The 230,686-nt window shown below is 33.1% G+C and carries 199 protein-coding genes, 1 tRNA gene, 1 other RNA gene and 1 pseudogene (2 of these 202 running past the window's edge); 87 read left to right on the top strand and 115 right to left on the bottom strand.

What is annotated here, in order from left to right; translation table 11 throughout:
• From dinB to ACNQF9_RS08890, 5 genes are all read left to right on the top strand, one after another.
• A protein-coding gene (gene dinB, locus ACNQF9_RS08910) for a DNA polymerase IV (RefSeq protein ID WP_417990072.1) crosses the window boundary here: on the top strand, positions 1-48 show its final stretch. The gene continues 1,113 nt to the left of window position 1, outside the view; 48 of the gene's 1,161 nt are visible here — the last part of the coding sequence; the start codon falls outside the window, past its left edge; it ends in the stop codon at positions 46-48.
• Positions 49-370: 322 nt separating this feature from the next.
• The gene (locus tag ACNQF9_RS08905; RefSeq protein WP_417990071.1) at positions 371-3,430 is read left to right on the top strand and encodes a DNA polymerase III subunit alpha; all 3,060 of its coding nucleotides are present in this window, start codon (positions 371-373) and stop codon (positions 3,428-3,430) included.
• A gap of 145 nt (positions 3,431-3,575) precedes the next feature.
• The gene (locus tag ACNQF9_RS08900; RefSeq protein ID WP_417990070.1) at positions 3,576-4,955 is read left to right on the top strand and encodes an exonuclease domain-containing protein; all 1,380 of its coding nucleotides are present in this window, start codon (positions 3,576-3,578) and stop codon (positions 4,953-4,955) included.
• Between the two features lie 479 nt (positions 4,956-5,434).
• A complete protein-coding gene (locus ACNQF9_RS08895; RefSeq protein WP_417990069.1) occupies positions 5,435-6,451 on the top strand; it encodes a restriction endonuclease in 1,017 nt (338 codons plus the stop codon).
• Positions 6,397-8,091, top strand: coding sequence for a hypothetical protein (locus ACNQF9_RS08890; RefSeq protein WP_417990068.1), 1,695 nt, complete (start codon positions 6,397-6,399; stop codon positions 8,089-8,091). The genes ACNQF9_RS08895 and ACNQF9_RS08890 overlap by 55 nt, the downstream gene beginning before the upstream one ends.
• 679 nt (positions 8,092-8,770) lie before the next feature.
• Here the strand turns inward: ACNQF9_RS08890 and ACNQF9_RS08885 are convergent.
• Both ACNQF9_RS08885 and ACNQF9_RS08880 read right to left on the bottom strand, forming a co-directional pair.
• Positions 8,771-10,165, bottom strand: a complete 1,395-nt coding sequence (locus tag ACNQF9_RS08885; RefSeq protein WP_417990067.1) for a di-heme oxidoreductase family protein — start codon at positions 10,163-10,165, stop codon at positions 8,771-8,773.
• A gap of 66 nt (positions 10,166-10,231) precedes the next feature.
• Entirely contained in the window at positions 10,232-11,398 is a 1,167-nt protein-coding gene (locus tag ACNQF9_RS08880; protein ID WP_417990066.1) for an imelysin family protein, read from the bottom strand.
• A gap of 159 nt (positions 11,399-11,557) precedes the next feature.
• Between ACNQF9_RS08880 and ACNQF9_RS08875 the strand changes: the two genes are divergently transcribed.
• From ACNQF9_RS08875 to ACNQF9_RS08860, 4 genes are all read left to right on the top strand, one after another.
• Positions 11,558-12,787: a DUF4856 domain-containing protein gene (locus ACNQF9_RS08875; RefSeq protein ID WP_417990065.1), complete on the top strand. Its 1,230-nt coding sequence runs from the start codon at positions 11,558-11,560 to the stop codon at positions 12,785-12,787.
• A gap of 72 nt (positions 12,788-12,859) precedes the next feature.
• The gene (locus tag ACNQF9_RS08870; RefSeq protein ID WP_417990064.1) at positions 12,860-13,975 is read left to right on the top strand and encodes an imelysin family protein; all 1,116 of its coding nucleotides are present in this window, start codon (positions 12,860-12,862) and stop codon (positions 13,973-13,975) included.
• Between the two features lie 2 nt (positions 13,976-13,977).
• Complete coding sequence (locus tag ACNQF9_RS08865; protein ID WP_417990063.1) at positions 13,978-15,345, top strand: HTTM domain-containing protein; 1,368 nt, start codon at positions 13,978-13,980, stop codon at positions 15,343-15,345.
• Positions 15,326-17,761 (top strand): TonB-dependent receptor domain-containing protein, encoded by a 2,436-nt coding sequence (locus tag ACNQF9_RS08860; RefSeq protein WP_417990219.1) that lies wholly within the window; start codon positions 15,326-15,328, stop codon positions 17,759-17,761. Before ACNQF9_RS08865 ends, ACNQF9_RS08860 begins: the two co-directional genes overlap by 20 nt.
• 270 nt (positions 17,762-18,031) lie before the next feature.
• On the opposite strand, the gene ACNQF9_RS08855 is transcribed toward ACNQF9_RS08860, so the two are convergent.
• The 4 genes from ACNQF9_RS08855 to ACNQF9_RS08840 form a co-directional block, all read right to left on the bottom strand.
• Complete coding sequence (locus ACNQF9_RS08855) at positions 18,032-19,216, bottom strand: MFS transporter (RefSeq protein ID WP_417990062.1); 1,185 nt, start codon at positions 19,214-19,216, stop codon at positions 18,032-18,034.
• A gap of 9 nt (positions 19,217-19,225) precedes the next feature.
• Positions 19,226-21,415 (bottom strand): TonB-dependent receptor, encoded by a 2,190-nt coding sequence (locus ACNQF9_RS08850; protein WP_417990061.1) that lies wholly within the window; start codon positions 21,413-21,415, stop codon positions 19,226-19,228.
• Positions 21,416-21,423: 8 nt separating this feature from the next.
• Complete coding sequence (locus ACNQF9_RS08845; protein WP_417990060.1) at positions 21,424-22,188, bottom strand: phosphatase PAP2 family protein; 765 nt, start codon at positions 22,186-22,188, stop codon at positions 21,424-21,426.
• A 1,081-nt stretch (positions 22,189-23,269) separates the two neighbouring features.
• On the bottom strand, positions 23,270-23,569 hold the full coding sequence (locus tag ACNQF9_RS08840) for a transcriptional regulator (protein ID WP_417990059.1): 300 nt from the start codon (positions 23,567-23,569) through the stop codon (positions 23,270-23,272).
• A gap of 872 nt (positions 23,570-24,441) precedes the next feature.
• Between ACNQF9_RS08840 and ACNQF9_RS08835 the strand changes: the two genes are divergently transcribed.
• From ACNQF9_RS08835 to ACNQF9_RS08825, 3 genes are read left to right on the top strand one after another with little or no spacing between them, the layout of a single operon-like run.
• Positions 24,442-27,435, top strand: a complete 2,994-nt coding sequence (locus tag ACNQF9_RS08835) for a SusC/RagA family TonB-linked outer membrane protein (RefSeq protein WP_417990058.1) — start codon at positions 24,442-24,444, stop codon at positions 27,433-27,435.
• A 19-nt stretch (positions 27,436-27,454) separates the two neighbouring features.
• On the top strand, positions 27,455-28,864 hold the full coding sequence (locus ACNQF9_RS08830) for a RagB/SusD family nutrient uptake outer membrane protein (RefSeq protein ID WP_417990057.1): 1,410 nt from the start codon (positions 27,455-27,457) through the stop codon (positions 28,862-28,864).
• A gap of 4 nt (positions 28,865-28,868) precedes the next feature.
• Positions 28,869-31,451, top strand: coding sequence for a S9 family peptidase (locus ACNQF9_RS08825; RefSeq protein WP_417990056.1), 2,583 nt, complete (start codon positions 28,869-28,871; stop codon positions 31,449-31,451).
• Between the two features lie 42 nt (positions 31,452-31,493).
• Here the strand turns inward: ACNQF9_RS08825 and ACNQF9_RS08820 are convergent, their stop codons facing one another.
• The 4 genes from ACNQF9_RS08820 to ACNQF9_RS08805 form a co-directional block, all read right to left on the bottom strand.
• Positions 31,494-31,772 carry a DUF6520 family protein gene (locus ACNQF9_RS08820; protein WP_417990055.1) on the bottom strand — a complete coding sequence of 93 codons (279 nt, stop codon included), beginning with the start codon at positions 31,770-31,772 and terminating at the stop codon, positions 31,494-31,496.
• Between the two features lie 89 nt (positions 31,773-31,861).
• A complete protein-coding gene (locus ACNQF9_RS08815) occupies positions 31,862-33,346 on the bottom strand; it encodes a MauE/DoxX family redox-associated membrane protein (protein WP_417990054.1) in 1,485 nt (494 codons plus the stop codon).
• Between the two features lie 88 nt (positions 33,347-33,434).
• On the bottom strand, positions 33,435-34,355 hold the full coding sequence (locus tag ACNQF9_RS08810; protein ID WP_417990053.1) for a helix-turn-helix domain-containing protein: 921 nt from the start codon (positions 34,353-34,355) through the stop codon (positions 33,435-33,437).
• 37 nt (positions 34,356-34,392) lie between these two features.
• On the bottom strand, positions 34,393-34,776 hold the full coding sequence (locus ACNQF9_RS08805; RefSeq protein WP_417990052.1) for a DUF7793 family protein: 384 nt from the start codon (positions 34,774-34,776) through the stop codon (positions 34,393-34,395).
• A 221-nt stretch (positions 34,777-34,997) separates the two neighbouring features.
• Here ACNQF9_RS08805 and ACNQF9_RS08800 point away from each other — a divergent pair, with 221 nt between their 5' ends.
• From ACNQF9_RS08800 to ACNQF9_RS08775, 6 genes are all read left to right on the top strand, one after another.
• The gene (locus tag ACNQF9_RS08800; protein ID WP_417990051.1) at positions 34,998-35,345 is read left to right on the top strand and encodes a PLP-dependent aminotransferase family protein; all 348 of its coding nucleotides are present in this window, start codon (positions 34,998-35,000) and stop codon (positions 35,343-35,345) included.
• Between the two features lie 128 nt (positions 35,346-35,473).
• A complete protein-coding gene (locus ACNQF9_RS08795) occupies positions 35,474-36,319 on the top strand; it encodes an RteC domain-containing protein (protein ID WP_470303285.1) in 846 nt (281 codons plus the stop codon).
• Positions 36,320-36,574: 255 nt separating this feature from the next.
• Entirely contained in the window at positions 36,575-36,913 is a 339-nt protein-coding gene (locus tag ACNQF9_RS08790) for a helix-turn-helix domain-containing protein (RefSeq protein ID WP_417990049.1), read from the top strand.
• Positions 36,914-36,969: 56 nt separating this feature from the next.
• The gene (locus tag ACNQF9_RS08785) at positions 36,970-37,182 is read left to right on the top strand and encodes a hypothetical protein (RefSeq protein WP_417990048.1); all 213 of its coding nucleotides are present in this window, start codon (positions 36,970-36,972) and stop codon (positions 37,180-37,182) included.
• A 121-nt stretch (positions 37,183-37,303) separates the two neighbouring features.
• Positions 37,304-38,344 (top strand): DUF3945 domain-containing protein, encoded by a 1,041-nt coding sequence (locus tag ACNQF9_RS08780; RefSeq protein WP_417990047.1) that lies wholly within the window; start codon positions 37,304-37,306, stop codon positions 38,342-38,344.
• Positions 38,345-38,365: 21 nt separating this feature from the next.
• A complete protein-coding gene (locus tag ACNQF9_RS08775) occupies positions 38,366-40,447 on the top strand; it encodes a type IA DNA topoisomerase (protein ID WP_417990046.1) in 2,082 nt (693 codons plus the stop codon).
• Between the two features lie 522 nt (positions 40,448-40,969).
• Here the strand turns inward: ACNQF9_RS08775 and ACNQF9_RS08770 are convergent.
• Genes ACNQF9_RS08770 through ACNQF9_RS08760 form a run of 3 tightly spaced genes read right to left on the bottom strand, consistent with a single transcriptional unit; the run spans position 40,970 to position 42,756 of the window.
• Positions 40,970-41,782 (bottom strand): ImmA/IrrE family metallo-endopeptidase, encoded by an 813-nt coding sequence (locus ACNQF9_RS08770; protein WP_417969211.1) that lies wholly within the window; start codon positions 41,780-41,782, stop codon positions 40,970-40,972.
• Positions 41,745-42,083 carry a hypothetical protein gene (locus ACNQF9_RS08765; protein WP_417969212.1) on the bottom strand — a complete coding sequence of 113 codons (339 nt, stop codon included), beginning with the start codon at positions 42,081-42,083 and terminating at the stop codon, positions 41,745-41,747. The genes ACNQF9_RS08770 and ACNQF9_RS08765 overlap by 38 nt, the downstream gene beginning before the upstream one ends.
• A complete protein-coding gene (locus tag ACNQF9_RS08760; RefSeq protein ID WP_417990045.1) occupies positions 42,073-42,756 on the bottom strand; it encodes an RNA polymerase subunit sigma in 684 nt (227 codons plus the stop codon). The genes ACNQF9_RS08765 and ACNQF9_RS08760 overlap by 11 nt, the downstream gene beginning before the upstream one ends.
• A 121-nt stretch (positions 42,757-42,877) precedes the next feature.
• Here ACNQF9_RS08760 and ACNQF9_RS08755 point away from each other — a divergent pair, with 121 nt between their 5' ends.
• Genes ACNQF9_RS08755 through ACNQF9_RS08745 form a run of 3 tightly spaced genes read left to right on the top strand, consistent with a single transcriptional unit; the run spans position 42,878 to position 45,040 of the window.
• Positions 42,878-43,378, top strand: coding sequence for a Pycsar system effector family protein (locus tag ACNQF9_RS08755; protein WP_417969214.1), 501 nt, complete (start codon positions 42,878-42,880; stop codon positions 43,376-43,378).
• Between the two features lie 2 nt (positions 43,379-43,380).
• On the top strand, positions 43,381-44,388 hold the full coding sequence (locus ACNQF9_RS08750; RefSeq protein ID WP_417990044.1) for an adenylate/guanylate cyclase domain-containing protein: 1,008 nt from the start codon (positions 43,381-43,383) through the stop codon (positions 44,386-44,388).
• On the top strand, positions 44,366-45,040 hold the full coding sequence (locus tag ACNQF9_RS08745; RefSeq protein ID WP_417990043.1) for a hypothetical protein: 675 nt from the start codon (positions 44,366-44,368) through the stop codon (positions 45,038-45,040). The genes ACNQF9_RS08750 and ACNQF9_RS08745 overlap by 23 nt, the downstream gene beginning before the upstream one ends.
• A 267-nt stretch (positions 45,041-45,307) precedes the next feature.
• Here ACNQF9_RS08745 and ACNQF9_RS08740 read toward each other — a convergent pair whose 3' ends face one another.
• From ACNQF9_RS08740 to mobA, 6 genes are all read right to left on the bottom strand, one after another.
• Positions 45,308-45,433 carry a hypothetical protein gene (locus ACNQF9_RS08740; protein ID WP_417969217.1) on the bottom strand — a complete coding sequence of 42 codons (126 nt, stop codon included), beginning with the start codon at positions 45,431-45,433 and terminating at the stop codon, positions 45,308-45,310.
• 152 nt (positions 45,434-45,585) lie between these two features.
• Positions 45,586-46,842, bottom strand: coding sequence for a type II toxin-antitoxin system HipA family toxin (locus tag ACNQF9_RS08735; protein ID WP_417990042.1), 1,257 nt, complete (start codon positions 46,840-46,842; stop codon positions 45,586-45,588).
• A 49-nt stretch (positions 46,843-46,891) separates the two neighbouring features.
• Positions 46,892-47,182, bottom strand: a complete 291-nt coding sequence (locus ACNQF9_RS08730; protein WP_417944495.1) for a helix-turn-helix domain-containing protein — start codon at positions 47,180-47,182, stop codon at positions 46,892-46,894.
• Between the two features lie 93 nt (positions 47,183-47,275).
• Entirely contained in the window at positions 47,276-49,276 is a 2,001-nt protein-coding gene (mobC, locus tag ACNQF9_RS08725; RefSeq protein ID WP_417990041.1) for a conjugal transfer protein MobC, read from the bottom strand.
• 104 nt (positions 49,277-49,380) lie between these two features.
• On the bottom strand, positions 49,381-50,697 hold the full coding sequence (mobB, locus tag ACNQF9_RS08720) for a conjugal transfer protein MobB (protein ID WP_417990218.1): 1,317 nt from the start codon (positions 50,695-50,697) through the stop codon (positions 49,381-49,383).
• The gene (gene mobA / locus ACNQF9_RS08715) at positions 50,694-51,137 is read right to left on the bottom strand and encodes a conjugal transfer protein MobA (RefSeq protein WP_417990040.1); all 444 of its coding nucleotides are present in this window, start codon (positions 51,135-51,137) and stop codon (positions 50,694-50,696) included. The genes mobB and mobA overlap by 4 nt, the downstream gene beginning before the upstream one ends.
• A gap of 704 nt (positions 51,138-51,841) precedes the next feature.
• Between mobA and ACNQF9_RS08710 the strand changes: the two genes are divergently transcribed.
• The 3 genes from ACNQF9_RS08710 to ACNQF9_RS08700 are packed head-to-tail and all read left to right on the top strand — an operon-like array spanning position 51,842 to position 53,612.
• Positions 51,842-52,609, top strand: coding sequence for a ParA family protein (locus ACNQF9_RS08710; protein ID WP_417990039.1), 768 nt, complete (start codon positions 51,842-51,844; stop codon positions 52,607-52,609).
• Positions 52,610-52,621: 12 nt separating this feature from the next.
• Positions 52,622-53,026, top strand: coding sequence for a DUF3408 domain-containing protein (locus ACNQF9_RS08705; protein WP_417990038.1), 405 nt, complete (start codon positions 52,622-52,624; stop codon positions 53,024-53,026).
• Positions 53,027-53,048: 22 nt separating this feature from the next.
• Complete coding sequence (locus ACNQF9_RS08700) at positions 53,049-53,612, top strand: conjugal transfer protein TraD (RefSeq protein ID WP_470303280.1); 564 nt, start codon at positions 53,049-53,051, stop codon at positions 53,610-53,612.
• An 85-nt stretch (positions 53,613-53,697) separates the two neighbouring features.
• Here ACNQF9_RS08700 and ACNQF9_RS08695 read toward each other — a convergent pair whose 3' ends face one another.
• From ACNQF9_RS08695 to ACNQF9_RS08675, 5 genes are read right to left on the bottom strand one after another with little or no spacing between them, the layout of a single operon-like run.
• Entirely contained in the window at positions 53,698-54,498 is an 801-nt protein-coding gene (locus ACNQF9_RS08695; RefSeq protein WP_417990037.1) for a TIGR02391 family protein, read from the bottom strand.
• Positions 54,499-54,503: 5 nt separating this feature from the next.
• Positions 54,504-55,541, bottom strand: coding sequence for a nucleoid-associated protein (locus ACNQF9_RS08690; protein WP_417990036.1), 1,038 nt, complete (start codon positions 55,539-55,541; stop codon positions 54,504-54,506).
• A gap of 3 nt (positions 55,542-55,544) precedes the next feature.
• Entirely contained in the window at positions 55,545-57,401 is a 1,857-nt protein-coding gene (locus ACNQF9_RS08685) for a DUF3732 domain-containing protein (protein WP_417990035.1), read from the bottom strand.
• A complete protein-coding gene (locus tag ACNQF9_RS08680; protein WP_417990034.1) occupies positions 57,398-57,850 on the bottom strand; it encodes a three component ABC system middle component in 453 nt (150 codons plus the stop codon). Before ACNQF9_RS08680 ends, ACNQF9_RS08685 begins: the two co-directional genes overlap by 4 nt.
• The gene (locus tag ACNQF9_RS08675; protein WP_417990033.1) at positions 57,847-59,079 is read right to left on the bottom strand and encodes a hypothetical protein; all 1,233 of its coding nucleotides are present in this window, start codon (positions 59,077-59,079) and stop codon (positions 57,847-57,849) included. Before ACNQF9_RS08675 ends, ACNQF9_RS08680 begins: the two co-directional genes overlap by 4 nt.
• A 214-nt stretch (positions 59,080-59,293) precedes the next feature.
• Between ACNQF9_RS08675 and ACNQF9_RS08670 the strand changes: the two genes are divergently transcribed.
• The 9 genes from ACNQF9_RS08670 (at position 59,294) to ACNQF9_RS08630 (ending at position 67,609) form a co-directional block, all read left to right on the top strand.
• Positions 59,294-59,599 carry a DUF4134 domain-containing protein gene (locus ACNQF9_RS08670; RefSeq protein WP_417990032.1) on the top strand — a complete coding sequence of 102 codons (306 nt, stop codon included), beginning with the start codon at positions 59,294-59,296 and terminating at the stop codon, positions 59,597-59,599.
• 10 nt (positions 59,600-59,609) lie between these two features.
• Entirely contained in the window at positions 59,610-59,942 is a 333-nt protein-coding gene (locus tag ACNQF9_RS08665) for a DUF4133 domain-containing protein (RefSeq protein ID WP_417990031.1), read from the top strand.
• Entirely contained in the window at positions 59,939-62,443 is a 2,505-nt protein-coding gene (locus ACNQF9_RS08660; protein ID WP_417990030.1) for a TraG family conjugative transposon ATPase, read from the top strand. The genes ACNQF9_RS08665 and ACNQF9_RS08660 overlap by 4 nt, the downstream gene beginning before the upstream one ends.
• Positions 62,444-62,467: 24 nt before the next feature.
• Positions 62,468-63,100 (top strand): DUF4141 domain-containing protein, encoded by a 633-nt coding sequence (locus ACNQF9_RS08655; RefSeq protein WP_417990029.1) that lies wholly within the window; start codon positions 62,468-62,470, stop codon positions 63,098-63,100.
• 2 nt (positions 63,101-63,102) lie between these two features.
• Entirely contained in the window at positions 63,103-64,095 is a 993-nt protein-coding gene (gene traJ / locus ACNQF9_RS08650; RefSeq protein WP_417990028.1) for a conjugative transposon protein TraJ, read from the top strand.
• A 19-nt stretch (positions 64,096-64,114) separates the two neighbouring features.
• Entirely contained in the window at positions 64,115-64,738 is a 624-nt protein-coding gene (traK, locus tag ACNQF9_RS08645; protein WP_417990027.1) for a conjugative transposon protein TraK, read from the top strand.
• A 226-nt stretch (positions 64,739-64,964) separates the two neighbouring features.
• Positions 64,965-66,221: a conjugative transposon protein TraM gene (traM, locus tag ACNQF9_RS08640; RefSeq protein WP_417990026.1), complete on the top strand. Its 1,257-nt coding sequence runs from the start codon at positions 64,965-64,967 to the stop codon at positions 66,219-66,221.
• A gap of 25 nt (positions 66,222-66,246) precedes the next feature.
• Positions 66,247-67,158, top strand: a complete 912-nt coding sequence (gene traN, locus ACNQF9_RS08635) for a conjugative transposon protein TraN (RefSeq protein WP_417990025.1) — start codon at positions 66,247-66,249, stop codon at positions 67,156-67,158.
• Between the two features lie 175 nt (positions 67,159-67,333).
• Entirely contained in the window at positions 67,334-67,609 is a 276-nt protein-coding gene (locus ACNQF9_RS08630; RefSeq protein WP_417990024.1) for a molybdenum ABC transporter permease, read from the top strand.
• 322 nt (positions 67,610-67,931) lie between these two features.
• Here ACNQF9_RS08630 and ACNQF9_RS08625 read toward each other — a convergent pair whose 3' ends face one another.
• Positions 67,932-68,999 carry a DUF932 domain-containing protein gene (locus tag ACNQF9_RS08625; RefSeq protein ID WP_417990023.1) on the bottom strand — a complete coding sequence of 356 codons (1,068 nt, stop codon included), beginning with the start codon at positions 68,997-68,999 and terminating at the stop codon, positions 67,932-67,934.
• Positions 69,000-69,044: 45 nt separating this feature from the next.
• Positions 69,045-69,437 (bottom strand): annotated as a pseudogene (locus ACNQF9_RS08620) (single-stranded DNA-binding protein).
• A gap of 1,071 nt (positions 69,438-70,508) precedes the next feature.
• Between ACNQF9_RS08620 and ACNQF9_RS08615 the strand changes: the two are divergent.
• Positions 70,509-72,065, top strand: a complete 1,557-nt coding sequence (locus ACNQF9_RS08615) for a recombinase family protein (protein WP_417990022.1) — start codon at positions 70,509-70,511, stop codon at positions 72,063-72,065.
• Here the strand turns inward: ACNQF9_RS08615 and ssrA are convergent.
• Both ssrA and ACNQF9_RS08605 read right to left on the bottom strand, forming a co-directional pair.
• Positions 72,020-72,416: a transfer-messenger RNA gene (gene ssrA, locus ACNQF9_RS08610) on the bottom strand. The genes ACNQF9_RS08615 and ssrA overlap by 46 nt on opposite strands.
• Before the next feature lie 108 nt (positions 72,417-72,524).
• Positions 72,525-73,724 carry a serine hydrolase domain-containing protein gene (locus tag ACNQF9_RS08605; RefSeq protein WP_417959943.1) on the bottom strand — a complete coding sequence of 400 codons (1,200 nt, stop codon included), beginning with the start codon at positions 73,722-73,724 and terminating at the stop codon, positions 72,525-72,527.
• Positions 73,725-73,974: 250 nt separating this feature from the next.
• On the opposite strand from ACNQF9_RS08605, the gene ACNQF9_RS08600 reads away from it, so the two are divergent.
• Together ACNQF9_RS08600 and ACNQF9_RS08595 are read left to right on the top strand one after the other, a co-directional pair.
• Positions 73,975-75,177, top strand: a complete 1,203-nt coding sequence (locus ACNQF9_RS08600; protein WP_417959944.1) for an NAD(P)-dependent oxidoreductase — start codon at positions 73,975-73,977, stop codon at positions 75,175-75,177.
• A gap of 172 nt (positions 75,178-75,349) precedes the next feature.
• On the top strand, positions 75,350-76,357 hold the full coding sequence (locus tag ACNQF9_RS08595) for an LLM class flavin-dependent oxidoreductase (RefSeq protein ID WP_417990021.1): 1,008 nt from the start codon (positions 75,350-75,352) through the stop codon (positions 76,355-76,357).
• Positions 76,358-76,537: 180 nt separating this feature from the next.
• Here the strand turns inward: ACNQF9_RS08595 and fumC are convergent, their stop codons facing one another.
• Entirely contained in the window at positions 76,538-77,935 is a 1,398-nt protein-coding gene (gene fumC / locus ACNQF9_RS08590; RefSeq protein ID WP_417990020.1) for a class II fumarate hydratase, read from the bottom strand.
• Between the two features lie 274 nt (positions 77,936-78,209).
• Here fumC and ACNQF9_RS08585 point away from each other — a divergent pair, with 274 nt between their 5' ends.
• Positions 78,210-78,374, top strand: a complete 165-nt coding sequence (locus ACNQF9_RS08585; RefSeq protein WP_091170588.1) for a hypothetical protein — start codon at positions 78,210-78,212, stop codon at positions 78,372-78,374.
• A 113-nt stretch (positions 78,375-78,487) separates the two neighbouring features.
• Here the strand turns inward: ACNQF9_RS08585 and ACNQF9_RS08580 are convergent, their stop codons facing one another.
• The gene (locus ACNQF9_RS08580) at positions 78,488-80,944 is read right to left on the bottom strand and encodes a TonB-dependent receptor (RefSeq protein ID WP_417990019.1); all 2,457 of its coding nucleotides are present in this window, start codon (positions 80,942-80,944) and stop codon (positions 78,488-78,490) included.
• A 97-nt stretch (positions 80,945-81,041) separates the two neighbouring features.
• Positions 81,042-81,386, bottom strand: a complete 345-nt coding sequence (gene arsC, locus ACNQF9_RS08575; RefSeq protein ID WP_417959948.1) for an arsenate reductase (glutaredoxin) — start codon at positions 81,384-81,386, stop codon at positions 81,042-81,044.
• A gap of 107 nt (positions 81,387-81,493) precedes the next feature.
• On the opposite strand from arsC, the gene ACNQF9_RS08570 reads away from it, so the two are divergent.
• Together ACNQF9_RS08570 and ACNQF9_RS08565 are read left to right on the top strand one after the other, a co-directional pair.
• A complete protein-coding gene (locus ACNQF9_RS08570) occupies positions 81,494-82,405 on the top strand; it encodes a CPBP family intramembrane glutamic endopeptidase (protein ID WP_417990018.1) in 912 nt (303 codons plus the stop codon).
• Between the two features lie 39 nt (positions 82,406-82,444).
• Entirely contained in the window at positions 82,445-83,494 is a 1,050-nt protein-coding gene (locus ACNQF9_RS08565; RefSeq protein WP_417959950.1) for an AMP-binding protein, read from the top strand.
• Between the two features lie 49 nt (positions 83,495-83,543).
• Here ACNQF9_RS08565 and ACNQF9_RS08560 read toward each other — a convergent pair whose 3' ends face one another.
• The 5 genes from ACNQF9_RS08560 to prfB all read right to left on the bottom strand — a co-directional run bounded on the left by ACNQF9_RS08560 (position 83,544) and on the right by prfB (position 88,908).
• Entirely contained in the window at positions 83,544-83,963 is a 420-nt protein-coding gene (locus ACNQF9_RS08560; RefSeq protein WP_417959951.1) for a DoxX family protein, read from the bottom strand.
• A gap of 88 nt (positions 83,964-84,051) precedes the next feature.
• Positions 84,052-84,684, bottom strand: coding sequence for a hypothetical protein (locus ACNQF9_RS08555; protein ID WP_417959952.1), 633 nt, complete (start codon positions 84,682-84,684; stop codon positions 84,052-84,054).
• Between the two features lie 147 nt (positions 84,685-84,831).
• Positions 84,832-86,460 carry an acyl-CoA carboxylase subunit beta gene (locus tag ACNQF9_RS08550; protein WP_417959953.1) on the bottom strand — a complete coding sequence of 543 codons (1,629 nt, stop codon included), beginning with the start codon at positions 86,458-86,460 and terminating at the stop codon, positions 84,832-84,834.
• Between the two features lie 163 nt (positions 86,461-86,623).
• A complete protein-coding gene (lpxD, locus tag ACNQF9_RS08545; protein WP_417959954.1) occupies positions 86,624-87,622 on the bottom strand; it encodes a UDP-3-O-(3-hydroxymyristoyl)glucosamine N-acyltransferase in 999 nt (332 codons plus the stop codon).
• Positions 87,623-87,809: 187 nt separating this feature from the next.
• Positions 87,810-88,908, bottom strand: a protein-coding gene (gene prfB / locus ACNQF9_RS08540; RefSeq protein WP_417959955.1) for a peptide chain release factor 2 whose coding sequence is annotated in 2 segments (ribosomal slippage) — positions 87,810-88,844 and positions 88,846-88,908 — 1,098 coding nt in all. Because the reading frame shifts where the segments join, the coding sequence is not laid out codon by codon here.
• A gap of 100 nt (positions 88,909-89,008) precedes the next feature.
• Between prfB and ACNQF9_RS08535 the strand changes: the two genes are divergently transcribed.
• The gene (locus ACNQF9_RS08535; protein WP_417959956.1) at positions 89,009-90,034 is read left to right on the top strand and encodes a threonine aldolase family protein; all 1,026 of its coding nucleotides are present in this window, start codon (positions 89,009-89,011) and stop codon (positions 90,032-90,034) included.
• A 65-nt stretch (positions 90,035-90,099) separates the two neighbouring features.
• On the opposite strand, the gene ACNQF9_RS08530 is transcribed toward ACNQF9_RS08535, so the two are convergent.
• Complete coding sequence (locus ACNQF9_RS08530) at positions 90,100-90,420, bottom strand: YbaB/EbfC family nucleoid-associated protein (protein WP_417959957.1); 321 nt, start codon at positions 90,418-90,420, stop codon at positions 90,100-90,102.
• A 70-nt stretch (positions 90,421-90,490) separates the two neighbouring features.
• Here ACNQF9_RS08530 and ACNQF9_RS08525 point away from each other — a divergent pair, with 70 nt between their 5' ends.
• Positions 90,491-92,626 (top strand): S9 family peptidase, encoded by a 2,136-nt coding sequence (locus ACNQF9_RS08525; protein ID WP_417990017.1) that lies wholly within the window; start codon positions 90,491-90,493, stop codon positions 92,624-92,626.
• Between the two features lie 70 nt (positions 92,627-92,696).
• Positions 92,697-93,737: a cysteate synthase gene (locus ACNQF9_RS08520; RefSeq protein ID WP_417959959.1), complete on the top strand. Its 1,041-nt coding sequence runs from the start codon at positions 92,697-92,699 to the stop codon at positions 93,735-93,737.
• A gap of 156 nt (positions 93,738-93,893) precedes the next feature.
• Here the strand turns inward: ACNQF9_RS08520 and ACNQF9_RS08515 are convergent, their stop codons facing one another.
• The 4 genes from ACNQF9_RS08515 to gcvT all read right to left on the bottom strand — a co-directional run bounded on the left by ACNQF9_RS08515 (position 93,894) and on the right by gcvT (position 98,846).
• On the bottom strand, positions 93,894-94,607 hold the full coding sequence (locus tag ACNQF9_RS08515; protein WP_417959960.1) for a YebC/PmpR family DNA-binding transcriptional regulator: 714 nt from the start codon (positions 94,605-94,607) through the stop codon (positions 93,894-93,896).
• 62 nt (positions 94,608-94,669) lie between these two features.
• Positions 94,670-95,704, bottom strand: coding sequence for a hypothetical protein (locus ACNQF9_RS08510; RefSeq protein ID WP_417990016.1), 1,035 nt, complete (start codon positions 95,702-95,704; stop codon positions 94,670-94,672).
• A 10-nt stretch (positions 95,705-95,714) separates the two neighbouring features.
• Positions 95,715-97,757: a S41 family peptidase gene (locus ACNQF9_RS08505; RefSeq protein WP_417959962.1), complete on the bottom strand. Its 2,043-nt coding sequence runs from the start codon at positions 97,755-97,757 to the stop codon at positions 95,715-95,717.
• A 6-nt stretch (positions 97,758-97,763) separates the two neighbouring features.
• On the bottom strand, positions 97,764-98,846 hold the full coding sequence (gene gcvT / locus ACNQF9_RS08500) for a glycine cleavage system aminomethyltransferase GcvT (protein WP_417959963.1): 1,083 nt from the start codon (positions 98,844-98,846) through the stop codon (positions 97,764-97,766).
• A gap of 297 nt (positions 98,847-99,143) precedes the next feature.
• On the opposite strand from gcvT, the gene ACNQF9_RS08495 reads away from it, so the two are divergent.
• From ACNQF9_RS08495 to ACNQF9_RS08485, 3 genes are all read left to right on the top strand, one after another.
• Positions 99,144-99,998: an NAD(P)H-hydrate dehydratase gene (locus ACNQF9_RS08495; protein ID WP_417959964.1), complete on the top strand. Its 855-nt coding sequence runs from the start codon at positions 99,144-99,146 to the stop codon at positions 99,996-99,998.
• Positions 99,999-100,269: 271 nt separating this feature from the next.
• The gene (locus ACNQF9_RS08490; RefSeq protein WP_417959965.1) at positions 100,270-101,064 is read left to right on the top strand and encodes a HipA family kinase; all 795 of its coding nucleotides are present in this window, start codon (positions 100,270-100,272) and stop codon (positions 101,062-101,064) included.
• Positions 101,042-101,425 carry a DUF3037 domain-containing protein gene (locus tag ACNQF9_RS08485; protein ID WP_417959966.1) on the top strand — a complete coding sequence of 128 codons (384 nt, stop codon included), beginning with the start codon at positions 101,042-101,044 and terminating at the stop codon, positions 101,423-101,425. The genes ACNQF9_RS08490 and ACNQF9_RS08485 overlap by 23 nt, the downstream gene beginning before the upstream one ends.
• A gap of 63 nt (positions 101,426-101,488) precedes the next feature.
• Here the strand turns inward: ACNQF9_RS08485 and ACNQF9_RS08480 are convergent, their stop codons facing one another.
• On the bottom strand, positions 101,489-102,679 hold the full coding sequence (locus ACNQF9_RS08480) for a BaiN/RdsA family NAD(P)/FAD-dependent oxidoreductase (protein WP_417990015.1): 1,191 nt from the start codon (positions 102,677-102,679) through the stop codon (positions 101,489-101,491).
• Between the two features lie 120 nt (positions 102,680-102,799).
• Entirely contained in the window at positions 102,800-104,329 is a 1,530-nt protein-coding gene (locus ACNQF9_RS08475) for a S10 family peptidase (RefSeq protein WP_417959968.1), read from the bottom strand.
• A gap of 120 nt (positions 104,330-104,449) precedes the next feature.
• Between ACNQF9_RS08475 and ACNQF9_RS08470 the strand changes: the two genes are divergently transcribed.
• A complete protein-coding gene (locus ACNQF9_RS08470) occupies positions 104,450-104,629 on the top strand; it encodes a hypothetical protein (RefSeq protein WP_417959969.1) in 180 nt (59 codons plus the stop codon).
• On the opposite strand, the gene ACNQF9_RS08465 is transcribed toward ACNQF9_RS08470, so the two are convergent.
• A complete protein-coding gene (locus ACNQF9_RS08465; RefSeq protein ID WP_417959970.1) occupies positions 104,626-105,129 on the bottom strand; it encodes an SRPBCC family protein in 504 nt (167 codons plus the stop codon). The two genes, ACNQF9_RS08470 and ACNQF9_RS08465, sit on opposite strands and share 4 nt — an antisense overlap.
• A 112-nt stretch (positions 105,130-105,241) precedes the next feature.
• Positions 105,242-105,757, bottom strand: a complete 516-nt coding sequence (locus ACNQF9_RS08460) for a GNAT family N-acetyltransferase (protein WP_417959971.1) — start codon at positions 105,755-105,757, stop codon at positions 105,242-105,244.
• Between the two features lie 259 nt (positions 105,758-106,016).
• On the opposite strand from ACNQF9_RS08460, the gene ACNQF9_RS08455 reads away from it, so the two are divergent.
• Positions 106,017-106,556: a lipid-binding SYLF domain-containing protein gene (locus ACNQF9_RS08455; protein ID WP_417959972.1), complete on the top strand. Its 540-nt coding sequence runs from the start codon at positions 106,017-106,019 to the stop codon at positions 106,554-106,556.
• A 412-nt stretch (positions 106,557-106,968) separates the two neighbouring features.
• The gene (locus tag ACNQF9_RS08450) at positions 106,969-107,580 is read left to right on the top strand and encodes a hypothetical protein (protein WP_417959973.1); all 612 of its coding nucleotides are present in this window, start codon (positions 106,969-106,971) and stop codon (positions 107,578-107,580) included.
• 310 nt (positions 107,581-107,890) lie between these two features.
• On the opposite strand, the gene ACNQF9_RS08445 is transcribed toward ACNQF9_RS08450, so the two are convergent.
• The 20 genes from ACNQF9_RS08445 to ACNQF9_RS08350 all read right to left on the bottom strand — a co-directional run bounded on the left by ACNQF9_RS08445 (position 107,891) and on the right by ACNQF9_RS08350 (position 137,634).
• Positions 107,891-107,975 (bottom strand) — tRNA-Ser (locus ACNQF9_RS08445).
• 157 nt (positions 107,976-108,132) lie between these two features.
• Positions 108,133-109,266 (bottom strand): 3,4-dihydroxy-2-butanone-4-phosphate synthase, encoded by a 1,134-nt coding sequence (ribB, locus tag ACNQF9_RS08440; protein ID WP_417990014.1) that lies wholly within the window; start codon positions 109,264-109,266, stop codon positions 108,133-108,135.
• Between the two features lie 8 nt (positions 109,267-109,274).
• Positions 109,275-110,708, bottom strand: coding sequence for an LptF/LptG family permease (locus tag ACNQF9_RS08435; protein ID WP_417990013.1), 1,434 nt, complete (start codon positions 110,706-110,708; stop codon positions 109,275-109,277).
• 8 nt (positions 110,709-110,716) lie between these two features.
• The gene (gene lolA1, locus ACNQF9_RS08430; RefSeq protein WP_417960404.1) at positions 110,717-111,361 is read right to left on the bottom strand and encodes an outer membrane lipoprotein periplasmic chaperone LolA1; all 645 of its coding nucleotides are present in this window, start codon (positions 111,359-111,361) and stop codon (positions 110,717-110,719) included.
• Positions 111,362-111,410: 49 nt separating this feature from the next.
• Positions 111,411-113,864, bottom strand: coding sequence for a DNA translocase FtsK (locus ACNQF9_RS08425; RefSeq protein WP_417990012.1), 2,454 nt, complete (start codon positions 113,862-113,864; stop codon positions 111,411-111,413).
• Between the two features lie 18 nt (positions 113,865-113,882).
• Complete coding sequence (locus tag ACNQF9_RS08420; protein ID WP_417959977.1) at positions 113,883-114,257, bottom strand: diacylglycerol kinase family protein; 375 nt, start codon at positions 114,255-114,257, stop codon at positions 113,883-113,885.
• A gap of 10 nt (positions 114,258-114,267) precedes the next feature.
• The gene (tpx, locus tag ACNQF9_RS08415) at positions 114,268-114,765 is read right to left on the bottom strand and encodes a thiol peroxidase (RefSeq protein ID WP_417959978.1); all 498 of its coding nucleotides are present in this window, start codon (positions 114,763-114,765) and stop codon (positions 114,268-114,270) included.
• Between the two features lie 1,258 nt (positions 114,766-116,023).
• Positions 116,024-118,474 carry a response regulator gene (locus ACNQF9_RS08410; RefSeq protein WP_417959979.1) on the bottom strand — a complete coding sequence of 817 codons (2,451 nt, stop codon included), beginning with the start codon at positions 118,472-118,474 and terminating at the stop codon, positions 116,024-116,026.
• A 120-nt stretch (positions 118,475-118,594) separates the two neighbouring features.
• Positions 118,595-122,371 carry a response regulator gene (locus ACNQF9_RS08405; RefSeq protein ID WP_417959980.1) on the bottom strand — a complete coding sequence of 1,259 codons (3,777 nt, stop codon included), beginning with the start codon at positions 122,369-122,371 and terminating at the stop codon, positions 118,595-118,597.
• 26 nt (positions 122,372-122,397) lie between these two features.
• Positions 122,398-122,970, bottom strand: a complete 573-nt coding sequence (locus ACNQF9_RS08400; protein ID WP_417959981.1) for a chemotaxis protein CheB — start codon at positions 122,968-122,970, stop codon at positions 122,398-122,400.
• A 2-nt stretch (positions 122,971-122,972) separates the two neighbouring features.
• A complete protein-coding gene (locus ACNQF9_RS08395) occupies positions 122,973-123,797 on the bottom strand; it encodes a CheR family methyltransferase (protein ID WP_417959982.1) in 825 nt (274 codons plus the stop codon).
• Positions 123,798-123,860: 63 nt separating this feature from the next.
• The gene (locus ACNQF9_RS08390; protein ID WP_417959983.1) at positions 123,861-124,295 is read right to left on the bottom strand and encodes a response regulator; all 435 of its coding nucleotides are present in this window, start codon (positions 124,293-124,295) and stop codon (positions 123,861-123,863) included.
• Entirely contained in the window at positions 124,295-126,919 is a 2,625-nt protein-coding gene (locus ACNQF9_RS08385; RefSeq protein ID WP_470303284.1) for an ATP-binding protein, read from the bottom strand. Before ACNQF9_RS08385 ends, ACNQF9_RS08390 begins: the two co-directional genes overlap by 1 nt.
• 74 nt (positions 126,920-126,993) lie before the next feature.
• On the bottom strand, positions 126,994-127,554 hold the full coding sequence (locus tag ACNQF9_RS08380) for a helix-turn-helix domain-containing protein (protein WP_417990216.1): 561 nt from the start codon (positions 127,552-127,554) through the stop codon (positions 126,994-126,996).
• Between the two features lie 399 nt (positions 127,555-127,953).
• A complete protein-coding gene (locus ACNQF9_RS08375) occupies positions 127,954-128,316 on the bottom strand; it encodes a cupin domain-containing protein (RefSeq protein WP_417959984.1) in 363 nt (120 codons plus the stop codon).
• 65 nt (positions 128,317-128,381) lie between these two features.
• Positions 128,382-128,858 carry a hypothetical protein gene (locus tag ACNQF9_RS08370; protein ID WP_417959985.1) on the bottom strand — a complete coding sequence of 159 codons (477 nt, stop codon included), beginning with the start codon at positions 128,856-128,858 and terminating at the stop codon, positions 128,382-128,384.
• 3 nt (positions 128,859-128,861) lie between these two features.
• Positions 128,862-129,539 (bottom strand): peptidoglycan DD-metalloendopeptidase family protein, encoded by a 678-nt coding sequence (locus ACNQF9_RS08365; RefSeq protein ID WP_417959986.1) that lies wholly within the window; start codon positions 129,537-129,539, stop codon positions 128,862-128,864.
• Between the two features lie 615 nt (positions 129,540-130,154).
• Positions 130,155-132,563 carry an alpha-ketoacid dehydrogenase subunit alpha/beta gene (locus tag ACNQF9_RS08360; protein ID WP_417990011.1) on the bottom strand — a complete coding sequence of 803 codons (2,409 nt, stop codon included), beginning with the start codon at positions 132,561-132,563 and terminating at the stop codon, positions 130,155-130,157.
• A 186-nt stretch (positions 132,564-132,749) separates the two neighbouring features.
• Complete coding sequence (locus ACNQF9_RS08355) at positions 132,750-135,497, bottom strand: gluzincin family metallopeptidase (RefSeq protein ID WP_417990215.1); 2,748 nt, start codon at positions 135,495-135,497, stop codon at positions 132,750-132,752.
• A 715-nt stretch (positions 135,498-136,212) separates the two neighbouring features.
• Positions 136,213-137,634, bottom strand: coding sequence for an FAD-dependent oxidoreductase (locus ACNQF9_RS08350; protein WP_417990010.1), 1,422 nt, complete (start codon positions 137,632-137,634; stop codon positions 136,213-136,215).
• A gap of 426 nt (positions 137,635-138,060) precedes the next feature.
• Between ACNQF9_RS08350 and ACNQF9_RS08345 the strand changes: the two genes are divergently transcribed.
• The gene (locus ACNQF9_RS08345) at positions 138,061-138,498 is read left to right on the top strand and encodes a PepSY-like domain-containing protein (RefSeq protein ID WP_417990009.1); all 438 of its coding nucleotides are present in this window, start codon (positions 138,061-138,063) and stop codon (positions 138,496-138,498) included.
• Between the two features lie 94 nt (positions 138,499-138,592).
• Here the strand turns inward: ACNQF9_RS08345 and ACNQF9_RS08340 are convergent, their stop codons facing one another.
• From ACNQF9_RS08340 to ACNQF9_RS08305, 8 genes are all read right to left on the bottom strand, one after another.
• Complete coding sequence (locus ACNQF9_RS08340) at positions 138,593-138,883, bottom strand: hypothetical protein (protein WP_417990008.1); 291 nt, start codon at positions 138,881-138,883, stop codon at positions 138,593-138,595.
• A gap of 345 nt (positions 138,884-139,228) precedes the next feature.
• Positions 139,229-140,161 (bottom strand): transglutaminase, encoded by a 933-nt coding sequence (locus ACNQF9_RS08335; RefSeq protein WP_417990007.1) that lies wholly within the window; start codon positions 140,159-140,161, stop codon positions 139,229-139,231.
• Between the two features lie 21 nt (positions 140,162-140,182).
• Positions 140,183-141,034 carry a substrate-binding domain-containing protein gene (locus ACNQF9_RS08330; RefSeq protein WP_417959992.1) on the bottom strand — a complete coding sequence of 284 codons (852 nt, stop codon included), beginning with the start codon at positions 141,032-141,034 and terminating at the stop codon, positions 140,183-140,185.
• Positions 141,034-141,561, bottom strand: a complete 528-nt coding sequence (locus ACNQF9_RS08325) for a GNAT family N-acetyltransferase (RefSeq protein ID WP_417959993.1) — start codon at positions 141,559-141,561, stop codon at positions 141,034-141,036. The genes ACNQF9_RS08330 and ACNQF9_RS08325 overlap by 1 nt, the downstream gene beginning before the upstream one ends.
• A 114-nt stretch (positions 141,562-141,675) precedes the next feature.
• Positions 141,676-142,800: an SDR family oxidoreductase gene (locus ACNQF9_RS08320; protein WP_417959994.1), complete on the bottom strand. Its 1,125-nt coding sequence runs from the start codon at positions 142,798-142,800 to the stop codon at positions 141,676-141,678.
• A gap of 95 nt (positions 142,801-142,895) precedes the next feature.
• Positions 142,896-143,765 carry a nucleoside phosphorylase gene (locus ACNQF9_RS08315; RefSeq protein ID WP_417959995.1) on the bottom strand — a complete coding sequence of 290 codons (870 nt, stop codon included), beginning with the start codon at positions 143,763-143,765 and terminating at the stop codon, positions 142,896-142,898.
• A 63-nt stretch (positions 143,766-143,828) separates the two neighbouring features.
• Entirely contained in the window at positions 143,829-144,158 is a 330-nt protein-coding gene (locus ACNQF9_RS08310) for a translation initiation factor (protein WP_417959996.1), read from the bottom strand.
• 148 nt (positions 144,159-144,306) lie between these two features.
• A complete protein-coding gene (locus tag ACNQF9_RS08305) occupies positions 144,307-145,257 on the bottom strand; it encodes an isopenicillin N synthase family dioxygenase (RefSeq protein ID WP_417959997.1) in 951 nt (316 codons plus the stop codon).
• Positions 145,258-145,427: 170 nt separating this feature from the next.
• Here ACNQF9_RS08305 and ACNQF9_RS08300 point away from each other — a divergent pair, with 170 nt between their 5' ends.
• Entirely contained in the window at positions 145,428-147,404 is a 1,977-nt protein-coding gene (locus ACNQF9_RS08300) for an alpha-ketoacid dehydrogenase subunit alpha/beta (protein WP_417990006.1), read from the top strand.
• A 487-nt stretch (positions 147,405-147,891) separates the two neighbouring features.
• Here the strand turns inward: ACNQF9_RS08300 and ACNQF9_RS08295 are convergent, their stop codons facing one another.
• Positions 147,892-149,436 carry a hypothetical protein gene (locus ACNQF9_RS08295; protein ID WP_417990005.1) on the bottom strand — a complete coding sequence of 515 codons (1,545 nt, stop codon included), beginning with the start codon at positions 149,434-149,436 and terminating at the stop codon, positions 147,892-147,894.
• 154 nt (positions 149,437-149,590) lie between these two features.
• Between ACNQF9_RS08295 and ACNQF9_RS08290 the strand changes: the two genes are divergently transcribed.
• From ACNQF9_RS08290 to ACNQF9_RS08225, 14 genes are all read left to right on the top strand, one after another.
• Entirely contained in the window at positions 149,591-150,766 is a 1,176-nt protein-coding gene (locus ACNQF9_RS08290) for a 2-isopropylmalate synthase (protein WP_417990004.1), read from the top strand.
• 38 nt (positions 150,767-150,804) lie between these two features.
• The gene (gene leuB / locus ACNQF9_RS08285; protein WP_417990003.1) at positions 150,805-151,920 is read left to right on the top strand and encodes a 3-isopropylmalate dehydrogenase; all 1,116 of its coding nucleotides are present in this window, start codon (positions 150,805-150,807) and stop codon (positions 151,918-151,920) included.
• Between the two features lie 38 nt (positions 151,921-151,958).
• The gene (gene ilvD / locus ACNQF9_RS08280) at positions 151,959-153,632 is read left to right on the top strand and encodes a dihydroxy-acid dehydratase (protein ID WP_417990002.1); all 1,674 of its coding nucleotides are present in this window, start codon (positions 151,959-151,961) and stop codon (positions 153,630-153,632) included.
• Between the two features lie 69 nt (positions 153,633-153,701).
• Positions 153,702-155,396 carry a biosynthetic-type acetolactate synthase large subunit gene (gene ilvB / locus ACNQF9_RS08275; protein ID WP_417990001.1) on the top strand — a complete coding sequence of 565 codons (1,695 nt, stop codon included), beginning with the start codon at positions 153,702-153,704 and terminating at the stop codon, positions 155,394-155,396.
• A gap of 4 nt (positions 155,397-155,400) precedes the next feature.
• Positions 155,401-155,934, top strand: coding sequence for an acetolactate synthase small subunit (ilvN, locus tag ACNQF9_RS08270; RefSeq protein ID WP_417960004.1), 534 nt, complete (start codon positions 155,401-155,403; stop codon positions 155,932-155,934).
• 56 nt (positions 155,935-155,990) lie between these two features.
• On the top strand, positions 155,991-157,460 hold the full coding sequence (gene ilvC / locus ACNQF9_RS08265; protein WP_417960005.1) for a ketol-acid reductoisomerase: 1,470 nt from the start codon (positions 155,991-155,993) through the stop codon (positions 157,458-157,460).
• 510 nt (positions 157,461-157,970) lie between these two features.
• Positions 157,971-159,878 carry an acetate--CoA ligase gene (gene acs / locus ACNQF9_RS08260; protein WP_417960006.1) on the top strand — a complete coding sequence of 636 codons (1,908 nt, stop codon included), beginning with the start codon at positions 157,971-157,973 and terminating at the stop codon, positions 159,876-159,878.
• 152 nt (positions 159,879-160,030) lie between these two features.
• Positions 160,031-161,161, top strand: coding sequence for an NAD(P)/FAD-dependent oxidoreductase (locus tag ACNQF9_RS08255; protein WP_417960007.1), 1,131 nt, complete (start codon positions 160,031-160,033; stop codon positions 161,159-161,161).
• Positions 161,162-161,875: a methyltransferase domain-containing protein gene (locus tag ACNQF9_RS08250; protein WP_417960008.1), complete on the top strand. Its 714-nt coding sequence runs from the start codon at positions 161,162-161,164 to the stop codon at positions 161,873-161,875.
• Positions 161,872-162,924 carry a type III polyketide synthase gene (locus ACNQF9_RS08245; RefSeq protein ID WP_417960009.1) on the top strand — a complete coding sequence of 351 codons (1,053 nt, stop codon included), beginning with the start codon at positions 161,872-161,874 and terminating at the stop codon, positions 162,922-162,924. Before ACNQF9_RS08250 ends, ACNQF9_RS08245 begins: the two co-directional genes overlap by 4 nt.
• An 83-nt stretch (positions 162,925-163,007) precedes the next feature.
• Entirely contained in the window at positions 163,008-163,442 is a 435-nt protein-coding gene (locus tag ACNQF9_RS08240; protein WP_417960010.1) for a 3-hydroxyacyl-ACP dehydratase FabZ family protein, read from the top strand.
• Positions 163,443-164,717: a beta-ketoacyl-[acyl-carrier-protein] synthase family protein gene (locus ACNQF9_RS08235; RefSeq protein ID WP_417990000.1), complete on the top strand. Its 1,275-nt coding sequence runs from the start codon at positions 163,443-163,445 to the stop codon at positions 164,715-164,717.
• 26 nt (positions 164,718-164,743) lie between these two features.
• Positions 164,744-164,998, top strand: coding sequence for an acyl carrier protein (locus tag ACNQF9_RS08230; RefSeq protein WP_417960012.1), 255 nt, complete (start codon positions 164,744-164,746; stop codon positions 164,996-164,998).
• Between the two features lie 125 nt (positions 164,999-165,123).
• On the top strand, positions 165,124-165,654 hold the full coding sequence (locus tag ACNQF9_RS08225; protein WP_417960013.1) for a 4'-phosphopantetheinyl transferase family protein: 531 nt from the start codon (positions 165,124-165,126) through the stop codon (positions 165,652-165,654).
• On the opposite strand, the gene ACNQF9_RS08220 is transcribed toward ACNQF9_RS08225, so the two are convergent.
• A complete protein-coding gene (locus ACNQF9_RS08220) occupies positions 165,634-166,230 on the bottom strand; it encodes a 3'-5' exonuclease (RefSeq protein WP_417960014.1) in 597 nt (198 codons plus the stop codon). The two genes, ACNQF9_RS08225 and ACNQF9_RS08220, sit on opposite strands and share 21 nt — an antisense overlap.
• A 2-nt stretch (positions 166,231-166,232) precedes the next feature.
• Positions 166,233-168,149 carry a DUF294 nucleotidyltransferase-like domain-containing protein gene (locus ACNQF9_RS08215; protein ID WP_417960015.1) on the bottom strand — a complete coding sequence of 639 codons (1,917 nt, stop codon included), beginning with the start codon at positions 168,147-168,149 and terminating at the stop codon, positions 166,233-166,235.
• Between the two features lie 182 nt (positions 168,150-168,331).
• Between ACNQF9_RS08215 and ACNQF9_RS08210 the strand changes: the two genes are divergently transcribed.
• Positions 168,332-168,838, top strand: coding sequence for a DUF2911 domain-containing protein (locus tag ACNQF9_RS08210; protein ID WP_417960016.1), 507 nt, complete (start codon positions 168,332-168,334; stop codon positions 168,836-168,838).
• A gap of 160 nt (positions 168,839-168,998) precedes the next feature.
• Here ACNQF9_RS08210 and ACNQF9_RS08205 read toward each other — a convergent pair whose 3' ends face one another.
• Positions 168,999-169,418: an Lrp/AsnC family transcriptional regulator gene (locus tag ACNQF9_RS08205; protein ID WP_417960017.1), complete on the bottom strand. Its 420-nt coding sequence runs from the start codon at positions 169,416-169,418 to the stop codon at positions 168,999-169,001.
• 105 nt (positions 169,419-169,523) lie between these two features.
• Here ACNQF9_RS08205 and ACNQF9_RS08200 point away from each other — a divergent pair, with 105 nt between their 5' ends.
• Together ACNQF9_RS08200 and ACNQF9_RS08195 are read left to right on the top strand one after the other, a co-directional pair.
• Positions 169,524-170,243: a sulfite exporter TauE/SafE family protein gene (locus ACNQF9_RS08200; protein WP_417960018.1), complete on the top strand. Its 720-nt coding sequence runs from the start codon at positions 169,524-169,526 to the stop codon at positions 170,241-170,243.
• 62 nt (positions 170,244-170,305) lie between these two features.
• The gene (locus ACNQF9_RS08195) at positions 170,306-171,532 is read left to right on the top strand and encodes a multidrug effflux MFS transporter (protein ID WP_417990214.1); all 1,227 of its coding nucleotides are present in this window, start codon (positions 170,306-170,308) and stop codon (positions 171,530-171,532) included.
• Between the two features lie 26 nt (positions 171,533-171,558).
• Here the strand turns inward: ACNQF9_RS08195 and ACNQF9_RS08190 are convergent, their stop codons facing one another.
• The 3 genes from ACNQF9_RS08190 to ACNQF9_RS08180 all read right to left on the bottom strand — a co-directional run bounded on the left by ACNQF9_RS08190 (position 171,559) and on the right by ACNQF9_RS08180 (position 175,214).
• On the bottom strand, positions 171,559-172,902 hold the full coding sequence (locus ACNQF9_RS08190; RefSeq protein WP_417960019.1) for a DEAD/DEAH box helicase: 1,344 nt from the start codon (positions 172,900-172,902) through the stop codon (positions 171,559-171,561).
• A 139-nt stretch (positions 172,903-173,041) separates the two neighbouring features.
• On the bottom strand, positions 173,042-174,580 hold the full coding sequence (locus ACNQF9_RS08185; RefSeq protein ID WP_417960020.1) for a DEAD/DEAH box helicase: 1,539 nt from the start codon (positions 174,578-174,580) through the stop codon (positions 173,042-173,044).
• Between the two features lie 106 nt (positions 174,581-174,686).
• Positions 174,687-175,214, bottom strand: a complete 528-nt coding sequence (locus ACNQF9_RS08180; protein ID WP_417960021.1) for a DUF6155 family protein — start codon at positions 175,212-175,214, stop codon at positions 174,687-174,689.
• A 147-nt stretch (positions 175,215-175,361) separates the two neighbouring features.
• Between ACNQF9_RS08180 and ACNQF9_RS08175 the strand changes: the two genes are divergently transcribed.
• The 18 genes from ACNQF9_RS08175 (at position 175,362) to ACNQF9_RS08090 (ending at position 193,672) form a co-directional block, all read left to right on the top strand.
• Positions 175,362-175,646, top strand: coding sequence for a DUF3817 domain-containing protein (locus ACNQF9_RS08175; RefSeq protein ID WP_417960022.1), 285 nt, complete (start codon positions 175,362-175,364; stop codon positions 175,644-175,646).
• Positions 175,639-176,895: a mechanosensitive ion channel family protein gene (locus ACNQF9_RS08170; RefSeq protein ID WP_417989999.1), complete on the top strand. Its 1,257-nt coding sequence runs from the start codon at positions 175,639-175,641 to the stop codon at positions 176,893-176,895. Before ACNQF9_RS08175 ends, ACNQF9_RS08170 begins: the two co-directional genes overlap by 8 nt.
• Before the next feature lie 134 nt (positions 176,896-177,029).
• Positions 177,030-177,422, top strand: coding sequence for a glyoxalase (locus ACNQF9_RS08165; protein WP_417989998.1), 393 nt, complete (start codon positions 177,030-177,032; stop codon positions 177,420-177,422).
• 281 nt (positions 177,423-177,703) lie between these two features.
• Positions 177,704-178,417, top strand: coding sequence for an esterase family protein (locus tag ACNQF9_RS08160; protein ID WP_417989997.1), 714 nt, complete (start codon positions 177,704-177,706; stop codon positions 178,415-178,417).
• A gap of 18 nt (positions 178,418-178,435) precedes the next feature.
• Positions 178,436-179,383 (top strand): ATP-grasp domain-containing protein, encoded by a 948-nt coding sequence (locus tag ACNQF9_RS08155; protein WP_417989996.1) that lies wholly within the window; start codon positions 178,436-178,438, stop codon positions 179,381-179,383.
• Between the two features lie 187 nt (positions 179,384-179,570).
• Positions 179,571-180,677 carry a carboxylate-amine ligase gene (locus ACNQF9_RS08150; RefSeq protein WP_417989995.1) on the top strand — a complete coding sequence of 369 codons (1,107 nt, stop codon included), beginning with the start codon at positions 179,571-179,573 and terminating at the stop codon, positions 180,675-180,677.
• A gap of 41 nt (positions 180,678-180,718) precedes the next feature.
• Positions 180,719-181,549, top strand: coding sequence for a type 1 glutamine amidotransferase (locus tag ACNQF9_RS08145; RefSeq protein ID WP_417960028.1), 831 nt, complete (start codon positions 180,719-180,721; stop codon positions 181,547-181,549).
• A 15-nt stretch (positions 181,550-181,564) separates the two neighbouring features.
• Positions 181,565-182,755: a hypothetical protein gene (locus ACNQF9_RS08140; RefSeq protein ID WP_417989994.1), complete on the top strand. Its 1,191-nt coding sequence runs from the start codon at positions 181,565-181,567 to the stop codon at positions 182,753-182,755.
• A 534-nt stretch (positions 182,756-183,289) separates the two neighbouring features.
• Positions 183,290-183,850, top strand: a complete 561-nt coding sequence (locus ACNQF9_RS08135) for a gluconate 2-dehydrogenase subunit 3 family protein (protein ID WP_417989993.1) — start codon at positions 183,290-183,292, stop codon at positions 183,848-183,850.
• A 53-nt stretch (positions 183,851-183,903) separates the two neighbouring features.
• Positions 183,904-185,607: a GMC oxidoreductase gene (locus ACNQF9_RS08130; RefSeq protein WP_417960031.1), complete on the top strand. Its 1,704-nt coding sequence runs from the start codon at positions 183,904-183,906 to the stop codon at positions 185,605-185,607.
• A gap of 10 nt (positions 185,608-185,617) precedes the next feature.
• Positions 185,618-186,781 carry a Gfo/Idh/MocA family protein gene (locus ACNQF9_RS08125; protein ID WP_417960032.1) on the top strand — a complete coding sequence of 388 codons (1,164 nt, stop codon included), beginning with the start codon at positions 185,618-185,620 and terminating at the stop codon, positions 186,779-186,781.
• A gap of 37 nt (positions 186,782-186,818) precedes the next feature.
• On the top strand, positions 186,819-187,871 hold the full coding sequence (locus ACNQF9_RS08120; RefSeq protein WP_417960033.1) for a sugar phosphate isomerase/epimerase family protein: 1,053 nt from the start codon (positions 186,819-186,821) through the stop codon (positions 187,869-187,871).
• A gap of 17 nt (positions 187,872-187,888) precedes the next feature.
• The gene (locus ACNQF9_RS08115) at positions 187,889-188,263 is read left to right on the top strand and encodes a c-type cytochrome (protein ID WP_417960034.1); all 375 of its coding nucleotides are present in this window, start codon (positions 187,889-187,891) and stop codon (positions 188,261-188,263) included.
• 86 nt (positions 188,264-188,349) lie between these two features.
• Positions 188,350-189,807, top strand: coding sequence for a Gfo/Idh/MocA family protein (locus tag ACNQF9_RS08110; protein WP_417960035.1), 1,458 nt, complete (start codon positions 188,350-188,352; stop codon positions 189,805-189,807).
• Between the two features lie 37 nt (positions 189,808-189,844).
• On the top strand, positions 189,845-190,579 hold the full coding sequence (locus ACNQF9_RS08105) for a 3-keto-disaccharide hydrolase (protein ID WP_417989992.1): 735 nt from the start codon (positions 189,845-189,847) through the stop codon (positions 190,577-190,579).
• A gap of 56 nt (positions 190,580-190,635) precedes the next feature.
• Positions 190,636-191,874 (top strand): nucleoside permease, encoded by a 1,239-nt coding sequence (locus tag ACNQF9_RS08100; protein ID WP_417960037.1) that lies wholly within the window; start codon positions 190,636-190,638, stop codon positions 191,872-191,874.
• Between the two features lie 9 nt (positions 191,875-191,883).
• Entirely contained in the window at positions 191,884-192,777 is an 894-nt protein-coding gene (locus tag ACNQF9_RS08095; RefSeq protein ID WP_417960038.1) for a hydroxypyruvate isomerase family protein, read from the top strand.
• 19 nt (positions 192,778-192,796) lie between these two features.
• On the top strand, positions 192,797-193,672 hold the full coding sequence (locus ACNQF9_RS08090) for a sugar phosphate isomerase/epimerase family protein (RefSeq protein WP_417960039.1): 876 nt from the start codon (positions 192,797-192,799) through the stop codon (positions 193,670-193,672).
• A 131-nt stretch (positions 193,673-193,803) separates the two neighbouring features.
• Here the strand turns inward: ACNQF9_RS08090 and ACNQF9_RS08085 are convergent, their stop codons facing one another.
• From ACNQF9_RS08085 to ACNQF9_RS07980, 22 genes are all read right to left on the bottom strand, one after another.
• Complete coding sequence (locus ACNQF9_RS08085; protein ID WP_417960040.1) at positions 193,804-195,462, bottom strand: M1 family metallopeptidase; 1,659 nt, start codon at positions 195,460-195,462, stop codon at positions 193,804-193,806.
• 35 nt (positions 195,463-195,497) lie between these two features.
• Complete coding sequence (locus tag ACNQF9_RS08080; RefSeq protein WP_417960041.1) at positions 195,498-196,544, bottom strand: alkaline phosphatase D family protein; 1,047 nt, start codon at positions 196,542-196,544, stop codon at positions 195,498-195,500.
• 144 nt (positions 196,545-196,688) lie between these two features.
• Positions 196,689-197,903 carry an ATP-grasp domain-containing protein gene (locus tag ACNQF9_RS08075; protein WP_417960042.1) on the bottom strand — a complete coding sequence of 405 codons (1,215 nt, stop codon included), beginning with the start codon at positions 197,901-197,903 and terminating at the stop codon, positions 196,689-196,691.
• A 3-nt stretch (positions 197,904-197,906) separates the two neighbouring features.
• A complete protein-coding gene (locus ACNQF9_RS08070; RefSeq protein WP_417960043.1) occupies positions 197,907-199,340 on the bottom strand; it encodes a leucyl aminopeptidase family protein in 1,434 nt (477 codons plus the stop codon).
• Between the two features lie 48 nt (positions 199,341-199,388).
• Positions 199,389-200,525 (bottom strand): alpha/beta hydrolase, encoded by a 1,137-nt coding sequence (locus ACNQF9_RS08065; protein ID WP_417989991.1) that lies wholly within the window; start codon positions 200,523-200,525, stop codon positions 199,389-199,391.
• 133 nt (positions 200,526-200,658) lie between these two features.
• Positions 200,659-201,264 (bottom strand): bifunctional phosphoribosyl-AMP cyclohydrolase/phosphoribosyl-ATP diphosphatase HisIE, encoded by a 606-nt coding sequence (gene hisIE / locus ACNQF9_RS08060; protein ID WP_417960045.1) that lies wholly within the window; start codon positions 201,262-201,264, stop codon positions 200,659-200,661.
• A gap of 82 nt (positions 201,265-201,346) precedes the next feature.
• Positions 201,347-202,102: an imidazole glycerol phosphate synthase subunit HisF gene (hisF, locus tag ACNQF9_RS08055; RefSeq protein WP_417960046.1), complete on the bottom strand. Its 756-nt coding sequence runs from the start codon at positions 202,100-202,102 to the stop codon at positions 201,347-201,349.
• A gap of 25 nt (positions 202,103-202,127) precedes the next feature.
• On the bottom strand, positions 202,128-202,433 hold the full coding sequence (locus tag ACNQF9_RS08050; RefSeq protein ID WP_417989990.1) for an NIPSNAP family protein: 306 nt from the start codon (positions 202,431-202,433) through the stop codon (positions 202,128-202,130).
• Positions 202,434-202,453: 20 nt separating this feature from the next.
• Positions 202,454-203,179 carry a 1-(5-phosphoribosyl)-5-[(5-phosphoribosylamino)methylideneamino]imidazole-4-carboxamide isomerase gene (hisA, locus tag ACNQF9_RS08045; protein WP_417960048.1) on the bottom strand — a complete coding sequence of 242 codons (726 nt, stop codon included), beginning with the start codon at positions 203,177-203,179 and terminating at the stop codon, positions 202,454-202,456.
• 10 nt (positions 203,180-203,189) lie between these two features.
• Positions 203,190-203,771, bottom strand: a complete 582-nt coding sequence (gene hisH, locus ACNQF9_RS08040; RefSeq protein ID WP_417989989.1) for an imidazole glycerol phosphate synthase subunit HisH — start codon at positions 203,769-203,771, stop codon at positions 203,190-203,192.
• Between the two features lie 75 nt (positions 203,772-203,846).
• Positions 203,847-204,983, bottom strand: a complete 1,137-nt coding sequence (hisB, locus tag ACNQF9_RS08035) for a bifunctional histidinol-phosphatase/imidazoleglycerol-phosphate dehydratase HisB (RefSeq protein WP_417960050.1) — start codon at positions 204,981-204,983, stop codon at positions 203,847-203,849.
• Positions 204,984-205,007: 24 nt separating this feature from the next.
• Positions 205,008-206,057 carry a histidinol-phosphate transaminase gene (gene hisC, locus ACNQF9_RS08030; RefSeq protein ID WP_417989988.1) on the bottom strand — a complete coding sequence of 350 codons (1,050 nt, stop codon included), beginning with the start codon at positions 206,055-206,057 and terminating at the stop codon, positions 205,008-205,010.
• On the bottom strand, positions 206,047-207,339 hold the full coding sequence (gene hisD, locus ACNQF9_RS08025; RefSeq protein WP_417960052.1) for a histidinol dehydrogenase: 1,293 nt from the start codon (positions 207,337-207,339) through the stop codon (positions 206,047-206,049). The genes hisC and hisD overlap by 11 nt, the downstream gene beginning before the upstream one ends.
• A gap of 77 nt (positions 207,340-207,416) precedes the next feature.
• On the bottom strand, positions 207,417-208,274 hold the full coding sequence (gene hisG / locus ACNQF9_RS08020; protein ID WP_417960053.1) for an ATP phosphoribosyltransferase: 858 nt from the start codon (positions 208,272-208,274) through the stop codon (positions 207,417-207,419).
• Positions 208,275-208,542: 268 nt separating this feature from the next.
• Positions 208,543-209,055, bottom strand: a complete 513-nt coding sequence (locus ACNQF9_RS08015; RefSeq protein ID WP_417960054.1) for a hypothetical protein — start codon at positions 209,053-209,055, stop codon at positions 208,543-208,545.
• Positions 209,056-209,157: 102 nt separating this feature from the next.
• Positions 209,158-210,552, bottom strand: coding sequence for a sensor histidine kinase (locus tag ACNQF9_RS08010; protein WP_417960055.1), 1,395 nt, complete (start codon positions 210,550-210,552; stop codon positions 209,158-209,160).
• 6 nt (positions 210,553-210,558) lie between these two features.
• The gene (locus ACNQF9_RS08005; RefSeq protein ID WP_417960056.1) at positions 210,559-211,221 is read right to left on the bottom strand and encodes a response regulator transcription factor; all 663 of its coding nucleotides are present in this window, start codon (positions 211,219-211,221) and stop codon (positions 210,559-210,561) included.
• A gap of 19 nt (positions 211,222-211,240) precedes the next feature.
• Positions 211,241-212,656: a DUF3570 domain-containing protein gene (locus tag ACNQF9_RS08000; protein ID WP_417960057.1), complete on the bottom strand. Its 1,416-nt coding sequence runs from the start codon at positions 212,654-212,656 to the stop codon at positions 211,241-211,243.
• Between the two features lie 34 nt (positions 212,657-212,690).
• Positions 212,691-212,903, bottom strand: coding sequence for a DUF4266 domain-containing protein (locus ACNQF9_RS07995; protein WP_417960058.1), 213 nt, complete (start codon positions 212,901-212,903; stop codon positions 212,691-212,693).
• A 15-nt stretch (positions 212,904-212,918) separates the two neighbouring features.
• On the bottom strand, positions 212,919-213,902 hold the full coding sequence (locus ACNQF9_RS07990; protein WP_417960059.1) for an FAD:protein FMN transferase: 984 nt from the start codon (positions 213,900-213,902) through the stop codon (positions 212,919-212,921).
• The gene (locus ACNQF9_RS07985; protein WP_417960060.1) at positions 213,902-214,336 is read right to left on the bottom strand and encodes a thioredoxin family protein; all 435 of its coding nucleotides are present in this window, start codon (positions 214,334-214,336) and stop codon (positions 213,902-213,904) included. The genes ACNQF9_RS07990 and ACNQF9_RS07985 overlap by 1 nt, the downstream gene beginning before the upstream one ends.
• Positions 214,337-214,505: 169 nt before the next feature.
• Positions 214,506-214,952, bottom strand: coding sequence for a QcrA and Rieske domain-containing protein (locus tag ACNQF9_RS07980; RefSeq protein ID WP_417960061.1), 447 nt, complete (start codon positions 214,950-214,952; stop codon positions 214,506-214,508).
• Positions 214,953-215,124: 172 nt separating this feature from the next.
• On the opposite strand from ACNQF9_RS07980, the gene ACNQF9_RS07975 reads away from it, so the two are divergent.
• Positions 215,125-217,224 carry an LTA synthase family protein gene (locus ACNQF9_RS07975; RefSeq protein ID WP_417960062.1) on the top strand — a complete coding sequence of 700 codons (2,100 nt, stop codon included), beginning with the start codon at positions 215,125-215,127 and terminating at the stop codon, positions 217,222-217,224.
• A gap of 56 nt (positions 217,225-217,280) precedes the next feature.
• Here ACNQF9_RS07975 and ACNQF9_RS07970 read toward each other — a convergent pair whose 3' ends face one another.
• Positions 217,281-218,279 carry a zinc dependent phospholipase C family protein gene (locus ACNQF9_RS07970; RefSeq protein WP_417960063.1) on the bottom strand — a complete coding sequence of 333 codons (999 nt, stop codon included), beginning with the start codon at positions 218,277-218,279 and terminating at the stop codon, positions 217,281-217,283.
• Between the two features lie 97 nt (positions 218,280-218,376).
• Here ACNQF9_RS07970 and ACNQF9_RS07965 point away from each other — a divergent pair, with 97 nt between their 5' ends.
• The gene (locus ACNQF9_RS07965) at positions 218,377-219,141 is read left to right on the top strand and encodes a YoaK family protein (RefSeq protein WP_417960064.1); all 765 of its coding nucleotides are present in this window, start codon (positions 218,377-218,379) and stop codon (positions 219,139-219,141) included.
• On the opposite strand, the gene ACNQF9_RS07960 is transcribed toward ACNQF9_RS07965, so the two are convergent.
• The 12 genes from ACNQF9_RS07960 to lpxD (ACNQF9_RS07905) form a co-directional block, all read right to left on the bottom strand.
• On the bottom strand, positions 219,110-220,087 hold the full coding sequence (locus tag ACNQF9_RS07960; protein WP_417989987.1) for a YeiH family protein: 978 nt from the start codon (positions 220,085-220,087) through the stop codon (positions 219,110-219,112). The two genes, ACNQF9_RS07965 and ACNQF9_RS07960, sit on opposite strands and share 32 nt — an antisense overlap.
• 75 nt (positions 220,088-220,162) lie before the next feature.
• A complete protein-coding gene (locus ACNQF9_RS07955; protein ID WP_417989986.1) occupies positions 220,163-221,059 on the bottom strand; it encodes a LysR family transcriptional regulator in 897 nt (298 codons plus the stop codon).
• A 14-nt stretch (positions 221,060-221,073) separates the two neighbouring features.
• Complete coding sequence (locus ACNQF9_RS07950) at positions 221,074-223,101, bottom strand: hypothetical protein (protein ID WP_417989985.1); 2,028 nt, start codon at positions 223,099-223,101, stop codon at positions 221,074-221,076.
• Between the two features lie 92 nt (positions 223,102-223,193).
• Positions 223,194-223,940: a 3-oxoacyl-[acyl-carrier-protein] reductase gene (gene fabG / locus ACNQF9_RS07945; RefSeq protein ID WP_417960068.1), complete on the bottom strand. Its 747-nt coding sequence runs from the start codon at positions 223,938-223,940 to the stop codon at positions 223,194-223,196.
• A 136-nt stretch (positions 223,941-224,076) separates the two neighbouring features.
• Positions 224,077-224,499, bottom strand: a complete 423-nt coding sequence (locus ACNQF9_RS07940) for a hypothetical protein (RefSeq protein ID WP_417960069.1) — start codon at positions 224,497-224,499, stop codon at positions 224,077-224,079.
• Positions 224,500-224,713: 214 nt separating this feature from the next.
• Positions 224,714-225,586 carry a succinate--CoA ligase subunit alpha gene (gene sucD, locus ACNQF9_RS07935; protein ID WP_035672307.1) on the bottom strand — a complete coding sequence of 291 codons (873 nt, stop codon included), beginning with the start codon at positions 225,584-225,586 and terminating at the stop codon, positions 224,714-224,716.
• A gap of 94 nt (positions 225,587-225,680) precedes the next feature.
• Positions 225,681-226,043, bottom strand: a complete 363-nt coding sequence (locus tag ACNQF9_RS07930; protein WP_417960070.1) for a nuclear transport factor 2 family protein — start codon at positions 226,041-226,043, stop codon at positions 225,681-225,683.
• A gap of 1 nt (position 226,044) precedes the next feature.
• Positions 226,045-226,974, bottom strand: coding sequence for a UDP-3-O-(3-hydroxymyristoyl)glucosamine N-acyltransferase (locus tag ACNQF9_RS07925; RefSeq protein ID WP_417960071.1), 930 nt, complete (start codon positions 226,972-226,974; stop codon positions 226,045-226,047).
• 68 nt (positions 226,975-227,042) lie between these two features.
• Positions 227,043-227,609 carry an elongation factor P gene (gene efp / locus ACNQF9_RS07920; protein ID WP_039108160.1) on the bottom strand — a complete coding sequence of 189 codons (567 nt, stop codon included), beginning with the start codon at positions 227,607-227,609 and terminating at the stop codon, positions 227,043-227,045.
• Between the two features lie 129 nt (positions 227,610-227,738).
• Positions 227,739-228,524 carry an acyl-ACP--UDP-N-acetylglucosamine O-acyltransferase gene (gene lpxA, locus ACNQF9_RS07915; RefSeq protein ID WP_417960072.1) on the bottom strand — a complete coding sequence of 262 codons (786 nt, stop codon included), beginning with the start codon at positions 228,522-228,524 and terminating at the stop codon, positions 227,739-227,741.
• 85 nt (positions 228,525-228,609) lie between these two features.
• On the bottom strand, positions 228,610-229,998 hold the full coding sequence (locus ACNQF9_RS07910; RefSeq protein WP_417960414.1) for a bifunctional UDP-3-O-[3-hydroxymyristoyl] N-acetylglucosamine deacetylase/3-hydroxyacyl-ACP dehydratase: 1,389 nt from the start codon (positions 229,996-229,998) through the stop codon (positions 228,610-228,612).
• A protein-coding gene (gene lpxD, locus ACNQF9_RS07905; protein WP_417960073.1) for a UDP-3-O-(3-hydroxymyristoyl)glucosamine N-acyltransferase crosses the window boundary here: on the bottom strand, positions 229,991-230,686 show its 3' portion. Its footprint extends 348 nt past the window's final position; the window shows 696 of its 1,044 coding nt (coding positions 349-1,044); its start codon lies beyond the right edge, outside the window — the gene reads right to left on this strand; it ends in the stop codon at positions 229,991-229,993. The genes ACNQF9_RS07910 and lpxD (ACNQF9_RS07905) overlap by 8 nt, the downstream gene beginning before the upstream one ends.

Raw genomic sequence — 230,686 nt, 5'->3', positions numbered from 1 at the left:
GCGGTTTCACGATGTTCAGGCACCATTATAAAACAAAAAACAAAGTAAAAATAATTTACTTCATCAGTTCGCACGTTCAGGCTCTGGTGGGCGTTTCCCGCCGAAAAAGGCGGGTCGGGCTGTACGCTATATCTTTTGTTCCGCTAGCGCTGCACAAAAGGATGCCGCTTCCATACCTAACGCGCAATGTCATTAAGTTTAGTAATTACGCTTTTTGTTTTCACGTAGATTTCGCAGATTTACGCAGAAAAAGCAGTTAAAATCTGTTGAATCTGCGTGCTATTTTTTTCTTTCCCCTCATAACATAATGACATTGCCTTAACGCAAAAAACATAAAATCAAAAATCGTTAATTTTAAATTACAATCACAATGTATCTCAACTGCCATTCCTATCATAGTTTGCGTTACGGAACAATTCCGTTGAACGAATTAGTGCAACAAGCTAAAATTTCGGGCCTTACCTCAGTTGCATTGACCGATATTAATACGGTAACTGGCATTTATGATTTTACAAAACAATGCAAAGAAGTTGGAATAAAACCTATCGTGGGTGTTGAGTTCAGACAAAACAACAGATTGCTTTTTATTGGCTTAGCCAAAAACCAAAAAGGCATTGGCGAAATGTGTCGTTTGCTGACGCATCATAATCTATCCAAAACCCATTTGCCAGATGTTGCACCAGCATTTGAAAATGTATTTGTGATCTATCCAACAGCTAATATGCCTAACGAGTTGCGAAATTTTGAATACATTGGCATTCGACCAGAAGAAGTGCTAAAATTATTCAAAACCGAATGGAAGCCGATCATTCAAAAAGCGGTAATCCTTCAACCCGTTACTTTTAGATCCAAAAAGGAATTTAACTTACATAGAATTCTGCGAGCCATAGACAACAACACCTTATTGTCAAAATTAACAGATGAGGACATTTGCAAGACTTCTGAAATACTGACAAGCTCAGAGGAGTTGCTTAAAAAGTACAGTGAATATCCAGAAATTATAAAAAATACCGAATTCCTTATTGAAGAATGCAATTTTGATTTTGAATTTAAAACGCCTCGAAACAAAAAATTCTATACCAAAAGCAAAGAAGGCGACCGCTTATTATTAGAAAACTTAGCAAAAAGTGGTTTACTAAAACGCTATGGAAACACGAACAAAGAAGCGCAAGCCCGCGTAATAAAAGAACTAAAAGTAATCAACGACTTAAACTTTAGTGGCTATTTTCTAATCACTTGGGACATTATTCAATACAGCAAAAGTCAAGGTTTTATGCATGTAGGGCGGGGTAGTGGTGCCAATAGTATCGTGAGCTATTGTCTTGGTATTACAGACATCTGTCCTATCGAACTCGATTTATATTTTGAACGATTCCTAAACGAAAACCGAAAATCGCCACCAGATTTTGATATCGATTGGTCTTGGCGCGAACGAGATTTTATTTTAGAATATATTTTTAAGCGTTTTGATCCAAATCACGTAGCCTTTTGTGGCACAAATGTAGAATTCAAATACCGATCTATTTTCAGAGAAGTGGGTAAAGTTTTTGGATTGTCTAAAGACGAATTGGATGGTTTGTCAAAAGCCAAAGGACGACAAAGAGAAACTAATTCCGTAGTAAAGTATGTTGAAGAATACGGAATGATGCTAGAGAAATACCCAAATCAAAGAAGCATGCACTCGTGCGGCATCATCATTTCTGAAGAACCAATTACCAATTTTACAGCACTAGAAATGCCACCAAAAGGCTTTCCAATTGTGCAATTTGATATGCATGTAGCTGAAGATATAGGCTTTGAAAAATTCGATATTCTAAGTCAGCGTGGTTTGGGCACGATTGATGAAGCCGTTAAAATTATTGAAAAAAACAGAGGAATTAAAGTGGATATCACGGATACTTCATTGTCTAAAAACGAAGCCAAATGCAATGAGTTGCTGAGTATTGGTAAAACTTTAGGGTGCTTTTATATAGAAAGTCCTGCTATGCGAGGTTTATTACGACGTTTAAAATGCGACAATTATAAAACACTAGTGGCTGCGTCAAGTATCATTCGTCCTGGAGTGGCTCAAAGTGGTATGATGCGAGAATATATTTTTAGACACAATAATCCTGATAAATTTGAATATTTTCATGAGGTTTTCAAAGAGCAGTTGGGCGAAACCTATGGTGTCATGGTTTATCAAGAAGATGTAATTAAAATTGCGTTACATTATGGAGGGTTGACAGCTGCCTATGGCGATATTCTTAGAAGAGCCATCAGCGGAAAAGGACGTTCGTTAGCAGAATTACAATCCGTAAAAAACCAATTTTTTGTTTCTTGCAAAGCCAAAGGGCATCCAGAAAAACTGAGTGAAGAAGTCTACAGGCAAATAGAAAGCTTTGCAGGATATTCTTTTTGTAAAGCGCATTCGGCAAGTTATGCCGTAGAAAGTTACCAAAGCTTATATTTAAAAACCTACTACGGTATTGAGTTTATGGTAGCAGCTATCAATAATGGTGGTGGTTTCTACAGACCCGAAATTTACATTCACGAAGCCAAAATGAGTGGCGCAACTATTCACAATCCGTGTATCAACAAAAGCGTTTATCAAACTACAGTTGATGGAACGGATGTGTATTTGGGTTTTATGCTTTTAAAGAATCTAAACAGCGAGTATATTTTCAATATTGTTGCTGAACGAGAAAAAAATGGTGCATTCAAATCGATTGAAAATTTCATTATTAGAGTTCCATCAGGATTAGAAAGTATTCAAACATTGATATTTATTGGGGCCTTTAGAAGCACTGGCAAATCAAAAAGTCAATTAATTATCGAGTCACGAATGCTCTTGATACATCATAAACTGGAGGTAAATACTCCTTTACTAATTGAAGAACCCACTAAGGAATACAAATTTCCAATTATAGAACGTTCCATTTTAGAAGATGCTTTTGATGAAATTGAATTGTTGAGTTTTCCGGTTTCGTGTTCACCATTTGATTTATTAGAAACTAAATTCAAGAGTGGTATTTTGGCCAATAACCTCATTAACTACCTAAAGAAAGAAGTAAAATTGATTGCTTACTTAGTATCTATAAAACAAGTCCCTACAAAAATGGGAATGATGTTTTTTGGCACTTGGATCGATGCAAATGGCGATTATTTTGATACAGCACATTTTCCTAAAAGCCTTATCAACTATTCTTTTAAAGGCGGCGGATGCTACTTACTTATGGGTACGGTTGAGGTAGATTATCATTTTCCAACCATTACTGTTTCAAAAATGGCCAAAATGCCTTTTAAGCCTGATCCACGATATGCCAATTCAAAAACACTTCAATTTAAGGCAACAGAACAACTGCGAGGTGATATTAGCACCACCGAACGAGCTCCATATCCGCAAGAACACGAAATCAATTTACCAAGAATAAAGATGGTCAAGGAGTAAAAAAAATATTAAAATATTTTCAAGCTTTTGATTTACCAGCCATAAAAGCGAAGATTCACCAATACCTAAAAAAAACATTAAAAACTCGGGAATACTTTTTGATTCTTTTGTAGTAACACAAAAGAAGAGTTATAATATATACCACATGAAAAATCAGCAATACGCAATAGTAGACATAGAAACCACAGGCGGGAATGCTAGTGGTAGCCGCATTACAGAAATTGCCATTATCATCCATAACGGAACTTGCATCATCGACCGTTGGGAAACGCTTGTCAATCCAGAAAAAGAAATTCCACTAGCCATTTTTTCACTAACGGGCATTAACAATGAAATGGTTCGGGACGCACCCATTTTTGATGACATTTCTGAAAAGGTTTTAGAAATGCTTTCCGGACGTGTTTTCGTGGCCCATAATGTAAACTTTGATTACTCCTTTGTGCGCCACCAACTCGAAGCCAGCGGTTTCAAATGGACTGCGCCAAAATTATGCACTGTTCGAGCAGCCAGAAAGATTAAGTCGGGACTGGCCTCGTACAGTTTAGGCAGACTTTGCAATTCGTTAGACATACCTTTGACCAACCAGCACCGTGCTGGTGGTGATGCAGATGCTACCGCAATTTTATTTTCCCGTTTACTGGAATGGGATGTGGAAGGGGTAATCGAAAAAATGATAAAAAAGACTTCTCAAGATCAGCGTTTACCTCCTAACTTACCACCTACTGACTTTGAGCAGTTACCGGATAAAGCAGGAGTCTATTATTTTTACGATCAGACAAGAAAAGTCATTTACTTAGGTAAGGCAATCAATTTAAAAAAAAGGGTAGCCTCGCATTTCAGTGGCCATAATATCACACCTCAAAGACAAAATTTCTTAAGGGACATACATGCCATTTCCTTTGAAGTTTGTGCCACAGAATTGATGGCACTACTGCTCGAATGTAATGAAATCAAGAAGTTGTGGCCCGCCTACAACAGAGCACTCAAACGTTTTGACTCTAAATATGGATTGTATGAGTATGAAGCCCGCAGCGGCTATCGGTATTTAGCCATTGGCAAATTAGGTAAATTTCAAGCGAGTATAGAATCTTTTAATAGTTTGTACAAAGGCATCAATGTATTGCAAGGTCTAGCCAAACAATTTGGCATTGATAACCGATTTTGCAACTACGGCATGGACGACCACGGAGAATTTACTCCACAACCAAACCGAAGCGATTTACCTGAAGTGGAACAACACAACGAACAAGTCGAAAATGCTATTGATTTTTTAGTAAAAAACAGACCCAGCTTTGCCATTATAGACAAAGGCAGATCTGCTGAAGAACGCAGTTGCATTTGGGTTGAAAAAGGGCACTTCTATGGGATGGGATATATCGCTTCGGATATAGGATTTACGGAGCCCTCTGAAATAAAAGATCATGTAACCCCTTATAAAAGTAATCAATACAGTGTCGATTTAATTCTTGCGTATGCAGAGAAACATCCCAGTAAAGTGCTGTTTAAACAGAACGAAAATGAATAAGAATACATCACAATTACATCTAAATATTTTCATTAAGCAGTGGTAAAAGAAAATGTTTGACTTTCCGATAGGAAACCCATTCTACAAATATTTTTTTTCAAACTATCACTAAATTATCATACTCAATACGAAGAAATAAAAGGAATGACATGCTAGATTATAACAGTTGTCTATCAAGCTAAAAAGTATGAAATACAACATTTTAAAACAAATAACAAAATAGATAAATAATAACTAAAATCACTCAACCGCTAGTGTAAAATGAATCAAGAAAACTTTCCCATTTTTAGCAAAAATTAAGGAAATTATCTCCATTAAATTACAATAATGTAATAAAAGTTATATATTTGAAAAGCGATAAAGCGAGACAAACCTTCGTTAATTTTTCTTAATTTGGGTGTATACACGAAGTTTGTTTCGCATATATAAAAGGTGGTGGCAACTGTAAGTAAAACGCTCAACAAAGAAAATTCTTGTAAATGAAAACAGAAATAAAAATCATACTTGAGGAAGGTTCTTCAAATAAAGCTAAAGGAAATTGTTTTGAGACGCTTATTAGAAATTTACTTGCAATTCATCAATATGATATTAGAGGAAATATAAACTTTTCAGGAATGGAAATTGACTTAATTGCTAAACACAAACATAAAGATGAAATTCTTTATGTAGAATGCAAAGCAAAGGAAAAAGTTAGTTCTGATGAATTAAGTAAATTCTGTTTTAACGTTGAATTTCAAGAAGCTGATTATGGATATTTTTTTAGAACACAAGAATTAGAATATCAAGCTGGTGCACTATTAAGTGAAATCAGAAAAAAAATTAAATATAAAAATTTAACTTTTTTTGAACCATCTGATATTATTCAAATGCTTACTGATGCAAATAAAATTTTTGAACCAATATCAAAGTTAAATTCATTTACAATTTCTAAAAAAATACTAGCAGTTACACATTTTGGTGATTTTTTAATCTATCTAGTAGATGAAGCTAATTTATTTCCAACAAAATTTATTGTTGTTAATGCTAATAATAATTCGTTAGAAGTAAAAAAAGAAACTGTAGAATTAATTGTAAAGCGCATAGATGAGTTAAGTAAGCTAGAAGCAATAACAAATTTTATTGAACCTATAAAAAAAAATGAATTAATAAAAAAAGAGGTCGTTGTTGAAACTATATCAGAAGTTCAAGAAAGTGAATATTGGTATGATTATTTACCTGCTTCTTCTACAAAAAATCATTTTGTTGGGAGAGATTTTATTAGAACACAAATTTTAGATTTTTTTAAAGAAGTTCAAACTGACAAAACACATAAGAGAATTTTTTACTTAAATGGAAAATCAGGTTGGGGAAAGAGTTCTTTATTACTCGAAATTAAATCACGTTGTGAAAATAAATATTATAAAAATAATTTTTCACACTTGCTATTGACACGAGAAGCGCATTGTCTGATAATTTTGTTGCTTTATCATTTGAAAAACTTATCAATAAATCAATAGAAAAAAAATTTATTAAAAAAACTATTTTCAGCAAACAAGTCAAATTTACTTCAAATTTAGATTTACTATCATCAGAATCGATAGAAGATTTATTTCAATCACTAAAAGCTGAAAACAAATATCTAGTGCTAATTTTTGATCAATTTGAAGATGTTTTTAGAAAGCAAGATTTATTTAAGTCCTTTTACAAGTTTTTAAGTGATGTCACGGATAAAAAACTAAATTTAATCGTTGGTTTTTCTTGGAAATCTGAATTTTTCATACCAAATGATGACCCAGCATATTATTACTGGCAACAAGCCAAAGAACAATCACGAGAATTTATAATTGAAGATTTTGGTGAAAAGGAAATTGACGGCATAATTAAACAATTAGAACAATCCATAGGAAAACTTGATAAAGATATAAAAAACAGGATTAAAGAAAGTTCACAAGGTTTACCTTGGCTTACTAAAAAATTGTGTATTCATATTTTTGAGCAAATTCAAGGAGGACTAAAAAAAGATAAACTTATCGAATCAAATCTTAATATAATAGATTTATTTGAAAAGGATAAAGAAAGAATAGAATCTGAAGAATTAAATGGTTTAAAATTAATTGCTCAAAAAGCATATGAAGGAGCATTTTTTGAAATTTCAGAAGTTGGAGAATCTATTGAAAGTAAAATAATAGATTCATTATTAAATAATCGATTAATAATTAAATCAGGTGTTAATTACAATATTTATTGGGACATATTTAGAGATTATTTAGTTACAAACATTATCCCTACTATTGGCGAAAGTTATTTGATAAGACAACGTGTAACATTATGTTTAGAAGTTTTTTTACTTTTCAAAGATTCCGTAAAACCACAAACTATTGAAACAATTCTAAAAAAACATATAAAGAATATAGGTAAAACAAGTCTTGAAAATATTTTAATAGAATTGAGGAATTTTGGTCTAATTAAAAAAAATGATGATTTTTATAGTGTTGCAAAAAAAGAAATAGAAATCACAGAAAATGGTTTTATTACATTCATTACACATAAATTCCAAAATTACACACCTTATTTAGAATTGAAGAAAATGAATTTAAATTCAATCACTAAAGATGATATAACAACTGTTTTAAAGTCAATATTTAAACAAGATTTCAAAGATAAAACCTGGGAAGCATATTCATTAAATCTAATAAGTTGGTTTTTACAATCTAAATTAGATATTAAACTAAAAATTAAGGAACCACAAAAAGGACGAAGTACAAAAACACAATTATCTTTAAAATCCGATAATGTAATTCCTCGAAGTTCATTAAAAGATATTTCAAGTGTTATAAAATTAATGAGAGAAACTGATTATTCCATTAATAGTAAGTATTATAGAGATTTACTATTACTTAACATAATTGATGAAAACAAAGATATTACTGTTATTGGTTCTCAAATTATTGGACTTAAGGATGAAAATTTAAAAATCTTACTTAAAAAACAATTAAATAAAAACAAAAAAATAATTGAATTGCAAAAGATTTTGAAATTGAATCCAAAAACACAAGCTAAAGAATTAGTAAAAAATTTACCAACTAATTTTTTTGACGGTAAAGCAGAAAGTTCAAAGATTATTTACGCATCAGTAGCCTTAACTTGGGTTAAATAGAAACAGCAGCCACCAGCAGCTAGAGTTCGTTGCGTGCGCAGCACGAACAATGAAACTCCAATTGAACAGAAGCGGTCACTGGCAGGAACTATGAAGTTATCGTAAAGTTTAGAGAGAGAATTTCAAGAGGCAAGTGAGCTTCTTTTTTTGTGCGGTAAAATCAAGATGGTTTTTACGTATTTTCCTTTCCCGAAGTTTTGGGATTAGGCACAAGTGCCCTCACCTCTCTCTGGCGCTCGTTTGTAACGAGTGCCTTCTTTACTTATGGGGTTATAAAGCGACAATGGGATTTTTATTGTATCATGACCAAAAAAACAATCAAACACGCTTCAGCGGATGTTGGATTGGTTTTCTGTGCCTAGAATCTGCGTCGAATTTAACTTAATTGACCACAATATACTAAAACAACATCTAAAGTATTGGCTTGGTATTTTGAGACCATAAAAGAGATTTTTAAAGCTTTTACGGATTGTTATATTTTTATATGCATATCAAGTATAGTTAGGTATGTTTTATTGATGCCTTTGTAGGGAACATAGATCTCTCTAAGCACACTTTTGCTGATAAAACCCTCAAGACCTAAGTTAGCTAGAGTTTCAATTAATAATGACTTAATAGCTATGTCTGCTTTTTCCTGATATAAGAAGACCATTACATCGACTTATATCAGGATAATAGATTACAATGAATTTATAAAACTCAACAAATCATTTCTGTCTTTTGCAGAAAGTTGTTTGTATTTATTTTTGGCATTTTGACCTTCGCCACCGTGCCATAGAATAGCTTCTTCAACATTCTTTGCTCTACCATCGTGCAATAAATTGGTATGATTATTTACAGTTTTAATAAGTCCGATACCCCATAAAGGAGGCGTTCTCCATTCATTGCCAGTAGCCAAGAAATCTGGTGTATTGTCTGCTAATCCTTCTCCCATATCATGCAATAATAAATCCGTAAACGGACGAATGGTTTGATTACGTAAAGCTGCAATAGGGTGCGTATTTCCTGTTTGTATTTTAGGAATATGGCAATTGGTACAACCTATAGTTTCAAATGTTTTTTTTCCTTTCAAAACATTTTGATCGGAATAATTTCTCCGTGCCGGAACTGCTAATGTACTGGAATATAAAACGACTCGATTTAAATTTAAATCTGAAATTTCGGGTGTCCCACCATTTGGAATTGTCGTAGCAACAACACCAGTTGGTACATCTTCATTAGGAAATAAACTGGTTGTTATCCCCATATCTCCTAAGAAAGCACCAGCAACTTGTTGACGAACATTTGGTTGATTTGCTTTCCATCCAAAACGACCAAGCTTCTGACTATTTGAAACAACATCATAAACATAGTTTGCTTTTCCTGAGATACCATCTCTATTATTATTGGTTACAAAACTTAAAATTGTACTTTCTGGAATTGCTTCCAATAATCCTAAACCAATCATTTGGCTAGCTACTCTTGGCGAAATTTGTACATTGTTTGCCAATGAACCATAACCCAAATTATTGATTTGATAGAATGGTTTTTGCAGGATTACAGTAGTTCCGTCTGCAAAAGTTTCGGTAATGGATTGATAAGTAATCCCATATGTCCCCTCTACGGTTTGACCAAGAATGGCATTGTCTTGTAATTGTCCTCCATAAATTGGATCGGGAAATGAACCTCCATTGCTGTTTGTACCAGGAATACTTAATCTTAATAATAATCCGAGACCAAGTTCACCATCAAATAGAGGAGCTCTTCCTCTTCCGTCTTTAAAATGACAACTGGCACAGGCTATTGCATTAAAAAACGGTCCCAAACCATCTCTAGCAGTTGTAGAAGAGGGTGCAGAAACCCAACTTTGTCTAAAAAAGGAGTTACCAATACCAAAATCGGATTGTTCATCGAATGTCAAATTGGGAGCAGAAAAGCCAAAAGCTTCTTCCGAAGTATTAAAAATAGTAGTTTCTCCACCAGAATATTGTTCCCTCTCTTCGGGTGTTAATGCTACATATTCATCGTCATTATTAGCACAACTAAAAAGTTGAAAGCAAATTAAAAAAGCGAGACCTTTGCAAGTGTTCTTCATTTTGTTAAATAGAAAAAAGTGTCCAGTTACAAGGACACTTTGATTAAATCTGAATTTATGAATTCATTAATTTACAGTGATAGCAATTTTCGCAGCACCAGCAAGCAAATTAGAGCCAAAATCTTTCAGCTGTAAAACTGCCATTCTAACTTTGGCACCTTCTGTAGAGGTTAAACCACCAGAAATAGCTAAATCGAAAGGTGTTACTATCGCACTAACTTTAGTTACGGCAGCATTTAATGCTACATCTGTGCTATTGTATACATTTGTGTTAGCTTGTTTAATTAAATCTTCTAGTGATGCTCCATCAACAGTTCCGTAATTCCCTTTATACAAGTTGATTACTCCTTGAAGATTCAAAGCAATATCTCTATGAGTATTATCACTAAAACAAGAATGTTCATCTTCTTGATCTGCATTTCCAAGTGCAACATCCATACGCTCTACTGGTAATTCTGCAGAAACAAGTGTAGTTATCCCCAGATAAATATTTCTGATAGCGACATCATCAGGTAGTGCAAGGAATTTAGATCTATAGGTTCCTCCAACTTTCCATTGGTTTACTAAATACTCCAAATTATCGGTCAATAAATCAGCGCATGCTTTCAAATAAGCTGCTCTTCTTGTTTGATTTGAATTTGTTCCCCCAACAACATAATCTGTATAGGCTCTCAATCCAGCTTGATTTGCCGAAGGAGCTGTCAAATCTTGTCCCCAAAGTAAAAATTCTATAGCGTGATATCCAACACTGATATTTTTTTCTCCACCTTGTTCATTCAAACGCTCTAAAAGAGATTTGTTTATTGTTGGGAATGTTGTCAAATCATTGATTATTCCAGCATTTGTAGCCCCTTGAACATAATCAACATAATTTTCATCTAATGGCCAGGCATTTAATAATCCTTCTGGTCCATCGGCATTATCAATTGGTCCATCAGCAAAACGAAAGGCTTCGGTAGTACCATAACTTTCTCTTGCAGCTTTCCATTTGTTTTTAGCATTATCAAAATTGACTTGAGTTGGTGATGTTGTAAATGTATTTATTGCTGTTTCTAGTATTACGGCATCATCATACGCTTTTTGATAATTGGCGTGAGCAATGTTTGCATAATTTTCCACAACTTGTTTTTTTGTAACATTAGAATTATTGGAAAAATCATCGTTAGTATTACAAGAAGTAATTAAAACCCCCATTGTTAAAAGTATTGAAACTTTTAAAAATATTTTTCTCATAGTTTTGCTTTATTTAGAATGAATAAACTTAAGGCAAAAATATAAACTTTTATTAAATCGCCAAATTTTATTTAGAATAAATTTAAATAAAAATTTGTTTGTTCTATTTTAGGTTTTATATTTGCAGAAATTATTTTAATTCAATCTAAATTAACTGAAATGAACTTTAAAAAATTATCTCTTTCCGCATTCCCAATTTTATTGTTAGCGCTTGCATCTTGTTCAAATGACGATGCTACAGTTGAAGATACGTATAATTATACTGTTCCAGCAACCTATACATTCGAAAGAAATGCCGTGACTTCTGTAGATTATTCTGGGCAATCGAGCCGCTTATTAATGCTTGATGAGATGGGGAAATATTTTAGTACAGCCGCAACAAACGGCACTGTCGCTGATGACGCAGTACTATCAGACATGTATGCTAATGTAAATAACCGTTATACTGGAGCAGGTTTAAACGTTTCAGGGAAACAATTAAAAGATAAAACGGCTGCTTCAAAAGATTATTTTTCATTATATCTTGGTGGTGGTTCAATAGCTGAACAAGTAAGTGTTCGTGATTTATTTGAAACCCAATTTGACAATGGTGATGCTGCTAGTCAAGGAGCAACAGCTTCTGCGGGTGTTGCAGGTGTTTATCTAGATGGAACAAGCAAGCGCTTATTTGCAGCAAATGGATTAGAGCCCCAACAAGTATTATTAAAAGGAATGATGGGGGCTTGCTTTATGGATCAAATAGCTAATAATTATTTAAGTCTAAATAAGCTTGATGGCGGTATTAATAAAGTTGACAATACAAACAAAGTATTGTTAACAGGAAAGAGTTATACTGAAATGGAGCATAACTGGGATGAAGCTTATGGCTATATCTATGGAGCGGATAATTTAACTGTTACGCCAAACACTTTCAAATTCTGGAGCAGTTACATCAATCAAGTTAATGCCGATACTGATTTTAATACTCTTAAAGCAGATATTGACTTGGCTTTTCGTAAAGGTAGAGCAGCAATCGTAGCTAATGATTATAAAGTTCGTGATGCTCAAATCGATATTATCAAATCAAAACTAGCAATGGTTTCAGCAGTGAGAGCTGTATTTTATTTGCAAGAAGGGAAAGGTAAATTAGCAACTGATAAGGGAGCAAAAGCTTTTCACGCTTTGTCTGAAGGTTATGGATTTATTATGTCGCTGCGATATACAAATAAACCAGGAACAAATAGTCCTTATTTTACCAAATCAGAAGTAGATGCAATGTTAGCTTCTATGGTAAGCGGAACAAATGGTTTGTGGGCTATCGATACTTTAGGAGCAAAATTAGATACCATATCTACACAAATAGCAGCAAAATTTGGGTTTACAGTTGCTCAAGCTACTACAGTAAATTAACTCAGTAAAAAATAACAAAGCAAGAGAAATTAACTCTCTTGCTTTTGTACTTTTGCTTAAATTTTTAAGAATATGAAAAAGATACTATTAGTTTTAAGTTTTGTTGCCGTATTTGTAGCTTGCTCATCAAATGATGGTGAAAATAATACGGACGGGGATAATTACGATAGAACAGCACTTTTAACAAACTGGGCTGATAATATTATTATTCCAAGTTATGTAAATTATCAAGCGAAAGTTCAAATATTGGTAACTAGCACAAATACTTTTGTTGCAACTCCAACAGAGGCAAATCTTCAAATATTGAGAACTTCTTGGTTAGAGGCTTATAAAGCATATCAATATATATCAATGTATAATTTGGGTAAAGCGGAAGAGATTAATCTTAATATGGCTTCCAATACTTATCCAACAAATACAATCGGTATAGAATCAAATATTTCATCTGGAACTTATAATCTGGAATTGTTGTCTCAATTTGACAAACAAGGTTTTCCAGCATTGGATTATTTAGTAAATGGATTGGGTGCAAATAATGCGTCACTTGTTGGTTTCTATGCTACAAATGCAAATGCTGCAAATTACAAGCAGTATTTAATATCTGTTGTTAACAAACTAAAAACTAATGCTGATGCAGTTGTAATCAGTTGGAATTCAAGTTTTAGAAATAGTTATATTGCTAATAATGGGACTTCGGTAAGTAGTTCAGTGAATAAAACAACAAATTTATTTGTAAAAAATCTTGAAAAAGATATTCGCACGGGTAAATTAGGAATTCCAGCAGGTGTTTTTTCAAGTGGTGCCAAATTTCCAGAAAAAGTAGAAGGATATTATAAAAATGATATATCTAAAGAGTTGTTGAATGTTTCAATAAAAGCACAGCAAGATTTTTTTAATGGAAAACATTTTAATAGTACTACAACTGGCGAAGGTCTAAAAACGTATTTAGATTTTTTAAATGCTATTAGGAACAATCAGAAGTTAAGTGATATTATAAACAATCAATTTGCTACTATCTATACAGTAAACAATGCGCTTAACAATAGTTTTTCTCAGCAAGTAAATACTGATAATTCAAAAATGATTGCCGCTTATGATGCTTTGCAGCAAAATGTAATCTATACAAAACTAGATATGATGCAAGCATTAAATATCACTATTGATTATGTAGATGGCGATGGCGATTAATTATGGGTTTAAGTATAACAAAATATCTAAATAAATATTCAGAGGCATCAACGCTAGCTTTTTTTAGGCTAGCGTTTGGCTTTATGATGGTTTTAAGTCTTATCCGATTTGTGAGTTATGGTTGGATTGATAAATTTTATATCCAACCCCAATTTCACTTCACGTATTATGGCTTTGAGTGGGTTAAACCGCTAGGAAATTATACGTATTTATTGTTTTTGGTTTCAGGGTTGGCAGCTTTTTTTGTCGCAATAGGATACAAATATAAATTATCGATAATTACCTTTTTCCTGAGTTTTACTTACATTGAATTTATGGACAAAACCACTTACCTGAACCATTATTATTTTATTACGGTGGTGAGTTTTATACTTATTTTTTTACCTGCAAATGCCTATTTTTCTCTCGATGCGTATAGAAACCCTAGAATTGCCTATCAGAAAATCCCGAGATGGACTACTGATATTTTAAAACTGTTGTTAGGTATTGTATATTTTTATGCTGGCTTGGCAAAACTCAATTCCGACTGGCTTTTTGAAGCGATGCCACTCAAAATCTGGTTACCCAATAATTCAAATTTACCTCTAATTGGTTCGTTATTAAACGAAAATTGGGTGCACTACGCATTTAGCTGGACGGGAATGATTTATGATTTAAGTATACCTTTTTTATTACTGTATAAAAGAACTCGTTTATTTGCTTTTGTTTTAGTGGTAGTCTTTCATATTCTGACTAAAATTTTATTCCCCATTGGTGTTTTTCCGTATATAATGATTGTAAGTTCATTGCTCTTTTTTAATGCGGATTTTCATAAAAAGGGTTTACAAATTATTTCAAAATTATTCAATTTCAGTATGACTGTTTTTGAGAACGGAAAAGAAAAAATTCAGAATTTTAATGGGATTTATAAAACTAAAATAGCCTTTTTAACCTGTTTTTTATCTTTTCAGTTACTGTTTCCTTTTCGATATGTATTGTATCCAGACGAATTATTTTGGACAGAAGAAGGTTTTCGGTTTTCGTGGCGCGTGATGCTTATGGAAAAAGCTGGTTATACCCAATTTAGTGTTACCGATGCTAAAACTAAAGAATATATAGTGATCAATAACAGTCATTTCTTAACCACTTTTCAGGAAAAGCAAATGTCATTCCAACCAGATTTTATGTTGGAATATGCACATTTTTTACACGATTATTATCAAAAACAAGGCATTAACGACCCCGAAGTTAGAGTAGAAAGCTATGTTGCTCTCAATGGAAGATTAAGTCGAAAATATATCAATCCAACAATAAATTTAGCCAAAGAAAATGAAACATTCCATCACAAAACTTGGATATTACCTTTTAACGATGAAATTAAAGGACTTTAGTTGTATTCTACTTTTATTTTTTACAATAAATAGTTTTTCTCAATATAAAATTTCAGGAATGACTACATCTGGCAATGGTACAGTACTAGCTTCCGTTGAAATATATAATAAAACTTCCGGAACTAAATATTTATCTAATTCTAAAGGAGAGTTTTCAATAGAATTAGACATTTCAGGGAATTATGAGCTTGTTTTTTTCAAAGAAAACTATGCGGTTTTAGAAAAAACAGTTGCAACATCCGATGAAAGCATTGTTATTGTTTTGGATAAAGTCACTAACCTTTCGGAAGTAGTTATCAATAAACAAAAAGAAAAAATATTTGCACTCAATAAATTAAAAGATATTGATGAAACTGCCATTTATGCTGGAAAAAAAACCGAAGTAATCTCGTTAAATAAAATTACGGCAAATAAAGCAACCAATAATGCACGTCAAATATTTGCTCAAGTTGTAGGATTAACAATCAACGAGAGTTCTGATGGTGGTTTACAATTAAGTATTGGTGGACGAGGATTAGATCCAAACCGAACATCCAATTTTAATACCCGTCAAAATGGTTATGATATAAGTGCAGATGTTCTAGGTTATCCTGAAAGTTATTATGCTACACCCACTGAAGCCCTCGAAGAAATTCAGGTAGTTCGCGGTGCAGCATCATTGCAATACGGAACTCAATTTGGAGGGTTAGTCAATTTTAAACTAAAAACACCAAGCCAAAAACCATTTGAATTCGCATCGAGAAACACTTTTGGCTCTTATGGTTTGTTTACCAATTTTACCTCATTAAGCGGTACAAAAGGTAAATTCAGTTATTACACCTTTTATAATTACAAACAAGGAAATGGTTTTAGACCCAATTCTGAATTTGAAAGCAAAAATTATTTTGGGAATTTAAATTATCAGTTCAACGAAAAAACATCATTGCATTTTGATTATACTTATTTTAATTATTTAGCCCAACAAGCTGGCGGATTAACTGATGTGATGTTTAATGAAGATCCAACACAAAGCAATAGAACCCGAAACTGGTTTGCAGTAAACTGGAATTTATTTGCATTGCGATTAAAACATAAATTTACTGCAAATACCGATTTTTCATTGCAATTATTTGGTTTAGATGCAAGTCGAAAAGCAGTTGGATATCGTTCTAATAGGGTTTCAAATCCTGATGGAGTAGGTACGGAAAGAGATTTAATAATTGGGGAATTTTTTAATTGGGGAGCAGAAGCACGATTTTTAAAACGGTACAAAATAAAAGAAAATACCAGTGCTTTTTTAATTGGAGTCAAATATTATCAATCCAAAAATTCAGGAGTTCAAGGTCCGGGAACCTCGGGCAGTGATGCCAATTTTAATGTTGCTGATGCAGAATTTCCTTTTTATGCCAACCAATCTAATTATACGTATCCCAACTTAAATGTATCGGTTTTTGGAGAGAATATTTTCAAAATAACTTCTAATTTTTCTGTAACACCAGGTTTTAGATTCGAAAAAATAAAAACACAGGCAGAAGGTTCTTATCGAAAAATAAATCTGGATTTGGCTGGAAATGTGATTTTAGATGAAACCAAGTTTGAGAATAATATAAAAGACAGAAACTTTGTTTTGTTAGGGGTTGGATTAAGCTATAAACCATTGAATAGAATAGAATTTTATGGAAATGTTTCACAAAATTATCGGTCGGTAACGTTCAATGACATCAGAACTGTAAGTCCAAGCCAGGTGATTGATGAAAATATTACGGACGAAAAAGGCTATACATCAGATATCGGAGTACGCGGACAATTAGGAGATAAAGTAACATTTGATGCCAGTATATATGGATTGTATTATGATGACAAAATAGGCGAATATGAAACCAGAAACCCCAATGGTTCAGCGGCAATTGTAAGATTCCGAGATAATATTGGAACTGCCGTGACTTATGGTTTCGAAACGATGTTTGATTGGAGTTTGAATAAAACTTTTTTCAAAGAAAAAGAGAACTTTGTTTGGAATGTATTCTCCAATATCGCTATTACAGATTCGGAATATTTAAAATCGGACGCACCAAATATTGAAGGGAATAAAGTTGAATTCGTACCGCTTTACAACATAAAAACGGGAACAGGAATTGGATACAAGAATTTTATTTCGAGTGTACAATTTACCTATGTATCTTCTCAATTTACGGAAGCAAACAACAGTAAAACAGATGCAAATGACAATACGTATGGCATTTTTGGTCAAATTCCTGCTTATTACGTCGCTGATTTTTCAACTTCCTACAAATGGAAAAAATGGAAACTGGAAGCTGGGATTACTAATTTTACAAACAATAGTTATTTTACAAGAAGAGCGACTGGTTATCCCGGTCCCGGAATAATACCATCTGATACTAGAACTTTTTATACTACGCTTGAGTTTGTTTTTTAATGTTTAAAAAAAATGCTGATTGAGAATCCAATCAGCATTTTTTACCTGTTTTCCTTTTTTAATTAAAAAAGTCTTGAAATGCTAAATCCACATCGAAATTGATCTTTAATCCAAGAAGTTGTGTAATAAAATAGAATCAACTCACATCAAGAACCTTATAAAATTTAACATTTATAAATAATTTGACAAAAAAATCAAATCAAAAATGAACCTCGCTTAATGTCCTAAAATTTTGGAATAAACGAGGCTTTTTTACTTTCTTTATGCGATTTAATTTTTGTTTTTATTATTTTCCACAAAAAATGAGAAGTAAATGCTAATAAAAACTGTTGCTATTCCAGTAATTTTAAATGTGGCATTTGCACCAAATTGATACCAAATTAATCCTGCTAATGAACTCGCTAACATTGTACAAAGACTTTGAAAACCTGAATAAGTTCCGATTGCTGTTGCCGTATCTTTTCTGTCGGAAATTGTACTAATCCAAGCTTTGGAAATCCCCTCGGTTGCCGCTGCATAAACTCCATAAGTAAAGAACAGCATTGCAATAGTATAAATATTAGTACTGAAAGCCATCCCAAAATATACGATTCCAAACAAAGAAAGCCCAAAAACAAACATTTTCTTTAATCCTATTTTGTCTGCAAAAATTCCTATTGGAAATGCGCAAAGTGCATAAACCAAATTGTAAAAAATATAAACTCCAATTACTGCTGTATCACTTAGCCCTGCCTGTTTTGCTTTTAATAACAAGAAAATATCAGAACTGTTAAATAATGTAAATACAAGTAACCCGATTACTAATTTTCGATATTGTAACGGACTTGTTTTCCAATAATTTAGAAAGGAGAAAAAAGGTGTCGGTTTTGTTTCTATTGGATGGTCTTTCGTTTTGTCTTTCAAAAAAAAGGAAGCCAATACAGCTAGTAGACCAGGAATAAAAGCGACATAAAAAAGTGTTTTGTAATCCTGTGGATAAAAGTATAGATACACTAATGCCAATGCTGGCCCAATAACTGCTCCAAAAGTATCCATTGATCGATGAAAACCAAAGATTTTGCCCTTGTTCTCAGATGTTGCCTCATCCGATAAAATAGCATCTCTTGCACCTGTGCGAATTCCTTTCCCGAAGCGGTCTATAGCTCTCGCAAAGAAAATCCAAAGCGGAAAAGTAAAAACTGCCATCATTGGTTTTGAAATAGTGCTTAATGCATAACCGAGTTGAACAAACGGAACACGTTTTCTGGAATTGTCCGATAATTTCCCGAAATATCCTTTGCTTAAGCCTGCCAAAGCTTCTGCAAAACCTTCCAAAACACCAATTAATACAATAGAAAATCCGATTGTTTTTAAATAAATTGGCATAATTGGGTACAGCATTTCACTTGCTGCATCAGTAAATAAACTGACTATAGATAGTATCCAGACGGTTCGTGTGATTATTTTTGTTTTCATTTGGCTTTTTTACAGCTTAATTTTAATTCCTCCGTTTAATATAAATCCATCTGTTGGTGTGTAAACTTCTCTAAATTTTGGATTTTGAATTGTTCCCGAATACATATTGTCCCATTTCGATTGTCGGCTGTCCAAAAAGTTTTCAAGATTTAAAAATATGCTGAAATACTTAAATTTGTATTCTCCTGACACTCCCATAACCCAATAATCCCTTACTTTTTCGTTGTTTGTCAAATACTGATTTCCAACATAAAAAACCTCGTAAGCAATACGCAATTTTTCTTCCCATTCATACATTAAGTTTGCATTTATTCTGTGTTTTGCCGTTAATGGATTTACTATTGAATTATTATCAAAATTTCTTTGTGCATCAATGTAAGTGTAACCAATGTAACAAGAAATATCCTCAAAACGAAGTTTTACGTTTGTTTCAAAACCTTTGGTTTCTATATTTCCGTTGGCATTTTCAAAGGCATAATTAACCGTCGAAGGAACTGGATTAAGAACTAACGGGTTTTTGATAATGGTGTAAAAAAACATTTGATTAACGGCAAAACTTACTTCGTCAAAAATGGTAGTTTTGTAATTGACATCAGCATTTAATCCATACGATTTTTCAGGATTGATTTTTGAAAAGTCAAGTGAATTTATATTTTGAAATGCTTTTTCTTCGGTTTCTTCCGAGAAAATGGTTGGTGATTTGTAACCTAAACCACCGCCAAATCGTGAAGATAATTTTTCGTTGATCTTATACAATATTGACAAACGAGGCAAAACAAAAACATTGCTTCTGTTTGAAATGTCTAAACGTAAACCGCTTTCCAAAATAAATTTTTCGGTTATGTTCAAATTATTTTGAGCAAAAATACCAAATGTAGCATTGTAATAATCTAATTTGTCTGCGACTAAATTAATTTGTTTGAAATTATCCGAAACTAAATTGGCTCCCAAATTCCATTCTGATTTTTCGTTTGGAATCAGATAATTGGCTTCTGTAAAAGTGGCTACCTGTTGCCCTTCAAAATTATAAGTTTGTTTTTCTATTTTTCGGTTAAAATATCCAACACTATTTTTAATTGTCAACATATTTTTATTGTCAAATGTTTTTTCAAATTTTGCCTGTATCGAATATCGATTACTGTTATTTCGCTCAAAAAACGTATGCGTAGCATCTGATTTGTTGTCTATTACTTGCATATCTCCACCAATTCGTTTTTCAAATCCTGCGTTAACACCTAAGCTAAATGTTATTTTTTCATTTGGATAATAGAAAAATTTTGGACTTATGGTATATCTGTTGAATTTTGGAATATCCGAAAACCCATCGTTATTCACATCGTATGCTTTTTGAGAATTACTTGAAGCATAAATTGTAAGCCCGGATTTCTTGTATTTTTCAGCATAAAAACCGCTTAAATCCAATGCCTGTGTTTGATTTATATTTGCCAAAAATGAAATTTCTCTTGTGTCGGTTGGTTCTTTTGTAATCAAGTTTATCAATCCCGCAATGGCTCCGCCGCCATAAAGTGTTGAAGTGGAACCTTTGATTACTTCTACGCGTTTTAAATTCAAAGGTGGAATTTGTAAAATGCTCAAACCACTTGCGAAACCCGAATATAAAGGAAATCCGTCTTGTAAAAGTTGTGTATACTTCCCATCTAATCCTTGAATTCTAATGCTTGCACTTCCCGAAACTTGGGAGGTTTGTTGCGTTTGAATTCCGGTACTTTCGGTAAGTAACATTTTGATATTCCCTGGTTGCATTGAGGATTTTTCGTCTAATTCGCCCGATGCAATCGTTTCGATCCGTGTAGGGATATTTTTGATTGTTCGGCTGCTTCTTGTTGTAGAAGTAACTTTAACTTCTTCCAATTCTTCCGCTGTTGGTTCTAAGAATATCTCTATGGCATCATTTAGAGGAAATAGTAAAGTTTTTTCTTTTTTTCGATATCCGATAGCATCAAAAATAATAGTCTGCTTTCCATCAGGTATATTTTCTATTATTACTAATCCATTTTCGTCTGGGACAGAAGCGTTTTTATTTCCTTCTAAAAATACGGAAACATTCGTAATTGTTTCTTTTGTTTTTTCATTTTTGATGATTGCCTTTAAGGTGTTCTGTGCAAAAATTAAATTTAGATTTAAAAGAAAGAATATTATAAATAGAATTTTATGTTTATTACTTGTTGCGTTTTTCATTTGTATGTTTATTTTAAATTTACTAGTAGCCCTAATCCGATTTCTTTACCATTATAAAAAGGAGCTATCATTGACACTGTTTTTTTCTCTCCAGGCGATTTGAATATTTTTCTTTTAATATACGGATTTAACCAATAAGCAATTTTAGTACTTAGTATTCCTATGCCTGCACCTGCGGCAACATCTGTAAGCCAATGTTTATTATTAGTTATTCTAAAAAGACCAGTTGCAGTTGCGACAGCATAACCTGAAATTCCGTACCAGATAGATTTGTCTTTGTACTCTTGCCAAAGAAACTCGGCACCAGCAAAAGCGGTCGCAGTATGTCCTGATGGAAAAGAATATGAAGAACCATCCGGACGTTCAATGTTTGTAATGCGTTTTAATGCTGTTACGGAAGTAAAAACTAATAAAAAAGATGTAGCTAAAATAACACTTCTGTCTTTTAAGTTATTCTTTCCTTGTATTCCTAAGTTATTTAATGCGTAAACTGTTAAAGCAGGAGCATATTGTGAGAAATCATCCAAAGTGGTTCTTCTGTCAATATCGTTTATAACTTCTTCCCTAATTTCAAAATTTAATTCTTTTAGGTAGTCGATTTTCTCAATACCTATAGCTCCATAACTAATTAAAAAAGTTGGAATAATAAGTTGCTTGTAATTGAATTTTAAATTTTGTTTGATACTATCCTTTTTAACTACTTCTTGAGCGGTTAAAGAAATTGTAGTTAAAAGTATAATAAGTAAAATTATGTTTTGTTTCAATGTTTTCATTTTTTTTAGTTTAATTAGAATGCTATGTTTACACTCTATTGGTTCTAAAATATTTCAATGTTATCATTTTGAGGGAATGTAATAGTTTTCTCTTTTTTACTATAACCAATAGGATTAAAACAATGGTTTGCTTTCCGTTGGGAATATTTTCGATTATTACAAATCCTTTTTCATCGGAGATAGAACCTTTTTGAGTTCCCTCTAAAAATACAGAAACATTCGTAATTGCCTCTTTTGTTTTTTTATTTTGATGATTGCTTTAAAAGTATTTTGGGCTGTTGTTAAAAAGGAAATAGCAAAAGAATGAATATTTTTTTTCTTGGATTTAAATAGAATTGTTTGAAATAGTAAAACAGACAACTGCGTAGCAATTGCCTAAAAAAGTCAAATCAGAAATTCATCAAATCAAGTAAGAAGAATACAGAATAAAAAGCTTATTCCGCTTTGGAAAGAAAGAACTTTTGTAGAATGAATTGCATTTAGATGCAGGTGTAATTGCACTTAAATGGAATTGTATTGGGGTGTTAAAATTAATGTCGCAATGCGGAATACTTTGTGTTATACTATTTGAAAATGACTCATTATCAAATTTTTGGATATAAGTATGGCTTTCATTTTCAAAATTAGCCTTCTCCTCGGTATCCGAAAATTCAAATACCGTGTTGACATAGCAACAAGATATCAAAAGTAGAAGTAATATTTTAATGTATCCTTTCATCGTTGCAAATGTACAAACAATAATATTATTTTGTTGGCAAATTGACTGTAATTCATAAATGAAGGATTAGGTTAAACGTCCACATTTTTGGGTTAGGTCCATCTCAGTATCTTTTACTTCTTATCCCTACTCTTCCAGCTGTCGTTTTAGTGACTATTTCTCCTAGACTTATAAATTTTACCTCTCAGATAAAGACATAAAAACAAAACCCCAATAAATTTTATAATTTCATAACATTCCATTCCTCAAATGTAGAACGTATAAAGAGCTACTTTTTTAGCATCAAATCAATTCCACCGTTTTTGGCAAGTTTTAATTCCTAATTGACAAGTATTCCGTATCGCTAAAAACGGGAAAAGATGCTTACGCATCTTTTTTTGTGTTTGTTTTCAAAACAAAATCATCATTAGTCTTAGAACCAGATTGTTCTTCAATTAATTTAAAAAACTCAGAAAGCTTGATATTTCTTGATTCGCAAATTTTTTTAAGAGTATTTACAGGAATATTATAATTTGAACCTTCGATATTAAGCGAAGTGTTTTTAATTTTTCTAACTATGCTTTCTTCAATATTATGATCCAATGCAAAAGACCTCTGAGATTTATAAGATTTAATCCAGTTATTGAAAATATAGTTACAAATAATGTTGTTAGTCTCTGTCATTTTTAGCAAAGAAAAGTCAATGATCAAAAAATAGTGCGTACTTTAGTGCGCGTTTAAAAGTATTTTGTTATATTTGTTATATTAATACAAATATGTAATGTATTTTTGCGATTCTTCATATAAAATATTTGAAGCATTCGCTTTGAATTTCGTCTTAGAAAACTGGTAATTTTAAAAGGAACGAAATAATAAGTTTGATGCTCACGTCCCATGGCGTGGGCTCACTTATTGTTCCCAGGTATACCAGTACCTCTAAGGCAGTAAGCTGAGTTCCATGCCATTTTTTATGCGCAAAAGTTACTCCCTTTTATTCTTAGCAAATCTTCTTTTTTACAGTATCGTAAATCAATTAATTAATTAATTGAATTAGTTTGTTTGGAAACGCACTGCCTACGTTTGGCTGCAACTGGCAACGGCAGTGTACTTTCCTAAAAAATACAATATAAATTCAAAAGCCTTTGCACCCAAAAAAGAGTGCTTTCAAGATCTGTGGTAACAGCAATAGCGAAAATCAAAATAATAAATTGAAAAACAGTAAACAAACAACGAATAGATGAAATACTATAAAACTTTAAAAGCTACTTTAATTCTAGCTTTAATTACACTGATAATTTGTTGGATTACTGGTTGCGATTATCTTATTTAAAAGGCAACAACTAAGAAAAACGGCTATTTATTTTCACATCACACAGCTTGCTTCGATGTGACAACACCTAATAAAATACTGATAATGCCTATGACTTGAAAAATAAAATCTATGCCTTAGTGCTATCGAGGCTAATCACAAAAAAAAGGCCCTCTAACTCTTCTTGGCGGACGAATAGAGGACCAAAGCAAACTAAACCGAAGTCTCATTTAACCAATTCAAAAGTATGAAAAAAAAATCATTTTTGAAGTTTTGGACAACAACACAACTGTCCAAACTGTACTGCATCCTTTTCCTGTGCTTCATAACAGGATTAAATGCTCAAACACGATCTATCAAAGGTAAGATTACCGATGATACCGGCACATTTCCCGGCGTAACCATCAAGGTTAACGACAAGCCTACAACAGCATTTTCTGATGAAAATGGAAATTACACCATACTAGCTGCTGAGAATGATGTTTTGGTTTTCTCCTATCTAGGCTATAAAACGATGCAAATTGTAGTTACAAATCAAGCAACTATAAATGTAAAATTGACTGAAGATGCAACGACTTTAAAAGAAATCGTAATAAATGCCGGATATTATTCTATTAAAGAGAAAGAGCAAACCGGTAGTATTGTAAGAATAACTGCAAAAGACATCGATAAGCAGCCAGTTACAAATGTACTAGCTGCAATGCAAGGAAGAATGGCAGGTGTCAATATCATTCAAGATGGGGGAACTCCCGGCGGTGGTTTCCAAATTAAAATTAGAGGTCGCAACAGCATTCGCCTTGATGGTAATGAACCATTATACATTATTGATGGAGTTCCCTATTCAAACGAGTCCATAGGAAGTACGAACACTTCAACGGCATTACCAAGCCAAGCCAGTCCGCTCAACAGTATTAACCCCAATGACATTGAAAGCATCGAAGTATTAAAAGATGCCGATGCGACTGCAATTTATGGCTCGAGAGGAGCAAATGGTGTGGTCTTAATTACTCGAAAAAAAGGAAAATCAGGCAAAACAAACATTTCAATAACTGCCTCAACAGCCGCTGGTACAGCGACTAAATTTGTAGATCTGATGAATACGCAGCAGTATCTGTCGATGCGTAAACAAGCATTTATCAATGATGGAATTCCAATATCGGATACGGATTATGATGTAAATGGAGCTTGGGATCAAACTCGATATACCAATTGGCAAAAGGAATTATTAGGTGGTTCAGCAACAATCAATGACTTTAGAACCAGTATTTCTGGTGGTAGTGAAACGACGCAATTCTTGATTAGTGGGAATTACAGAACCGAGGGAACAGTCCTTCCGGGAGATTTCAGGTACATTAAAGGAGGGATTCTTAGCTCAATTAACCACACTTCTTTAGATAAGAAATTCAAAATCTCTTTTTCGGGAAATTACACGGCACAAGATAATCTACAAGCAGCTACAGATTTGACTTTAACAGCGCGTTATTTGGCACCAAACGCTCCCGCACTCTACGATTCAAATGGAAATCTGAATTGGGAAAATGACACCTTCGAAAATCCTTTGGCACCCCTAAAAAGCACCTACCGTGCTAACACCAATGACTTAGTAGCCAACAGTGTGTTGTCTTATGAACTAATTCCAGGTTTAGAAATAAAATCAAACTTTGGTTTTACCGATTTAAAAACCAAAGAAGTTCGAACGATACCATCTACCATTTACAATCCCGTTTACGAAGTTGGGAGTGACAATTCCTTAATGTACTTAAACCTTACCAGCAGACAATCATGGATTATAGAGCCACAACTAAGAGGTTTCAAAAATTTTGGAAACCACAAATTTGATATACTACTGGGGATGACAAGCCAGCAGCAACGCACAGAACGCCTATTCCAATCGGGTATTGGTTTTGCAAACAACAATCTGATTAATAACTTAGCTTCTGCGATTACAAAAAACACAACCAATAGCGATACTTTTTTATACCGTTATCAAGCTTTTTTTGGTCGCATCAATTACAGTTACAACGAAAAATACTTTTTAAACTTTACAGGTCGTCGGGATGGCTCCAGCCGATTTGGACCAGGCAAACAATATGCTAATTTTGGTGCTATTGGTGCTGCATGGATTTTTAGCAAAGAAAAATTCAATCCAGAAAATAGTAAAATGAATTTTGGAAAACTCCGTTTTAGTTATGGAACTACGGGCAATGATCAAATTGGAGATTATCAGTTTTATGATACCTACGGTACAACTGGTGCAAATTATCAGGGCATAATTGGGTTACAACCTACACGACTTTATAATGCCGATTTTGGATGGGAAACCAATCGTAAACTAGAATTAGCTTTAGAAACTGGTTTTTTTAAAGACAGAATTTTTAGCACGCTAGCATTTTATAGGAATCGTTCGTCGGATCAATTGGTGGGTATTCCTATGCCAGCTACAACAGGTTTCTTGTCATTGAATGCGAATCTTGATGCTACCGTTGAAAATTCAGGTTTTGAATTTTCCGTAAGAACATTAAATGTGGATGCAAATTCTTTTAAATGGTCAACGAACTTCAATGTGGCCGTTGCAAAAAATAAACTACTTTCTTTCCCAAATCTTTCAGGTTCCACTTTTGCAAATCGGTATGTGATTGGACAATCGATTGATATTGTAAAATTATACCAGAGCAAAGGTGTTAATCCACAAACAGGATTATACGATTTTGAAGATTTAAATGGGGATGGAAGCATAACAGCAGCTGATAAGCAAATTAGCAAGGATTTATCTCCTAAATATTTTGGAGGCATTCAAAACCAATTGGACTATAAAAATTGGCAATTGGATTTTTTATTGCAGTTCGTAAAAAGAGACAATTACGATTACATTTCAAATGTTCCGGGAGGTGGTCAAGTAAACCAAAGCAACACTAGTGGTGATGCTTGGCAGCAAATTGGGGATCAAAGCAGTTCGCAACTGCACACTACGGGACTAAATGGTGCAGCGGTAAGCACGTATTATAGGTACATAGAAAGTGATGCCGTAATTACAGACGGCTCTTTTATCAGACTAAAAAATATTTCACTTTCCTATGATATTCCGTTACAAACGAACACTAATGTAAAATGTAAACTTTTTATTCAAGGTCAAAACCTGCTGACATTTACATCCTATAAAGCAGGTGATCCCGAGTTTAAGTTCTCAGGATTCCTCCCTCCGCTAAAAGTGATCAGTGGCGGAATGACATTAAACTTTTAATCCTCAAAAAAATAGTAATATGAAAAATTTACAATTTATAACAGTACTAACAAAGCCATTCCAGGTCTATCGCATTCTTTTGGTTTTGGCACTGATACTTTTTTCAAGTTCCTGTAGTGATTTTGTAGAGGTTCCATTACCTAATTCTCAGCTTACAGGAACTACAGTTTTTGAAAGTGAATTGACAGCAAATGCAGCAATGGCACAAATCTATGCACAACTTCGTGACGGCGGCATCCTATCTGGATTACCTACTGGTGTATCAGTTAGAATGGGATTGTACGCTGATGAATTACAAGATTACACCAACTCTACAATTTCCCTACCTATTTACAACAATGCGCTTACAGCTGACAATGCTACTGTGGCGTCACTTTGGACTTCAAGCTATAGTCAAATATATAACGCAAATTCGGTTATTCAAGGTGTTGAAAATTCGACTGGGTTGCCTATTGCGGTTAAAAACAGAGTGTTGGGTGAAGCACTATTTGTTCGTGCTATAGTGCATTTTTATCTGTTGCAAATTTATGGTAGCATCCCCTATATTACAGGAACCAATTATGAAATTAATAGAAAAGTTACGCGCAGTTCTGCGGATGAAGTATATGCTGCAATCGCGAAGGATTTAGAAAGTGCCAGTTCTAGATTGCCTGAAAATTATAGTTCTTCGGATCGTGCCAAACCCAATAAAATGGTGGCCAAAGCCATGCTGGCCAGAGTATATCTATACAGGAATAAAAATACAGAAGCAGCAAATGAAGCAACTACGGTTATCAATAGTCCGCTTTATGCTTGGGAAACGGATTTAAACAAAATTTTTCTAAGAAATAGTAAAACTACTATTTGGCAATTAGCATCAGCAACAGCGGTACGAAACAGTAATGATGGTACAACTTTTATTTTCGTATCAGGACCGCCACCAGTTTGTGCGCTTCGTGCCGATTTTATGAATGCATTTGAAACAGGCGACCAACGCAAAGTGAATTGGACAAAGTCAGTTACCACCGGACTACATACTTGGTATCATCCCAATAAATACAAACTACGTATAGCAACAACAAGTTCGCAGGAATATTCTATTGTGTTGCGTTTAGCAGAACAATATTTGATTAGAGCCGAGGCAAGAGCAAAACTAGGCGATTTTGCAGGCGCAAAAGAGGATTTAAATAAAATAAGAACCACCGCAGGCTTACCAATAACTACATCATCTATCGCCACTGAAATTTTGTCTGAAATTCAAAAACAACGAAGATTTGAGTTTTTTACTGAACATGGGCATCGCTTTTTTGATTTAAAGCGCAGTGGAACAGTCGATGGAATACTATCTGTTTCAAAACCAGGTTGGAACAGTTCAGATATTTTGTGGCCTATTCCAGAGCTAGAATTGAATGCAAATCCAAATTTACAACCGCAAAACACAGGATATTAAAGTTATGAAGCTATTAAAAAACACTAGTACTATCGCTTTCAGTTATTCTTGTAAAAAAACAATTTTGTCATTTTGGATAGTAATATCCGGCTCTATTTACGGGCAGGATAATTCCAAAAAGAACATTGCTGAAGCAGAGTATGAAAGGTGGGGCAAATTAGAAAACAGAGCTATTTCCCAGAAAGGAAACTGGATATCATTTGATATGCAGTACAGCAATGGTTCAGATACATTATTTGTAAAACATACGCAGAAAAATATTGGATTTAGTTTTCCACTAGGAACACAAGGCAAATTTGGCGGTGAAATTGCATTTGGTGCCTTTCAAGGAGATAAAGTAATAGTAACCAACTTAGAAAATAGTGAAAGTTCTGTTATAGCGAATAGTGCTGCTTTTGAATTTGCCAACAGTGGGAAAATTATTGTGAGCTATTCCAATGATGGGGAATTAATGGTAAGGACCATAAAAAATAAAGAAATCATCCAACTTTCAAATGTAACAGAATACCAATTGGACCAGTCTAACGATATCCTTACTTATCTCACTAACAATAATGGGAAAAGTAGTTTCGGAACAATAAATCTTAGGACAAACCAAAAAACAGAATATCACACAACGCCACACAAATTATCTGGACTTACATTAGCAGAATATGGAAAAGGTGTTTTTTGGCTCGAAGAGGGCATCAATGGGGAAAGCACAAAACTGAATTTCTACAAAACCCAAGATAACAGTATTCAAACATTTGGACCAAAATCATTCTCAAATTTTCCAGAAAAGCATGAAATTGTTACCACAAAATCTTTCAAAATTTCAAGTGATGGTAAAAGGGTATTTTTTGGAATCGCAAAACTCAAAGAAGAGGCAATACCAAAAAAAGACGATGTCGAGGTTTGGGATACAGAAGATTTATGGATTTATCCAAAAGCAAGCAGGGAAAATCTTGAGGGGTACTCCACTTTATCGGTTTGGTTTATTGAAGAAAATCGGTGGAAAACAATTACAAATAAAGAACTTCCTTTTGTACAGCTTAACGGCAGTAAATCAGTTGCATTACTTTATAATCCAACGGAATATGCACCTCATTTTAAGCGCTATGGTGAGGTTGACTATTTTTTGTACAATCTGGCTGATGGTACCAAAAAGCTATTTTTAGAAAAGCAACCTGGCGAAAATTACTTATTGTCTTTTTCCCCAAATGGAGCGTACATATGCTATTTTAAAGATAAAAATTGGTGGCTATACAATATAAAAACACAATCTACGGTGTCAATTGTGCCACCTACAGGTTCCGAATGGGTTTCAAATGATTTAAAGTACATAACAAGACCACATGTTTTTGGAATGAAAGGATGGAGTGATGATGGAGAATACCTTTTGGTACAAGATGAGTTTGATATTTTTAAATTTGACATCAAAACAAATAAACTAAAACGCATTACAAACGGACAAGAAAGCGATACTTACTTCACTGTAGATGGTTCAAACATCAAGCAAATAGGAAATGATAATTATAATGGTTGGGCATTAACTGAAATTAATGCGACTAATAATTTAATCGTTTCATCAAGAAATGCGACTACTAAAGCACAACAATTCAAATTAATTTCGACTTCCAACGCTTTAATTCCAGTAGCAAATAATGATACAAAATCAGATGAATTGCGTAGAGCCAATAATGAAGTCTATGTCTATCGAGAACAATCGCATAATGAGTCTCCAAGAATTGTATCATTTAAAAACGGTGTAAATAAGGTTCTTTTTGAAAGCAATACCCATGATAAAAACTTTAATCAAGGAAAGGTAGAACTAATTTCATTTTCGAATTCAAAAGGAGACAAACTGCAAGGATTATTGTATTATCCAGTAAATTATGAAGTAGGCAAAAAATATCCGATGATAATCAATGTGTACTCGCAAATCACTAACTCATTGTATGAATATTACATTCCGACTTTATACAACGATACCGGTTTTAATGTAAAACATTTTGTGCAACGGAATTATTTTATACTAATGCCTGATGTGAAATATTATGAAGGAGAAACTGGAAATAGTGCACTGGATTGTGTTGTTGCTGCAAACAATGCAGTTGTAAAAACAGGAATGATTGACACCAAGTATATTGGCTTAATAGGGCATTCTTTCGGAGGTTATGAAACAAATTACATCATTACAAAATCGAAAATTTTCGCGGCGGCAGTATCGGGTGCAGCAATTTCAGACATGGTGAGTTGGTATTTTAGTAACTCAAAAAGCCTCAATATCCCAGAATTATGGCGAAGTGAAACGCAACAATGGAGAATAGGAAAATCTATTTTTGAAGACAAAGAGTTGTACCTAAAAAATTCACCAATACTTTATGCAGATAATGTTACTACACCATTACTGTCTTGGGTGGGTAAAATGGAGACTAATTTACCCTACGAACAGAGTTTACTTTTTTATAATGCATTGAGGAGAGCCAAGAAAAAGAATGTTTTATTGGTATATCCAAAAGACCAGCATGTAATTGTGATCAAGGAGAATAAAATGGACCTTACAAAACGAATTACAGATTGGTTTGACCAATATTTAAAGGAATAAAAAAATAAGTGCAGTTTGAATAAACTGCACTTATTCGTTAATCTACGGATTAACAGTTCTAAAAAGCGGCGTAGAACAAGTCGTTTCACTATCTTTATCGAATACTTGTGAAGAACCACTCATACAAAAAGCATTTCCAGTAACATCGCAATCTACGTTTACCAGTTTACAACTGGAAGGGAGTGGTGAATGGATATAACCATTAATAATTGCCGTAGCCGTTTGGCTTTCTTTAGTCGTACTAGTGGTTACAGCAGCAGCACTAGCCAATGAGAATGCTACCATTGGAAGCACCATCAATTTTAAAAAATCTGTTTTCATAATAAAAAAATTAATAATTATTATTTCGATCTACTCTTTTCTACAGGTTTTCGATCTTACCCCTGATACTGGCCAGTATATCTTTAATTTTATTTTTTTAGTTGCGTAAAAATTGGGGCTCCAAAAGTATATTTTACAATTTGATGTCCTACTATTGCATACAAGGCCTTTTCAGTTATCAATAAATCACTCATTTTCATTTTATTTTCGTGGTAGATGTAGAAACTGAATAAATAGATTTTATTGGTAATATCATAAACGTCAATTATAGATGCATAGTTCCAATTTTTTTTACTTTCATAACGACCACGAAGCCCTGATTGATTGAACAAAAGTTGATTAAAGGCAGCACTTCGTAAATTAACAGTATAAGGCGGAGCTGCAAGTTTACTATCCCCTGATTTTTTGACTCTGACTACTTTTAGTTTAGCTTTGGTAGTGGTATCAATAGTCGTAACGCGATGGACAAGTTGCAAAGCTGTATCGGCTACAATAAATTGATTTCGATAGAAATAAGTGTAAACGATTTTCTTTAAACCCTCACTATAAGTCAGGGTTCCGTCCGTGTCAAAAATACCGTCTATTTGTTTTTGTAATAAGTGCTTTTGCTTTCTAATTTTTAAAGAGTCATTTAAAGCCATGGTACCCAATATATTTTCGTAAGTACCTAATTGTTGTCCTCTAAATATACAAAGAGCAGAATCAATTGGTTGTAATGTAGTAAAGTAAGGTTTTTTGGTAACCCAAATGGTAGCTTTCCAATCTGAAACTAAACCTCGATAAATGATAGGAATAGAACCATCATAAAGAAAAAAATGAGCACCCACAATTTTTGTTTTAACGGCTCTAAAAGGTAAAGTATCCGGAATAAGTTGAATAGAATATTGTTTTTTATGTTGTAATGTGCTGTCAAACTCAATGATAGTTAAAGGTGAAATTGTATTTCCTAAATAGATCTTTCCTTTAGAGCGGCCGGCAAAGTAAAATCCATAATTATTTAAGTTTTTTGTTAAAGTCCTTGATGCAACGTTGGGAGTAAATCGACGAATAAATGGATTTTGCTTCTGCATAGTATCCTCAGATGATAGAAATAAAAAAACAACGAAAAGTACACTTGATACTACTATTAATAACAGTGAGATAATCCCTTTTTTATCATATTGATGAAGCAACAGACTACAACTACCTATGAAAATGAAAAAAAGGTTGAAAATCAAGTGTTCAGTCCATCCTAACTTTTCTAAAATTCCACCACAAGAGCATGGAATAAACGAACTAAAATTCAAAATCAAAATAATATACGTAGTAAAAACAGTCATTAAGCCCACTGATAAATAAAGGGCCTTTATTCGACTTACTCGCAGAGATAAAGCAAGTACTAGTCCCAATTCCGCAAAAATTACAAGAAACGAGATAGAAGCAGCATAAGCATTTAAAAGTGGAGACTGGCCTAATTGTGTTTGAAAGTTTTCAAAATCAATTAGTTTACTGATCGCAGCATACGTAAACAAAATGATATACAGGAAGCACACCATTTCTAAAAATACATTTTGTAATTTAATATTCAGTTTCATATTGCTTTATATTTAAAAGCAAAATTCTGAATTATAAAATAACAACACTTGTCTTTTTGGGAGTATGAGATATCTAAAAGGGATAAATTTAATCCTCGTCTACCAAAATAAAATCAACTTCATTTCGCTTTAATTCGTTCGGAGAAAAACCAAATTGTTTTTTAAAAGATTTTGAGAAATTGGGATAATTATTAAAACCATTCATGACAGAAATGTTTTTTAACGGTATTCCAGTATGTTCAATCATAAAGAAAGCTCTTTTGAGTCGCTCTTGATTATAAAACTGATAAATACTAGTCTTAAAAAAATGGCGAAAACCATCTTTTAATTTATGTTCATTAGTACCAAATTTAGAAGAAAGTACCTTTAAGGAGGGAAGGGGTTCTTCAAGGTGTGCTAAAATATAATCATAAAGTTTTTGAATCAATAATGCATCTGCCTTTCGAGTTTTATTATGTTTCTCGTTTTCATTCCCATACAGTAAAGGACTATAAGTATCTTGACGTGCAGGAGTAACCAGATTTATTATAATTTCCGAACGATTAACCAACCGTACAATGTTACTGGCGACCGAAATAGGTAAATGTTCTTTAGGTGTAAAATCTAATGTAATGGTTGTAGGCAAAGTACTATTTGCCTCAAGTACTTCTTGAAATTGTTCAAAAGAGGCTGTAGTAATAATATCCGCCAAAGATAGGTTGATCAACTCAGATTCGGAATGACCCAAAAAGGAAGTAACTTCAGATGTAAAGCTCTTGATTATAAAAGAGAAATCTAAAACAAATGTGCTTAAAGCTGTAAATTGAAATGTCTTATGTGTATTAACGTAACCAATTTGAAAAATCGACTCCTTCATTTCTTCCGCTACCATATTAATTAAAACAACTAGCGTTTCCAATTCTTCATCATTAGAACTTAAAGGAATGCGCATGTTGAAATTACCACGTGCCATTTCAAATAACATTTGATGAATTGTAACAATACGCTCTTCGTTGTATGTTTTATTCATAAGATTCAACTTTTAATTTTTTATCTTACACTAAACGCTAAACAAACCCTTTTAGATAAATTAAAGCGTCATCTTCTTTAGTGAAAATTTGAGTGGGTACAGAAGGCTTACTAATCTCTACATAAAAAGTACTAATAATTAAGGAAACTTTTTCATGTACAATTAGTGCTACTGCTTGCGTCAAAATAGAGCCCGACTGTGCTAAATGATCTCTTCCAGCTTTCTCAGTAGCTACAACACCTCTAATATCACATAAAATAGGATAATTACATTCGTTTTGAAAATGGATTCTATCGGTTACTACACACTGGGCTACCCTTAAATCAATAGTTGTATTAGGTTTGTATTCAAAAAAGAGAATGCCACCAGAGATCCAAAATCTGGCGAAATCATTCTCATAAAAATCATGTGCTGCAATCATGTTTTATGGATTTAATTTTTCTAATTTAACAAAAATATAAACATCTATTAATAAGTCACTTGCCAATTTGGGATTATTTGTTGCAATTTGGATGTTTTAGTTGTCAATTTGGGACTTTGACTTGTTATATTGGGAGTATTGAGGTATCAGATGAAATAACTTTAAATTTTTATGATGAATTTTAGAAATCTAATTTTTAAAACAACATAAATAATTTAAAGATGGCAAAAATCAAGCACAATAATTTCATAGACACAGTCGATGAGGTTTTATCAGGAGCAAAAAAAGAAGGAGTACTGCATCTATATGCAGAAGACAAAAAATTGACAGGTAGGACAATCCAAATTAAGGGAAAGGAAATGTTTCATTTTGGTACAACTGGTTACTTGGGACTCGAACAAGACATTCGGTTGAAAGAGGCTGCAATAGCAGCCATAAACGATTTTGGTACACAATTCCCACTTTCAAAGTCATATATTTCGCATCCGCTTTACAATGAACTAGTGCAAAAAATGAAAAAAGAGGCTATTTCACGAGTTGCTAGACAGCCACTATGCTGTCTGAAATGAAATTATTGAAGCAAACGAAGTGACACTCGGAAAGATATGTAGCGGAATGACATTATGAACAAAACAGTACCGAACTTAAAAGATGGGACCTAAATGGATTACTTATTCACTTTAATATTGACAGTATGATGCAGTCCACTTATAAAGATGCTCTCTACAGTATACTTAAAAAAGAACAGGAAATAAATTTGGAATCAGTGCATGTAATAGACGAATCCTGTCGTATGACTAAATTCCTTCAGGATTTATTATCAGGTATGAAAAACCATGTTTTGGAGCATCATTTTATAGATGAAAATGAAGAAATTGAATTCTTCAGAATCATAAAACCTCAAATACTGGGTAAGTTAATCTATTACAACAAGATGTACAGAATAGAAACTTCTTGTCCAGTGAGTACAGGAAAAATGTATTATAAATATTTTTCCAGTGAATTACAGCAGCTAAAGCATGAATATAAGGAACATATTTGCAATTCTGATTTTTACCGATATTATCGTTCTGGACGGACAGACAGAGATCACGATTTTTTTAAATTAGGAAAAATAAATCTTAATACGGGCCTTAACAGTTTTATCTTTGAAGTTGATACTCAATTCTCTACTTATTATGATTACAAAGTTTCCCGTATTATAGCGGATGAACTGCTTTATAATTATCTGATTATCAAAATAAATCCCGTAGACAAGCCTGGTATGGCTTTACAGAATGCCGAATCCACCAAAGATGTTTTCTGGACAGAATCCAAAAATGCAGTGATAGAATTGATTTATGCCCTTTACGCATCCGGAGCAATTTCTAATGGTAAGGTCGGAATCCGTAAAATCAGTTTAATTTTTCAGCTATTATTTCGTGTCCAATTGGGAGATATTCATCATGCATTTCATCGGATGAAAGACCGTGCAGGTAATCGCACTTTATTTTTAGACCAACTCAAATCTTCTTTAGAGCAGTATATGGATAAAGATTTATAAATAATTATAATCTTACCTCATTTAAAAGCAGTGTTTTAAAATACTGTTTTTTTTTATAATAGCTACCCATATATACCCATTGGTAAAGCTCGCTCTGCACAAAACTTCTCGTGCAAAAGAATAACGTAATCATCTGATAAATAGTTAACTATATGTTTTTTAGAAATTCAAAAATCTTCTTTTCAATTGGCTAACCTTGGCAGAATATAGTACAAATGTTTTCCAACTTTGTATAAATGATTAAAACATATCTATATGAATATCGATAGAATGGAATTTATAAGTTGGATGGAACGTATCATGGACCGATTTGATTTAATGAATGATCAAATTAATGATGTCCAAAAAAGTAGAAACAATATTGATGGCGAAGAATTGCTTGATAATCAAGACGTCCTTCAAATGTTAAAAATCAGTAATAGGTCTTTACAGCGCTATAGATCCTCAGGTAAACTGGCCTACTATACAATTAGTGGCAAAATCTATTATAAACAATCGGATTTACACCAGTTTATTCGTGAGAGTTTTAATGCACCTTTTGACAGATGCAAAGACAATCTGAGACATGGTGTTCCAATAAATGCCAAGTCCTAAACCTCTATTTTATATCTAGCTATTTTCAAATGAATTAATTTTTAAACGAAAAAGTAATGAAGAAGGATATACATGAAGAGATTAAAAGAAAAAGTTCTTTTTCTAAAGAAGTAAAGATTAATAATAGTAAAAATAAATCCCAAGATATAGTAAAAATCGATTCTATGGAATTGCCTACAGCCATAGGCGAAAAAGAGGAAAAACATTTTCAGCGCGTGGACAAACAAGGTGATTTATTCTCAGACTTTTTTTCTGATTTTAAAAAGTAATACAAACCTCTAAAAGCATTTATGTAGAACAGAAAATAATAAATAAGGTTACTCTTTTTCTGAAGGGAGTAGTTTTAGAAATAGCCCGAATACTAATATCAACTTTTAAAATCTAAATATTATGGAATCAACACAGAACGCAACAGAAGCGGGAGAAAACCGTTACAAAGTAGAACAAATCGATTGGAAATCAATGTCTAATCTGGGATTAACCAAAGAACGACTTGAAAAAATGAATGTCCTAGAACCTTTGCTAAAAGGCTACAAGACCAATGAACTAGTTCCTGTCACTCTTGATTTAGGGACTTCAATCACTAAAATGGATGCTAGGCTTTCGTTGCAAGCAAAAGAAGACGGGCAACTGGTGTTGGCAATCCACGGAATTCGAAAAGAACCCCAATTGCATTTTAAGTTCTTCGGCCATGAATTTACAAAAGAGGATAAAGATAATTTGTTGAAAAATGGAAATATGGGGCGAGTAGTTGACTTGGCAAATCCCAAAACCGGAGAAACAATTCCATCAATTATAAGCATTGACAAATTAACTAATGAGCTCATTGCGCTACGTACAACCCTCATTAAAGTTCCAGAAGAAATCAAAGGCATTAAGCTTGATGATCAACAAAAAACTACATTGTCAGAAGGCAAACCATTGTATTTAGAAGGTATGATTTCTAAAAATGGAGAACCTTTTAATACCTCAGTACAGTTTAATGCAGATAAGCGATATGTTGAGTTTTTGTTCGATAGAGGAAGTAGCTACAAGCAAGCTGAAAAGCAAAATATTGAAGCTCCAAAAACCTTTCGTGGGAAAGAACTAGATACTGCACAATTCGAAAAATTTAAGGAAGGGCAAACAGTTTATGTAAGCGGTTTGCTTGATAAGAAGGGAAAAGAATACCAAGGTTACGTCACATTCGATAAGGATAGTGGAAAAACAAGTTTTTCTTTCGATAATCCCAATAAACTAAACGAGAAAGCACAACCTAAAGAAGAAAGTAAAACACAGGTTGCAGTTAATTCCGACGGTAAAACCAACGAGACGACTAAGCAAATTAAAGAGCCTTTGAAAAGCAAGCAGAATAATCCTGATAATACAAAACAGCAAGAACAGCAGGAGAAACCCAAAGTAGCTGCTAAAGCTAAAGGTAGAAAAATGTAATTACCCTAAAGACTTGTTCACATGAAAGTAGTAATTGCAGAAAAACCAAGTGTTGCTCGGGAGATTGCTCTGTTGTTAGGAGCTACAGAAAAGAAAGAAGGTTACTTGATGGGAAATGGATATCAGGTAACCTGGGCGTTCGGACATTTAGTGTCTTTAGCCATGCCGGAAGATTATGGAATTAGTGGGTTTCAAAGAGAAGCTTTGCCCATATTGCCTAATCCATTCTTATTGACAGTACGTAAAGTGAAAAAAGACAAGACTTATATTCGTGATCTTGGGGCATTGAAACAACTGAATACTATTGATCAACTATTTAAAAACTGCGATAGTATTATTGTGGCTACCGATGCAGGACGAGAAGGCGAGCTTATTTTTCGGTACATCTATGTATATTTAAACTGCTCAAAACCTTTCGAACGATTGTGGATTAGTTCATTAACTGAAAAGGCAATTCTTAAAGGATTCGAGAATCTGAAATCAGGAAAAGATTTTGATAGTTTACATGATGCGGGAGTAGGAAGGAGCCGTGCCGATTGGTTAGTAGGAATCAATGCGTCGCAAGCTTTAACTGTTACAAGTGGAGGAGGTATTTTTTCGCTGGGTAGGGTTCAAACACCAACACTTGCACTAATTTGCAAACGTTTTTTAGAAAATCAGTCATTCAAAATTGAACCATATTGGCAAATTGACTTAGAGCATAACAAAGAATACATTGATTTTAAAAGTCTTTCTACACTTAAATGGGATGAAGGTAAAAAGGCTGAGTATGTATTGAAAACATTGCATAAACATGGAAAGGCTTCAGTGATTGCCACAGAAACCAAAACAGTTAATGAGCAGCCTCCATTGTTATTTGATCTTACAGCATTACAGAAGGAAGCTAACATAAGGTTAAATCTAACGGCTGAGGAAACGCTCAATATCGCTCAAAGTCTTTATGAGAAGAAATTCATTAGTTACCCACGTACTGGGAGCAAATATATTCCTGAAGACTTGTGGGAAGAAATTCCTAAGTTGATAAGGATTGCGGAAGAGATTGAGAAATTCAAAGCTATAGGTGCTAAAATGAAATTGAACCGTTTGAATAAACGGATCGTAAACGATTTAAAAGTGACCGATCATCATGGTATATTGATAACATATAAAATACCATCGGCTTTATCAGCCAAGGAGAAGGCAATTTACGAAATGATTGCCTATCGATTATTAGAATCAGTTTCTCCTGCTTGTACTAAAGAAATAACGAACATTTTACTACAGGTGGCACACTATGATTTTGGATTAAAAGGAGTTAAAATTCTAGATGCAGGCTGGAGAGTTATTAAAGGTGATTTTAGCGATGAAGATAAAGATCCACTTCAAGAATTACCAGCACTAAAAATTAGTGATGAAGTAAAGATTAAGACAGCAAAAGTATTGGTAAAGAAAACCAAACCACCAATTATTCATACGGAAGCAAGCTTGCTTTCTGCAATGGAAAATGCAGGCAATCAGATTGAAAATGAGCAGGATCGTAAAATAATACAAGGTGTAGGAATAGGTACTCCAGCTACTAGAGCAGCCATAATTGAAACGCTTTTTAAAAGGGAATATGTCAGACGCGATAAGAAATTACTACTGCCGACAGAAAAAGGACTAAAGGTCTATGAATTGGTAAAAGATAAAAATATAGCCAATGTAGAATTGACTGCAAAATGGGAACTAGCTTTGCACAAAATAGAGAATAAGGAATCGAATTTAGTTACCTTCCAGAAAGAAATAGAAACTTTCACAAGGTCTTTAACACAAGAAATACTTGATTTAGTAATAGAAGTAGAGCGACATCGGGAGCTAATTTGTCCAAAATGTAAGGTCCAAAAATTGATTATTCGGGACAAGTTGGTAAAATGCAAGGACGAAAATTGTAATTGGGTTCAGTTCAGAAATATATGTGGCATGCAACTCAGTCTTGTGGATTTGGAAACATTAATAACTACGGGAAAGACCAATCTCTTAAAAGGGATGATAAGTAAATCAGGTAAGAAATTTGATGCTTTTATTTCTATGGATGAAGGTGGAGAGACTTCTTTCATTTTTCCTCAAAAGAAGAAAGGAAAATAAGGTGGTTGACTGATCTCTGGTTATTATTTAGTAAAATGTAACTATACGTAAGTGCTGCAGTTCTCGTAGTAGAAGATTAATCTAAGAGATTTGAGTAACAACTCAAATTATTAAAAAGAGGCTGTAAGCAGGATAGGGCTGGAACGCAGTGGAGCGTAGAAACGCAGCGCAGAGCAATGAAGCTTTATTCTGCTTATATAAGCCGCAAGGAATGAACGTGCGGAGCTGAGGAACGGAACAGCCTGAAAAAAACAGCTGCTTATTTTTAAGCTGCTGTTTTTTTTATGGGTTGTGAAGTGCTTGCGAAGGGTAGGTGTGCCGAAAAACAGATTTCGTTTACACCTTAATCATGAAAGCATATCGACTGGAGTAGCTGAACGGAGCAAAGAGAATGACTGGAGTGAGACTGATTGATTTGTTATAAGAGAGGAATAGCAAAAATTAAACTACTATTTAAAATGTCCTAGAATTAATGCCAAATTTTTTGATAGAGGAAGTTTACCACCAAAAATTATATGTTTATTATACTTCCCATATAATACTTAATGCTAAGTGTTTATGAGCAATGCAATGTTCTTTAAATTTTCTATGAACATCATGATCTTTTACATAATTGAACCAATCAATTGGCCAAACATCTTCTGTATTTTTTGGAATTCTTGCTTTTTGAAAATATTCACCCATTACAGAATTCTCAGGAATTTTATCATTGTACAGTAAATATTTGAAAGGGAAATCATCGCTGCTCCATTTCCATTTTATTTCTCCATTTCCTCCAAAAACAATCATAAGCGGATGGTTTCCAATATCTGCAAAACGGATTGCCGTAGCTGTGATACTTGTTTGAAAATGTTCTGATAAAGATTTGATCATTGAAAATTCGAATTTTTTTCGCTGAATATATTTTTTAAATCTTTCTTCGGGCATTAATAAACATGAAGCAAAATAATCAGCTTCTCTTTCTATTTTAAAATGTGTGTTTTCATTGTTTTTGGATGGATGAGGAGTTAGAAGTCCTATTTTTAGACCAATCCTATGCTTATCTATGAAATAATGCCCTAGTTCATGCGCTATTGTAAAACGAGACCTAGGTGTGTTTGGTCTATTTCCTTTAACAATATTTACGTGGATAAAAAACTGAGAATTATCATAAATTGTCATGCCATCAAAACTATCTCCGTATGAGTCGTAAAATAAATCTAGTTCTTCTTCAGCAAGAATTTTATCTAAAGGGGTAATTATTTCAGAAAATTCTAAAGCTATTGATTCAGCTAAATGTTTAATACCTAAAAGTGAACTATTCTTGATCATCTGATTTTTTTCGATGCTTTCCATACATTTTATCAATAACATCCTGTGATAAACCCTGACTGCCTTTTCTAGCTGCCATCTTTAATTCATTTATTTCATTTGGATTATTATGATTTGAAAGTTGAATTACTGATTTTTTAGTTAATTGATTTTTTATAATAGAAGCCACATCAATTGTTGCGTCTTTTAGTTTAAAATCAAAATCTTCATATAGTTTTTCAAATAAATCTAGTTGCTGCTCATTGATAGGACATATAAAGCCAGTTGAACCTAGATAATAATCTAGAGTTTCTAAATCGAAAATTTGTTTTTTATTATCTGCCATTTCTTTGCTTTATATAATTGTCGACATGAAGATTAGCATCTCTTTTATATAATCTTATTGTACCTTGAGTTAGTTCAAGTATATCTTGCAATTTTTTACTGATACTTCTCGGAATATTTTTACCAGGTACTTCGTATGCTTTATATGTTAGATAAATAATTTTTTGTTTTTCACTTAGACCAACAAAAGCACTATTTAAAATTTCTAGCTTAATTTTCAGATTCTTTTTGTGTTCTATATCATCACTGTGAGATTTTATATTAACAAGCCCATCTAAATCAGTAATTATTGATAGATCTTCGTCGACTGTAGGATCTGCACAAGTGTTTTGTTCACCATATTTTACAAGTTGTGTATACATTATCGGGTATAGCCATAATAATATAGCTTTACTAACATCTTTACTTTTAGCTTTTTTTAAGTTAAAACTTGGGTATTTCCATACACGAGCAAAAGCACAATGTGCTATTTCCAAAGCGACTACAGCACTATAACCAAATTTCGAAGAATATATTTCAGCTTTTTGAATCACTTTTTTCTCAAAGCGACGGCAAAATTCAATAAAAGCATATTCTGCTTCTTCTTGATATTCTGTTTTAAAGGAAATATAATCCAGTAGTTCAGAACTACAAATTTTATCAAAATCTATCTTACTATTTAATTCAGTTTCCATCTATAAACCTAAAAGCGTTAGTAACGGTTTTGGTATATGAGTGAGGCTTTACTCATATACTTCTCAAATATAAGATTTGAAGTTTGATATTTAACATAACAAAAAAATATTTTAAAAAAAAATGAAAGAAAAATTAGAACAAATAAAATTCATTATTGGTCGTTTCGACAACTATATTGAAAGTACCCAAACAAAAAGCAATCTTTACCTTGCTCTCAATACTGCTATACTTGCAGGTATTATTACAATTGCAGCTTCAACCAAACCAGAAGATGTTACGCATTTTGCACTTATTATCATGGCGATTATTGCTCTATTAGCTGTTTTAAGTATAACTATAACATTAGTTGCAATCACTCCTTACCTTAAAAGTGCTTCGGAAAAAAGTGCTTCAGTTATTTTTTTTCAAGATGTCACCAATTACACCTTCAAAGAGTATGCAGAAAAGATCAATGCTATATCGGATAAAAAATTACTATTAGACCTTACATGTCAGGCCTACAGTTTGGCGGGAGGTCTAAAAGGGAAATATCAAAAACTTTATTATGCTGGAAGAATCATTATTGTCGAATTTATCTTCCTGTTTATCTACTTAGTAACATTAATAACAAAATTTATATAATTATGAATACATTTTCAGAATACCAAAGAATTATTGAAAAAGCTCTTAACAGAAATGAAAACTATAAGAACTTAAATGAATCACGAGCCTATGCAACATTTTCAAATGATGGATCTCTCGGCAAATATACTATGAGTGACTATATGAGTAATAGATCACAATTATCTCTTTCGACTGATTTGGTTGGAATTGCAAATAAGATGGGAGTTATTCCCTTTGATAATCAAATTATTGGTCACCATCCGCATTTTAATCATTTAAAGGGGACAACAGATACAGAGAAACATTATATAATTTCTGCATTTATTGATATTAAAGGATCAACAAATCTTTTCAAAAAGTACGACGAAGAGACGAATATGATAATCACTAATACTATTCAATTGGCAGCTATAAATGTCTGTCAGCTTTTTGGAGGATTTATACAAAGGATTCAGGGAGATGGTTTGTTTGTTTATTTTGGAGGAAAAAATATTGATAAAACTAAATCAACACAACACTGTCTTACCGCTTTAAGTTTATTCAGTTATTTTGTTAAAAATGATTTGAAAAGCGTTTTTGAGCAACATGGTATAGAAAGAATTTTTACAAAAATCGGTGTCGATTTTGGAGACGATGATAAGGTCTTGTGGGGTGTGGCTGGTAAAGAAAATACTAGTGAAATAGCTACTTATAGTCTACATACAAGTTTAGCTGCAAAAATGCAGGCATTTGCAGGAAGCAATGAGATTGTTGTTGGTCAATATGTTAAAGATAAAGCTAATTTTGACACACTGTTTTATACTGTAGTGGAGGCTAAAAGGTATATTTTTTCAGATCAAGATAATGCATTTTATTATACACAATACGTGTTTGATTGGCTTAAATATCTAAAGTCTTCGCAACATATTGCAACATCTGTTACAGGAGAAATCACTATTAAGCCTCAATTAGCAACTATCCCAACTATAGCTTCATTAAAAGAAATTGTGGGTAAAAACAGACCCTATGCAAAAGTTAAGTTTAGATAAAGATATACATGAAGTTTTGGTGATGTTTCCGAAGCTCAAACTAATTGAGAGAGATAAAAAGAAAACGGTAAGTGGTGAAATCGACATATTTGATGTTGCAAATAATTATGTAGATAGTTTTGATATTGATGTAGTTATTCCAAGGAATTATCCATACGGATTTCCATTGATGTTTGAAACTAGTAATAAGTTGGAACATATTCCTGATCGTCATTTTAATGAGGATGAAAGTTGTTGTGTTTGCTCATTACAAGAAGTAGATTTGATAAGTCAGAAGGGAATTTCTATGAAGGATTTCTTTTTGGGATATGTTATTCCCTATTTAGCGAATCAGCTATATTTTAATATTGAGAAAGAATGGGCAAACGGAGATTATGACCATGGTGCTGAAGGAATTTTGCAGTACTATAGAGAACTTTTTGAATTAGATAGTATTGAAGGAATATTTGAGCTTTTATCTTTTCTTAATAAGAATAGAATGAATAGGAATGATACTTGTTTTTGTGGTAAAAGACAAAAATTGAAACGATGCCATTTACAAACGTATACTATTATTAAATTTTTATCCAAATCACGAATTGAAGTTGATTTAATGGCATTAAAATGGCTGTTAAGAAAACTAATTAAAATAAAGGGAGTCGAGAAATTGTAATTAATTCTTTATTTTTAAAAGGAAAATGAAAGAAAATAAAAACTAGTGGTATTTATTTAAGTATTTTTACTTAAACGATTAGGCTAAATGTTTGAATCTTTTTTTGTTTAAGATATTGTTATCAAATAGATTTGATATATTCAATAAACTTTATAGATTCAATTAAGTTTTTTTCAAATAAACAAATATAGGTATGTCATTATTTGCAGGTGTAAAAAACAGCTACTATAACTTACAATATTCCTATTTCAAAAAATAAAAATTTTATTAAGATTTCTTTTTAGGTGGTTTTAGTGAAGGCGTGTTACCAAGCGTATCTTTATTATCACGTTGACGTTTATCAGGTTGTCCAGTAGATGTTGCTATTCTTTTTGGTCCAGTTTTAAGTGCCATGTTTCTGTATTTTAAATCGTTGTTAATCAAATGTATAAAAAAAAATTTAAGTTTTACTATCAGCTTAGTATTATTTAAACATTTTATACAGGTATTATTAACAATTTTTTTAAAGAAATAATCTTAGGTTCAAAACAAAGATCTTGTATGAATTATAACTTAAGATTAAAAGCCTTTTCCATCAGTTCCATCTCGGCTCTAGAAATTCCTATTTCTGTGGCTATGGTTTTCCAGTTGGTTGTGATTTGTAAAACTTCTTGAATTATGGTTTCCATTTGTAAAGTATTCAATCTAAAATATTCTCCAACACTTCTAGCTAATTCAAAATCCAGTGCATTGTTGTCCATATCAATATTGAGAGCCAAACCATCTTTGTCTATGGAGGGGTTAAGATCGTAAGCAGGGGAGAGTAGCCAACCTTCTTTGGTTAAAATAAATCCATGGTTACGCAAATGGTCATCGGTGTTAGAAATGGCTATATTAAAAACGATTCTGCGCCATAGTTGGTGAAGATTTTCTTCTACGTTTGCACCTTGATTACTAATAAATTCGGCAATATCTAAATAACTTGCGGGATTATCTCTTATAGTATCTTCATTGTTGCCTGTCATTGTCATAGCCGAAGCAAAATGAATTCTTTCACCTTTCTCCCTATCAAAGCGTTTGGTAAAGAAAGTATGATGGTTGCCCATGATTTTTTCTATTCGACAGGGTGCCATATCAACTCCAGCACTAGTGGCCAATTTATAGGCTAAAAATTCCCAAGCTGCTTTGTCTACAGTATCTGTTTTGGAGGGGAATTTAGCAATCCAAAGACTTTTATCGTTGTCTAAAATATTGGCTTTGGGTCTTGCACCACCTAATGAAGATCCAGGCGCCATAAGAACAAATAGCCATTTATTGACCTCTTCATTATCTTTGTCGTTTTCGAAATTAGCTGCTGCATTTTGGAGTTCTCGGATAGAAGACCATGGCGGGGTAGAAGCGTTTTTATTGTTATCTAAAAAATCACCATTAACTTCAATTTTAAATCGGAATGCTCCCATACGACTTTCATCATATACACCTAATAGAAAATCAATATCATAGAGTGTTTTTGGCTTTTCATTCCTTTCTCTAGCAAGCTGGGCTTCTCGGCGTTTCATTAAGGTGCGTCCCCAAGTATCAGGCATGCTGTCTAAAAAAATGCCGAAGTTTTCTTTTTGGTTCGGGTATTGTGGACCAGCATATAATTGAATGTCTGGATCCAAAAGGAATTTTTGTTCAGTTTTGAGCCAGTTTCTATCGTATTCAAAACTAAATGCTTTTTTACCTTTGGCTTGTTGTGCAGATAAGACACCTATTAATTTAGGTTCCTTCATTTCTTGCCAATGGGCGTAAACGTAGATGTCGGTTTTACTTTGTGTCATGTTTTGTGTTTTGAATGAGTGATCAGTTTAATTTGTTTCTAGCAAGGGATTACTTTAATAGTTCGAGGTCTTGAAGTTTTCTTCCTAGTTCGTCGTCAGCAGCTATTTTTAAAAAATCGTCTTGCAAACCGAGTACTCTAAGAACATTAAAATAGGCACCTATAGCCACACTAGAGTTTCCTTTTTCTATTTGGTATAAAGTGGTTCTAGCAATATCGGCTCTTTCGGCAATTTGTACTGCAGTGAGCTTTCTTCTTTTTCGAGCCAATTTAATATTCTCACCCATTTGCTCTAAAAGGAGTTGGTGTTTAGGGAATAAGACTTGCTTTTTTGCACTCATTTTAAAAATGTTCATTAATATGAACAAAAATAGCGAATATGTACATAATAACAAACATTTAATAAAGGTTTATTCTAATTAAAGTCATTGATTTCAACCCACTTGCACCAAGTGTTGCAGATCAGGATCATTCTTAATGCGTTCCAATTCACTTTCTATAATAAGAACAATATCACGCTTAATCTGTTTATAATTAGCTTCAATTTCGACTTTCATATTATCTTGTCCGTTTTCATCAACGAAAGGTAAAATAACAGGTATCTTTTTATAAGCTTTGGTTTCGGAAGCTACTTTTTCATTGTCTACCACAATTTCAGAATGGAAAATTTTCTGTTCTATGCGTTCGTCAAAATTATCTGAAACAGCTCCCACAAACACACCTTGCGTAAGCGTGGAGATTTTTGATGCTGGTATCAAGCTGTCTAGTTGTGTAGATATTGAGGTTGATTTGTCATTTCTATTGATGGTTAGACTCTGGCGTTTCTGTAATACTTTGCCAAACCTTTCTGATAAGCTTTTGGCCGTTTCTCCCACAACCTGACCACTAAAAATATTACCCACCGTATTTTGGATCACCTTACTTTCTTTGTCGCCATAATCACGTGTCAGTTGCGAATAATCTTGAAATCCCAAACATACCGCTACTTTATTACTTCTAGCTGTGGCTATCAAATTATCTAGTCCTCTAAAGTATATCGTTGGCAACTCATCAATTATCACAGAACTTTTTAATTTTCCTTTCTTGTTGATTAGTTTTATAATTCTAGAATTGTACAAACCCAAGGCAGCAGAATAAATATTTTGCCTATCGGGATTGTTTCCCACGCAAAGAATTTTAGGTTCATCCGGATTATTGATGTCCAATGAAAAGTCATCGCCAGTCATTACCCAATAGAGTTGAGGTGAAATCATTCGAGACAAGGGAATTTTTGCGGAAGCGATTTGTCCTTGCAATTGATCTTGTGCGCCACCTTGCCAAGCATCCATAAACGGAGATAAATAATTTTCGAGATCAGGGTAGGAAGTAAGGATGGTAAAAACATCAACATATTTCTTGTTGAGCAATTCAATGGCATGTGGAAACGTGCAGTACTTTCCATTATGATAAATTTTAAGAAACCAAATAATAGCGGCTAGTAATATAATGGGAGATTCCACAAAGAAATCGCCTTGCTTTTGTATCCAACTGCGGTTAAGGTTTAGCATAATAGTGTAAGCAGATTCATAAGCATCTGAGATGTCTGTCATAAAATCTGGATTGATAGGATTGCAACGATGACTTCTGCTTGGATCATCAAAGTTGATAATATAGAATTTTGGTTTAACGGTATACTTGTCTGAATGTATTAATAAATGATTATACGCAATGGTAGAAAGATCATCGAATTTGAAATCATAGATGTACATTGAAAATCCTTTTTCGATATGCTGCTTGATATAGTTGTTTATAATGGCATAACTTTTTCCAGATCCAGGTGTTCCTAAAACTATGGAGGCTCGAAATGGATTTACAACATTAATCCATCCTTCATTCCATTTGCCTTTGTAATAAAATTTGGTTGGCAGATTAACGGAATATTCGTTTTGCATCAATTTGGTTTCTTGCATGAAGCTTTCATTCTCATTATTAAAAACATCGCTCATAAGATTGGTACGCAATAGTCTACTGGTCCAAACTCCAGCCATCATTAACGAAATATAGCCCGCTGAGGTACTCATGATATATAACGAAATAGCTAAATCAGCGGATAACTTCAGCAGTGCTGTGTTCAGAAAGAAAAGAATAAATCCAATGATTGAGGCAATAGCTATTTTAGACCAAGTAATTTTTTCGTTTTTGACTCCTTTTGTTCCCAAACAACTTAATGCTAACAATACCAAAGCAAAAATCTTAGTGTATAAGGTATGAGAGAATAGGCTTGCAATACGTTGGAAATTACCCAGTATTTTATTAATTACTTGTAACGTCCAGCCCTTCTCTAAGAAAAAACTATAACAAAACCAGTAAAAGTGCATTAGTATTAGAAGGATACTTACAGCACGCATAAAAGCCATTATTTTCGCGAGTCCTCTTAAATCGTCTTCTCCTTGCATAATCAAAAAGTTAAAAATGTAACTAGCGAAAGTAGATCGAACGTAAAAGAATCTAAGTCAATTGACTTCTGTTGGCATCAGTTGGCGTTGGTTGCCTCGCTAAACTATTTCTTGCCTCGTTGATTGTTACGTTTTGTCTTTTTCTTTATTTGATTAGCAAACGCTTGCTCTTCATAATCTTCACCTTGAGTAATTGGTAATAAACTTCCAAAGCTTTCTATAAGTCCAAAATCAGTATTAGAATGGGTTGAATGATTTCCATTAAGAAAATCAAAAAGAGCATGTGGTTTTTCTGTTTCTGGTAAGGATTCATTTTTACTAGCTGTGGATGAAATTGTCTTGGTATTCTGTATCTCGTTTTGAAGTTTCTGAGTCCCTTCATTTTTCCATAAATCATTAAAAACGTTGGCAGAAAATTTTTTATTCAATTGGGATCCATTCCAAACAGTGCGCGACTCATGGTCTATAAAAGTCATTCCGTAGATACGACCTTGATTATTTCTTCGGACAATTGTATTAACTCCTTGATCGACCAGTTGTTTCTTAAAATCGGTTTCATTATTCGTGGTGTGCATGGCAACCTCTATCGAATTTTTCAGGATTTCTTTAGCAGGTGCTGTTTTCATTTTTTCTTTGGATTGTTCGAAATGCTTTTGTAAACTTTCTATGCCAGCCTGTTTTCCAAAAAGAGAGGATTTAAACGGATTCGTTACCTTTTCTCCTTTTTCATTCAGAGCAAAATAAACAAGACCTTGCTTAGACTGACCGTGTAATTCACCCGTTATTTGCTCAGCGGTAATATTAAAAAGAGAAAGTAGTGCATTATAAGCTCCTAAACTTGGATAGTGATAATACTTTGGCAAATGTCGAATTACCGATGCTATTTGACTTTTTACATTGGCTTCCCGGTAATCAACAGGTTTAAAAATCACTTCCTTCGGATTTTGATTCTTTTCAGTTGCAGGAAGTAATTGATATTTTTGCTCCAATGCACGGCAGGCATTCATGGACCGTAATTTCTCATAGGAATTAGATAATTTTTTACCGTAACGATCAACGCAGGTCGAAACGATATGAATGTGAGTTCGTTCAATATCGGTATGCTTAAAAACAACATAAGGCTGGTCTCCATAGCCCATCAGTTCCATATAATCTTGTGCGATTTTTTTAAAGTCTTCATCACTTACACTATCTTTTGGGTTTGGGTTGAGAGAGATGTGCAAAACAGGTTTTTCTGTTCGCTTGTTTGCCATTAAATATGGTTCGAACGAACTGTATAATTGGTTAACGGTAAATTGCCCATTGAATGTTTCTCTTATTCTATGAGTCGATAAAATTGATCCATTTTCTTGATCTACTTTTAGTTGGTTATAAGAAAGTGCACCAATTATATTTGCTCCACGACCAATTTTTGCTATCATTTTTCTCCTTTTTTCAAATGTTTTAATTCGAATTCTTCCGTTAATTGCGTTATGGCACGACATAATTGAGCCAACTCGATCGTTTGTTTTTCTAATTTAAAGAGATAGGCAGCTGCTTTCTTTTCAGAAAAATTACGGTACAATATCTTGACAATTTGATTGTAATTAACACCAACAGCACGAAACTGACCGTACAAAGTGGTTAAGCGCATGTAATAATCCATTGCTGCCATATCAATTTTCACCGTTTTTATTTGCTTTTCAAATAAGAGAGAAGTGATAAATAGCGCTTTACTATCCGCTCCCGAAGCTTCAAAAAGAGAAAGGAATTTAGCGTTTTCCTGGTCTGTTAATCGAAAAACATAACGGTGGATACTAGGATCCTTTTTAGGATTCCTACCGCCTTTGTGCTGCTTTTTGTTTTGTTGATTCTCTATCATCAGTCTAATTTTAATTTTTAGAAAACCCCGACTTCGGAGGGAGTTTTAAGCCCCTGCAAGGGCAAGTTGTTTTGAGGCACGGAATTCATTTCGAGTGCCTCAAAACACAACTTGCTCTGTTCTGGTGAACAGATAATCTGCCCTTCGGGACAGATTTAATAAAGCAGGGATAAATGGCTTTAAGCCGTTCCTGTTCTTATTCAAATATAGATTTGGGCCTTTCATTTTTTAATTTATTTACTTCTTTAACAAAGTAAATCATTGAATTTTAGAATGGTGTAGTAGTATGTGTAGCCAAATAATGCCATGTAACGCCAATGCATTCCTTGTTCTGAGATGTTTTGGAGTTACCAGCTTTCTTTGTTTCAAAGTTGTAAAGGGATATTTAAAAACAATTCTATATCCAATTTCAAACACAAGTACCAAGGTTTAGGAGTAAGCAAGTATTTAGTAAAATAGTAAGGTATAAAACGATACAGTTGTACAACTATGCAACTATAAAAGCACAAAAGCAGTAAAACAAATGAGCTTACTTATTACCAATAAACAAGATATAGTTGTTGGAAATTGTATGAATATGTGATTGTAAATACACACATATTTAAAGCAAATAAATAGGGCAAAACCTTGTAGAGAAATACAACAAGGCATACTGCTGTACTGCAAAACAATTTAGTAAGTAGATAACTTTAAAATTATAAGTAATGGAAACAATAAAAAAAACTTTAAAAATTAGTTTCTCTACCCAAAAGGGTGGAGTAGGGAAGTCTACAATGACAACCTTGTTAGCCAGTGTGCTTCATTATCGATTGGGATTTAATGTACTGGTTTTGGACTGTGATTTTCCGCAGCATAGTCTTGGCAATATGAGAGACAGAGATCTTAAAACGGTGATGCAAAATGAACATCATAAGAGAGCGGCTATGAAGCAGTTTCAGTCGATAGATAAAAAAGCATTTCCGGTCATTCGTTGTAAGGCCGAGAATGCGCTAGAAAAAGCGTCAGAATATGTAGATCAGTCGAATAGTGTTTGGAATATTATTTTGTTTGATCTTCCAGGGACTGCCAACACCAAGGGCGTTTTGACCACATTAAAAGCAATGGACTTCATCTTTTCACCCATTACTGCCGATCGCTTAGTAGTAGAAAGCACTTTGGGATTTGCCAAAGCATTTCTACAACTTCCAGAAACAGATGGAGGTAACAAGAATTTAAAATTTTGGTTGTTTTGGAATCAAGTGGATAGGAGGGAAAGGACTAGTTTGTATAAGGCCTATCAAAGTGTAATAGATGATTTAGGTCTTTCCATGATGGAATCAAAAATAATGGATAGTAAACGTTTTCGAAAGGAAACGGACGATACTAGTAATTATATCTTTAGATCTAGCTTGCTTCCTGCTGAGCCTAATTTGATGAAGATAACTAAACTGGATCTTTTTGTAAATGAATTTCTCAAAATAATAAACTCCTAAATCTTTTCTTGTATGGAATCTGATAAAAAACACAAAGGTTTTCAAAAACCAGTTGTAGATGAGGATTACCTCATGAATATTATGAGTGGGGATGAAGCCGTTAACAATGATAAAAACACAAGCCAAAGTGTTGAAGCTAAGAAAAATAAACCTAAAGAGAAAATTCGTGTAAGCGCTCCAAAAAAACGGAATTATGAAGAAGTATTTCTCACTAACAGATATCCATCTGGACGTAGTGGGAAGGTTGTGTACATAAGACCTGAATACCACGAACGACTCCTTCGAATTGTTCAATTAACAAGGGAAGAGAAAACAACATTGTATTCTTATATCGATAACATTTTAGAACAGCATTTCAGTGATTTTGGAACCGAAATCCAGGAATTTTTCAATGAGAGAAACAAGCCGATTTTTTAAACAATGTATAATACTAAATAGCATGGAAACTGTAATTGTAATTTGTCTGCTCATCGTCATTTTCCTTTTGGCAAAGGATAAAATTGTCATTAAAAAATATGAGAAGCAAAAGCCAAAGCAAGAAAAAGTCAATTCTAGTCTCCCGGATATTATGGGACAGCCTAAGCCTCAAAGAAGCCTTTCTGTGCCAAAGAAGTCCAATGAAAGACTAGAGCAAAAAGAAGATCATTATAATGATAATTTTGATATAGAAATCGACGAAGATAAATTCGAACAACAAATTCCACAAGAAGGGCTAGAGGATGTTTTTGGAAATGTACCTGATTTTGAGGAGGAAGAAGATGAATGGAATAGTTATGGAATATCCGATGGCGATAATGGTTTTGCCCAAGGGGTTACCTTTGAAGAGTTAAGCACTGTAAAAAAGTTGTTAAAAAAAGAGAAAATGAGACCCTCTCAAAAGGAAACAGCAACAGTCCTACTTCAGAAAATACAGGGAACCGAATTATTCGACCTATTGGAAAATTCCATCGAAGATGCTTCTCAAAAAATAGCCAAGCTGTTAGACGGTACACTTTCTTCATAAACGGATTCTGGTTCTTCTTTTTTGCATAAAAATGATTTGGAAGATTTTGATATTGGGGAGTTTGTGTGAAAATCTTTTGTCTATACTATATAGCTTTATCAAGTCGTTTATGTATAAACGAAATAGTGTTTAGAATATCCAAAGCTTCTTCTTCTGTAATTTCAAACTTAATTTTAGGTTCATGCGCCGTAGAATTTCTAATTAAACCAAATATTCCCTTAATTAGATTACACAATCCTATATGCTCACTTCTGTCTGTATCTGTTTTTAAAAGATTTATTTTAATCAATGGGTTACTGGTTGAAAATGAAATTTCAGCTAAAGCATTACCATCGGCGTAAAGTCCAGTCATAGTCCTTAATCGATCTGCAATGCTTTTAGTAGCTTCAAAGACTGAATGAAAGTAATTTTCTACCAATAATTCAGCTTTACAATAATTAAATACGGCAGAATGAACATTTCTATTTTCTAATTTATATTTTAAACGGCTTGCACGTTGCTCTGCTTCTGCTATTGTAGTAGCTTTTTCAACTATTCTAAATTTGCCTTCATCTGTAAGCTCTGTACCGATAAAATACAAACGTTTATTTACCTCCAGTCTACGGTTATGAAAAGTGTCTTCCTTTCCAATGTATCTAACGGGTTGCAAGGCATCCTGAACAAATTTTAGTATATGATTTGAACACTGATTCTTATTTTGCCAATCAGCAAATGCTGAATATAGTCTTTTCCATTTTGTGTTTTGAGAATCAATATCTGGAATCTTAGAATTCGACAGGATTTGACCTATCTCTGTACCGGTCAAACCATCTGTAGTATCTCCAATAGATCTACATAGTCCTTCTAATACATGCGGTTCAAACGTTGGTTGTTTAATACTAGCCATATTTTCTACTTTTCCTCTTCGTAATAAATTTTGTAAAATTTTCTGCCACTTTCATCTGTTCCATTTTCTATGAGTTTTTTATCTCCATGAATGTAGATGTGGAAATTTTTATCTAATTTTAATACACTCTTAAAAACGCGAGCTTGCTTCTTAACTGCTTTATCTGAGATTTCAAAGTTTTCAGAAGGAGCAATTTCATTATCTTTCCTAAAAGTTTTATCAAAATTTTGAAAGGATGTAATCAAACTATCATCTTCAAAGACTTTTTTCTCAAATTCTTGTTTGTCGAATTTCTCGTTATTTTTAAAGTAATCAACCGAACGATTTAAATAATCTATTTGATCAGCTTTGGTTATATTAAAATCCTCAGATAATTGTTTAGTAACAAATTGTTTAGCTATTCCCAAAAATTGCTGAGTTTGATGGAAATCATTTTTTATAGGCTGTACATTTAGAAAATGTTCTTTCCAGTATTGAGCTTCTGTACTTCGATTAGTATTATCAACTACAGATATTAAATAGCCGTTTTTTTTCTGAACATTAAAAATTAGACAGCCCTTATCTAATTTATTAATATTCATTCCTTTTTCGTCTTTTAAATTAAAGCTATCATTTGAGCTACAAACTTTAAGAACTGTATCTTTATTTTCGGATTTGAATATGCCTATAGCGTCCGCCGGTTCTTCACCAATCTTACAATCTTTAAAATATACCATTAATAATTCTCCAGCTTTAATCTGAGGATGCATACTTTTATCATATAAATAGCGAGCGCTATTATGTGACTGTTCAACAAATGAATCATTATTTTCAAAAATTGAACTAATAAATTGATACATTGGATTCAATTCAATTTTTGGTAAAGAATAAAAAGAAAATAATTCTTCAAGCTTGAAGTTAGATTCCACTAACTTTTTAAAATATTGTTCAATATCTTCAAAATTAGTAAGATTATCAGAAAAGCGAACGCCATCTCCATTGTTTTTATTTCCAACAAAATGGATAATTAGTTTATCCATTTGTCCTAATGTCATATCTTTCATTTGCTAGCTATTGTAAATATCATGAGGTATTAGTCCTTTCCCATCAAAAAATTCAGCTACAGTATGGAAATAAGATAATTCGTTGTCTATCCAGTGATCTTTAGATGCATGTTCAACCATAATAATTTGGAAATGCTTATTTTTTTTCACCCTGATATAATCAACAAACGAGTTTAGTAATGTAAAAGCGTCAATTAGTTTAGTTTTATCATCGTTTTTCCCTTCGTAATAAGGAGTACTAGGTTGGTCTATGAATAAAAATTCCGGTATGTGATCCTGTTCAATATTTAAAACATGTTCGTGTAGTCCTAAATAGACACATAAATGCATAAACATATAATTCGAGGCACTACCAACATTGTCCAATGGAAACATTTGTCCATCAGGAATTAATTGTAGTATCATTTTATCACTGTTAAACTCTACACGACTACTCTTATATGTTGGTAAAGAGTTTAATAAATTGAAATTTCGTTGAATACTTTGATTCAACTCTGTTTTCATCAAAAATTTAATTTGTGATATTTCTTGCGGGACTTTTGCTAATCTTTCTTTTTCCTCATTTAAGCTGTTCAGTTTGATATTATCAATAGGTTTGCTAACCTCTTTCTTCAATATCTGTTCATAAGCATACTTTATTTCACCAAGGACAATAAATTTCTCTCCTTCGGATTGATAATTCTTTTTTATTTCATTCAGCTTAGCTATTTGTTTATCTATTTCGTGGATTTGCGTTCGTAATTCTTTCACATCTCCTGTAACTTTCAGAGGTTCGGTGATTTTTTTTGAAAGATTAGCCTTGATGTTTTTCAAGGAGGATTCTAGTGATTCAACAAACAGTTTTGTCTCGTATGAATCTACTAATTGATCTGATAATTGCTGACTTAAAAACTCAATAGGCTGTAAACTGTCAGCAGATTTGTTAAGGTTCTTTTTATATAGATCGTATTCTTTTTGGTATTGACTTATGGCATTAATTTGGGTTTGTATTGCATTCCTATTTTTGTACAAACCATCAACTTCGGAAAATAATTTTGAATTTTCCGCAACTTTTTTTGTGTTGGCTATCGTTTCTTTAAGCACCAATATTGCATCATCTAAACTGTCGATAGATTCGGAATATTCAATAAACTTATATGCCTTACATTTTTCGACCAGTTTAAATATTTCTGTTTCAAATTTTTTGATTTTATTCTGATTGCCCTTTTCCTGATTTTGAAGTGCTTTTAATCCGGCTTCAATTTCTTGTAGGCGTTCAATAGCTTTGATATTCTCCATATCATTTACGCCAATAACTAAATCGAAAATATGACTTAATGCTTTGTCGTATTCTTCTTTTCCATAGAATGTAGTGTCAAAATATGTTTCCGGCGCATCAATAATAGTTTGTGTTAATGAGTTAAAAAGCAAAAAGTGTCTATAAGAAATATTGAATGTTGTTTTACCTAACCCTTTTCCATAAGGAAATCTCAAAGCATCTGTGATTCCAAATTCCTCATCTAAAATTGCCTTAATTTCTGCAATTTCCTTGTTGCCCTCAGGATTATCAGGAAAATCACCCAAATTAAAGAATACATCAGAAGAAACTGAGCCATTACTTGGGGTTCTTCGAACTATTGAAATTTCTTTTTCGTTTACTGTAAATCGAATTCCAAACCATAAAACTTTGTCTATGATTTCAGTTGGAATGGTTACCTTACCAGATAGAAGGCAATAATCTATTACATTCCAAAAACTTGTTTTCCCAGTAGTTGAATCACCAGTTATAACATTTACTTTATCTGGTAAAAAATGATAGCTTTTAGGTACTGCGGTTTCATCCTTAAACCAGAGCTTTAATTCGTGAAGTATAAATTTCATAATTGTACTTTTAATGTTTTGTAGAGTTGGACAGTAGAATATTTTTCCAACATTGATAAAAACTTCGGTATAACTTCTTCTATTTTATTAAATCGGTCTCCTAAGTTTTTCTTCTCTAAATTTAAAGTGGTATTATTTACTATTTCATTTCCCAAGCTTACTTGATTACTAATACCAAGTAATACCAAAGAATTTATAGTAACGGGCAATAATGACAAATACCTTTTATTGAAAGATGTAAATAATCTTGATTGTTCTTTTATCAGTTGTTCTAATTCTAATTCATTATCTAGGTTTCTTGATAAATAACTAACCGTTCTATCATCCAATAAAAATGGTAAAATCAAACAGGAACGAGCAATATCCAACTTATCAACATTATTTAAAATTGACAAAAAAATACAACTTGCAATTGCTTCGTTATTATACACATAGTATATTTCTTTCATTCCTTCTTATATTTATTGCCCCAATCAAAATGCCATCCAATTTCAAGTTTATCTGATAGAGCGTAGTAATGTCCATTGCTAAATTCTATGCCTAAATCTGAATATCCAGGTATTGACAAGTCCTGTCTTCTGATATAGTCAATTAAATCAACGCCTAAGTTTTTAATATCATCTTCTAATTCCTCAATAGAAGAACCATTATTTACTTGACGTTCAATTTGTCTATATTTTGCTTTAAATTCATTTCCCCATCTCAAAATGCTATCTTTTTTAAATTCTTCGACATCAGTTAGACCTAAAAAATTTTCTTCATCAGACCAATAAGTAAAATTATTTAAAAATTTTAGCATTTGCATAGTGTAATTCCTAATATCACTAGAACCTGTTTGTACTTCACCTATGTCAAGTAATTGCTTAATAAAAATTTGACTTTCCAAATCATCAGGTAATAAAATAGGAAATTCTCTTTTAGGTAATGATCGTATTTCTGTTACAACCTTAAAGCATTTTCCAAAACGTTTAGCGAAATCTTCTCCAGTAATTTCAAATTTTTTACCTGACCTTATATCTAAAAATTTTGATAGATTTAATTCTGATGAAAATTTTTCAAATATTGGCTCAACTAAGTTTTCCTGATAGTATTTTTCAAGTATTCTTTTTTTAATTTTATCGATAATTTCGTTTTCACCGGTTTCTATTGTTAAATTCTTTAAAAATAGTTCAAGTTTACTTTTACTTAATTTGGAAACATTTTTAAAGTATTTCTTCAGCGTTACGTCTTGAGTTTTGTTCCCTAATTCAGCTATTTTCAATTTCACTTTATCAGATTCATTATCTGCTTTGAATGCATTAAGCGTAGTTATAAAATTATTGTTATTTTCACTCTTATTTGTGACTAAAATGAATGTATGTTTTTTAAGAAAATCGGAACTTTTATCTGCATTAATAAAATCAACCCAATTAGATAAAGTTTTCCATAAGTCAGTATCCAAATCCTTTAAATTCTGAGGATTACCTTTTGAATTTTTTATGATCGTATGTTTTGCCTGATACAATACTGTTGTTCCGTCTTCTTTGTCAATATGTACATCATCCTTAACTTCAAATCCAATTTTTTGACCGAATTTAAGATCAAGTGCTAAAAGCATAAAGTAATAGAATTGATAGTCAAATCCTATTGCTTGTGGTCCAGCTGTGTGTTGTTCTTGTATTGTTTTTGTTCCAGCCATATAATTACCTTCACATGTTTTATTGAAATTTATTTAACAAGTGTTTCTTGCTTTTTAAAGTGGGCTAATATAATACAATTTAACATCTTAAATTCCTCTCAAAGCCAAATAATTCTCCTCACTACCACTTTGTTTTAATCTCTTTATTCTCATTACATCTTTGTCCAAACTCCTCAAGGTGTGGAGATAGAAAATAATTTAATTTTTTAAAATCATGGGAAATCAAGTTAAAAAAGTAGTGTTGGTAGCAGTGACTATGCTGTCAACAATTAGTGTAATGGCACAAGGAAACGGTTCCGCAGGCATCACCGAAGCTACACAAATGGTCACCTCTTATTTTGATCCGGCTACGCAACTTATTTATGCTATTGGAGCAGTGGTAGGCCTCATTGGTGGAGTGAAGGTGTATAACAAGTTTAGTAGCGGTGATCCGGATACAAGCAAAACGGCTGCGAGTTGGTTTGGAGCTTGTATCTTTTTGATTGTAGCGGCAACTGTTTTACGCTCTTTCTTCCTTTAGTATTTACGGTATGAATACGTATACTATTAATAAAGGTATTGGAAGAACAGTGGAGTTCAAAGGACTGAAAGCGCACTACCTATTCATCTTTGCAGGTGGTTTGCTCGGGATGCTTATCCTGATAATGATCTTGTACATGACTGGAGTCAATTCTTATCTGTGTCTGTTTATAGGAATCGGTGGTGGATCGCTATTAGTATGGCAAACTTTTTCATTGAACAAAAAGTACGGCGAACATGGTTTGATGAAAGTGGGAGCGAAGAAGCGTCATCCACGATATATCATCTGTCGTAAGCCTGTGCATCGTTATTTTCAGTCGAATTCCAAAATGTATCAGCTATGAGAAATAAATCAAAAGCTACAACACTAGAAAGTAAGTTTCCGTTGTTGGCAGTAGAAAATAATTGTATTATCTCTAAGGATGCTGATATCACAGCTTGTTTTCGAGTACAGCTTCCAGAACTTTTTACAGTAGCCTCCGCGGAATATGATGCCATTCATTCGGCATGGCACAAGGCAATCAAAACTTTGCCTGATTATACGGTGGTGCACAAACAGGATTGGTACATTAAGGAAAATTATGCTCCTGATATTGCCAAAGAAGATTTGAGTTTTTTGGCAAAGTCCTACCAGCAACATTTTAATGAGCGTCCGTTTCTCAATCATTATTGCTATCTGTTCTTAACTAAAACGTCCAAAGAGCGTATGCGAATGCAGAGTAATTTTTCTTCGCTTTGCAAAGGAGTGCTCATCCCAAAAGAACTAAGAGATAAAGAAATCCTTTCTCTCTTTATGGAATCGGTGGCGCAATTTGAGCGAATTGTAAACGATTCCGATTTTATAAAACTGGAACGATTAAGCGAGGCTGATATCATTGGAACAACTAGCAAACAAGGATTATTGGATCAATACCTTAGTCTTTCAAGAGAAGAGGGAACACCATTGCAGGATATTGCTTTGGGCGGTGAAGAAGTTCGTATAGGAAACAAAAGGCTTTGTCTGCACACCTTGTCCGATACCGATGATTTGCCTAGTTCAGTATCAGCAGAAACTCGTTACGAAAAATTGTCTACCGATAGAAGTGATTGTCTTTTGTCTTTTGCTGCGCCAGTTGGATTGTTGTTAAGTTGCAATCACATCTACAACCAATATCTTTTTTTAGATAACAGCGAAGACAACCTGCGCAAGTTCGAAAAATCCGCAAGAAATATGCATTCCTTGGCACGGTATAGCCGAGCCAATCAAATCAATAAGGAATGGATCGAACGCTATTTGAATGAAGCACATTCTTTTGGAAATGCTTCCATTCGAGCACACTTCAATGTAATGGCATGGTCAGATAATCCAGCGGAATTAAAGCAAGTAAAGAACGACACCGGTAGTGCTTTGGCATTGATGGAATGTAAGCCAAGGCACAACACCACAGACGTGGCAACGCTTTACTGGGCAGGAATGCCAGGCAATGCAGGAGACTTTCCCAGTGAAGAAAGCTTTTATACCTTTATTGAACCTGCGCTTTGTTTTTTCACTGAAGAAACCAATTATAAAAGTTCACCTTCTCCTTTTGGAATCAAAATGGCTGACCGACTGACTGGAAAACCCATTCATTTGGATATTTCTGATTTGCCCATGAAGCGCGGTATTATTACCAACAGGAACAAATTCATATTAGGACCATCAGGTTCAGGAAAGTCCTTTTTTACCAATCACATGGTAAGACAATATTACGAGCAAGGTGCGCATGTGCTGTTGGTGGATACAGGTAATTCGTATCAAGGATTATGTGAATTAATCAAGGGAAAAACCAAAGGAGAAGATGGCGTTTATTTCACTTATACCGAAGACAATCCGATAGCCTTTAACCCTTTCTACACCGATGATGGCGTGTTCGATATTGAGAAAAGAGAAAGTGTCAAAACTTTAATATTGACCTTATGGAAAAGGGATGATGAACCACCAACACGCTCAGAAGAAGTGGCACTTTCAAATGCAGTGAGTGGTTACATCGAACGAATCAAGCTGCAAGATGATTTTCCTTCTTTCAATGGGTTTTATGAATTTGTACAAGGAGATTATAGAAAAGTTTTAGAAGATAAAAAGGTACGAGAAAAAGACTTTGATATTGCCAACTTCTTAAATGTATTAGAACCTTATTACAAAGGAGGTGAGTACGATTATCTATTGAATTCCGAAAAGCAACTGGATTTACTTTCTAAACGATTTATTGTTTTCGAAATCGATGCTATTAAGGATCATAAAATCCTTTTTCCAATAGTGACCATCATTATTATGGAAGTTTTTATCAATAAGATGCGTCGATTGAAGGGTGTACGAAAACTAATTCTGATTGAAGAAGCTTGGAAAGCTATTGCAAAAGAGGGGATGGCAGAGTACATCAAATACCTTTTTAAAACGGTCCGAAAGTTTTTTGGTGAAGCTATTGTTGTAACGCAAGAAGTAGATGATATTATTCAATCACCTATTGTAAAAGAAAGTATTATCAATAATTCGGATTGTAAAATACTGCTGGATCAAAGGAAGTACATGAACAAATTTGATGATATCCAGGCCATGCTTGGTCTGACTGAAAAAGAAAAAGCGCAAGTACTTTCCATCAACATGAACAATGATCCCAAGCGACTTTACAAAGAAGTTTGGATTGGGCTAGGAGGTACGCATTCGGCAGTATATGCTACAGAAGTTAGTTTCGAGGAATATTTAGCCTATACCACAGAAGAAACAGAAAAGTTGGAAGTCATGCAACTTGCAGGACAATTAGATGGAAATGTAGAAAAGGCTATCAAAAGGATTGCCCTTGAGAAAAGGGAAAAAGAAAACAATTAGTGAAAATTTTAAAAACAAATAGCAATGAAAAATTTAAAAATTATGGTGTGTATGATGATACTATTTGCTGTCATGCCGACTGCTAAAGCACAGTGGGTGGTCACAGATCCTACAAATTTGGCACAAGGAATAGTCAATTCAGCAAGACAGATTATACAAACTTCGACCACAGCGACCAATATGATTAACAACTTTAAAGAAGTCCAAAAAGTCTATAATCAAGGTAAAGAATATTATGATAAATTAAAGGCAGTAAACAATCTGGTAAAAGATGCTCGAAAAGTGCAACAGACTGTTTTACTTGTTGGCGATGTTTCTGAAATGTATGTAAACAATTTTGGAAAAATGTTGAACGATCCAAATTTCAATGAGCAGGAACTAACAGCCATTGCTAATGGGTATTCAACCTTACTTAATGAAAGCACAGAACTTTTGAAAGAGTTAAAACAAATTGTAAACTCTTCCAGCTTGTCGCTCAATGATAAAGAGCGAATGGACATTATTGACCAAGTGTATCTAAAAGTAAAAGAGTACCACAGTTTGGTTCGCTATTTCACGAATAAAAATATTTCGGTTAGTTATCTGCGTGCCAAAAAAGCCAATAACAGTCAAAGAGTTTTGGATTTATATGGAACAGCGAATCAAAAATATTGGTAATCATGGAATTTAATAATCTTCACGAAGTATTACGCTCGCTCTATGACGAGATGATGCCTTTATCAGCAGATATGGCAGCGGTTGCTAAAGGTTTGGCTGGATTGGGTGCATTGTTTTATGTAGCATTAAAAGTCTGGCAAGCGCTGAGTAGTGCAGAACCAATAGACGTCTTCCCGTTACTTAGACCTTTTGCTTTGGGTATCTGTATTACATTTTTTCCAACGATTGTTTTAGGAACACTAAACGGCGTATTGAGTCCAGTGGTGCAGGGAACACACAGCATCTTAGAAAGTCAAGTTTTAGATTTGAATGCTTTACAACAGCAGAAAGACCTATTGGAGAGAGAAGCGATGCTTCGTAATCCTGAAACAGCCTATTTGGCATCGGATGAAGAATTTGATAAAAAGTTGGAGGAACTCGGATGGACGCCCTCCGATTTGGCGACCATTTCGGGTATGTATATTGAAAGAGAAATGTACGGTATCAAGAAAATGATTCGGGATAGTTTTCGTGAATTTTTAGAAGTGCTTTTTCAAGCAGCAGCATTAGTCATAGATACGATTCGAACGTTCTTCTTAATAGTGCTTTCCATACTGGGTCCTTTAGCATTTGCGATTTCTGTCTGGGATGGGTTTCAGTCTACTTTAACGCAGTGGTTGACTCGGTATATTAGTGTGTATCTCTGGTTACCCGTTTCAGATCTTTTTAGTGCGATGTTATCCAAGATCCAATCCTTAATACTTCAAAAGGATATCGACAGTTTATCCGATCCCAATTTTATTCCCGATTCATCGAGTACTGTTTATATCATATTTATGATTATTGGCATCATAGGGTACTTTACCATACCTACGGTGACTGGATGGATAATTCAGGCTGGTGGCGCAGGAAACTTTGTTCGCAATATAAATCAAACGACTACTAAAACTGGGAATATAGTAGGGGCTGGTACAGGCTCTGTTGCTGGAAATATTGGCGGTAGATTAATGAAATAACAATTTAAATTAAAGTAAAATGGAATTTAAAACTTTAAGAAATATCGAAAATAGTTTCAGTCAAATTAGGCTTTACGCTTTTGTATTTGCAGTACTGTGTTGTGGTATATCTGGATATTCTGTTTGGGAGTCTTACCGGTTCGCTGAATTACAACGTCAGAAAGTCTATGTATTAGATAATGGAAAATCGCTAATGTTGGCTCTTGCTCAGGATGCTTCTATCAATAGGCCTGTAGAGGCTCGTGAGCATGTTCGTCGGTTTCACGAGCTTTTCTTTACACTAGCTCCAGATAAAAATGCTATTGAAAACAACATGAAAAGAGCATTTAATCTTGCTGATAAAAGTGCTTTTGATTATTACAAAGACTTAGCAGAAAAAGGATATTACAATAGGATCATTTCGGGAAATGTCCAACAGCGACTTGAAGTGGATAGTGTGGTATGTGATTTTGAAACCTATCCTTATGCTGTGAAAACGTATTCTAAGCAGTTCATCATTCGATCCAGTAATGTGACAAAAAGGAATCTCGTCACTTCTTGCTACCTAGTGAATTCCGTTCGTTCAGATAACAATCCACAAGGATTCAATATGGAGAAGTTTACGGTTTTGGAAAATAAAGATCTAGAAATTATTGAACGTTAAAAATAACAAAGATGAAAGAGATTCGAACAAATATTGATCTATGGATCAATGAAGTTGAGGTGAAATGGAGGATGCTTCCATTGCAGAAGCAGTATAAATATATCATGGTTTGTTTTGCCGTCTATCTAATGATCAGCATAGCTGGTATTCTTATCAGTTTGATTTAGTTCCAGTAGCGTGAAATCCCTAGAGGGATCATTAGTACTAATTATAAAAAAGAAAAGACATGAAAGAAAATGAAAACAAGAAAAATGCAGTCTATGTTACAGATGGCAGTGTAAATACAGCTTCTGATGGACTGGAAGTGAGTAGGGAGGGTAAAGCCGAAAAAATTAAAAAGCCAATCATTTTTGGATTGATGGCAATTGTATTTTTTGGTTGTATGTATTTGATATTTAAACCAGCAGAAAATATAAAAAATATTGAGATTCTAGGACTTAACGACTCTGTTCCTCAGGCTACAACTATTGGTTTGGAAAATGACAAACAAAAAGCCTATGAGCAGGACTTATTAGAACAGAAAAATCAAGAAAAACAAAATGCCCTGACATCTCTATCTGATTACTGGAATGAAGGGAGTGCAGAAGAATCTTTGCATGATGTTCCTGAAAAACAAGCTAATAATAACGCTTCATTAAGTAGTTATCGAAATGCACAAAACACATTGGGCAGTTTTTACAATAATGATACATCTGAGGCACAGGAATTACGCAAACAACTAGAGGAGCTAAAAGAAGAACTTGCAAAAAAAGAAGAACCCCCAACTAATGTTGTTGATCATCAGTTGGAGTTAATGGAGAAATCGTATCAGATGGCGGCAAAATATTTGCCAATCAATTCAGCATCGCCTGAAAGCAAGGTAATTGTTACTTCTTCACCCAAGGAAGAATTTGTTTCCATAATTCCAGAAAGGCACAGTATCGTTTCTAACCTAGAGCAAAGAGTTGAGGTACATCCATTAGTAGTGGCTACCAATAGTACATTCACCAGTACTAATCAGCAACAGCAAGCAAAGAATAGTATTCGTGCTGTTGTTCAAGAAACACAACTAATATCCGAAGAATCTAGTGTTAGCTTGCGTTTATTGGAACCTGCAAGGATACAGAACAAAACGATTCCAGTCGGAACTGTAGTAACGGCAAATTCAAAGTTTCAGCAAGGTAGGTTACAACTGAAGATCAGCTCTATTGAGTTGGCGGGAAATATTCTCCCAACTGAGATAAATATTTATGGTTTGGACGGACAACAGGGATTGGCAGTGCCTTATTCTCCGGAACGTACCGCTATGACCGACATGGCAGCCAATATGGGACAAACTTCTGGTAGTAGTATAATGCTATCAACTTCTGCCGGACAACAGATTGCAGGGGATTTAAGCCGTGGAATAGTCCAAGGTATTTCAAATTATTTCTCAAAAAAAATTAAAATTCCGAAAGTTACCCTAAAAGCAGGACTGCAAGTACTGTTAGTCTCAAAAAAATAATTGTTTAAAATGTAAATTATATAAAATGAAAACAACCGTAAAAAATACTTTGATTGTACTAATTTTAATGTTAGGATACACATCAATTACGCACGGGCAAGAGGCCTTGAGCACGAATGCAAAGAAAAACTTAAGTATAATAGAACCATACGATATAGAAGTAACATTCGATAAAACCTCACATCTATTATTTCCCTCTGGTATTCGTTACGTAGATTTAGGAAGTACTAACTTGGTTGCTAGTAAGGCTGATGATGCTGGTAATGTTTTGAGAGTAAAGGCATTTGTTCGGGATTTTGAAGAAGAAACTAATTTTTCAGTAATTACGGAAGACGGAACTTTCTATAGTTTTAATGTCTCCTACAATTCATGTCCTAGGGTTACTAATTATAGTTTTACTAAAACTCAAAAAAGGGATAGTAAATGGAATTCAAAACCAATTTTGTTTAAAGAACTTGGAACAAATTCGCCCAACCTGGTCGACGAATTAATGGAGGAGATATACAAGCAAGACAAACCCTTTATAAAACAAATTGGTACAAGAAAATTTGGAATAGAATTTCTTTTAAAAGGAATTTATATTAACGACGACAAATTTTATTTTCATATACAAATTAAGAATTCAAGCTTCGTTTCTTTTCCTATTGATTTTATTAATTTTAAAGTAGTAGATAAAAAGAAAGCCAAACGCACGGTTGTACAAGAAGTAATTAAACATCCAATACGAGTTTATAAATCTATCGATGAGGTACAAGGAAAAACGGTTTCCAGAAATATTTTTGTTTTGGATCAATTTACGATCGCTGATGACAAAGTACTGCGCATAGAACTCCATGAAAAAAATGGCAGCCGATTACAAGTTTTGGAGATTAAAAACAGCCACTTACTTAAATCTAAGTTAGTTAAGAAGCAACATATAGCGGAAGATTTAGAGTAGTGATCAAAACTAAATAAAAGTGATTGCTTTACTAGATATAGTTTAGCTGTCACTTTGATTTTAAAAATTATATAAAAATGTAACTATCTTTAAATAAGACACTTGTTGTTAGGTTGTTGCTAGTTTGTTGCTTTTTTTTATAAATTTATAAAGTAATTTTTATAAATCTTTGAATATGAATCCTGCATTGTTTTTAGGTATAATTGCTCTAATTATAGGTGTAAGCCTTCGATATTGGATCAATAGACGCAAGTTTTACAGACGGAGTCCAATGGGAGTAGAGGGGTTTTCGAGTTACGAAAAATCAGTAGTAGTAACATTCTTTGAAAGAGTGACCATATGGATTTCCATTGGATTAATTATTTTTGGACTTCTTATGTTATGGAGTTATTCGAAAAAGGAGTCAAACGAAAAGAGGCCAGCTCCAATCAAAGTAGAAAATTTACAATAATAAAGCGGCATTCTTTTGCTTCTTTTCTTTTGACGCTTTTGTGGAAAGAAAAGAAGGCGGTAATAAATAATAGGATAACGAATATCCTATCATTTAACTCGAACCTTTTCAGAAAAAATAGAAGGAAGCATTGCATACTGATTACTTTTTTCTGAAGTGGTTCAACTAGTTTCTTCAAAAAGACTTTCCCGACCATTTGGAAGGGAAGGTCTTTTTGAAGTTCAAAATTGTAGTATATATATTCCGTAATACAAAAATTTAAAACTAATTAAAATAGACGGCCACTACCAAAGTGGACCGTCTATAGTTTTTAAAAGGATTATTAATTAAAACAATTCACACCCAGTTTTTGAAAATTAGTACAGATTTCAAAAGCTTTTTGAGATTTTAATTGAGCAGTACCTCCCAAAATAATGGATTGTAATTTGGCTTCGGTATCCTTGTAGCTACGTACATTTTGGTAGTAGCCTGTTACAGCGTTGTAAGCTCCAAACAAAGTTCCTTTTGTAGTGTTCATTTGTTGTGAGTCACTTGTCATAGCATAGGCAAAAGCATCTTCAACGGTATTTTTAAATACTGTGGATATTTCGTCATCATTTCCAGCCTTAAGATGTTGTAAGGTTTCTTTGTTAGGGCATAGTGCGAATTGGATCATTTTTTTAATCTCATTGTCGGCCACTTTTACTTTTGCCCAATTATTAAAAATGTCCTCTAAATGATTGCTAAATTCGTTTGCCAATCCCATTACTTTGTGCGCATTCTCCAAACGTTGTTTTGCTCCTGAAGTATGGCGTATGCGTACTACATTACTCATATTGCGAAGAGATGCGTTTAGGGTATTTTGGCAAACAATCCTAACGGGTGTAAATGCTGCCGTAATGCTTCCGCTACCATCGTGTGAAGTAGTGAGGAAAATATATTTTTCTGTAACATCATCACCATTGCCCACACGAATATAGTCTGGTAATTTAGCCGTAATAAAAATACGTTCTCCATTTCCTAAAGCGCCTGCAGTCTCGTACAAAATTCCATCAGTACCATCTACAATAGCATCAAAGAAACTAAATGCTTCACGATTTTGTACAATGTGATACTCTTTACCTACGACACCCAAAACAGCATTGTTATCCGTGCGTATAGTAGCAAAATAATTGGGTACTTTGAACTCGTTGTCTCCCATAGCTAAATTGTCAGTAGGATCAATTATGTTTGATGCGTTGGTATAAAGAGGACTTTTTATAACTTCATAATCAAGTCCTGCGTGCTTAATTGCTTCTGCACTTGTGGGATAGTCTGTTACTATTTGACCCAAACCGTGCCAAGCTTTTTCTAGTACGCTAAAAAAGGAATAGCGACTAGTTCTTTCGTTGTAATTTAAATTGTGTGCCATGATATTAAAATTTTAAAAGTTAAAAAAATGATTAAGTATTTAGTGTTAAAATGGTAGGTCATCAATAGGTTCTTGCATCATGATCTTTGTGTTTTCTTGTTTTACGATAGCCTGTGCGTGTTCTATTTTCTTACTACCTCCGTGTAATTTTATAGTCGATGTGTGAAAATTTAAGCTAGATCTTAGTTCCCCGTTATTAGCAGTCCAAGCTCTTGTACTTACTCTTCCCGCTAGCTCTACTAAAGCACCTTTAATGAGTATTTTTGCTACATTTGGACTTATCCAGTAAGAGCAATCAAAATAGCTAGTTTGCTCTATGCGTTCGCCTTGCTCATTTCGATAGCTATCATTGATAGCTACTGAAAAATTCACTACTTGTTTATCCTACGGTGTTGTGTGTACTTCCGCATCCCTTGTCAATTTTCCGATGATGTTCATGATTTTTATTTTAGGATTATTTTTAAATTAATGTATTCGGTAATGAGAGGAGGTGCTGTTTTGTTTCATTCTAATTCCAATATAAATAGTATAAAATTTCATTGTTGACATTTTTTTTATTCGTCCAAAGAGCCGGAGTATGCTATGTTTCGTTTCGAGAGCATAAAAGGTTAGTGTTTAGCAAAAACAAGGTTTTATCAAATAAATACTACCCGAATGGGTGGAGATTTTTTGATAAACCCGCAGGGCTTGACCTTTTTTTTGCGTTAAAAACACTAGAATACCTTTGCTCTTGAAATGAGACAATTTAGCATACTGGTTTTTGAATAGTAATAGACTGGAAGCAAGGTTGCAAAGAGGATTGTATGGGATTATAAAGAACAAGGTGACTCGTCAAATAAATAGTATGTAACATTATCAGTCCACTATTTATCCAAAATAATGGTATGGTTAGATAAGCCATGAAAAAGGATCTTGAAAATTATGGATACGTAGCCGCTTAAATTTTCAAGATTCTTTTATTGATTATCCGACTAAGCTCTTTTGTGCTGAAGCGTAGCGGAAGTATAAATGTGCTTTGAGGATCGTATTGAATTATAATTGCTGCTCTTTAAACTGTTTATAATTCTAATTTCATAAAAATGAAATACCTCTTAAGTGATTTAATGTTTTAGATTAGTGTGAAATAACTAAAGAATAGGACTTAAATCATCAGCCTTTTATTGGTAGTATTTTAGGAATAAGGAATTACGATTTACTAGTAAACAGAAGTTGTAAAGTCAATATTGTATTAAATTATAGACAGTTGTAGTCAAATAGTGTCTTTAGATGACAGTGTACAGTTTATGAAATGGTTCTCTTTAAATTTAATCAACTAATTTTTATTGTTAACATTACAATTATCATTTAGTTGCTTAACGAAGAAAGGGAGGTTGTTTATGGAGGATGAAGTTAAAGACTTGATTAATATAGATATAGACTTGTTAAAAGATATAAATAATATTGAGAAAGAACAAAAATTTGTAAATTTGTTGGTCGATATTATTATCACAATCACATTAAACGAATTAAATGAAAAGAGCGATTAGATATTTAAGGTTCAGTCAATTGGGGCAAAGTAATGGTTCGATTGAAAGGCAGGAGCTTTATACAGATCAGTGGCTACAATTTAACAATGTTGAATTAGCTGATACTTTTATTGACCGCGGAAGAAGTGCAAAAACATTTGATCGCCCCGATTTTATAAAGCTTCAAGCGTTTATTTCCAAACATTTTAAAAGTGTTGATTATCTTCTGGTAGATCAGATGGACAGGTTTAGTAGAGATGCCGGTGAAGCAATGAGTATGGTTAAAATGCTACAACGGAAATACAGTATTCAAGTTGTAAGTGTCACTGAGGGAATAACATTTGATTATGATACGCCAGGAAGCTTTTTTAGAGCGGGACTACAACTTCTGCTAGCAGAAGAAGATAATATTAATAGAAGTATTAAAATCAGAGGTGGTTTATATACGGCTAGAGCAAAAGAAGGACGATATATTGGAATTAAGGCTCCCTTCGGCTATGTTAAATCTGGTGAAGGAAAAGCTAGAATGCTAGTAATTGAAGAGTCTCAGGCTAAGACTATTAAATTTATGTACGATTCTTATCTGCATGATATTCCACTTTATATAATTAAAGAACAAGCGTTTAAACTGGGGTTTAAAGCGAGAGGAAATACTGCCGTTGAGCGGATTTTGACAAATCCTGTTTATGCAGGTATGTTGCAGGTACAGGGTTATAAAGAGTATCCTGGAGGAATATTTCCTGCAATACATGAGGCAATAATCGATAAGACAACTTGGCAATTGGTTCAAAATAAAATGAAGAAGCCTGAAAAAATCAGGACAATATTGGATGAAAACTTACCACTTCGGGGAGTTTTAAAATGTCATTGTGGAAACATACTTACAGGTGCTCCATCAAGAGGAAAATCTGGAAAGTATTTTAACTACTACAAGTGTAAAACGTCTAAACATAATAATATTAGCGCACTCAAAGCGCACAATCAGCTTGCTGAAATTTTTGAGCTGATGAGTTTGCCACAAAATATAATATCTGATATTAAAAAGTCTTCTGTTACAAAAATGGATGAGAATTTAAAATCTAATAAACTTGTAATAAATCAAAAGAAAATTCTACTAGATGCAGCTCAAGAAAAAATGTTTTCTGTTGAAGAGAAATGGATTAAAAATGAGATATCTAAAGACACATATGATAGATGGTATACCACTTATAATACCGAAGTCACATCTTGCAAAGATTCTATCACTCGTCTAAGCCATGTAGATAAACATGCATTTAAAATTTTACAAAAAAACTTGGATTTACTTGTTGATTTAAAATCATTATATAATCGAGCTACTATTACCCAAAAGAGAGAATTTGTAAAGCTGGTGTTCGACAGCAACTTATACTATCAGGATGGTATCTATCGAACACCTACAATGATTGATTTATTATCTCGTAATCACCTGTTAATGAAGGAAAAAGGTTTACTTTTATATAATAAAAAAAGGGATGATTTTTCAATCATCCCATCCAGTGGAGTCGCCGAGAATCGAACTCGGGTCCAAACAAGCAACTAAAAAGCTTTCTACGCGTTTATTTTCTGATTGAGTTTTCGATATTGTGCTAGGCCAGAAACAGCCACACGATACGTATCTTCTTAATTTTGAAATCCACCCGAAGCTCATGGAAATCTAGGTTTATTTTTACGGTTCCCCTGAACTGAACGCCACAAACCAAGGCTTTCAAGGGGAATCCAGCTTTCCTATCTGATAGGAACGTGGCTTAATCGTACTATAATTCGGATTATGCAGCTAAAGCGTAGTTATTTTCGCCGTGTAAAATTGTAAGATCTTATATTTACGAGCAAGGTCTCAATGCTCGACGTGCTTACTTATCAATTCGACTTGCTGTCAAAACCAGTCGACCCCTTTTTTATTTCAAAATACGGATTTGAATTTTGAGTTTGCAAATGTACACTTTTAAACTTGAATTTGGATCGCTAAATATGCAAGTCAATTATAAAAAGGATTTTTATTTTAATTATCTCTTAATTTGAATGGGTAGTCACCAAATAAAACAGCTAATTTCCTTACGTCATAGGTTTTTCTAGTAAATTTATTAGATAGTGCTATTATGGTAACGCCTTCTTTTCTTAAAGTAATATAAGCTGATGTGTTTCCATGCCACCAACCGTTGTGAAAATAAAAATTTTGTCCCGTCTCCCAGTTTATCATTCGAATCCCAAGACCATAATTTTTAGTTCCTTTGCGTTCATTACTATACCCTTTGTATACTTGACTTTGTAGTTCAGGGGTTAAAAAAGTAGAACTGTTTCTCGCTCTATCAAATTTCAATAAATCCCGTGGTGTTGAATAGATATTCTTATCTCCATAAACCGCATCCAAGTAATCTTTACCAATTTCCACTTTGTTCCCTTTATAAGAAGTAACAGCAGTATCCTTATCTTTTTCATAATCAAATACATAGGTGTTTTTCATCCCAAGGGGCTTGAAAATGATTTGTTTCATGGCTTCTTTATAGGAGAGTTTTGTTATTTTTTCAATGATTAGTGCCAACATCGCATAATTAGTATTGCAATAACTAAAACGGGTGTCGGTCTTGAACTCTAAACCAATTTCTTTAGTAGCCATAATTGTCAAGATATCCTGATTACTGAGGATGTTGTGTCTATCCCAAATTGTTTTGTCTCGATCTGTAAAATAGGCGTAATTACGCATACCACTTCTGTGATTCAATAAGGTCTTTATTGTAACATCTGGATAAGGAAATTCCTTTAGAATTGTATTTACTTTTTGATCTAATTCGATTCTTTTGGCATTTACTAATTTCAAAATTGCAGTTGCAGTAATTACCTTACTGACAGATGCGATGTGAAGAGGCGTAAAGGGCGTAATTAATGTTTTGTCCCTGAAATTAGAGTTTCCTTCGTATTTTTCATAAATAATTTGGCCGTTTTTTGCTACCAGAAAACTGCCGTTGGCACTATTATTTGGCCAGTTTTTTTTATAAAAAGAGTCGATTTGAAGTTTTTTTGCATTGATGTATTCCGCCGTTAATTTGGGCTCAGCTTTTGTTAACGGCTTCATCTTCGGGAGTGTACTCTTTGGAAGTTCAGCATCTTTTAATTCAACTTTCTTTTTCTCTTTGTCACAAGAGCTTAAAACCAAAAAGAGGATAAATATATGTAGTATCTTTGTTTTTTTTATAAAGTTCATTTCAGTAGTGCTAGTGAGGCAAATATATAGAATCAATGTGTTTTGATACCTTGTTTTTTTAAACCTTAACACTATTTTATTAATGGTTAATTATCAAAAATTTTGTATCATTTTGTGCATCAGTCAATAGTAGTTTTCAAACTATTAAATTTAATAAAAAAAATAAATTGAATTTAGTTTAAATTGTTATATTTGTAACAAATAAACTTAATAAAGTTATATTAATATAAATCATAAGCATTCTTTACACATGAAATTTGGAATTTTAAAAGAAAGAAAAAGCCCGCCAGACAGAAGAGTAGTTTTCTCTCCTAATGAATTAATAAAGTTAAAACAACAGTATCAAAATGTCTCAGTACACGTGGAGCGCTCTGATATTAGGGTTTTTACAGATAAGCAGTATGAAAATCTCGCGATTGAATTGATTGACGATTGTAGTGATTGCGATATTTTGTTTGGAGTAAAAGAAGTACCCGTAGAAAATTTGATTGCTAACAAAACATATTTCTTTTTTTCTCATACTATAAAAAAACAGCCATACAATAGAAAGTTGTTACAAGCAATTTTGGAAAAAAATATTGATTTGTACGATTACGAAACTATTGTAGACGAACAAAACCGCAGGTTAATTGGTTTTGGAAGATACGCTGGAATTGTGGGAGCTTACAATAGTATTCGTGCTTTTGGTGTCAAATTTGAATTGTTTAAATTACCAAAAGCGGAAACGCTTGAGGGTAAAGAAGCACTGATTACGCATTTGAAAAGAGTGGTATTACCGCCTTTAAAATTGGTTATTACTGGAACAGGTAAAGTGGGGAACGGTGCTAAAGAAATTCTGGATGCTATAAAAATAAAGGAAGTTTCAGTAGAAAATTATTTAACCAAAAACTATTCACAGCCCGTTTATACTCAAATAGATGTTTTAGAATATAACAAGCGCAAAGATGGGCAAATTTTGGATTTCACGGATTTTTATCAGAATCCAACAGAATACGTTTCTGATTTTGAAAAATTTACAAGAGTATCTGATATTTACATTACGGGACATTTTCATGCAAATGAGGCTCCGGTGATTCTTACTCGGGAAATGCTACAATCGAACGATTGCAAGATCAAAGTAGTTGCTGATGTTTCATGTGATGTTAATGGCCCGATAGCCTGCACGCTCCGGTCATCTACAATTGCAGAACCATTGTACGGGTATTTACCAAACGATCATAAAGAAGTAGACGTTTTTCATCCTGCAGCAATTGTGGTTATGGCAGTCGATAATTTACCCTGTGAATTGCCTAAAGATTCTAGTGAAGGTTTTGGAGAAATGTTTATGGAACATGTTATTCCTGCTTTTTTTAACGAAGATAAGGACGGTATTTTAGTAAGAGCAAAAATTACTGAAAACGGAAAGCTAACCCCAAGATTTAGTTATTTACAAGATTATGTGGATGGTAAATAAATCCTATTCGTTTAAATAGATTCTAAACCTGTACTGTAAATTACAGGTTTTTTTATGGATTTTTGAATGCTAAATGAATACGCGCTTTGTCAAACATTATAATTCAATTAACACCACATAATTTTTGGCTCAAAGGGAAATGACTAATTTTGAGCAAAACTTGACCTTGATAATGAAAAAAAACATTCCAATTTCTATATTAGAATTAGCTATAATTACACAAGATAGTGATGCAAAAGAAACATTCCAAAAAACAACAGCACTTGCTCAACAGGCAGATAGTTTAGGGTACAATAGATTTTGGTTAGCGGAACATCATAATATGGCACATGTAGCCAGTACTGCAACGGTAGTCCTTATTGGTTATATCGCTAGTCAAACTCAAAATATTAAGGTAGGTTCCGGCGGAATAATGTTACCCAATCATGCTCCGTTAATTGTAGCAGAACAATTTGGAACTCTTGAAATTCTATATCCAAACCGTATTGATTTAGGATTGGGTAGGGCACCTGGAACGGATGGATTAACCGCACAAGCTATTCGAAAAGATTTCTTCGAGCAATCGCAGCACTTTCCTCAAAATGTTGCAGCACTTCAAGAATTTTTCTCAGAGGAAAATGCTACTGCAAAAGTTCGCGCCTTTCCAGCAGAAGGAACGAATGTTCCCATTTGGATTTTAGGTTCTAGTATGGATAGTGCTGCTTTGGCTGCTTCTAATGGATTACCGTATGCTTTTGCAGGACATTTTGCTCCAAAACAAATGTATCAGGCTTTTGAGTTTTATCGAGAAAATTTTAAGCCTTCTAAATTTTTAGAACAGCCTAAAACGATGGCATGTGTCAATGCAATAGCGGCTGATACAGACGAGGAAGCCGAGAAATTAGCAACTAGTTTGACTCTAATGTTTCTGAATTTGATTCGGAATGACAGAAAGCCATTGCAGCGTCCTTTAGATTCTATGGATGGAATTATGAGTGAAGAAGAACATTTTCATGTAAACCAAATGACTTCCTGTTCGTTTGTGGGTAGTAAAAAGAAATTAGAAACTGAATTGAAGCAATTTATTGATTACACACGTATTGATGAATTGATGATTACCAGCCCCATTTTTAACCAGAATGATAAATTAAAGAGTGTACAACTAATGAAGGAAGTTATTGATACAATCAATATTGCATAGCATTTGTACTTTTTTTTAACTTAAATAACGTATATTTTGAGAATTTAAACCGTACAAGTCTTGAAGGTGGATCTAAGAAGCTCAATTATTAGATTTTGCTATGAAATAAATTAAACAATAAACCCTGCAATGTAAGTTGCAGGGTTTATTGTTTATAACGCATTAAAAAATTAGTATTAATTATTTAAGGCTTCCAACCATATCTTCTGGTTTTACCCAAGCATCAAAATCTTCCGGAGTTACATATCCTAAACGTACCGCTTCTTCTTTGAGCGTTGTTCCGTTTTTATGGGCTGTTTGAGCAATTTCAGCTGATTTGTAGTACCCGATTTTCGTATTTAAAGCAGTAACTAACATCAATGAATTGTCAACTAATTCTTTAATTCGCTTGTAGTTTGGTGCAATTCCTTGAGCGCAATGTTCATCAAACGACACACAAGCATCACCTATTAAATGGGCTGATTGTAAAAAGTTTGCAGCCATTAATGGTTTGAAAACATTCAATTCATAATGTCCTTGCATTCCACCAACAGAAATGGCAACATCATTGCCCATTACTTGTGCGCAAACCATAGTCAAGGCTTCACATTGTGTTGGATTTACTTTTCCTGGCATGATAGAAGAACCTGGCTCATTTTCAGGAATAATGATTTCTCCAATTCCTGAACGAGGTCCAGAAGCTAGCATACGTACATCATTGGCAATTTTATTCAATGAAACGGCCAGTTGTTTTAAGGCACCATGTGTTTCTACGATGGCATCGTGTGCTGCTAAAGCTTCAAATTTGTTTTCGGCAGTAACAAACGGATGTCCAGTAAATTCAGCGATATAGGCGGCTACTTTTACGTCATATCCTTCTGGAGTATTTAATCCAGTTCCTACTGCAGTTCCTCCTAAAGCTACTTCTGATAAGTGTGCCAACGTATTTTTAACTGCTTTCAGACCATAGTTTAGTTGCGCTACATATCCTGAAATTTCTTGACCTAAGGTTAGTGGTGTTGCATCCATTAAATGGGTACGACCAATTTTTACCACAGTATTAAATTCAACTGCTTTGGCATGAAGCGTATCTCTTAATTTCTCAACACCAGGAATTGTAACTTCAACAACTGCTTTATAAGCAGCAATGTGCATTCCTGTTGGGAAGGTGTCATTTGAAGATTGTGATTTATTTACATCGTCATTGGCTTTAATAAATTGTTCGCCTTCGCCAATGTTGAACCCTTTTAAAACTTGTGCACGATTCGCAACTACCTCGTTCACGTTCATATTACTTTGCGTTCCGGAGCCGGTTTGCCAAATGACCAAAGGAAATTCAGTGTCCAGTTTTCCGGCTAAAATTTCGTCACATACAGCAGCGATAGCATCTCTTTTTTCGATTGGCAATACTCCTAAATCGCAATTGGCGTAAGCCGCAGCTTTTTTAAGATAAGCGAAACCTTCGATAATTTCTTTTGGCATCGAAGCTGATGAACCTATTTTAAAGTTATTGCGAGAACGTTCTGTTTGTGCGCCCCAATACTTGTCAGCAGGAACTTGAACTTCACCCATGGTGTCTTTTTCTATTCTAAATTTCATTTTGTGTATATTTGAGTAAGTGATTATTGGCTTTTTAACTTGTAAGTTCGTTTATAATAATTTTTATGAGCCCCGATATTAATGAAAATCCTTTTCTTTTTGTTACCAAAAACAAAAGATGAAGTAAATAGCAGGAAATAACTCCAAATTACGAGTTCAAAACTACGGATAATTCCTTTTTTATAAAAATTGATTGGTAGTTTTTATGTTTTTTTATTGGTAAGAAAAGGAATTAAACTTACATTTGTGGCTACATTCAAAAATTCCGGAAAACATGTTTGAATTTTCACAGTATTTAGGCTTTTTACTTTTCTTAACCATTCTTACTATAGGATTTTGGTTAATGTTTTTTCTTGTAGGTTTCGTTCAATATTGGATTGGCGGTGCTTTATGGGAAATGTATAAAGAAAGAAAAGCAAAGAAAGAACAATCAGTTTAATCTGTTTGTTAAATAAAAAAAGGACTCATGAAAATGAGTCCTTTTTTTATGCATATTTTTTTAATGATCTAAGGGTGAGTAAAAAAGACCCATTTTCAGTAGTCTTTATATTATTATCCTTGGTAATCCCCTTCATTATCATTTTGCGTTTTTCTAGGCTGTTTTTCTTTTTCGTTTTTTGGTTTGTTAAAACGATACGTAAAGGATAAACTAAATTGTCTTTCTCTCCACTGCATTTCACTGTAAGAACTTGCAAATCCTGGAAGGAATGTTTCCATCATTCTTTTTCTGGAATTGAAGACATCACTAATATTGAATGAAAGAGTTCCTTTGTCTTTCAGTATGTCTTTGCTAAAGGCTAAGTTTGCACTAAATATACCTAAACTTCTGCCTTGAGCATTGTTTTGAGGGCCATTATACGTAGCATTTGTCTGCCAGTCAATTTTATACGGTAAGGTAACTTTTGAAGTGATCCTAGTAAACCATGAGGTTGCGATGTTGTCAAAATTTTGTGTAATTACGTTATTGTTAAAATCAGTATAGACAAAATCCCCTTGTGTTTCGTTTCTGAAGAAATTGAAATTTCCGTTTAATTTCCACCATTTATATGGGGAATAATTTAAGGTAAATTCAAACCCTGCTCTGTATTCTGTAGCTAGATTAATTGGGGAACTAATTGTTACGGGAATTCCATTGACAAAATCTCCAGATTCTCTTCTGGCAAATTGAAAAACATCTGTTGTTTTATTTACATACAAGGAAGTATTAAAGGTTAATTTTTCCCATCTTTTAATATAACCAAAGTCAATAGCATCTGAAAATGCCGGATCTAAATCTGGATTTCCAACAAAAATATTGATGTTACTGGATAAGTTGCTGAAGGGGTTTAACATTCGGCCTCTTGGTCTTTGTATTCTTCGGCTGTAGCTTACAGAAGCACTGCTTTTATCTGAAATCTCATAAGTGAAGAAGGCACTTGGAAAGAAGTTGTTGTATTTTTTAGTATTAAAATCATTCGTAGCCAATTGATTGATGTCAATGTTTGAATCTTCAAAACGCAATCCGAATAATGCTGAGAATTTATTTATTTTCATACCATATTGTGTGTATACAGCATTTATTTTTTCATTGTATTCTAATGTATTTGTGAAATTAGTATTAATGACTCCGTCATTTTTAACTTGGTAATCCGTTAATAATTTTGAAAAGTCACCACGATAACCTGCTTCAAACTGACTTCCTTTTCCAAAAGGCAAGACATAATCCATTTGTAGTAAATTTCTGCTTTGATTTTGGTTATTGATGGTGTTATCAAATTTTACCACATTAGTATTGGTGGCTCTATCTGTAATTACGGCATTATTAATATCATCACTTGTAGAAAACGAACCGTCAATAGTTAATTTATGGCCATCTTTTTTAAACTTTTTAGTGAAGTTAGTGGCAAACTCTACATTTTCACTATCACTACTTTCTAAATTGATTCGATTGCGACTGTAATCAAAAGTATTGTCTCCTTCAAAATAGTCTTGAAAAACGTTATCACGATTATCCCCTATACTTTTTCGATAATTGAAGGTATTTGTCCAAGCAGTTGATTCGTTTAAATACCATTCCATTCCAAAATTTCCGTTATAGCCTTTATTGTATCGATCATTTACTCTGCTTTCATCTACAGAATTATTAATCGAGTTATCAGAATTTAAGTAATCGGTATTAGTAATTGCATTACCAGGACTGTTGCGTTTATTATATCCTTGTGTTGTGAAAAGATTAAAGTTTTTTGATTTGTAGTTTAATGTTCCGCTCAAACCATTATTTTCAGGGTATCCTGTTGAAGCAATAAAAGTTCCATTTAGCCCTAAATTTTTTCCTTTTTTCAAAATAATATTCAATAAACCTCCTCCGCCTTCAGCATCATATCTTGCAGAAGGATTTGTGATTACTTCTACTTTTTCAATTGCATCCGCAGGAATTAATCGCAATGCTTCAGCAATATTAATGGCATTTGAAGGTCTGCCGTCAATTAAGACCCTAACATTTTCATTGCCACGAAGGCTTATATTTCCTTCAACATCAACTGAAACAGACGGAATGTTGTCTAAAACGTCACTCACGGTTCCACCTTTTACCATAAGGTCGTTCCCTACGTTATATACTTTTTTATCTAATTTTATTTCAACTGTGGTTTTTTCGGAACGAATAATAACCTCATTCAATTGATTGGCATCTTCTTCCAAGCTAATTAAACCTAAACTTAAACTTGACTGAAGATTTTTTTGTTTAATTTCATTTACTTTAAAAGATATAAATTCAATTTTTATATCATAAACACCTGGTTTAATTTCAATGTCAAATTCTCCCTTTGGGTTTGTAATACCACCGGCAACTGGTTTAGGATTGTTGGGAGTTAAAAAAGTTATGGTAGCATATTCAAGCGGTTGTTTGCTTATTTTTTCGATTACCTTTCCTGTAATTTTAATTTTTGGTACAATTGGACCTTCTTGGGCAAAACTGAATAGGGTTGTAAAAAAGAGAACAAGAATTAAAACGGGATTTATTTTTTTCATTTTTAAAAAAACTATGGTTACAGGTGTTAGAATATAAAAAAAGGATTTGGTTTAATCTTACAAATCACAAATAAATGTTAATTTGAGAAAAATAGATCTAAGATATGAAAACAGCCACTTTTTCTAAATCTCTTCCTATTATTGCTTTATTCCCACGGAGAACAATAGGTCTTTCTATTAGAATAGGATGAGAAATCATCGCTTGAATAATTTGTTCATCACTCATTTTTTGGTCTTTAAAATTTTCTATCCAAATTTTTTCTTTTCGGCGTACCAATTCTCCAGGTGCGATATTTAGTTTTTGAAGGATATTGGATAACTCTTCAAATGAAGGTGGGGTTGTCAAATAATTTATAACTTCAAATTCTTTTTTTGTTTTCTCTACAAGTGCTAAGCAACTTCTAGATTTTCCGCAGCGTGAATTATGGTATATTTGTATCATCTTTTATTGTATTTCTATTAATGCTAATTAAAATTGTAGGGTTGTTTCAAGTGTAACAAAAATAACATTTGTTAAACTAATCAGGTATAAAATTAAACTAAAAATTCATGTTTATAGAACAAGGTTTTAAATCAGAAAATAAATTTTGGAAATATATTTTAGGATCAGTACTCCTAATTTTTGCGTCATTTATTGGTCAGATGCCAATATTGATTGCTATTATGTACGAAACATTTTTCAATGGCAAACCGTATCCTACAAATGATAAAGCAGTAATGCAATTTTTCGAGCCCAATTTAACTTTATTTTTGATACTGATTTCATTCGTTGTTACTATGCTTGGAATTTTTTTAGTAATGCGTTATCTTCACCATCAGACGCTTCTTTCTGTAACGACATCAAGAAATAAAGTAGATTGGAAAAGAATTGTATTTTCATTTTCGATTTGGGCTGTATTTACAATTGTAACCACAATGTTATTCTATTTTTATAATCCAAGTGATTTTATAATCAACTTTAAACCCATCCCATTTGCTATTTTGGCTGTAATAGGAATCTTTCTCATTCCTATTCAAACCAGTTCTGAGGAATACATTTTTAGAGGATATTTAATGCAAGGATTTGCTAATTTGGCTAAAAACAAATGGTTTCCCTTGCTAATGGTTTCCCTTATTTTTGGTGGAATGCATTTTTTTAATCCTGAGGTTGCTAAGATTGGTCCTATTGTTTTGGTTTATTATATAGGGACGGGTTTGTTTTTGGGCATCCTTACTCTGATGGATGAGGGAATGGAACTCGCTTTGGGATTTCATGCCGCTAATAATTTAGTGGGGGCTTTGCTTGTAACTTCGGATTGGTCTGCTTTTCAAACACATTCAATATTAAAAGATATTTCAGATCCATCAGCAGGATTGGATGTTATTTTTCCGGTTGTAATAATTTACCCAATTCTTTTATTTATCTTTAGTAAAAAATACAACTGGACCAACTGGAAAGAAAAGTTAACTGGTAAAATCTAGGGATTATAACTTTAGATAATTTTAAAAACACACACCATCATGACCAATACCATCACCTATCATAATGTGCATAATCTATTTAAATTGAATGGATTTCATTTAGATCGAAATGATTTATGCCGAGTAGCTTATAGTTTTATTAAAGAAGGAGAAGAATATGAAAAATCCGTTGGCGATTTTATACTCGATTGGTTTGACAATAAATCTTTTCTTGAATTGAATACTTCAGGGACAACAGGAAAACCTAAACTAATACGAATTGAAAAACAAGCTATGGTTAATTCTGCAATTGCCACGGGCGATTTTTTTGATTTACAACCGGGTGATAAAGCATTACATTGTTTACCAACCAAATACATAGCTGGAAAAATGATGTTTGTGAGAAGCTTCATTCTGGGACTTGATATTGATTTTGTAGCGCCAAGTTCACATCCTATGTTACACAATGATAGTAAGTATGATTTTGTAGCCATGGTACCATTGCAAGCCCAAAACTCGTTAGAAGCACTAAACAATGTAAAAAAGATGATCATTGGAGGTGCAAAGTTGAGTAATGGATTGGCGAAGGGACTTTCTAATCTAAAAACAAAGGTTTATGAAACCTATGGAATGACTGAAACGATTACTCATATTGCTGCAAAGCAAATAGGAGAGGAAGCTTTCTCTGTCTTACCGGATATAAAAATCACTAAAGACGATCGAAATTGTTTGGTTATTGATGCTGCTAAAATTTCAAATGAATCTATTATAACCAATGATTTAGTAGAATTAGTAGGCGAGAACCAGTTTGTTTTCTTAGGCAGAATGGATAACATAATTAATAGTGGAGGTATTAAATTAATACCAGAAAAAATTGAGGATAAATTGTCTCATAAAATTAATTCCAGATTTTTTGTAACGGGAATTGAGGATGTTGATTTAGGCGAAAAATTAGTTTTAGTAATAGAGGGTCAGAATCAAACGTTAGATGAAAATATTTTTGATTGTTTGGATAAATATGAAAAACCAAGACACGTATTTTATGTAGCAAATTTTGCCGAAACCGAAAACGGAAAAATAAAAAGGAAAGAAATTTTAGAAAGCATTTAATGGTTGTTAAAAATAGAAACGGATTATAATTTAGCTATCTCTAAGTTTATCATTGCTCCATTTTAAAATAATAATCAGCAGAATTTTTGCCACTTCCATAAAATAAAAAAGCAATACATATCCCTAACGTGAGAACTGCCAGCAGTAAATTGGGCAAATTTTCTCCCAGAAAATTTACAATTATAGCTCCTATTAATATAGGCAATTGTGCTAGTATTGCCCAGCGTGTGAGTAAACCAAATCCGATCATAATTCCTCCTACCAAATGTGCCGGAGCTATGTAATGAATAAGGAACATTCCTCCCCCAATAGTATCTATTGGGGATATTAAATCATGTAAATATTTAATGTTTGTTATAAAATAAATACCTTTCATAAATAAAAAGATGCCAAGTGCTATTCGGGCTAAATCTACTGTTAAATACGTATGGCCATTAGCCCACTTATTTAAGTTTTTCACATTGTTCATGATTTTGAAGTTTTAGATATTTAACACTAAGTTACTGATTTTTAATTAAATGAATTTATTTTTTTAATAATTATAAGCCATTATTTTTCTAATTTAAGAAGCGATAATTGATTTTCAGACCAAGACTATTTTCTGCATGACCATGAGCTAAAAATTGAGTTAGATTCATTGACAACCCTAATTTATTCTTATTGGGATTAATCATAAAATACCTCCCCAAATACAAGCCTGAACACCATCCAAATTGCTGGTCACTGGCGTATTCTGATACAAACCCCAACCCAATCTTGCTGTCTTCATCAGATAGTGCATATCCAATCCCGGTTTCGGCACCCCAAAACCATTTTGAATTCATGTTAAACTGGACATTAGGCTTAAGGCAAAAGAGACTAAAGTTGTTGTGACTGGCTCTTTCTTGTAATGTGCTTTCAGAGGTAAGTATTCGAGTATTTTTCCGGATAAAACGATAATCATAATCCAATCGAATTCCCAGTTCTAATTTTCTAGAAATTATTTTCCCTATTCGTGTATTGAAGCCTATTCCCAGCCTATGGGTACGATACATTTCTATATGAACCGGCAAAGAGGCATTGATTCCTGCTTCAAAATAAACTGGTTTAGCTTCCTTTGAAGTAATGGGGTTTTCAGGTTTAATTTGTGCACATATAGACTGACCTATAAATATTACAATACTTAGTAGTGGAACCAAAATCTTTTTCATTTGTATCAATTTTAGATTAGTAAAATGAATTAAGTGAAGATTTTTAGGTGTTAAATAATAAATAAGGCTGTTTTACAACTACTATAAATGAGTTGTAAAACAGCCATAAATTTACAAAATATTATTTTAAATACTTGATAACGACTGTTAAACCTGTATTACGCCTAAGTTGAATTTTTTTTCAATAGGTGAGTGGTTAGCTGCTTCAATTCCCATAGAAATCCAAGTTCTGGTGTCTAAAGGATCAATTATAGCATCTGTCCACAATCTAGAGGCAGCATAGTAAGGTGAAACTTGTTCATCATATCTAGCTTTTATCTTATCAAATAATTCTTTTTCTTTTACTTCATCTACCTCTTCTCCTTTTGCTTTGAGTGAAGATGCTTCAATCTGTGCCAATACTTTAGCGGCTTGGGTTCCGCCCATAACAGCTAATTCTGCACTTGGCCAGGCAAAAATTAATCTAGGATCATACGCTTTTCCACACATGGCATAATTTCCAGCTCCATAGGAATTTCCTACAATCACCGTAAATTTAGGTACAACTGAATTTGATACTGCGTTCACCATTTTTGCACCATCTTTTATAATTCCGCCATGTTCTGATTTAGATCCCACCATAAACCCAGTTACATCTTGTATAAAAACTAAAGGAATTTTTTTCTGGTTGCAATTAGCGATGAAACGGGTGGCTTTGTCTGCACTATCCGAATAGATTACGCCTCCAAACTGCATTTCGCCATTTTTAGTTTTTACTACTTTTCGTTGGTTGGCAATGATTCCCACTGCCCAACCTTCAATTCTGGCATAACCGGTAATAATAGTTTGACCGTAACCCTCTTTATACGCTTCAAACTCGGAATTGTCAACTAAACGATTAATGATTTCCATCATGTCATATTGTTCATTTCGAGCTTTTGGTAAAATACCATACATTTCCTTTTCGTCTAATGCTGGCTTTTCTGCTTTAATTCGGCTGTAACCGGCTTTATCAAAGTCTCCTATTTTGTCAACTATATTTTTTATTTTATCTAACGCATCTTTGTCATCTTTGGCTTTGTAATCCGTAACTCCTGAAATTTCACAATGCGTTGTTGCTCCGCCTAATGTTTCATTATCGATGCTTTCGCCAATGGCTGCTTTGACTAAGTAGCTTCCTGCTAAGAAAATACTACCCGTTTTTTCAACAATTAAAGCTTCATCACTCATGATTGGCAAATAGGCACCTCCGGCAACGCAACTTCCCATTACGGCAGCAATTTGAGTAATTCCCATGCTGCTCATTTGGGCATTGTTTCTAAAAATACGTCCAAAATGTTCTTTGTCCGGGAAAATTTCATCTTGCAAAGGCAAATAAACGCCAGCACTATCCACTAAATAGATAATTGGTAATCTATTTTCCATAGCAATTTCTTGAGCGCGCAGGTTTTTTTTAGCAGTGATTGGGAACCAAGCACCTGCTTTTACAGTAGCATCATTAGCAACAACGATGCATTGCTTACCTCTAATATATCCAATTTTAACTACAACACCACCTGAGGGACAACCACCATGTTCGGCATACATTCCTTCCCCAACAAATGCCCCAATTTCAATACTTTTCGCTTTTGGATCCAATAAATAATCGATTCGTTCGCGTGCGGTCATTTTGCCTTCGCCGTGTAATTTTTGGATGCGTTTTTCACCGCCGCCCAATTTAACAATGCTTAGTTTTTGACGTAAAGCGGATAGTAAAAGTTTATTGTGGTCTTCGTTTTTGTTGAAGTTCAAATCCATGATGAAATAATATTAAGAAAGTTTGCGCTAAAATACAAAATCCAACTAAATATTTTTTATTAATTTAAACTGTAAACGACGAAAATCGATTTATGTTTACTATTAAAACAAAAAAACAGAAGCGAACTCCTGTTTTTTTATGAATTTAATAAAAAAGACACGTTTATTTTTTAGATTCATTGACGAGTCTTTTCAAAATTGCCCATTGTTTCAATGCATCACGTGCCTCGACAGCAGGGTATCCTAACATGGTTTTTCCAGCAGGAATATCTCCTGTTACACCAGATCCAGCACCTACAATGGCACCGTCACCTATAGTTGTGTGGTCTTTTATTGAAGCACTTCCACCAATTATAACACCGTTACCCAACGTTACTGAACCTGCCAATCCACTATTTCCAGCCATGATGCAAAACTTTCCGAGTTTACTGTTATGACCAATTTGGACTAAATTATCAATTTTACAACCGTCACCTAAAACGGTAGAGCTAAATTTCCCTCTATCAACGCAAGTATTAGCGCCAATTTCAACACTATTGCCAATAATCACGTTTCCAATTTGCGGTATTTTCACCAAACCTCTTTGCGGATCAGGGCGAAAGCCAAAACCATCGGCACCAATAGTAGCATTGGGATGTACTATACAATCATTACCTATATGGCAACGTTCTCTAATAACGGTTCCAGACCAAATAACCGTGTTTTTTCCTATGGTACATTCATCAAGAATAGTCACATTGGGATAAATTGTAGTGTTGTCGCCAATTACAACTTTAGGACCAATATAAGAACCTGCACCAATTCGGGCTCCATTGCAAATAGTGGCAGTTTGATCTATTGTTGCGGTGGGATGAATGTCAATGTGAAATAGAGGAGTAGGAGGCGCAAAAAGCTCCAATACCTGTGACATGGCTAAATCAGCATTTTTTACCTTTATAAAAGCCTTGTTTTCTCCCGGTTCGATACTGATATCTTCATTAACAACCGCTACGCAAGCATTTGATGTAGTCCATAATTTCTCATATTTTTTGTTTCCAATAAATGAAATTTCGGTGGTATTGGCCATTTCTAATTGTTCTGGAGCTGTAATTTTTTGGGTTGTGTTCCCTATAATTACTCCATTTAGAATCGTGTTGATTTCTTGAATTGTGTAGGATTTCATTACGTATTTATTGGATTTGGATTTGTTATCGTTTCCAAATAAAATCATTTAACGTTGAAATTGCAAATGTTTTTTTGTGTTGGGAAAAAATCATTCTTTAATACCATTAAAAAATCCCCACAAACCTTTCCATAAAGGAATGCTGAGGGGACTTTAATTATTTTTAAAAGTAGTACTGGCTACATTGCTATTCTTCTTCTTTCTGCCCCATCATCATCAAATAGGCTTTCAAGAACTCATCAATCTCCCCATTCATCACGCCGTCAACATTACTGGTTTCATAACCGGTTCGTACATCTTTGACTAGCTTGTAAGGTTGCATTACATAATTCCTGATTTGGGATCCCCATTCTATTTTCATTTTTCCTGCTTCGATATCCGCGCGTTGTGCTTGTTTCTTTTTTAACTCAATTTCGTATAATTGAGACCGTAACATTTGCATGGCGCGTTGTCTGTTGTCTTGTTGCGATCGGGTTTCGGAACATTGTATTTGAATTCCGGTTGGTTTATGAAACAATTGTACTTTAGTTTCTACTTTATTTACATTTTGTCCTCCAGCACCACTGGATCGCGACGTTGTAATTTCAATATCAGCAGGATTAATATCAATTTCGATACTGTCATCTACCAGCGGATACACATAAACGGAGGCAAATGACGTGTGTCGCTTGGCATTACTGTCAAATGGTGAAATACGCACCAATCGGTGTACGCCATTTTCTCCTTTTAAATAACCAAAGGAATAATCGCCTTCAAATTCGAGTGTTACGGTTTTTATACCAGCAGCTTCTCCTTTTTGGAAATTCAGTTCTTTTATTTTGTAATTGTATTTTTCACCCCACATCATGTACATGCGCATGAGCATTTCGGCCCAATCACAACTTTCAGTTCCACCGGCACCAGCAGTTATTTGTACAACAGCACTCAAAGTATCGCCTTCATCCGAAAGCATATTTTTGAATTCTATTGCTTCAATGTGCGCTTGAGTAGCAATGTAATGTTCGTCTAATTCTTCTCCGGTAAGCTCTCCTTCTTTATAAAAATCATAGGCAAGTTGCAATTCGTCCGTCATTTCGACTGCTTTATTGTAATCTTCAATCCATTTTTTTTTATTCCGAAGATTCTTTACAATGATTTCAGCATCTTTTGCGTTATTCCAAAAGTCTGGAGCAAAAGTTTTTTCTTCTTCGTTTGAAATTTCAATTAATTTGGCATCAACGTCAAAGATACCTCCTCAACGCACCAAGGCGCTCTACAATACCTTTAATTTGTTCGGTAGTTGTCATAAATTATGTAATTTTGTCGGACAAAAATAAACAAATTTAGCGAAGAGACAAATTGCAACTAGTTTCTGGCACAAATAAAATAGCACAAATAAAAAATAAAATGGAAATAAATTTAATTAGCGATACAATCACAAAGCCTTCAAATGAAATGTTACAGTATATGTTCAAAGCCAAAGTTGGAGATGATGTATACAAACAAGATCCGACCGTTATTGAACTAGAGGCCAAAGTTGCAGCAATGTTTGGAATGGAAGCCGGACTTTTCTTCCCATCGGGAACAATGGCAAATCAAACGGCTATAAAATTGCATACGCAACCTGGAGAACAGTTAATTGCGGATAAATATGCGCATGTATATCATTACGAAGGTGGAGGCGTTTCTTTTAACAGTGGTGTTTCCTGTTGTTTGTTAGACGGAAATCGCGGAATGATAACTGCAGCACAAGTGGCTGGAGCAATTAATGATCCGGAGTTTTATCACAGCCCATTAACAAGTTTGGTTTGTGTAGAAAATACGACTAACAAAGGCGGTGGTGCTTGTTATGAATTAGAGGATTTACAAAAAATAAAGCAGGTTTGTGATGCAAATAACTTGAAATTTCACTTGGATGGTGCCCGAATTTGGAATGCATTAGTAGCCAAAAATCAAAATCCAAAAGACTTTGGGAAATTATTTGATACCATTTCGGTTTGTTTGTCTAAAGGTTTAGGGGCGCCAATTGGTTCGGTGTTATTGGCAGACAAAGCTACTATTCACAGGGCATTGCGAATCAGAAAAATATTAGGTGGAGGCATGCGTCAAGTAGGGTATTTGGCCGCAGCAGGAATTTATGCTTTGGATAATAATATAGAACGTCTTGCTGAAGATCATAGAAGAGCCAAAGAAATTGCCCAAGTATTGAAAAAGGTGAACTGGGTAGCTTCAGTAGAACCAGTAGAGACTAATATTTTAATTTTTTCATTAGTTCCACATTATGACGAAAAGAATTTAATTGAATTATTGAAACAAAAAAACATCTCAATTAGTTCTATGGGGCACGGAAAACTCAGAATAGTGACGCATCTGGATTACAGAGAGGTAATGCATACCTATGTTTTAGAAACGTTGCAAAAAATGGTACTATAGTTTAAAAAATTTGTTTAGGGTTTAACGGTTGAGGATTGTCAAAAACGTTAAACCCTATACTTGATTTATTTAAACAAATCATCCATTCCAGGAATCATTGGCATATCCATTTTTGCAACAGCATCAAGTTCAGCTTGATTAAGGTCCGTTGCTTTTTCAATTGCTTTGTTCAACACTAAAATTAAATAGTCTTCCAATTGATCTTTATCTTCTAATAAAGTATCATCTATAGTAATTGACTTAATTTTTCTATTGGCAGTTAACGTTACTTTTAATAAGGTGTCGTTACTTTGTTCTTCTACAAGAACGGTATCCAAACGTTTTTTTGTTTCTTCTATCTTTTGTTGGGTCTCTCTAAGTTTTCCCATCATTCCCATTAAATCCATGTCTAATTTTTTTAAATTAAATTAATATACAAAATTACTATATTGCATAGTCAAAATCAAAAAAATATACATGAAAAATAAACTGATGATAAGTTGTCTTTGTATTATTTTTGCAGGATCAATTACTAAAATCAAAGCACAACAAATGTCAAAAAATAGTCCTACACCAATAGCTAAAATCATTCCCAAAACTTTAGAGAAACACAACGAAAAAAGAATAGACAATTATTTCTGGTTAAACGACAGAGAAAATCCGGAAGTAATAGAGTATTTAAATCAGGAAAATACCTACTACGATACTATGACTGCGGATACTAAAGGTTTCCAAAAGGAACTGTATGAAGAAATGAAGGGGCGTATTAAGGAAGACGATCAATCAGTTCCTTATTTATACAATGGCTATTATTATATTACCCGTTTTGAAACAGGAAAAGATTATCCTATTTATTCTCGAAAAAAAGGAAGTCTTTCTGCCAATGAAGAAATTTTATTCAATTGCAATGACTTGGCAAAAGACCATTCTTACTTTCAATTAGGTGGTTTAAGTGTGAGTCCAGATAATAAATTTGCGAGTTTTGGTGTGGATGCAGTTGGCAGACGTATTTATACAATACAAATAAAAAACTTGGAAACAGGAGAAATCCTTTCGGATAAAATTGAAAACGCTACTGGAAGCTCTGTTTGGGCCAATGATAATAAGACGCTATTTTATACCAGACAGGATAAAATTACATTGCGATCAGATAAAGTTTTCAAGCATAAATTAGGGACTGATACGGCAGAAGATGTATTAGTTTTTGATGAAAAAGATGAAACTTTTAATGTTTCAGTGGGTAAAGAGAAATCAAAAAAATATATTGTAATTGGATCTGGGAGTACCTTAACAACAGAGTACAGGATATTAAATTCAGACACTCCGGATGGAGAATTTGTAATTTTTCAGCCCAGAGTTAGAGGCTTAGAATATAGTATTTCCCATTTTGGAGATTCCTTTTACATCTTGACCAATAAAGATAAGGCAACTAATTTCAAGATGATGAAAACGCCGGAGAGCGCTACTGCAAAAGAAAATTGGAAAGATGTCATTCCACACAGAAAAGAAGTCTTATTAGAAGATATAGAAATTTTTAGAAATTTTTTAGTTGTAGAGGAACGCTCTAATGGATTGAATCACATTCGGATTATGCCTTGGAATGGTGATGAGGAATACTATTTGCCTTTTGGTAGCGAAACTTATAGTGCGTATACTACAACAAATGTTGATTTCGAAACGGACATTTTACGTTACAGTTACCAATCATTAGCAACGCCATCTTCAGTTATTGATTTTAATATGAAAACCAAAGAGAAAGAAATCAAGAAGGAGCAACAAGTGCTTGGTGGCAAATTTTATAAAAATAATTATATAGAAGAACGCATTTGGGCTACAGCTACTGATGGAACTAAAGTGCCAATTTCGATGGTATATAGAAAAGGATTAAAAAAAGATGGAAAAAATCCATTACTGCTTTATGCCTATGGTTCGTATGGAGTTACAATGGATGCTTATTTTTCATCTACCCGCTTGTCTATTTTGGATAGAGGTTTTGTTTTTGCAATAGCACACATACGCGGAGGTGAGGATTTGGGAAGACAATGGTATGAAGACGGTAAATTATTAAAAAAGAAAAATACGTTTACTGATTTTATTGACTGCTCTAAGTTTTTAATTCAAGAAAAATATACTTCTCCTCAACACTTGTATGCTGAAGGTGGCTCTGCGGGTGGGTTGTTGATGGGAGCGGTTGTCAATATGGCTCCAGAATTATACAATGGGGTAATTGCTCAAGTCCCATTTGTCGATGTGATTACTACAATGCTGGATGATACTATTCCGCTTACCACAGGAGAGTATGATGAGTGGGGAAATCCAAACCAGAAAAAATATTATGATTATATGTTGTCGTACTCCCCTTATGATAATGTAGATGCTAAAAGGTATCCTAATATGTTTGTTTCTACTGGACTTCATGATTCACAAGTACAATATTGGGAGCCTGCAAAATGGGTTGCAAAGTTAAGAACAAAAAAAACTAATGATACTGTTTTATACTTGAATACTAATATGGATGCTGGTCATGGTGGCGCTTCAGGACGGTTTGAAGCACTGAAAGAGCTAGCTAAAGAATATAGTTTTTTATTAGATTTAGAAGAAATAAAAAACTAATTAGATTATTTTTGTTAAATTTGCAACGTTCGTGGTTTAATTAAAAATTGCTGCGACTAACTATTTTTTTATGAAAAAAGAAATAACTGCTTATAATAATGTCTTAGAATTAATAGGTAATACTCCACTTATTAAGCTCAATAAAGTCACTGAAGACCTAGAAGGAAATTTCTACGCAAAGGTTGAGGCTTTTAATCCAGGACATTCCTCCAAAGATAGAATCGCATTATATATAATTGAAGAAGCTGAAAAAAGAGGTATTTTAGCACCGGGTGATACCATAATAGAAACCACTTCTGGGAATACGGGTTTTAGTCTGGCAATGGTCAGTATAATTAAAGGATATAACTGTATTCTTGCGGTTAGTTCTAAATCCTCTAAAGATAAAATTGACATGTTACGCAGTTTGGGAGCTAAAGTTTATGTATGTCCCGCACACGTATCTGCTGATGATGAACGATCCTATTATAATGTTGCTAAACGGTTGCATGAAGAAACGAAGGGGTCGGTTTATATCAATCAGTATTTTAATCAATTGAATGTTGATGCGCATTATAAATCAACAGGTCCGGAAATTTGGAAACAGACGAACGGTAACATTACCCACCTGATTGCATGCAGCGGAACAGGAGGAACAATTTCAGGAACAGCGAAGTATTTAAAAGAACAAAATCCAGGTATTAAAATTCTAGGTGTTGATGCTTTTGGTTCAGTGTTAAAAAAATACCATGAAACACGAGAATTCGATAGCGATGAAATTTATCCTTACCGAATTGAAGGATTAGGTAAAAATTTAATTCCATCGGCAACGGATTTTGATATTATTGACAAATTCATGAAAGTAACTGATGAAGAAAGTGCCCATGCAGCCAGAGAAATTGTCAAGAAAGAAGGGCTTTTTGTAGGTTATACGTCCGGAGCTGTTATGCAAGCTATCAGGCAATATGCTGAAGAAGGGGAGTTTGATAAAAATAGTAATGTAATTGCCATTTTTCCAGACCACGGTTCTCGTTACATGAGTAAAGTGTTCAGTGATGACTGGATGAACGAACAAGGTTTCTTTGACAGTATTAACGAAGAAGAGGTTCAGAAAATTGAATTCATAAAATAGATCTTTTAATTTCTTAGATTGTTAAACTTTAAAAATTTATCAAAAACTCCAAATTTTTTTTGGAGTTTTTTTGTTTTAATAAATAGCAATAGCAAAAAAAAGACTCCAAAGTATCACTTTGAAGTCTTTATTCTTATTTTCTCTTTTGGAAGAAGTCTAAGCTTCTTCCATTGTATGGTATACATTCATCACATCGTCATCTTCTTCTATTTTTTCAATTAACTTCTCTACATCAGCTACTTGTGCTGCTGTAAGTTTCTTTGTTATTTGAGGAATTCTTTCAAAACCGGAAGAAAGAATTTCTAGACTTCTATTTTCTAATTCTTTTTGGATGGTTCCAAAACTTCCAAAAGGGGCATAGATTAAAATACCGTCTTCATCTTCAAAAACTTCTTCAGCACCAAAATCGATTAGTTCTAATTCTAGTTCTTCAGGATCAATTCCATTTGCCGGAATTCTAAAATTACATGTATGGTCAAACATGAATTCAACCGAGCCTTGTGTTCCCATAGTGCCATTGCATTTATTAAAATAACTACGAATGTTTGCAACCGTTCTATTGTTGTTGTCAGTTGCAGTTTCTACAAGAATTGCTATTCCATGAGGTGCATATCCTTCAAATAAAACTTCTTTATAGTTCGCTGTATCTTTGTCAGTAGCTTTTTTAATCGCTCGCTCAACGTTCTCTTTTGGCATATTCACTGCCTTGGAGTTTTGAATAACAGCTCTTAATCTGGAATTGGCATCAGGATTGGGACCACCTTCCTTTACTGCCATTACAATATCTTTACCAATTCTGGTAAATGCTTTGGCCATTGCAGACCAACGTTTCATTTTTCTTCCTTTTCTAAACTCAAACGCTCTTCCCATTTCTAATTTATTATTTTGAACTGCAAAAATACAGTTATTAGTTATTTTTTCAAATGTTTTTACTATTCAATTGGAACATGTTTTGAAATAAAATTGGTAGCTGTTGTGTTCCAGCTAGTGATGAGATTGGTGCGTTCTGTATTAAACTTTGTATTGAGTTTATTATAGGCACCAACTTCTTTGTTCAATTCGTTTACCAGCTTATTAAAAGTATCAATTTCTTCTTTTGATCTGGCGTTTGGGGATTTGTTATCCATTGTTTTTTTACTTTCCTGAAACTTTTGATTCAACATCATAAAAGAAACTACATCGGGAGCAAATTCTAATGCTTCTTTTTTATTGAATTCCAATATTTTTTTAGTAGCATTTACCAATATCAAATCGTTTTTGTATGCCTGGAATGTTTTTAGTTTATCCAATCCTTCTCTCGAATATTGGTCTAATGCATTGCTGTTTTGTTGTATGGCATTCAAATTTTTATCGGTAATGGCTTTCATTAAAACAGATTCTGTAAAATTCACTTTAAAAAAGATCAGGAATAATTGGGTGTGGTTTTCAAAAACTTCATTGGAGATTTTCATCTTTTTACCCAGTTCACTTTTGTCTTCGCCAATTTGGATACCATATTTATTAGCAAATATTTTTTGGTTGGCATTCAATTTATTAACTTCCTCATTGATTTTGTTGTTGACTAAATCCCTCGCTAGGATAAAAGCTTCCATAAAATCATAGGATTGTTCTGCTACTTCTTGCATGTTTATAATTTTCTCATATTCCTGATTGATTTGTTTTTCAGAAATGGATAAATATGCGAGCAATTGATTTTTATATTCCACATCGCCTTTATATCCATCTTTTAAAAGTTCAATTTTTTTAGCCGTATTTTGAATGCTTTTCACCAAGTTTTTTCGGGTAACATCAATTTTTCTAGCATTTCTGCTGTGTGCAACCGCTGAGGTGTATTTCCAGGTAGTTCTTGAAATAACATCTGTTTCTTTGCCTATGAAATTTAAATAATCCACGGGTGTTTTAAATTCTTGGGCTGAACAAATGGTTATAGAAAGCAAAAACAGGAGTACAGTAAAGTTTGGTTTCATATTTTTTGGGTTATTTAGTTAAAGTATTATAATCAGTCAGTATTGCAATTGCTTCTTCTAAATAAGGACTGTTTTTTAGATTCTTAATTTTATACGAATTTAGATCTTGCTGGAAAGGATCAAATTTTAATTTTTCTAAATCATAGGAAGTATTAGATAGGGTAAAATTACTTTCACGATCCACTATTTTTTTAATCTTTTTCCAAAGAGGGTCAATTTCGTGAACATCCTCAAATACATCTTTGAATGCTAATCGAGTCGGTTTTTTAGGATTGTTATACAGCGCATTTATTTGTTTATTAAGCAAACTTATTTCATTAAAACGAGAAGTGTTTTTTAACCGGGAAGTACTTAATTGAATGACTTCAGAGAAATGGGTTTTAGGCAATGGATTAAATCGGGCTTTGGTGCTGATGACGTCATTTTTGAAAGCTGTTTTGTAGCTGATTTCACGGTTAATGATACTGTCAAATAAAACTGGGAGTACAATATCCGGTATAATCCCCTTTATTTGATGGCTCTTACCAGTAATTCTATAAAATTTTTCAATCGTAACTTTTACGAAATCTTGTTGGTTTTTTTCATCCAAAGGTAAAATAGACTGCATCGTAGCTTTTCCTAATGAGGAACTTCCAATGATAATTCCTCGGTTGTAATCCTGAATAGTAGCCGCAAAAAACTCGCTTGCCGATGCTGAATTGCCATTAATTAATAATACCATAGGTCCAGTATAAACAGTACCTCGATTGTAATCTTTTAGGATAGTTTGATTGTCTTTGCTGTCTACTAAAACGGATAACGGACCAATATCTATAAACATTCCAGCTAATTTAATCGCTTCTTCAATGGAGCCACCTCCATTATTTTGAAGATCAATTACCAAACCTTTAATATTTTCTTTTTGAAGTTTTGCAATTTCTTTTGCAACGTCGTCCGCACAACCTTGAACGGTATGTCCATCAAAATTTGAGTAAAAACTTGGGATGTTGATGTAACCAATTTTCGTTTCTTTTTCGGCAATATAACTGTAAACGGCATTTTCAGTTGCTTTCATCAATTGTTTTCGAAGAAAAACATTTAAAATTGTCCCATTTTTTTTTTGAATGGTCAGTTCAATCTCAGTATTCGAATCTAAAAAAATCAATTCTCCAATTTTTTCAATTGAAGCACAGGAAACGGTATATTGTGTTCCTTTGGCATTGGAAACTTTCAGAATTAGATCTTCTTTGTCAAATTTATTTGTTTTTGCTGCAGGACCGCCAGGAACAATTTCTTGTACTACAAGTTCCTCTTTATCATTAAAACCAACATTCAATCCTAACGAGAGTGTACTGGTTGACAAACCGGACATGAAGCTCGATTTAGCAGCTAATGAAAAATAATTAGAATGTGGGTCAAAATAGGTGCAAAATAAATTTAGAAAACTATTTTGAAGATCGTCTTCTATTCGATTTTTGGTTTCTAAAATGCTGTTAACTTGACATAAATTAGAATCAAAGAGTTTTTCTTTGGTTGTTTTTTCGAGTGCTGTAAAATTTTGGGTCAATGAATCTAAATTAGTGCTTAACTTTGAAATATCTTCCAGAATATCATACCGAATTCTCTTTTTCCAAACGCGTTCTAAATCAGTTACCACTAAATCAAAAGGAAAGTTTTTCTTTGAGAATTTTACAGAGTCATTCGTAGAATAATCAAAAGATTCTTTTTGAATTTTCTCTAAAACTTTTTTCTTTCTGGTTAGCGCTAATTTATAAACAGAAACAAAATCATTCATAAAGGAACAATTGTTTTGTAAAATAGAGTTATCCAGTAGAAGTCTGTGCTCACATAGTTTTTGATATTCTATTTTGGTAAATAAATTTCGATTAGAATCCAAAACATCCATAAAGCTATCAAATACAAAAACCGATAAACTATCGTCTATCGGTTTTGGTTGATAATGCTCCCGCTGGAGTAACGTATTTATTTTAGAAACCAATTCACACGTTTTTGCATCATTTTGACTCAAAAGTGAAAATGTAGTCAATAAAAAGACGAGTAAAAGTTTCTTCATTTATTTTTATTTCTTATAAAAAGGTAATTTTACTACTTTGGCAGGAACGTCATTTTTACGAATTCTGATAAAGATATCACTCTCCAAAGCACTGTTTTCAATCGTTACATAACCTAAACCAATTCCTATATTCATCGATGGCGACATAGTTCCTGAGGTTACAATTCCAATTGTATTTCCAGCTGCATTTACAATTTCGTAATCGTGTCTTGGCACTGCACGTTCTTGCATTTCAAAAGCGACTAATTTTTTAGTAACACCCACTTCTTTTTGCTTTTTTAGGTTTTCTGAATTGGTAAATTCTTTTGTGAACTTAGTAATCCATCCTAAACCCGCTTCAAGAGGAGAAGTAGTGTCGTTGATGTCATTTCCGTACAAACAAAAACCCATTTCTAATCGTAACGTATCACGAGCTGCAAGACCAATTGGTTTAATTCCAAATGCCGCACCTGCATCAAATACTTTATTCCATATTTGTTCTACTTCTGAATTTTTACAATAGATTTCAAAACCTCCAGAACCGGTATATCCTGTTGCCGAAATAATTACATTTTCGATACCTGCAAAATCGCCGACCTCAAAATGGTAGTAAGGAATAGCAGATAAATCTTTTGATGTAAGGGATTGCATCGCTTCAACCGCTTTAGGGCCTTGAATTGCTAGTAAGGAATACTCTTCGGAGATGTTTTTCATCTCCACGCCCATATCATTATGAGCTGAAATCCAATTCCAATCTTTCTCAATATTTGAAGCATTTACGACCAATAAATACTGATCATCCTTCATTTTATAAACAATCAAATCATCTACAATACCACCGTCATTGTTGGGTAAACAAGAATATTGTGCTTTGCCAATGGTCAAAGTTGAAGCATCATTCGAAGTCACTTTCTGAATCAAAGCTAAGGCATTTGGACCCGCAAGCAAGAATTCGCCCATGTGGGACACGTCAAAAACACCCACGGCATTGCGCACGGTTTCATGTTCCGCATTTACTCCTTCATATAAAATGGGCATGTTGTATCCGGCAAACGGAAGCATTTTTGCTCCCAAACTCTCGTGTATGTGCGTAAGTGCAGTATTTTTCATTATATTTTTGTCTAAAATTTGAAGTGGCTAATTTATTGATTTTATTTTGGGTAACAAAGTCTTAGTCAAGCAAAGTTTAAAGATTCAAACGTTTTCGGAACAATTCGTGATCTAGGATTTATTGCCTTTTTTAGGAGCTATTTCCTGCTATTCGCTCTATCTTTATCTAAAGCTTACAGCCTTATTAAGTCTGGAAGCTTTAGATAAAGGATGTCGCTTTATCAGAGCTAGTGAATTTCGGTTCCATTAACGAATTTGTTTCCTATTAAATTCGTAATTTTAAATAAACAAATTTCCATGACGAATTTCATTTACATCGACCAAAACGAAATCCTGAAACGGTACAAACGACCAGACAAGCAAACGCACAAAGGAATTCAGGGACACGCTTTAATCATAGGCGGAACTCATGGAAAAATAGGAGCAATCAGTTTGTCTTCGAAGGCTTGTTTGAAAACGGGTTGTGGGCTTGTCTCCGTTTTTATTCCAAAATGTGGATATAACATTCTTCAAACAGCTATTCCAGAAGTAATGGTTTTGACGGACAGTCAGGAAAAATTAATCTCCGATATTACTTTTGATATTATTCCACAAGCCATTGGAATTGGTCCCGGTTTAGGTCAGGCAGTTGAAACTCAAAACGCCTTGTATCAATTTTTAAAAATAAATGTGTCTCCATTAGTGATCGATGCCGATGCATTAAATTGTATCTCTAAAAATAAAAAACTACTCGCTTTAATACAGCCTAAAACAATCTTAACACCACACCCAAAAGAACTGGAACGGTTGATAGGAAAATGGAATACTGAAGAGGAGAAAATGACCAAAACAGTTTCTTTTTCAAAGCAATACCATATTATCATCATAATGAAAGGTGCGCCCACTCGTATCATTGATTGTGATACTGTCTATGAAAATACAACAGGAAATCCGGCTCTTGCAACCGCTGGAACAGGCGATGTTCTAACGGGTATGGTTACCAGTTTATTGGCACAATCGTATGAACCCATTAATGCTGCAATTATTGGAGTTTACCTTCACGGTCTGACGGCTGATATTGCGCTACCCGAAACAGGTTATCAGTCTTTTATTGCGTCAGATGTTATCGCGAATATTGGAAAAGCGTTTTTGAGTTTAGAAAATATAAAGTAGCTGTTGTTTCTAATTCTCCTTTTTTAACTATCTCTTTCTAGCTCCATTTCTCATTGTGATTAAGTACAAATATCTTTATTGTTAATGATATTCAATTCATTGTTAAACTGGCATTTTATTTTATGATACGGATAATATCCAGTAGGGTATAAAAATAGTTGAATGTGATTCCTCTTATATTGGAACAACAAACTGAGAGTAATTATTCTTTAAAATTGTATTTAAATTCATCTCACTTAGTTGTAAGTTTGTGTCCAAGCAAATTCAGATTATGAAAACCAGTCTCAACCTTAGAACCGTAAATGTTACGCGATACATCACTCCTTTGCGGGAAGGTGGTTCCTTGCCTGCGCTCGCTGAAGCCGATGATGATTTTAAATATGTTTTGAAATTCAAAGGTGCCGGACACGGTGTAAAAGCCTTAATTGCCGAATTAATTGGCGGAGAAATTGCCCGTGTTTTAAACCTAAAAATGCCAGAACTCGTTTTTGCAAATCTTGATGAAGCTTTTGGGCGTTCAGAAGGCGATGAGGAAATTCAAGATTTACTTCAAGGCAGTCAGGGGCTTAATTTAGCACTTCATTATTTATCTGGGGCCATTAATTTTGATCCAGTTGTAACGGTGGTTGACCCAAAATCAGCTTCTAAAATTGTTTGGCTAGATGCTTTTATTACTAATGTAGACCGAACATTTAGAAATACGAACATGCTGATTTGGCACAAAGAGTTATGGTTAATTGATCACGGTGCTTCACTTTATTTTCATCATTCGTGGACCAATTGGCGAACACATGCACAGAGTCCTTTCGCACTAATAAAGGACCATGTTTTATTGCCTCAAGCTTCTATGCTATCGGAGACAGATGCAATTTTTAAAAAAATATTGACTAACGATGTATTACATGATATTGTGAACCTAATACCTGAGGATTGGTTACAATGGGAAGATATTGATGCAACTCCTGAAGCACTTCGAGAAGTCTATTTTCAGTTTTTATCCATACGTCTAAACCATTCCGAAATTTTTATAAACGAAGCACAAAATGCAAGAGAAGCACTTATATGAATATGCCGTAATCCGGGTTGTACCAAGGGTAGAACGCGAAGAATTCCTTAATGTGGGCATTATTGTCTTTTGTAAGAAATCGAAGTTCATAAAAGTCCTTTATTCGATGAACGAAGCCAAACTGCAACTTTTTTTAGCCGATTTAGATTTAGAACAATTACACCTAAACTTACAGGCATTTGAAAACGTGGCGCATGGCGAAAAATCAGGTGGGCCAATAGGAGAATTTGATATTCCATCGCGTTTTCGTTGGTTGACAGCACTTCGCAGCTCCGCCATTCAAACCTCAAGACCGCATCCGGGATTGTGTGATGATTTGGAGCAAACCACACAACGCTTATTTGAAGAAATGGTATTATAAATAAATTTTAAAACTGTTTATAAGTCAGTTAGATCAATAAAAATACTTTTACAAAAATTATAATTAAGGAAGAGTATTTAGGTGACGCGCAAGATGCATGCCCATACTAAAGCAAGCCTGCAGCAGATAACCGCCAGTGGGCGCATCCCAATCCAGCATTTCGCCAATACAATAATTGTGTTTTTTATTTTTCAATTGAAAATTTTCATCCACGGCAATTAGTTGAACACCGCCTGTGGTAGATATTGCGTCGTTTAATAATGCAGAACCGGTTATTTCGAGACTTAATTTTTTAATGTTTTGGGCTAATAATTCTGGATTTAGGTAGGTTTTCTTCGAAAGGTATTTTTTCAAAAGACCAATCTGGGCAGGACTCAATTTAACTTCTTTTTGTAGTGTTTCGCTCGTCTTTTTAAAAGTTGATTTTTTGATCTTTTGAAGCAAATCATCACACCGCAACGTTGGTTTCATATCCAGAAATACAGTTGCCTTTTGTTGCCTCTCCAATTCCTCTCTGATTTGTGGACTAAGGGCATAAATCGCATTCCCTTCTAAACCGAAACGCGTGATAACCGCTTCGCCTTTTTGCTTTTTATTCAAGCAGCTAATCGCAATATTTTTGAGCGGACTGCCTTCATGTTCCAAAATAAAATCTTCCGGCCAGTTCACACGATACGCACAATTCGAAGATTGAAAAGGAACGATAGGAATACTTTGCTTTTCGAATAAGCTAAGCCAAGTGCCATCAGAACCGGTTACTTTCCAGCTCCCACCGCCTAGTGCAAAAATAGTGTAATCTGATTTTATTTCGGTATCTGCATTGAAAACGATAGCATCGTTACTTGTCCAACTTTTCCAAGTATGTTGGTATTGTATAGCAACCCCTTGTTTTTCGAGAACATTCAGTATTGCGTTGAACACCGTTATGGGTTTGATATCGCTGTCAGGATACACGCGTTTGCTGCTGCCGATGTATGTTGCAATACCGATGGAATCAATCCACTTTCGAAAATCGTTGTTATCAAAATCAAGGAGTGCTTTTTCCAGAAAATGAGGTGGTGTATAACGCGCGATCATTTCAGCAATGGGTTCTGAATGGGTGAGGTTAAATCCTCCTTTTCCGGCCACTAGAAATTTTCTCCCCAGCGTTTTGTTTTTCTCGTAGATGGTAACGGTAAATTTCTCACAATCCAAAAAAGCTGCGAGTAAAAGTGCTGCTGGTCCTCCTCCAATAATTGAAACTGATTTCTTCACACCACAAAAATAGGTTTTGTTTTACCTATTATCCCTGATATGGGTTTTTATATTAGTTATTGTATTTGTAAAAAAAAAGCTGTCCTAAATGAACAGCCTTTTTTATAAGTACTACCGAACCTAATATTTTGCCGATTCTCCGGCTTTAGGCAAGGATTGTTTTATAAATTGTCTGATGTCTTCGTTAGCAGTTTCTAAATCTACTTTTCTTAAGTACATCATGTGGCCGCTTCTATAGCCTTTCCAGGACATTCTGTCTTTTAGTCTTCCGCTTGGGTCCATTTGCCACATGTTGTATTTCGAGTTAAAATAATCACAGGCTCCGTCATAATAACCGGACTGAACCATTACATGCAAATATGGATTTTGTGCCATGGCTTGACGCAGATTTTCTCCGGTTTTATCATTGGAATCGTCCCAAGGTCTAACAGAACCAAACATGTTGTATTTGAAATCGGTTTTGTAGTTTAAATTATTACGCAAGTACATATTGATGGCAGGAGTAAAGGAGTGGAGCCAAGAAGTAAGTTCCGCATTAAAATCAGGTCCGTCACCAGCCGCTTTGCGGTCAATTCCTTTGTAGCGGGAATCTAATCTTCCTACCGTAAACCCTTGATCGCGTAACAATTCTTTCCAGAAATAATCATACGGAACATCTAAATTATTTTGCAAAACTACTTTTTCCGAAAGTCCGGAATAGCGCGCAATTTTAGCAGCCATTTCTTTTCTTTTTTGATCGTCTAATGCGCCTCCTTTGCTCATTGCGGGTAGCAATTCATTTATTGTAAAGTCTTCCACTTCCGGTAACATGGCTGTTAAATCTTTGTTCTGTAAATCAGTAGGTAACATTTTATGATACCAAGCCGTAGCAGCAAAATAAGGTAATTTCAGTGCCGCTTCCGAAGCAACTCCGCGAGCGATTCCCAACTCAGTTGGCGATACCAGAATAACACCGTTCAGATACATCCATTCACTGTTTTGTAATTCTAGTGCTAGTCCGGAAACGCGGGTTGTACCATAACTTTCACCAATCAAATATTTAGGCGAAGCCCAGCGATTGGTTCGGGATACAAATCCATTAATCCAATCGGCAAGGTATTTAATGTCGGCATTTACTCCAAAGAATTTTGTAGTTGGTATTTCTTTGCTCGTTGCTCTTGAATACGCGGTATTCACTGGATTTACAAAAACAATATCGGCAACATCTAAAATCGAATATGGATTTTCTTTGATTCCATAAGGCTGTAATGGGTAGCCTTCATCATCAATGTTTATTAAACTTGGACCCGTATAAGCAATCTGCATCCATACCGAAGCCGAACCCGGACCACCATTAAAGGAAATGACCAAAGGGCGGGCTGCACGATCTTTTACATCGGAGCGTTCGTAATACGTGTAAAATAATCCTGCAATTGCTTTTCCGTCTTCGTCCCAAACTGGCATCGTCCCAGTGGTGGCTTTGTAAGGCACTTTCTGACCTTTGATTGTTGTAGTATGTTCTGTTACCACTTGCGAATCTGGATTGAAAATAAGATTTGCAACTGAATTTTCTTCTTTTGAAGAGACAGGAGTTGTAGGTGTTTTTTGTGGCTGGGAATGTAAAGCCGTAAAAAATCCAACGAAGAGTAAGGATAGTAGTGTTTTTTTCATGAAAAGATTAGTTTGATATATTTCAATGCTGTTTTTTTTGGAAGCAATTGTAACAGCACTAATATATTGTTTTTTAGCAGAGTTACAAAAAGCAGAAAGCAGAATTGTAATTTTCTTATCATGAAATATTATTTGGGCGTAACCCCAAAGCATAAAATTTCCGTTTCCATTCCCCTAACAGGAACTTTGGGGGCGGGCTTTTGGCTCTATCTTTATTTGTTAAAGAAAAAAATAAAGGATGCTGCCGCAATCCCTTACGCAAACCACCCGAAAACGGATAGAAATTTTGGAAATCGTTAGATTTTATTTTCTTGAAATAACGTTTCTAATTGCTCTAAACAAGCGGTAATGCCCTGTTCGAAGCCCATTTCAATCATGGTTTCAATCTCTTTTTCATTAGAATAAAACATCTTGAATTCTACTAAAGTACCAGATTCTGTTTTAGTAAAAGCAATAGTTCCTGAAGAAACAGGTAGGGAAGGGTTGATATTTCCGTCTTCATCACAAAAGCTGTCTTTAATTTCAAAACTTATTTGTGGTGTTATAGCTGTATAATCCATTCTCCCCCAATGTTTTTCATTATCAGGCCCCACCATAGCGTATAGCCAATAATTACCAACCGAAAAATTCATTATTTTGGTTTCGGCTTTCCAAGGTTTCGGCGCCCACCATTGTTCCAATAACTCACTTTCAGTGTAGGCACGCCAAACTTTATCAAGTGGAGCAGTGAATGTTCTGGATACAAGAATTGATTTCTCTTTTAAATCTTTTACAACAAGTGTTTTGGGATTGGCTGCCATTTTATTTTGATTTAAAATTGATTGAATTGATTGTAATTGTACTCGTTTTATTTTTGAAATAAAAAACTATTAAAGATAGCTATTTTTTTCAAATTCATCAAAATTAAATTCTTCAAAACGATCCAATACTTTTTTCTAATACAATAAATTCTAAGGGTTGTTCTGTAATAGGAATGTGAACGTTGCTTGTTGGGAAGGGTTCTCTTATCCCGGTATCTGTATAGCCATTACGTTTGTACCATGCGATTAATTCTTCCCGAACAGATATGACAGTCATTACAATTTTAGATAAGCCCAATATTGAAGCATGAATTTCAGCCTGTTCTAATAATTTTTTGCCAATGCCACTATTCTGCAATTCTGGGCAAACTGTAAGCATCCCTAAATACAATTGATTCTCTTTTTCTATCAACAGTACACAACCTACAATGTGTTCATTCTTGGTAAATTTTAGGATAGTGTTTTTAGGGGCAACAAGAGTTTCGGTCAGTTCTAGTTCAGTAGTTCGAACTCCTTCTAACAGATTGGCTTCGGTGGTCCATCCTTTTTTAGAGGATTCACCACGATAGGCTGAGTTTATTAAAATATTTAATAAGGAAACATCTGTATGCGTAGCTTTTGTAATCATGAATAATAGGGTATTCGGATGTTATTGTTTATTTCAAAGGTAGAAAAAAGGATATTAAAAAAGGATTTTATTTTTGTTCTTATTCGTGTTTTTCCATTGTTACCACTATTAATTTCACAATATAAAATACATCTTCTTATCCATAATAAATCAATTAAAAAAACGTATAACATTGATAATCATGTAGTTTTTATTATTATGTAATATTTTTTTTTATCTTTGAGTAAAGAAATTATTTAATAATTAAATACATATTAGGATGAAAAATTTAAATATTATTTGGGTACTAATTATGGCTTGTGTGTTGAATATAGCACCTGTTTTTGGACAGTCTTCTGTTAAAAAAAATAAAATTATTGCTGACAGCCAAATAGCAAAGTCAGAGTTCGTAAAGAGTGATGGTCTCATGAAAGGAATTTTTGACAAAGCATATGGCTATGCTATATTTCCCAATGTAGGTAAGGGAGGATTTGGTATTGGGGGTGCGGCTGGTAATGGTGTCGTTTATGAACAGAACAAGCTGGTTGGTATGGCAAAATTATCACAAGTGAGTATAGGATTCCAAGCAGGGGGTCAAGCATATCGTGAAGTGATATTTTTTGAGTCAAAAAACGATTTGGAGCGCTTTAAAAATAGTCGCTTCGAGTTTTCTGCACAAGCTTCTGCAGTTGCCGTAACTGCAGGTGCATCAGCAAACGTAAAATATACGGATGGCGTTATGGTGTTTACTATGCAGAAGGGTGGGCTTATGTATGAGGCTGCGATTGGCGGGCAGAAATTTAAATTTAATAAATTGTAGTCGTTTATTATAGTAAAAATTGAGGAGTTTGAGTTTGGTTATTTTCAAGAGTAATGCTTACCATTTTATGGAGTGTTTTATCTGATATAATTCGATTTGACGGATTCATTTGTGAAATTTATAAAAAATAAGCATTTTAGATCTTTATTTATAGTTTGTTTTAGTTGAAGTTCAAATATGATTTTATATTTTTTTAGTTTTATCGAGAAAGGCTAAAGCGTTATAGTTTTTTCATGTAGCGATATATTAAAATTTAGCTATTACGCTACAAATAATAACGTTTTTTAATTGCATTATTTTTACAAATGAGATAAAGCATAATTAGCGCTATGTTTAGTAGCTTTTTAATTACAAATAGTTTGATATTAATTACTTGAAATAGGTATATTTGATAAACATTAAAAAATAATTTATGGATTATTTTGAAGAAACTAAGGAATTATTAGATAAATCTGTTTTGTTTTATGCAATTACCACCAGTATGGATGGAACGTACTCTTATGTTAATGAGTACTATGCCAAAAATTTTTCACATATAGAAAATAATCTGGTAGGCCAACCATATTACATTACAATGCATCCTGATGATAGGAATACTTGTATGGAAGTTTCTACTAAATGCTTTGAAAATCCTGGCGAGTTATTTCCTGCAACAATTAGAAAACATGATGGGCAAGGAGGATATATTTATACTCAATGGGAATATAAAGCAATATTTGATGAACAAAAAAATCCAGTAGGAGTTTTTTGTCTAGGATATAATATAACGAAGTATGTTGCTGAGGAATTACAACTTCAAAGTGTCCAGGAAGAGAATGAAAAAAAATCAGCGATTATTAAAAAAATCATATTTCAGCAATCGCATCTTATTCGAGCACCTTTGAGCAATATAATTGGGCTTAGTAGTATTATAGATAAAACATTACTGGATAGCAATACAAGTAATATTTGTGATATGATTCTGGAAAGTTCAAACCAACTGGACGAAGTAATTAAAGGGATAGTAAAAACGGCTACAACGTAGTTTTATAAATTGAGAAATACTATTTATGAATTGTATTTTTTTTGGCTAAACTAAATCTGCAGTTTTATTTACATATCCATGACTAAGAAATTCAATATATAGATTGGTATTCTTTTCTGTCTTTAAACAGTTCTTTTAATTGACTATTAATGTAAATAAAATCAATAACTATTTGTTTTACTTATACTTGATTTTTTATAATTACTTTTTTAATATAAAAATAGTAATAATTTTTTGTGAAAATTGTGGGTTTTCAAATAAATAAAAAACCCTAACTTACTGACTAACAGTGGTTAGGGTTTTAATTCAGCGGAGAAAGAGGGATTCGAACCCCCGGACCTGTAACAGTCAACAGTTTTCAAGACTGCCGCATTCGACCGCTCTGCCATTTCTCCAATATGTCGCTTTCATTATCTGATTGCGAGTGCAAATATAAGAACCTTTTTTGGTTATTCAAATCTATTTTTATAAAAAAAGCATCTATTTTTAGCGTTGCTCTTTAAAGGTTTCATTTTCTTTACTTTAGATATAAAGTATTTAAAAAAAATAAATTTAATACTTTACATATTCTGTTATTTCTAACCCGTATCCAATCATTCCTACTCGTTTTGTACCCTCAGTATTGGATACTAATCTTATTTTTGAGATATCAATATCATGTAATATCTGAGCACCAATACCAAAATCTTTGCTGTCAATGATAATTTTTGGAGCCTTCATTACACCTTCACTTTGTAACAATTTGAGTTCAGCTATACGATTCAGTAAATTAACCGATTGCATGTCTTGATTAATAAAAATAACAGCACCTCTGCCTTCTTCATTAATCACTTGGAACATATCATCAAGTTGCTGGTCGGCATTGTTTGTCAAAGTACCTAATAAATCATTATTGACCTGCGATGAATTGATTCGGGTTAAAATAGATTCCCCCAAATTCCATGTTCCCTTAGTCAAAGCAATGTGTATTTGCTTATTGGTTGTTTGTTGGTACGCTCGGAGTCTAAAAGTGCCAAAACGGGTCTCAATATCAGAATCTTCTTTTTTAACAATTAAACTGTCGTGTTGCATTCTATAACCAACTAAAGCTTCTATGGAAACTAGTTTTAAATTAAATTTTTTTGCTACTTCTACTAATTGAGGAAGACGTGCCATTGATCCATCTTCATTCATTATTTCAACGATTACCCCTGCTGATTTAAACCCAGCTAAACGAGCAAAATCAATTGCTGCCTCAGTATGTCCAGTCCTTCTTAAAACTCCTCCTTGTTTAGCAATTAAAGGAAAGATATGCCCTGGTCTGGCTAAATCGTGCGGTTTTGTTTCTGAACTTACCAGTGCTAAAACCGTTTTTGCTCTATCTGCTGCAGATATTCCTGTTGTTACTCCATTACCTCTTAAATCTACCGAAACAGTAAAAGCAGTCTCCATTGGATCTGTATTATTAGTCACCATTACGTGTAATCCTAATTCTTTACATCTACTCTCTGTAAGTGGAGCACAAATTAATCCTCTACCATGTGTGGCCATGAAATTAATCATCTCAGGAGTCACTTTCTCAGCAGCGGCTAAAAAATCCCCTTCATTTTCTCGATCTTCATCATCAACAACAATAATAATTTTTCCTTGGCGTATATCTTCTATTGCTTCTTCAATTGTGTTGAGTTGTATTTTATTTAAGTCCATTTAGGGTATTAGTTTTGTGATGGGAATAGTTTTTTTATTACTTTTTGGAATGGAGCTAAAATAACATCCATGTTAATTAATCCAATATCGTTTGTAGCTCGGTATGTCAATAAAATAGCCAAAGGGGTTAAAATAAAGGACGATAGCCAAGCACCCATAAATGGTGTCATTCCATCCTCTTGTGCAATTCTTTTTCCAAAGGTATTTATAAAGTGAAAGGTGATGAATATTAAAATTGCAAAAACAATTGGAAGGCCTAATCCACCTTTTCGAATAATTGCCCCCAAAGGTGCTCCAATGAAAAACATCAAAAAACAAGCAAATACAATTACAAATTTATCATAGAAAGCAAGTAAGTGTCTATTAATATTTTTTTGCTTATTTAACAATTCCGTTTTAGATGTATCAATTGAATAAGAAGTACTGGTTACATTGCTTATTGCAATTTTTAAAATATCTGATTTTTGTTCATTGGTATACAATGATAAAATATCTTTTGGAAGTGTTTTTTTATTCTTGGCTTGAGTCACTATCTTTTTTACAGGGAATCCAATTCTACTGTTGCTGTTTTCTGTAAACGAAATGATATCGGTTTTCATACTTTTATTTAATGAATCTAATGTATAATTGAGTTCATTAACGGTAAGCATTGTATTGGTATTAGCAACAGATTCATCATTTACGTCAACATTATTGAGTTCAGATAAATCAATATTAATAATTTGCTTTTTGAAAGAACTTTTTGCAAAAGGCAATTTACTCCGGTCTTCATATTTTTTTGGGACAATATCTTCATAATAATACCCGTTATTTAATACTAATTGTAGGATACTCGATTCTTCACTGCTGATTAACTCTCCATTTTTTGCTTTAATTACCGTTTTACTTCCATCGCCAATTTTTGATTTTTTATGAATAGTAATTCCGGTAAGAGTGTTTCCCTCGGTTCCACTTTTTTTATTGACTTTAATATTATAAAACCCAACATCATTGAATTGTCCTTCTGTTATGGCCAAAGCAGGTTTAACCTGTGCAATATTTTTTCTAAAATTGATAAACTTGTACTCAGCATAAGGGATGACGTTATTTGAAAAGAAAAAGGCTACTATACTTAATAATATTATAAATACAGTTAAGCTTCTCATCGCTCTTTGCAGTGAAATTCCAGAAGATTTCATTGCTGCAAATTCATAGTTTTCAGCTAAATTACCAAAAGTCATTATGGAGGATAACAGTATCGAAAGTGGCAATACCAAAGGAACAATTCTTGGCATGGAAAAGGCCAAAAATTTAATAATCATTAATAAATCCAAATCTTTACCTGCCAATTCGGATATGAATAACCAAACTGTTTGAAGTATAAATATAAAAAATAGGATTACAAATACGGTAGTAAATGTAGTCAAAAATGTTTTTAATAAGTATTTGTCAAGAATTTTCACCTAATACCTTAATCTAATTTGTTGATGTAGTAATTTGGATATTTACTCCCCGCAAATGTAAATTGATTTTTTGACAAAGGTTGATTGGTTTTAAAAGAATTAACCGTTAATGTAGTTTTTGTTCCTTTTTTCCCCATTTCTATCAAGTTATAAATGTGTTTTGTTTGAACATCAATTCCCAATAACACTTCTTTTCTTTGGTCTTTTGTGTTCAAAGGAATTAATTTAATGTATTGAATTTTTCTACCTTTTACATTTTGTAGAATATCCATAGTATATTTATAACCAGAATTGAAAAAAGTTAACATTTTAGAAGGTGTAATTGCATTATCATCCTTTTCATTTACAGTAGAAATAGTAATTTCTTCATCCTCAGGAACAATAGTATATGTTTTTTTTCCATCAAAAATTTTAGTAACTCCCATAAAATTCAAAACATATTGATTTCCTTTCATTGTTACATTTCCTTTACTGTCTTGATTGATATTTTCTTTAGTATTATTCAAAGAATATTTAAAATCAATGGCTATGTTATTATAACTTTTAACCTTAGCAGTAACTTGATCTAAAAGATCTTTTGCTTTTTTATCTTGTGCTTGGATTGAAAAACTAAAAAGAAATAATGCGGTTATTAAAAGGAGTGTTTTGCCCATTCGTTGTGAATTCTTTTTTTTAAATGCTTGATTTTTTGATTTCATGGTATTAATTATTTTGTTCATTGTTGAAAAATTGATCAAGAGAACTCATATCCAAAATGTTTACACTACGTGCTTTACTTCCTTCAAAAGGGCCTACTATACCAGCAGCTTCTAGTTGATCAATCAATCGACCGGCTCTGTTGTACCCGAGCTTCAGTTTTCTTTGTAATAGGGAGGCCGACCCTTGTTGCGCATTTACTATAATTTCTGCAGCTTCTTTAAATAAGGTATCTCTGTCGGAAATATTCATATCAAGATTAATGCCAGTTTCCTCTCCAATGAACTCGGGAAGTAAATAAGCAGTTGCATACGCTTTTTGAGAACCAATAAATTCTGTAATTTTTTCTACTTCGGGAGTATCAATAAAGGCGCACTGCACCCGCACAACATCATTTCCGTTTGTATAAAGCATATCTCCGCGTCCTATCAACTGATCTGCGCCCTGAGTATCAAGGATGGTTCTTGAATCAATTTTTGAAGTAACTCTAAAAGCAATTCTGGCTGGAAAATTGGCTTTTATCAATCCTGTAATTACATTTACAGAAGGTCTTTGTGTGGCTATAATCAAGTGAATTCCTATAGCTCTTGCTAACTGCGCCAATCTCGCAATTGGCACTTCTACTTCTTTACCCGCTGTCATTATCAAATCAGCAAACTCATCTACAACCAGAACTATGTACGGCAAAAATCGGTGTCCATTTTCTGGATTTAATTTTCTAGCCTTAAATTTATCGTTGTATTCTTTAATATTACGAACCATCGCATCCTTAAGTAAAGAATAACGGTTATCCATTTCTACACAAAGCGAATTTAATGTATTCACTACTTTAGCATTATCAGTAATAATAGCATCATCCATATCAGGAAGTTTAGCTAAATAATGCCTCTCAATTTTATTAAAAAGTGTTAACTCTACCTTTTTTGGATCCACTAAAACAAATTTAACTTCTGCAGGATGTTTTTTATATAAAAGTGACGTCAAAACGGCATTCAAACCAACTGATTTTCCTTGGCCAGTAGCACCTGCCATCAATAAGTGTGGCATTTTGGCTAGATCGACAACAAAAGTTTCATTTGAAATTGTTTTTCCCAGCGCTATAGGTAGTTCCATTTCAGCTTCTTGAAATTTGGCTGAACCTATTACACTTTTCATGGAAACCATTGTTGGATTTTTGTTAGGAACTTCAATTCCTATAGTTCCTTTTCCTGGAATTGGAGCAATAATACGAATTCCTAATGCCGAAAGTGATAAGGCTATATCATCCTCTAAACTTTTGATTTTTGAAATACGAATTCCGGCTTCTGGCACAATTTCATATAAGGTAACTGATGGGCCTACGGTAGCTTTTATCTGAGCAATCTCAATTTTGTAATTGCGCAATGTATCAACAATTCTATTTTTATTTTCTTCTAATTCTTCCTGATTGATGGTAATACCTCCTGTTGAATATTCTTTCAGTAAATCAATTGTAGGAAACTTATAATTTGACAAATCTAAAGTTGGATCAAATAATCCAAAATCAGCAACCAGTCTAGAAGCTAAGTTTTCTTCAAGAATATCTTCTTCTGGAGCCGTTTCAATTACAAAAGTATCAATTGTATTTGAAATAGTTTCTGGAGCAACTACGGGTGTTATTTCCATTGCAAGTGTCTTTGCTACTGGATCTCTATTAATATCAGATGCGTTATTAATTGTTGGTTTTAAAGCCTCTTTATTAATTTCAAATTGAGAGCCATTCGTTTTTAAATGGATTTGATCTACTTCGTCTGCTTCTTCTAAAACAGCAAATTCTTCCAGATTATAATTATTTTCAGTATTCTTTAAAGGATTAGTGATTGAAACTGCTTTGAGTTCTTTTTTGGTATTGTCAAAAAAGGACTGAATATTTTCTGGTGAAAGTTTAATTTTGAAAATAACATATATGATTAATCCAAATAATAAAACCAATAACGTACCCGGTTTTCCTAGGTAATCTTGCAAAAATAAATTAAGCTCATACCCTATTGTCCCACCTAGTTCAGGAGCAGAAGTAGCAAAAAATCCAAATAAAATGGATAAAATAATAATTACAAATAGATCCCAAAACCAAATATTTTTCAATTTATGTAACGGAATACCAAGTACTAAATAAATTCCAGAAAGGAAAAATAGGCGTATAAATATAAATGAGGCAACTCCAAAGCCTTTATAAACTAATAAATCAGCTAAGAAAGCGCCGAATTTCCCTAACCAGTTTTGAACGGTTTCAGACCGATTTGTTAATTCCGGAACTGCACTTTGATCCTGTTGTCCGTATATATAGAAGGATACAAACGCTAACAACAACGCAATGGAAAACAACACCAGCAAAGAACCAAAAACAACTTTGTGCTGCTTAGTTATTTTTGCTGTAGTTTTTGTCTCTCCAGTAGTTTCGTTTTTTTTAGTTGAAGGTACTGTTTTTGTTATTTTTGCCATTCTTAATTGTAATAATACCTAAAAAAATAAGGGTAAATATATGATTAAACCAATTGCTATTGCCGTCAAAGCAGCAAAAAATACCGCTCCTGCAGCAATGTCTTTGATAAAACCAATTCTTTCATGATAATTAGGATGAATAAAGTCGGCTATTTTTTCAACAGCAGTATTTAAACCTTCAACACTCATGACAAGTCCAATAGCTAATGTTTGAAAAAGCCATTCTGTTTTAGATATCTCAAAATAAAAACCTGCAATAGAAATAAAAATTCCTATTGAGAATTGAACCATAACGCTGTGTTCAGTTGTGATTAATTTTAAAGCCCCCTTAAAAGCATAAGAGACACTTTTTAATCTACCGGTAAAGAAAGTATTGTCTTTTTGAAATTCCATCAAGAAATTATTAAAGTACTGCTAATGCAGCTTCATAATTTGGCTCATTAGCAATTTCAGAAACTTGTTCTGTATGGATAATGATCCCGTTTTCATCAACAACAATAATAGCTCTTGAGTGCAATCCTGCCAGAGGACCATCAGTCATTTCTAAACCATTTGTTTTACCAAAATCACCACCTTGAAAATCCGATAAATTCACAACATTCTCTAGCCCTTCAGCACCACAAAAACGTTTTTGTGCAAAGGGTAAATCTCTTGAAATGCATAGTACATTAGTATTTTGCAAATTACTGGCATTTTCGTTAAACTTTCTAACTGATGCTGCACAAGTTCCAGTATCAATACTTGGAAAAATATTTAAAACTAGTTTTTTACCAGCAAAATCATTTAGCGATGCTACAGAAAGATCCGTTTTAATTAATTTAAAATCAATCATTTTAGAACCTACCTTTGGTAATTCCCCTGAAGTGTGTATTGGATTTCCTCCTAATGTTATTGAAGCCATTGTGTTTGTTTTTTTATGAGGTTCAAAAGTATGAAAATTATTTAAGAATAAGTCCTCAAATAAAAGTATAAAGTTTGTCCTTCTGGCTTAAATATAAACCTATTCAAATTACTGAACTTTATTTATTTCAGTAAAAAATGGATATGCAAAACAGTTTTAATGTAATTTTCATAATACGTTATTTACAATTAAACTATGTAACTTTTAATTGTGTTTATGGTTGATTTATAAAGAAGTGTATTGTGGGTAGAATCAAATTTAATACTATAGTTAGCTGCTAAAATTTTACATATATACTCAGTGTTAGCAGTTGGGTGCAATTATTTGAGGTAAAATAAATAGATCCTACTTTATCAAGATTTTGAAATTCAGTATCTCGAAACTGTTAAACTAACTAATATCTAAGTTAGTTTTACCAAAAAAACATTTTAAACATTTAGAACTAATAAGCTTTTTTACGGTTGTTTTAACTACAGAAATTTGGGCAGGAAGAACTCCTAAAATACCTGTTTTAGAAACAGTTGGATATAGTTTAACTTCTGAATATCTCTATTAATAGTGAAGATTCATTTTTAATCAGTTACATAATGAAGGAATTCCTAATTTAATTGAGCGAAGTTAGAGTAATAATAAGAGAAAAAAGTTGTTGCTCTTTACTTAAAAAATCAGATAACATTTATATTCAAAATTTATAGAATTTGAAAACTATTTATAATTTACTGTTTGCCACTTGAGATCTGTAAAATGGCTTCTCATAATAAGATTAAAATTTGTAAGGATGATTTTTAAATTGTTCCTGATAAAGGAAAGGTTTTTGAGCATCACAATTCTCTTGGTTTTATGAGTACAAACTTCCTGAAATTTATACTGTTTCTTGGGTATTTCAATCAATAGATATTACTAAAGGAAGTGTTGAAGATCTAGATTTATTTAAAGATTTAAAATATCAAATATATAACTGTGTGCAGCTTGGAGATATAGATTATTTATCTTTAACATTAGAATTAGAGTTATTTAAAATTAGTAACTCCAATGAGAACTAATCAAAAGGGAGTAAAAAAGTCTTATATTTTATAAAAACAAGAATTTTAGCTAAATAACAGCATTAACTTTAGTGTAATTCATCAATAAATTTATTTTGACAGACCAAAAATAATATCAAATGCAAATAATTTAATTACATTCAACGAGTTGTTTTTATAACACTCAATTATAGTATTTTATCAGTACAATCACTATCTTTTCTTTTAAAATATATTTACAACAAACTTTTTTTTAATGTATTATATTCTATTTGTAATTCCGTGCAGGCTTGTAAACAGATTTTTTCTAACTCGACTACTAATTCAAAGATTTCGTTTGTTTTTTCTTGTCCAATTGCAAATTCCTGAATTTTTTTAGCCATATTTTCAAATTTTGTACTCATACCCATTATCGCAAATGAAGGAATGATTTTGTGTGCAGCAGCTCCCAATAAGGACCAATTTTTTTCGGACAAACTTTGTTTAATAGTATCAATTAAAGGAGGGATTTGTACTAAATAAAGCGATATCATTTCCATCATTAAAGTAGGATTTGATTTAGTCCTTTGGTTTAAATACAGTAAGTCAATACATTTTATTTTAGTAGTACTCGTTTCTTTTTTTTCAAGATTTTCATAAAGTTTTGTAGGTTTTGTTTTTTTCAATACACTTATAATTTTACTGTAAAGAAGTCTTTCATCGACAGGTTTTGCCAAATAATCATTCATTCCCAGTGTTTTACATTTGGTAAAATCTGCCGTAGTAACATCAGCTGTTAAAGCAATAATAGGAATTTTTAAATTCATTGTATTCCTAATGTATTCCGTAGCTTCAAAACCATTCATTTCGGGCATTTGCAAGTCCATCAGAATAATATCATATTCTTTCTCTTTTAATTTTTCAATCGCTACTTTACCATTCTCGGCAATATCCCGATCAAATCCAAAATCATCTAAAAGAGTCTTCATAAGTAATTGATTCAAAGGAATATCTTCAACTACTAGAACTTTCACATTTTTTATTTCAGTATCCAATTCAATAATCTCATTTTCAAATTCCGCATTGGCATTTGTTTTTTTAAAAGGTAATGTAAAACTAAATATGGAACCCTTATTAATAGTGCTGCATACACGTATCGTTCCACCCTGTGGTTCTATTAATTGTTTTGCAATGGCAAGACCTAGTCCTGTTCCGCCATATAATCTTGAAGTTTCACTAGTTGCCTGTTGAAAATTTTCAAATATTGTTTTTATTTTTTCTTCGGGTATTCCAATTCCAGTATCTGAGATGGCAAATTTAATAATTACTTTATCTCTATCTTCATGTACTAAAGTAACACTTACAGTAATTTTTCCTTTGAATGTAAATTTGACAGCATTACTGACTAAATTTAAAATGATTTGATGCAAACGAACCGGATCACCTATAAGTACATCAGGAATCTTACTGTCGTATTCCTTTACTAATTTTAAATTTTTTTCCTGAATTTTCGTTTCAAATAAATGAAGCATAGCGGATACGGACGATTTTATTTTGAAAGGTGTTTTCTCAAAAGTCATCTTACCTGAATCTACTTTTGCTAAATCTAGAATATCATTAATAAGAACAATTAATGAATCACCACTTAATTTTATGGCATTTAAATATTCTTTTTGTTTTGGAGTTAAATCGGTTCTTAAGACTACTTTTGTAAAACCGATTATAGCATTCATCGGTGTACGAATTTCATGACTCATATTCGACAAGAATTGCTGTTTTGCTTTAACGGCATTTTCAGCAATAGCAGTTGCGTTTTCAGCATTTATTTTTTCTTCCTCGGCAATTTCAGTTGCTAATTCTGCAAAAACTTTAGCTTCTATTAATTCAGTTTCAATTCTTTTTTGATCGGTTACATCTCTTGCTACAATTGCTACTCCCAGAACATTTCCTTTATCATCTTTGTACACTGATCCATTAAATAGGACATGAACTAATTTGCCTTTTTTATGCCGAAGGATTAGTGGAGAATCAGCAACAAATCCCTTTTCAAACACTTTTTGGTATACTTGACTTGCTTTGTGTGGTTCAGTAAAATAATCAAAAAAATTGGTTCCTATTAATTTTTTACGTGCTATACCCGTTACTTTTACAGATGCATTATTCATATCGGTTATTTTCCCTTCAGGGCTAATGGCAAATAATGGATCATGACTTGCTTCAATAAGACTAAGAGAATATTCAGAAAGTAATTTTTGGGCTGTAAGATCGGTATTGAGTTTTTTCAGTTGTTCTGCTTGAACTAATAATTCTTGATTTTTTGTATGTAAATCCACAAAAACTGCCACTTTTGCTTTTAATATTTCAGGTGATAGCGGTTTTATCATATAATCTACGGCACCTGCTTGATATCCTTTGAAAATTTGGAGCGAATTATCCATGCTCGCCGTTAAAAAAATGATTGGAACATGTTTGAGTTTTTCAATTTGGCGAATTAATTCTACAGTTTCAAATCCATCCATCATTGGCATTTGAACGTCAATTAATATGATTGCAAAATCTTGTTGGTGCAGAAGAATTTTTAAGGCTTCATTACCAGAATTTGCTTTTACACATAAATAATTTTCGTTGGAAAGTATTACTTCTAAGGCAAACAAGTTTTCAGGTAGATCATCAACCAATAAAATTTTAACGGGGCTATTTATTTTCATTTTTAATTCTAAAATAAAAGTTTGAATGTTGAGTATCCATTATCAAATATTAAATACCAACAAGAAATTTAATTTAATCATAAAGATGGTATGTCCACCTTTATTATATTGTTTAAATACTTACTTACTTAACCACACGCGCATCAATGATAGCAGGCGTTCAACATCAATAGGTTTAGTGATGTAATCATTTGCACCAGCATCAATACATTTTTGTTTGTCGTCTTTCATTGCTTTTGCAGTAAGGGCAATTATAGGTAAGTTTCTAAATTTAATCTGAGATCTTATCCGTATCATTGCTTCGTAGCCATCCATTTCCGGCATCATAATATCCATTAATACCAGATCAATATCACTATGTAAATCCAGCATATTTAATGCGTTTTTTCCGTTTTCTGATTTTATGACGTCCATTCCCCGTTCTTGTAATATTTTAGATAATGCAAACACATTTCTCATGTCATCATCTACTAATAATATTTTTTTGGAATGAAATATGGCTTCTTTGTCATGCAAGTTATTAATAATCATTTGTTTTGATTTTGGTAAATTGCTTATTGTTCGGTGAAGAAAAAGGGCAGTTTCATCTAGCAATCGTTCTTCGGATTTTATACCTTTTATAATTATGCTCTCCGCATATTTGTGAAGCAGATTATTTTCCTCTTTTGTAAGTTCTTTTCCCGTATAAACAATAATAGGAGGTAGGTAATGGCCTCTAATATCCTCCAGTTTATGAATAAGTTCAAAACCGGTCATATCAGGCAATCCAAGATCCAATATAATACAATCGATATGATTTTGCTCAAATAAGTCTAATGCTTCTTTTCCCGTAGCTGCTTCATAGCATTTTACATCACCATTACCAATGAGTACTTTCATTGCTTTTCTAGAATTCTCACTGTCTTCAATTATCAAAAGGTTTTTTATTTTCCTATTGACAAAATTTTCAATTCTATTAAAAGCTTCTTCAAGTCCATCTTTAGATATTGGTTTCATCAAATATTCCACTGCACCTTCTCTAATTGGTTCTAGTGAGCGATCGTTTGCCGAGATAATATGTACTGGTATATGCCTTACTGAAGGGTTTACTTTTAATTCATGCAATACTTGTTTCCCTTTTATTCCTGGTAAACCCATGTCGAGAATGATTGCTTGTGGTTTGTATTTTGAAGCAAGCAATAAACCATCTTCTCCAGAAGCAGCTGACAAACATTTGAATCCTTTTATATTGGCTTGTTTTAAAAGAATCATTGCAAAATTTTGATCATCTTCAATGATGAGCACTATTTTATCTTCGGCCTTTATTGTATCTCTATCGTCTTTTATAGTTGGATAATTTAGATAATCACTCTCATTTTCAGACCGTGGTGCATACGAAATAGGTTTTAACGGAATTTCACTAACAGCGTCTTGTGTTGGATGTATTTCTATTGGAATAATGAGCGAGAAAGTAGAACCTTTATCTAAATTACTGTTTACTTTTATTTCTCCTTCCAGTAATTTTGCAAGTTCTCTAGAAATAGAAAGGCCTAGTCCCGTACCTCCATATTTTCTGGAAGTACCACCCTCTGCCTGCTGAAAAGCTTCAAATATAGCTGTTTGTTTGTCTTTTGAAATTCCAATGCCTGTATCAGTAACAGAAATATTCAAAGTAGTATCAGTATTAGGGTCAATACGTATAGTTACACTTCCTTTTTCTGTAAATTTTATAGCATTGGATATAAGGTTTTTTAAGATTTGGTTCAAACGTTGTGAATCAGTTTGAATAAATTCTGGTAAAGCTGATGCCAAAAGATAAGTTATATTTAATCCTTTTTGTTCCGCTTGATGTTTAAAATCGCGTAGGAGGTTAGCTGTGAAATTTTTAAGTGATACTTTTTCAATATTGATAGCCATTTTTCCTGCTTCAATCTTAGAAAGGTCTAGTACTTCATTAATTAACACAAGCAGATCATGGCCACTTTTATAAATTATTTCAGCACTTTCAACCTGAATATCATCTAGATTTTTTTTCCTGTTTTCTGATAAATCTTTGGATAAAATAAGCAAACTATTAAGTGGAGTTCTTAATTCATGAGACATATTTGCAAGGAATTCTGATTTATACTTACTACTTATTTCCAGTTGTTTTGTTTTTCGTTCAATATCATTTTTTGAAGCTTCAACTTCTTTATTTTTCTCCTCTAATGATTGGGTCTGCTCTTCCAATTCCTCATTCGTCATTTGCAGTTCTTCTTGCTGTTGTTTAAGATTTTGCGCTTGTTGTTCTAATTCTTCATTGAGCTGTCTAAGTTCTTCCTGTTGTATTTGAAGTTCTTCTGCTTGATTGGACAGCTCTTTGTTGGCAAAACTTAATTCTACAGCCCGCTTCTCTTTTTCGTCATTTTGATACGCAAGCTCTTTGTTGGCAATTCCTAACTCTGCTGCTCTTTTTTCTTTTTCGTCATTTTGATACGCCAGTTCTTTATTGGCAATTCCTAATTCTGCTGCTCTTTTTTCTTTTTCATCATTTTGATAGGCCAGTTCTTTGTTTGCAATTCCTAGTTCTGCAGCTCTTTTCTCTTTTTCGTCATTTTGATACGCTAATTCTTTGTTAGCAATTCCTAATTCTGCTGCCCTTTTTTCTTTTTCATCATTTTGGTAGGCAAGTTCTTTATTGGCAATTCCTAACTCTGCTGCCCGTTTTTCTTTCTCGTCATTTTGATAGGCGAGTTCTTTATTGGCAATGACTAATTCTGCAGCTCTTTTTTCTTTTTCTTCCGCTTGTTGAACCGTATTAACGCTAATAGCAATACTGTTCATAGAAACATTGATAAATTCTTTTTCGGTTTCATTAAAATCAGTAAGCTTTCCTATTTCAATTACCCCTATTGTTTTACCTTCAAGTAAAAAAGGAGTGATGAGCAAATTTTTTGGTTTTGCATCCAGAACAGATGAAGTAATACGGATTTGATTTTCAGATATATCAGTTAAAGAAATCTGTTTTTGTTCCCAAGCGGCTTGACCAATCAATCCCTCATTTAATTTAAAATTTTCTTTACTATCCTTTACTGACGAGAAAGCAAATTTTCCACTAAGTATTAAGATCTTCTCTTTTTCATTAAATAGGTAAACGGCCCCTATATTTGCCTTCAGATAGGTACATAAAAAACTGATAGTACTATTGGCCAATTGTGCTATACTTTGGTCTCCAATTAATTTTTTATTAAGTTCTGAGTTACCTGTAAGTAACCAGTTTTTACTTGCCGTTTCTAATTCAGAATTTTTAAGCGCTCTTAGATTTGTAACAACTATAGAATATACAACAATTAGGATAAGAACGATGACTAACAATAAGACACCAAAAACAATATTAAATTTACTGGCATCATCAGCACTGTCCTGTATTCTTTGAACGAGTAATGTCCGTTCTAATTCCTGTGCTTTATCAATTATTTTTCTTATTTCATCTTGTATTTGTTTGCCCTCTCCTGAAGCAATAAACATTCTTGCTTCTTCAAAATCTTTTTTACGAAGGCTAATGCAAGTGTTTAAATTTTCAAAACGCATTTTAAGTTCTTTCGCAAGTTCCTCAATATTGTTTTGCTGATTGGGATTTTCTTTTGTTAATTCCTTTATTTTTTCAAGTTTATCAATTGCTTTTCTATTGGCAGTTTTGAAATGTTTCAAAAAATCATCATTTCCTGTAATAACATAACCTCTTACGCCCGTTTCAGCATCAACGGAAAACTGGAGTATTTGTTCAAATTCATACAATACCTGATTCGAAATATTTACCAAAGTATTTGAAGCGACAAATTTCTCACTATTTTTAAAAGAGAAAACAGCAACTCCTAAGAGTACTAAAGCACACGCTATAAATCCTATTACTATTTTTCTTCCTAGAGTTATTTTCATGTTGTTATTTGTGAAATTTATGCTGATTATCCTTTTTCTAGATCAATTTTTATTAATATCTCGATTATATCCTCCAGCGATAAAATATAATCAGGTTCAATAGCAGCAATTGCTGACCTAGGCATGTAATCAGAGTCTGCCGTTTTTGGATCTTGAATAATTGCTAGACCTCCAGATTCCTTTATTTTTTTAATTCCTTGGGTACCGTCACTATTAGATCCTGTAAGCACAATTCCTATTAATTTATTTTTATAAGCTTCAGCAGCCGTTTCAAATAATACATCGATTGATGGTCTTGCAAAATTTACGCGTTCATCTATAGTAAGAGAAAATGTTTTATTCTTTTCAATCAGCAAATGATAATTAGGAGGGGCAATATAAATGTAGCTTTTTTCAATTTTCTCTTTTTCATCTGCTTCTTTTATATTCAGGTGACTTTTTTCATTCAATAGTTTTATCCAATGACTATCAGAATGAGCACTCAAATGCTGTACAATAATAATTGGGATAGTAAAATCGATCGGTAAGGCTGAGGATATAATTTTTAAAGCACTCATGCCTCCCGCGGAAACTCCTATTACAATTGCTTCGTAATGCATTTTCAATATTTCTTTTTGAATATTCGTTGTTTGCTGTCTAACTCTATATATTGTTCATACAAATCACAAAAACGTAAACTTTCCTTAGAACCTAAGCATAAAATACCACCATTTATTAGGCTATTATAAAAAAGAGTCTGAACTTTATTTTGTAAATTTTTATCAAAATAGATCAGTACATTTCTACATAATATCAAGTGTACTTCTGCAAAAACACTATCAGTAACTAAATTATGATTAGCCCAAACTATATTTTTTTTCAACGATTGATTCATAATCACATTATCATAATTAGAAGTATAATAATTCGAAAAGGATTCTTTTCCTCCTGCTAATTGATAATTAGAAGTGTACTCTTTTATCATTTTGTTTGAAAAAATTCCTTCTTTTGCACGGTTTAAAGCCATCTGGTTAAAATCAGTTGCATAAATCGTTGTTCGGTCATACAAACCTTCTTCTTGTAAAATAATAGCTACAGAATATGCTTCTTCACCTGTAGCGCAACCCGCATGCCATATTTTTATAAATGGATATGTCTTCAAAATAGGAATAACATTTTCCCGCAATGACTTATAAAAAACAGGGTCACGAAACATTTCAGTCACTGTTATTGATAGATCTTGTAAGAGTTCTGATGCAAATGTTCCATCATTCAAAACCTTAGATTGCATTTGAGAAACATCTTCAAAACCCGATACTGCCATTCTATGCATAATCCTGCGCCTGATATGGGCTTGAGAATATTCTCTGAAATCATAACCGTATTTCCGATAAATAGCTTCTAATAATAATGAAATTTCTAAATCTGATGTGTCTTTGTACCGCATTTCTTTGATAATTTTGGTCTTAATTTTGACCAAATCAGGGGAATTAATTAAATAAAATATAGATTACATGCGATCCATGTACCAATTTAATTCCTTTTCCATTTTTTGGTACTTAAAAATAGCAGTAATTATTTTTTGCAAACGAACAAAAGCAGTTTCACTTTTTACTACATAATCAAACGCCTTGTGATGCATGCAGTTTATGGCTACTTCAATTTTATCTTGAGATGATAGCATCACCACTGGAATTTCGGAATTAAAAGCTTTTACTTTATCCAAAGTTTCAAGACCGTTCATCGCATTTTCTACAATACCATCAAGTTGATAGTCTAATATTACTACATCCGGATTATGGGATAAATTTGCAATACACAGTTCACCAGTAGGATAGGTTTCAACTATGAAATCAGCATTGTCTAAAAATTCAATTTCCAAAGATTTTAGAAATAAGGCATCATCATCTACCAGAAATATTTTTATTTTATTGTCGTTGTTCATTATATGGTATTTTTAATTATGTTAAATTCTTCTTCTAATTCAGTACAGGCTTGTAAACAAATTTTTTCTAATTCCAATACAAGTTCAGATATCCCCTCTGTTTTTTCTTGACCAGTTGCAAAATTTTGGATTCTTTTTGCCATATTTTCAAAATCAGTACTTATACCCATTATGGCAAATGAAGGAATCATTTTGTGTGCAGCTGCGCCTAATAATGACCAATTTTTTTCAGCTAAACTTTGTTTAAGAGAAATAATTAAAGGGGGCGTTTGCACTAAATAAAGTGATATCATCTCCATCATTAATGCTGGATTTGATTTTGTTCTTTGGTTTAAATACACCAAGTCAATACATTTTATTTTTTTAGTACTATTGTCTTTTTCCTCAAAGTTCTCATTGAGTTTGGCACTACGTTCTGCGAGTTTTGGTTTTTTTAAAATCCCTACAATTTTACTGTATAAAAGTTTTTCATCAACAGGTTTTGCAAGATAGTCATTCATTCCCACAGCCTTACATTTTGTTAAATCTGCCGTAGTTACATCGGCAGTTAAAGCAATTATAGGTATTTTTGAGTTCATTGTATTTCTTATGTATTCTGTAGCTTCAAACCCATTCATCGCTGGCATTTGTAAATCCATTAGAATTATATCATATTCTTTTTCTTTTAATTTTTCAATCGCTACTTTACCATTCTCGGCGATATCACGATCAAATCCAAATTCATCTAAAAGTGTTTTCATAAGCAACTGATTCAAAGGAATATCTTCTACTACCAGCACTTTTATATTTTTTATTTCAGTATCCAATTCGACAAGTTCATTTTCAAATTCTGCATCAGAATTTGTTTTTTGAAAACTTAATGCAAAACTGAAAGTAGAACCGATACCTATTGTACTTTTTACACGAATTGTGCCGCCCTGAGGCTCTATTAATTGTTTTACTATGGCAAGTCCGAGTCCTGTTCCACCATACAATCTTGAAGTTCCGCTAGATGCCTGTTGGAAATTTTCAAATATTTTTCCTAATTTTTCTTCAGGTATTCCAATTCCAGTATCAGTTACGGCAAATTCAATAATTACTTTGTCTTCATCTTCATGTACTAAATGAACGCTAACAGTTATTTTTCCTTTTAATGTAAATTTAACGGCATTACTGACTAAATTTAAAATGATTTGATGCAAACGAACTGGATCACCTACAAGTAGATCGGGTATTTTAGTGTCATATTCTTTGATTAATTCTAAATTTTTCTCTTGAATTTTAGTTTCAAATAAATGAAGCATTGCGGATATAGACGATTTCATTTTGAAAGGAGTTTTTTCAAAAGACATCTTACCAGAATCTACTTTTGCCAAATCTAAAATATCGTTTATAAGGACAATTAATGCATCTCCACTCATTTTGATAGCATCTAAATATTCTTTTTGTTTAGGAGTTAACTCTGTTTTTAGAACCACTTTAGTAAAACCAATTATTGCATTCATTGGAGTACGAATTTCATGGCTCATATTCGACAAAAATTGTTGCTTAGCTTTTACGGCATTTTCAGCTATTATTGTAGCACTTTCAGCGCATCTTTTGGCCTCTTCTGCGATTTCAGTAGCTAACTCTGCAAAAACTCTTGCCTCAATCAATTCGGTTGCAATTTTTTTTTGTTCAGTCACATCTCTTGCAACGATTACAACACCCTGAACATTTCCTTTATCGTCTTTATAAACAGAACCATTAAACAAAACATCCGTTAATTTACCTTCTTTGTGACGGAGTGTGAGTGGTGAATCACAAACAAATCCTCTTTCAAACACCTGTTGATAGACTTCTCTGGCTTTTTGCTGCTGGGTAAAATAATCAAAAAAATCAGAATCCGTAAGATCCTGCCTAGTCATACCCGTAATATTTACTAAAGCCTCATTCATATCAGTAATTTTCCCCTTGGTATTAATGGTAACCAGAGGATCTTGACTTGCTTCAATTAAACTGCGGGAATACTGAGAAGCTAGTTTTGTAGTATAGTTAAGCGCTATAAGCTCTTTATTTACAATTTCACGTTTTTGTTTTTCGTAGTTTTGTATAATTAACTCTTTATTAGCAATGATTAATTCATTCGCACGTTTCTCTTTTTCGTCATTTTGAAAAGCAAGTTCTTTATTTGCAATAACTAGTTCAGCTGCTCTTTTTTCTTTTTCATCATTTTGAAAAGCAAGTTCCTTATTGGCAATAATTAATTCATTAGCTCGTTTTTCTTTTTCATCGTTTTGAAAAGCAAGCTCTTTATTAGCATTTTTTAAATTTACAGCCCATTTTTGCTCTGCAGTATCCCTTGCCACAATGACTATTCCTAATATATTTCCGTGATCATCTTTATAGATAGAACCATTAAAAAGCAGATCAGTTAGTCTACCTTCTTTATGACGAAGTGTAAGGGGAGAATTAGTAACTGACCCATTGGCAAAAACTTCTAAATAAACTTCTTTGGCTTTTTGTGGTTCAGTAAAATAATCGAAGAAATCAGAAGCAATTAAATCAACGCGATCTACACCAGTAATATTGACAGTTGCATGATTCATATCCGTAATTTTTCCAGCAATATTGATCGTAATTAATGGATCTAGACTTGCCTCAATAAGACTTCTAGCATATTTTGATACTTGATTATTTATGATTTCTATTTTTTATTAAATTTTTTTGAAAGCATCGATTAAATTATAGGCTGTGAATTGCCTATTTCTTCAATCGGATTACGTCTTTTATCTTTTAATTTTTTGAAATGTGAAGGGGAGAGACCCGTTACTTTCTTAAACTGACTTGATAAATGCGCAACACTGCTGTAATTCATTTTCCATGCAATTTCAGTGATATTCAATTCCCCATAAATTATTAATTCTTTTATACGTTCCGTTTTGTGGGAAATTATAAATTGTTCAATTGTAGTTCCTTGTACTTCTGAAAATAAGTTAGACAAATAAGTGTAATCATGATTTAATTGTTGACTCAAATGATCCGAAAAATTAATTTTGATAGGTTCAGTTGAATGATGGACCATTTGAATAATTACATTCTTAATTTTTTCGATTAACATGGATTTTTTATCGTCCATCAATTCTAGCCCTGAATCTAAAAGTGCCGTTTTTAAAAGTTGACGTTGCTCCATAGAAATATTTTCCATAATTTCAACTTCTCCTAAATCAACAACCATAAAGTGAAGCTTAAGCTTTTTCAATTCTTCTTTAACCGCCATTTTACAGCGATTGCTTACCATGTATTTTATGTATAGTTTCAAATATTTTTATATTATAGTTTTACACAAATGTAGCTTTTCGCAATAAAGGTACATTATAAAATTTTACAAATAAGTTATAAAATACACTGTTATTAAGTGCCATGGGTTATGAGATTAAGCCAGTAAATTAAATTATATTTCATTTGATCTGCTTTTTTAAGTACTGAAGTAAATGGAAACTCTAATTTTATTCGATTTATATATAATTTTAATCTGATGCAAATACATTTTTAAACCTATTAAAAAAGCTCCTTTACGGATTATTTTAACGAATTTTAAAAATTAAGAAGAAGAATTTTAAAAGATCAAATTATTATTCTGATTCAATCAAATCAAGATATCTTAAGAAAATCTATTTTATAAATTGTAGCGTATAGTTTAATCCTCGTATCCGTTTTTTATAGTTGTTGAAATCATTTTGAATTGTACATTCGCATTAAAAGAGTGTGTTGAATGGGCGGGTATGATAATTCCGTTACCTAATTTAAGAGAGTGTTTAATTCCTCCAATAAATATTTCTGCGGAACCATCTATTATTTGTACATAATTATCAAATGGGGAGGTTCTTTCTGCTAATTCTTCTCCAGCATCAAAAGAGGAGGCAGTAATATTACCAGTTGTTTTTTTTATTATGGTTCGACTTAAAACAGCATTGGGTACATATTGAATAATTTCAACAATAATGTGAGATTGTGATTTTTTTAGTTCACTATTATCTACAGATTTAAATTTGAAAGACATATTTGTTTTATTTACTTTTTAGGTTTAAAATGGCGTTTTTTTATAATTAAAATAGAGGGCTAAAATTAATTCATAGGAAAAGAGTTGACCCAATCTAATGATTTTATAGAAGACACCTTATTTTCTTGATTCATTGTAACACGAAGTTCTTTATTGGCTACTTTTTTTGAATAGGAAGCTTTATATCGAAAAACAGTAGTTTTGTCAAAATTATTTCTATACGCTTCCACTAATTGTAGATCAATAAAAGTCCCATAATATTGGCGAAATCGAGTACATGTTTTTGTCAATCTTTCCTCAGTAGTATTTTTAATTACTGAAGGAGTTGCTTCATTTAGTGTGAAAGGTTTAAATTTAGATGTATTACAGGTCATCAAAACTCTTTTGCCTAATTCATACGCTTTACTCTTTTGGGCCTCACTTATTTCAGATATACCAAGCCTTTCGGTTTTAATTACTTCAGGCTCTGGTGTGGTTACAACATTTTTTGATTTACATCCAATAAGTAAAAAAACACTAAAAAAAAGAATTATTTTATTCATGATTTATTTTATTTTTAATAAAAGATTAGGATCTGGACAGTTTTCTAAATAATATTTTAGATCATTTTCACTACAAACACCAGGATAATCACCAAACGTATTTGAAATTTCTTTTATAATTTGAAAATGCAAATGCGGAGCATAATCGCCATTTACGGTTGCATCGCCTAAAGTAGCTAATTGTTGCCCTTTTTCGAACACATCACCAATTTTGATGTCGCTGATACTATCCAAGGATAAATGTCCATATAAAGTATAAAATTTTTGATTCTCTATTTTATGTTCTAGAATAATAGTAGGGCCATAATCACCCACGCCAGTATTGTAATTAAAACTATGAACAAAACCATCAACTGCTGCTAAAACTGGAGTTCCTGCTTTAATCCATAAATCTAAACCTATATGAATATTGCGCTCTTCAGTTTTAGAATCGTTAAATATTTCACTTCTTTTGTATAAGTTTCTAATTTCATTGTAACCACCATAAGCTACTTTTGCATTTTTTTCAACTAGATAATGCTCAATATAATCTTCAAAATCAATTGCATTATCGATATTTAAACCGCTAAAAGCTTTATTTGTAATAGATAAATTCAAAGGAATATACTGGTTGTAATCAATTTTTTCTTCTATCACTTTTACGTTTTGGATGTCGAATAAGATCGTTTCTAGTGCTGTCATTTAGTATAAATTTTAATATCTTCTAAAATTAAATAAAAAATCCCAACATAAAAATTTTACGCAATCATTATAACTTTTAATTTTGATTCTTACACCCAATTTTTAATATAAAAAGCTGATGAAAAATTTTATCTCTGATTTTTTATTTTTTTTTACAATTAAATTATTCTGATGTTTCTGATTTTAGTATGCAAGTATAGATTCTTTAAAAAAAGTTACTGTGTTTAATAATGAAAGATCTGTCATTTTTCCAGTAGATTAATCCTTACATTCTTCTTCTCTTTCGAAAATAGTAAAGATTAAAAATACATATTAATTAATGTTACTAAAAAGGTAATGCTCAATATTTTTTCTATAAGTATAATGTTTTTTTGGTTTAATGTCAAGAATTATAAGATAAGGCTTGCTTTTAAAACAGAAAAAGTGAATCATTATAATGGAACGGGATTAGCGATAGTTAGACTTAAACTGGGAGGTTTTTTTTAGAATTATCTTTTGTAAAAATGTTGTTTATTTTAATAATTATTATCAAAATAAAAAACAATACATCTGAAAGATGAAAATTAAAAAATCCCAATCTTAGGATTGGGATCTTAATTTATAGATGACTTTATTTTAGTATAAACTGGGGTATTTGGATGGATTTACTTCATTCATCATTCCGTAAACTTTCTCAAAGATATCTTCAGTAGAGGGTTTTGAAAAATAATCACCGTCCGTACCATAAGCAGGTCTATGTGCTTTTGCTGTTAGCGTTTGTGGTTTGCTGTCTAAATAATTATAACCATCTTGATGCTCAATAATTTGTTGTAAAATATATGCCGAAGCACCACCAGGAACATCCTCATCAATTACCAGAAGACGATTTGTTTTAGCAATACTTTTTACTACATCTTTATTTAAGTCAAATGGGAGTAAAGATTGCAAATCGATAATCTCGCAATCAATACCTACTTCAAGCAGTTCTTTAGCGGCTTGTTGTACTAATCGTAAAGTTGAACCATAAGAAACCAATGTAATATCTGTTCCCGTTTTAAGGGTTTCAATAACTCCAATCGGAGTTTTGAATTCGCCGTAATTCAAAGGCATTTTTTCTTTTAATCGGTAGCCATTCAAACATTCAATAACTAAAGCAGGTTCGTCACATTCTAACAAACTGTTGTAAAAACCAGCTGCTTGGGTCATATTTCTAGGAACCAAAACGTGAATTCCTCGAATCGCATTTATGATCATTCCCATAGGAGAACCAGAATGCCAGATCCCTTCTAAACGATGCCCACGAGTACGGATAATTAATGGTGCTTTTTGTTTGCCTACGGTTCTGTATCGCAACGTAGCCAGATCATCACTCATAATTTGGATAGCATACAATAAATAATCTAAATATTGAATTTCGGCAATAGGACGAAGGCCTCTTAGAGCCATTCCTATTCCTTGACCTAAAATAGTTGCTTCCCGAATTCCTACATCTGCAACGCGGAGTTCTCCGTATTTTTCCTGCATTCCTTCTAAACCTTGATTGACATCTCCAATAGCTCCAGCATCCTCACCAAAAATTAATGTTTCTGGATATTTGGTGAAAATTGCATCAAAATTATCACGAAGAATCATTCGTCCATCAGTATCTTCTTTGGCATCTTCAGCATAAATAGGCAGAACTTTTTCAACAGAAAACACATTTAAATCCGTTTCTGAAAATAAGTTACTACTAAAATTCTTTTGAGTTTTAGCAGTATAAGATGATATCCATTGTGAAAGCTCTTGTTTCCCATTTTCATTAAGAATTAAACGCAATACTTTACGTGCAGTAACCAGAATTTCTTTTTTCAAAGGAGATTTGATTTCACTTAAATCAGCAATATATTTTAATAGTACTTGTTTGTTATTACTTGTATCTGCTATTTTTTGCAGTAAAGTGACGAGTTCTTTTTGTTCTTCAATAATTGGTTCTATAAAGGCATTCCAAGCAGCTTTTTTACCCTCTAAAACATCTTTTTTAGCTTGATTATCAATAGCGTCGATTTCGTCAGGAGAAGCAATGTTAATAGCAATCATCCATAATTTCATTTGACGAATGCAATCAAAATCTCTTTCCCAGGCCAATCGATCAGCGTTTTTGTATCTTTCATGAGAACCGGAACTGGAATGTCCTTGTGGTTGCGTCAATTCATTTACGTGAATCAAAACAGGAACATGATTTTCTCGGGCAATAGCCGCGGCTTTCTCATAAGTGGCAATTAAGTCTGCGTAATCCCAACCTTTCACTCTAAGGATTTCAAAACCATTCGTGTTGTGTTCTCTTTGATAGCCTTTTAATATTTCAGATATATTTTCTTTTGTTGTTTGGTGTCTTGCATGTACTGAAATTCCATATTCATCATCCCAAACACTCATTACCATAGGTACTTGTAAAACACCTGCGGCATTTATGGTTTCAAAAAATAATCCTTCGGATGTACTTGCGTTTCCAATAGTGCCCCAAGCAATTTCATTGCCTTCAGTAGAAAAATTAGATGCATTTGGTATTCCTGAAACTTGTCTGTATATTTTAGATGCTTGCGCCAGACCTAATAATCTTGGCATTTGTCCTGCTGTTGGAGAAATATCAGCACTTGAATTTTTTTGTTTGGTTAAATCTTTCCAAGAACCATCTTCATTCAAACTATGCGTAGCAAAGTGACCACCCATTTGTCTTCCTGCTGACATTGGATCTTGATTAATATCAGTATGACCATATAATCCGGCAAAAAATTGTTGAATAGAAAGTTCACCAATAGCCATCATAAAGGTTTGATCACGATAATAGCCAGAACGGAAATCGCCATTTTGAAACGCTTTTGCCATAGCTAGTTGTGGTACTTCTTTTCCATCTCCAAAAATGCCAAATTTGGCTTTTCCTGTCAATACTTCTTTACGTCCTAACAGGCTGCATTCTCGGCTTATTATGGCTGTTGTATAGTCATTCAGAACTTCGATTTTGAAATCTTCAAATGTCAATGTAGTATTGGTTTTTTCTTTTATCATAATTGAAAAGTATAACTTTATGAAGCAAATTTACTTAAAAACTAGCTATTTTCATAATTCATTGAAAAAAATAGAATTTAATTATTGCAATTAATTCTAATAAAAAGAACTTTATTTTTTCACTATATGTAATTTTATATTTGATTTAATAAGAATAGTTTAATAAATAATGATAATAATATTGGATTAGAACCATTTTCGATTAAAAAGATTGATTAATGTTTTAGGTGAAAAAGTTACTATAAAACGTATTTTTTCATTATAATTATCTTGAGAAACTTCCCATCCGTTGTTAGAGTAGACCGGAAAATACAATTCAAAATAGTCTGTAACCAGATTTAAACGAATTCCACTGTCATAAACAAATCGTTCTTTTATCCCTTTATTTTTTATAAAACCAACATCGCCATACACTTCAATCCAATTCCATATGCTATAACTTGCATTCAAGCTAGTGATCCATCGATTGGCATAAGGCGTAGTAATTTTTGATTTAAAACCGCCTTCGGCTACTACATATTGTTGGCTAAAAAGTCCTGTACTTTCGGATCTACCAAAATAATTATAATCAAAAAGATAGTCTGTTGGCCGGTCTAATGCAAAGCTAAAGAAATCCGATTGCGTTTTATTGTATAAAAAATTTCCTATATATAAGCGTAAATTAATTTGACGATTGTTTTCAAAGAGTTTTCGATACTCTATTTCACTAGTAATTTTTCCGAATTTTCCAGAAATTTGTAAATCCGTAGTAAAATTAAAATGATTCGTTACCTCTGTTTTTGTATTTACATATCTCGCATCAAAAACTGAATAATTTTCAGGAGAATTGTCGAGCACCAAGGCGCTTTTTTCCTTATTGACAATAACTTGTCGGAATAAAAACAGTTGTTTTCTGTTGTCTCTGAAATTGGGTTCACGAATGCGCAATTGTAGTGCCGGATTTAGTCTAAAATAAGCAGCATCCTCAGCATAATGAAAATAGGATCCACTTACTGAATAACGGGCATTGTAAAGGGTTGTGTTTCTAAAATTTTGGTTGACTACAAAAACGGCTGAACCTGATAAATTATTTGATTTAGTAGAGTAAGAAGGATTAACATCAAAAATAAAAGGCTTTTCCAAAATGGTTTTATTATGCAATCTAATTCCTGGAGTTAAACCATCATATAAATTGTAATATATTGACGGTACATAAAGTACTTGGTTGTAATAAGGATCCTCTAAATCTTTCATGAAAACAAACTTTACAGGGCGATTATTAGGAAAAAAACCTTCTAATTTCTTCCAGTTATTTCTTAAATTATATTCTGGAACTTCATTTTTTAAATTTAAAATAATTTTGTCAGCATTATTTCTGGGTATCTTGAAAGTAGTGTCGGTTTCATTAATATCAAGCCATTGTTTAAAAACAATTTGACCTTTTTTAGTACTATAAACTGGAATGGGAATAAGAGTTCCAGTTCTGTTTTTAATTGAAAAAGTGATGCTGTCTTGGGTTTTTAATACCCTTGAAAATTTATAATCAATGATGTCTCTTGAATTAATAATTGTATTAAAAAACCAACTGATATCTTTAGTTGTATTTGATTTTAATAAAGTTTCAAAATCGGATCTTGACACTTGTTGCAACTGATTTTTTTTATATAATTGTTGAATGCTGGTCTTTACAGTATTATTTAACAAATAATCATCCAGAAACCGCATGCTTAATCCCGCACGGTATTTACTGGCAATTTGTTCATTGAATTTTATTAAAGTGTTTTTTGGATCGCCTAACGGCTGATCTAGATTTTTACGAGCCATCAACATATAGAAATAACTGTATTGTCCATTAAAGTCAATATTAGTCAAATTGTAACTTTTTAGCAATCTAATGTTTGATGCGCTACCCATCATTTTAGCTTTGGGATGATTTTCATCCATATATTTCATCATCGCATAAACTTGAATCCCATCATAAATCCAATTGTCTTTTCTAGGATCCAGATGTAAACTCTTTTTTAAATATTCGTTTAAATAGGTTTTCAAAAATTTAATTTCGAAAATAAATTCATCAGAAAAAGGACTTATAAATGAGGGAAGCTGATTCAATCCATAAAAAGGATTTTTTTCATAATCCGTTTGGGAAACCACAATTTTTTCATAAGGATATTTCCCAATCAAATCACTTGCAAAATTAACAATTCGATCAATTACAATTGCTTTTTGAATATTATTTAATTTGTTGTTTTTCATATCCGTCAGCACTTCAACGAAACTATTTTTGTAATTCTCAAAATTCAATTTCGGCTCAATGATCAGACTAAAATCAGTTCTGTTATTCCCCCATAATTTGTAGTTTGAGAAGCCATTATTATCAGTTGTTTTCTCAGTGTTTAAATCGGATGTTGCCTCTAAAGTGTTGGGTAGTTTAAGATCAATTTCAAAGTCAGATGCAGCATTGGCAATATCATCCAAGTTATTATTACTATTATTTATGAAACTATTGTTTTCATAACGGGCAGGAGTAAGATACCAATTTTTGAGGCTTAAAGTCCCATTGTTGTGGTACCCATATTTGGTAAATTTTTCGCTGGGAATTTTAGTGATGTACGAAAGATGCAAAGCTACTTTCTGATTTGGAAGTAACGGATTTTTAAGTTTAACAACAATATAATCAGGGTTTTTTTCGGTCCTTTGCCAAGACAAAAACTGCTCTGAATCATCAATTATAATTAAATTTATTGTGCTTCCACGCTCTTCTTCTTTGGCTAAATGAAATCCTCTATAAAATTCATCCGAAAATCGTTTGGCTAAAGGTGTGTTTTTGTTGGAGAAAGCGTGATTCCAGTCATTAAGAACAATCGATGTCAACGTATCTTCTGACTGGTTTGTAAAAATAATTTCCTGCTTGATATCTAATGTCTTTTTTTCAGTATTAAGCACCGCCGAGATAGTAGAATGCTGTTGTGCGTATTGATTTACTGAAGCTAATAAAACAAGAATATAAAAGATTATTTTAAGGTATGATTTCAAATTTTGGTATGTTTATTAAAAAAATAAATATACCTCATAATTAGATATAATTCTTACTATGAACCTTAAAAATTAAACATAAAAAAAGCTGCTTTGAGAGAGACTTGCATAGGTAAGTCTAAGTAAAGAATTTTAGTGTTTTTCTAAATTCATAAATAGGCTTTTGAAATCGAACTTTGTAAATCTCTAAAAGTTCTGTTCCTTATTTATTTGTATCAGATATTGTACTTATTATTATTATTATTATTATTATTATTCCTGAACCTTTTTATAATCATAAATCATATTTAGTAAATAAATCTAAGCCAATTGTTTTACATGCAGTTTTCAGTTCAATTAAGAATTTTTTTGTTGTATTTACAATACAATGCTTTGCTTTTAAAGTAATTGTTACTTATAATTTTAGTTGTACCTAAAAATATGATTCTAAACATGAATGGAGAAATAGGAGAAGAGTATTTTTTACCTTTTGAGTCTTTTTTTTTTAAATAAAATTCAAATTTAAAAATTTGACTATATAAGCGAAATCCTCTTGAAAATCATTTTAGTGCTATTCTTACACTATTCATTTTGTAGTTTCCCTTTTAAATATTAAAATTTTTGCCATAATAAGCACAACCAACTATTGTCGAGTTTAAGAACCTTTTTTCTTTATACACCGTCCTCTAGGCTCATCTGCTTCATGAAGCACAATTTCAGAATGAAGGAACTTTGCGGCTTCTGCTGAATCGTTCACTTTGGTAGCACTACGATCTAACATTTCTGCTTCAAAATCAGTTAATACACTTTCCCTTATTCCAGCTTTTCTCCATTGAGATAAAGGTCTGCATCCTCTTGAAATTCCGCGGGCTAGTGCGAGTGCATCCAACAATGCTTGATTTGCTCCCTGTCCTTTGAAAGGACTCATAGGGTGAGCCGCATCGCCAATTAGAGTTACTTTTGCTGCTTTCGCTAGTAATTCTGAACGGAGTAATTCTCGGTCATAAACGGGATAACCAGAAATTTGAGCTTTTTCGGTTGCCTTTAAAATCTGAGGAATGGGATCGTGCCACTGAGTTCTTCGGCATGCTTCTTCTTTGAGTGCTTGAGGACCTTGAGCACTTAATGCCATAGCTTGTTCTTCTGACATTGGGAAACTCAATTGCCACATTACGGAGTCTGAAGTATAAGGCATGATATAAATCCGCTCATTCCCATTGGCGGTTTGAAATACAGTAGCCGAGTCCAATAAAGGATTATTAAGATCTTCTAGAGCATTTAAAGGGCAAATACCCAATATCACTATACAATCTAGGTACCGTAAAGGGTTGATATCGGCACCAATCAACAACCTGCGCACTGAACTGCGAATACCATCGGCTCCAACTACTAGATCCGCTTTGCTATGCTTGATCTTTCCATTCACTTGAAAGCTTAGATCAACACTGTTGTCCTCACATTCTTTATAATCTAATAACTGATATCCCCACTGTACAGCATCCCGTCCGCCAAGCTGCTTAAGTAGCGCTAAGCGCAAAGATTGCCTTGCAATATGCACATTTGTACGTCTCTGAGTGGTTTTCGCATCTGACTGCGTCCATTTTCTGACTCCCCATTCCCCAATAACTTTTCCATCTGTAGTATGAACTACATGTCTTGTTGAAATCACCCCTTCTTCCAGCGAGAAAATACCCAATCCTTCGATCGCTTTACTAGCTTGCTGTAGAGTGAGTCCGTAGCCCTGAGACCTGGCTTCGAAATTATTATCGCGCTCATATAAGGTAAAAGGAATTCCACGGTGTAAACACGCCACAGCAAGAGCCACACCTCCAATACCGCCACCAATAATGGCAATGTGTGGATAGTTTGCTGCATCCGCTATAGTAGGACTCAAAGAACGAAACAGCCCAGATCCGGAACATTTCGGGCAGGAGTGAAGGTGACCTTTAGGCGGAACTGGAGCTGTCCCTTCGCCATTCGTCTTTTTAAATTGGTCTAAAGCTTGCTGGTAGTTTAGTCGTGCTTTCTTGGTTAGTCCTCGACTTTTCTTGCCTCTTCCTTGACATTCTACGCACATAGTCCAGCTTACTTTTTCATTTTCTACTTTTTTCACTTCATTATTGAATTAACTAATGCTGGTCCTAATTATTAACTTCTATATACTGTAACGGCAGAAACTTACATTTTTCAGTGTTTTACCCCTTGCGGCAGTTGCGTAACTTTAGGATAAAATATTTGTAACACAAAACTACTTTTTCAAATTGAAATAGAAAGGATTTCACAGTGCTATTTTCTTTAAATCCTGCAAAAAAAGGTTTATAAACAGGTTCGGAAGTAAGGATAAGACAAATTTCATTAGAAACAATGGAGTTATTTATTTCTTAGAGTTTGGGAAATATAAGTATTATAAAAAGCATTATAAAAATTAAAGGTTTCTTAAATTGATTTGAATGCATTTTTACTTATCGTAAATTAGCAATTCGATAACCTAAACATGGAAACCATGAAAAGGAAAATCACTTTAGTCGCATTTATACTGGGTTTTGTATTATCGGCGAGCGCTCAAAAGAGAATTGAAATAACTGAATTACCAATAGCAGCACAGGATTTCCTTCAAAAATATTTTAACCACACCTCTGTTAAGATCGTAAAGAAAGATGCTGAATACGGTGAAAAAGTTTACGAAGTCAAGCTTAAAGATGGTACTGAAGTAGAATTTTGGAAAGACGGTTCCTACCGAGAGGTTGATGGACGGAACAAACTCATTCCAACCACTTTTATTCCCGCATCAGTCATAGATTATGTGGCAAGAAATTACCCGAATGAAAAAATCACACACATTGATTATGGGCATAAAAACCTTGACGTTGATTTAACAAACAATATTGATTTAGAATTTACAAAAGAAGGAAAAATTTTAAAAGGAAAAAAACGAAACTAAAAAAGGGGTTTATAATTAACCATTTTTAAATATATAAAACTCCATTTGAAATAACGAAGTTTTCCATTTCTTAATAGTTTATGATTTAAGCTGATTATTCTAAATCCATCATTAATAGTGCTATTTTATTGAACAATTCACCCACGCCTAACGCCGCCCAAATGATAAAAAGACCCAATAAAATCTTTATTACAAGCGGAATTGAAAAGCCTGTTATTTTCTTACAAATTATATTTGTAGGTGGAAAATAAACGACAGAAAGTAAAATGAGGAAAACTCCAAAACCCAGATCATTTCCCCAAAAAGTATTTATAAGTCCGATTGCCAAAACAACTATTCCAAATAGCCAACTCATTATATTCCAAACATTTGATTTAGTATCCATGATTCTTAAATTATTAATGTTTAAATTTTTTTTTGTTTTTTTAAATTACTTGTTTAATGCTATGTTATTAAAGTACTTTGTATTTCAAAGTTAAATAAAATATTTTCTTTATTTAACTTTTTTAAAAATATTATTTTGTGTTGGTAATATTACATAGTAAAAACAAGATATAGATCATATTACAAGATTTTACAAATAATATTTTTTATTTAAAAAAATACATTTAAAACTATTTTAAATGCCTAACATTTTAAATCTAGTATAGAATTGCATTTAAATAGTTCTGTTTTAACTTTAAAAACGCGTCATTTATTGGAGGATTTTTTTAATTTTTTTGAAGTGTTATTAATCCAATGTCAAGGCACCTAAAATTTCTTCAGACATGAAAGGTCCTCCAGGATATTTAGCCGTATAATCTAGATTCATCCAGATTTGACCACGCTCATCAACGTGATAATGAAGTTTTTTTTCATCACTCTCACTGACAAATAATACATTTTTAATCAGAAAATTTACTTTTTCTAAATCGGTTAGAGAGCCTATCAATATTTCGGGATAAATATGTCCCGTGGTATGAATTAATCTGGGTGTTCCACCAATAGACTTGATACTGGCAGCCATTAATATCGAATGATCATCACAATCCCCAGAAAAATACAGTAGTGATTCCGTAGCTGTAGCAATATAATCACGTGCTTTTGGGTCACTTACATAGTTCCACCGGCTATTTATTTCCTTAAAAACGGCAAAACATTGAATTATGGTTCTGTAATCAGAATACCCTTTTACATCTTTGAAATGTTTAGACGTTGCCATAATCGCAAAATTTCGGATTTTCGGATTTTGATATTCTATAGCATTGATAATTTTTGATTTATTGGGAAAGGGAAGTAATTTTGCAATGATAATGTCTTGAGGATATGGATTGTCAGACATAGTATACATTATTGAATTATAATCCTCATAAACGCTGTTAAATCCATAATTTCCAATAGTAGAACCATACACTAAAATTAATAAATATAGAATGATACAAAAGAGAATAATAGTTCTCAAGTATCTAAGGATAATTTGAATTAGAACAATCATTAACAAAAATAAAACTACTCGGTCAATATTTAGAAACCAATTTGGGTTAATTAAATTCTGATGTAAAATAATAAAGAGTGGAATAGCAATTAATATATTCAGAATGAAAATAATAACGTCATCCCAAGGTTTTTTGACCTGAAATCGCTGTTTTATACCCTGAAAATTAATTTTTTTTATTTTTATCATAGTAAAAATAAAAACAGTAATCTAGACTGTTTTTACAATATCCTCAAAAGTACCTTTTTTATCTATAATTTTAAGTTGAAAAAGTTGATTTTGAATTATGTTTAACATTTCTGCTGATAATGTTTTTTGGGACCATTTTGTTAAGGACAACCAATCCTGGATATCTTCAATTTTTTGACAGTAATGTGAAGCTAAAGTTTTGTCAATACTTGGAATGTTTTTAAAATCTCCTGTAGTTTGATTATTGATCGCCAGAATTTTTGAAATAATAGCTGGATTTTTTTCTAAAACCTCCTCACGAACAGCAATTACAAAACAAGGCCATGGAGTAGGACAATCAGCAACTCTACGAAAAATACCTTTGTCTACAAGTGGTTTGGTCATGAAACGCTCCCACATGAAATAATCGGCAGTTCCATTAGTCAAAGCTTCAACAGCGCCATCAATGGTATTTACAATTTCAAACTGAAGATTATCTGTTCTCCAACCTTGATTATCAGCATTGACGTAAGCCATTAATTGCGAACCTGATCCTAATCTGGAAATAGCCACTTTAGTGTTTTCTAAGTCAGCTAATGTCCTGTAATTTGAGTTTGTCGCTACGTGAATCCCCCAAATTAATGGGCTTTCTACATAAACCTGAACTATTTTACTCGGGTTTCCGGCTACGATATCTTTTACGATTCCTTCGGTTAGGAGTACGGCAATATCCGTTTCACCATCACGAAGCATTTGACTCATTTTTCCAGTTCCTTCGGGAACGTCAGTCCATTGCAAATCGATGTTTTCTTTTTCAAAATCTCCGTTTTCTATTGACAAATGCCAGGGAAGATTGAAATGTTCCGGAACTCCAGCTATTTTTATTGTTTTCATTATAGGTTAGGATTTTTTAATTCGTACCAATTCCAAGAAACGCCGTCCTCCAAATATTGTTCGGTTATTTTTAGTCCAATTTTTTGTAATATTCTGTTTGATGCGATATTGGCAGTATGCGCTGCGGCTTCCATAATTTTAATATTCATCACATTAAAACCATAATCCAGCCAAGCAAAACTGGCTTCACTTGCATATCCTTTGCCCCAGAATTTTTCGTTAAACCGATAACCAATGTCGTAGAAATGAATTTTGTTATTCACCATTTCGGTGTTGTATTTTAATCCGGCCCAACCAATTAATTCATTTGTTGCTTTCAAAACAACTACAAATCGTCCAATATCATTTTGGGTGTATTGTTCTCTAACAAGCCTGATATACGCATGTACTTCGCTAATATCTGTCAATGGTTTGTTCCAAAGATATTGATGTACATTAGGATTGCTGTCCATTTCAAATAATGCTTCGGCATCTGAAACTAGCATTTCTCTTAAAATTAATCGGTCGGTTTCTAAAATAAGATTCATGTTTTACTAAAATTTAATGGTTCCCGATTTAGCCCTGATAGTAGTGAAAATCCTTTTCCTTTTTTCTTTAAAAAGGAAAATATTGCAACGTATAGCGGGAAATAGCTCCTAAAATCACACATTAATATCTTTAAAATTATTCAATCTCGCATACCGAATCATATTGGTGAAGGCTTCCTGATCCAGTTTTGGTATTTCAAGAATAGAATTTAATAAAGTGGTATCATATTCGTTGGCAGCTGTTGTAAAATAAGGGTTTAAATGTTTGCCAATACTTTCATAATACAATTTTTCGATTGTGTTTTTGTATTTGAAGTCTAACGAATTTTGTATTAATGTAAAATTGGTATAACCAACTTCCTTCATAATTAACTGCAATCCATTTACCATATTAAAACTTTTATGATGTACAATATTAAGTTGCTCAATATCGTCTCTTTCAAATGTATTTACAATCACTTTAGCGACATAATCAACAGGGATAATGTTCAAAACAGTGTCTTCATTGACAATAAAACGCACATTTTCTTGTTCTCCTTTTCGTTGAGAAGTAAAGTGAAAAAACTTTGCTAAAAGATAAAAAACCATATATTTAGAAATAAAATACTGATTTTCAATTCCTAACATTTTACCACCAATCACACTAGGACGCAGAATTTGAAAAGGCAAACCTATTTTTTTACATTCTAGTGCTATAAAATTTTCCGAATGAAATTTAGCATTTTCATACGCATTGCGATGCTCGGGTTTGAATCCTAAACTATGAAAATCATTGTCAATTAATCCTTTTCGGTTTCCAGAAGAAAAAGCGGTTCCGATGTAGATAAACTTTTTTATAAAAGGATGAAATAGATTAAAAAGTGTCTTTGTGATTTTTGTGTTTTCATCAAAAATTCTTTCCCGTTGTTCTTCATCGGTAGACAAATTCACGAATCCAGCCGAATGGATAAAATAAGCATCTTTTATTTGACTTGAAAAAGTATCTTGAATTACTGCCAAATCAGTATCGATGATTTCAATGTATTCGTGCAATTTTGTGATGCCTTTGTCTTTTATGACTTTAGGCGTATAACTGCTAGATAAAAGTTCGTTTATTCGATCTAAAGCGGAGTTTTTACCTTTATTTCGGGCAATAATAAAGAGTTTCCCATCAATTTTAGTGTTGATAAAAAGCTCCAGAATTTCATACATAATATGAGATCCCAGAACTCCTGTAGCACCTGTAAGTATTATTTTCATTATCGTTTTGTTCTAAAAAACAAATGTAGTTTTAAAAAAATTAAAGAGCACTTTTTTAAAACTACAAATGGGTATGGTTTTCAAAATTATTTTGGTTATCCCAAAGCAATTTTTTCTAATGTATACGCTATCAATTCATCAACGGCTTTGTATGGATCTTCACTGAATGTTCCCGAAGCACGATTGGCAATAATTGCGTTTAATGACAATGCTTGATGTCCTAAAAGCGATGAAAGTCCATAAATTGCTGCCGTTTCCATTTCTAAGTTGGTGATTTGGCTGTCACCAAATTTAAAATTGTCCATTTTAGAATTCAACGCTTCGTCTTGAATATTCAAACGCAACACGCGACCTTGCGGACCATAAAAACCACCGGCAGTTGCGGTAATTCCTTTGTGCATTTTATTGCTTTCTATCATTTTTTCTAATTTTTCAGAACAAGCAATCACGTATGGTTTTCCTTTTCGTAAATCCCAATTGGTGTGTTTTACAAAAGCATCCTCCATTTCAAGATTCGAAACTTCGTCAATTAAATAGGAGCGGAGCATATTGTCTAAGCCTAATCCAAATTTTGACATCACAAAACTATCCACAGGGATATCAGCTTGTAAAGAGCCTGAAGTTCCAATACGGATGATGTTCAATGAAGTCAGTTTTTCTTTTGGCTGACGGGTTTTTAAATCAATATTTACTAAAGCATCCAGTTCATTGATGACAATATCAATGTTGTCAGGACCAATTCCAGTTGACATTACTGTAATTCGCTTGCCTTTGAAAATACCGGTTTGGGTTTTGAATTCTCTTTTTTGAGTTGAAAATTCGATGCTTTCAAAAAAATGCGTGATTTTCTCCACGCGATTTTGATCTCCTACAAAAATAATATCGTGTGCAATATGTTCTGGTTTTAAATTCAAATGGTACACGCTACCGTCTGGATTTAATATTAATTCTGATGATTGTATCATTATTTTTTTGTTTGATGTTTAAGGCTTAAAGTTACTCAACCAAAGACGAATAGCGAAATACTTTTATCCTCCAACACGTTTTACTTTAAATCCTTTTTCTTTTAAAATAACCATTATTTTATCACGATAATCACCTTGTATGATAATGGAATCATCTTTGAAAGTTCCCCCAACACTCAATTTAGTTTTGATTTCCTTGGCAAGAATTTTAAAATCCTCGTCGGTTCCTTCATAACCCTCAATTATAGTAGTCGCTTTTCCTTTTCGTTTTTCGAATTTACAAATCATTGGTTCTTTTTGAACGTATAATTCGTGAGCCACTTCTTCAATTGCTTCTTCAGGAGATGGTTCGTGATCTGGAAAAAGGTTTTTTAATTGGTCTTGTAAGTCCATTTTTTTAAAAATTAATTGATTATTAAACCATTAAGAAGTTAAGAAAATTAAGTTTTTACGGCTCTTAATGGACCTTGAATTTCTTAATGGTAAAAAACAAAAAGACATCAAGCGAACTCGATGTCTTCCTTGAACTATAAATTAAAAATTATTTTTTGATTAACCCTAAATCTACTAAACGCTCGTATAAATAGGCTCCTGCGGTAATATCTTCGAATTTTTTTGGATGTTCTGCATCAATACAGTTTTCCAAACAATCCAATTTCATGTCGCTCACCGGATGCATAAAAAACGGAATAGAATAACGGGAAGTTCCCCATAATTCTCTTGGCGGGTTTACCACTTGATGAATGGTCGATTTCAATTTGTTATTTGTATGACGCGATAACATATCGCCCACATTAATGACTAATTCATCTGATTCAGCAATAGCATCAATCCATTCTCCATCGTGATTTTGTACTTGCAACCCTTTTCCTTGCGCACCCATCAACAAAGTAATCAAGTTAATATCACCGTGAGCAGCAGCTCTAATAGCGTTTGCTGGCTCAGAGGTAATCGGTGGGTAATGAATAGGTCGTAAGATTGAATTTCCGTCTTTGGCGTACTGATCAAAATAAAATTCATCTAAACCAAGGTGTAAAGCCAAAGCTCTTAAAACATAAACTCCTGTTTTCTCTAGCATTTGGTAGGCTTCTTTACCCACTACATTAAAGCGGGGAAGTTCTTTAACTTCAACATTTTCAGGATACTCTGAAGCATATTTTGAATCTTCGGACACGTATTGTCCAAAGTGCCAAAACTCCTTCAAATCACCTTCTTTTCTGCCTTTGGCATGTTCTGTTCCAAAAGAAACATAACCTCTTTGTCCGCCAATTCCAGGGATTTCGTAACTGTGCTTTGTTTCTAAAGGCAAAGCGAAAAAGTTTCTGATTTCACCATACAATTCATCAACCAGTTGGTCGTTTAAAAAATGCCCTTTGAGTGCTACGAAGCCAATATCTTCAAATGCACTTCCGATTTCATTTACAAATTTTTGTTTACGTTTCGGGTCGTCCGAAAGGAAATCACGCAAGTCAACACTAGGAATGTTTTGCATACTTTTAAATATTTTTTAATAACTTGAAGGCCTAAAACCTTGCAGATACAAATGTAAAGAATAATTTTATATCTTAATTTTAAACTTTGGAGTAAAATAAAAATATATAACAAAATATAGCTAAACTGTTATATTTTTTTATCTTTGAACCATATAATAAAACTGAAAAAATGACTTTTGACAGAAAAAATCTTACTGACAATCAATTATTAGATTTATACAAACGGATACTAAAACCAAGGCTTATAGAAGAAAAGATGTTGATTCTTATTCGTCAGGGAAAAGTATCAAAATGGTTCTCTGGAATTGGTCAAGAGGCAATTTCTGTTGGAGTTACGGCAGTTTTAGACTCGGATGAGTATATTTTACCAATGCATCGAAATTTGGGGGTTTTCACAGGAAGAGACATTCCGTTGTACCGCCTTTTTTCGCAATGGCAAGGCAAAGCCAATGGTTTTACCAAAGGTCGTGATCGCAGTTTTCACTTTGGAACACAACAATACAAGATTATAGGTATGATTTCCCACCTCGGGCCTCAATTAGGAGTTGCAGACGGAATCGCTTTGGCCAATAAACTAAAGAAAAACGGAAAAGTTACCGCAGTTTTTACTGGTGAAGGCGCTACCAGTGAAGGCGATTTTCATGAAGCGTTAAACATTGCTGCTGTATGGGAATTACCGGTGCTGTTTGTGATTGAGAATAATGGCTATGGGCTTTCGACACCTACAAATGAACAATACCGTTGCGAAAACCTAGCTGATAAGGGTAAAGGTTACGGAATGGAAAGCCATATTGTTGATGGAAATAATATTCTGGATGTGTTTAATTTGTTATCTGAATTGAAGGCTTCGATGAAAGAAAATCCACGTCCTGTTTTATTGGAATTCAAAACTTTCAGAATGCGTGGGCACGAAGAGGCGAGTGGGACCAAATATGTTCCGCAAGAGTTGATGGACATGTGGGCGATTAAAGATCCCGTAGAAAATTATAGAAAGTATTTGGCAGAAAACGGAATTCTTACAGCTGATTTTGATGCGGCTTTGCATGCTGAAATAAAGAAGGATATTGACGAAAGTCTAGTTATTGCCAATGCGGAACCGGAAATTGAGGCTACTTTAAGTGAAGAGCTAAATGATGTTTATAAACCGTATGTATTTGAGCATGTGAAACCTTCAGAAGGAAAAGAAAATATTCGTTTTATAGATGCCATTTCAGCTAGTTTGAAACAATCGATGGAGCGTCATGATAACTCAGTAATCATGGGTCAAGATATTGCGGAATATGGCGGTGCTTTTAAAATTACTGATGGTTTTGTAGCACAGTTTGGTAAAGAGCGGGTCATCAATACGCCAATTTGTGAAAGCGCAATAGTTTCGGCAGGAATGGGATTATCGATAAATGGTTATAAAGCGATTGTGGAAATGCAGTTTGCCGATTTTGTTTCGACAGGATTTAATCCAATTGTGAATTTATTAGCCAAATCACATTACCGTTGGTTAGAAAAAGCTGATGTTGTGGTACGAATGCCTTGTGGCGGAGGAACGCAAGCGGGGCCTTTTCACTCGCAAACTAATGAAGCTTGGTTTACCAAAACACCGGGTTTGAAAGTAGTTTACCCAGCCTTTCCCTATGATGCCAAAGGATTGTTGAATACGTCCATAAATGACCCGAATCCAGTATTATTTTTTGAGCACAAACAATTGTATCGGAGTATTTACCAAGATGTTCCTACTGATTATTATACCATTCCATTAGGAAAAGCGGCTTTGTTGAAAGAAGGGACTGATGTTACTATTATTTCGTTTGGAGCAGCGGTGCATTGGGCTTTGGATACTTTAACAAAAAATCCTGATATTTCTGCTGATTTGCTGGATTTAAGAACTTTACAGCCTTTGGATACTGAAGCTATTTTTGCTTCGGTAAAGAAAACGGGAAGAGTGATTATTTATCAGGAAGACAGCATGTTTGGAGGTATTGCCAGTGATATTTCGGCAATGATAATGGAAAATTGTTTCAAATATCTTGATGCACCAGTAAAACGAGTGGCAAGTTTAGACACGCCAATTCCGTTTACAAAAGCATTAGAAGATCAATATTTGCCGAAAGGCAGGTTTGAATCGGATCTTAAACAACTTTTAGCGTACTAATAATTGAACATATAATTGGGTTGTTTTTAGTGTTTTGATTCTAAAAATAACCTAATATCCAATAGATAATTATAAATAGTATAATTGTTCCAATACAACCTCCGCCTAATTTTTTGGCTCCGTAACCTGCTAGTAGTGTTTTGAAAAATCCGTTCATGATTTTATGTTTTAATTACATATAAATTTAAACTTTATTTTTATATCGGCAAACTTTATTTTAACTTAACAAAACCAGATGTGACTTATGATCAAGTATTTAAGCTAATTATTGATGATTTAAAATGTGACATGGAATTCAGTAAATTTGATAATTAATTATTTTTATAAGCCAAATAGTTATACAATCTTATTTAAAAGATAAGTTTATAAATATGAAATATTTGTAAATAATTAGTTACTAGAAACTACAGTTTATAATAAGGTACACCATTTAATTAAAAAAGGTAAAGTGTGTAACTTATTGTAAATACTACTAATCATTAAAATCTTATCGATTGATCAATTTGGCTTTTTCCTTAATTATATCACTGATTTTTCGGTTTTCAATTTTGCTTTCGAGCCAAGAAATAATATCTAAATAAAGGAAAGCCCTTTTCTCATAAGTATTTTTTTCCAATTCAATAAATCGAGCTCTCATTTTTATAAACTCCTTTTTGATATCTGTAGGATAAATAGAGTTTAAGTTTTTCAAAAATCGAATAATTTCTTTTTGCACTTCATGTAAATCATTCATTTTGATGAGGAATTTATAAGTATTTTTCAACTGATTTTCCAGATAATAATCCTTACCTAACTCATAATGAGCAATTAAACACAAAATTCGGGCAAAACACATCAAATCTTCCCGCATCGAAAGATTTTTGTTGTTTATAATTTTCTCTAAATAAAAGATACATTCCGCATATTTTTCATTTCCAAAATAAATAGAGGCAAATTTATAATAGAACAACATTTCGTGATGCTCATCAAGATGATCCGTATGAATTTTTAATTTATTTAATACTTCAGGAATTAAATATTCGCTTTCCGCAAAGGTCCCTTCTAGAATATGAAAATTCAATTTATTATTATAAACATACAAGAATGATAACGATGCAATATTATCATTTACGGGGAAACGCGGATCTTTTATGGTTTGTTCCAATAATAGTAAATACTTCTTAAATTTTGATTTGTATTTTAACATGAATAAAGATTCTAATAAATAATGGTTTCCTTTTAGGAAAAACACAGGATTCAAATAAATCATGCTGGGAGTGTCATAAAATAGGGTTACCCATTTTAAAGAATATTTATAGCACGATAGAAAATCTTGGACTAAAAAACTCCTCCAAAGATTGGCGTTGTAAAACCAATATTTTTCTCGGAAACCAAATTTTGTCTCATCAAATTTAGAAATATGTTTTTTGAAATAATCATCAATATAGGTGTATTCCTGGTCACTTTTTACATAACCTGTTTTTAGCATGATCCCATATAACTGAAGGGATAAATTAGACAATTTACTGGAAATAGTATTGCGATAATTTAATTCTTTGGCTTGGATTACCAATTCATCAGCCCGTCCTTGAATACTTCGCGTGATGTATTGTGATTCGATTAATTTTTCGAATTCTACAATTTCATAAGCCATCAATTTCTCGTCATTTTCTAAAGCGAGAATCTTTGTTTTATCCAAGATTTTTAAGCTCTGCTTATACAACCCTTTATTATAAAGAATCGCTGCAAAATCAATTTGTTCCCTCAACTGATATCTAATATTCTGGCTCGGAATATTCAATCGAATGCTCACTAAAATTTGTTTATATAAATACGATTTAAGATTTGATAATTGTACTTTTTTTATGACACCACTTTTTAAAATAAGTTTCTCATCATAGATTTCTGTTTTATCTAAAATATTGAATAATTCGATAAATTTTGTATTGGAACTAGTTTCTAATCGGCTCGCAAAAATCTTAAATTGTCTTTTTTCAGATTTTGAAAGGGATTTAATTAATACAAACAGGAAATCTTTTTGATGGTTAGCCATTGTAAAATATAGTAGCGTAATGTTTTGTAAATCAGTAGTTTATAAAGTTTTTAATTACTTTATAAGCAGTATATTTCATTAAATTGAGTTTTAGAATAAAGTAATGAAAGATATTTTTGTTATCAAGATGTGAAATTACATTAAATAAATGAAAATGAATAGAGAGAAAGTTCAAATTTTTGATACCACTTTGCGAGATGGAGAACAAGTCCCGGGATGTAAATTAGATACCAACCAAAAACTAGTTATAGCAAATCGATTAGACGAAATGGGCGTTGACATTATTGAAGCTGGTTTTCCTGTTTCAAGTCCAGGTGATTTTTTATCTGTTTCAGAAATAAGCAAAATTGTCAAAAATGCTATTGTTTGCGGATTGACAAGAGCGGTAAAAAACGATATTGATGTTGCGGCTCAAGCTTTAAAACATGCCAAAAGACCTCGTATTCATACAGGAATTGGTACTTCAGAATCCCATATTGTACACAAGCTAAATACAACAAGAGAAGATATAATAGCCAGAGCAAAATATGCAGTTTCACATGCTAAATCCTATGTTGAGGATGTAGAATTTTATGCCGAAGATGCAGGAAGAACAGATAATGAATTCTTAGCTAGAGTCTGTGAGGAAGCAATTAAATCGGGAGCCACTGTGCTTAATATTCCAGATACGACAGGGTATTGTCTGCCGGATGAATATGGTGCAAAAATTAAGTATTTAAAAGAAAACGTCAAAGGGATTGATAATGTAATTCTGTCCTGTCATTGTCATAATGATTTAGGTATGGCTACAGCTAATTCAATTGCAGGAGCAGTAAATGGAGCCAGACAAATTGAGTGCACTATTAATGGAATTGGAGAGAGAGCTGGAAATACAGCACTGGAAGAGGTGGTAATGATTTTTAAACAACATCCCTATTTGAATTTGGACACTAACATTAATACCCGTCAGCTAAATGAAATGAGCCGATTGGTTTCTGAAAGTATGGGAATGATCGTGCAACCCAATAAAGCAATTGTTGGTGCGAACGCTTTTGCGCACAGCTCTGGGATTCATCAAGATGGGGTGATAAAAAATAGAGCCACTTATGAAATTATGGATCCATTAGAAGTTGGGGTCAATGAATCCTCTATTGTTCTTACAGCCAGAAGTGGAAGAGCAGCATTGGCCTACAGAGCTAAAAAAGTAGGATACGAACTTACAAAAGTTCAATTAGACATTGTTTATGTTGAATTTTTAAGGTTTGCTGATATTAAAAAAGAAGTTTTGGATGATGACATTCATCAAATAATTGAAGCCTGTAAAATGAATAAGGAATTAATCCTTAATTAAAACATTTTGATTTTTACTTAAATCTAAATCCTATTATTATGAACTTAAAAATAGCAGTACTTTCCGGAGATGGCATTGGCCCGGAGGTAATTTTACAAGCAAAAAAAGCATTATATGCAATTGGTGTGGTTTTCGATCATGAATTTGTATTTGAGGACGCGCTTGTTGGCGGGGATGCTATTGAAAAAACAGGAAATCCCTTACCGGAGCAAACACTTAACCTTTGTTTGAATACAGATGCAGTATTGTTTGGAACAGTTGGTGATCCAAAATACGATAGCAACTCTGATCCTAAATTAAGACCATTAAGCGGATTGCTAAAATTGAGACAAGCTTTAGGATTGTATGCAAACATAAGGCCTATCAAACCCTATCATGACTTGTTAGATTTATCTCCTTTAAAAAGAAAAATAATCGAGGATACTGATTTCATTATTTTTAGAGAAATTTCTGGAGGTTCTTATTTTAGTGAAAAAAAGACCAATGAAACAGGAACTTTAGCTTCTGATCTATGTGAGTACTCTGAAGAAGAAATCATTAGAATTGCTCATTTGGCTTTCAGATCTGCACAAAAAAGACGAAAAAAAATCACTCTCGTAGACAAAGTCAGTATTCTTGAAACCTCAAGATTGTGGAGAAAAATTGTGTTAGAAATCGCTGAAATTTATCCAGACGTAGTATTAGAATTTCTTTTAGTTGATGCTGCTGCCATGCAAATTATTATTAATCCAAGACAATTTGATGTCATTCTGACGGAAAATTTATTTGGTGATATTTTATCTGATGAAGCTAGTGTAATTACAGGAGCCATTGGTTTGCTTCCATCGGCATCATTAGGAAATTCGAATGCGCTTTTTAGGCCTATCCACGGCTCTTATCCTGAAGCAAAAAGGAAAAACATCGCTAATCCTATTGCGTCAATAGTATCGGCAGCGATGCTTTTGGAACATTTTGGTCTTTTTATTGAATCTAAAAGAGTATACGAAGCCGTTCAAAAAGCCATTGAATTGAATGTCATTACGGCAGATTTAAATCCCTATTCAAAATTTGGAACAAATGAAGTGGGAGACTTTATCTCAAATTATATTTTAAGCAAAGATGATTTGTATTTCAAAAGTGATAATGTATACATAGGGCAGTCAACAATTGTTTAAAATTTTAATAAAATAATTTACATACAAATACATACATAATGGAATTAAATAAATACAGCAAAACTATAACACAGGATGAAACACAACCTGCAGCGCAAGCCATGTTGTACGGAATTGGTTTAACTGAAGACGATTTAAAAAAAGCACAGGTAGGAATCGTAAGTATGGGTTACGAAGGAAATACGTGTAACATGCACTTAAATGATCTTGCAAAAGAAGTTAAACAAGGTGTTTGGAATGCTGATTTAGTCGGTTTGATTTTTAATACTATTGGTGTCAGTGACGGTATTTCGAATGGAACAGAGGGTATGCGATTTTCATTGGTTTCTCGTGATATAATTGCGGATTCTATCGAGACAGTAATGGGAGCACAATGGTATGATAGTTTAATAGCAATTCCTGGTTGTGATAAAAATATGCCAGGAGCCTTGATTGCTATGGGAAGAGTAAATCGCCCAGCCATTATGGTGTATGGAGGATCAATTCATTCTGGAAAATGGAAGGGAGAATCTTTGAATATTGTGTCGGCTTTTGAAGCATTAGGGAAGAAATTCCAAAATACTATTTCCGATGAAGATTTTAAAGGAGTCATTCAAAATGCATGTCCAGGTGCAGGTGCTTGCGGTGGTATGTACACTGCGAACACAATGTCATCAGCCATTGAAGCTTTAGGAATGAGTTTGCCTTATAGTTCCTCGTATCCTGCTTTGAGTAAGGAAAAAAGACAAGAATGTCATGAAGCTGGAAAAGCGATCAGAATACTTTTAGAAAAAGATATTAAGCCAAGAGATATTATGACTCGTAAAGCTTTCGAGAATGCGATTACACTGGTAGCCGTTTTAGGAGGTTCTACAAATGCGGTAATGCACTTAATTGCAATGGCATATTCTGTTGATGTTGAAATTACCTTGGAAGATTTTCAAGCAATAAGTGATAAAACTCCTGTTCTTGCTGATTTGAAACCGAGTGGTAAATATATGATGGAGGATTTACATGATGTTGGAGGTGTTCCAGCGGTGATGAAGTATTTGTTAAAAGAAGGATTCATTCATGGAGACTGTTTAACAGTAACAGGAAAAACAGTTGCCGAAAATTTAGCTTCAGTTCCTGATTTAAATGATGGACAAAAAGTAATTTATGAAATCCAAAAAGCATTAAAACCAACAGGGAATATTCAAATATTGTATGGGAATCTTGCTTCTGAAGGAGCTGTTGCAAAAATAAGCGGAAAAGAAGGGGAATATTTTGAAGGGACTGCTGTTGTTTTTGAAAGCGAATTCGATGTAATTCCTGGTATTCAAGCTGGAATGGTAAAACCAGGAGATGTAGTCGTCATTAGATATTGTGGGCCAAAAGGTGGTCCTGGGATGCCTGAAATGTTAAAACCAACTTCAGCAATTATTGGCGCCGGATTAGGTAATAGTGTTGCTTTGATTACAGATGGTAGATTCTCGGGAGGTTCACATGGATTTGTGGTAGGGCACATAACACCCGAAGCATATGATGGAGGTGGTATTGCACTAGTTGAAAATGGTGATTTGATTATTATTGATGCGATAAAAAATACGATAAATCTAAAAATATCTGACACCGAATTTGCCAAAAGAAAAGCTAATTGGGTTCAACCAGCTTTGAAAGCGACAAAAGGAGTCTTATTAAAATATGCCAGATCTGTTTCAAGTGCATCTACAGGATGCGTAACAGATAAATAAAAGCCTAAAGCAATATCAAAAATCTGTCACAATTGTATTGAAACAGTTGCAACAGCTAAAAAATAAATGATGGAAAATAATAAAATATCCGGCGCCGAAGCCGTTATTAGATGCTTATTAGAAGAAGGAGTAAATTTAGTTTATGGTTATCCTGGAGGTGCCATAATGCCTGTTTATGACGAATTATATAAATTTAAAGATGAATTACACCACGTTTTAGTGCGTCATGAACAAGGCGCAACGCATGCTGCACAAGGATTTGCAAGAGCAACAGGAAAAGTGGGAGTCGCGATTGCAACTTCGGGTCCGGGAGCAACAAATTTAGTGACAGGAATTGCTGATGCGCAGATTGATTCCACTCCTATGGTATGCATCACAGGACAAGTAGGAAAACATTTGCTAGGCTCCGATGCCTTTCAAGAAACAGATATTATTGGAATTTCGACTCCGGTAACCAAATGGAATTACCAAATTACTGAAGCTTCAGAAATTCCTGAAATCATGGCTAAAGCTTTTTATATTGCTAGGTCAGGCCGTCCAGGTCCCGTATTAATTGACATTACAAAAAATGCTCAGTTTGACAAAATTGAATTTAGCTATAAAAAATGTACCAGTATTAGAAGTTACAATCCCAAGCCAGTTTTAAACCTTAAAAAAGTTCAGGAAGCGGCACAAATAATCAATACAGCTAAAAAACCGTTTATCATATTTGGACAAGGAATTATTCTTAGCCAAGCGGAAACAGAGTTAAGAGCTTTAGTAGAAAAATCAGGAATTCCGGCTGCTTGGACTATTTTAGGACTTTCGGCTTTACCAACAGATCATCCATTGAATGTAGGAATGGTAGGCATGCATGGTAATTACGGACCTAATGTTTTAACGAATGAATGTGATGTTTTAATTGCGCTTGGAATGCGTTTTGACGACCGGGTTACTGGAAATTTAGCTACTTATGCAAAACAAGCCAAAGTTATTCATCTAGAAATTGACCCTTCTGAGATCGACAAGAATGTGAAAACTACTGTGGCAGTTTTGGCAGACTTAAAAGAGTCGTTAACAGCTTTGCTTCCTTTAATCGAAAGCAACTCTCATGAATCTTGGCACAATGAGTTCAAAGAGAAATATGAAATTGAATTGGAAGCCGTAATTAATGATGAGTTAAAACCAAAGAAAGAAGGCATTTCTATGGGAGAAACGATTGAAATGATCAACAAACATTCTAAAGGAGATGCGATTATGGTTTCGGATGTTGGACAACACCAAATGTTTGCGTGTCGTTATGCCAAATTTAATTCGACTAAAAGTAATGTGACTTCTGGCGGTTTAGGAACTATGGGATTTGCATTGCCTGCTGCGATTGGTGCCAAAATGGGAATGCCAGATCGTGAAGTTGTGGCTATCATTGGTGATGGAGGTTTTCAAATGACCATTCAGGAATTAGGAACTATTTTTCAAACCAAAGTTCCTGTAAAAATTGTAGTGCTAAACAATGAATTTTTAGGAATGGTACGACAATGGCAACAATTGTTTTTTGACAAAAGATATGCTTCAACGGAGATGACCAATCCTAATTTTATAGCCATTGCCGAAGGCTATTACATCAAAGCAAAAAAAGTAACCAAAAGAGACGATTTAGATGCTGCCGTTGCTGAAATGATGGCTTCAAAAGAATCCTATTTTCTTGAAGTTATGGTAGAGAAAGAAAATAACGTATTCCCAATGATTCCTACAGGAGCATCGGTTTCTGATATCCGATTAAGTTAATATTATGGAAAATAAAACATTTACTATTTCTGTTTATTCAGAAAACAACGTTGGCTTATTAAACAGAATATCTGGAATATTCTTGAAACGCCATATTAATATTTTGAGTTTAAATGTATCCGAATCTGAAATTGAAAATGTTTCCAGATTTATCATTGTAGTTAATACAACTGAAAAATGGGTGCAAAATATAGTTGGACAAATCGAAAAACAAATAGAAGTTATCAAAGCCTTTTATCATATTGACGAAGAAACTATTTTCTTAGAAAATGCATTATTCAAAATTCAGTCGAGCTTACTCTTTGATGAAAAACAAATTCAGAATATAATTAAAGAAAGCCATGCTGAAATCGTTACGGTTGCAAGAGACTTTTTTGTAATTTCAAAATCAGGACAACGTGCTGAAATAGAATCATTATACGAAAAATTAAAACCTTTTGGAATCATGCAATTTGTTCGCTCTGGAAGAATATCGGTCTCCAAAGCAAAAATGGAGATTTCAACCTTATTAGAAGAGCTTAAACAGGAATCTGTTTAATTTTCAATAAGTAACCCTATCAATTATTAAATTTTACAATCATTAAATAATAAAAAATGGCAAATTATTTCAATTCATTACCACTTAGATTACAATTAGAACAATTAGGCGTATGCGAATTCATGGATCAATCTGAATTTGTAGACGGAATTAAAGCTTTAGCAGGAAAAAAAGTAGTCATTGTAGGGTGTGGAGCACAAGGTTTGAACCAAGGTTTGAATATGAGAGATTCTGGTTTAGATATTTCTTATGCATTGCGCGCAGATGCAATTTTAGAACAAAGAGCTTCGTTTAAAAATGCTTCTGATAATGGATTCAAAGTGGGAACGTATGAAGAATTAATTCCAACGGCTGATTTGGTATGTAACCTTACGCCAGATAAGCAACATACTGCTGTAGTTACAGCGATTATGCCTTTGATGAAAAACGGATCAACTTTGGCTTATTCTCACGGTTTTAATATTGTAGAGGAAGGAATGCAAATTCGTAAAGACATCACTGTAATTATGTGTGCACCAAAATGTCCAGGATCTGAAGTACGTGAAGAGTATAAAAGAGGTTTTGGTGTGCCAACTTTAATCGCCGTTCACCCAGAAAACAATCCAAACGGAGCAGGTTTCGAACAAGCAAAAGCGTATGCAGTTGCTACTGGAGGTCACAAAGCTGGAGTGTTGAACTCTTCATTTGTAGCCGAAGTAAAATCGGATTTAATGGGAGAACAAACCATTCTTTGTGGGATGTTACAAACAGGTTCCATTTTATGTTTCGACAAAATGGTTGAAAAAGGAATCGAGCCAGCTTATGCTTCTAAATTAATTCAATACGGTTGGGAAACAGTAACGGAAGCTTTGAAACACGGTGGGATTACAAACATGATGGATCGTTTGTCAAATCCTGCAAAAATTGAAGCGTATGAATTAGCCGATGAATTAAAAGAGATCATGCGTCCATTGTTTCAAAAACACATGGATGATATTATTTCTGGTGAATTTTCAAAAAACATGATGATTGATTGGGCTAATGATGATATTAATTTATTGACTTGGAGAGCTGCAACTGCAGAAACTAAATTCGAAAAAACAGCACCAACAGCAGCACATATTTCTGAGCAAGAGTATTTTGACAATGGTGTTTTGATGATTGCAATGGTAAAAGCGGGTGTAGAATTGGCTTTTGAAACAATGACGCAAACAGGAATTATTGAAGAATCCGCATATTACGAATCGTTACACGAACTGCCATTGATTGCAAATACGGTAGCCCGAAAAAAATTATATGAAATGAACAGAATCATTTCGGATACTGCGGAATATGGTTGTTATTTATTTGATCATGCTTGCAAACCGTTATTAACTGAATTCATGAAAACAGTCGATACGAATGTAATAGGAAAACCTTTTTCAACTTCAAATGGAGTAGATAATGCAGTTCTTATTGCTGTAAACAAAAGTATTCGTCAGCATCCCATTGAAGAAGTAGGGGAATGGTTGAGAGAATCAATGACAGCTATGAAACAAATAGGATAATAAAACCGTAATAACCACACAAGGGTGGGTTGGGATTAGCACTATATCATTTGATTTTATAATATTTTGAATTAGTTAAAATTTATTAAAAAGGAGAAATGCATATAATTGCTTATACATTCACTTAACTTTATACAAGCTTAAAGTTGAGTGAGGTAATCCCTAAGAAGCAGAAAAAGAATAATAGATCCTTTTTTAATAAATCATGTTTAAAAAATTTAGTAATTATACCGTGATTGAACTAAATAGTTTTGGTTGATTATTGTTCAAAAAATCATAGTTTGTAGTACTAAAATAATTGTAGTTAAATTTTGTTGGTACCAAAGGCGAGAAGGATAGCAATCTTTTTGCCTTTTTTTATTCCGCATTTTTGTCAAAAACCACAAATACAAAACAAATTAGCACTAAAAAGGCATTTTCATTTAAGAATCTATTTTTTTTAAGAGTATTAATAATTTAAATAACTTTAAGAATAGCGCGAGATTTAATACTTTTATAAAAAATTATAACATGAGCTACTACAAAATTGAAAATTTAGAACAATATTTTAAACATTACAATAAATCAGTTCGTGAACCTAGAAAATTTTGGGGTAAAATAGCAGAAGAAAATTTCACTTGGTACCAACAATGGGATAAAGTTGTTGAGTTTAACATGGCTGATGCCGATATAAAATGGTTTACTGAAGCAAAAGTAAATATTGTAAAAAACTGTGTCGATAGACATCTTGCTAAAAGAGGCGAAAAGACAGCAATTATTTTTGAACCGAATAATCCTTCAGAAGCAGCATTGCATATTACTTATAATGAGTTACACCAGCGGGTATGTAAAATGGCAAATGTATTGCGTGAGCAAGGCATAAAAAAAGGAGATCGAGTTTGTATTTATTTGCCCATGATTCCGGAACTGGCAGTCTCAGTATTAGCTTGTGCCAGGATTGGAGCGATACATTCAGTTGTTTTTGCTGGGTTTTCATCTACGGCTGTAGCCACACGTATTAATGACAGTGAATGTAAAATGGTTATTACCTCAGATGGAGGTTACCGTGGTAGCAAAACTATTGATTTAAAAGAAATTGTAGATGAAGCATTAGAAAAATGTACTTGTGTTGAAAAAGTTTTAGTGGCTAAAAGAATTCACTCTGATATTAAGATGAAAGAAGGGCGTGACCAATGGTTGCAACCCCTCTTAGATCAAGCATCAGATAATAATGTAGCAGAAATAATGGATGCTGAAGACCCATTGTTTATTCTATACACTTCTGGTTCAACTGGTAAGCCAAAAGGAATGGTGCACACTACTGCAGGATATATGGTGTACACAGCCTATACCTTCAAGAATGTATTTAATTATGAAGAAAACGATGTTTTTTGGTGTACTGCCGATATAGGCTGGATTACAGGACATTCTTATATTCTTTATGGACCATTATTGAACGGTGCAACAACAGTAATTTTTGAAGGAGTTCCTTCGTATCCTGATTTTAGTCGTTTTTGGGAAGTAATCGAAAAACACAAAGTAACACAGTTTTATACGGCGCCAACAGCCATACGCGCTTTGGCAAAAGAGAATATTGAATTTGTACAAAAATATCCACTGAAATCACTTAAAGTAATTGGATCCGTTGGTGAACCTATCAATGAAGAAGCGTGGCATTGGTACAATGATCACGTGGGAGATAAAAGATGTCCTGTCGTAGACACTTGGTGGCAAACAGAAACGGGTGGTATTATGATTTCGCCTTTGGCATTTGTAACACCAACAAAACCAACGTATGCTACGTTGCCATTACCTGGAATCCAACCCGTATTAATGGACGACAAGCGAAATGAAATAGAAGGAAATCAAGTCGTTGGAAGTTTATGTATTAAATTTCCCTGGCCAGGTATTGCCAGAACTATTTGGGGCGATCATCAACGCTATAAAGACACTTATTTCTCTGCTTTTCCAGGTAAATTTTTTACAGGTGATGGAGCTTTGCGTGACGAAGTAGGCTATTATAGAATAACTGGTAGAGTAGATGATGTGGTAATTGTTTCAGGCCATAACCTAGGAACGGCCCCCATTGAGGATGCCATAAATGAACATCCAGCAGTTGCAGAATCAGCGATTGTAGGTTTTCCGCATGATATCAAAGGAAATGCCTTGTATGGCTTTGTTATTCTAAAAGAGACAGGCGAAACCCGAAATAAAGAAAATTTAGCTAAAGAAATTAATCAGCATATATCAGATCATATTGGTCCCATTGCTAAATTGGATAAAATTCAGTTTGTTTCCGGTTTGCCCAAAACACGTTCCGGTAAAATCATGCGTAGGATTCTTCGAAAAATTGCGGAAGGAGATTATTCTAATTTTGGAGATATTTCAACACTATTAAATCCTGAAATTGTAGAAGAAATAAAAGAAGGGAAATTGTAAATCAAACCTTTGGTGATTTTGTTTCATTTTTTAAAAAATGAAACAAAATCATATATGAATCAACTTCCAAAGCTAAAAATATAAATAATAGACACGTTTTTTTATTAATATAATTGTAATAATGCTAAACAAATCCATAAATTTACTTCAACATGAAAAATAAAGAAGTAATAATTATTGGTGGTGGTTTGGCAGGATTGACATCGGCTATACATTTATCTAAATTAGGTCTTGAAGTCACAGTAATAGAAAAGAATAGCTATCCGAAACATAAAGTTTGTGGCGAATACATCTCTAATGAAGTACTGCCATATCTCAATTGGTTGGGTTTAAATATTAATGAATTACAACCTACTAATATAACTAAACTTGAATTTTCTACAGTAAAAGGAAAAATAATAAAAAGCGCTTTGCCTCTGGGAGGTTTTGGAATTAGCCGTTTTGCTTTAGACGAACATTTGTATAAGAAAGCACTTGAAAATGGATGCAAAATTCTTCAAGACAATGTAGAAAATATACTATTTGAGACCAATCAATTTACTGTTACGACTGCTAATAAAAACATTTTAAAATCAGAAATAGTTATTGGTGCATTTGGAAAACGTTCTACTATTGACCAAAAATTAAATAGGGATTTCATTCAAAAAAAATCATATTGGTTGGCTGTTAAGGCGCATTATTCGGGAGATTTTCCAAATGACAGTGTTGGTCTTCATAATTTTAAAGGAGGATATTGCGGAGTTTCTAAAGTCGAAAACGACATGATTAACATTTGTTATTTAACAGATTATGAGACTTTTAAGCAGTTTAAAAATATTGATGAATATCAAAAAAGTGTAGTTTCTGAAAACCCTCATTTAAGAGTAATTTTCGAAAAAAGTAGCTTGCTTTTTGAAAAACCTTTGACCATCAGTCAAATTTCCTTTGAAAAAAAACAAGCTGTTGAAAATCATATTTTAATGATTGGCGATACAGCGGGATTAATTCATCCGCTTTGCGGAAATGGAATGGCAATGGCTATCCATAGCGCTAAAATTGTTTCGGAATTAGTAGTTAAATACTATACGGATAAAATTAAATCCCGAGATGAATTAGAAAAGCAATACATTCTCGAGTGGAATTTTAATTTCAAAGCAAGACTTAAAATGGGACGACTTTTATCCAATATTTTGCAAAAGCAAAAACTTTCAGCAGCATTACTGCATTTATTAATTATATTTCCGTTTATAATGCCTCATATTATTAAAAAAACGCATGGAAATCCCCTAATTCTTAACTCTTAAATGGCCCTAAATACCACATATCGAACAGATAGACCAGAAATAATGGATGATTTTTCCATGGAAGGGGAAATCTTACGTGATGCATTAGACAAAATTGCTAGAATAAATCAGCTTTTAGGAGGAAACCAACTAACTTTACATGGGGTTCAAGAATTGTTACCGTCTTTATCTGAAACTAAAGAAATTGTAATCGTTGATGTGGGTTGTGGTAATGGTGATATGTTGCGAACCTTAGCTGAATATGGAATAAAAAAAAATCTAAAATTTAAATTAATAGGTATAGACGCAAATAATTTTACAGTTTCTCATGCGCAAAAATTATCTGATAATTATTCCAATATTAATTATCAATGTCAGGATATTTTTGATGAATCATTTAAGGAATTAAAGTATGATATTCTTTTATGTACCTTGACGTTACATCATTTTAAAGAAGATGAAATTAGTAAGTTACTAGGTGTTTTTTATACTAATGCAGCAATTGGAATTGTCATAAACGATTTACACAGAAGCGCAGTAGCCTATCGTTTATTTCAGGTATTGTGCATTGTATTTCAATTAAATGAGATGTCTCGAGAAGATGGTTTAACTTCCATTTTAAGAGGATTTAAAAAAGAAGAATTAGTTCAATTCTCCAAAAAATTAAACTTTAATAACTATAAAATTCATTGGAAATGGGCTTTTCGTTACCAATGGATAATTTCTAAAATATGAGTGTAAAAATTAAAACCGTAACCAAACAGTTACCCAAATATTCTAGAAACACTGATGAAATTATTCCTTTTTTAGATGCTTGGCTCATCGGCCAAGATGAACGCTTCATTAGAAAAGTAAAGAAAATATTCGAAGGAGCAGCAGTTGATAAGCGGTATTCTATTATGGATCCAATTGAAGTATTTACAAAAACTTCATTTGAAGAAAGAAACGATATTTATGTTCGCGAAGTGATCGATTTAGGTGAAAAAGTTTTAGAAAAAGCGTTAAAAAAAGCCAATTGGAATCCTGAAGATTTAGATTACATCATAACGGTAAGTTGTACTGGGATTATGATTCCTTCCTTAGACGCTTATTTGATTAACAAACTCAAATTGCGTCAGGATATCGTTCGTCTTCCAGTAACTGAAATGGGTTGTGCTGCTGGAATCTCAGGAATTATTTATGCTAAAAATTTCCTCCAGGCAAATCCAGGAAAACGAGCAGCAGTAATTGCCGTTGAAAGCCCTACTGCAACATTTCAATTAGATGATTTTTCCATGTCAAATATTGTAAGTGCAGCAATTTTTGGGGATGGTGCGGCTTGTGTTTTACTTACTTCCCATGAAAACGACGAAGGACCGGAAATTTTATCGGAAGAAATGTACCATTTTTACGATAACATTCACATGATGGGCTTTAAATTGACGAATTCTGGTTTACAAATGGTGCTTGATATAGAAGTTCCAGAAACGATTGCTTCTCATTTTCCGGATATTATTCATCCTTTTTTGAAAAAAAATAATTTAAAAATGGAAGATATTGATCATTTAATTTTTCATCCAGGAGGAAAAAAAATTGTGCAAACGGTTGAAGCATTGTTTTCGGGTTTAGGGAAAAATATTGATGATACGAAAGAAGTTTTACGTTTGTACGGCAATATGTCCAGTGCAACGGTTTTATATGTTTTAGAACGTATTATGGACAGTAATCCCAAAAAAGGAGACAAAGGATTAATGTTGAGTTTTGGTCCTGGGTTTTCAGCACAGCGAGTTCTCTTACAGTTTTAAATAAGTTAAAAACTGGTTTCACAGATTTTGTGAAATCTCATTATTGTAGTGGTAATAATTTGCTAAATCTACTTTCAAAAAAAATGACTAACCGAGAGATTATATCTAAATTACCGTATTCAAAGCCGTTTCTATTTGTGGACGAAATAGTCCAAATCAATGAAAATGAAGTGGAAGGGACTTACACTTTTGATGAAAACCTTGATTTTTATAAAGGGCATTTTAAAGAAAATCCAATTACTCCTGGAGTAATTTTAACGGAAGTTATGGCGCAAATTGGTTTAGTCTCTTTAGGGATTTTTTTATTAGACAATTTATTTAACACAACTACTTCAATTGCTTTAACATCAACTGAAATAGAATTTTTAAAACCTGTTTTTCCAAATGAAAAAGTAACTGTAATTTCTGAAAAAATATACTTCCGGTTTGGAAAATTAAAATGTAAAGTAAAAATGGTGAATGAAAGTGGAGAAACGATTTGTAAAGGAATAATTGCAGGAATGGTAATTTCTAAATAAATGAAAAAACGTGTCGTAATTACTGGTCTTGGTGTAGTTGCTCCAAATGGAGTAGGACTTGATGCGTTTACACATGCAATCAAAAACGGAATCTCTGGTATCAAGCATGATCCCGAATTAGAACGGTTACAATTCTCTTGCCAGATAGCAGGAAAACCGGAAGTTCCTACTGAGCTAGCATTAAAATATTTTTCAGAATTAGAGTTGCGCAATTTCAATTCAACTGGAATTTTATATGGTGTCATTGCTGGAATGGATGCCTGGAAAGATGCAGGATTGTCGTTAAATAGTAATGAAGAACCGGATTGGGACAGCGGTACTATTTTTGGCACCGGAACCTCTGGAATTGAAAAATTTCGCGAAAGTATCTATAAAATAGATGATTTTCAAACTCGTAGATTAGGAAGTACAGCAGTTGCTCAAACCATGAATAGCGGCGTAAGTGCTTATTTAGGTGGTAAATTGGGTTTAGGAAATCAGGTTTCAACAAATTCGTCGGCATGTACTACAGGAACGGAGAGTATTTTGATGGCTTTTGAAAGGATAAAATCAGGTCAGGCGAAACGTATTTTGGCCGGAAGCACCAGTGATTCGGGGCCTTATATTTGGGGTGGATTTGATGCTATGAAAGTTTGCACGTTTAAGCATAATGATTCACCGGAACAAGGGTCAAGACCTATGAGTTCAAGCGCATCAGGATTTGTTCCGGGAAGTGGGGCAGGAGCTTTGGTTTTGGAAGATTTAGAAAGTGCGATTAAGCGTGGGACTACAATTTATGCCGAAGTTTTGGGAGGAAATGTAAATTCCGGCGGACAACGCGGACTGGGTACTATGACAGCTCCCAATCCAATTGCAGTACAAAAATGCATCCAAAATGCATTGATCAATGCAGGAATCTCTACTAATGAAATTGATGCAATCAACGGGCATTTGACAGCCACATCAAAAGATAGTTTGGAAATGCATAATTGGAGCAAAGCATTACAAAGAAGGGGAATTGATTTTCCATATATTAACTCTTTAAAATCAATGATTGGACATTGTTTATCTGCTGCGGGAAGTATCGAAAGTGTGGCCTCCGTATTGCAGTTGCATCAGGGATTTATATTTCCAAATATCAATTGTGACGATTTACACCCTGAAATTGTTGCCCTCATTGATGGATCTAGAATTCCACAACAACTCATTAATAAAGATTTAAATATAATTGCTAAAGCCAGTTTTGGTTTTGGGGATGTGAATGGTTGTGTAATTTTTAAAAAATATAAAGTTTAAAAAAATTAAAATTTAAAGATTAAAATATGAACAAACAGGAAAGCATTCAAGAGTTAAAAAACATTGTAAAACCATACGTCTTAAATCAAGAAGCCTTTGATACACTGACAGAAGAAACCGATTTTATTACTGATTTGAAAATTAATTCGGCCAATTTAGTTGACGTTATTTTAGATATTGAAGAGAAATATAACATTGTTATTGACAATGAATCAATGGAGCGAATGATAAATGTAAAATCTGCGATGGAAATTATTGAAACTAAATTATCAGAAAAATAGTAATCCCAAATTGCTATTTTTACAAGAATTAGTATGGATAGACACCTTTTAATTTTTATTAATTTATTTCATTGGTTATAGTCAATTACTAATTACCGATTAGTCTAAAATCCAACACCCTAAAAATGATAGGTAATGATATAATTGATTTGGCTTTGGCTAAAAAAGAAAGTAACTGGAGACGCAAAGGATATTTAGATAAAATATTTACTCCCACGGAACAATGGCTTATTTTGGGCTCCTCAAAACCTGATACTATGGTTTGGAACCTATGGTCGAGAAAGGAAGCTGCTTACAAGATTTACAATAGAGAAACAGGAATCAGAGGGTATTTTCCATTGCAATTAGAATGTTTTTATGAAAGCCAAACTATAGGAAGTGTTTCTATACAAGGAAAAACATATTTTACTAAAACTAAAATTTCAAATACTAAAATACACACAATAGCAGTGGCAAATCCGGTGTATTTTGATGAAATAACGACATTGAATACAAGAGTTAAAATCAGTAAAATAAATGGAATTCCTTTTATACTAGATCAAACTACTAAAAAAATAAAACCGGTATCAATAAGCCATCATGGAAAATTGTGGGTTGGAATAACGTTATTAGATCAAAATTTTAGATATAATAATTTACTTAATCCCCAGTCTTGATTTTAATTTCAAAAATAGCAAAGCAGTTTTATAAGCATCTTCCGCAGCAGAATTACGTTCACTCTTGTTTATATTGTAAATAGTACACAATTCGTCCAAAGAAAACTGCTTCTCATTAATATCATTCAGTTTGCGATGCATAACATCTACATCTAAAGCCTCATTTTTTAATCTTCCACAATCTAACCTATCTAAGGCTGCGTTGATCATTTCAACATCAAAATCAATGTGATGGCCTACTAAAATAGAGTTCCCGATAAATTCAATTAATGATTTTATAGCATCAGGTTCTCCTAATTTCTTCATCTTACTTTCTACCAAAAATTCATTTGAAAGTCCGTTATCATGAAAAAATTTATATTGTAATAAAACGGCTTCGAAGCTATCCCCAATAATAATGCTGTCATCAATTACTGCAAAAGAACCAATTGACAATATTACATCCTTGATAGGATTTAATCCTGAGGTTTCTGTAGACAGTACAACAAAACGAGTTGATTTTTTATCAAATTTAGAAAGATATGTCTTCCAAAATTCAGGATACTCTTTGTTAATGTGTTTTAGCCAGTCTAACATAATTATGAAAATTGAGTAAGTTGAAATTTACTTTTAATTAATTCTTCCAATTCTCTCATAGGGGATAATGCATTTTTTAATTTCTCTTTATCAATTTTAGACAATTCTTCTAAATTTATAAATTGCCCTGTATTATCATTTTTCAAACCTTCTAAAGTTCTAAATTTTGATAATGTTATAAAGGCTTCCGCACAATTCAGATAGATTTCGGTATGTTTAGGATCTACTATCGCTAACTGCTTAAAGCGTTGGCTGGTATTATTGATTCCTCTGATATCAAAATTTAATGTAAATAAACGTGCACCATCAATTAATGGCATCAAGGCACGAGTTTTAATATCAAATTTATCTTTATTTGGGCCTTCTTCCTCAACATTGAATTTTTTGAAAAAACTTAGTGGAGAATTTTTTCTCAAAGCATCGTTTCCTAAAAAGTCAAAGAATAAAGTATTGTTTTTGGCATTTTTGAAAACTACATTTCCTATAGCATCTTCAATTTTTTGTTCACCAAAAGTAATTTCATAATCAAAGAAAATACTACTCAAATCATTACTATTTTCTCCGGGAGTGTTCATCCAACTGTCGTATTGTTTTGTCCAGTCTGTCAGTGATTTACACCAAAGCATGTTGCTTCCCATATGTCCGTTTGGGCATAGTTCGTACCCAATTTTTTCGAGTGTCAATGTGGTTCTTTTTCCAAGTTTAAGAAAATAATCTTTTACTTCCCGATATTTATCAGCAGACACATCTTCAAAAATTAAAATACTGTCTTGATCTGTCAGTAACAATTGTTCTTTTCTACCCTGACTACCTATGCTCAACCATGCAAATCGGGCTGGAGGAGAGCCTAATTCTAAAATTGATAATTCGACCGAACGTTTAATAATAGCTAAGTTGATTTCACTGGCAATATTAAAAATGTGTGAAAGGGGTATGTTTTTAGAAATTGATGTCTGTATCAAATCAGTCAGACGATCCCGAATTTGTTTTAACTCTTTTGGTGCTTGACACCGTTTAATTTCTTTAATTAAAACTCCTGGATTACTGGCTTGAGCAACAATTAAATCGTGTTCAGATATAATACCTTTGACCATTGATTTATCAGTACCATCTTTTGTAACACACAAATGAGTTACATTATACTTTAACATCAATAATTGAGCTTCAGCTAAGGAAACATTTTCTAAAACTGTAATCACTGGAGATGACATTATTTTATCTACTGTAACTGATACCGGAAAACGGCCTGTGGCAATTTTAGAACGCATGTCTGTATCAGTAATAATTCCTAAAGGGAAATTATTATCACATATCACAATGTTGTTCTTTAAGGCTTCTGTCATTAATTGTGCTACATCTTTTACAATAGCATTAGTTGTTGCTATTAAAGGAGTGTTATTATACGATAATGATTGAAAATACTGCATTTCCGATTGTTGATCAGAATAAAATACATTATCAGATATCAATTTGCCTATTGAATTTTCTTTATCCTTTGGGTTTCGGGTGTTTACTGCAAAACTTTCTAACAAGAAATTTAATACATCCGAATTATTGGCTACAAAAGGTCGAAAAGTAGCTATTGGAATAGCGTAAACAACACTTTCTTCTCTAGCTTTAGCCGTCATCATATAATTATTTTTGGCAAAAAAGGGACGCAAGCCAAAAATATCTCCCTCGTTACACTTGTTTAACAGCGTTTCCTCAGCATCTGCTATAACAGATAAATTGATGACTCCGGAAGCTACTACATAAAAACTATCGTGTAAAAGATCATTTATTTGAAATAATGTTTTGTGCTTTTCTAGGTTTACAACACGAATACTTGTCGCTATTTCAGATAATTCATGAAATGTCAAGTGATTAAAGGGTGGATATTCTTTTAAAAAATCAGCAATGTATTCCGCAATTGTATTCATAATTAGTATGTAAAAAATCTATATGTTGTAAAAATAACAAATTTTAAAATTATAACACAGTCATTATTGAGGCAAAATAATTAATTTATAGATTACTTAATCTTTTCATAAATAAATCAATAATGTTGTTAAGTTATAGGAAGTTATTTTACTTTTATATTTAAAACTAAACATATTAAATCATGAAATTATTTAGAAAAATACTTTTTCCGTTTATTGCATTATTGATTGTGAATTTTATTAATGCTCAAGAAAAACCGACTACAAGTAAAGAAGTTGCTACAGGCAAAATTAATGGTGCAACAATTACTATTAATTATGACAGTCCTGCAGTTAAAGGAAGAGAAATTTGGGGAAAATTAGTTCCCTTTAATGAAGTTTGGCGTGCAGGTGCAAATGAAGCAACTACATTTGAAACGGACAAGGATCTTTTAATTGAGGGGTCAAAGTTGCCAGCGGGTAAATATTCCTTTTTTGTTGTTCCTAAAGAAAAAGAAAGTGTTATTATTTTCAATAAAGAAGCTAAACAATGGGGTGCTTATAAATATAAAGTAAAAGAAGATCAAATTAGAGTTGTTGTGAAACAACAAGTTGCAAAGACAATAGCTGAAAAATTAATTTATAAAATAAATACAAATAATATTGTGTTAAGCTGGGAAAAATGGAACATCCCATTTTCTATTAAATAAAAACGAATCATATTTACTGTTTAGCATCACCACTTGGTGATGTTTTTTTTTGAATAATAAAGAAACCTTTTTAATATTAAATAAATTCTATTTTACATAATATAAATTATAGTGCAAATTTATACATTATAAATCGTCTTGTTAAATTAATTAATACAAACTATAATTTCTTTAAATCAGATAAGATTAAATGTGTTGTAGGTTCACCATATACTAGTAGTCGATCTATAAATTGTTGCAAATGCAATTGATCAATTAAAACAACTTTCATAAAAATATTATGTGTTCCCGTAATTCTATAGATTTCATAAATTTCAGGAAATTCATCTAAATGATCACTAAACACTATAAGTTTTCCACTAAACAATTTGAACATGATAAATACTTCTAAACCAAAACCAAGTTTTCTGTTATCAAGTTGAAGATTATATCCTTTAATAACTTCTGTATCTTCTAATTTTTGGACGCGTTCTCTTACTGATGATGGCGAAAGCCCTATATTTTTTCCAATTTCAACAAATGAAATTCGGGAATTAACTTTAAGATTTTCAATAATTTTTAAATCTATAGTATCTACCATTTATAAAGTTTTATAAAGGCTAATTTACATTTTTATTATGGAATAATAGCCCTAAATCAATTGATTAAATTTTAATTTATTTACCACTTGATTTAATTTTGTCGGATGGATATGATGTTATTATTGCTTACTATTGGAATTTTCATTGGCTTTTTTGTTCAAACTATTACCGGTTTTGCAGGTGCTCTGATTGCTTTACCTTTTTTACTATTAGTTATGCCATTATCAGAAGCTATTGCTTATCTATCTATATTTTATTTTATATCAACTCCAATTTATGTTTATAAAGAATGGAAATATATCGATAAACCACTTCTTAAAAAAATAGCATTGTCGTCATTTATTGGTCTTATTGCAGGAATAGTAGTTTTAAGTTATGGAAAACCGATGATTCTAAAAAAAGCCTTGGGTATATTTATTATTTTGTTTGTACTAAACAGTTTAAGAACTAAAAAAGAAATACAATTATTCTCCAAAATGAAATTTATATTAGGTTTTTTAGGAGGATTTTTTTCTGGTGTTTTTTCAACTGGAGGTCCTTTATATGTTGTTCTTGTGAATAACGAAACCTCAGATGTAAAGACATTACGAGCTACAATGTTTGGAATTTTGGGTTTAGTAACTATAATGAGAATTCCCGTATTAGCATTTGAAGGTATTTTAACTTTGAATCAATTGTACAACGCTCTTTATGTTCTGCCTTTTTTTATATTAGCACTCGTATTGGGTAAAAAAGTGTATCTCAAATTAAATGATGTTCTTTTAAAGAAAATTATGTTGGGGCTGCTTTTTATGTCAGGAATCATGTTATTGCTAAAAAATTAGCAGTAAATTAAATTACCTTTGCAAAAAATTAAAAAATTCCAATTTTCATGATTGATACCGAGATGACAAGAACAAAATACATCAAATTAATTCTAATTTTAGGTTCATTAACGGCACTGGGACCATTTTCAATTGATATGTATTTACCTGGTTTTGCTGGAATTGCTAAAGACCTAAACACAACAGTAGCGAATGTTTCCATGACATTATCGAGTTATTTCATTGGAATTTCAGCGGGACAATTGCTTTACGGACCTTTATTAGATCGTTTTGGTCGAAAAAAACCACTTTTTATAGGATTATTAGTGTATATATTAGCTTCATTGGGCTGTGTTTTTGTTACGGATATTGATACTTTTATCGGACTGCGATTTATTCAGGCTGTTGGGAGTTGCGCTGCAACTGTCGCTTCGGTATCTATGGTTCGCGATCTTTTTCCAGTAAAAGACATTCCTAAAGTATTCTCTTTATTAATGCTAGTTGTGGGGCTTTCGCCAATGTTAGCACCTACAGTTGGAGGTTATGTTACTGAAGATTATGGTTGGCATACCGTTTTTTTTATATTGATGTGCATGGGAATTGTTATTCTTGTTGCCGCTCAAATTATTTTGCCTAATACGTTTAAACCAGACACTTCAATCTCCTTAAAACCGAAGCTAATTATTACAAATTTTATAAGTATTGTAAAAGAACCTCAGTTTTACACCTATGCTTTTACAGGGGCGGTGGCTTTTTCAGGATTATTTACTTACGTAGCGGCTTCTCCAATTTTATTTATGGATGTTTTCAAAGTAGATCCCAAAACATACGGTTGGATATTTGCCTTTATGTCTTTAAGTTTTATAGGAGCGAGTCAACTAAATTCGTTGTTACTACGAAAATTTACAAGTGAGCAAATGATTTTGGGTGCTTTGATAACGCAGTCAATAATCAGTGTTTTATTTTTAGTATTATCTATGAATACTCTTTTAGGCTTGTATGAAACTATCACGATGTTATTTTTATTTCTGGCATGTTTAGGGATTTCTAATCCAAATACGGCGGGACTTACCCTTGCTCCTTTCTCTAGAAACGCAGGAAGTGCATCGGCTTTAATGGGCGCAATTCAATTAGGATTGGGTGCTTTGGCTTCTTTTGCAGTGGGTATTTTTGTAAAAGACTCTATGTTACCAATGGTACTAATTATGGCTGTTTCAACCATTCTGGCTTTAACGATTTTAGTTATTGGAAAACGAAATATAAAAAAAACTATTACTTCTCCTGATAAGGAAATTGTAATAGTTCATTAATATCTAATTAAAAGAGGACGACTTAATTACGTTCTCTTTTGTTTTTTAATTGGTTGTTCCGTTTTGGATAGGGCATCATTTTTTGTTTGCAACAAATGATTTGCCAATAGTTTTTCTATCAGTTCCTCTTTAGTCAAATGATGAAAAACCGTTTTTATTTTTTCTTTGAATTCTGGTGCAACATCATGATTGGGCTTGGTCTTAAAGATTTGCTTGGCCCACAATAATGTATTGTTTTCTTCGATGCTGGCAACGGTTGGTTTTTTAAATTCAACAAATTTTATTCCTAATTCCTTTTCAAAATCAACTATTTCTACTACTTCTTCTGGTTGTAATACCGTTAAAGAAAGTCCCTTTGCTCCTGCTCTGGCCGTTCTTCCGCTACGATGCACATAGGCTTCATAAACATCCGGTAAATGATAATTAACAACATAAGAAATTTCTTTTACATCAATTCCTCTCGCTGCTAAATCAGTGGCTACTAAAATATTGATGTGTCCTTCACGGAATTGTTCCATGATTCTGTCCCGAATTCCTTGAGATAAGCTTCCGTGCAATGCGCCTGATGAAAAACGATTAATGGCCAAGTTTTTTGCTAATTTATTGACAGCAGCTTTTGTTTTGCAAAAAATAATACCGCGTTCGCCTTCCTTAGAATTCAAAAAATGCATCAAAACATCTAGTTTTTCAATAGGATCTACTACAATATACTGATGATCAATTCCTTGATTTCCTAGTGTTTCCATATTAGCACTAACATGTACTACATTTTTATTCAAGTAGTTTTGGACTAGCTGTTTTACAGTTCCTGGCATGGTTGCCGAGAATAAAAAAGTTTTATGGTTAGGCAGCTCAGCAATAATTTCGTCTAAACTTTCTTTTAATATTGTCACCATTTCATCGGCTTCATCCAGCACGAGGAATTTAGTTTCTTTTAAATTTATAGCTTTACGCTGAATCAAATCGATTAATCTTCCTGGAGTAGCCACAACAATATGTGTAGGTGATGACAATCTTTCGATTTGTGGCTTAATTGGAATACCTCCACACGTTGCTGCAATAGAAACTTCGGGTAGGAATTTAGCAAAAAATTCTAAATTTTTAAATATTTGTTGGCCTAATTCCCTTGTTGGTACAAGAATTATTGCTTGAACGACAGGAGAATTAATATCTATTAATTGTAAAATTGGTAATCCAAATGCGGCTGTTTTTCCAGTTCCAGTTTTAGCAAGCCCAACTAAATCCGTTGTATTGGATAGTAATAACGGAATTGTTTTTAGCTGAATTTCTGTTGGCACAACAATTTTTAATTCGGCTATCGCTTTGAGTATGGGTGCTGAAATTCCTAAATCAGAGAATTGTTTTGGCATTTTTTAGATTTTATAATTGTATAAAAAAAGTTGTTTTGTAAACGTAATATTTAGCCCCAATGGTCGCGACATCCTTTTCTTTTTTTCTTTAAGAAAAGAAAAGATACAGCAGACAGCGGGAAATGGCTCCTGAAAATAATTAATCGGCTTCGTTCATGATTTTCTCACGATATTTCTTTCCTATTAATAAGGTCATTTTTAGTTTGTAATCGTCTACCAACCACTCTCTGTAATTTTTACTGCATTGACTCAAACATTTAGAGTAGCGCTTGATGCGGCACTCAATATCATCTTCTAATTCACGCATCAATGCTTTTGCCTGTTGCAATTCTTCGGTATTATCTACGCACATGGCAGCATGCTGCTCTAAGGATTTTTCCAAAACTACTTTAGAACGTAAATTTTGCTTGATAATTAGTTTGTGTTCTTCATCGACATCAAAAGTTACTACAGCTGTTTTACTGAATTTAGCACGTAATTCAGGTGACATATTGTATTTAAAATACAATTCGATCTCTGTATCATCCCGTAAATTTTCTAGATAGAATTCAGGGGATTTAAAGATGTGTTGCCAGTTTACGGGCTCACTCCACAATCCAAACCGCGCTGCATTATTTCCTAAATCAATGACGTTAAAAGTATCTTTATTCGGTAATTTCCTTGAACCACGACCAATCATTTGATAATATAGTGTCAACGATTTTGTAGCTCTGTTTAAAATTATTGTTTCTACGGTAGGTTCGTCAAAACCGGTAGTAAGAATCCCAACTGATGTTAGTATCGCATCAGGAGTATGCTTAAACCAATGTAAAATATCTTTTCTTTCCTCGTTATTGCTGGTGTTATCCAAATGACGAACTGCATAACCAGCCTCTCGAAACGTTTCATAAACGTACAAAGACGTATTGATACCATTGTTGAAGATCAAGGTTTTCTTGCCTAACGATTTCTCAGTATACGCATGCAATAATTTTTCTTGCATGGCCATATTAGTGTATAAATCATCGGAAGATTTTACGGTGTAATCGCCATTTATACCTACTTTTAATGAAGTCAACCCCACATCATAGCTGTAAGTGATTGCTTTTGCTAAAAAACCATTTTCAATTAAGGAACTAATAGTATCCCCTACGATTAATTCATCGTAGCTTTCGTGCATTGGTAGTTTTATATTTGAACTTAAAGGGGTTGCAGTAACTCCTAATATAAATGCATTTTTAAAAGAACTTAATAATTTTCTAAATGAATTGTAGTGGGCCTCATCAATGATTACCAATCCTACATTATCCAAATGCAGTTTTTCGTCATTGATACGATTTTTCAAGGTTTCAACCATGGCCACAAAGCAAGAATAGTCATTTTGGTCCGGAAGCTCTTTTACTTTACTGTTGATGATTTTGTTTTTCACATCAAAGCCCTTCAACATTTTTGAAGTTTGTTTACACAACTCAATCCTGTGTGTTAAAACAACCACTTTTTTATCGTGTTGCGATAAATAACGACGGACTATTTCTGAAAAGACTACTGTTTTACCACCGCCTGTAGGCAATTGATATAATAAATGGTGCTGCGGAGGTGCATTATCGATGCGCTCAAAGATGGCATCTATGTCGCCTTTTTGGTACGCATAAAGTTCTTTTTTGTCTTCGATTTCTATTTCTAAAGTGTTTTGGGACATTGCTTATTGTTGGATTTTTGCAAAAATACGCCTAAAAAACAGTTTATCTGTCAATTTTAATAAAAAAAAATAGGATTGAATAAATAAAATTGAATTATGTAACTATTCAATATTCAAACCGCTCTACAATTGCATTGAATTCGGGCTCATTGTACCATTTTTGTATAATAGTTTCTTGATGAACTGCAATTATTCGGGTTTTAAAATCGCTTACAATTCCATTTGCAATCAGGAAAACTACTGCCTGCTCAAAGGAGTTGAACATACTTTTAAAAAACAGTTCTTGTTTGATGGTGTTTTCGGATGAAAATGTTTGTGCGATTTCAATGTTATAGAGCATTACATCAGCTATTACAAAGGGATCTACTCCCAAAATAGTAAAATGCTTGATGTATTTTTGAGCAACTGAACGACGCATTTTTGGCTTACTACGCCTCCCCAATTTTTTCAGAGGATAATATTCGTTTGAAATCTTAAGCTTGCACTCCTTCAAAAGTGTTTCTTCCTTTGGATTAAAAACAAAATCATAATACACCTTTACCGGACTGAATTTTTCGTACAATTCGATAATTTGTTCCTCGAGTTGCTCTTTATTTAATTCTGCCAAGTATTTTTTTAAATCGCGTTTGCTCATTATCAAAGTTTAAGAATACAAAAGTAATTTACTTTAGCAATCAATACCCCGTAAATCAATGATAATACTTAATTTTGACACAAATATATCAGCAAGCTCGCTTTTTCAAAACCTAATTTTTTACTTTTATCATCAAATTTAATTTCTATGCTTAAAATTTTCAAAATTGTTGCCATACTTGAAGGAGTTTCCTATTTGGCTTTATTTTCAAATATGCTTTTTATAAAACCTAGTAATTTACCTCTATATAAAACGTTACTTTACCCAATAGGAATGTCACATGGCGTTTTATTTGTGGCGTATGTTGCTTTAGCCATAGTGTTGAAATTTAAACAAAATTGGGATCTTAAAAAATTTGGAATCATCAGTATTGCTTCTATACTTCCTTTTGGAACTTTTTACGTAGAAAAGAAATACTTACAAAATGTATAAGTTTATTGAAAAAATATTCAATTTTTTATATCCCGTATTGCGGAAATGGGGATTTGGAAACAGTTTAGCTTCTTATTGCAGCTTGGTGATTAACATTGTTATTTTATGTATTCTAGCCTATGTAATTTATGTTATTTTTCGGCTTGTTTTGGTAACTATTATGGCGGTTATTGCTCAAAAAACCAAAACTAAATTTGATGATTTACTGGTTACAAACAAAACTGCAAAATACATCGCTCACTTAATTCCGTTATTATTCATTTATAAATCGGTTCCTATAATTCTGGAAAAATATGAATATTGGGAAGGTGTTTTTGGAAAACTAGTCGGCATTTATATTGTAATGCTAGTTTTATGGATTATTAGAACCATATTCAATGCCTTAAGAGATTATCTAAAGCTCAAGCCTCGTTACAGTGATAAACCTATAGATAGTTTTATTCAAGTTATCATGATTGTTCTCTGGGCTGTAGGAATTACAGTGATTATCTCTAAATTGTTTGATATAGATGAAAAAGAACTTCTAACTATATTAGGAGCTGTATCTGCTGTGATTATTTTGATTTTTAGAGATACCATTTTAGGTTTTGTATCGAGTGTGCAGGTCTCTATCAATGATATGGTACGAATTGGCGACTGGATCACAATGGATAAGTTTGGTGCTGATGGAGATGTAATTGAAATCAATCTGGCTACCGTAAAAGTTCGAAATTTTGATAATACTACGACTACGATACCAACTTACAGCTTAAGTTCTGATTCATTTCAAAACTGGCGCGGTATGCTCAATTCTGATGGACGAAGAATAAAAAGACACATTCTTATTAAAACGAGTAGTATTCGCTTTCTGGAAGAAACGGAATTAATGGAATTAAAGAAAATCCATCTTATATCGGATTATATTGATACTCGAAAATCAGAAATTGATGAATATAATAGTAGCCATAAAGTTGACAAATCCATTGCTATAAACGGTCGAAACCTAACAAATTTAGGATTGTTCCGAAAGTATATTACAGAATATTTATTTAATTATCCTGGGTTAAATAAAGAGATGTTGATGCTTTGTCGTCAATTACAATCTACATCACATGGCGTCCCGCTTGAAGTTTATGCTTTTTCACATGACAAACGATTTGAAAATTATGAATACATCATGTCAGACATATTTGATCATATAATTGCTTCGGTAGGTTATTTTGATTTGGAAATTTTTGAAACGATTTCCGAAAATGAGTTACAGGTTTAATAGCAAGGTTAAAGTATTAAGTAGAGAAATTTGATAGTGTAGAGTTTTCAACTTCTTATAATGACAGTTTTATATTTTTTTTAAAAAGATTATAGTTTTACAGGTATTAATTTTTTAATTTTAAAGAAAAAATCATGAACGAACGCGATACTTTTTTAAAAGAATTTAGAGGCCAGAAAATAGGTTCAGTTACCACTCAATCTACAACTGAAGAATCATTTCAAAATGAAGTACTTCGACCAATTTTAAAATTGCAAAACGATTTATTTGTAGCTTCTTTTAAGAATTATATTAGTAAAAATAAACTTGATTTTTACAGCCACAGTGTTGATAAAAAATTATCCGTTATAGAAAACACTATTCAAAAAGACATCAAATTTAGAAATGCTTTAAAAGGAATGATAATTGGTTTATTTACAACTGATGAATATACTATTTATATAAAAAACTCTTCTAGCATAAATAAAAGAATGATGAGCATGCTCATTGAACGATTAAAAAGTCAAATTCAAATTTTTGAAATTTAAAAAATAGCTAAACCTATTTGTCTCCCTTTTCTAAAAACATTCATTTAATAAACGATTTGCGTTCAATTTTTAGCCAACAATCCTATTATTTATAAATTTAGAGATGTTAAAACATGCTTTTTTGTTGTTTATAATTTAAAAAAGACAGCCTTATTTATCAAATTTATGTCGATTAATATAAATTTGAGATTCGTATTATTTTTTATAATAAATTTTGTTTGAGCCTCACTATTTATGTTTTTTGTGCGACTTTTTTCACTATAATTGTTAAAAATAAGATTATGAAGGAAGAATATTTCAAATGGTATTCACCCAATCTAAATAGAGAAATTGAAATGTTGGTTTTTGGTCACGCGGGATATCCTGTGATTTTATTTCCTACTTCAATGGGTAGTTATCATGAAAATAAAGATATGGGATTGATTGACGCTGCAAAATGGTATTTGGAGCAAGGTTTAATCCAAATATTTTGTCCTGATAGTACTGACAAGGATAGTTTTTACAACAAACAAATCCATCCGGTACATCGGATAGAAAATCACGTTAGATATGACAAGATGATTTGTCATGAAATCGTTGAAAAAGTAAAGAATAATACCCCTTCACGAAAAGTCGTTATGTCGGGTTGTAGTTTTGGCGGCTACCATGCAGCAAATTTTGCTTTTAGACATCCGGGCTATGTAAGTCATCTGTTCTCAATGAGCGGTGCCTTTAATATTAAAAATTTTATGGATGGTTTTCATAATGACGATGTATTTTACAACAGTCCCGAAGATTTTTTATATGGTCTAAATGATTCTGAATTATGGAATATGGATATTGTTTTGGGAACTTCTAATTGGGATATTTGTTTTGATGCCAATCTAAAATTAAGTAAAGTTCTGAGCGAAAGAAATGTACATCATTGGCTTGATATTCGTCAGGAACGAAAACACGATTGGCCGGTTTGGCAAGAAATGTTTCCTCATTATTTATCAAGAATTAAATTTTTTTAAAATTATAAACGAATCAGGATGAAAAAAATTGGAATTTTATTTGGAATGGAAGATACCTTTCCCCAAGCTTTTATTGACAGAGTTAATTCAAAAAATGAAAAAGGAATTAGTGCCGAAGCTGTTGCAGTAGACAAAGTAGTTCAAAATAAAGATGGTGAATATGCCGTGATTATCGACCGAATTTCACAAGATGTTCCTTTTTACCGTGCTTATTTAAAAAATGCTGCTTTGACAGGAACTAATGTAATCAACAACCCTTTTTGGTGGAGTGCCGATGATAAATTTTTTAATAATGCACTAGCAGACACCTTGGGAGTTCCGTTGCCTAACACCGTACTACTTCCTTCAGCAGAACATCCTTCGGATACATCTGGAAAATCTTTTCGGAATTTAAAATACCCAATGGACTGGGAAGGAATCTTTGATTATATTGGATTTCCAGCCTATATGAAACCGTATGCCGGTGGTGGTTGGAAAAACGTTTATCGATTGGAAAACAAAGAAGAGTTTTGGGAAAAACATCAGGAAACTGGACAACTAGTAATGATGTTACAAGAAGAAATTGTTTTTACGGAATATTTCAGAGTGTATTGTTTGGGCTGCAAAGCGGTTCGAATTATGCAATATGAACCAAGAAATCCACATCATTTACGTTATGTGATTGATGGGCCCCCGGTTGATAAAAAATTATTAGCCACTATAAAGGACTATACTTTGAGACTTTGTAAAGGATTGGGATATGACTTTAATACGGTTGAATTTGCTGTTCGAGACGGCATTCCATATGCTATAGATTTTGGAAACCCTGCACCAGATGCTGAATTGACCTCGGTAGGAGCTGAGAATTTTGAATGGGTGGTTGAGGAGGCTGCAAAAATGGCTATCGCTGCTGCAAAGAAACAAAAACCAGGTAAACTTAACTTGACTTGGGGAACTTTTATCAAAGATGCTGTAGCTGCAAAATAAAGAGTTAATTATAAATTGCCCTTACTTGGAATACTTTACTTAATTTTTATCGGGGTTCCATGAACGTCGTATGTGTAGAAAACCCTTTACAGCTCTGATTTTTTCAAGGTTTAGGAAAATTGAAACGAAAAGCAGGACACGAGCGAAACGAATTGACAAAGTAAATAGCTCATAAAAAAATAAATTAATGAAAAAACTACCTGTTTTTACACTTGGTGTTGAAGAAGAATATCAAATAATAGATCCTGAAACAAGAGATTTACGATCCCATTTATCAAAAATTGTAGATGGTGCCAAAATCATTTTGAATGAGCAAGTAAAAGCTGAAATGCACCAATCGGTGGTGGAAGTAGGAACCAATATTTGTAATAATGTACGTGATGCTAAAAATGAGATTCGTTTTTTGCGTTCTAAAATTGTAGAATTAGCCGATAAACAAGATCTTATTGTAGGTGGTGCGGGAACGCATCCCTTTTCGAAATGGCAAGATCAACCTATAACGGACGACCCCAGATACCACGATATTGTAAATGAACTTCAGGATGCAGCACGTTCAAATCTAATTTTTGGGATGCATTGCCATGTCGGAATTGAAAACCGTGAAATTGGTTTGCAATTGATGAACCAAGCCACATATTTTCTTCCGCATATTTTTGCCCTTTCAACGAACTCTCCTTTTTGGGAAGGCAGAAAAACGGGTTATAAGTCCTTCAGAACTAAAGTTTTTGACAAGTTTCCACGAACAGGATTACCTGAATATTTTGATTCAGTGAGTTCGTATGAGAATTATTTGGATACATTGGTAAAGACTAATTGTATCGATAATCCAAAGAAAATCTGGTGGGATTTACGTTTACATCCTTTTTATAATACTATCGAATTCAGAATTTGTGATATGTGTTTAACCGTTGATGAAACCATTTGTATAGTAGCAATTATTCAAGGAATTGTAGCTAAACTCTACAAATTGAATATGAATAATACCAGTTTCAATATTTATAGGTTGGCGTTGATAAAAGAAAATAAATTCCGCGCAGCACGTTATGGAATTGAAAATAATATGATTGATTTTGGATTACAAAAAGAAGTAGAAACCAAGATGCTTATTTTAGAATTACTCGATTTTATTGATGATGTAGTGGATGAATTGGGAAGTCGAGAAAACATAAACTATGTTCATGAAATTTTAAAAAATGGAACCGGAGCGGACAAACAATTAATCGTTTTTGAAGAGACAGGCGATCTTTCCAGAGTAGTAGACTTTATAACTGAGGAATTTACAAAGGGATTATAAAAATATAAATTATCTTTGTACATTGTTTCTTAAATATAGTTATGCCAAATAAAATTATAAAGATTGCACTTTTAGATATGTATAAAGGTGAACCCAATCAAGGGATGCGTTGTATAATAGATATTGTTAATCGATTTAGTCCACTGGTAAGTTTTGAAATATTTGATGTTCGGGTAAAGTGTGAACTGCCAGATATTAACAATTTTGATATTTACATTTCTACTGGTGGACCTGGAAATCCATTAATTGGTGATGGAAATTGGGATGTGAAATATTATGCGTTTATTGATTCATTGAATAAATGGAATACGGAAAATACAATTAAAAAGCATGTTTTGTTTATTTGTCATTCTTTTCAAATGGCGTGTCTGCATTTTGGTTTAGCTACAGTGACTAAAAGAAATGATACTTCTTTTGGTGTAATGACTATTCATAAAACCAAAGAAGGCCTTACGGATCCTTTATTTGAAGGATTAGCTGATCCTTTTTACGGAATCGATTCGAGAGATTATCAAGTTGTACAGCCTAAACTCAGTATTTTTGCTAAAAAAGGAGCTACAATTATTTCTTTAGAAAAAATCAGGGATAATGTACAATACGAACGTGCAATTATGGCGGTTCGATTTACGGATTATTTTGTAGGGACCCAATTTCATCCAGAAGCTGATCCGATAAGCTTTGTTTCATATTTGAGAAACAAAGATGCCAAAGAGAAAATCAAAAATATGAAAGGGAAAAAAAAGTTTCGGAATATGCTGGAAGATTTATTGGATGATGATAAAATATATAAAACAAATGAAACTTTGATTCCAAATTTCCTGAGAATAGCAATTAATGACTTGATGAAAACTAAAAGAGTGCTTTCTAATTAATAAATTAATTTCGAGATGATGTCAAAATATCGGGAGTTGTTTAATACTCAATTTACAGAAAAAAAATATCAAGAATTCAAGGATGATATTGCTTCCGATTTTAATTATATGCCTACTTTTAGATTATGTGAAACACCCTTTTTTATTTCGAATGAGTTAAAAGAACAATTGGTTGAAGGCTGTAATGAAGTTATAGCTTTTATTCAAAAAAAAGAATTTAAAGCACTTACAAATAAATCATTAGAACTAAATCATAAAGTTCCAAATGAGGACGAACACACTACTTTTCTAGCAATAGATTTTGGAATTTGTGAGGAAGATGGAGCAATTATCCCAAAACTAATCGAAGTACAAGGATTCCCATCATTGTATAACTATCAGATTAATTTGTATGAAAAATTTAAAAATCAGTATCCTTTTCTCACTAACTTAACACCGTTTATCAATAATATTGAACCTAAAGAATATTTAGATATTCTGGAAGAAGCAATCTGCAACAAGCATGCAAAAGAAAATGTTATTCTACTCGAAATAGAACCCGAAAAACAAAATACCAAAATCGATTTTTATTACTGTCAACGAGATATTGGCATACCAATAGTTTGCGTTACAGAACTAACAAAGAAAGGCAAACAACTATTTTATAAAAACGAAAAAGGCGATGAAATCTTAGTAAAAAGAATTTACAACCGAGTTATTTTTGATGAACTGGATTTGCGAACCGATTTAAAGTTAAATTTTCATTTTTCTGATGCTTTAGATGTAGAATGGGCTGGACATCCCAATTGGTTTTTTCGCATCAGTAAATTTATATTGCCTTTTCTTAAAGGTAAATATTGTATCGAAACTACTTTAGTGAGCGATTTAAAAGAAATTCCTAATGATTTAGAAAATTATGTGTTAAAACCCTTATTTTCTTTTTCAGGAACTGGTGTTGTTTTTCATGTTACCAAAGACGATATCGAATCTGTAGTTGATAAAGAACTTTATATCCTTCAAAAAAAGGTACATTACAAGCCTATTGTACAATCCCCAGAGGGTAAAGTAAAAGCCGAAGTACGTGTTTTGTGCGTTTGGAAAAAAGAGGATGAAGCTCCTACTCTACTTTGTAATTTAGTCCGTTTAAGCCGAGGGGAAATGATTGGGGTAAAATTTAATAAAGACAAAGATTGGGTTGGCGGTACATTGGGATTATTTGAACGGTAAATACTTATTAGCGTAAATATTCCATAATAGAGCCATTCTTTAAATGCTTTAGAAACAAAATTTTGTTTCAATACTTTTTAGGTTTTATCAACCACAATTTTTTTTAGATTTTTCACCATACCTTTTGTTTTTTTTAATATCTATTTGCTTCATTTTTAGCTTCAACATTTATAAATGTTATTTGTAATTCATTTTTGAATAAATATTTAGGTATTATGTCATTTTAACGCATTGATAATATTACAAAAGGCTCTAAAAAATAAATTTGTAAGTAAAGTAGTGGCTAATTAGTATAAAAAACGTAGCTTTTAAAAAAAACAATGCTGTTTAATTTTTTTAAAACATTTATTTTTTCTTGTTTTCATAGATTACAGATACTGTTTAATGAATTTTTGAAAGTGATTCCCTTAATAATTTGAAAAATATGGAATTATTCAATAATTTAACATAAAAAAAATTAACCTGTTTTTTTTTTCTTTATTATTGTAAGGTTATAATAAATTAAGGATAATCAATAATTTTAATAATTAACAGATGAATAGAAGAGAAGCACTAAAAAGCGTTGCGTTTTTGATGGGAAGCGCAATCTCAGCAACGACTATGGGCGTTTTATTTGAAAGTTTTACTTTACCAGAAAAAGAAAAAAATCGAGTATCTTTTTCGGCTACTGACGAAGAAATTTTAGCTGAATTTGCGGATATCATTATACCAACAACTGTATCTTCTCCAGGAGCAAAAGCAGCAGGACTTGGTGCTTTTATTCCAATGATGATTAAAGATTGTTATCCTGCAAAAATGCAAGAAATTTTTGCTTCTGGGCTTAAAGCAATGCAATATAAATGTTCTAAAGATTTCAACAAAGACTTTTTGTCTATGTCAGTTATAGAACGTCAGCAATTAATGACTTCTTTGAGGGATGAGACAATTGCTGCAGATAAGGCACCTTCTTTCTTTTTGATTGCTAGAGATTTGACAATTCTAGGTTATTTTTCTTCAGAAATAGGATGTACTCAAGCCCGTGAATACCTTCCCGTTCCAGGTAGATTTGATGGAAGCGCACCATATACTCCCGGTCAAAAAGCTTGGGCAACATAACTTATTTGAACTTCTGGAATTAAAATTATCTTTAAAAAATAAAAATACAACACGTGAATATAAATACCAATTTAAAAGAGGAAAACACATATGATGCTATTGTAATAGGATCAGGAATCAGTGGTGGTTGGGCAGCAAAAGAACTTACGGAGAAAGGTTTGAAAGTTTTGATGCTGGAACGAGGTATGAACATTGAACATATTACAGATTACGAATCAGCAATGAAGGCTCCTTGGGAGTTTGAACATGCAGGTAAACTTACCGAAGAACAAAAAAGAACACATCCGGTTCAAACACGGGATTATCCATACAATGAAGCTACTGAAAAATGGTGGGTAGATGATTTAGAATGCCCCTATACTGAAGACAAACGTTTTGACTGGTACCGAGGATTTCATGTTGGTGGAAAGTCTTTGATGTGGGGTCGTCAAAGTTACCGATTTAGTGATCACAATTTTGAAGATAACGCTAAAGATGGTTATGGTAATGACTGGCCTATCCGTTATAAAGACCTTACCAAATGGTATGATTATGTAGAAAAATTTGCTGGAATTAGTGGTCAAGCTGAAAACTGGCCTCTTTTGCCAGACGGAAAATTCTTGCCTCCAATGGATTTGAACTGTGTCGAAAAATCGGTCAAAGAGAGAATGGAGAAACATTACAACAGAACCCGTATTCTTACTATTGGTCGTACAGCAAACCTAACAGTACCTCACAAAGGACGTGGCAGCTGTCAATATAGAAATTTATGCAGTCGTGGTTGTCCGTTTGGTGCTTATTTTAGTACGCAATCTTCGACTTTACCAGCTGCAATGGCAACCAATAGACTAACTGTAAGACCCTACTCTATTGTGAATCATATCATTTATGACAAAGACACCAAAAAAGCAAAAGGGGTTATGGTGATAGATGCAGAAACAAATGAAACTATGGAGTTTTATGCTAAAATTGTTTTTGTAAATGGTTCTACTTTAGGTTCTACATTTATTTTATTGAATTCAACGTCAGAAGCGCATCCGGAAGGAATGGGTAATGCCAGTGGACAATTAGGACATAATTTAATGGACCATCACTTTCGTTGTGGTGCTGAAGGAACTGCCGAAGGTTTTGAAGATAAATATACTTACGGAAGAAGAGCTAATGGTATTTATATTCCTAGATACCAAAATGTAGGTGCTGATAAAAGAGATTATTTAAGAGGTTTTGGATATCAAGGAGGCGCTAGCAGAGGATTATGGCATAAGGAAGTTGCTGAATTAGCTTTCGGTGGCGATTTTAAAGACAGCATGTCACTTCCTGCAGATTCATGGAGTATGGGATTAGGGGGCTTTGGAGAAATGTTACCATATTATGAAAATAAGGTTTATATCGATCACAACAAAAAAGATAAATGGGGACAACCTGTTTTGGCTATTGATTGTGAGTATAAAGAGAATGAAGCTAAAATGCGCGAGGACATGATGAATGATGCTGCCGAAATGTTGGAAGCATCCGGAATCAAAAATGTAAAAACCTATGATAATGACTGCTATCCTGGTATGGCTATTCACGAAATGGGAACTGCCAGAATGGGAAATGATCCTAAAAACTCCGTTTTAAATAAATGGAATCAAATGCATGAAGTAAGTAACGTATTTGTTACTGATGGTTCTTGTATGCCATCAATCGCCTGTCAAAATCCCTCATTGACATTTATGGCATTAACAGCACGTGCCTGTGATTATGCGGTCAAACAATTAAAAAAAGGAAATATATAGGTTCATCAGTATGAGAAAATTAAGAATGGGTATGGTAGGTGGTGGTCAAGATGCCTTTATAGGTGCTATTCACCGTTTAGCCGCCAATATGGATGGCCTAATTGAATTGAAATGCGGGGCATTAAGTATTAGACCCGAAATAGCTATTGCATCAGGAAAAGCATTGTTTCTTCCCGAATCAAGAACGTATTTAACGTATGATGAAATGATTAAAGCTGAAGCAGCCTTACCTGCTGACGAAAGAATCGATTTTGTCACGATTGTTACTCCAAACTTTGCTCATTTTGCACCTGCAATGATGGCTTTGGAATATGGCTTTAACGTTGTAATCGAAAAACCGATGACTTTTTCATTGGAAGAAGCAAAACTATTGAAACAAAAAGTAGAAGAAACAGGATTAATTCTTTGTTTAACTCATACTTATTCAGGTTATCCAATGGTGAAACAAGCGAAAGCAATGGTTAAAGAAGGAAAACTAGGTAAGATTAGAAAAGTTTGGGTAGAGTATCCGCAAGGGTGGTTGAGTAAACTATCCGAAAGAGAAGGTAATGCGCAAGCGGCTTGGAGAACTGATCCAACTAAATCAGGTAAAAGTTCCGTAATGGGTGACATCGGAACGCATGCAGCACATCTAGCTGAATATATTACCGGTGCTAAAATTACCGATGTTTGTGCGGAATTGAATACATTAGTTGAAGGCCGCATAATGGATGATGACGGAGCGGTGCTATTGAAGTTTGATAACGGTGCAAAAGGTGTTTTGATGGCATCACAAGTAGCCGCAGGTGAAGAAAATGCTTTGCGAATTAGAATCTACGGTGAAAAGGGAGGTATCGAATGGTTCCAACATGATCCAAACACTTTAATAGTAAGATGGTTGGATGAGCCAACTCAAATTTTGAGAGCCGGAAGTAATTACGGTGCGCATTTATCTTCATTTGCTACTCATAATTGCAGAACACCAGGAGGTCATCCAGAAGGTTATTTAGAAGCTTTTGCAAATATCTATCGAAATTTTGCCTTAACACTTGGTTGTAAATTAGAAGATAAAGGGCCAACACCTGAAATGTTAGACTTTCCTTCTGTTGAAGATGGGATTAGAGGAATGGCTTTTATTGATAACGTAGTGGCATCATCACAATCGGATGTAAAATGGACGCCATTCGTTTTATAAAAATAGCAATTCATAAAAGTTTAGACAAAATTATAATATGACTACAATACAAGGTCCCGCAGTATTTTTAGCCCAGTTCATTAGTGACAAAGCTCCTTTTAATTCCTTAGATGGGATTTGTAAGTGGGCAGTTGATTTGGGTTTTAAAGGTATTCAAATGCCAACATTAGATACCCGTTTTATAGATTTACAAAAAGCAGCAGAAAGTAAAACCTATGCGGAAGAACTTAAAGGCACAATTGCTTCTTACGGTTTAGAAATTACAGAATTATCTACTCATCTACAAGGTCAGTTAGTAGCTGTTCATCCAGCGTATGATGATTTTTTTGATGCTTTTGCTCCGGTAAACGTCCATGGAAATTCAAAAGCCAGACAAGAATGGGCTGTTCAACAATTAAAATATGCAGCTAAAGCATCCCAAAATTTAGGTTTAAATGCTCATGCCACCTTTAGTGGTTCTTTACTTTGGCAATATTTTCATCCTTGGCCTCAACGGCCACCGGGCTTAGTCGAAGATGGTTTTGCAGAGTTAGCCAAACGCTGGTTGCCAATTTTAAACGAATTTGATCAAAATGGGGTCGATCTTTGTTATGAAATACATCCCGGAGAAGATTTGTTTGACGGAGAGACTTATGAAATGTTTTTGAAGGCGGTGAATAATCATTCCAGAGCGTGTTTGTTATATGACCCATCACATTTTGTATTACAACAGTTAGACTACATTCAATACATTGATTTTTATCATGAACGAATAAAAGCATTTCATGTAAAAGATGCTGAATTCAATCCAACAGGCAAACAAGGAACTTTTGGAGGGTATCAAAGCTGGATAAACCGTGCAGGTCGTTATCGTTCTCCTGGAGATGGTCAAATTGATTTTAAAACTATTTTTAGCAAACTAGCACAATATGATTATAAAGGTTGGGCCGTTATGGAATGGGAATGTTGCATTAAAAACCAAGAAGATGGCGCACGTGAAGGTGCTCAATTTATAAAAAATCATATTATAAAAGTTACTGATAAAGCATTTGATGATTTTGCTGCCGTAGAGACCAACCAAGCTTTTAATAGAAAAAACTTAGGATTATAAAACTTAAATACTGTAAAATGAAACTTAAATATTTATTTTTTGGGGTTGCATTAATTGGCTTAACCTCATTCACTAGTGATAATTTAGATACTAACTATATAAAAGCGACTAAAGTATCCAAGACCATGGAACAAATTTCCGATGGGGAAAAATTAATAGCTAAATCTGATTGTGTGGGATGTCACAAAATGGATAAGAAACTCATAGGTCCCTCCTATTTAGATATTGCAAAAAAATACCCTCTCAACGACAAAAATATTAATTATTTATCCGGTAAAATAATTAAAGGTGGGTCTGGAGTTTGGGGAGCAATTCCTATGTCTGCGCATGCATCTCTAAAAAAAGATGATGCAAAATCAATGTCAAAATATATTTTAACTTTAAAAAAATAATCTTGATGTGTGTATGTCTTTTAACGAAAGTATAAAGATACCTCCTGTATTACCCCATTTTATTCCTACTAACTAACCATATTCAAATGAAAGAAAAAGAAGAAGCAAATAAAATTACAAATAACCGTCGTGATTTTATAAAAACTACTGCGATAGCTGCAGCTGCCTTTATGATTGTTCCTCGTCATGTTTTAGGAAGAGGATTTATTGCTCCCAGTGATCGTTTATCAATTGCTAGTATAGGTGTTGGTGGAAAAGGAAAGTCAGATATAGCAATGTTTGCCAGCAGTGGGAAAGCCGATATTTCATTTTTATGTGATGTTGATGTTAGAAGAGCAGCTTCTAGTGTAAATGCATTTCCTAAAGCTAAATTTTATACCGATTGGCGCGAAATGTTAGATAAAGAGCATAAAAACTTCGATGCCGTTTCTGTATCGACTCCTGATCATAACCATGCTATTCAGGCTCTAGCAGCAATGCAGTTAGGAAAGCATGTGTATGTACAAAAACCAATGGCTCATGATATTTACGAAGCTCGTATTTTGACTCAAGCTGCCAAAAAGTATAAGGTGGTAACCCAAATGGGAAACCAAGGTGCCTCAAACGATGGTACCCGAATCATGAAAGAATGGTATGAAGCGGGTTTAATAGGTGATGTTCACACTATTCATGCTTGGACAGACCGTCCAGTTTGGCCGCAAGGTATTCCTTGGTCAGCCAATAAAGCAGCTATTCCTAAAGAATTAGATTGGGATTTGTGGTTGGGAACGGCTCCTTATAAAGAATATGTAAATAAATTAGTGCCTTTTAACTGGCGCGGATGGTGGGATTACGGAACAGGTGCTTTAGGAGATATGGGTTGTCACCTACTTGAAGCTCCATTTAGTGTGTTAAACCTTAAATATGCTAAAGATGTTCAGTGTAGTATTGGTTCGGTGTATGTAGACGAATTTCAAAGAGGCTATTTTCCTGAGAGTTGCCCACCTTCAAGTCACGTAACGTTAACATTTCCAAAAACAGAAAAAACAAATGGTGATATTGCAGTACACTGGATGGATGGAGGAATTCAACCGGAAAGACCTTCTGAATTAGGGCCAAATGAAATTTTTGGAGATGGTGGAAATGGAACACTATTCACTGGTACAAAAGGGAAAATGATGTGTGATACCTATGGATTAAATCCTCGTTTGCTACCTCTTAGCAAAAATGAAAATCTAAAAGTTGCTCAAAAATATGCCCGTGTAAAAGATGGTGCTGATGGGCATTACAAGCAATGGATTGAAGCTTCTATAGCTGGTTATGGAAAAAAAGAACTTAGCTCTCCTTTCGAAATTGCAGGTCCATTAACGGAAGCTTTGTTAATGGCAAATTTAGCAATTAGAGGATATGATATTAAGCGAGATGAGCTTGGTGAAGAGGTATATCCTGGACGCTCTGCAAAATTATTGTGGGATAATGACAAAATGAGAATTACGAATTTTGATGAAGTAAATCAATTTGTAAAACGAGAATATCGTCAAGGTTGGAAAGCATTAACGTTATAATCCACCATTCAATTAATAAATATTAAAAAACAGAAAAATGATTAAAAATATTTGTATTTCATTAATACTTATCATAATGATTCAAACGACTAATGCTCAAGCAGTTTTACCCAAAGGTTTTAAATCGATATTTGATGGTAAAACTACATCAGGATGGCATTCTTATGGAAAAGCAGTTGCTGGTTCAGCATGGAAAGTAGAAGAAGGTGTGTTGCATTTTGATCCTACAGCTTCAAAAGAAGGTCAAGGTGGGGATTTAGTAACCGACTTAGAATACACAAATTTTCATCTGAAATTAGAATGGAAAGTTGCAGCTAAATCAAACAGCGGAGTTATTTTCTATGTAAACGAGGATTTAACAAAATTCAAAAACACTTATGAAACCGGTCTAGAAATGCAAGTATTGGATAACGACGGTCATCCTGATGGTAAAATTGAAAAACACCGAGCAGGAGATTTATATGATTTAATCAAAAGTTCTTCAGAACCTGTAAAAGCAGTCGGGGAATGGAATTCGGTAGATATTGTATGTAAGTTCGGAAAGCTAACCATGTTATTGAACGGAGTAAAAATAGTTGAAACGACACTTTGGGATGCTAATTTTAAAACTTTGGTTGCAGGAAGTAAATTTGCAACATGGCCAGGTTTTGCTGGTTTCAAAAAAGGCAAAATTGCATTACAAGACCATGGTGACAATGTTTGGTTTAGAAACATTATGATAAAAGAATGGAATTCGATGAATATAACTACAGGCTGCGAAAACGGAATGTAATTCAAACCACTTAGTAACTAAAATAGTAACTACCAAAATAACTAACCAAAAAAATAATGAATACCACTATTCGAATTAAATTATCTATCATGATGTTCCTAGAATTTTTTATCTGGGGCGCATGGTTTGTAACTCTGGGTACGTTTCTGGGGAATAATCTAAAAGCATCAGGATCAGAAACTGCTGCAATTTTTTCAACACAATCATGGGGCGCAATCATAGCACCTTTTATTATAGGATTAATTGCTGACCGTTATTTTAATGCCGAAAAAATTTTAGGAATACTTCATCTTATTGGTGCATTTTTGATGTATCAGATGTATCAGTCGGAAGAAGTTGGGATGTTTTATACTTACGTTCTGAGTTACATGATTTTATACATGCCAACATTAGCATTAGTCAATTCAGTTTCTTTCAATCAAATGAAAGATCCGGAAAAAGAATTTGCTAATATTAGAGTTTGGGGGACAATTGGCTGGATCATTGCGGGACTTTCAATAAGTTATTTCTTTCATTGGGATTCCACCGAAGGAATAAGTTCAGGCTTACTTAAAAACACCTTTCTACTAGCAGGTATTGCAGCATTTATATTAGGTTTATTTAGCTTTTCATTACCAAAAACGCCACCAAAAGTAAGTGGTGAAAAAATAAAAATTGGAGATATAATAGGTCTTGATGCATTAAAATTATTAAAAGATAAAAACTTTGCAATATTTTTTGTTTCATCTATTCTAATTTGTATTCCTCTTGCTTTTTATTATCAAAATGCTAATCTCTTTTTAACGCAAGCGGGTGTTGAAAATCCAACAGGAAAAATGGCAATAGGACAAATATCTGAAGCCTTGTTTTTATTATTGATTCCTGTGTTTTTTACCCGTTTTGGCTTCAAAAAAACGATTTTAATTGGGATGTTAGCATGGGCAATTCGGTATGTTTTATTTGCTTATGGTAATGGAGATGATTTAAGTTTCATGCTTATTATAGGTATTGCTTTACACGGTATTTGTTATGATTTCTTTTTTGTTTCTGGTCAAATTTATACCAATTCAAAAGCAGGAGAAAAATACAAGAGTGCAGCCCAAGGCTTAATTACTTTAGCGACTTACGGAGTTGGTATGTTAATAGGTTTTGCTGTTGCAGGTTGGATAACAGATAATTATAAACTGGCAGATGGTGCTGTAAACTGGCAGATGGTATGGATTATTCCTGCTGGAATTGCTTTAGCAGTGTTCTTACTTTTTGCTCTTTTATTCAATGAAAAAAACAAAGTAGAAGAAACATCTTCTGCAGCATAAAGATAAAAAATGAGTACGAATCTAAATAGAAGATCTGCCATAAAAGGAATATTAGCCGGAACTGCTGCTATGGGAATTCCTTGTGGATTTTCTGCTTTCGCAATGCCAAAAAATGAAACAGAAATACAATTGGGTAAATGGAAAGGAAATATAAATCACTCCGTTTCTCGGTGGTGTTTTAATGATATCGCTTTAGAGACACTTTGTATCGAATCCAAAAAGATGGGAATTACCGGGATTGATTTAGTGGGTCCTAAAGATTGGCCAATGCTACAGAAATATGATCTTGTTTCTACTATGTGCAACGGTGCCGAAATTAATTTAGTAGATGGTTTCAATGACATTCTATTCCATGACATTCTAATAAAAAAATACACTGAAATGATTCCGCTAGTATCAAAAGCAGGGTATAAAAATCTAATTTGTTTTAGTGGAAACCGAAGAGGAATAACAGATGAAGAAGGTTGGAATAATTGTATTACTGGTTTGCAAAAACTAATCCCACTAGCTGAAAAACATAATGTTATTCTAGTAATGGAATTATTAAACAGCAAGATTGATCATATAGATTACCAATGTGATAGAACATCATGGGGAGTGGAATTGGCGAAACGCTTAAATTCTGAAAACTTCAAGTTGCTTTACGATATATACCACATGCAAATTGATGAAGGTGATGTGATCAGAAATATAAGAGACAACCATCAATACATTGCACATTTTCACACCGCCGGCGTTCCTGGTCGAAATGAAATTGATGATACACAAGAACTAAATTATTCCGCAATAATGAAAGCAATTGCAAAAACTGGTTTTAAAGGTTATGTAGGTCAAGAATTTGTACCTAAAAACCCAGACAAACTCGCTTCTTTGAAACAGGCTATTGCAATTTGTGATATTTAACTAATCTAAAAAATAACCCATGATAAAAAGAAGAGAATTTTTAATTAATGCTGGTTTAGCATTAGGCGCATTAGCTATTGCTCCTTCATTTGCTTTTGACTTAAAAAAGAGAGCCATTGGGATTCAATTATGGACACTACGGGATACATTACCTAAAGATGTTAAAGGAGTTTTAGCTCAAGTAGGAAAAGCTGGATTTACAGAAGTAGAAACTTTTGGTTATTCGGTAGACAAAGGCTTTTTTGGAACTTCAGTAAAGGATTTTAAATCAATGCTAAATGATAACGCTTTAAAAGCTACTAGCAATCATTTCGATTTTAACGCTATGATTAAAGATGGCTCAACTGATATCGTAAAATCCTATATTGAAACAGCCAATCATTTAGGAAGTGAATATGTAACAGTTCCTTATATAATTTCAGAATTGCGTGGAAAAAGTGGTGATGATTACAAAAAACTAGCTTTACAAATAAATAAAGTTGGAGAACTTTGCAAAGCTGGAGGTTTAAAATTAGCCTATCACAATCATGATTTTGAATTCACAAAATTTGGGTCAACGAATGGTTATGAGATTTTATTAAATGAAACGGATAAAAATCTAGTTGATTTTGAAATGGATTTGTACTGGGTCGTTCGTTCTGGAAATGATCCGTTGCAATTATTCAAAAAATATCCCGGACGTTTCTCTATGTGGCATGTAAAAGATATGGATAAAGTTAATCCCGATTGGAATGCCGAAATAGGAACTGGAACAATTGATTTCAAATCGATTTTTGCACAATCTGAACTTGCAGGAATGAAACGTTTCTTTTTGGAACACGAATCCAACTATAAACCAAATCCAATAGAATCGGCCGTAACCAGTCTTAACTACATTAAGAAAAACTTAATCTAAATATTTTTAAATAAAAAAAAAGGGATATTAAAGTATCCCTTTTTTATTACTACTCTTCTATAATTTGAAAGTAACATTTTATTTCTTTAAAAAAAATGAAAATATTTATGAAATGAGGAATTATATTGTTGTTAGTACTCCGTAATATTAAAACTGGCTACATAAAAGTTTTTGTCTACTTGTAATTTTAAATTTTCAGTATTTGATGGAGTATTCTTCCATTCCGTTTCTGGTTGTAGCAATTCTTCTTTTCCATTCAGCGTTACTTTTACTGGCATATTAAAACCAGTTACACAATTTGTCCAGCGATAACCCACTTGATTATCCTTGAAAAAATATTCTAATGTTGGAATTCTGGTATCTCTTAAATACTGATTAAAAACTGTTGATAAATCGATTCCAACTTGATGACTTAAATAATCTTCAATTTGTTTTGTAGTAACAGTTTGGTGATAAAATGTACTGTTTAAACCTCTTAATATATCTCTCCATTTTTCATCATTATTAACAATTTGGCGTAAAGTATGCAACATATTACCTCCTTTTGGATACATATCTCCTGAACCTTCGCTGTTTACCCCATAGTTCCCTATAATCGGCTTATCATTGTTTATTCCCTTTCTGGTCCCTCGGATATATTCAAATCCAGCATCTTTCCCATAATAATATTCTACAAATAGACTTTCTGAATAGTTTGTAAAACTCTCGTGAATCCACATATCGGCAATATCTTTATAGGTGATGTTGTTGGCAAACCACTCATGCCCTGATTCATGAATAATAATAAAATCAAATTTTAATCCCCAACCCGTTCCACTCAAATCCCTTCCTTTATAGCCGTTTTGAAAACCATTTCCGTAGGTTACGCTACTTTGATGTTCCATTCCTAAATACGGCGCTTCAACCAATTTATAACTGTCTTCATAAAATGGATACGGTCCAAACCAATGTTCGAAAGCTTTTAGCATCCTTGGAACATCTTGAAAATGTTTTTTTGCTTTCGCCAAATTGTCTCTCAAAACATAATAACTACAATCTAAATTTCCTTTTTCTCCTTTATATTTTTCTGAAAACGAAACATAATCTCCTATGTTTATATTTACACCATAGTTATTGATAGGATTTGACACATACCAATTATAGGTTTTTGTCCCGTCTTTGAGCTGTTTAATACTTACCAAACGACCATTGGAAACATCCGTCAAATTTTTTGGAACATTTACACTGATGAGCATATTATCCACTTCGTCATACATATGATCTTTGTTTGGCCACCAGACACTGGCTCCTAAACCTTGACAGGAAGAAGCAATAAAAGGATTCCCATTATTGTCTTTTTTCCAAGTGATTCCTCCATCCCAAGGTGGATTTACTGCAATTTTTGGTTTTCCTCCATAAAAAACCGTTAACTCTTTTATCGCTCCTTTTGATTGAGGGGCGATTAATTCAATAAAGAAAGCATTTCCTTCTCTTCTGTATTTTAAAACTTTACCATCCTGAATGACTTTATAAATTTCCATAGCATTTTGTAAGTCAATTTGCATACTGTTGTAATCTTGCAGCACTTGATATTTTATGGTATTTGAACCTATAATTGTACTGTCAGCGGGATTAACTTTTATATCAAGATGATAATTTTTTACATCCCACCATGCTCTTTCTTTAGTAATACTACCTCGTAAAGTATCTTGTCGGGTAAATATTTCCTCTTTTTTATCCAATAGACCTTGGGCATTACTCCCATTAAATATGATAAGCGATATAAAAATAATACATAACTGTTTTTTCATAGCAAATTCCTTTTGAACAAATATAACGTCTAAATTTATTTTCCAGGATAGATTTGTATAAATTCTTGCATTAATTTATTTTCTTTTCCTCTTATTTCCATTATCACTTTATTGTTTTTAAAGTCAAATTTTAATATACCAAAATTTATATCTTTGATAACTTCTCCTTTTACATAAGGATTTTCTTCGCCAGAAAATGAAGTATAGGTGTGCGTCAATCCACTCGAGGTAAAATCTACTAACGGATAGGATAAACCCGTAACATTTTTTGAAGAAAAAGTGGCTATATGGCGGTCTCCAGAAAGTATAAAAGCACCTTTTGCTTTAGTGGAAACAATCAATTTTTCCAGTTTGTCCACTTCATGTGGATAATTTCCCCAAGTTTCAAAACCATGTTTATTTGATAAGAACTGAATGCTACTGATAATCACATTAAACTGGGCTTCAGAATTTTCAAGTTCTTTTTGTAACCATTCCCACTGGGCTTCGCCTAAAATAGTTCCTTCTCCATATTTATTAGGTTGAAAACGTTTTTTTAAATCGGTGGCTTTAGTCAATGCTGTTCTAAAAAAACGGGAATCCAATACAATAACTTTTATTTTATTCCCATTTACAAGAATAGTTTTAGTATTATAAACGCCATCTCTCGTTCGCTCAGGAGCATATTTTGAAGTATCTAAAAAATCCAATAGCAACTGTTGACTTTGTCTTTTAAAAGGATATTCTTGACCGCCATCATTAGCACCATAATCATGATCATCCCATGTTCCTAATACGATTTTGTCTTCAATGAACTTGAGATAATCAGCATCTTGTTTTTGAATTTCATAATTTCTTTTTAGAAAACTCATATCCTCGGTATCAGAATATACATTATCACCTCCCCAAATCCAAACTGACGGATTATTGTAATCTATGCTGGTCCACAGCTCATTTTTAATTTTTTGATTGTCACAAGAACCAAAAGCAATGGTATAATATTCATTTTTTATGTTTTTTTGGGATTGAATTAAATTTGTAGTGTCGTAAGTTTTACAACTAAAAAATCCTAAAAAACTAAAAATAAGGAATGTCTTTTTCATGGGAAGTGGAGATTGAAATTATTTTTTAAATCGAATATTTTAGCGAAGGTATAACAAGCTAAAAAATCTTAAGTTTAAGAAACCATTAAAAAAGCGATTATCTCTATTGAAATAATCGCTTTTTTTAACCTCTAATATTGTGTTTTAATGAAGATTGGTTACTTTTATTTGCTCTGCAACAGCAGTAAAATCAGTAGTAAACCGATTTCCATAATCTTCTAATAAGTCTAAAATTCGGTCCTGCTTATCTGATTTTAAAATTAGCCCCGCGTGATATTCCAAGGGTACTTTGAAGCACACTTCCGGATCGGAAAACGAAGATAAATTAGGATGCTGGAATTTTGATAAAGTTAAAACAATGCCGGCATATCCTTTTTTAACCTTTGGCAAAATGTATTTAGTCCCTTTAACCAATGCGTCTTCAATGGTCGCCCATTCTTTCCATAAGTTAATATTAGATGCTTCAGCCACCATTTCTGCTAGATGGGCACCGCCTACTCTTGATGATGTTTCTAAAAAATATATTTTGCCATCTTCATTGCTTTTTATGAATTCAGTATGTGCTGCTCCATGTTTTAATCCAAAGCTTTTCATCACCTGTTCATTTAGTTTTCTTATTGCTTTGTCTTCTTCTGAATTGTATTTTATGGTAGCCGATCGGAAAACGCCACCACCTTGAGAAATTTCCAAAGGTGTCGCTAAATATTTTGAAGTTAAACTAAATATCACTTTACCATCGGTTAGTAAACTATCACAATGATATACAGCACCAGGTTTAAATTGTTCTAATAAATATTTGAATCTATTATTCCCCATTTCGTTGATATGGATCCATAAACTCTCTTTATCATAAACCTTTATAATTCCTGTTGCCGAAGCTTCGGATCGTGGTTTCAATACCCATGGGGCATCAATTGTATCTGCAAAAGTATTGATGTCATGATCATTAAATAGCGAACAAAAGGCAGGAATAGGTATGCCACAACTTTTGGCTCTCATGCGCATCGCTAATTTATCTCTAAAATAACGCCCGGTAGTTTGTCCCATTCCGTCAATACGCAGGTTCTCTCTTAGATAAGTAGCCTTTTCTACATCATAATCATCAAGAGCAATAATTGCATCAATTTTAGTAGATTTCATAAAATTTCCAACACCCAATAACAAATGTTCTAAGTTCCAATCGACATCCTGCCCTTCCATATAAAAAATTTCATCAATATATTGATGTGGCCATGGCTTATCTCTAAGTTTTTCACTTGTCACTAAATAAACTTTGTTGCCTAATTTTTTTAAATTAATTAAAAAATCGGCACCCTTGAAATAATTTGAAATACAAAGAAAGGTTTTAGAGTTTTCCATATGTTATAAATTTTCAATGAATTTAGTTAATAAATGAACGCCGTAAGCTGTTGCGTGTTTACTTTTAGCAAATTCGTCATCTCCAAATGCTACTCCTGCAATATCAAGATGCGCCCAAGCTTTGTGATCTTGAGTGAAATATTCTAAAAACTTAGCAGCACTTATAGCTCCTGCAACTGGTTTTCCACTGTAATTTTTAACATCCGCTATATCGCTTTCAATATCTTGCTTGTACACCTCCCAAAGTGGCAAAGGCCACAAGCGTTCTCCAATTGCATCTCCAGCTGCTTGTAATTTTTTAGCCATTTCGTCATTATTGGTAAACAAAGCACCACATTCATAACCAAAAGTTCCAACGCTGCTCCCTGTAAGTGTAGCAATATCAACTATGTATTTTGGGTTAAAATTCTTAATCAGATACGATAATCCATCTGCTAATACAAGCCTGCCTTCAGCATCAGTATCTATAATTTCAATTGAATGCCCGCTATAACTATGAATAACATCACTTGGTAAAAATGATTTAGCATCAACTGAATTTTCGGCACAAGGAACAATGGCTGTTACTTTTACAGGTAATTGCAAATCGGCTATAAGTTGCATGGCTCCAAGTACCGCAGCCGCGCCAGCCATATCACATTTCATGTGAACCATTCCTGCAGTTTTTATATTAAGACCGCCAGTGTCAAAGGTGATTCCTTTTCCTACTAACCCAACATGTTTTAAGTCTTTTACCTCTAATTTAGGAGAATAATTCAGTATAATAAATTGTGGTTCATTTTCACTTCCTTTTCCTACTGCTAAAAAGGCCCCAAGCCCTATAATTTTGGAGGCTTCGTAGCCCAAAATCTCAACATCAAATCCATACGTATCACCAGCGTCCTTAGCCCAATTTGCCAAATATTTTGGAGTAACAGTATTGGGTGGAAGGTCTACTAAATTATACGTTCCTAATTGTGCTTTTGCTATCTTTATTCCTTTTTTGGCTGTAGCCAAATAATCTTTTTCAGAAACTAAACTTAAGCTAAAAGTAGGTTCTAAAAAGGGGTGTAAGTGTTTATCTGATTTAAAATGTCCTAAATCATAAGTTCCCAGAAGCAATCCGGAAACAACAGCTTCCATTTGATCCTCAGTAAATTGGTCTGGTATAACTAAAGCCACATTTGAATTTAAACTGTCCTTTTGTTTAGATGAAATACGACGAAAAATAGTTTTCAATGATTTATAATCTATTGTTTTTCCTAAACCAATAAACACATAAGTAGTGTTACTTTTTTCGGCTAGATAATGAGTGTCTTTTTTTCCATAAAAAACTTTAGCATCAATCTCTACTCCATCATAGGCAATAGGAACAATACTTTTTGAATACGTTTCAAAAGCCGGAATCAAAATTGTTCCTGAGAAATTAGTTAGGTTTTGTAATGTATTTACTTTCATTTGCTCATTTATTTTTACTTATTGTTCAAAGATACCATATAGCGTTTGTTAAGTGTTTTTCGTGTTAAAAAATAACCATTCTATTGCTTTAGGAAACTCATCACTCCAATAGGTTTCACTATGCTTCCCTTGCCTGTTAATGCTTAAATTAAGCATTGATTGGTCTTTTATAAACTCGCTTGAAATCAAATTATTTTGAAATTTTTTTAGATCCGCAATCATTGTTTGACTTTCCTTTTCACCTGCATACAAATAAATTTTAGTATCGGTTATTTTTGGGTTTTTTGAATTAATTTTTAATTCCGGAACTACCCAAAGAGAGGGGGAAAAAATCATTAATTTTCCATACACTTCTGGGTTCCTCAATCCACTAAATATGCTAACAAGTCCACCCATTGAGCTTCCTCCTATTCCGGTAAATTCCCGTTCTTTTTTAGTTCTAAAATTACTATCCACAAATGGTTTTAGCGTATCGGTTACAAATCGGATGTATTTCTTTCCTTGCCCTTTACCTAATACTGTTTTACCTACATTGTATTCTTTAATGCGGTCTTCTTCGGCGTGTTCTATTGCAATAATAATAATTTTTCCTATTTTATATTCAGACATCACCGCCAGTTTTTTATCAATTTCCCAATTGCCAAATTCGGCTGATTCATTGAATAGATTTTGAGCATCTTGCAGATAAAGTACTGGATAACTTTCACTGGAATTATCATAATCATGAGGTAATAAAGCCCAAATTTTTCTTGTCTTATTGAGTTGAGGAATTTCAAATTCATCTGAAATCAATAAAACTTGTGGTAAATAAGATGGCTTAAATGGTAACCAGTTTTTCCTCCATCTGGCAACGTGTTCTTTTTGAATACCTGTGTATATATTTGTTGAACGATTTTCTGTACGATTGCCAAGGCTGTCAATTTCTACGTCACTCCAATCTCCTTTAGTAAATTTATACAAAAGAGTAGCAGGATAATCAAAATCATGTGGAAATTTATAATGGTACGAACTTCGATTAATTTTCTCCATAATAAATTCTTTGTCCTGAGTACGCCAATTATTGAAATTTCCTGATATATATACCGGTCGGGCATCGTGTTCATCAGTAGTCAGGATTATATGTAAACCGGTATTAATTATTGGACTATTTAGTTCTTTAATAATTGTGGTATTGTCTGAATTCATCACTTGCATTATTGTACTTCTAATTTAAAAATAAATAGTAAATATAGTGGATTGTGCTTTGAAATAAAAGAAAAAAAGAAAACCCAATAGAAAATGAATGACTATTGGGTTTTATGTATGAAAAGTAGGTGAACTAATTTTTCTTTTGGCGGCTTTTTAAAACAGTTACCACATCATCTAATTTAAACCCTTTGGCTTGCAGTAATATAAGATAATGAAAAAGTAAATCGGCGCTTTCACTCAAAAACAAATCGTCATTATTATCTTTGGCTTCAATTACCACTTCGATCGCTTCCTCTCCTACTTTCTGGGCAATTTTGTTCATCCCTAGTTTAAATAAAGAAGCAACATAACTTTTTTCAGAATCAGCATTCTCTTTTCGAACTTGAATCGTATCTTCTAGTGTTGTTAGAAAACCATAATCCACTTTATTTATACCACTCCAACAGGTATCTGTCCCTTTGTGACAGGTAGGACCCTCGGGTTTTACTTGAATCAATAAAGTGTCATTATCACAGTCATTTTTGATGTCTATCAGATTCAAAAAGTGGCCACTTTCCTCCCCTTTAGTCCACAGCCTTTGTTTAGTTCTGCTAAAAAAAGTTACCTTTTTGGTATCGATTGTTTTTTGATACGCCTCAGCATTCATAAAGCCAAGCATTAGCACTGTTTTAGTTTCACTGTCTTGTATTATAGCAGGAATTAAACCGTCAGTATTTTTTGAAAAATCTATATTCATTTTTTTAATTTTAAAGATTGAAAATTAGAGATTGAAAGACTATCTAATCCGATTTTCTTTTCTCTTTATTTAGTATCTATTTCTATAATCTAACTTCGATATTATTCTTTTTTAGGGCTGATTTCAATGTTTTGATTTCAATTTCTTTAAAATGAAAGACACTTGCAGCCAATGCTGCATCAGCTTTTCCTATTTGAAAGGTGTCCACAAAGTGTTGAATATTTCCCGCTCCTCCCGAAGCTATTATAGGGATATTAACTAAACTCGCAAGTTTTGCCAAAGCTTCGTTTGCAAAGCCATTTTTAGTTCCATCATTATCCATTGAGGTAAATAAAATTTCTCCTGCACCTCTTTGCTCTACTTCTTTGGCCCAAGCAAATAAATTCAATTCAGTAGGCACTTTTCCTCCTACTAGATGAACAATCCATTCTCCATCAATCTGTTTAGCATCAATTGCAACCACAACACATTGGCTGCCGAACTTCTGAGCCAAATCATTAACCAACTGCGGATTTTTTACCGCCGAAGAATTAATAGAAACCTTGTCCGCTCCGTTTTGCAATAAGACTTCTACATCATTAACTGATGAAATTCCTCCACCAACGGTAAACGGAATGTTTATTGTGGCAGCGACTTTACGTACCAAATCAATTAAGGTTTTTCTTCTTTCCTCGGTTGCTGAAATATCTAGAAATACCAATTCGTCAGCACCCTCATCTGAATATATTTTAGCCAATTCTACTGGATCTCCAGCGTCACGCAAGTCTACAAAATTAATGCCTTTTACGGTTCTTCCGTTTTTTATATCGAGACAGGGTATAATTCTTTTTGTAAGCATTTCTGTTTGTTGTTAAAAGTATTATTTATTCAAATACTGGGCGCAAAAAAGTTCGTTCATAGCTTAATATACATTTAGTGTCTGTTGCTATTTTGAAAGCTTCTATACACTCTTTGTCGTCTAAAATTAGTGTTCTATAATTCTCATATTCAGATAAGCTCGGAAATGAAAACAGTGCAAATGCAATATTATTTGCACCTTCAGATGGTAAAAAGTAACCATGATGATTCCCTCCAAAACGGTTGACTAATTTAATCCATCTTTTACTATAATCCTCAAAAATAGCCACTTGAAAAGGGTCTATTGTGTATTTTAAATAACAAGTTATCATACTTTATATCTTAAATTGAACTATTTACTAATTATGTAGTGCTCTAATTGTTTCAACGAAATTCTTCCTTCATAAATTGCCTTACCAATAATTGTTCCTTCACAACCCATTTCAGCTAATTTTGGTAATTCCTCAAAGGTAGAAATTCCTCCTGAAGCAATTAATTTTATGCCGTTGGCTTGCGCCAAAATTTTAGCGTATAAATCAAAGGATGGCCCTTCAAGCATGCCGTCTTTGGCAATATCGGTACAAATCACGTACTGAATCCCTTTAACTTGATACTCTTGGATAAATGGAATCAAATCTTCATTAGAATCTTCTAACCAACCAGAAACTGCTACTTTTTCGTTATTGGCATCTGCTCCCAAAATAATTTTATCAGCACCATATTCTGCAATCCATTTTTCGAATAATTCTCTGTTTTTAACGGCAATACTTCCACCGGTAATTTGATTGGCACCACTTTCAAAAGCAATTTTCAAATCGGAATCCGATTTTAATCCACCACCAAAATCAATTTTCAATTTTGTTTGTGTCGCAATTTGTTCCAGTATTTTGTAATTGACAATTTGACTTGATTTTGCTCCGTCTAAATCAACCAAATGTAAGTATTCGATTCCGTGTGCTTCAAATGATTTCGCTACTTCAAGCGGATTCTCATTGTAAATAATTTTGGTATTATAATCACCTTTTGATAAGCGAACACATTTTCCATCAATGATATCTATTGCGGGTATTATTCTCATTATAAATAATTTAGAGTTTTAAAAAATTAGATAGAATTTGTTCTCCAATATCACCACTTTTTTCTGGGTGAAATTGTGTTCCATAAAAGTTATTTTGCTGTAATGCGGATGCATATTCTACCTCATAATTGGTTGTTGCAATGGACTCATCACAAGTAGGAACATAAAAACTGTGTACTAAGTACATGTATTCATTCTCTTTTATTCCCTGAAACAAAGCCGATTTTAAATTATAGATTGTATTCCAGCCCATTTGGGGTACTTTCACTTTTGGTGTGAATTTAATCACATTAACATCAAAAATTTCTAATCCTTTTGTATTGCCTTCTTCCGATGATTTACACATCAATTGCATCCCAAGACAAATTCCTAGCACAGGCTGTTTCAATGTCGGAATTAATACATCTAAACCACTGTCTATTAGCATTCTCATGGCAAAACTGGCTTCGCCTACACCAGGAAAAATAACTTTGTCAGCAGCTTTAATTTCTTTCCAATCGTTACTCAAAACAGCATTGTATCCCAATCTTTCAATGGCAAACTTGATACTTTGAATATTCCCTACTCCATAATTTATAATAACTATTTTCATCTATTTAATCTTATTGTTGTAAAGTCAAAAGGCATAAAATCAATTCTAACTTTCGCCTTTAGGGTTTTGACTTAATTAAAGCATTCCTTTAGTTGAAGGTAAAATCATCTTTTCAGTATCTCGTTTTACGGCTACTTTTATTGCTTTAGCAAAAGCCTTAAAAATGGCTTCTATCTTGTGATGCTCATTTGTTCCTTCGGCTTTAATATTGATATTGGCTTTCGCACCGTCCGAAAAGGATTTAAAAAAATGATAGAACATCTCCGTTGGCATTTTTCCGACCATCTCACGCTTGAATTCGGTTTCCCAAATCAACCAGTTTCTACCTCCAAAATCAATCGCCACTTGCGCTAAACAATCATCCATTGGTAAACAAAAACCATAGCGTTCAATCCCTAATTTATTGCCTAAAGCTTTTGCAAAAACTTCACCTAGAGCAATCGCTGTATCTTCAATCGTGTGATGTTCATCTACTTCCAAATCTCCTTTTACTAAAACCTCTAAATCCATTTGTCCATGACGCGCAATTTGGTCGAGCATGTGGTCAAAAAAAGCAATTCCAGTTTCGATTTTACTTTTCCCGGTTCCGTCTAAATTCAAATTGATATAAATATCCGTTTCGTTTGTCTTTCTTTCTATGGAAGCGGAACGTTCTTCTAATTTCAAAAACTCATAAATATCTTTCCAATTCGTGGTTTGTAAAGCAATAACATCTTCCAATTCGTGTCTTTTCGAAGATATTTCATCACTTCCCAAACTTTCGTCAGTATTAATAAAAATTGCTTTTGAGCCTAGATTTTTAGCCAATTCCACGTCAGTTATCCTGTCTCCAATTACGAATGAATTTTCTAAATCATACTCAGGATTATCAATATATTTTGTCAACAAACCTAATGCAGGTTTGCGAGTTGGTGCATTTTCGTGTGGAAATGTTTTGTCAATTAATACTGCTGCGAAAACAACCCCTTCATTTTTAAACGCTTTCAGGATCAAATTGTGGACAGGCCAAAAATTAATCTCCGGATGAGAATCAGTTCCCAAACCATCTTGATTAGTTACCATTACGAATTCGAAATCCAATTCCTTAGCTATTTTAGCTAGGTATTGAAAAGCATTTGGATAAAATTCTAATTTTTCAAAACTATCCAATTGATAATCACTTGGCTCCAAAACCATTGTTCCATCACGATCTATAAAAAGTATTTTTTTCATTAAAAAAAGTTTAGATTTTAAGGTTTAAAGTTGTTTTAACACCTCAATTAATTTCATATTTTCTATTTCGGTTCCAACAGTCAAACGCAAACAATTTTCGCATAAAGGTTGGGTTGTTCTGTTTCGAATTACAATCCCCTTAGCAATCAATTCAGCATATCTTTTGTTGGCATCATCTACTTTGATTAAAATAAAATTAGCTTCTGTTGGGTAGATTTCTTCCACAAAATAGATTTGAAGTAATACTTTAAGTAATTCTTCTCTTTGTATTATTATAGAATTAATTTCTTCATTTATAATATTTAAATCATCTAATCGATTTAAAGCTCTTTTTTGAGTCAACTCATTCACATTGTAAGGCGGTTTTATTTTATTCAAAACCGAAATTACTTCAGCAGATGCATAGCATACTCCTAATCTTATTCCAGCTAAACCATACGCTTTAGATAGTGTTTGGGTAATGACTAAATTGGGGTATTCGTCTAGTTCATTAATCCAACTTTCCTTTTTTGAAAAGTCAATATATGCTTCATCAATCACTACTAACCCTTTAAAATTTTGTAAAAGGTACGCCACACTTTCATCAGAAAATGAATTTCCTGTTGGGTTATTAGGCGAACATAAAAAAATAATTTTAGTTTTTACATCAACAGCTTCGATAATTTTCTCGATTTTGGGTTGAAAATCGGATGAAAGCAAGACTTCTCTATTTTCTACTGCATTGATATTGGCCAAAACACCATACATTCCGTATGTTGGCGGCAAAGTGATTACGTTGTCTGTTTTTGGTTCGCAAAAAGCTCTGAATAATAAATCCAATACTTCATCACTTCCGTTTCCCAATAAAATTTGATTGGTTTTGACATTTTTTTGTTTTGCCAAAATTCCTTTAACACTCATTTGTTGGGGATCTGGATACCTGTTTACCCCATTTTCAAAAGGATTTTCATTGGCATCCAAAAAAATCATATTCTCAGTATCAAAACCCTCAAACTCATCTCTAGCCGAAGAATAAGGCTTTAATTGCTTTACGTTTTCTCTAACTAAACTATTTATATCGAAATTATTTTCCATTTTCAATTGCATTTAATCGTAGTGTAACTGCATTTTTGTGTGCGTGTAATCCTTCGGCTTCTGCCATAATTTCTATGGCTTTTCCAATATTTTGTATTCCTTTTTGGGATATTTTTTGAAAAGTCATTGCTTTAGTAAAACTATCCAGATTTACACCACTATAATTCTTTGCGTAGCCGTTCGTAGGTAACGTATGATTTGTTCCTGAGGCATAATCCCCCGCACTTTCAGGAGTATAATTCCCAATAAAAACAGAACCGGCATTATATACGCCGTTGCTGTAAAAATCATCAAATTCAGAACAAATTATAAAGTGTTCCGGTCCGTACTCATTGATTAGTTCTAAAGCAATTGTATCATTTTCTACAAAAATTAATTTTGAATTAGCAATCGATTTTTTAGCAATTGCTCTTCTTGGTAAAACCTCCAGTTGGATTTGGATTTCATTTTCAACGGCATCAATTAATTTTTTAGAAGTAGAAACTAAAATAACCTGACTGTCTGCACCATGTTCTGCTTGTGATAATAAATCAGATGCTACAAATGCAGGAACTGCAGTATCATCTGCCACAATTAATAATTCAGATGGTCCTGCCGGCATATCGATTGCTACGCCAAATTGAGTTGCCAATTGCTTAGCAACAGTTACAAATTGGTTTCCAGGGCCAAAAATTTTGTACACTTTTGGAACTGATTGGGTACCAAAGGTCATTGCTGCAATTGCTTGAATACCTCCAACTTTTAATATTTTTGTTACCCCGCATAAATTTGCAGCATATAAAATAGCAGGATTTATAATTCCATTTTTATCTGGAGGGGAACATAATACTATTTCGTTGCAACCTGCAATTTCTGCCGGTACTGCTAACATTAAAACCGTTGAAAATAAAGGTGCAGTTCCCCCCGGAATATACAAACCAATTTTTTGAATGGGTCTTTTTTCTTGCCAACACTTTACACCTTCGATCGTTTCTACTTCTATTCGCTCCGTTTTTTGGGCAATATGAAATTTTGTAATGTTTGATTTCGCAAGTGATATAGCCTCTTTCAGTTCTATGGAAACAGATGCTATAGCCAAAGCAATTTCGGCTTTGCTAACTTCAATTGTCTCGATTTTTACCCCATCAAAAAGAGAGGTATATTTTGCAACAGCAGTATCTCCTTTTTTCTGTACTTCGTTGAATATTTCTTTAACTGTTGCTTCGATATCATCAACAGTTTTTGTTGGTCTTTCTAAAATGGAAGTCCAAGTATCCGATTTTGGATTGTATATTTTATTCATTTTAATTGTATTCAAAGATTAGATGATTCCTAAATTAAAATAAGTGTTTTTTAATTTATTACTTGTTATTTGAAACTTTAAAGGACCATTTTTTCTATTGGACAAACCAAAATTCCTTCGGCACCAGCTTCTTTCAATAAATCAATCACGTCCCAGAAACTGTCTTTGTCTATTACAGAGTGTACGCTACTCCACCCTGGTTGCGCTAATGGCAACACGGTAAGGCTTCGTAAAACGGGTAGTATTTTTCCAATAGCTTCAATTTTTTCATTGGGAACATTCATCAAAATGTATTTTGATTTTCGCGCTCTCAGAACAGATTCTATTCTGAATTGTAGAATATCGATTAGCTTTTGAACTTCTGGCGTGACCTTTGGGGAAACCGCTAAAACAGCTTCACTGTTCAAAATTACTTCTACTTCTTTTAGATTATTTTTAAACAAAGTACTTCCACTGGACACAATATCTACAATAGCGTCCGCTAAACCAATATTAGGCGCAATTTCTACCGATCCTGAGATTTGGTGGATATCAACTTTTAATCCAAATGAATCAAAATATTCGTTTACCGTATTAGGATAAGAGGTGGCAATACGCATACCGTCAAGATCCTTGATGGAATTGTATTCAAAAGTTTTAGGAACTGCAACAGAAACTTTACATTTAGAAAAACCCAGTTTTTGAGCGATTATAATATTTTTTCCTTTTTCTACCAAAAGGTTATCGCCAACAATAGCAGCATCAACAACTCCATCTAATAAATATTGGGGAATATCTGAATTTCTAAGGAATAATACTTCTAACGGAAAATTCGTTGCTTCCGCTTTTAATTGGTCATTCCCATTATTGATGGAAATGCCACAATCTTTTAAGATTTGTATGCTGTCTTCATTTAAACGACCTGATTTTTGAATTGCAATCTTTAGTGTACTCATTTTTTAATTTTTTTTGTTTAAAATATTTTGATTGAGTACAAATAAGGGTAATAAAAAACCCGTTTGATGTACTCAAACGGGTTTTAGAATATGTTGATTTACACACATATCATTAACACATCGCTTGAGAGCAAGAATGTAAATGATGATGATGGAATTGATTTGTAAACATTGAATTTATTTTCTTTTTAATTCTTCTGCAAATATAGGAGATATATTTATTTAAAAGCAATTTTTATTTTAACTTATAGTTATGAATTTGTTAAAATTATTTTTCTTTCATCTGAATATCTAATTTTTCTGGAGATAAACTATCTTTATTAATCAATGGATTCAAGTCTTTTTCTCTAATTTCAGTGTGTCGAATCTCACCTCCTGTTGTACCTACATTAATGGAAATAATTCCTGATAGTAAAGCCAAAATCAAAGTGATAAATGAAAATATCTTTGCTAATCGAAACTTTTTGATAGAAGCTACTATTGAAATTAACGCAAAGAATCCAGTGACATAAAGTAGTAAAGCAAATTTTTCGGCTATTTCTTCATGTTCATGAATAATGGCTTTGCCAATTCCTGGAAAATCTTCCACTATCTCTTCGGCCCCTTCTCCGGTGCTCATGCTCAATATACCAAAAACGGTAGCAATAATTAATACAATATAGGCTGTGTTTTTTACGGAATCATTGTTTAAAAGCAATCCTGTTATCAATATTCCGATTCCAAAAATAGTCCCGATGATTGGAAAATGGTTTACCACCATATGCAAGTGCGCATCATTCATATTCGTTTTTTTTAGATATAAGTTTGTTAAGTGTTCTAAATTTAATAATTATAAACCAATGTATGAGCCATTCAGATAGGATTTAGGAGTGCCCCTGAAGGATTACTTCAGGTTTACTTTAGAGAAACTCAATATAACATTTGTCCCTATATTTTCTTCACTTGTAATTGTGATATCAATATTAAGTAGTAAACATAACCTTTTTACAATTGACAAGCCTAGTCCACTGCCTTTTATTTCAGGATGTTGATTCGATTTTGAACGGTAGAATTGATGGAAAATTCTATTTAAGTCTTCTTTAGGGATTCCTATTCCTGTATCAATTATTTGACATTCAATTTTAGAATGAGTTTCTTTTATATTCACCGTTAAATTTCCATTTTCATTGGAATACTTTAACGCATTAGAAACCAAGTTGCTAATAACGATTGAAAACAAATAACTATCCGTTTGCAGATAATAATCGCTATGAAAATTAGTATAAATATTAATATTTTTGAACTTAATGAGGGGAGAATTTCGGGCTATAATATCTAAAAATACAGCATTTAAATAGACTTTTTCTATTTTTAAACTCTGATTTTGATTTTCAAATCGCGCCAATAAAAGCAATTGGTCTACTAAATGGTTCAATCGATTGACTTCTGCAATACAAAAATTTATTTTTTCCTCATATTCGCCCTGATTTCGAGGTTTCCTAATTAAAACTTCTAAGGTTCCTTTAATAACCGTTAACGGGGTTCTTAATTCATGGGATGCATCAGAAGTAAATTGTTTTTCTCTTTCAATGGCTGTTTCAATTCTATCCAATAAATTATTTATGGTTTGTGATAAAATATACAATTCGTCACGGTTTTGAGGCAAACGAATTCTGGAAATTAGATTGTCTTTTGTAATTATATTTGAGGTTCTTATAATAGAACTAATGGGTTTTATACTTCTACCAGCAAAAAATCGAGCAATAAAAAAAAGTAGCACCAGAATCAAAGGATAAACAATAATCAGTACTTCGGATAAATTATTAAGTACCATTGTAGCATCTTCTAAAGACATAGCAATAAGGATGTAACCAATCACTTTTGTTTTTTGATATATCGGAACTTGAATTTGTCGAATCGAATTATCGGCTAATTTTGTGTCAAAAAGTTTATTTGATGGATTTTCTTTATTGAATGTTAATGTCGCTTTTTTAAGATTAGGAGATTTCTCAATAACATTTTTATTATGATCAACAAACTGAATGAATACTGGATTTACATCTAGTGTATTGTGTTCGCGTTCTTTCCATTCTTCCTGATCAATTAAATTAAATGTGTTGCCCAGAATTTCAATTTCAGTTAAATGTTTCTCTATTTCCGTATTTATATCATTATTCACATGGCTGTAAACGCTAAATTCTACAATAGAATAAATAATAAAGAAAACTGCAAAAATCAATAAAGCTGTAGTTATAATATAATAAGAAGCGATTCTATTTTTAAAAGAAAGTTGTTGCATAATTATTTAGTCAATTGCAATATAGCCAACACCACGAACGGTTTTTATGTAGTCTTGCTCAATTTTTAAATTCAATTTTTTACGAATTGCATTCATGAAAACATCAATAACACCCGTGTCATATTCAAAATGTATATCCCAAACATCCTCAATAATTTGAGTTCTAGTGCAGACTTTACCTTTGTTTTTTACTAAATATTTTAATAGATCAAATTCGCGTTGGGTTAAATTTACTTCATTTTCATTTACTAGAACACGATGTTTCGCACTATCAATTTCAATTGTTCCAAGTTTAAGGATGTGATTTTCATTTTGATTTCGGAAATGAATCTTAATTCGTTCTACCAATTCGTCAAAACTAAATGGTTTTTTTATATAATCGTTTGCACCAGCTTTTAAACCCTCGATAGTTTCTTGCACGGTATCTTTTGCAGTCAAAAAGAGGATTGGAGTATGACTGTTTTTCAATCGAATGGCCCTACAGAGTTCCAATCCAGTCATTTTGGGTAACATCCAGTCTAGTAAAATTAAATCATAGCTGTTTTTTAATGTTAACTCAAATCCCTTTAAACCGTCTGAAGCACTGCTTATTGTATACCCTTCTTCTTCTAATCCTTGTTTAAGGAATTGAATAATACCAGCTTCATCTTCGACAATCAATATGTGCATATTTTTAGTACTTTAAATTTTATTGCATTATAAACTTAAACGCTATGGTGGCAATGTTAGCCTTTAGAGTATCACTTCTTTGATAATGATTGAATCTAAAATCAATGTTTTTTAGACCAAATTTCCAAATTTTTGAAGCCGTAAAAATATCGGTATAATTAATCCCAAAACCATATTGATTGGCATCAAATGTAGCTAAATCAGCATCGGAAGTATAATATCTTTGCGTTGATAAATGAGTTTCATAAGGGGCATAATATTTTGAAGCTATTTGTGTGTAATACCGATACATTGGAAAAACCGTGAATTTATCTGATAGTTTTATAGGAAGTTCAATAGTTGCTGTATGGGATTGAATGTCCCAGTTATCAGAATAGAAGCGATAATAGGTTCTCACTATAAATCGTTCATTAATATAATAATTTAATCGTGCTCCTAATGGTATTTTAGATCTGGAGTCCGGTAATCGCTCTATGTCATCTGCCAGTTTATAAACACCCGTATTTGTTGTGCTTTCATAATTATTTATATATTTAGCTTGACCTATGTAATAATTAGCTTTATCAGCAAAATAAATTCGGTGATACGGAGAGGACAACAAACCTTGCTGCTGTAAAATATCAAAGAAAATGGAGAACTGTAACTTTTTAGTTACTACTTGAGAAAATCCAAAAGAAGCAGAATAGGAATTTCTATTTACTGCGGTAATGGTTTGAAATGCAGAAGGTAAATAACTCGTAGAGCCTTGTCCGTTTTGATCTAGAACAGTTACACCGTTAAAATAGCCTTGTCTCATAAAATTAGCACCATATAAGGAGTATTCATGAAGTTCAGTAGGATAAATAGGCCTCCATTGATCAAGGTACACATTAGCTTTAAAGCTTAATTCTGTATTTTTTTGATTAAAAAGAGTTGCAATTCCTCCGCCAAAACCGATTGAAGTATAATCGTACTCATTAGAAAAAGAAACATCCGAATTCCAAATAAAATTTCTAGAATCGCTACTATGACTATAATTAGCTCCAACTGCTACTAATTGATCACTTCTTGAAGCACCCGAGGATGCCTGCCATGGAGTTCCATTAGGTCCGCTCCCATTGGGACTGCCTGAACTGGAAGCTCCAGTTGAATTAAACGGGTTGATATTACTTGATGATGCTGATGAATAGGCTGATATCCCTAAATCAATTGTTAGAACATCATCTTCATTTAATGGCATTGCCACCACGATATTTGAGGCTACATCCGTTAATTTTTCAGAACCTATTCCTCCAGAAACGGCTGATTTTGATCCGTCTTGGACGTAATAACTGGCTAAAAAATCAACCTCAGTATTTTCTAACACTCTTTTTTTAAATACTGGAACCGTGCTTTTATCTTGCGAAAATACAGTGCCACTGATTAATAGTATTAAAAGTAAAAAATTTATTTTCATTGTGTAAAAATTACAATTTATATTTTTTTGCGCATTAGTTACAACCACAACCGCCTCCTGATTTACCTCCGTTTGCTCCTGCTGCCGCTTCTCGATATACTTGAAAAGAGGTTTCATATCGCTCCGCTGTTCTTGCAGTGAGTTTCATATCGGGATCATTTATTTTTTCTTTTTCATATTCTTTTACGGTGCTACACGATTGTAGAATCAGTACTGTGAAAAATAAAACCGCTATCTTTTTTACCATTTTGAATGTCGTTAATTAATTATATTTTTTGATGTCAATTCCTTTTGATGAAAAAATCTTTCCTTTATCATCAACAATAATACATTCAATCCCTTTAAGTTGATTTACTAAATCAATACCAACCTCTACTCCAAGCACAAAAATTCCTGTGGCTAAAGCGTCAGCAATTTCAGTTTGCTTTGCAAAGACAGATACGCTTACCACGCCAGTTGCCGGATAACCCGTTCTTGGATCTATAATATGTGAATAGCGCGTTCCATTAAAAATTACATACTTTTCATAACTCCCTGAAGTTTCAACGGCGCTATTTTCTAAAGGAAATGTAGCGAAAATTTTATTTTTATTTAAAGGGTTTACAATGCCTACATTCCAAAGTTTACCATCCGGTTGTTTTCCCCAGGCGTTGATATCTCCCGAAACATTTACAATACCGGATTTGCATCCATTAGAAAGCAACAAATCTTTAACTTTATCAGCAATATAGCCTTGGCCAATGCCGCCCAAACCCAATTTCATTCCTTCTGATTTAAGAAAAATAGTCTGATTTTTTTTGTCTAGAATAATATTTTTATAGCCAATTTTTGCTACAGATTTTTTTATCGCTTCTTCCGTTGGCATTACTTTCATTGAACCATCAAACTTCCAAATTTTGTCCATTGAAGCATACGAAATATCAAATGCTCCAGCAGTAATTTGAGAAATTTTAATCGCTCTTTCTACTAATTCAAAAACCTCGGCATTTACTTTTACAGGTTGAATACCTGCATTTTTATTGACTAGTGAGATTTGTGTAGTAGGAATCCAATCAGAAATTAAGTACTCAATGCGTCTGACTTCGGCTATAGCCAAATCAATATATTCATTCGCTTTAATCGTATCATTTGCGACAGCCGTAACTTCAAAAGGACTTCCCAACATAGACAACTTCCTTTTATGGGCAATCTGACCAAAAGAAACAATCGATGTCAACAATAAACAGAGTAAAATTAATTTTTGCATTATCTCTCAAATGAATGGATTAATTCAATATAATCTGTAGGAGAGGTATTTTTGAATCCTGTAATTCCTAATACACTACCAGTTTTATCTAAAAGTAAAACCAATGGAAAATTCCCGGATTTATTGTATTGTTCCGCTAGTTTTTTATTGCTTTCTGACAATTCAGATGCTAACTGATTTACTTTTTTCTTTGGAAAATCAGCTTTGTAAATGACCCATTTTTGTTCCGCTTCTTTTTGAAATTCTTCTGATTTCCAAATAGTATTTTCTAATTTTATGCAGGGTGCGCACCAATCTGATCCTGAAAAAACAAGAAGAATGTTTTTATTTTCCTGAAGCGCTTTACTACTTGCCTCTTCAAAATTTGTTGTCCAGTTTTGGGAATATCCAAGTGTTCCTAAAAAGAGAAAAAAAATAAGCACGTGTTTTTTCATTAGAGATCTATTTTAGAGGTGTAAAAGTATTTAATTCTTCTGTAGGAATGCTTTCAAATGGTTAAAATTAAGTAAGAATTAATTGTGTATAAAAAGTATTAATTAGTATTTATTTTCAATTTAATTTCCCCTTTAAAAGACACCAATTCATACTAACAACACATTTTAATTAAACATAAACGGTCAAAGTTGTTCCTGCTAATGTAGTTTTATACTCTTTCAAATTAGAAGAAGCTGGCCCGCTTGTAACAACCCCTTTACTTGTAAATTGGGAATTATGCCTTGGACAAACAAATTTATTGCCTCCTTCATCATAATTGACAATTACTCCTTCGTGTGGACATGCCGCTGAAACTGCTAAAAATTCACCTGCACTAGTTCGTGCAATAATTATTCCTTTGGTCACTAGAAACCCGCCGTTTGTAGCTAAAGTCCCCATGCTTACATCAACTGTAAAATTCGAATTAGCTGATGGCGCTGGAGTACCAGCGTTAGTGCCTGATCCTGTATTGGTGTCATCTGAACTACAGCTTGTGGCCATGCCTGCAAGGCAAGCCGGTAACAAAACTGTTGCAGCTCCAAATCCTACTCTTGCAAAAAATTCTTTTCTAGTCATAATTCTTTTATGTATTGGGTTAGTATATATAAATGTATACGAAAAAAATACAGCTGTAGTTTTCATTTAACTAAAAAATAAAATAAAAGTTACTCATAGCTTTAAAACATTAAGCAATTCTTAAAAATTAGTACTAAAGTTTATGTTTACTTTTACATTTAAATTTATTATCATGCAACTGTTTCAAAAAACTGCACCATTCTATTATTTACTACTATTCTACACGACTGTAAGTTTCATTTCTAGAATAATTCTTTTATTCCATCCTATTACCCAAGCCTCATTTACTGCTATTGATACCCTATCACTATTCGTATTTGGTTTCCTTTCTGATTTTTTTATTTTTATATTGATCAGTGCTTTTTTATGGATATACCTTATTTTCATATCCAATTCGAAATATTTTAAACCCTACGGTTACATCATTTTTGGTTTATTTGTAGGATTGTTGATTTATGTTTCATTTGGAAATACTATTCTCAATGAGTATGGTGGTGCTTTGCCTAAAATTGGTATCATTTTTATAGCAATTAAAACAGTCCTATTTGGATTGCTACTTTTTTTGCCTACATATCGAAACCAAATACGATTCTGGCTGTTTTCTTTTGTCATTTTTCTTTATGTTGTTCTAATTTTACAAAACGGAATTAGTGAGTACTTTTTTTGGAATGAATTTGGGGTAAAATATAATTTTATTGCAGTAAATTATTTGGTTTACACCAATGAGGTTATAGGAAATATTATAGAGTCATATCCTGTTATTCCATTGTTTACTGTACTTTTTATTGTTGCAGGAAGTGTAACCTATTTAATTGTAAAAAAATCAAAAAAGTACATTCAGAGCCTCCCAGGATTTGTAGAAAAAATAAAACTGTCTGGAATTTATTTTTCGCTTTTTGGTCTCTCAATACTGGCCATTCCATTTTTATCTTTAAAAGAAAACTCACATAATGTTTTTGCAAATGAGCTGCAGGCAAATGGTATTTATAAATTCTATCTGGCATTTGTGCGCAGTGAACTGGATTATTTCAAATTTTATAAAACAGTTCCCAATAGAGAAGCCTTTGCGCAATTAAAGAAACAAATTCCTTCCATTTCAGGAGAAACAACTTTGAGACAAATAAAAAATGAAGCTACTGAAAATCATAAAAATGTAGTACTAATAACTATTGAAAGTTACAGTGCCGAATTCATGAAAATGTATGGTAACGACAAAAATATCACTCCTTTCTTAGACAGTCTGGCCAGCAAAAGTTTAGTTTTTACAAACCTCTATGCTGTTGGAAACAGAACAGTTCGTGGACTTGAGGCAGTTACTTTGTGTTTTCCTCCTACAGCAGGGGAAAGTGTGGTAAAAAGAAAAGACAATAAAAACAAGTTCTCAACCGGAACTGTCTTTAAACAAAAAGGGTACACTGTAAAGTTTATGTATGGTGGCGATGCTTTTTTTGATAATATGGAAGATTTTTTTGTGGGAAATGGATACGAAATTGTAGATAAAAAAACGTTCACTCCAAAAGAAATCACTTTCGATAATATTTGGGGAGTTTGCGATGAAGATATGTACAACAAGGCCATCACGATTATGAATACTGAGGCAAAGGCAAATAAGCCGTTCTTTAATCATATAATGACCGTAAGCAATCACAGACCATTCACTTATCCTAATGGAAAAATAGACATTCCAGGCGATGCAAAATCTCGTGACGGTGGAGTTAAGTATACTGACTTTGCAATCAAAAAATTCTTTGAAATGGCTAAAAAACAACCTTGGTTTACCAATACTGTTTTTGTTATTTTAGCAGATCATTGTGCTTCAAGCGCAGGAAAAATAGAGTTGCCGGTAGACAAATATAGAATTCCAGCCCTGATTTATAGTCCTGATTTTATAGCACCTAAAAAATATACCAAGCTAATGTCACAGATTGACATAATGCCTACAGTATTTGGATTATTAAACTTTAATTATCAAAGTAAATTTTATGGTCAGGACGTGCTAAAATCTGATTATAAGCCCAGAGCTTTGATCGCAACGTATCAAGATTTAGGATTAATAAAGGATGGTATTGTAACTATAATATCACCCAAACAAAAAGCCAAACAATTTCAATTGACCTTAAAACCAAAGCAAAAAGTAGGTTTTGATTTTCAAATTTTTTACAATCAGACACCCTTGATAAAAGAAAGACCCAATTTAATAAAAGAAACGATTTCCTATTATCAAACAGCCTCTGATATATTAAACAAAAAAAACTATCAAAAAATTAATTAGCAAAAAAAAACGGGTGAAATTAAAGTTTCACCCGTTTTAAATTATATTTTTATTTGTTATTCTTTTTCATTTATTAAACCAAAAAGAGTACCTTTTTCAAAAGTTTTTAAATCCTTTTTCAATCCTTTACTATTTCGTTTTGTGAGTTCAGCTGCATCAAGATTGCTTAAATCGGGTTTTCCTGCATTTACCCACGCTGTATACCAAAAACTCGCAGTTGCAGTAATTGCTTTTTTCATTTGTTTTTCAACCATACCGTTTAACTCCGTATGAAATTTGCTTGCATATTCATCCGAATATTGCATACCTCCATATTTGTTTTTAACTACATTTCCTGCGGCATCCGTTACATACATTTTGTTTTCAGCGGTTGTTGATCTTAGTTTTTTATCCGCTGCTAATAAAGGATCTACTAAACTGTGAGTATCAAAAATAATATTCCAAGTTGCTTTATCTACATTTTCTAAATATATAGCTTCCGGAACATTTAACTTATAATCTTTGACAAACAATTCAGGCAAACGACTTTCCCATAAAGAATGAATTCCTTTTTGATTCGTATTTTGGCCATCATGATTATCAGAAGTATGCAAAGGCATGTGTGCATCTGCAATGTAATGCCCTAAATCACCCGCAATAAATAATATTTCGTTTTTTCTTTTTTCTTTAAAAGCCTTAGTCAACTTGACCATCATATCCTGAATGTACCAAGGTAAAATTCCATTTTTAGTCAAGAATTTCTCCTCATATTTTAGTTTTGCCTCTTCCATAGTTTTGGGAAAAGTTTCTACATCACCAAAATTCTCCATGTCAAAATAATGACGAGGGGCTTCAGCTTTGTCGTTTAATACATTTCTTCTTAAATCTGGGACCGTAGATTCTTGCGTGATAAAATCAATATGATTATAAAAAAAAATTTGTAATGGTTTTGGCAGTGCCATTACAGCTGCTCTGTTGATTCGCTCATGACCGATAATTCCCCATGACATAAGAAAAAAAGCAACTCCAATAGTAGATAAAACAATAAGTGTAGGTCTGATTTTAAATTTTTTCATTAAATTTATTTTTTTTGAGATACAAATATATTTCTTTAAATCGTTATTAAGAAAATTTGGGTTTAAGATTCTGTTAATAAAAAAGAAAACAACAACTATGTTTCGACATCAAGGAAAAAACAGAACTTTTGTTCATAATCTTCGTTTAGCTACTTTGTTGTCTTTTGTAGCCGGAATAGTAAATGTTACGGGAGTATTATCTATAAATACATTAACTACAAATGTAACTGGTCATTTTGCTTATTTTGCCGAAGAAATAATGAAGCAGAATTATCTGGCTGCATTAACTTTTTTAGTTTTTACCCTTTTCTTTTTGTTAGGTGCTTTTACGTCTAATTTTTTAGCAGAATTGATTTCTAAAAAACATCCTAATTTATCTCATGTTATTCCAATTTCACTGGAAATGATTGTTTTAATAAGTGTTGGTTTTTTTGGAACGCAATCTGGCTTAACTAGTTTTGAAGGAAATTCGATCGCTTTTTCAATGCTTTTTGCTATGGGAATACAAAACTCATTAGTTACTAAAATTTCTCAATCAACAGTACGAACTACACATTTAACAGGACTTTTTACAGATTTAGGAATAGAATTGTCTCAATTATTTTTCTATAAAAAAACCGAAGAAAACAAAAAATTAAAAACTAGTATTTTTTTAAGAGTATCCATTATTATTTTCTTTTTCATTGGTTGTTTTTTAGGAGGCTTTCTTTATGTTTTTTTAAAAATGAAAACCCTTTTTATTGCAGCAACTTTTTTATTAATCGCACTTTTGTATGATTATTTGCGATTAAAATTTCATATTATCAAACGGAAAAACGTTCTACGTAAAATTATTTTAAATAAACAACCAAGATTAAAGTAGCTAAAGCTATCGATATCCATAACAAAATTCCCTGCGTAAGTGGTTTCCATCCCACCGATTTAAAAACAGTTTTATTTAATCCGGCTCCAATTAAAAATAAAGTTACCGTCAAACCTATTTTGGAAACTGAAACTAGGTGCGGCGCTACACTCACCATTTGTGGCAGATAGGTATTGGCAGTCATCGCCAAAATAAACAATCCAATAAAATAAGGAATTTTTATTTTGCCCGATTTATTTTTAAAAATTAATGCCGTAATCAATGCTACTGGAACAATCCATAAAGCACGGGCTAATTTTACCGTAGTTGCTATTTGTAAGGCTTCAGGTCCATATCTACTCGCAGCTCCTACCACAGAGCTTGTGTCATGAATAGCAATGGCGCACCATAATCCAAATTCTTTTTGTGATAAATCTAACCAGTAAGCTACAGCAGGAAATAAAAACAACGCAATTGAATTAAGAATAAAAATTACTCCCAAAGCCACTGAAGTTTGCTTTTCATTTGATTCGATTACTGGTGCAATAGCAGCTATAGCACTACCTCCACAAATTGCAGTACCACAAGAAATTAGATGGGAGGTTTTCTTGTCGGTTTTAAACCATTTTCCTAGAAAAGTTCCTAAAACTAAAGTAACAGCAATAGAAATTACAGTAAACAAAAACCCTTCTTTTCCGGCTGATACTGCATTGTTAATATTCATCCCAAATCCTAAACCAACAACTGAAAATTGTAATAAATAATTAGTGGCTTTATGATTTAATTCTAAGAAAGGATGTCCAAAAAGATTGGCGACAATCAAACCCAATACTAAAGCAATTGGCGGAGAAACAAAAATTGTGGTACAAATCAATAACAAGGCAACAAAAATGAGTTGCTGCAATGTGGAGTTTACTTTTAAAAAAATAAAAGATTCTTTTTGAATTACTTTTTGATGCGTTTCCAATGTAAAGCTGTTGAATTATTACAATACAAAGATGGAGCGATAAATCTATTTACACCAATCGCAAATTATAATCTATCATAACTTTAAATTATAATGATTGGAAATATTCTGAATAAACAAATCGGATAGTGAATCGGTTTTTCCTTGTAACGTAATAACATAAAAAAAGCGTTCTATAATCAGGTCTTTAATATCTAATATAGCCAGTTCATTGTTTATAAGTTCTTTTTTTATTGCATGAATGGATATAAAAGCCACACAATCAGAGTTCATTAAATAGGACTTTATACTTTCGGTGCTGCCTAATTGCATTTCAATTTGTAGTTCTGATAGTTTGATCTCAAATGGTTTTAATGCATGTTCAATAACTTCAAGTGTTCCTGAACCTTGTTCTCGCATTAAGAAATGCATACTTTTAAGATCCTCTTGGGTCACTTCATCAAGGCTGATTAATGGATTGGAATTCTTGCAGACTAAAACCAATTCGTCTTTTAAAAACTCGGTGTATTTAATAGACTTATTTTTTGATTGTCCTTCTACAATTCCTATTTCAATTTCCTGTTTTAATAAGGCATTTTCTATTTGTTCCGTATTTCCATTTAGCAAACTCACTTTTACATCCTGCAATTTTTGATGGAAACGGGCTAAAAGTGGCGGAATTATATACTGAGAAATTGTCGTACTGGCTCCTAATCGCAACAATCCGGAGCGTTGATTTATCAGCGTACTCATATCAAAATCGATCTCACGGTATACTTCAAAAATGTTTTTAGTGTGCTTTAATAATACTTCACCGGCAGTTGTCAGCGCGATTTTAGAACCATTTCTATCAAATAATTTAATTTTATACTGCTCCTCTAATTCCTGAATATGTTTTGAAATGGCAGGTTGCGTAATAAACAATTCTGTTGCAGCTTTTGTAAAACTCAAACGGTTGGCAACGGTATAAAATACTTTCAGTCTAAAATCCATGGTGTTTAATTGTATTACAATAATCCGTTGTATTTTCGAACAAACCATTCGGTTGTCAGCAAAATTGAAATTAGAACCAATAACCAAATCCAATCAATCAAAGGCGTTTTGGTAGCAATATTCTTTTGTATCGCCTTGTATTCCTCATTTTCTAAAAGCGTCTTAATCAACAGATCTACTTGATCCGGAAAAAATGCTTTTCCTTGTGTTTGTGTTGCTAATTGTGATAATTTTTCGACATCGGGATTGACAAATTGCTTTTCGATATCAAAATCAAGAATTTCAAAACTACTGGAATAGGCCGTTTTTGAATTTAATTCTTTTACTGTAAAAGTATAAGGACCCGCTTTAAGTCCGTCTAGATTAACTTTGTAAGAATTATTTGCTTTTAATAAATTGTAGTTTTTAGTTTGCTTAGTTTTAATATTTGTCACCGCAATACTCAAACGAGCCTTTTCATCAAACTCATAATTTTTATTGAAAAATTGTGCTCTTATTTCAATGGCTTCACCAGAATTATAAAAACTTTCATGTTCAACTACTAGTGATTTTTTAGAATTATTAGAAGCCAAAAACTGAATTATCTTATCCATGAAAATATCATATTTTTCAAAAGATTGATTGTTGATATGCGTTTGCAAACGCCATTTCCAACTGTTTTCTCCCAAAAGATAAGCGGTTCGTTTGCCTTGATTTTCCGTAAAAGCCAATAAAGGGGAATTGGTATGAATTGTTCTAATTTTTGATGAAAGCAAAACTGACACCGCCCCTTTTGTAGTTACGGTTCCAAAAGCATTTTGCAAAGGCGGTAAATTTTCAAACCCGATATTGTCAGCTGCAAACAAATTAAACTGCGCATTAAAAACCGACAAATAATCTTCTTTCTGTCCGCTCATTTTAAAGCTCAAATTATTCTGTTGCTGATTCAGAAAATTAAAATCGGTGTTGTTTCCAGTAATAATAAACGTATTGATTCCGGCTCCTTTATTATTCTCAAAAATGGTTTTGAATTCGCTTGTTGGTTGGTATAAAATTAAAACATTAAAATCTTGTAATATTTTGATTTCATTTGGCTTAACAATAGTTACTTTACGTTGTACATTGGACTCGATGGCTCTTTTTAGCGCACCTAAATCGGGATGGTTTATAGCTGATATTATGGCTATACTTGTTTTTTGATCTATAACTTCAACCGCAAAATTCTTGATGTTATTATACGTGTTTTTTTCCTTTTCTTTCGATTCAATAGTAGCTTTAAAAACCTGTAATCCTATCTTATCAGCCGGTAAAAGGACACTTATTGTTGCCGTTTTTTTGGAGGGCGAAAAGGCAATAGATTGTTTACTGAATACCGAATTTCCTTGTGAAATGATAAAATCTGCTGTTACACTTTTAGTTCCTGAATAGTGCAAAAATGCTTCAATAGGAAATTTATTTTTGTGAAAAGCATATTTATTAACATTCAATTGACTGATTTTAAAATCTAACAAAGTTGTAGTGTCACCTACAATTATTGGATATACTTTATTCACAGCATCAAAGCTATAGACATAATCATTACCAGAAGTTTGATTTCCATCTGTAATTAAAACCGTTGGGTAGTTTGTGTTTCTATAAATGCTTTTTAGATTTTTAGCTACAACATCAATATTCGTTTGTATTCCTTTAAAATTAAATAGTGTTGTTGGTTCAAAATCGTCTGAAAACTGATACGATTGCACATCAAATTTCTTTTTTAAATCTGAGTTTGATTGTATTTTTTTATGCAATTCCAATGCTTTTATATTAGCATTCAAAAAAGAAATGGAACTGGAATTATCAATTACAATAGGTAAAGGTGTTTTTACAGTTTCAAGCGTATTTTTTGTTAGTATAGGATTAATCAACAACAATAAAATTCCGAAAATGGACATAAAACGCAAAAAAGCCAAAAACCAACCGACTTTCGATTTGTTTTTGGCTTTGTAGATGTATTGATAAAATGACAAACCACCAGCTATTAGTAAAGAAAGAAGTAATAATAGTATAGTGTTTGTTGTCATTTATTCATCATTAAAAGATTAAAGGATTAAAAAATTAATTGCGTAGTTCAAAAACCTTTAAATCTTTGAATTTTAGAATTTTTTAATTAAATTTAGGTAAGCATTCCTCCACAAACATTCATTACTTGTCCCGTTACATACGCGCTCATATCTGAAGCAAAGAAAAGACATGCATTGGCAACGTCTTCGGTAGTTCCGCCACGTTTCAAGGGGATTCCGTCTCTCCATCCTTTTACAACATCTTCGTTTAATTTAGCAGTCATTTCTGTTTCTATAAAACCCGGAGCAATTACATTACAACGAATGTTACGAGATCCTAATTCTAATGCAACAGATTTAGAAAAACCAATAACGCCGGCTTTAGAGGCAGCATAATTTGTTTGTCCTGCATTTCCTTTAACTCCCACAACAGAACTCATATTGATTATAGAACCAGAACGTTGTTTCAAGAAAGTACGTTGAATGGCTTTGGTCATATTAAAAACCGATTTCAAATTAACATCGATTACATGATCGAAATCTCCTTCAGACATGCGCATCAATAGGTTGTCTTTAGTAATTCCAGCATTATTTATTAGAATATCAACCGTTCCAAATTCAGCCAAAACTGCATCAACAAGTGTTTGCGCTTCATTAAAATCGGCTGCGTTAGATTGATATCCCTTAGCTTTAATTCCTAAAGCATTCAATTCATTTTCAAGAGCCAAAGCTGATTCCACTGACGAACTATATGTAAATGCAACATTTGCGCCATGTTTTGCAAAAACTTCTGCAATTCCTTTACCAATTCCGCGGCTTGCACCTGTAATTATAGCAACTTTTCCTTCTAGTAATTTCATATTATAATGATAAGTATGTTTATTATTTTGATGTACAAATATAGATTATTTAAGCGTTTTATGAAATTTGTAGTACAAAAAAAGCCTTACCGAGGTAAAGCTTTTAAATAGTAATTTTTATGATTTTTGAAATTGACTAAAAAGCTACATTCCATTTTGGCAGTCTTCCATTTTCGTCAAGGAAGTTTTGTAAAACTTGTCCTTCTACAAATGTTGGAATCACTTTTGTCTTATCATTAAATGTTTCATACCAAACCACTTCAAGTGTACTGATATCTTCAATTTTCATTTGTGCAGGCCAAGAATATTTTCTTCCTGTTTTTGCAAATTGGTGTCCTTCAACAATCTTTTCTTTAAGGCCACCATTTTTAATTTTCAAAGTTCCGTTATTTTGAACAGTTCCAGTAGAACCAACCATAATTAACTCTTTTTCATCTCCTATCGAATAAACTAAAAATACTCCAGAACCTTCTGATGCGTTGCAAACTTCTGATAAGCTATCTTGTGTAGTAAATGAAAATTGATTGGTAACTTTGAATTTTTTTAACTCTTTGTACATATTATTTTATTTTTATTTGAACTGGTTTCGACAAAAAAATACCTCACAAAATCGTGAGGTCAATTAAAAACCATTCGTTTATGTTTGTTCTTATTAGGATTACATCTGAAAATAGCTGTATTTAATAAAGTGCAAAGATATTTCTTTAATTCAATTTATAATAAAAAAGCCCCACAAATTGTGAGGCTTTTAAAATATTTAATTAGATTTTAGATTAACCTAAAACTTCTTTTACTTTTTTACCAATTTCTGCTGGAGAATCTACTACGTGAATTCCACATTCTCTCATGATTTGTTTTTTAGCTTCGGCAGTATCGTCTGATCCACCCACAATTGCACCTGCATGTCCCATTGTACGTCCTGGAGGAGCAGTAACTCCTGCAATGAATCCTACAACTGGTTTACGGTTACCATCTGCTTTAATCCAATGCGCTGCATCAGCTTCTAATTGTCCGCCTATTTCACCTATCATTACGATACATTCTGTTTCTGGATCGTTCATCAATAATTCAACTGCTTCTTTTGTAGTTGTTCCAATGATTGGATCTCCACCAATACCAATTGCAGTAGTGATTCCTAATCCTTGTTTTACTACTTGGTCAGCTGCTTCGTACGTTAATGTTCCAGATTTAGAAACAATACCAACAGTTCCTTTTTTGAAAACAAAACCTGGCATAATTCCAACTTTAGCTTCGCCTGGAGTAATTATTCCTGGACAGTTAGGTCCTATTAGACGAGCATTTCTTTCTTTAACATAACTATTTGCTTTTATCATGTCAGCAACTGGTATTCCTTCAGTAATTGCAATAATTACTTTAATTCCGGCATCTGCAGCTTCCATAATTGCATCTGCAGCAAAAGCTGGCGGAACAAAAATGATAGTTGTATCTGCTCCTGCTTGTTCTACAGCATCTTTTACAGTGTTGAAAACTGGTCTGTCTAAGTGAGTTGTTCCCCCTTTTCCCGGAGTTACACCACCAACAACGTTAGTACCGTACTCAATCATTTGAGAAGCATGGAAAGTTCCTTCGCTTCCTGTAAAACCTTGAACAATTATTTTGGAATCTTTATTAACTAAAACACTCATGATATATTTTTTATGTAGTTTTTAAAATCGTTATGCAAAAGTATAAAATAGTAAGCACTAATCAATATTCAGCATTCAGTTTTTTGACACTATATTAGGATAATTGGCTCATTTGGTAGCCTCGAAATAATTTATTGTCTTTTATTTGCCAAATAACTATAAAATGGGCTAATAACATCTCCTCTCTCGGGTTCTCAATCGTTTTTACAAAATGAGAATACCGTACCGAAATCATATCGTTTTCACCAATAATATGGCTTATACGAACCTTGGAACGTACATAAGCTTTACTCAAATCATTGGATAAATTTAATAAAGAATCATAATTCAGCTCTACAAATCCTGTACTACTATTCCATTCGACAATCACCTCTGGATGTAAAAAATCTTTTATGACTTCACTATCAATGAGAGCATCAGATTTATAAAATTTCTGAACGATTTCTTTAGCAGACATATTATTTTAGTTTAGTAAGAATTTCTGGTATCTTCTTGATATTAGCCAGCTGTTTTAATTTTTCTCGTGATTCTTCAATTGGTGTTCCAAAATATGATTTGCCTCCTTCTACTGATTTAGTCACTCCAGTTTGTCCAAGAATAACTGCCTTAGCGCCAATTGTTATTCCGCTAGTGGTGCCTACTTGTCCCCAAATGGTAACTTCGTCTTCAATAATTACACAGCCAGCTATGCCGGTTTGGGAAGCAATTAAACATTTTTTTCCAATCACAGTATCGTGACCTACATGCACCTGATTGTCAATTTTTGTTCCTTCCCCAATTGTTGTATCGCCTGTCACTCCTTTGTCGATAGTACAAAGCGCTCCAATTCCCACATTGTCTTTAATGACAACTCTTCCACCTGAAAGTAATGGATCATAACCTTCGGGACGTTTTTTATAATAAAACGCATCGGCTCCAAGAACTGTTCCAGCATGAATAATTACATTATCCCCAATTACAGTGTAATCGTAAATAGATACATTGGAATGGATTAAACAATTTTTCCCAATAACAACATGATTTCCAATAAATGTATTTGGCTGAATTATAGTGTTTTCCCCTATTGAAGCTGAAGTGGCTATTGAAACATTCGAAAATTGAAAAGGCCTAAAATAATGTGTTAATTTATTAAAATCTCTAAAAGGATCTTCTGAAATCAACAAGGCTTTCCCTTCTGGACACGCTACATTTTTATTAATTAAAACTATTGTTGCTGCTGAGTTTAAAGCTTTATCATAATACTTAGGATGGTCTACAAAAACGATATCACCAGATTCCACTACATGAATTTCATTCATCCCTGTAACCGGAAAGGTAGCATCACCAACATATTCACAATTGATGATGTTGGCAATTTCTTCTAAAGTATAAACTTTTTGGAATTTCATAAATTTAGTATTCAGTTTCTATATTCAGTATTCAGCTAGCATGTGAGCTGAATACTGAGTAGTGTACTCTATTCCTTTACACGTTCCATATAAGAACCTGAGGTCGTATCAATTTTTATTTTATCACCTTCATTAATAAATAAAGGAACATTTACTGTGGCACCCGTTTCAACAGTTGCTGATTTTGTAGCGTTTGTAGCTGTATTTCCTTTAATTCCTGGTTCAGCATAAGTTACTTCAAGTATTACAGATGCTGGCATATCAACAGAAAGGGGTAAATCAGTCTCTGTATTAATACTTACCATTACATTTTCACCTTCTTTCAATAAATCTGGCGAATCTAAAATATTTTTATTTAAAGTAATTTGTTCGAAAGTTTCTGTATTCATAAAATGAAAATCATCACCTTCAGGATATAAAAATTGAAATTTATGGTTTTCTACTCTTACTTCTTCGATTTTATGACCAGCCGAAAAAGTATTATCCAATACTTTTCCATTTGTTAAACTTCTCAATTTAGTTCTAACAAAAGCAGGACCTTTTCCTGGTTTTACGTGAAGAAATTCAATGATTTTATAAATATCATTGTTGTATTTAATACACAATCCGTTTTTAATATCTGATGTAGATGCCATTATTTTTTATTTATTTGTTTTCCTACTCAGGTCTTTCTCCCGTAGGATAGGAAACTGGTTGAAATTATTGTTACTTAATTATTTTATATGTGTACTTACTTTCTCTAATCCTTCAAAGACGGTTGGAAATTAATAATTTCCGGAATATCCTTTCATTACTCCTCTAGATGAATTTCTGATAAAATCAATAATTTCATCTCGTTCTGGAGTTGCTTCCATTTCAGCTTCAATAATACCCAATGCCTGAGTGGTATTGTAATTTTTCTGATAAAGAATTCTGTAAATATCCTGAATTTCTCTTATTTTTTCAGTTGTAAAACCGCGTCTTCTTAATCCAACAGAATTAATCCCAACATACGACAAAGGCTCTTTTGCTGCTTTTGTGTAAGGAGGAACATCTTTTCTTACCAAAGATCCCCCAGATATCATGGCATGATCCCCAATTTGAATAAATTGATGAATTGCAGCCAATCCTCCAATAACGGCATATTTTCCAACAGTAACGTGACCTGCCAAAGCGACCCCGTTTACAATAATGGCATTATCGCCTATATGACAATCGTGCGCAATATGTGCTGTTGCCATTACCAAACAATTATTTCCTAAAGTAGTTTGTCCAGATGCTATCGTTCCTCTGTTAATGGTTACACATTCTCTAATGGTACAATTGTCTCCAATTATTGCCAAAGAATCCTCTCCTCCAAATTTTAAATCTTGAGGAACCGCTGAGATTACTGCGCCCGGGAATATATTACAATTTTTTCCAATTCTTGCCCCTTCCATTATTGTAACATTAGAACCAATCCAAGTACCATCTCCAATAATCACATTATTATGAATGGTGGTAAAAGGCTCGATGACAACGTTTTTGGCTATTTTTGCGCCTGGATGAACATAGGCTAGTGGTTGATTCATCAGCTATTATTTATTTTTATATTTATCAGACTAAAAGACTTCAATTGATATTTTTAGATTCAATTGAAACGTTTTTGATCCAAATCTATTGTTTTTTTGCAATTTGCGCCATTAATTCCGCTTCAGCAACAAGTTTCCCATTCGCATATGCATTGGCTTGCATGTGGCAAATTCCTCTTCTGATAGGTGTTATTAAGTCACATTTAAAAATTAAAGTATCCCCTGGCAATACTTTATGCTTGAATTTGACATTGTCTATCTTCATAAAATAAGTCAAATAATTTTCTGGATCCGGAACGGTACTCAATACCAAAATCCCACCAGTTTGCGCCATGGCTTCTACAATTAAAACACCGGGCATAACCGGAGCTTCAGGAAAATGACCAACAAAGAAATTTTCATTCATGGTAACATTTTTCATCCCTACAACATGGCTTTCAGACATTTCAATAATTCTATCAATCAATAAAAATGGAGGTCTATGAGGAAGAACGGCCATAATTTTATGAATATCCATTAATGGCTCTTGGTGTAAATCAAAAACTGGAACATAATTTCTTTGTTCTATCTTTATGATTTTTGCCATTTTTTTTGCAAATTGAGTATTTACAAAATGACCGGGCTTGTTGGCAATTACTTTACCTTGTATTTTAGTTCCAATTAAAGCTAAATCTCCCACTACATCTAGTAATTTATGTCTTGCAGCTTCATTTGGATAATGCAACGTAAGATTGTCTAAAATCCCATTTGGTTTAACCGTAATTTCATCTTTTCCAAAAGCAACTTTTAAATTCTCCATCGTTGCAGCAGAAATTTCTTTATCTACATAAACAATAGCATTATTTAAATCGCCACCTTTTATCAAACCATTTTCTAGAAGAGATTCTAACTCGTGTAAGAAACTAAAAGTTCTGGACTCTGATATCTCCGTTTTGAAATCAGCAATGCTTTTCATGTTTGCATTTTGTGTACCTAAAATTTTAGTTCCAAAATCAACCATTGCTGTTACACAATAATGATCACTTGGCATTACTAAGATTTCACTACCTGATGCTTCGTCAATAAAAGAAATAACTTCTTTGACTACATATACATTTCTTTTTGCATTCTGCTCTTCAAATTCTGCTTTTTCAAGTGCCTCCACAAAATACTTAGAAGAACCATCCATAATTGGAAGCTCTGAAGCATTCAACTCGATAATGACATTATCTAAATCACACCCAACTAACGCAGCAAGAACATGTTCTGGAGTTTGAATTTTTACCCCAAGCTTTTCTAAATTAGTTCCTCTTTGTGTGTTGACAACATAATTAGCATCTGCTTCAATGATAGGATGTCCTTCCAGATCTATTCGAACAAAAGTAAAACCATTATTCACTGGAGCAGGTTTAAAAGTCATTTTCACTTCTTTACCGGTGTGTAGTCCAACTCCAGTTAGCGAGATTTCTGTTTTGATGGTCTTCTGTTTAACCATTGTTTCCATTTTTTTGGTTTAATATTTGTTTTTTTAATTCTTCTATTTCTGCTACAATTTTAGGTAAATTCTTAAAATGAACATACGATTTACTAAAATCATTGTATCCAAACGCAGGACTTCCTTGTAAAATTTCATTGTCTTTTATATTTCGGCCCACACCAGCTTGCGCCTGAATCCGAACATTATTTCCTATAGTCAAATGTCCCGAAATCCCAACTTGACCGCCAATCATTCCGTTTTTTCCAATTTTTGTAGAACCTGCTACGCCTGTTTGAGCAGCAATAACAGTATTTTCCCCTATTTCTACATTATGGGCAATTTGAATTTGATTGTCCAGCTTTACTCCTTTTCTAATAATTGTTGAACCCATTGTGGCTCTGTCAATTGTAGTACAGGAACCAATATCGACATTATCCTCAATAATCACATTTCCTATTTGCGGAATCTTAGTATACGTTCCATCTGAATTTGGTGCAAAACCAAAACCATCAGCGCCTATTATAGCTCCAGAATGAATGGTACAATTATTGCCGATTACAGTCTCGGAATAAATTTTTGCTCCAGCAAATAATAACACATTATCACCTATAATCACATTGTCTCCAATGAAACAATTGGGATATATTTTTACGTTTTCTCCTAAAACTACATTTTGACCTACATAACTAAAACTACCAAGATATAA

This window comes from Flavobacterium amylolyticum (assembly GCF_048284335.1).
In the GTDB taxonomy this organism is placed as follows: domain Bacteria; phylum Bacteroidota; class Bacteroidia; order Flavobacteriales; family Flavobacteriaceae; genus Flavobacterium.
This window is presented reverse-complemented; position numbering and strand designations above follow the sequence as displayed.

Coding starts and splice junctions, on each gene's coding strand:
- ACNQF9_RS08175 (WP_417960022.1), top strand. CDS start 175,362: ATGCTTAAAATTTTCAAAATTGTTGCCATACTTGAAGGAGTTTCCTAT.
- ACNQF9_RS08080 (WP_417960041.1), bottom strand. CDS start 196,544: ATGAAAAAGACATTCCTTATTTTTAGTTTTTTAGGATTTTTTAGTTGT.
- ACNQF9_RS08765 (WP_417969212.1), bottom strand. CDS start 42,083: ATGGCAGATAATAAAAAACAAATTTTCGATTTAGAAACTCTAGATTAT.
- gcvT (WP_417959963.1), bottom strand. CDS start 98,846: ATGAAAAATACTGCACTTACGCACATACACGAGAGTTTGGGAGCAAAA.
- ACNQF9_RS08180 (WP_417960021.1), bottom strand. CDS start 175,214: ATGAGCAAACGCGATTTAAAAAAATACTTGGCAGAATTAAATAAAGAG.
- ACNQF9_RS08140 (WP_417989994.1), top strand. CDS start 181,565: ATGATGTCAAAATATCGGGAGTTGTTTAATACTCAATTTACAGAAAAA.
- ACNQF9_RS08680 (WP_417990034.1), bottom strand. CDS start 57,850: ATGAAAGAAATATACTATGTGTATAATAACGAAGCAATTGCAAGTTGT.
- ACNQF9_RS08305 (WP_417959997.1), bottom strand. CDS start 145,257: ATGCAAAACATTCCTAGTGTTGACTTGCGTGATTTCCTTTCGGACGAC.
- traN (WP_417990025.1), top strand. CDS start 66,247: ATGAAAACAACCGTAAAAAATACTTTGATTGTACTAATTTTAATGTTA.
- ACNQF9_RS08345 (WP_417990009.1), top strand. CDS start 138,061: ATGAAAAGGAAAATCACTTTAGTCGCATTTATACTGGGTTTTGTATTA.
- ACNQF9_RS08585 (WP_091170588.1), top strand. CDS start 78,210: ATGTTTGAATTTTCACAGTATTTAGGCTTTTTACTTTTCTTAACCATT.
- ACNQF9_RS08655 (WP_417990029.1), top strand. CDS start 62,468: ATGAAAAATTTAAAAATTATGGTGTGTATGATGATACTATTTGCTGTC.
- ACNQF9_RS08340 (WP_417990008.1), bottom strand. CDS start 138,883: ATGGATACTAAATCAAATGTTTGGAATATAATGAGTTGGCTATTTGGA.
- ACNQF9_RS07930 (WP_417960070.1), bottom strand. CDS start 226,043: ATGTCTGCTAAAGAAATCGTTCAGAAATTTTATAAATCTGATGCTCTC.
- traM (WP_417990026.1), top strand. CDS start 64,965: ATGAAAGAAAATGAAAACAAGAAAAATGCAGTCTATGTTACAGATGGC.
- ACNQF9_RS08245 (WP_417960009.1), top strand. CDS start 161,872: ATGAGTGTAAAAATTAAAACCGTAACCAAACAGTTACCCAAATATTCT.
- ACNQF9_RS08010 (WP_417960055.1), bottom strand. CDS start 210,552: ATGCAACAACTTTCTTTTAAAAATAGAATCGCTTCTTATTATATTATA.
- efp (WP_039108160.1), bottom strand. CDS start 227,609: ATGGCATCTACATCAGATATTAAAAACGGATTGTGTATTAAATACAAC.
- lpxA (WP_417960072.1), bottom strand. CDS start 228,524: ATGAATCAACCACTAGCCTATGTTCATCCAGGCGCAAAAATAGCCAAA.
- ACNQF9_RS08465 (WP_417959970.1), bottom strand. CDS start 105,129: ATGGCAGCCAATCCCAAAACACTTGTTGTAAAAGATTTAAAAGAGAAA.
- ACNQF9_RS08785 (WP_417990048.1), top strand. CDS start 36,970: ATGAAGAAGGATATACATGAAGAGATTAAAAGAAAAAGTTCTTTTTCT.
- lolA1 (WP_417960404.1), bottom strand. CDS start 111,361: ATGGGCAAAACACTCCTTTTAATAACCGCATTATTTCTTTTTAGTTTT.
- ACNQF9_RS08790 (WP_417990049.1), top strand. CDS start 36,575: ATGAATATCGATAGAATGGAATTTATAAGTTGGATGGAACGTATCATG.
- ACNQF9_RS08215 (WP_417960015.1), bottom strand. CDS start 168,149: ATGAATACAATTGCGGAATACATTGCTGATTTTTTAAAAGAATATCCA.
- ACNQF9_RS08290 (WP_417990004.1), top strand. CDS start 149,591: ATGAATAGAGAGAAAGTTCAAATTTTTGATACCACTTTGCGAGATGGA.
- ACNQF9_RS08125 (WP_417960032.1), top strand. CDS start 185,618: ATGAGAAAATTAAGAATGGGTATGGTAGGTGGTGGTCAAGATGCCTTT.
- ilvN (WP_417960004.1), top strand. CDS start 155,401: ATGGAAAATAAAACATTTACTATTTCTGTTTATTCAGAAAACAACGTT.
- ilvD (WP_417990002.1), top strand. CDS start 151,959: ATGGAATTAAATAAATACAGCAAAACTATAACACAGGATGAAACACAA.
- ACNQF9_RS08840 (WP_417990059.1), bottom strand. CDS start 23,569: ATGACAGAGACTAACAACATTATTTGTAACTATATTTTCAATAACTGG.
- ACNQF9_RS08255 (WP_417960007.1), top strand. CDS start 160,031: ATGAAAAATAAAGAAGTAATAATTATTGGTGGTGGTTTGGCAGGATTG.
- ACNQF9_RS08535 (WP_417959956.1), top strand. CDS start 89,009: ATGGAAATAAATTTAATTAGCGATACAATCACAAAGCCTTCAAATGAA.
- acs (WP_417960006.1), top strand. CDS start 157,971: ATGAGCTACTACAAAATTGAAAATTTAGAACAATATTTTAAACATTAC.
- ACNQF9_RS08185 (WP_417960020.1), bottom strand. CDS start 174,580: ATGTCCCAAAACACTTTAGAAATAGAAATCGAAGACAAAAAAGAACTT.
- ACNQF9_RS08810 (WP_417990053.1), bottom strand. CDS start 34,355: ATGAATAAAACATACAACGAAGAGCGTATTGTTACAATTCATCAAATG.
- ACNQF9_RS07910 (WP_417960414.1), bottom strand. CDS start 229,998: ATGGTTAAACAGAAGACCATCAAAACAGAAATCTCGCTAACTGGAGTT.
- ACNQF9_RS08005 (WP_417960056.1), bottom strand. CDS start 211,221: ATGCACATATTGATTGTCGAAGATGAAGCTGGTATTATTCAATTCCTT.
- ACNQF9_RS08145 (WP_417960028.1), top strand. CDS start 180,719: ATGCCAAATAAAATTATAAAGATTGCACTTTTAGATATGTATAAAGGT.
- ACNQF9_RS08315 (WP_417959995.1), bottom strand. CDS start 143,765: ATGATACAATCATCAGAATTAATATTAAATCCAGACGGTAGCGTGTAC.
- hisH (WP_417989989.1), bottom strand. CDS start 203,771: ATGAAAATAGTTATTATAAATTATGGAGTAGGGAATATTCAAAGTATC.
- ACNQF9_RS08815 (WP_417990054.1), bottom strand. CDS start 33,346: ATGAAACTGAATATTAAATTACAAAATGTATTTTTAGAAATGGTGTGC.
- ribB (WP_417990014.1), bottom strand. CDS start 109,266: ATGGACTTAAATAAAATACAACTCAACACAATTGAAGAAGCAATAGAA.
- ACNQF9_RS08495 (WP_417959964.1), top strand. CDS start 99,144: ATGACGAATTTCATTTACATCGACCAAAACGAAATCCTGAAACGGTAC.
- ACNQF9_RS08605 (WP_417959943.1), bottom strand. CDS start 73,724: ATGAACTTTATAAAAAAAACAAAGATACTACATATATTTATCCTCTTT.
- hisC (WP_417989988.1), bottom strand. CDS start 206,057: ATGGAAAATAATTTCGATATAAATAGTTTAGTTAGAGAAAACGTAAAG.
- ACNQF9_RS08350 (WP_417990010.1), bottom strand. CDS start 137,634: ATGTGCGTAGAATGTCAAGGAAGAGGCAAGAAAAGTCGAGGACTAACC.
- ACNQF9_RS07965 (WP_417960064.1), top strand. CDS start 218,377: ATGTTTCGACATCAAGGAAAAAACAGAACTTTTGTTCATAATCTTCGT.
- ACNQF9_RS08320 (WP_417959994.1), bottom strand. CDS start 142,800: ATGAAAATAATACTTACAGGTGCTACAGGAGTTCTGGGATCTCATATT.
- tpx (WP_417959978.1), bottom strand. CDS start 114,765: ATGGCTTCAATAACATTAGGAGGAAATCCAATACACACTTCAGGGGAA.
- hisA (WP_417960048.1), bottom strand. CDS start 203,179: ATGAGAATAATACCCGCAATAGATATCATTGATGGAAAATGTGTTCGC.
- ACNQF9_RS08400 (WP_417959981.1), bottom strand. CDS start 122,970: ATGCATTACGAAGCAATTGTAATAGGAGTTTCCGCGGGAGGCATGAGT.
- ACNQF9_RS08455 (WP_417959972.1), top strand. CDS start 106,017: ATGAAAAATTTAAATATTATTTGGGTACTAATTATGGCTTGTGTGTTG.
- ACNQF9_RS08485 (WP_417959966.1), top strand. CDS start 101,042: ATGCAAGAGAAGCACTTATATGAATATGCCGTAATCCGGGTTGTACCA.
- traK (WP_417990027.1), top strand. CDS start 64,115: ATGGAATTTAAAACTTTAAGAAATATCGAAAATAGTTTCAGTCAAATT.
- ACNQF9_RS08690 (WP_417990036.1), bottom strand. CDS start 55,541: ATGAAAGATATGACATTAGGACAAATGGATAAACTAATTATCCATTTT.
- ACNQF9_RS08335 (WP_417990007.1), bottom strand. CDS start 140,161: ATGATAAAAATAAAAAAAATTAATTTTCAGGGTATAAAACAGCGATTT.
- ACNQF9_RS08555 (WP_417959952.1), bottom strand. CDS start 84,684: ATGAAAAAGATTTTGGTTCCACTACTAAGTATTGTAATATTTATAGGT.
- ACNQF9_RS08775 (WP_417990046.1), top strand. CDS start 38,366: ATGAAAGTAGTAATTGCAGAAAAACCAAGTGTTGCTCGGGAGATTGCT.
- ACNQF9_RS08770 (WP_417969211.1), bottom strand. CDS start 41,782: ATGGAAAGCATCGAAAAAAATCAGATGATCAAGAATAGTTCACTTTTA.
- ACNQF9_RS08740 (WP_417969217.1), bottom strand. CDS start 45,433: ATGGCACTTAAAACTGGACCAAAAAGAATAGCAACATCTACTGGACAA.
- ACNQF9_RS08595 (WP_417990021.1), top strand. CDS start 75,350: ATGAAAAAAAACATTCCAATTTCTATATTAGAATTAGCTATAATTACA.
- ACNQF9_RS08000 (WP_417960057.1), bottom strand. CDS start 212,656: ATGAAAATAAATTTTTTACTTTTAATACTATTAATCAGTGGCACTGTA.
- fumC (WP_417990020.1), bottom strand. CDS start 77,935: ATGAAATTTAGAATAGAAAAAGACACCATGGGTGAAGTTCAAGTTCCT.
- ACNQF9_RS08155 (WP_417989996.1), top strand. CDS start 178,436: ATGAAAAAAATTGGAATTTTATTTGGAATGGAAGATACCTTTCCCCAA.
- ACNQF9_RS08235 (WP_417990000.1), top strand. CDS start 163,443: ATGAAAAAACGTGTCGTAATTACTGGTCTTGGTGTAGTTGCTCCAAAT.
- ACNQF9_RS08565 (WP_417959950.1), top strand. CDS start 82,445: ATGACCAATACCATCACCTATCATAATGTGCATAATCTATTTAAATTG.
- ACNQF9_RS08070 (WP_417960043.1), bottom strand. CDS start 199,340: ATGAAAGTAAATACATTACAAAACCTAACTAATTTCTCAGGAACAATT.
- arsC (WP_417959948.1), bottom strand. CDS start 81,386: ATGATACAAATATACCATAATTCACGCTGCGGAAAATCTAGAAGTTGC.
- mobA (WP_417990040.1), bottom strand. CDS start 51,137: ATGATAGAGAATCAACAAAACAAAAAGCAGCACAAAGGCGGTAGGAAT.
- ACNQF9_RS08820 (WP_417990055.1), bottom strand. CDS start 31,772: ATGAAAACAGATTTTTTAAAATTGATGGTGCTTCCAATGGTAGCATTC.
- ACNQF9_RS08600 (WP_417959944.1), top strand. CDS start 73,975: ATGAAATTTGGAATTTTAAAAGAAAGAAAAAGCCCGCCAGACAGAAGA.
- ACNQF9_RS08560 (WP_417959951.1), bottom strand. CDS start 83,963: ATGAACAATGTGAAAAACTTAAATAAGTGGGCTAATGGCCATACGTAT.
- fabG (WP_417960068.1), bottom strand. CDS start 223,940: ATGAAATTACTAGAAGGAAAAGTTGCTATAATTACAGGTGCAAGCCGC.
- ACNQF9_RS08865 (WP_417990063.1), top strand. CDS start 13,978: ATGGGTTTAAGTATAACAAAATATCTAAATAAATATTCAGAGGCATCA.
- ACNQF9_RS08530 (WP_417959957.1), bottom strand. CDS start 90,420: ATGGATTTAATGGGAATGATGGGAAAACTTAGAGAGACCCAACAAAAG.
- hisIE (WP_417960045.1), bottom strand. CDS start 201,264: ATGAATATAGATTTTTCAAAAAATACTGACGGTTTAATTCCTGCTATA.
- ACNQF9_RS08410 (WP_417959979.1), bottom strand. CDS start 118,474: ATGAAAATAAATAGCCCCGTTAAAATTTTATTGGTTGATGATCTACCT.
- ACNQF9_RS08825 (WP_417990056.1), top strand. CDS start 28,869: ATGAAGCTATTAAAAAACACTAGTACTATCGCTTTCAGTTATTCTTGT.
- ACNQF9_RS08700 (WP_470303280.1), top strand. CDS start 53,049: ATGGAAACTGTAATTGTAATTTGTCTGCTCATCGTCATTTTCCTTTTG.
- ACNQF9_RS08525 (WP_417990017.1), top strand. CDS start 90,491: ATGAAAAATAAACTGATGATAAGTTGTCTTTGTATTATTTTTGCAGGA.
- ACNQF9_RS08800 (WP_417990051.1), top strand. CDS start 34,998: ATGGCAAAAATCAAGCACAATAATTTCATAGACACAGTCGATGAGGTT.
- ACNQF9_RS08015 (WP_417960054.1), bottom strand. CDS start 209,055: ATGAATGATGCGCACTTGCATATGGTGGTAAACCATTTTCCAATCATC.
- ACNQF9_RS08330 (WP_417959992.1), bottom strand. CDS start 141,034: ATGAAAACAATAAAAATAGCTGGAGTTCCGGAACATTTCAATCTTCCC.
- ACNQF9_RS08300 (WP_417990006.1), top strand. CDS start 145,428: ATGACTTTTGACAGAAAAAATCTTACTGACAATCAATTATTAGATTTA.
- ACNQF9_RS08425 (WP_417990012.1), bottom strand. CDS start 113,864: ATGGCAAAAATAACAAAAACAGTACCTTCAACTAAAAAAAACGAAACT.
- ACNQF9_RS07925 (WP_417960071.1), bottom strand. CDS start 226,974: ATGAAATTCCAAAAAGTTTATACTTTAGAAGAAATTGCCAACATCATC.
- ACNQF9_RS08685 (WP_417990035.1), bottom strand. CDS start 57,401: ATGAAATTTATACTTCACGAATTAAAGCTCTGGTTTAAGGATGAAACC.
- ACNQF9_RS08735 (WP_417990042.1), bottom strand. CDS start 46,842: ATGACACAAAGTAAAACCGACATCTACGTTTACGCCCATTGGCAAGAA.
- ACNQF9_RS08710 (WP_417990039.1), top strand. CDS start 51,842: ATGGAAACAATAAAAAAAACTTTAAAAATTAGTTTCTCTACCCAAAAG.
- ACNQF9_RS08150 (WP_417989995.1), top strand. CDS start 179,571: ATGAAAAAACTACCTGTTTTTACACTTGGTGTTGAAGAAGAATATCAA.
- ACNQF9_RS07980 (WP_417960061.1), bottom strand. CDS start 214,952: ATGACTAGAAAAGAATTTTTTGCAAGAGTAGGATTTGGAGCTGCAACA.
- ACNQF9_RS08100 (WP_417960037.1), top strand. CDS start 190,636: ATGAATACCACTATTCGAATTAAATTATCTATCATGATGTTCCTAGAA.
- ACNQF9_RS08090 (WP_417960039.1), top strand. CDS start 192,797: ATGATAAAAAGAAGAGAATTTTTAATTAATGCTGGTTTAGCATTAGGC.
- ACNQF9_RS08160 (WP_417989997.1), top strand. CDS start 177,704: ATGAAGGAAGAATATTTCAAATGGTATTCACCCAATCTAAATAGAGAA.
- ACNQF9_RS08550 (WP_417959953.1), bottom strand. CDS start 86,460: ATGGATTTGAACTTCAACAAAAACGAAGACCACAATAAACTTTTACTA.
- ACNQF9_RS08580 (WP_417990019.1), bottom strand. CDS start 80,944: ATGAAAAAAATAAATCCCGTTTTAATTCTTGTTCTCTTTTTTACAACC.
- ACNQF9_RS08490 (WP_417959965.1), top strand. CDS start 100,270: ATGAAAACCAGTCTCAACCTTAGAACCGTAAATGTTACGCGATACATC.
- ACNQF9_RS08240 (WP_417960010.1), top strand. CDS start 163,008: ATGACTAACCGAGAGATTATATCTAAATTACCGTATTCAAAGCCGTTT.
- ACNQF9_RS08170 (WP_417989999.1), top strand. CDS start 175,639: ATGTATAAGTTTATTGAAAAAATATTCAATTTTTTATATCCCGTATTG.
- ACNQF9_RS08110 (WP_417960035.1), top strand. CDS start 188,350: ATGAAAGAAAAAGAAGAAGCAAATAAAATTACAAATAACCGTCGTGAT.
- ACNQF9_RS08630 (WP_417990024.1), top strand. CDS start 67,334: ATGAATCCTGCATTGTTTTTAGGTATAATTGCTCTAATTATAGGTGTA.
- sucD (WP_035672307.1), bottom strand. CDS start 225,586: ATGAGTGTTTTAGTTAATAAAGATTCCAAAATAATTGTTCAAGGTTTT.
- ACNQF9_RS08860 (WP_417990219.1), top strand. CDS start 15,326: ATGAAATTAAAGGACTTTAGTTGTATTCTACTTTTATTTTTTACAATA.
- ACNQF9_RS08210 (WP_417960016.1), top strand. CDS start 168,332: ATGAAATTATTTAGAAAAATACTTTTTCCGTTTATTGCATTATTGATT.
- ACNQF9_RS08220 (WP_417960014.1), bottom strand. CDS start 166,230: ATGTTAGACTGGCTAAAACACATTAACAAAGAGTATCCTGAATTTTGG.
- ACNQF9_RS08390 (WP_417959983.1), bottom strand. CDS start 124,295: ATGAACAACGACAATAAAATAAAAATATTTCTGGTAGATGATGATGCC.
- ACNQF9_RS08420 (WP_417959977.1), bottom strand. CDS start 114,257: ATGGAATTTCAAAAAGACAATACTTTCTTTACCGGTAGATTAAAAAGT.
- ACNQF9_RS08670 (WP_417990032.1), top strand. CDS start 59,294: ATGGGAAATCAAGTTAAAAAAGTAGTGTTGGTAGCAGTGACTATGCTG.
- ACNQF9_RS08805 (WP_417990052.1), bottom strand. CDS start 34,776: ATGATTGCAGCACATGATTTTTATGAGAATGATTTCGCCAGATTTTGG.
- hisF (WP_417960046.1), bottom strand. CDS start 202,102: ATGCTTACAAAAAGAATTATACCCTGTCTCGATATAAAAAACGGAAGA.
- ilvB (WP_417990001.1), top strand. CDS start 153,702: ATGGAAAATAATAAAATATCCGGCGCCGAAGCCGTTATTAGATGCTTA.
- ACNQF9_RS08105 (WP_417989992.1), top strand. CDS start 189,845: ATGATTAAAAATATTTGTATTTCATTAATACTTATCATAATGATTCAA.
- ACNQF9_RS08570 (WP_417990018.1), top strand. CDS start 81,494: ATGTTTATAGAACAAGGTTTTAAATCAGAAAATAAATTTTGGAAATAT.
- ACNQF9_RS08870 (WP_417990064.1), top strand. CDS start 12,860: ATGAAAAAGATACTATTAGTTTTAAGTTTTGTTGCCGTATTTGTAGCT.
- ACNQF9_RS08380 (WP_417990216.1), bottom strand. CDS start 127,554: ATGGTAAGCAATCGCTGTAAAATGGCGGTTAAAGAAGAATTGAAAAAG.
- ACNQF9_RS08475 (WP_417959968.1), bottom strand. CDS start 104,329: ATGAAAAAAACACTACTATCCTTACTCTTCGTTGGATTTTTTACGGCT.
- ACNQF9_RS08795 (WP_470303285.1), top strand. CDS start 35,474: ATGCAGTCCACTTATAAAGATGCTCTCTACAGTATACTTAAAAAAGAA.
- ACNQF9_RS07975 (WP_417960062.1), top strand. CDS start 215,125: ATGCAACTGTTTCAAAAAACTGCACCATTCTATTATTTACTACTATTC.
- ACNQF9_RS08195 (WP_417990214.1), top strand. CDS start 170,306: ATGACAAGAACAAAATACATCAAATTAATTCTAATTTTAGGTTCATTA.
- lpxD (WP_417959954.1), bottom strand. CDS start 87,622: ATGAAATCCTACACAATTCAAGAAATCAACACGATTCTAAATGGAGTA.
- ACNQF9_RS08395 (WP_417959982.1), bottom strand. CDS start 123,797: ATGCGGTACAAAGACACATCAGATTTAGAAATTTCATTATTATTAGAA.
- ACNQF9_RS08230 (WP_417960012.1), top strand. CDS start 164,744: ATGAACAAACAGGAAAGCATTCAAGAGTTAAAAAACATTGTAAAACCA.
- ACNQF9_RS08625 (WP_417990023.1), bottom strand. CDS start 68,999: ATGGCACACAATTTAAATTACAACGAAAGAACTAGTCGCTATTCCTTT.
- ACNQF9_RS08365 (WP_417959986.1), bottom strand. CDS start 129,539: ATGACAGCACTAGAAACGATCTTATTCGACATCCAAAACGTAAAAGTG.
- ACNQF9_RS08190 (WP_417960019.1), bottom strand. CDS start 172,902: ATGCCAAAACAATTCTCTGATTTAGGAATTTCAGCACCCATACTCAAA.
- ACNQF9_RS08405 (WP_417959980.1), bottom strand. CDS start 122,371: ATGAAAATAACTCTAGGAAGAAAAATAGTAATAGGATTTATAGCGTGT.
- ACNQF9_RS08665 (WP_417990031.1), top strand. CDS start 59,610: ATGAATACGTATACTATTAATAAAGGTATTGGAAGAACAGTGGAGTTC.
- ACNQF9_RS08470 (WP_417959969.1), top strand. CDS start 104,450: ATGAAATATTATTTGGGCGTAACCCCAAAGCATAAAATTTCCGTTTCC.
- ACNQF9_RS08370 (WP_417959985.1), bottom strand. CDS start 128,858: ATGAATAAAATAATTCTTTTTTTTAGTGTTTTTTTACTTATTGGATGT.
- ACNQF9_RS08205 (WP_417960017.1), bottom strand. CDS start 169,418: ATGGTAGATACTATAGATTTAAAAATTATTGAAAATCTTAAAGTTAAT.
- ACNQF9_RS07990 (WP_417960059.1), bottom strand. CDS start 213,902: ATGCAAAAATTAATTTTACTCTGTTTATTGTTGACATCGATTGTTTCT.
- ACNQF9_RS08360 (WP_417990011.1), bottom strand. CDS start 132,563: ATGATAAAAGAAAAAACCAATACTACATTGACATTTGAAGATTTCAAA.
- ACNQF9_RS08165 (WP_417989998.1), top strand. CDS start 177,030: ATGAACGAACGCGATACTTTTTTAAAAGAATTTAGAGGCCAGAAAATA.
- ACNQF9_RS08880 (WP_417990066.1), bottom strand. CDS start 11,398: ATGAGAAAAATATTTTTAAAAGTTTCAATACTTTTAACAATGGGGGTT.
- ACNQF9_RS08730 (WP_417944495.1), bottom strand. CDS start 47,182: ATGAGTGCAAAAAAGCAAGTCTTATTCCCTAAACACCAACTCCTTTTA.
- ACNQF9_RS08520 (WP_417959959.1), top strand. CDS start 92,697: ATGAAAAAAGAAATAACTGCTTATAATAATGTCTTAGAATTAATAGGT.
- ACNQF9_RS08510 (WP_417990016.1), bottom strand. CDS start 95,704: ATGAAACCAAACTTTACTGTACTCCTGTTTTTGCTTTCTATAACCATT.
- ACNQF9_RS08780 (WP_417990047.1), top strand. CDS start 37,304: ATGGAATCAACACAGAACGCAACAGAAGCGGGAGAAAACCGTTACAAA.
- ACNQF9_RS08065 (WP_417989991.1), bottom strand. CDS start 200,525: ATGAATTCAGACAATACCACAATTATTAAAGAACTAAATAGTCCAATA.
- ACNQF9_RS08835 (WP_417990058.1), top strand. CDS start 24,442: ATGAAAAAAAAATCATTTTTGAAGTTTTGGACAACAACACAACTGTCC.
- ACNQF9_RS08460 (WP_417959971.1), bottom strand. CDS start 105,757: ATGATTACAAAAGCTACGCATACAGATGTTTCCTTATTAAATATTTTA.
- ACNQF9_RS08225 (WP_417960013.1), top strand. CDS start 165,124: ATGATAGGTAATGATATAATTGATTTGGCTTTGGCTAAAAAAGAAAGT.
- ilvC (WP_417960005.1), top strand. CDS start 155,991: ATGGCAAATTATTTCAATTCATTACCACTTAGATTACAATTAGAACAA.
- ACNQF9_RS07955 (WP_417989986.1), bottom strand. CDS start 221,059: ATGGATTTTAGACTGAAAGTATTTTATACCGTTGCCAACCGTTTGAGT.
- ACNQF9_RS08075 (WP_417960042.1), bottom strand. CDS start 197,903: ATGGAAAACTCTAAAACCTTTCTTTGTATTTCAAATTATTTCAAGGGT.
- ACNQF9_RS08900 (WP_417990070.1), top strand. CDS start 3,576: ATGAAAAATCAGCAATACGCAATAGTAGACATAGAAACCACAGGCGGG.
- ACNQF9_RS08200 (WP_417960018.1), top strand. CDS start 169,524: ATGGATATGATGTTATTATTGCTTACTATTGGAATTTTCATTGGCTTT.
- hisG (WP_417960053.1), bottom strand. CDS start 208,274: ATGAGTACACTAAAGATTGCAATTCAAAAATCAGGTCGTTTAAATGAA.
- traJ (WP_417990028.1), top strand. CDS start 63,103: ATGGAATTTAATAATCTTCACGAAGTATTACGCTCGCTCTATGACGAG.
- ACNQF9_RS08830 (WP_417990057.1), top strand. CDS start 27,455: ATGAAAAATTTACAATTTATAACAGTACTAACAAAGCCATTCCAGGTC.
- ACNQF9_RS08085 (WP_417960040.1), bottom strand. CDS start 195,462: ATGAAAAAACAGTTATGTATTATTTTTATATCGCTTATCATATTTAAT.
- ACNQF9_RS08705 (WP_417990038.1), top strand. CDS start 52,622: ATGGAATCTGATAAAAAACACAAAGGTTTTCAAAAACCAGTTGTAGAT.
- ACNQF9_RS08450 (WP_417959973.1), top strand. CDS start 106,969: ATGGATTATTTTGAAGAAACTAAGGAATTATTAGATAAATCTGTTTTG.
- ACNQF9_RS07950 (WP_417989985.1), bottom strand. CDS start 223,101: ATGACAACAAACACTATACTATTATTACTTCTTTCTTTACTAATAGCT.
- ACNQF9_RS08375 (WP_417959984.1), bottom strand. CDS start 128,316: ATGTCTTTCAAATTTAAATCTGTAGATAATAGTGAACTAAAAAAATCA.
- mobB (WP_417990218.1), bottom strand. CDS start 50,697: ATGATAGCAAAAATTGGTCGTGGAGCAAATATAATTGGTGCACTTTCT.
- ACNQF9_RS08760 (WP_417990045.1), bottom strand. CDS start 42,756: ATGGAAACTGAATTAAATAGTAAGATAGATTTTGATAAAATTTGTAGT.
- ACNQF9_RS08905 (WP_417990071.1), top strand. CDS start 371: ATGTATCTCAACTGCCATTCCTATCATAGTTTGCGTTACGGAACAATT.
- ACNQF9_RS08695 (WP_417990037.1), bottom strand. CDS start 54,498: ATGGCTAGTATTAAACAACCAACGTTTGAACCGCATGTATTAGAAGGA.
- mobC (WP_417990041.1), bottom strand. CDS start 49,276: ATGCAAGGAGAAGACGATTTAAGAGGACTCGCGAAAATAATGGCTTTT.
- ACNQF9_RS08115 (WP_417960034.1), top strand. CDS start 187,889: ATGAAACTTAAATATTTATTTTTTGGGGTTGCATTAATTGGCTTAACC.
- ACNQF9_RS08745 (WP_417990043.1), top strand. CDS start 44,366: ATGCAAAAGTTAAGTTTAGATAAAGATATACATGAAGTTTTGGTGATG.
- ACNQF9_RS08250 (WP_417960008.1), top strand. CDS start 161,162: ATGGCCCTAAATACCACATATCGAACAGATAGACCAGAAATAATGGAT.
- ACNQF9_RS08845 (WP_417990060.1), bottom strand. CDS start 22,188: ATGAAAACATTGAAACAAAACATAATTTTACTTATTATACTTTTAACT.
- hisB (WP_417960050.1), bottom strand. CDS start 204,983: ATGAAAAAAATACTTTTTATAGATCGTGATGGAACAATGGTTTTGGAG.
- ACNQF9_RS08515 (WP_417959960.1), bottom strand. CDS start 94,607: ATGGGAAGAGCGTTTGAGTTTAGAAAAGGAAGAAAAATGAAACGTTGG.
- hisD (WP_417960052.1), bottom strand. CDS start 207,339: ATGAATAAAATATACAATCCAAAATCGGATACTTGGACTTCCATTTTA.
- ACNQF9_RS08660 (WP_417990030.1), top strand. CDS start 59,939: ATGAGAAATAAATCAAAAGCTACAACACTAGAAAGTAAGTTTCCGTTG.
- ACNQF9_RS08120 (WP_417960033.1), top strand. CDS start 186,819: ATGACTACAATACAAGGTCCCGCAGTATTTTTAGCCCAGTTCATTAGT.
- ACNQF9_RS08895 (WP_417990069.1), top strand. CDS start 5,435: ATGAAAACAGAAATAAAAATCATACTTGAGGAAGGTTCTTCAAATAAA.
- ACNQF9_RS08855 (WP_417990062.1), bottom strand. CDS start 19,216: ATGAAAACAAAAATAATCACACGAACCGTCTGGATACTATCTATAGTC.
- ACNQF9_RS08850 (WP_417990061.1), bottom strand. CDS start 21,415: ATGAAAAACGCAACAAGTAATAAACATAAAATTCTATTTATAATATTC.
- leuB (WP_417990003.1), top strand. CDS start 150,805: ATGAACTTAAAAATAGCAGTACTTTCCGGAGATGGCATTGGCCCGGAG.
- ACNQF9_RS08675 (WP_417990033.1), bottom strand. CDS start 59,079: ATGGCTGGAACAAAAACAATACAAGAACAACACACAGCTGGACCACAA.
- ACNQF9_RS08325 (WP_417959993.1), bottom strand. CDS start 141,561: ATGAATCTTATTTTAGAAACCGACCGATTAATTTTAAGAGAAATGCTA.
- ACNQF9_RS07995 (WP_417960058.1), bottom strand. CDS start 212,903: ATGGTAAAAAAGATAGCGGTTTTATTTTTCACAGTACTGATTCTACAA.
- ACNQF9_RS08615 (WP_417990022.1), top strand. CDS start 70,509: ATGAAAAGAGCGATTAGATATTTAAGGTTCAGTCAATTGGGGCAAAGT.
- ACNQF9_RS08750 (WP_417990044.1), top strand. CDS start 43,381: ATGAATACATTTTCAGAATACCAAAGAATTATTGAAAAAGCTCTTAAC.
- ACNQF9_RS08135 (WP_417989993.1), top strand. CDS start 183,290: ATGAATAGAAGAGAAGCACTAAAAAGCGTTGCGTTTTTGATGGGAAGC.
- ACNQF9_RS08755 (WP_417969214.1), top strand. CDS start 42,878: ATGAAAGAAAAATTAGAACAAATAAAATTCATTATTGGTCGTTTCGAC.
- ACNQF9_RS08295 (WP_417990005.1), bottom strand. CDS start 149,436: ATGGCTAACCATCAAAAAGATTTCCTGTTTGTATTAATTAAATCCCTT.
- ACNQF9_RS08095 (WP_417960038.1), top strand. CDS start 191,884: ATGAGTACGAATCTAAATAGAAGATCTGCCATAAAAGGAATATTAGCC.
- ACNQF9_RS07985 (WP_417960060.1), bottom strand. CDS start 214,336: ATGAAAAAACACGTGCTTATTTTTTTTCTCTTTTTAGGAACACTTGGA.
- ACNQF9_RS08875 (WP_417990065.1), top strand. CDS start 11,558: ATGAACTTTAAAAAATTATCTCTTTCCGCATTCCCAATTTTATTGTTA.
- ACNQF9_RS07970 (WP_417960063.1), bottom strand. CDS start 218,279: ATGAAAAAATTTAAAATCAGACCTACACTTATTGTTTTATCTACTATT.
- ACNQF9_RS08310 (WP_417959996.1), bottom strand. CDS start 144,158: ATGGACTTACAAGACCAATTAAAAAACCTTTTTCCAGATCACGAACCA.
- ACNQF9_RS08885 (WP_417990067.1), bottom strand. CDS start 10,165: ATGAAGAACACTTGCAAAGGTCTCGCTTTTTTAATTTGCTTTCAACTT.
- ACNQF9_RS07940 (WP_417960069.1), bottom strand. CDS start 224,499: ATGTACAAAGAGTTAAAAAAATTCAAAGTTACCAATCAATTTTCATTT.
- ACNQF9_RS08505 (WP_417959962.1), bottom strand. CDS start 97,757: ATGAAGAAACTTTTACTCGTCTTTTTATTGACTACATTTTCACTTTTG.
- ACNQF9_RS08050 (WP_417989990.1), bottom strand. CDS start 202,433: ATGATAACTTGTTATTTAAAATACACAATAGACCCTTTTCAAGTGGCT.